General features: G+C 37.9%; 175 protein-coding genes, 5 tRNA genes and 12 pseudogenes (1 of these 192 only partly in view). 130 read left to right on the forward strand and 62 right to left on the reverse strand.

All coding sequences use genetic code 11. From position 1 onward, the window contains the following. The 3 genes from D1092_RS02090 to rpsF all read right to left on the reverse strand — a co-directional run. Positions 1-771, reverse strand: the 5' portion of a protein-coding gene (locus D1092_RS02090; protein ID WP_120121976.1) for a hypothetical protein. The gene continues 210 nt to the left of window position 1, outside the view; the window shows 771 of its 981 coding nt (coding positions 1-771); the start codon lies at positions 769-771; its stop codon lies off the left edge, out of view. 151 nt (positions 772-922) lie between these two features. Further along, entirely contained in the window at positions 923-1171 is a 249-nt protein-coding gene (rpsR, locus tag D1092_RS02095) for a 30S ribosomal protein S18 (RefSeq protein WP_012754957.1), read from the reverse strand. Next, positions 1171-1578: a 30S ribosomal protein S6 gene (gene rpsF / locus D1092_RS02100; RefSeq protein ID WP_120121977.1), complete on the reverse strand. Its 408-nt coding sequence runs from the start codon at positions 1576-1578 to the stop codon at positions 1171-1173. The genes rpsR and rpsF overlap by 1 nt, the downstream gene beginning before the upstream one ends. Before the next feature lie 346 nt (positions 1579-1924). On the opposite strand from rpsF, the gene D1092_RS02110 reads away from it, so the two are divergent. The 7 genes and pseudogenes from D1092_RS02110 to gmk all read left to right on the forward strand — a co-directional run bounded on the left by D1092_RS02110 (position 1925) and on the right by gmk (position 8355). Further along, positions 1925-2512 (forward strand): undecaprenyl-diphosphatase, encoded by a 588-nt coding sequence (locus D1092_RS02110; protein ID WP_120121978.1) that lies wholly within the window; start codon positions 1925-1927, stop codon positions 2510-2512. Between the two features lie 78 nt (positions 2513-2590). After that, the gene (fabD, locus tag D1092_RS02115) at positions 2591-3535 is read left to right on the forward strand and encodes an ACP S-malonyltransferase (protein ID WP_120121979.1); all 945 of its coding nucleotides are present in this window, start codon (positions 2591-2593) and stop codon (positions 3533-3535) included. 20 nt (positions 3536-3555) lie between these two features. Further along, a complete protein-coding gene (gene fabG / locus D1092_RS02120) occupies positions 3556-4293 on the forward strand; it encodes a 3-oxoacyl-[acyl-carrier-protein] reductase (protein WP_120121980.1) in 738 nt (245 codons plus the stop codon). A 272-nt stretch (positions 4294-4565) separates the two neighbouring features. Continuing rightward, a complete protein-coding gene (locus tag D1092_RS02125; RefSeq protein ID WP_004860281.1) occupies positions 4566-4802 on the forward strand; it encodes an acyl carrier protein in 237 nt (78 codons plus the stop codon). 102 nt (positions 4803-4904) lie between these two features. Further along, positions 4905-6167, forward strand: coding sequence for a beta-ketoacyl-ACP synthase II (fabF, locus tag D1092_RS02130; protein ID WP_120122754.1), 1263 nt, complete (start codon positions 4905-4907; stop codon positions 6165-6167). A 96-nt stretch (positions 6168-6263) separates the two neighbouring features. Next, positions 6264-7372: pseudogene (mltG, locus tag D1092_RS02135) on the forward strand (endolytic transglycosylase MltG). Positions 7373-7677: 305 nt separating this feature from the next. Beyond that, positions 7678-8355: a guanylate kinase gene (gmk, locus tag D1092_RS02140; protein ID WP_120121982.1), complete on the forward strand. Its 678-nt coding sequence runs from the start codon at positions 7678-7680 to the stop codon at positions 8353-8355. A gap of 27 nt (positions 8356-8382) precedes the next feature. Here the strand turns inward: gmk and rsmA are convergent, their stop codons facing one another. From rsmA to lptF, 6 genes are all read right to left on the reverse strand, one after another. Next, positions 8383-9213, reverse strand: a complete 831-nt coding sequence (rsmA, locus tag D1092_RS02145) for a 16S rRNA (adenine(1518)-N(6)/adenine(1519)-N(6))-dimethyltransferase RsmA (RefSeq protein ID WP_120121983.1) — start codon at positions 9211-9213, stop codon at positions 8383-8385. Beyond that, the gene (gene pdxA / locus D1092_RS02150; protein WP_120121984.1) at positions 9204-10217 is read right to left on the reverse strand and encodes a 4-hydroxythreonine-4-phosphate dehydrogenase PdxA; all 1014 of its coding nucleotides are present in this window, start codon (positions 10215-10217) and stop codon (positions 9204-9206) included. Before pdxA ends, rsmA begins: the two co-directional genes overlap by 10 nt. Next, entirely contained in the window at positions 10217-11167 is a 951-nt protein-coding gene (locus D1092_RS02155; RefSeq protein WP_120122755.1) for a peptidylprolyl isomerase, read from the reverse strand. Before D1092_RS02155 ends, pdxA begins: the two co-directional genes overlap by 1 nt. Positions 11168-11269: 102 nt before the next feature. Then, positions 11270-13639 carry an LPS-assembly protein LptD gene (locus D1092_RS02160; RefSeq protein ID WP_120121985.1) on the reverse strand — a complete coding sequence of 790 codons (2370 nt, stop codon included), beginning with the start codon at positions 13637-13639 and terminating at the stop codon, positions 11270-11272. Then, entirely contained in the window at positions 13640-14731 is a 1092-nt protein-coding gene (gene lptG / locus D1092_RS02165; protein ID WP_120121986.1) for an LPS export ABC transporter permease LptG, read from the reverse strand. Next, positions 14728-15918: an LPS export ABC transporter permease LptF gene (gene lptF / locus D1092_RS02170; RefSeq protein WP_120121987.1), complete on the reverse strand. Its 1191-nt coding sequence runs from the start codon at positions 15916-15918 to the stop codon at positions 14728-14730. Before lptF ends, lptG begins: the two co-directional genes overlap by 4 nt. A 421-nt stretch (positions 15919-16339) precedes the next feature. On the opposite strand from lptF, the gene D1092_RS02175 reads away from it, so the two are divergent. From D1092_RS02175 to D1092_RS02185, 3 genes are read left to right on the forward strand one after another with little or no spacing between them, the layout of a single operon-like run. Then, on the forward strand, positions 16340-16786 hold the full coding sequence (locus D1092_RS02175) for a DNA polymerase III subunit chi (RefSeq protein ID WP_120121988.1): 447 nt from the start codon (positions 16340-16342) through the stop codon (positions 16784-16786). Further along, the gene (locus tag D1092_RS02180) at positions 16786-16965 is read left to right on the forward strand and encodes a hypothetical protein (protein WP_120122757.1); all 180 of its coding nucleotides are present in this window, start codon (positions 16786-16788) and stop codon (positions 16963-16965) included. Before D1092_RS02175 ends, D1092_RS02180 begins: the two co-directional genes overlap by 1 nt. Beyond that, positions 16955-17218: a hypothetical protein gene (locus tag D1092_RS02185; RefSeq protein ID WP_120122756.1), complete on the forward strand. Its 264-nt coding sequence runs from the start codon at positions 16955-16957 to the stop codon at positions 17216-17218. Before D1092_RS02180 ends, D1092_RS02185 begins: the two co-directional genes overlap by 11 nt. On the opposite strand, the gene D1092_RS02190 is transcribed toward D1092_RS02185, so the two are convergent. Beyond that, positions 17215-18504 (reverse strand): MFS transporter, encoded by a 1290-nt coding sequence (locus tag D1092_RS02190; RefSeq protein WP_120121989.1) that lies wholly within the window; start codon positions 18502-18504, stop codon positions 17215-17217. The two genes, D1092_RS02185 and D1092_RS02190, sit on opposite strands and share 4 nt — an antisense overlap. Positions 18505-19089: 585 nt before the next feature. Between D1092_RS02190 and bafA (D1092_RS02195) the strand changes: the two genes are divergently transcribed. The 4 genes from bafA (D1092_RS02195) to ndk all read left to right on the forward strand — a co-directional run bounded on the left by bafA (D1092_RS02195) (position 19090) and on the right by ndk (position 31719). Continuing rightward, positions 19090-24600, forward strand: coding sequence for a BafA family autotransporter (gene bafA / locus D1092_RS02195; RefSeq protein ID WP_120121990.1), 5511 nt, complete (start codon positions 19090-19092; stop codon positions 24598-24600). Positions 24601-24948: 348 nt separating this feature from the next. Further along, positions 24949-27513 carry a BafA family autotransporter gene (bafA, locus tag D1092_RS02200; protein WP_120121991.1) on the forward strand — a complete coding sequence of 855 codons (2565 nt, stop codon included), beginning with the start codon at positions 24949-24951 and terminating at the stop codon, positions 27511-27513. A gap of 800 nt (positions 27514-28313) precedes the next feature. Then, on the forward strand, positions 28314-30899 hold the full coding sequence (gene bafA, locus D1092_RS02205; protein WP_120121992.1) for a BafA family autotransporter: 2586 nt from the start codon (positions 28314-28316) through the stop codon (positions 30897-30899). Positions 30900-31296: 397 nt separating this feature from the next. Further along, complete coding sequence (gene ndk / locus D1092_RS02210; RefSeq protein ID WP_120121993.1) at positions 31297-31719, forward strand: nucleoside-diphosphate kinase; 423 nt, start codon at positions 31297-31299, stop codon at positions 31717-31719. Positions 31720-32042: 323 nt separating this feature from the next. Here ndk and pgsA read toward each other — a convergent pair whose 3' ends face one another. From pgsA to D1092_RS02225, 3 genes are all read right to left on the reverse strand, one after another. Next, positions 32043-32624 carry a CDP-diacylglycerol--glycerol-3-phosphate 3-phosphatidyltransferase gene (gene pgsA, locus D1092_RS02215; RefSeq protein ID WP_120122758.1) on the reverse strand — a complete coding sequence of 194 codons (582 nt, stop codon included), beginning with the start codon at positions 32622-32624 and terminating at the stop codon, positions 32043-32045. Between the two features lie 72 nt (positions 32625-32696). After that, positions 32697-34682 (reverse strand): excinuclease ABC subunit UvrC, encoded by a 1986-nt coding sequence (gene uvrC, locus D1092_RS02220; protein WP_120121994.1) that lies wholly within the window; start codon positions 34680-34682, stop codon positions 32697-32699. Between the two features lie 390 nt (positions 34683-35072). Next, positions 35073-35933 carry a 23S rRNA (adenine(2030)-N(6))-methyltransferase RlmJ gene (locus D1092_RS02225; RefSeq protein WP_120121995.1) on the reverse strand — a complete coding sequence of 287 codons (861 nt, stop codon included), beginning with the start codon at positions 35931-35933 and terminating at the stop codon, positions 35073-35075. 662 nt (positions 35934-36595) lie between these two features. On the opposite strand from D1092_RS02225, the gene tatA reads away from it, so the two are divergent. The 6 genes from tatA (at position 36596) to D1092_RS02255 (ending at position 41655) form a co-directional block, all read left to right on the forward strand. Next, positions 36596-36907, forward strand: coding sequence for a twin-arginine translocase TatA/TatE family subunit (gene tatA / locus D1092_RS02230; RefSeq protein WP_120121996.1), 312 nt, complete (start codon positions 36596-36598; stop codon positions 36905-36907). Positions 36908-36959: 52 nt separating this feature from the next. Then, complete coding sequence (locus D1092_RS02235; protein ID WP_120121997.1) at positions 36960-37394, forward strand: twin-arginine translocase TatA/TatE family subunit; 435 nt, start codon at positions 36960-36962, stop codon at positions 37392-37394. Then, complete coding sequence (gene tatC / locus D1092_RS02240; RefSeq protein ID WP_120121998.1) at positions 37391-38173, forward strand: twin-arginine translocase subunit TatC; 783 nt, start codon at positions 37391-37393, stop codon at positions 38171-38173. Before D1092_RS02235 ends, tatC begins: the two co-directional genes overlap by 4 nt. A gap of 61 nt (positions 38174-38234) precedes the next feature. Continuing rightward, complete coding sequence (gene serS, locus D1092_RS02245; RefSeq protein ID WP_120121999.1) at positions 38235-39512, forward strand: serine--tRNA ligase; 1278 nt, start codon at positions 38235-38237, stop codon at positions 39510-39512. 134 nt (positions 39513-39646) lie between these two features. Then, positions 39647-40306, forward strand: a complete 660-nt coding sequence (locus D1092_RS02250) for a protein-L-isoaspartate(D-aspartate) O-methyltransferase (RefSeq protein ID WP_120122000.1) — start codon at positions 39647-39649, stop codon at positions 40304-40306. A 167-nt stretch (positions 40307-40473) separates the two neighbouring features. Next, a complete protein-coding gene (locus tag D1092_RS02255; protein ID WP_120122001.1) occupies positions 40474-41655 on the forward strand; it encodes a M23 family metallopeptidase in 1182 nt (393 codons plus the stop codon). An 85-nt stretch (positions 41656-41740) separates the two neighbouring features. Here D1092_RS02255 and D1092_RS09775 read toward each other — a convergent pair. Beyond that, positions 41741-41968, reverse strand: a pseudogene (locus D1092_RS09775) (phage antirepressor Ant); the annotation flags it as partial. 614 nt (positions 41969-42582) lie between these two features. Between D1092_RS09775 and yajC the strand changes: the two are divergent. The 3 genes from yajC to D1092_RS02270 all read left to right on the forward strand — a co-directional run bounded on the left by yajC (position 42583) and on the right by D1092_RS02270 (position 45523). Beyond that, a complete protein-coding gene (gene yajC, locus D1092_RS02260; RefSeq protein ID WP_120122003.1) occupies positions 42583-43044 on the forward strand; it encodes a preprotein translocase subunit YajC in 462 nt (153 codons plus the stop codon). 444 nt (positions 43045-43488) lie between these two features. Then, positions 43489-43875 (forward strand): Mth938-like domain-containing protein, encoded by a 387-nt coding sequence (locus tag D1092_RS02265; RefSeq protein WP_120122004.1) that lies wholly within the window; start codon positions 43489-43491, stop codon positions 43873-43875. A 787-nt stretch (positions 43876-44662) separates the two neighbouring features. Next, positions 44663-45523 carry a phytoene/squalene synthase family protein gene (locus tag D1092_RS02270; protein WP_120122005.1) on the forward strand — a complete coding sequence of 287 codons (861 nt, stop codon included), beginning with the start codon at positions 44663-44665 and terminating at the stop codon, positions 45521-45523. Between the two features lie 1144 nt (positions 45524-46667). Here D1092_RS02270 and D1092_RS02275 read toward each other — a convergent pair. Continuing rightward, complete coding sequence (locus D1092_RS02275; protein ID WP_120122007.1) at positions 46668-48557, reverse strand: peptidyl-prolyl cis-trans isomerase; 1890 nt, start codon at positions 48555-48557, stop codon at positions 46668-46670. Positions 48558-48712: 155 nt separating this feature from the next. On the opposite strand from D1092_RS02275, the gene tpiA reads away from it, so the two are divergent. The 15 genes from tpiA (at position 48713) to D1092_RS02350 (ending at position 63652) form a co-directional block, all read left to right on the forward strand. Further along, positions 48713-49477 carry a triose-phosphate isomerase gene (tpiA, locus tag D1092_RS02280; protein WP_120122008.1) on the forward strand — a complete coding sequence of 255 codons (765 nt, stop codon included), beginning with the start codon at positions 48713-48715 and terminating at the stop codon, positions 49475-49477. Positions 49478-49560: 83 nt separating this feature from the next. Continuing rightward, a complete protein-coding gene (gene secG / locus D1092_RS02285) occupies positions 49561-50013 on the forward strand; it encodes a preprotein translocase subunit SecG (RefSeq protein WP_120122009.1) in 453 nt (150 codons plus the stop codon). A 138-nt stretch (positions 50014-50151) separates the two neighbouring features. Beyond that, positions 50152-51780 carry a CTP synthase gene (locus D1092_RS02290; RefSeq protein WP_120122010.1) on the forward strand — a complete coding sequence of 543 codons (1629 nt, stop codon included), beginning with the start codon at positions 50152-50154 and terminating at the stop codon, positions 51778-51780. Positions 51781-51816: 36 nt separating this feature from the next. Then, positions 51817-52653, forward strand: a complete 837-nt coding sequence (gene kdsA, locus D1092_RS02295) for a 3-deoxy-8-phosphooctulonate synthase (RefSeq protein WP_120122011.1) — start codon at positions 51817-51819, stop codon at positions 52651-52653. A 67-nt stretch (positions 52654-52720) separates the two neighbouring features. After that, a complete protein-coding gene (eno, locus tag D1092_RS02300) occupies positions 52721-53989 on the forward strand; it encodes a phosphopyruvate hydratase (protein ID WP_120122012.1) in 1269 nt (422 codons plus the stop codon). A gap of 114 nt (positions 53990-54103) precedes the next feature. Further along, entirely contained in the window at positions 54104-54511 is a 408-nt protein-coding gene (locus D1092_RS02305) for a TM2 domain-containing protein (protein ID WP_120122013.1), read from the forward strand. Positions 54512-54901: 390 nt separating this feature from the next. Beyond that, complete coding sequence (locus D1092_RS02310) at positions 54902-55354, forward strand: TM2 domain-containing protein (protein WP_120122014.1); 453 nt, start codon at positions 54902-54904, stop codon at positions 55352-55354. A 371-nt stretch (positions 55355-55725) separates the two neighbouring features. Beyond that, the gene (locus D1092_RS02315; protein WP_120122015.1) at positions 55726-56178 is read left to right on the forward strand and encodes a TM2 domain-containing protein; all 453 of its coding nucleotides are present in this window, start codon (positions 55726-55728) and stop codon (positions 56176-56178) included. Positions 56179-56359: 181 nt separating this feature from the next. Continuing rightward, a complete protein-coding gene (locus tag D1092_RS02320; protein WP_120122016.1) occupies positions 56360-56671 on the forward strand; it encodes an FtsB family cell division protein in 312 nt (103 codons plus the stop codon). A 135-nt stretch (positions 56672-56806) separates the two neighbouring features. Continuing rightward, positions 56807-57847 (forward strand): pyruvate dehydrogenase (acetyl-transferring) E1 component subunit alpha, encoded by a 1041-nt coding sequence (pdhA, locus tag D1092_RS02325; protein ID WP_120122017.1) that lies wholly within the window; start codon positions 56807-56809, stop codon positions 57845-57847. Positions 57848-57863: 16 nt separating this feature from the next. Continuing rightward, a complete protein-coding gene (locus D1092_RS02330; protein ID WP_120122018.1) occupies positions 57864-59228 on the forward strand; it encodes a pyruvate dehydrogenase complex E1 component subunit beta in 1365 nt (454 codons plus the stop codon). Positions 59229-59242: 14 nt separating this feature from the next. Further along, positions 59243-60586, forward strand: coding sequence for a pyruvate dehydrogenase complex dihydrolipoamide acetyltransferase (locus tag D1092_RS02335; protein WP_120122019.1), 1344 nt, complete (start codon positions 59243-59245; stop codon positions 60584-60586). 110 nt (positions 60587-60696) lie between these two features. Continuing rightward, entirely contained in the window at positions 60697-62157 is a 1461-nt protein-coding gene (gene lpdA, locus D1092_RS02340; protein ID WP_120122759.1) for a dihydrolipoyl dehydrogenase, read from the forward strand. Positions 62158-62225: 68 nt separating this feature from the next. After that, complete coding sequence (lipA, locus tag D1092_RS02345; RefSeq protein WP_120122020.1) at positions 62226-63188, forward strand: lipoyl synthase; 963 nt, start codon at positions 62226-62228, stop codon at positions 63186-63188. Positions 63189-63190: 2 nt separating this feature from the next. Next, positions 63191-63652 carry a type II toxin-antitoxin system RatA family toxin gene (locus tag D1092_RS02350; protein ID WP_120122021.1) on the forward strand — a complete coding sequence of 154 codons (462 nt, stop codon included), beginning with the start codon at positions 63191-63193 and terminating at the stop codon, positions 63650-63652. Between the two features lie 813 nt (positions 63653-64465). Here the strand turns inward: D1092_RS02350 and D1092_RS02355 are convergent. Genes D1092_RS02355 through rirA form a run of 3 tightly spaced genes read right to left on the reverse strand, consistent with a single transcriptional unit; the run spans position 64466 to position 66605 of the window. Continuing rightward, positions 64466-64954: a CinA family protein gene (locus D1092_RS02355; protein WP_120122023.1), complete on the reverse strand. Its 489-nt coding sequence runs from the start codon at positions 64952-64954 to the stop codon at positions 64466-64468. Next, positions 64951-66141, reverse strand: a complete 1191-nt coding sequence (locus D1092_RS02360) for a bifunctional 2-C-methyl-D-erythritol 4-phosphate cytidylyltransferase/2-C-methyl-D-erythritol 2,4-cyclodiphosphate synthase (protein WP_174767379.1) — start codon at positions 66139-66141, stop codon at positions 64951-64953. Before D1092_RS02360 ends, D1092_RS02355 begins: the two co-directional genes overlap by 4 nt. Before the next feature lie 32 nt (positions 66142-66173). Further along, the gene (gene rirA, locus D1092_RS02365) at positions 66174-66605 is read right to left on the reverse strand and encodes an iron-responsive transcriptional regulator RirA (RefSeq protein WP_120122025.1); all 432 of its coding nucleotides are present in this window, start codon (positions 66603-66605) and stop codon (positions 66174-66176) included. Positions 66606-66785: 180 nt separating this feature from the next. On the opposite strand from rirA, the gene D1092_RS02370 reads away from it, so the two are divergent. The 8 genes and pseudogenes from D1092_RS02370 to D1092_RS02405 all read left to right on the forward strand — a co-directional run bounded on the left by D1092_RS02370 (position 66786) and on the right by D1092_RS02405 (position 77958). After that, positions 66786-69050, forward strand: coding sequence for a sensor histidine kinase NtrY-like (locus tag D1092_RS02370; protein WP_120122760.1), 2265 nt, complete (start codon positions 66786-66788; stop codon positions 69048-69050). Position 69051: 1 nt separating this feature from the next. After that, the gene (ntrX, locus tag D1092_RS02375; protein ID WP_120122026.1) at positions 69052-70410 is read left to right on the forward strand and encodes a nitrogen assimilation response regulator NtrX; all 1359 of its coding nucleotides are present in this window, start codon (positions 69052-69054) and stop codon (positions 70408-70410) included. Positions 70411-70414: 4 nt separating this feature from the next. Beyond that, entirely contained in the window at positions 70415-71791 is a 1377-nt protein-coding gene (gene trkA, locus D1092_RS02380; RefSeq protein ID WP_120122761.1) for a Trk system potassium transporter TrkA, read from the forward strand. 10 nt (positions 71792-71801) lie between these two features. Continuing rightward, a pseudogene (locus D1092_RS02385) lies at positions 71802-72558 on the forward strand (hypothetical protein). A 189-nt stretch (positions 72559-72747) separates the two neighbouring features. Next, positions 72748-73380 carry an ATP-dependent Clp endopeptidase proteolytic subunit ClpP gene (gene clpP, locus D1092_RS02390; protein ID WP_005773677.1) on the forward strand — a complete coding sequence of 211 codons (633 nt, stop codon included), beginning with the start codon at positions 72748-72750 and terminating at the stop codon, positions 73378-73380. A 184-nt stretch (positions 73381-73564) separates the two neighbouring features. Then, positions 73565-74839, forward strand: coding sequence for an ATP-dependent Clp protease ATP-binding subunit ClpX (gene clpX / locus D1092_RS02395; RefSeq protein ID WP_120122028.1), 1275 nt, complete (start codon positions 73565-73567; stop codon positions 74837-74839). A gap of 182 nt (positions 74840-75021) precedes the next feature. Beyond that, positions 75022-77448 (forward strand): endopeptidase La, encoded by a 2427-nt coding sequence (lon, locus tag D1092_RS02400; protein ID WP_120122029.1) that lies wholly within the window; start codon positions 75022-75024, stop codon positions 77446-77448. Between the two features lie 231 nt (positions 77449-77679). Next, positions 77680-77958 (forward strand): HU family DNA-binding protein, encoded by a 279-nt coding sequence (locus D1092_RS02405; RefSeq protein WP_120122030.1) that lies wholly within the window; start codon positions 77680-77682, stop codon positions 77956-77958. Positions 77959-78928: 970 nt separating this feature from the next. On the opposite strand, the gene trmFO is transcribed toward D1092_RS02405, so the two are convergent. Continuing rightward, entirely contained in the window at positions 78929-80341 is a 1413-nt protein-coding gene (trmFO, locus tag D1092_RS02410; RefSeq protein ID WP_120122031.1) for a methylenetetrahydrofolate--tRNA-(uracil(54)-C(5))-methyltransferase (FADH(2)-oxidizing) TrmFO, read from the reverse strand. 168 nt (positions 80342-80509) lie between these two features. Between trmFO and D1092_RS02415 the strand changes: the two genes are divergently transcribed. The 6 genes from D1092_RS02415 to D1092_RS02440 all read left to right on the forward strand — a co-directional run bounded on the left by D1092_RS02415 (position 80510) and on the right by D1092_RS02440 (position 86185). Continuing rightward, positions 80510-80592 (forward strand) — tRNA-Leu (locus tag D1092_RS02415). A gap of 134 nt (positions 80593-80726) precedes the next feature. Beyond that, positions 80727-82172, forward strand: a complete 1446-nt coding sequence (gene tig / locus D1092_RS02420; protein WP_120122032.1) for a trigger factor — start codon at positions 80727-80729, stop codon at positions 82170-82172. Between the two features lie 125 nt (positions 82173-82297). After that, entirely contained in the window at positions 82298-83797 is a 1500-nt protein-coding gene (gene gatB, locus D1092_RS02425) for an Asp-tRNA(Asn)/Glu-tRNA(Gln) amidotransferase subunit GatB (RefSeq protein ID WP_120122033.1), read from the forward strand. A 181-nt stretch (positions 83798-83978) separates the two neighbouring features. Beyond that, complete coding sequence (locus D1092_RS02430; protein ID WP_120122034.1) at positions 83979-84377, forward strand: NADH:ubiquinone oxidoreductase subunit NDUFA12; 399 nt, start codon at positions 83979-83981, stop codon at positions 84375-84377. A gap of 87 nt (positions 84378-84464) precedes the next feature. Further along, on the forward strand, positions 84465-84890 hold the full coding sequence (locus D1092_RS02435) for a DUF2155 domain-containing protein (protein WP_174767380.1): 426 nt from the start codon (positions 84465-84467) through the stop codon (positions 84888-84890). Between the two features lie 563 nt (positions 84891-85453). Next, complete coding sequence (locus tag D1092_RS02440; protein ID WP_120122037.1) at positions 85454-86185, forward strand: rhomboid family intramembrane serine protease; 732 nt, start codon at positions 85454-85456, stop codon at positions 86183-86185. Here D1092_RS02440 and D1092_RS02445 read toward each other — a convergent pair. Beyond that, a complete protein-coding gene (locus tag D1092_RS02445) occupies positions 86182-87012 on the reverse strand; it encodes a TrmH family RNA methyltransferase (RefSeq protein WP_120122038.1) in 831 nt (276 codons plus the stop codon). The genes D1092_RS02440 and D1092_RS02445 overlap by 4 nt on opposite strands. Positions 87013-87217: 205 nt before the next feature. Here D1092_RS02445 and D1092_RS02450 point away from each other — a divergent pair. The 13 genes from D1092_RS02450 to D1092_RS02515 all read left to right on the forward strand — a co-directional run bounded on the left by D1092_RS02450 (position 87218) and on the right by D1092_RS02515 (position 103073). Next, positions 87218-87301 (forward strand) — tRNA-Tyr (locus D1092_RS02450). Between the two features lie 31 nt (positions 87302-87332). Beyond that, a tRNA-Gly gene (locus D1092_RS02455) sits at positions 87333-87406 on the forward strand. Between the two features lie 179 nt (positions 87407-87585). Continuing rightward, positions 87586-88761, forward strand: coding sequence for an elongation factor Tu (tuf, locus tag D1092_RS02460; RefSeq protein ID WP_120122039.1), 1176 nt, complete (start codon positions 87586-87588; stop codon positions 88759-88761). Between the two features lie 47 nt (positions 88762-88808). Next, positions 88809-88884: transfer RNA gene (locus D1092_RS02465), tRNA-Trp, on the forward strand. 240 nt (positions 88885-89124) lie between these two features. Beyond that, positions 89125-89343: a preprotein translocase subunit SecE gene (gene secE, locus D1092_RS02470; RefSeq protein ID WP_120122040.1), complete on the forward strand. Its 219-nt coding sequence runs from the start codon at positions 89125-89127 to the stop codon at positions 89341-89343. 20 nt (positions 89344-89363) lie between these two features. Further along, positions 89364-89894: a transcription termination/antitermination protein NusG gene (gene nusG / locus D1092_RS02475; protein WP_005773664.1), complete on the forward strand. Its 531-nt coding sequence runs from the start codon at positions 89364-89366 to the stop codon at positions 89892-89894. Between the two features lie 149 nt (positions 89895-90043). Beyond that, on the forward strand, positions 90044-90472 hold the full coding sequence (rplK, locus tag D1092_RS02480) for a 50S ribosomal protein L11 (protein WP_120122041.1): 429 nt from the start codon (positions 90044-90046) through the stop codon (positions 90470-90472). Between the two features lie 4 nt (positions 90473-90476). Further along, entirely contained in the window at positions 90477-91181 is a 705-nt protein-coding gene (gene rplA, locus D1092_RS02485; RefSeq protein ID WP_120122042.1) for a 50S ribosomal protein L1, read from the forward strand. A gap of 358 nt (positions 91182-91539) precedes the next feature. After that, entirely contained in the window at positions 91540-92058 is a 519-nt protein-coding gene (gene rplJ, locus D1092_RS02490; protein ID WP_120122043.1) for a 50S ribosomal protein L10, read from the forward strand. A 99-nt stretch (positions 92059-92157) separates the two neighbouring features. Beyond that, positions 92158-92529 (forward strand): 50S ribosomal protein L7/L12, encoded by a 372-nt coding sequence (rplL, locus tag D1092_RS02495; protein WP_012231477.1) that lies wholly within the window; start codon positions 92158-92160, stop codon positions 92527-92529. 287 nt (positions 92530-92816) lie between these two features. After that, the gene (gene rpoB, locus D1092_RS02500) at positions 92817-96968 is read left to right on the forward strand and encodes a DNA-directed RNA polymerase subunit beta (protein ID WP_120122044.1); all 4152 of its coding nucleotides are present in this window, start codon (positions 92817-92819) and stop codon (positions 96966-96968) included. Between the two features lie 171 nt (positions 96969-97139). After that, positions 97140-101351 carry a DNA-directed RNA polymerase subunit beta' gene (gene rpoC, locus D1092_RS02505; RefSeq protein WP_120122045.1) on the forward strand — a complete coding sequence of 1404 codons (4212 nt, stop codon included), beginning with the start codon at positions 97140-97142 and terminating at the stop codon, positions 101349-101351. A 1038-nt stretch (positions 101352-102389) separates the two neighbouring features. Next, positions 102390-103073 carry a nitroreductase gene (locus tag D1092_RS02515; protein WP_120122046.1) on the forward strand — a complete coding sequence of 228 codons (684 nt, stop codon included), beginning with the start codon at positions 102390-102392 and terminating at the stop codon, positions 103071-103073. Between the two features lie 187 nt (positions 103074-103260). Here D1092_RS02515 and D1092_RS02520 read toward each other — a convergent pair whose 3' ends face one another. The 10 genes from D1092_RS02520 to D1092_RS02565 form a co-directional block, all read right to left on the reverse strand. Continuing rightward, positions 103261-104304: a tyrosine-type recombinase/integrase gene (locus tag D1092_RS02520; RefSeq protein ID WP_120122047.1), complete on the reverse strand. Its 1044-nt coding sequence runs from the start codon at positions 104302-104304 to the stop codon at positions 103261-103263. A gap of 9 nt (positions 104305-104313) precedes the next feature. Continuing rightward, a complete protein-coding gene (locus tag D1092_RS02525) occupies positions 104314-104520 on the reverse strand; it encodes a hypothetical protein (protein WP_120122048.1) in 207 nt (68 codons plus the stop codon). 118 nt (positions 104521-104638) lie between these two features. Continuing rightward, positions 104639-105262: a lambda exonuclease family protein gene (locus D1092_RS02530; protein ID WP_120122049.1), complete on the reverse strand. Its 624-nt coding sequence runs from the start codon at positions 105260-105262 to the stop codon at positions 104639-104641. Position 105263: 1 nt separating this feature from the next. After that, a complete protein-coding gene (gene bet / locus D1092_RS02535; RefSeq protein ID WP_120122050.1) occupies positions 105264-106088 on the reverse strand; it encodes a phage recombination protein Bet in 825 nt (274 codons plus the stop codon). Between the two features lie 76 nt (positions 106089-106164). Next, on the reverse strand, positions 106165-106536 hold the full coding sequence (locus D1092_RS02540) for a hypothetical protein (RefSeq protein ID WP_120122051.1): 372 nt from the start codon (positions 106534-106536) through the stop codon (positions 106165-106167). A gap of 10 nt (positions 106537-106546) precedes the next feature. After that, positions 106547-107005, reverse strand: coding sequence for a hypothetical protein (locus D1092_RS02545; RefSeq protein WP_120122052.1), 459 nt, complete (start codon positions 107003-107005; stop codon positions 106547-106549). Between the two features lie 10 nt (positions 107006-107015). After that, complete coding sequence (locus D1092_RS02550; protein WP_120122053.1) at positions 107016-107744, reverse strand: hypothetical protein; 729 nt, start codon at positions 107742-107744, stop codon at positions 107016-107018. 10 nt (positions 107745-107754) lie between these two features. Continuing rightward, complete coding sequence (locus tag D1092_RS02555; protein ID WP_210247577.1) at positions 107755-108447, reverse strand: hypothetical protein; 693 nt, start codon at positions 108445-108447, stop codon at positions 107755-107757. A gap of 91 nt (positions 108448-108538) precedes the next feature. Beyond that, on the reverse strand, positions 108539-108949 hold the full coding sequence (locus D1092_RS02560; RefSeq protein ID WP_120122762.1) for a hypothetical protein: 411 nt from the start codon (positions 108947-108949) through the stop codon (positions 108539-108541). Positions 108950-109223: 274 nt separating this feature from the next. Continuing rightward, positions 109224-109550, reverse strand: coding sequence for a helix-turn-helix domain-containing protein (locus D1092_RS02565; protein ID WP_120122054.1), 327 nt, complete (start codon positions 109548-109550; stop codon positions 109224-109226). Between the two features lie 113 nt (positions 109551-109663). Between D1092_RS02565 and D1092_RS02570 the strand changes: the two genes are divergently transcribed. From D1092_RS02570 to D1092_RS02585, 4 genes are read left to right on the forward strand one after another with little or no spacing between them, the layout of a single operon-like run. Next, on the forward strand, positions 109664-109987 hold the full coding sequence (locus D1092_RS02570) for a hypothetical protein (RefSeq protein ID WP_174767355.1): 324 nt from the start codon (positions 109664-109666) through the stop codon (positions 109985-109987). 10 nt (positions 109988-109997) lie between these two features. After that, entirely contained in the window at positions 109998-110315 is a 318-nt protein-coding gene (locus D1092_RS02575; protein WP_120122055.1) for a dATP/dGTP diphosphohydrolase domain-containing protein, read from the forward strand. An 11-nt stretch (positions 110316-110326) separates the two neighbouring features. Further along, entirely contained in the window at positions 110327-110962 is a 636-nt protein-coding gene (locus D1092_RS02580; protein WP_120122056.1) for a hypothetical protein, read from the forward strand. 10 nt (positions 110963-110972) lie between these two features. Further along, positions 110973-111341: a hypothetical protein gene (locus D1092_RS02585; RefSeq protein WP_241436922.1), complete on the forward strand. Its 369-nt coding sequence runs from the start codon at positions 110973-110975 to the stop codon at positions 111339-111341. Here D1092_RS02585 and D1092_RS02590 read toward each other — a convergent pair. Further along, positions 111314-111985 (reverse strand): hypothetical protein, encoded by a 672-nt coding sequence (locus D1092_RS02590; RefSeq protein ID WP_120122765.1) that lies wholly within the window; start codon positions 111983-111985, stop codon positions 111314-111316. The two genes, D1092_RS02585 and D1092_RS02590, sit on opposite strands and share 28 nt — an antisense overlap. Positions 111986-112030: 45 nt before the next feature. Between D1092_RS02590 and D1092_RS02595 the strand changes: the two genes are divergently transcribed. From D1092_RS02595 to D1092_RS09455, 8 genes are all read left to right on the forward strand, one after another. Further along, a complete protein-coding gene (locus tag D1092_RS02595; protein ID WP_120122057.1) occupies positions 112031-112501 on the forward strand; it encodes a crossover junction endodeoxyribonuclease RuvC in 471 nt (156 codons plus the stop codon). Next, complete coding sequence (locus tag D1092_RS02600) at positions 112494-113642, forward strand: YdaU family protein (protein ID WP_120122058.1); 1149 nt, start codon at positions 112494-112496, stop codon at positions 113640-113642. The genes D1092_RS02595 and D1092_RS02600 overlap by 8 nt, the downstream gene beginning before the upstream one ends. After that, entirely contained in the window at positions 113605-114051 is a 447-nt protein-coding gene (locus D1092_RS02605; protein ID WP_174767356.1) for a hypothetical protein, read from the forward strand. Before D1092_RS02600 ends, D1092_RS02605 begins: the two co-directional genes overlap by 38 nt. 200 nt (positions 114052-114251) lie before the next feature. Then, positions 114252-114689, forward strand: a complete 438-nt coding sequence (locus D1092_RS02610; protein ID WP_120122060.1) for a hypothetical protein — start codon at positions 114252-114254, stop codon at positions 114687-114689. 299 nt (positions 114690-114988) lie between these two features. Continuing rightward, a complete protein-coding gene (locus D1092_RS02615) occupies positions 114989-115291 on the forward strand; it encodes a hypothetical protein (RefSeq protein WP_120122061.1) in 303 nt (100 codons plus the stop codon). A gap of 50 nt (positions 115292-115341) precedes the next feature. Further along, positions 115342-116091, forward strand: coding sequence for a phage antirepressor KilAC domain-containing protein (locus D1092_RS02620; RefSeq protein ID WP_120122062.1), 750 nt, complete (start codon positions 115342-115344; stop codon positions 116089-116091). A gap of 878 nt (positions 116092-116969) precedes the next feature. Continuing rightward, positions 116970-117407: a single-stranded DNA-binding protein gene (gene ssb / locus D1092_RS02625; protein WP_120122063.1), complete on the forward strand. Its 438-nt coding sequence runs from the start codon at positions 116970-116972 to the stop codon at positions 117405-117407. Between the two features lie 16 nt (positions 117408-117423). After that, a complete protein-coding gene (locus D1092_RS09455; protein WP_167309286.1) occupies positions 117424-117573 on the forward strand; it encodes a hypothetical protein in 150 nt (49 codons plus the stop codon). Positions 117574-119093: 1520 nt separating this feature from the next. Here the strand turns inward: D1092_RS09455 and D1092_RS02630 are convergent. From D1092_RS02630 to D1092_RS02645, 4 genes and pseudogenes are all read right to left on the reverse strand, one after another. Continuing rightward, positions 119094-119873, reverse strand: coding sequence for a hypothetical protein (locus tag D1092_RS02630; protein ID WP_120122064.1), 780 nt, complete (start codon positions 119871-119873; stop codon positions 119094-119096). Between the two features lie 95 nt (positions 119874-119968). Beyond that, positions 119969-120658, reverse strand: a complete 690-nt coding sequence (locus D1092_RS02635) for a hypothetical protein (protein ID WP_120122065.1) — start codon at positions 120656-120658, stop codon at positions 119969-119971. 88 nt (positions 120659-120746) lie between these two features. Further along, positions 120747-121730 carry a hypothetical protein gene (locus D1092_RS02640; RefSeq protein ID WP_241440203.1) on the reverse strand — a complete coding sequence of 328 codons (984 nt, stop codon included), beginning with the start codon at positions 121728-121730 and terminating at the stop codon, positions 120747-120749. 1727 nt (positions 121731-123457) lie between these two features. Beyond that, a pseudogene (locus D1092_RS02645) lies at positions 123458-124021 on the reverse strand (type ISP restriction/modification enzyme); the annotation flags it as partial. Positions 124022-124425: 404 nt separating this feature from the next. Here D1092_RS02645 and D1092_RS02655 point away from each other — a divergent pair. From D1092_RS02655 to D1092_RS02690, 8 genes are all read left to right on the forward strand, one after another. Next, complete coding sequence (locus D1092_RS02655; protein ID WP_120122067.1) at positions 124426-126189, forward strand: ShlB/FhaC/HecB family hemolysin secretion/activation protein; 1764 nt, start codon at positions 124426-124428, stop codon at positions 126187-126189. 90 nt (positions 126190-126279) lie between these two features. Further along, entirely contained in the window at positions 126280-133836 is a 7557-nt protein-coding gene (locus D1092_RS02660; RefSeq protein ID WP_120122068.1) for a two-partner secretion domain-containing protein, read from the forward strand. Between the two features lie 62 nt (positions 133837-133898). Then, complete coding sequence (locus tag D1092_RS02665; RefSeq protein ID WP_120122069.1) at positions 133899-134486, forward strand: SMI1/KNR4 family protein; 588 nt, start codon at positions 133899-133901, stop codon at positions 134484-134486. Positions 134487-134747: 261 nt separating this feature from the next. Next, positions 134748-135140 (forward strand): HNH/ENDO VII family nuclease, encoded by a 393-nt coding sequence (locus tag D1092_RS02670; protein ID WP_241440204.1) that lies wholly within the window; start codon positions 134748-134750, stop codon positions 135138-135140. A 77-nt stretch (positions 135141-135217) separates the two neighbouring features. Continuing rightward, the gene (locus D1092_RS02675; protein ID WP_120122071.1) at positions 135218-135808 is read left to right on the forward strand and encodes an SMI1/KNR4 family protein; all 591 of its coding nucleotides are present in this window, start codon (positions 135218-135220) and stop codon (positions 135806-135808) included. Positions 135809-136069: 261 nt separating this feature from the next. Then, on the forward strand, positions 136070-136324 hold the full coding sequence (locus tag D1092_RS02680) for an HNH/ENDO VII family nuclease (protein WP_241440205.1): 255 nt from the start codon (positions 136070-136072) through the stop codon (positions 136322-136324). Positions 136325-136405: 81 nt separating this feature from the next. Then, entirely contained in the window at positions 136406-136891 is a 486-nt protein-coding gene (locus D1092_RS02685; protein ID WP_120122073.1) for an SMI1/KNR4 family protein, read from the forward strand. 50 nt (positions 136892-136941) lie between these two features. Beyond that, positions 136942-139494, forward strand: coding sequence for a DUF6990 domain-containing protein (locus tag D1092_RS02690; protein WP_120122074.1), 2553 nt, complete (start codon positions 136942-136944; stop codon positions 139492-139494). Between the two features lie 1096 nt (positions 139495-140590). Here the strand turns inward: D1092_RS02690 and D1092_RS02695 are convergent. The 5 genes from D1092_RS02695 to D1092_RS02715 all read right to left on the reverse strand — a co-directional run bounded on the left by D1092_RS02695 (position 140591) and on the right by D1092_RS02715 (position 150298). After that, on the reverse strand, positions 140591-145564 hold the full coding sequence (locus D1092_RS02695; protein WP_120122075.1) for a DEAD/DEAH box helicase: 4974 nt from the start codon (positions 145562-145564) through the stop codon (positions 140591-140593). A gap of 584 nt (positions 145565-146148) precedes the next feature. Next, positions 146149-147756 carry a YfjI family protein gene (locus D1092_RS02700; RefSeq protein ID WP_120122076.1) on the reverse strand — a complete coding sequence of 536 codons (1608 nt, stop codon included), beginning with the start codon at positions 147754-147756 and terminating at the stop codon, positions 146149-146151. A gap of 5 nt (positions 147757-147761) precedes the next feature. Further along, positions 147762-148619, reverse strand: a complete 858-nt coding sequence (locus D1092_RS02705; protein WP_120122077.1) for a DUF7146 domain-containing protein — start codon at positions 148617-148619, stop codon at positions 147762-147764. A 103-nt stretch (positions 148620-148722) separates the two neighbouring features. Then, the gene (locus D1092_RS02710) at positions 148723-148923 is read right to left on the reverse strand and encodes a helix-turn-helix transcriptional regulator (protein WP_007347430.1); all 201 of its coding nucleotides are present in this window, start codon (positions 148921-148923) and stop codon (positions 148723-148725) included. Between the two features lie 208 nt (positions 148924-149131). After that, complete coding sequence (locus D1092_RS02715) at positions 149132-150298, reverse strand: tyrosine-type recombinase/integrase (RefSeq protein WP_120122078.1); 1167 nt, start codon at positions 150296-150298, stop codon at positions 149132-149134. Positions 150299-150472: 174 nt separating this feature from the next. Between D1092_RS02715 and D1092_RS09780 the strand changes: the two genes are divergently transcribed. The 4 genes from D1092_RS09780 (at position 150473) to D1092_RS02740 (ending at position 155339) form a co-directional block, all read left to right on the forward strand. Beyond that, positions 150473-153517: a phage major tropism determinant gene (locus tag D1092_RS09780; protein WP_241440207.1), complete on the forward strand. Its 3045-nt coding sequence runs from the start codon at positions 150473-150475 to the stop codon at positions 153515-153517. 68 nt (positions 153518-153585) lie between these two features. Beyond that, complete coding sequence (locus D1092_RS02730) at positions 153586-154248, forward strand: lysozyme (protein WP_120122079.1); 663 nt, start codon at positions 153586-153588, stop codon at positions 154246-154248. Positions 154249-154289: 41 nt separating this feature from the next. Beyond that, positions 154290-154520 carry a hypothetical protein gene (locus tag D1092_RS02735; RefSeq protein WP_120122080.1) on the forward strand — a complete coding sequence of 77 codons (231 nt, stop codon included), beginning with the start codon at positions 154290-154292 and terminating at the stop codon, positions 154518-154520. A gap of 27 nt (positions 154521-154547) precedes the next feature. Beyond that, positions 154548-155339 (forward strand): DNA adenine methylase, encoded by a 792-nt coding sequence (locus tag D1092_RS02740; RefSeq protein ID WP_120122081.1) that lies wholly within the window; start codon positions 154548-154550, stop codon positions 155337-155339. Positions 155340-155470: 131 nt separating this feature from the next. Here D1092_RS02740 and D1092_RS02745 read toward each other — a convergent pair. Further along, positions 155471-157138, reverse strand: a pseudogene (locus tag D1092_RS02745) (type ISP restriction/modification enzyme); the annotation flags it as partial. On the opposite strand from D1092_RS02745, the pseudogene D1092_RS02750 reads away from it, so the two are divergent. The 8 genes and pseudogenes from D1092_RS02750 to D1092_RS10020 all read left to right on the forward strand — a co-directional run. Then, positions 157110-157787 (forward strand): annotated as a pseudogene (locus D1092_RS02750) (DNA adenine methylase). The pseudogenes D1092_RS02745 and D1092_RS02750 overlap by 29 nt on opposite strands. A 487-nt stretch (positions 157788-158274) precedes the next feature. Next, a complete protein-coding gene (locus tag D1092_RS02755; protein ID WP_005773872.1) occupies positions 158275-158493 on the forward strand; it encodes a TA system antitoxin ParD family protein in 219 nt (72 codons plus the stop codon). Beyond that, positions 158486-158770: a type II toxin-antitoxin system RelE/ParE family toxin gene (locus D1092_RS02760; RefSeq protein WP_241436933.1), complete on the forward strand. Its 285-nt coding sequence runs from the start codon at positions 158486-158488 to the stop codon at positions 158768-158770. Before D1092_RS02755 ends, D1092_RS02760 begins: the two co-directional genes overlap by 8 nt. 775 nt (positions 158771-159545) lie before the next feature. Beyond that, positions 159546-160112, forward strand: coding sequence for a carboxymuconolactone decarboxylase family protein (locus tag D1092_RS02765; protein WP_120122083.1), 567 nt, complete (start codon positions 159546-159548; stop codon positions 160110-160112). A 43-nt stretch (positions 160113-160155) separates the two neighbouring features. Beyond that, positions 160156-160287: a carboxymuconolactone decarboxylase family protein gene (locus D1092_RS10105; RefSeq protein ID WP_420913992.1), complete on the forward strand. Its 132-nt coding sequence runs from the start codon at positions 160156-160158 to the stop codon at positions 160285-160287. Positions 160288-160298: 11 nt separating this feature from the next. Further along, on the forward strand, positions 160299-161231 hold the full coding sequence (locus tag D1092_RS02775) for a DMT family transporter (protein ID WP_120122085.1): 933 nt from the start codon (positions 160299-160301) through the stop codon (positions 161229-161231). Positions 161232-161244: 13 nt separating this feature from the next. Next, a pseudogene (locus D1092_RS09785) lies at positions 161245-161322 on the forward strand (type II toxin-antitoxin system RelE/ParE family toxin); the annotation flags it as partial. Positions 161323-161340: 18 nt separating this feature from the next. After that, a pseudogene (locus D1092_RS10020) lies at positions 161341-161445 on the forward strand (helix-turn-helix domain-containing protein); the annotation flags it as partial. A gap of 1449 nt (positions 161446-162894) precedes the next feature. Here D1092_RS10020 and D1092_RS02785 read toward each other — a convergent pair. From D1092_RS02785 to D1092_RS02815, 7 genes and pseudogenes are all read right to left on the reverse strand, one after another. Further along, entirely contained in the window at positions 162895-167883 is a 4989-nt protein-coding gene (locus tag D1092_RS02785; protein WP_120122086.1) for a DEAD/DEAH box helicase, read from the reverse strand. A gap of 496 nt (positions 167884-168379) precedes the next feature. Then, a pseudogene (locus tag D1092_RS02790) lies at positions 168380-169355 on the reverse strand (DUF3987 domain-containing protein); the annotation flags it as partial. A gap of 182 nt (positions 169356-169537) precedes the next feature. Then, positions 169538-169810: a type II toxin-antitoxin system RelE/ParE family toxin gene (locus D1092_RS02795; RefSeq protein ID WP_120122087.1), complete on the reverse strand. Its 273-nt coding sequence runs from the start codon at positions 169808-169810 to the stop codon at positions 169538-169540. After that, on the reverse strand, positions 169807-170097 hold the full coding sequence (locus D1092_RS02800) for a CopG family ribbon-helix-helix protein (protein WP_120122088.1): 291 nt from the start codon (positions 170095-170097) through the stop codon (positions 169807-169809). Before D1092_RS02800 ends, D1092_RS02795 begins: the two co-directional genes overlap by 4 nt. A 114-nt stretch (positions 170098-170211) precedes the next feature. Continuing rightward, positions 170212-170907: pseudogene (locus D1092_RS02805) on the reverse strand (DUF7146 domain-containing protein); the annotation flags it as partial. Positions 170908-171010: 103 nt separating this feature from the next. Then, positions 171011-171211 (reverse strand): helix-turn-helix transcriptional regulator, encoded by a 201-nt coding sequence (locus tag D1092_RS02810; protein WP_007347430.1) that lies wholly within the window; start codon positions 171209-171211, stop codon positions 171011-171013. A gap of 209 nt (positions 171212-171420) precedes the next feature. Beyond that, positions 171421-172587: a tyrosine-type recombinase/integrase gene (locus D1092_RS02815; RefSeq protein ID WP_120122090.1), complete on the reverse strand. Its 1167-nt coding sequence runs from the start codon at positions 172585-172587 to the stop codon at positions 171421-171423. Positions 172588-172782: 195 nt separating this feature from the next. Between D1092_RS02815 and D1092_RS09790 the strand changes: the two genes are divergently transcribed. The 7 genes from D1092_RS09790 to D1092_RS02855 all read left to right on the forward strand — a co-directional run bounded on the left by D1092_RS09790 (position 172783) and on the right by D1092_RS02855 (position 181562). Beyond that, positions 172783-177246 (forward strand): phage major tropism determinant, encoded by a 4464-nt coding sequence (locus tag D1092_RS09790; RefSeq protein ID WP_241448287.1) that lies wholly within the window; start codon positions 172783-172785, stop codon positions 177244-177246. Between the two features lie 11 nt (positions 177247-177257). Next, on the forward strand, positions 177258-177587 hold the full coding sequence (locus D1092_RS02830; RefSeq protein ID WP_120122091.1) for a hypothetical protein: 330 nt from the start codon (positions 177258-177260) through the stop codon (positions 177585-177587). Between the two features lie 65 nt (positions 177588-177652). Continuing rightward, positions 177653-178315: a lysozyme gene (locus tag D1092_RS02835; protein WP_148255600.1), complete on the forward strand. Its 663-nt coding sequence runs from the start codon at positions 177653-177655 to the stop codon at positions 178313-178315. 41 nt (positions 178316-178356) lie between these two features. After that, complete coding sequence (locus D1092_RS02840) at positions 178357-178587, forward strand: hypothetical protein (protein WP_120122092.1); 231 nt, start codon at positions 178357-178359, stop codon at positions 178585-178587. 9 nt (positions 178588-178596) lie between these two features. After that, complete coding sequence (locus D1092_RS02845) at positions 178597-179019, forward strand: hypothetical protein (RefSeq protein WP_120122093.1); 423 nt, start codon at positions 178597-178599, stop codon at positions 179017-179019. A 16-nt stretch (positions 179020-179035) separates the two neighbouring features. After that, complete coding sequence (locus tag D1092_RS02850) at positions 179036-179818, forward strand: DNA adenine methylase (protein WP_120122094.1); 783 nt, start codon at positions 179036-179038, stop codon at positions 179816-179818. Positions 179819-180170: 352 nt separating this feature from the next. Then, positions 180171-181562, forward strand: coding sequence for an L-serine ammonia-lyase (locus D1092_RS02855; protein ID WP_120122095.1), 1392 nt, complete (start codon positions 180171-180173; stop codon positions 181560-181562). Between the two features lie 1760 nt (positions 181563-183322). On the opposite strand, the gene D1092_RS02860 is transcribed toward D1092_RS02855, so the two are convergent. Both D1092_RS02860 and D1092_RS02865 read right to left on the reverse strand, forming a co-directional pair. Then, positions 183323-183601 (reverse strand): hypothetical protein, encoded by a 279-nt coding sequence (locus D1092_RS02860; protein ID WP_120122096.1) that lies wholly within the window; start codon positions 183599-183601, stop codon positions 183323-183325. 32 nt (positions 183602-183633) lie between these two features. After that, a complete protein-coding gene (locus tag D1092_RS02865) occupies positions 183634-184983 on the reverse strand; it encodes a D-alanyl-D-alanine carboxypeptidase (protein WP_120122097.1) in 1350 nt (449 codons plus the stop codon). Positions 184984-185216: 233 nt separating this feature from the next. Here D1092_RS02865 and clpS point away from each other — a divergent pair, with 233 nt between their 5' ends. Next, entirely contained in the window at positions 185217-185612 is a 396-nt protein-coding gene (gene clpS, locus D1092_RS02870; protein WP_120122770.1) for an ATP-dependent Clp protease adapter ClpS, read from the forward strand. A 6-nt stretch (positions 185613-185618) separates the two neighbouring features. Continuing rightward, positions 185619-187970 (forward strand): ATP-dependent Clp protease ATP-binding subunit ClpA, encoded by a 2352-nt coding sequence (clpA, locus tag D1092_RS02875; protein WP_120122098.1) that lies wholly within the window; start codon positions 185619-185621, stop codon positions 187968-187970. Positions 187971-187992: 22 nt separating this feature from the next. Here the strand turns inward: clpA and D1092_RS02880 are convergent, their stop codons facing one another. Further along, positions 187993-188415, reverse strand: coding sequence for an HIT family protein (locus D1092_RS02880; RefSeq protein WP_120122099.1), 423 nt, complete (start codon positions 188413-188415; stop codon positions 187993-187995). Between the two features lie 135 nt (positions 188416-188550). Continuing rightward, positions 188551-189012, reverse strand: a complete 462-nt coding sequence (locus D1092_RS02885; protein ID WP_120122100.1) for a RidA family protein — start codon at positions 189010-189012, stop codon at positions 188551-188553. A 145-nt stretch (positions 189013-189157) separates the two neighbouring features. On the opposite strand from D1092_RS02885, the gene D1092_RS02890 reads away from it, so the two are divergent. From D1092_RS02890 to lpxB, 13 genes are all read left to right on the forward strand, one after another. Beyond that, positions 189158-189994, forward strand: a complete 837-nt coding sequence (locus D1092_RS02890) for a cell envelope integrity EipB family protein (protein WP_120122101.1) — start codon at positions 189158-189160, stop codon at positions 189992-189994. A gap of 167 nt (positions 189995-190161) precedes the next feature. Continuing rightward, on the forward strand, positions 190162-190941 hold the full coding sequence (rpsB, locus tag D1092_RS02895; RefSeq protein WP_120122102.1) for a 30S ribosomal protein S2: 780 nt from the start codon (positions 190162-190164) through the stop codon (positions 190939-190941). A 102-nt stretch (positions 190942-191043) separates the two neighbouring features. Then, positions 191044-191967 carry a translation elongation factor Ts gene (gene tsf / locus D1092_RS02900; protein WP_120122103.1) on the forward strand — a complete coding sequence of 308 codons (924 nt, stop codon included), beginning with the start codon at positions 191044-191046 and terminating at the stop codon, positions 191965-191967. A 155-nt stretch (positions 191968-192122) separates the two neighbouring features. Further along, complete coding sequence (pyrH, locus tag D1092_RS02905; protein WP_120122104.1) at positions 192123-192842, forward strand: UMP kinase; 720 nt, start codon at positions 192123-192125, stop codon at positions 192840-192842. Positions 192843-192879: 37 nt separating this feature from the next. Beyond that, a complete protein-coding gene (gene frr / locus D1092_RS02910) occupies positions 192880-193440 on the forward strand; it encodes a ribosome recycling factor (RefSeq protein ID WP_120122105.1) in 561 nt (186 codons plus the stop codon). A gap of 687 nt (positions 193441-194127) precedes the next feature. Then, entirely contained in the window at positions 194128-194943 is an 816-nt protein-coding gene (locus tag D1092_RS02915) for a phosphatidate cytidylyltransferase (protein WP_120122771.1), read from the forward strand. A gap of 15 nt (positions 194944-194958) precedes the next feature. Further along, positions 194959-196107, forward strand: coding sequence for a M50 family metallopeptidase (locus tag D1092_RS02920; protein WP_120122106.1), 1149 nt, complete (start codon positions 194959-194961; stop codon positions 196105-196107). A 204-nt stretch (positions 196108-196311) separates the two neighbouring features. Next, complete coding sequence (bamA, locus tag D1092_RS02925; RefSeq protein WP_120122107.1) at positions 196312-198708, forward strand: outer membrane protein assembly factor BamA; 2397 nt, start codon at positions 196312-196314, stop codon at positions 198706-198708. Positions 198709-198773: 65 nt separating this feature from the next. Next, complete coding sequence (gene lpxD / locus D1092_RS02930) at positions 198774-199820, forward strand: UDP-3-O-(3-hydroxymyristoyl)glucosamine N-acyltransferase (RefSeq protein WP_120122108.1); 1047 nt, start codon at positions 198774-198776, stop codon at positions 199818-199820. A 1-nt stretch (position 199821) separates the two neighbouring features. Further along, positions 199822-200289, forward strand: coding sequence for a 3-hydroxyacyl-ACP dehydratase FabZ (gene fabZ / locus D1092_RS02935; RefSeq protein ID WP_120122109.1), 468 nt, complete (start codon positions 199822-199824; stop codon positions 200287-200289). Positions 200290-200313: 24 nt separating this feature from the next. Beyond that, positions 200314-201138, forward strand: coding sequence for an acyl-ACP--UDP-N-acetylglucosamine O-acyltransferase (lpxA, locus tag D1092_RS02940; protein ID WP_120122110.1), 825 nt, complete (start codon positions 200314-200316; stop codon positions 201136-201138). 2 nt (positions 201139-201140) lie between these two features. Beyond that, on the forward strand, positions 201141-202013 hold the full coding sequence (locus D1092_RS02945) for an LpxI family protein (RefSeq protein ID WP_120122111.1): 873 nt from the start codon (positions 201141-201143) through the stop codon (positions 202011-202013). After that, complete coding sequence (gene lpxB / locus D1092_RS02950; protein WP_120122112.1) at positions 202006-203202, forward strand: lipid-A-disaccharide synthase; 1197 nt, start codon at positions 202006-202008, stop codon at positions 203200-203202. The genes D1092_RS02945 and lpxB overlap by 8 nt, the downstream gene beginning before the upstream one ends. A 20-nt stretch (positions 203203-203222) precedes the next feature. On the opposite strand, the gene D1092_RS02955 is transcribed toward lpxB, so the two are convergent. The 7 genes from D1092_RS02955 to gltX (D1092_RS02985) all read right to left on the reverse strand — a co-directional run bounded on the left by D1092_RS02955 (position 203223) and on the right by gltX (D1092_RS02985) (position 210867). Then, on the reverse strand, positions 203223-203996 hold the full coding sequence (locus tag D1092_RS02955) for an amino acid ABC transporter ATP-binding protein (RefSeq protein ID WP_120122113.1): 774 nt from the start codon (positions 203994-203996) through the stop codon (positions 203223-203225). Positions 203997-204076: 80 nt separating this feature from the next. Next, entirely contained in the window at positions 204077-204784 is a 708-nt protein-coding gene (locus tag D1092_RS02960; RefSeq protein ID WP_120122114.1) for an ABC transporter permease, read from the reverse strand. Then, complete coding sequence (locus tag D1092_RS02965; protein WP_120122115.1) at positions 204781-205503, reverse strand: ABC transporter permease; 723 nt, start codon at positions 205501-205503, stop codon at positions 204781-204783. The genes D1092_RS02960 and D1092_RS02965 overlap by 4 nt, the downstream gene beginning before the upstream one ends. 77 nt (positions 205504-205580) lie before the next feature. Beyond that, complete coding sequence (locus D1092_RS02970; protein WP_120122116.1) at positions 205581-206333, reverse strand: transporter substrate-binding domain-containing protein; 753 nt, start codon at positions 206331-206333, stop codon at positions 205581-205583. Between the two features lie 484 nt (positions 206334-206817). Next, positions 206818-207570: a transporter substrate-binding domain-containing protein gene (locus D1092_RS02975; protein WP_120122117.1), complete on the reverse strand. Its 753-nt coding sequence runs from the start codon at positions 207568-207570 to the stop codon at positions 206818-206820. Positions 207571-207895: 325 nt separating this feature from the next. After that, positions 207896-209191, reverse strand: a complete 1296-nt coding sequence (gene gltA / locus D1092_RS02980) for a citrate synthase (RefSeq protein WP_120122118.1) — start codon at positions 209189-209191, stop codon at positions 207896-207898. A gap of 245 nt (positions 209192-209436) precedes the next feature. Beyond that, the gene (gene gltX, locus D1092_RS02985) at positions 209437-210867 is read right to left on the reverse strand and encodes a glutamate--tRNA ligase (protein ID WP_120122119.1); all 1431 of its coding nucleotides are present in this window, start codon (positions 210865-210867) and stop codon (positions 209437-209439) included. 111 nt (positions 210868-210978) lie between these two features. On the opposite strand from gltX (D1092_RS02985), the gene D1092_RS02990 reads away from it, so the two are divergent. The 7 genes from D1092_RS02990 (at position 210979) to gltX (D1092_RS03020) (ending at position 221177) form a co-directional block, all read left to right on the forward strand. Further along, positions 210979-213255 carry a ComEC/Rec2 family competence protein gene (locus D1092_RS02990; RefSeq protein ID WP_120122120.1) on the forward strand — a complete coding sequence of 759 codons (2277 nt, stop codon included), beginning with the start codon at positions 210979-210981 and terminating at the stop codon, positions 213253-213255. A 332-nt stretch (positions 213256-213587) separates the two neighbouring features. Continuing rightward, positions 213588-214292 (forward strand): ribose-5-phosphate isomerase RpiA, encoded by a 705-nt coding sequence (gene rpiA, locus D1092_RS02995; protein WP_120122121.1) that lies wholly within the window; start codon positions 213588-213590, stop codon positions 214290-214292. A 113-nt stretch (positions 214293-214405) separates the two neighbouring features. Continuing rightward, a complete protein-coding gene (locus tag D1092_RS03000) occupies positions 214406-214963 on the forward strand; it encodes a DUF2059 domain-containing protein (RefSeq protein ID WP_120122122.1) in 558 nt (185 codons plus the stop codon). A 201-nt stretch (positions 214964-215164) separates the two neighbouring features. Then, positions 215165-216556 (forward strand): glutathione-disulfide reductase, encoded by a 1392-nt coding sequence (gor, locus tag D1092_RS03005; protein WP_120122123.1) that lies wholly within the window; start codon positions 215165-215167, stop codon positions 216554-216556. A 71-nt stretch (positions 216557-216627) separates the two neighbouring features. Then, complete coding sequence (locus tag D1092_RS03010; protein ID WP_120122124.1) at positions 216628-218007, forward strand: class II 3-deoxy-7-phosphoheptulonate synthase; 1380 nt, start codon at positions 216628-216630, stop codon at positions 218005-218007. A 125-nt stretch (positions 218008-218132) separates the two neighbouring features. Next, positions 218133-219794 (forward strand): NAD+ synthase, encoded by a 1662-nt coding sequence (locus D1092_RS03015; protein WP_120122125.1) that lies wholly within the window; start codon positions 218133-218135, stop codon positions 219792-219794. A 9-nt stretch (positions 219795-219803) separates the two neighbouring features. Continuing rightward, complete coding sequence (gene gltX / locus D1092_RS03020; RefSeq protein WP_120122126.1) at positions 219804-221177, forward strand: glutamate--tRNA ligase; 1374 nt, start codon at positions 219804-219806, stop codon at positions 221175-221177. A gap of 61 nt (positions 221178-221238) precedes the next feature. Here gltX (D1092_RS03020) and D1092_RS03025 read toward each other — a convergent pair whose 3' ends face one another. Together D1092_RS03025 and D1092_RS03030 are read right to left on the reverse strand one after the other, a co-directional pair. Beyond that, complete coding sequence (locus D1092_RS03025) at positions 221239-222645, reverse strand: DEAD/DEAH box helicase (protein ID WP_120122127.1); 1407 nt, start codon at positions 222643-222645, stop codon at positions 221239-221241. Positions 222646-222802: 157 nt separating this feature from the next. After that, positions 222803-223576 carry an NAD kinase gene (locus tag D1092_RS03030; protein WP_120122128.1) on the reverse strand — a complete coding sequence of 258 codons (774 nt, stop codon included), beginning with the start codon at positions 223574-223576 and terminating at the stop codon, positions 222803-222805. Between the two features lie 272 nt (positions 223577-223848). Between D1092_RS03030 and D1092_RS03035 the strand changes: the two genes are divergently transcribed. The 4 genes and pseudogenes from D1092_RS03035 to D1092_RS03050 all read left to right on the forward strand — a co-directional run. Then, positions 223849-223925, forward strand: a tRNA-Arg gene (locus D1092_RS03035). A gap of 486 nt (positions 223926-224411) precedes the next feature. After that, positions 224412-224618, forward strand: a complete 207-nt coding sequence (locus D1092_RS09795; RefSeq protein WP_241436891.1) for a YbfB/YjiJ family MFS transporter — start codon at positions 224412-224414, stop codon at positions 224616-224618. A 509-nt stretch (positions 224619-225127) separates the two neighbouring features. After that, positions 225128-227677 carry a DUF6990 domain-containing protein gene (locus tag D1092_RS03045; protein ID WP_120122129.1) on the forward strand — a complete coding sequence of 850 codons (2550 nt, stop codon included), beginning with the start codon at positions 225128-225130 and terminating at the stop codon, positions 227675-227677. 122 nt (positions 227678-227799) lie between these two features. Next, positions 227800-228302, forward strand: a pseudogene (locus D1092_RS03050) (DUF637 domain-containing protein); the annotation flags it as partial. On the opposite strand, the pseudogene D1092_RS03055 reads toward D1092_RS03050, so the two are convergent. Beyond that, a pseudogene (locus D1092_RS03055) lies at positions 228291-230100 on the reverse strand (restriction endonuclease); the annotation flags it as partial. The pseudogenes D1092_RS03050 and D1092_RS03055 sit on opposite strands and share 12 nt — an antisense overlap. Positions 230101-230686 lie beyond the last annotated feature (586 nt).

Below are 230686 nucleotides of genomic sequence, written 5' to 3' on the forward strand. Positions count from 1 at the left end.
GCTAAAGACAAGTGTACCCAAATTAAGAGAATCGTTCAATTCAGTCATTGATGCGATAGAAGCGAGAATGAAAATAACAATTCCAGAAATTGGAAGGCGAAGAGTTCTGCTCCAGTCATCTCGAGGTCTTTTCAGCCACCTCATATATTGGGCTGTTATCATTGAAAAATAAAGATTACCAATGAGAAAAATCAAACTATAAAACACCAGAGCAATAGCTGCTAAAGTTGCAGCATGTGCCATTAAAAATTCACTAAAATTAAGCATATTAGCTTCTTGTAATGACGGCAATTGTTGTAGAGCTTGAGCGATGTTTTCAATAACTTTTTTTGCAATAAGAGGGGTATTGGGACTGGTTTTCACATAGAGTACAATGAAGGTGACTATAAGAGCAATAAAGTTGGTTAAATGAAAAATAACGGATGATAACGGATACCATATTAATGTGTTTCCTTTTTGCGCTGGTCGTGCCAATCCAATAAGCCAAGAGGCATAAACAGCAGGAAGAAAAAATAACAGCATAAGCCCAAGAGCAATGTAGATATCCGTGGCAATGAAAAGAACAACAGTCGCACTTATTAAGGCAACGAAGCTGGCAAATGTTCCTTGACTGAACGCAACAATAAAAATTGGCAATGAAAAAAAGCAGCCAAAAAGAAAAGAAAAAAAGGGAGCGATATTGGCAACACTGATGATTGCCATTCCTATCACAACAGCAAACAATCCTGCCAAAACACCAGATAATATCTCATCAATACGATTTTTTATCATTTATTGCTGTCCTGCTTTCTGCAGTTAGAGGCATGTTGATACCTCAACTTTTATATTTAATAGCTTAACATAAAATACAATAAGCTATTTTTCTAAACCATACAAGAAAAGCAACTGAAGAGTTTCTCCAGTTGCAAAGTGTCTTGATCGTTTATTTTATAACGTATGGAAGTAAGCCTAAAAAGCGAGCACGTTTGATAGCATTAGCTAATTCACGCTGTTTTTTCTGACTAACAGCCGTAATTCGTGAAGGAACAATTTTCCCACGTTCAGAAATATAACGTTGTAATAATTTGATATCTTTATAATCAATTTTAGGAGCATTCGTCCCTGAAAAAGGACATGTTTTACGACGACGATGAAAAGGACGACGTGCAGAGTTTTGATTCGTATCAGTCATCATTCTACCTCTTCCATAGCATTTTCACGTTGACGACGTGGAGAGCGAGAGCGCTCTTCATCCTGACCAGCGTGCGCATTGCGATCAAGGTGTGAAAGCATCGCAGATTTTTCTTTTTCGTGTTTTTCTACACGAATGGTCATATAGCGCAAAATATCTTCATTGATTCGCATCTGACGTTCCATCTCAGCAATTGCTGCAGCTGGTGCATCAATATTGACCAGGACATAATAAGCCTTACGGTTTTTACGAATACGATAAGCAAGAGGACGAAGTCCCCAATTTTCTACACGCCCAACTTTTCCACCGTGCGTTTCAATGACACCTTTGTAAAGGTTCAAAAGTTCATCAACTTGCTGCGGTGCAATGTCTTGTCGGGCAAGGAACATATGTTCATAAAGAGCCATTGTTTTGCCTTTCTTCAATTAAATTTTACCGGTTTTAGCGCAAAGCCTCTGCGACTTGTCTTTTTGGGAAACCCAAAGAAGAAAGGACGCGTTTACAATTTGAGACACCTCAGAGCGGAGACACGGGAGGACGGAAACATTGTATTTCCTACTGATATTTTTCAGCCCTCCGTTCAACCTCCAGCTAAATGCCGGCAACGAACATTTCACATCTACAGGTTATCCTTTAAAATAGCAAGTTTATATACATAAAAAAAATGGATTTATTAAATCTTGATATATTTTCAGTATATTTCTCTCTTCTACAAAGAGATAGTGCTGTAACATACAGATAAAGGAGAGAAAAATGGATTTTTTAAACCAGATTGATGTTACGCTCTTTAAGATGTTAGTCGGCAACCATCAGTCTTGGTCAATTTTATTTTTGTTGAGTATTTTTTGTGCAAAGTTTTTAATTTACATTATTCCTCTTCATCTTTGTCTGTTGTGGTTTTGTGGTGGAGAAAGGGAGCGATGTGTTGTGCTAAGCATTTGCGTGAGCATTTGTACGGCTCTTTTTATAGGTTATCTCATTTCTCTCATTTATTTTCATCCACGCCCATTCGTTGTAGGCTTGACGACACCGCTGATTAAACATCGTGCAACAGCTTCTTTTCCTAGTAATCATGCCCTGACCATTGCATCTTATACAGCAAGCTTTTATTTCTACCGATACAAAGGTACTTTTAAATTTGCTGTGGTATTTTTATGCTTGATCTGTTGGGCACGCATCTTTGTGGGGGTACATTATCCCTTTGATATTTTAGCAGGTACAATTTTAGGAGGTCTCATAAGTCTGGGGGTTATTCAGTTTATAGCTCCATATTTTCCTAAGTTTTTATATCAAATTCCACCCCTAAAATATAATTTTAAGAGAGATATTCACTCTAAATAAAGTACTTTATCTTGACTTTCTGCAGATGAATAAGGTCAAAAGAAAATAATTTAATGGCACAATTTTAGGAGTCGATGAATGGGTGCAGCTTTTATTTTTCCAGGACAAGGGAGTCAACTTGTTGGGATGGGGAAGGCGCTTGCAGAACAATTTTGTGCGGCGCGAATAGTTTTTGAGGAAGTTGATGATGCTTTGGGCGAGAAATTATCGGAGATCATTTTTGAAGGACCAGAAAATGTTTTAACGTTAACAGCTAATGCACAACCAGCATTAATGGCTGTATCCATGGCTGTCATTCGTGTGATGGAACATTTAGGGCTTCGTATAGAAGAACGGGTAAAGTTTGTCGCCGGTCATTCTTTAGGCGAATATTCAGCTCTTTGTGCTGCTGGTACATTCAGTCTTACAGATACGGCAAGGCTTTTGCGCATTCGTGGCAATGCTATGCAGGCTGCTGTTCCAGTTGGTGAAGGTGCTATGGCAGCACTTATTGGTTTGGAAGAGCACGTTGTGGAAAAAATTTGCGAAACTGTTTCTGGAGAAGGACTATGCCAGATTGCCAATGATAATGGTGGTGGGCAAATTGTTATTTCAGGTGAAGTAAAAGCCGTTGAGACAGCGGTAGAGATTGCATCAACAAAAGGTGCAAAACGTGCACTGCTTCTTCCGGTTTCTGCACCTTTTCATTCGTCTTTAATGCAGCCTGCTGCGGATGCCATGAAGAAAGCGCTTTTGACTGTTAACAAAGCGGCTCCTATTATTCCTTTGATCGCTAATGTTTCTGTTGCACCAGAAAGTGATCCTGAGCGTATTGCTACACTTCTTGTTCAACAAGTAACAGGGAGGGTGCGGTGGCGTGAAACAATAGAATGGATCGGTTCTCAAGGGGTTGATATGCTTTTTGAAGTTGGTTCTGGAAAAGTATTAACAGGTTTAACGCGTCGTATTAACAAGGATATAAAAGGGATAAAGATTGAAACAGTTGATGAAATAGAATCAGCGCTCAGAATGCTTGGCGTTTAATCTATGAAGGAGTTAAAAAAATGTTTAGATTAACAGGACGTAAAGCTCTTGTAACGGGGGCATCAGGAGGAATTGGTGAGGCAATTGCACGTTGTTTCCATGCACGAGGAGCTATTGTTGGACTTCATGGAACGCGTGAAGATAAGCTTAAAGAAGTGGCAGCAGAATTAGGACAGAATGTTTTTGTGTTTCCCGCTAATCTTTCTGAACGTCAATCAATTAAACAATTGGCTGAAGTTGCAGAAAAAGAAATGGATGGCGTTGACATTTTGGTTAACAATGCGGGAATCACTAAGGATGGTCTTTTTGTGCGTATGCAAGATAAAGACTGGGATGATGTCTTAGAAGTTAACCTGACAGCGGCTTCTCTTTTGACACGTGAATTAGTGCATTTTATGATGCGTCGTCGTTACGGAAGAATTATTAATATTACATCTGTTGTTGGTGTTGTTGGAAATCCTGGGCAAACGAATTATTGTGCTGCAAAAGCAGGTTTGATAGGTTTTTCTAAAGCATTGGCACAAGAAATTGCTTCACGAAACATTACGGTCAATTGTATTGCTCCGGGATTTATTAAATCCGCCATGACAGATAAGCTTAATGAAAAGCAAAAAGAAGCCATTATGGCTGCGATTCCAATGAAGCGTATGGGAAGCGGGCAAGAAATAGCTACAGCTGCTGTTTATCTAGCGAGCGATGAAGCGGCCTATATGACAGGTCAAACACTGCATATTAATGGTGGAATGGCAATGATTTAAGTATTTTCTTGTATTCCACATTGATTTATAAGTTGTATTATTTTAGATAGTAACAATTGAAATGGAAAGATGCGCTATTTCTTTAACATGGTCGTTGTTCAATTGTTGTTCAATTGATGTCGAAATGTCAGATTGGTTTATTTTGTAGGGGATATCCACAGGATGTTTTAAATCATTGCTAAAATCTTTTAAAGGAATACATCTATTGCTTGATTAGATGAGCCGATATAGTTAACCAAATTATAGGAAAATATAAATTCGAGGATTTCAACATGAGTGATACAGTAGAGCGCGTTAAGAAAATTATTGTGGAACATCTTGGGGTTAATGCTGATAAAGTCGTAGAAAATGCGAGCTTTATCGATGATCTAGGAGCTGATAGCCTTGATACGGTTGAGCTCGTTATGGCTTTTGAAGAAGAATTTGGTGTAGAGATTCCAGATGAAGCTGCTGAAACGATTTTCACAGTTGGTGATGCAGTCAAGTTCATTGATAAAGCTTCTGCATGATTACTAAAAGGGCAAAGACATTCATTGTTTTTGCCTATATTCTTCGGGGTTCTTTTGAAAAGAGAGCTTTGAGAGTTGAAGTTTAGTTCAAGGTTAGAAGTTATGAGACGTGTTGTTGTTACTGGTTTAGGTTTGGTATCTCCGTTGGCTGGTAATATTGAATATAGTTGGAAACGGCTTCTTGAGGGGCGAAGTGGTGTTCGACGTATTACTGAATTTGATGTGTCTGATTTACCATGCCAGATTGCAGCGCGTATCCCCTTAGGCGATGGAACAGAGGGGACCTATAATGCTGATTTATATATGGAACCTAAAGAGCAACGAAAAGTTGATGCATTTATTGTTTATGCAATGGCTGCTGCTAACCAAGCACTTACAGATGCTGAATGGTTTCCTAAGAGTGATGAAGATCAGATTTGTACAGGAGTACTAATTGGTTCGGGGATTGGGGGGATTGAGGGCATTGTTGAAGCTGGTTATACGCTTCGTGATAAAGGTCCGCGCCGTGTTTCTCCCTTTTTTATTCCAGGACGTTTGATTAATCTTGCTTCTGGTTATGTATCTATTCAATATGGTTTACGGGGACCAAATCATTCAGTTGTGACAGCTTGTTCGACAGGAGCTCATGCGATTGGTGATGCAGCGCGTTTGATTATGTTCGGTGATGCAGATGTTATGGTGGCAGGGGGGACAGAATCTCCGATAAATCGGATATCTCTTGCGGGCTTTGCTGCTTGTAGAGCTCTTTCTACTTGTCGCAACGATGATCCTGAACGGGCTTCACGTCCGTATGATGCTGATCGTGATGGTTTTGTGATGGGGGAGGGAGCAGCAGTTGTTGTTCTAGAAGAGCTGGAACATGCTAAAAAACGAGGGGCACGTATTTATGCTGAGGTTATCGGCTATGGTTTATCGGGTGATGCTTACCACATTACAGCGCCTTCAGAAAGTGGTGAAGGGGCTCAGCGTAGTATGATGGCTGCTCTTAAGCGAGCACAAGTGGATGTGAGTGAACTTGATTATATTAATGCCCATGGTACATCAACGATGGCTGATTCCATAGAGCTAGCAGCTGTTGAACGTGTTTTGGGAAATTATGCACCACAAGTTTCTATGTCATCAACAAAATCTTCTATCGGGCATTTACTTGGTGCGGCTGGTGCTGCTGAGGCTATTTTTTGTATTTTAGCTATACGAGATAATATAGCGCCAGCGACACTTAATCTTGACAATCCATCAATTGAAACGAAAATCGATCTTGTTCCGCACAAACCACGTGAACGGAAGATCGATACGATTCTTTCTAATTCTTTTGGATTTGGTGGAACAAATGCATCATTGGTGATGCGACGTTTTAGGGGATAGTAAATATTTTTATTTAATTTCTACTTTTGAATTTTCGCCTTTATCATAAGGTGGATAAGAAATTATAATATTGTCCTTAATCGCTATTGAGGGGTTATGTCCGATGTGAATAATGGAACATTATTAAAGGACATAAGTGATTCCTCTTCGAATCATTAAGCAGATAGTTAGGCATGTTAACACATAGTAAACAAAAGAAATCGTCTATCGTCCGTAATCCTTTGGTTATTCTTGGTCATTTTTTCCTCATGCTGATTGTGATTATTCTTTTCGGCATAAGTGTTCCTCTGTATATTGGAAAAAGTATTTTTGAAGAAAAGGGAAAAATTGAGGAGGAACAAGTTCTTCTTATCCATCCGGGAACAGGAATTCGTGAAATTGCTTCATTGCTAGAAAAACGTGGTTTCATTCGATCATCAGATATTTTTGTTTATGGGGTTGGTTATCATAAAAATACAAGCCACCTAAAGGCTGGTGAATATTTAATTCCAGCCCATGCTTCAATGCATGATATTATGGATATTCTTGTGAAAGGAAAATCCATTGAGTATACATTTACAGTACCAGAAGGTTTAACGGTTCAGCAAGTTTTTGATCGATTAGCGGCAAATGAAATTTTGATTGGGGACCTTCCAAAAGTTTTGCCTCCAGAGGGCTATTTAATGACGGATACTGTTCGCTTTATTCGGGGGACAACGCGGAAAGAAATTATAAATAGGTTGCGTGAAGGACAGAAGAAATTAATTCATGCGATATGGGCTACGCGTTCACCTGATTTACCTATTAAATCAATTGATGAATTTGTCATATTGGCTTCAATTGTTGAGAAAGAAACCGGAGTTGCTGCAGAGAGACCAATGGTTGCTGCGGTATTTTATAACCGCCTTGCAAAGCACATGCGTCTTCAATCGGATCCAACGGTCATTTATGGTCTCTTTGGAGGAAAAGGAAAGCCATCGGGGCGTGCAATTTACCGTTCAGATCTTGAGAAGGAAACACCCTATAATACTTATAAAATTAATGGATTGCCTCCAACCGCTATAGCAAATCCAGGTCGCGATTCATTGAAGGCGGTAGCACATCCACCAAGCAGTGATGCACTTTATTTTGTTGCTGATGGTTCAGGAGGGCATGTTTTCTCTCATACCTTAGAGGAACATAATAAGAATGTTCGCAAGTGGCGAGAATTAAAGGCAAGGCATTGATTTATAATGATATTACATTTTTTTACATCGTAAATAAGAGCCCAAAATAGAGTAAGATTTTTCACCTTAAACTCTTTGAATGAGAATGATGAAAAATCATTTTCTTGTGTGTTACAGTTGGAATTAGCGTATAGATACAAAATATTTAAGTAAAAGAAATTAATATATTTTTATGATAAATTCTCTTAATGAAAGTACAAAATAGCGTGGAGAACTGCTAAAAAAATAATTGATTAGAGAAAAGGTTGAGATAAGGTACCGTTCAAATTTTGAAGAAAAATTTATAAACAAAATAGAGTGATGTAATGACAGCCTTTGAAAGTGAATTGAATACGGTAAAAACAAATCAACGCCGTGGTTTTTTATTTATTCTCTCTTCACCTTCAGGTGCTGGTAAATCAACAATTTCTCGGTTACTTTTAAAAGATGGACGATTAGAGCTTTCTGTTAGTGTGACCACAAGGAAAAAGCGTCCCAGTGAAGTAGATGGACTCCACTATCACTTTATTTCAAAGGAAGAATTTGAATATAAACGTGATAGAGATGAATTGATTGAGTGGGCAGAAGTACATGGGAATTATTATGGTACGTTACGTGAAACTGTTGAAAAGGCATTGAGTGCTGGTCGTGATATGTTATTTGACATTGATTATCAAGGCACCGAGCAGTTACAACAAAAGATGCGAGGGGATACTGTATCTATTTTTATTCTCCCACCATCAATGAAAGAGCTTATTTCACGTTTACATCGTCGTGCAGAAGATAGTCAAGATATCATCAATTTACGTTTAGAGAATGCACGAACAGAACTACAGCACTGGCGTTCTTATGATTATGTTGTGATTAATGAGGATTTAGATCAATCTTTATCGCTTATTAAATCAATTTACTTAGCCGAAACAGTAAAACGTGAGCGCTGTGCTTTTCTTGGCTCTTTTATTGATGAGCTTATTGCTGAAAAGATTGATAAACGCCTTTATTAAAAAATAGGCATAATAAAGGTGTATTTTTTAGGGTACGAGATGCGCTAAAGTTATAAATTCAGAAATTGAAAGTGTTTCAGCGCGACGTGTTCCATCAATACCTGCTTTTTTTAAAAGCATTTCCCCTCCCAAAGTTCTAAAATTTTGACGAAGCATTTTTCGTCTTTGTCCAAAAGCAGTTTTTGTAACAAAGCTTAGTTTTTGTGCAGAGCAAACAAGAGGTTGAGTTCGTGGAATGATATGAACAACGGAAGAAATTACTTTCGGCGCTGGTACGAAGGCTTGAGGAGGTACATCAAAAGCAATTTTAGCTGTAGTACGCCAACCAGTTAAGACACTAAGACGTCCATAATGAGAAGATTGAGGTTTAGCCGTAATTCGTTTGGCAACTTCACGTTGAAACATCAATGTCATTGATTCATAAAAAGGAGGCCATGGTTCCACTAACAGCCAATTTAGTAAGAGTTGTGTTCCAATGTTATAAGGAAGATTGGCAATAATGCGTGGTTTTTCTAGAGATTTTTCAAAGAGTTTTGAGAAATCTTGTTTTAGTGCATCATTACAAATAACTTTTAATTTGTTCGGATAATGTTTTTCTATTTCTAAGAGGGCTGGTATGCAGCGCTCATCACGCTCTATTGTTGTTACAATCGCACCCTTTGCTAGCAAGGCACGCGTGAGCCCTCCAGGACCAGGACCAATTTCAAGAACAGGTTTTCCTTCTATATTTCCTGCTTGATGAGCAATTTTAGTTGTTAAATTCAGATCAAAAAGGAAATTTTGCCCCAAAGACTTAAGGGCTTGTAACCCATATGTATTAATGACCTCACGTAGAGGAGGGAGATTATCTATTGGCATGGTATCGAATTATTTTTTGCAAGTTGATTTGCAAGTTTAAGAGCAGCAATAAAGCTTTCAGGAGAAGCTATCCCTTTATCAGCAATATCAAAAGCAGTTCCATGATCTGGAGACGTACGAATGAAAGGTAGCCCTAAGGTAACATTAACAGTGGTATCAAAATCTAATGTTTTAACAGGGATAAGAGCTTGATCATGATACATGCAAAGAGCAACATCATATGTTTTTCTTGCGCATTCGTGGAACATTGTATCGGCAGGAAGCGGACCTGTAATATTGAGTCCTTTCTTTTTAAGATATTCAAGAGCAGGCGTGATAACTTCAAACTCTTCTTTTCCCATTGTACCTTCTTCTCCAGCGTGAGGATTAAGACCAGCGATAGCAAGTCGAGGTGACGTTATTTTAAATCGTTTTTTTAAGTCACATTCAGTAATGAAGGCTGTTTGAATAATTAAATGACGGGTCAGCTGTGAAGGAACATCTTTCAATGGAGTATGAACAGTTATTGGGACCGTTTTTAATCGAGGTCCTGCTAACATCATAACGGGATGATAAGATTTATGAAAAGCTTTATGGGCCAAATCGGCTAAAAATTCTGTATGACCTGGAAATTGAAAACCGGCATTGTAAAGATTCTTTTTGGCAATAGGACAAGTAATCAATGCAGAAGCCTGTCCACTTTGAATCAATTGAACAGCGCGCTCAATAGCCTCAATGATTCCAGCGGCATTATTTGTAGAAGAAAAACCTAATTGATGACTTTGTTTATTTTTTAAGGGTATAATAGGGAGAGCGTTTTGAAAATTTTTGACAGGATTGGTCTTTAAAACAGATTCAACCTTAACATCCATCTGTAAAAAACGAGCGCGCGAACGAATAACATCTGGATCAGCGATAAGCACAAAAGCTGGGACGCGACGTGTAATACGCAAATCCCACGCTTTTAGAGCTATTTCAGGACCAATTCCGGCAGGATCACCACTACTAACAACAAGAGCAGTCATTATTGAATACGTGCGGCGTGCCGCAATTCTTCTAAATATTTTTCGCTTAATTCTTCAAGTTTTTTCGGGCTTCTGTTTTTATTATCTTGAAGAGAAAATATCAGCCGGGCGACATAATCATCAGAAACCCTTTTTATTTTGCAAACAGCAATTGCTTCTATTCCATCAGATGTTTCTTGTAATTTTGTCATTTTTCCAGCAGGTGTTGCAAGAATAGCTTGCTCCCATGCACTGGGGAGTTGAGGTTCCAGAAACCTTCCTAAGTTGCGGATCGTAACATCTAAAATACCCCTTGCTTGATTGTGAGAATTTGCACATCCACGGAAATGTGCGCGGAAATTGCTTGCTTCTCTTTGACGTCTTTCAAAGATTTCTGAACGACGATGTGCAGGAATAACAAAAACAATGCGCTGTAATGTATATTCATTTGTTGAAGGTTTAACACCACCATTTTTTAATATTCTGCGTACAGCTTCTTGTTCACTAATCATCCCCATTTGAGCTTGATAGCGTGCGCTAACAAGACGCCCCCACCCTATTTGTCCACGGATGTAATCTTTGAAATGTTGCACAGTAATATCATTTTGGATCAGAATCTGATTGAGCTGATCAATTGTCATATTATTTTGCGTTGCAAAGTTCTCAAAAGCTTTATCAACCTCATCATTGCTGACCTCAATATTACGGCGTTTTATTTCAATATTTTTTAGCTCTTCGTCGATAAGCTCTTTTTTAGCTTGTGCTATCAAATTTCCTTGCTTTTGTTGCAGTCTGAGAAATGCAACACGCCTTTGTATATCATAATTTGTGATAGGATTACCATTAACTGTAACAACAATAGTAGTCTGCGCAAAGGCTGGCGGAATCAAAAATTCATTCATAAGCAGACTGCTTACGCTCAAAGACGTAATACAAAATAAAGCAAGAACACGCTTTTTCAATTTATTCATGTAAATAAGCTTTCGCATTGTTTATTAATTCTCATCAATAACTTAAACTATACGCTTTCTTTCATAAAAACAATAATAAGTTAAATCACTTATACATTCTCTTTATAAATTTGAATCTATCTTTTTTCCTATATCTGCGATTGTACGCAATGAAAGAGAGAAATTAAAGTTCTGCAAAGGTGTTTTTCTTCCCGGATTCATTACCTGTTGATAACCAAATGTGACCCCAAAACATTCATCGGCATAATTCAAGCTAATTCCTCGTTTTATAAATGTGCCAGATACGAGATCATAACCGGCGTTGCTATTAATGGACCAATAGTCTGCCAGTTTAAAGCCTGTTTGAAAAGAAATTTCTTGACGCTCTTGTGGATATTCGTAATTCGGTTGGTTTGCGATATAAGCATATTGTACAGAAGCCCAAAATTTTTCCCACCTTTGTGATGCTTCAATTTCACTACGACGGATTTTTCCTGTTTTTTTGTCAAAGCGTCCGCGCGTTTCTAAGGAAAAACCGCTCGTATGGGTTGCTCCAAACATTGCAACATAGTCTGAACGTTTTGCCTCTAAGCTAGAATGAATACCGACATTAACAAAGTCTTTTTCTGCAAAAGAATTCTTTCCTGCCAGATGAAAGGATTGTCCAATAAGACCATAAAGAGACCAATTGTTATTAAAGCTTCCAGAATATCTTAAACCTATATTGGCTCTTGTCCCACCTTCTACACGATCATAACCAGAAAATTTATCTCGTTGAAAGAGAGTGGTTGCATCAAAGACAAAGCTTTGTGCATCTTCATTAGGAAGTTGTCCGATATATTGTTCATTATTGCGTATAAAAATTTGTGCGGTTGGTTCTATAATATGTGTAGAATGAGCAGCTGTAATGAGGAAGGGATAGCGTGCCTCTAATCCTGCTGTTGCCATGCCACGAATTTTTGAGCCACGAATTGTGGATAAGGCATTGTTTTCTCCAGAAGCAGCATAATTTTCTTGTCCATTGATTGTAAGGATATCGGCCCGTAGAGAGAGAAGGGGGGTTAATATGAGTCCACTGTGCGTGTTAAAGCGCTTTTTCCACTGAAGCTCATTTGTCAAACGCAAACTATTTCCAACCATACCGGAAAGTCGTACAGTATTGAGAGGATTTTTGTTCCAGTCGGGTGGGCCAAAATCCGCATGACGCCGGTAAATTGATTGTATATTGCTATGGAAGGTAAGTTCTCCATTATAAATGGGTTCATCTGGTGTAAAAGAATAATCGATGCGTGGTAGAACCCATGCTTGCTGAGAGTGCCGTTCATAATGAAGATCATTCAATATCGAATCTTGAATTTTAAAATGATAAAAACGCATATCAAAATAGTTTTTTCCTGCAAGACCATTCAGGTAGATCTGAGAAATTTGTGTGGGATTACTATAGTTTTCAAGTTTATAGGCACGACTAAAATGCCGATCAGATTGTGCAAGAATATCCCATCCATAAGTCCAGTATGAATTAATACGAAAGTCCCCTTTTGTCGCCAGCATATAACGGTTTTTATGCTGTGCATCAATCATATCATTGTCAAATCTATGTGGTTTCATTTGATATATATGAGCAAAGCGAATGTTATAACTGCCCATTTTAAAACGTTGACGCCATTCCCCTTCGGTTAAAAGCCCTTGTTGAGTATAAGCCGTAGAAGAAAGTGTAAAATCATAATGGGGAGCGAGATTCCAGAAATAAGAATTCTTTATCCCCATACCAAGATAATCAGTATAGAAAAAATGAGGTGTAAGCAGACCACTAGCACGCTTGACAGTTGGATCATAGAGTTCAAAATTTGGAAACTTTATAATTGGTACACCAAAAACTTCAAAACTGCTATTTTCAAATCGAATTTTTTTAACGCTATTATTCCATATAATCTTTCTGGCTTTAATTTTCCACAGGACATCTCTATCTGGTTTATAAGAGCAAGGCTCACAGGCTGTATAGGTTGCATTTTCAAAGATTGTTACTTGATTATTTTGGCGTGTAGCATTTTGAGCGGAAAAGTGCACATTGTTGGCTGTATCAATCCGTAAGGCGTTTACAAACCCCTCGCCAAGATCTTTGGTCATATCAATTTGATTAGAATAAATTTTATTCCCATCTTTTTGAGTAATTTCAACGTTTCCTTGTGCAATAAGCCGCCCTGTTTTTTGGTTGTAAATGATTCTTTGAGCGACAACTTTATTACCATCATATTCAACTTGGACATTTCCTTGTGCAGAGACAGTGTTTTCATCACGATTATAGATGAGTTCATCCGCAGAGAGTAAAAGAGGACGCTCTAAGTTTTGAATGCGACTTTGAGCGGGAGACATAAGGCCTTGAGCGTGTGCACAATAAGGCAACGCCCCCCCTAAAATAACCGCTATAACACTTCTAAAAGCGAGAGCACTTAATTTTATTAAAATAACTTTCTTACGCGTTAATGCTTTCACTTAGCCGTCCTCTTTATGGAGTAAAAAAGAGATTCCCAAGAATAATGCAATAACAACAGGTGTCCAAGCGGCAATAATTGGTGGAATATACCCAGCATTACCAAAAGCTTGAACGAGTACAGAAATAACGTAAAGCATAAATCCAGCGATTACGCCACCAAGAATCAACGTTCTAGATTGCCCAAAACGCGTAAAATTTAAAGATACAGTTGCTGCAATGAGAGTCATTGCTACAAGCAATGCCGGTAAGGCAATCAAAGATTGTAAATACATATCAAAATTATTAGCAGAATAGCCAAATGAACGTGCGATCATAATTTTTTTAGGCAGTTGGTAAAATGGAATAGTTGCGGGATTGACTAAACGTTCCGTTAAAAATTCAGGTTTTAGATTTGTTTTTATTTTCAACTCGGTAAATTTTTCAGGAGGATGCCCTATTTTATAGATTGTACCATTTGTTAAGAACCAAGCACCATTGGTCAAGGTTGCTTTTGGTGTGTTAATCCAGTTTTTGACTGTTGCGTCATCTTTGTATTGTACAAAGGTTGCATCAAGAAGAGAAGGTCCTTGATCAGTAATAAATTTAGCACCAATGGTTGTTCTGCCTAAATCTGTACGCTGTGTTAACCAGTGGATACGGGTATTATGAAGAGATGTTAGGATATTATTATTGCGCCATTCGGTCATTATTTTTTCTGCTTGAGAAAATCCCCATGCAGCAAGTGGATTAATGAGAAAAACTGACAATAACCCTAAAAGAAAAGCTCCCAAACAAGCAGGCATAAGAAATTGCCATGCAGAAACACCAATTGAGCGAGTTACTACAAGCTCAAGCTTTTTGTTAAGCGAGATAAACGTTGCCATTGCAGAAAAGAGTGCAATAAAAGGGATAAGTTGTTGCAGAATAAAGGGAATACGTAAAACAGAGAGGAAAAATGCATCTTTTGCTGTATAATGTGGAAGGGAAGGTAGCCTCCCAGAGTTTTCTGTAAAATCAATTAAAAGGGCAAGAACTAAAATGCTCCCCAAAAAATAACACGTTATTTTAAGGTAACGTATAAAAAAATAGCGTCCAAGTGTCCATCCAATCATGATATTTCATCCGGAGAATCTTGAGATTTTTGATGTTCAAATTTGTTCACTACTTTTTGAAAAATAATTTGAAATACCTCATTAAATTTTGCAGGAAGTCCAATTTTATGGTTCGTTAAAAGCATAAAAAAGACAAATATACTTGTTCCGATGGGCGTAATGTAAAGGAAAGGGATATACGCGAGATCGTTTTTCGCTTTTTCGGCGAAAAAATACCCTATCCAATAAACCATAAAAGAAAGAGCAATCGCTGAGAAATTTGCTAAATGGCGTGCTTGTCGATGAGAGCGGACATTCCCCGTTGCGGCTAATGCAATAAGTGAAAAAACGATTGGATAGAGCCATTGCGTTAGTCGGCGGTGAAACTCAGCTTTATATTGGAGTGGTTTTCGTTGATAGTAGGGATCCTTTGGATCAGGGTTTTGTAAATAAGAAAGAGACCGATCTTTTGGATAAAGAGTAGGTGTTTTATCACTGGGAATAAATTCCCCTAGGCTAAAGGTATATGCGCTAAATTGAACGATTGAAACGCTGTTATTTTGATGGTTGACTCTTTCTATTTCACCGTTATTGAGGATTAAAAAACGACCGTTTTTATTGTTTATAATGGAGGCTTTTGTTGCATAATAAAAAAGATCCATTTTAGGGTCACGCTGGTCGGCAATAAAAAGACGTTCAAGTGTTCCATTTGGATTCCGTTCCCCAATTTCTATGTAAAGGTTATTTGCAAGTTTCTGAAAGCTTCCCTCACTAATGAACAGATTAATAAGATCAGAATGGGCAGTTGCTAGCATTTTTCGCATATGAAGACGCGCTTGAGGAACAACAAAATTAGCGATAGAAAAGGAGATACATGATGCAATAATAGCAAGAAGGAGAATAGGTTTCCAAACAGTACGTTTAGGAAAACCAGATGCATTGATGACAGCAAGTTCTGAGTCTTGATTCATTGCTGAAAGGATAGTTGTAACTGCGATCACTAATGCAAATGGAATGACAAGAAAAATAACAGAAGGAACCAATGAAAGTGAAAATTGCAAGACTGTAAGGAATGTTTGTTTACTTGTTGTGAGAAAGTTTATCCGTGCAAGAATTTGCACCGTCCAACTAACGCCCACCGCTGCAATCATGACAGAACTAAACAAAACAAAGACACGCTTTAGGATGTAGAACTCAATAATATACATAAATTGGGAAACACCCTCAGTCTTTAATTCAATAGCAAATACTTTTATTGCTTTCGGTTAAAATGTAATAAAATTAAAAAACACCCTTTCAGAGATTGGATATTTTTAGCAAAAAATAATATAAAATTGCTCGTTAAATTACCTTTAATTTTTTTCACACATTATATTTTATTTTCCACGATAGTCTACAAAGAATCTAGAGAACAGATTAATTTTTTTATTAATGTTGAAAATAAAAAATTCATCTTTAAAAGAGTCTTTCAAAGACATAAGTAAAAAGATAATGACTTCAATCAAAAATGCACCTCAATCGAAAAAGAGGTTTATATCTTGAACCGTTTCCTTTTATATAAGGGATATAGAAGCTTCTTTAAATAAAGGTGTTTGCTTTATTTATAAATAGTGATGAGGGTTTAAGAGGTTGGATATTTTATTCTATCATTTGACGCAGTCAACGCTGAAAGATATTTTACCAACGCTTGTGGAGCGGGCACTGGTTCGTTTTGGTAAGGTAACCATACAATGTGTGAGTAAAGAACAATGCGATTCTATAGATATGCATTTATGGGTTTATGCTGATGAATCATTTATTGGACATGGAACTGAGAGTGATCAATATTCAAATTTTCAGCCCGTATTTCTAACGACAGGACAAGAAAATCCCAATGATTCAAAGATTCGTTTTCTCATAGAGGGAGCCGTTTGTTTGGATATTGATGCTTATCAACGTCTTGTTGTGCTATTTGATGGTAAAAATGATGAGCAGTTGAATCTTGCTCGAGCACAGTGGAAAAAATATAAAATGGAAAATCATAATTTAACATATTGGCAACAAAGCGAAGATTGTCGTTGGGAAAAACAGATTTAATGCGTCTCATATCTTTTATTCTGATTTTTATAGGATTGGTAGGAATCGTAAATCCAACACTTTTTATTGCGGAAGGATCAGGGGGAGGGCGTTGGGTCTTTGTTGTGATTTTTCTTTTAGGCATGCTAAAGATATGGTCTATAATAAAAAAAATGAAACGGCATAATGATGATTATTGATCGAATTTTGCTTGTTTTATGGGCTGTGATGTTGGCTTTTTTTTGCGTTTCGTGGTTAGGAACAACGCATATTCTATCAGGAATGTTTGCTGTTGCTGATATGAGCAATGTTGCGGATTTTTTATTTTTCTTTTTAAGCGCATTGTTTGCGGGAATATTGTGGTGGAGTATACCGCAACCTATGTCTTTAAAAATGAGACTGGCAGCATTTTTTCTACCAGTCTTTATTTTATTTTTTGTTATTACATTTTAGTTGGATATTTCATCATCTGTAAATCCGACAAAACAAATCAGTGAAACAAAAGAAGCAAAAAGCAAATAATAGCCGATATAAGACGTATCAAAATGTTGCACCAAATATTCCGCAATGTAAGGTGCAAGAGAGGCTCCTACGATACCAGATAAGTTAAAAGTAATGGAAGAACCTGTATATCGAATGGCTGTTGGGTATGGTGAAGCCAAAACAGCACCAAGAGGACTATATACCATTCCCATGATAGACAAACCAATGACAGACATTGCAAGGACTCCTAAAACTCCAGAATTTAAGAAATAAGGAATTGCAAAAGAATAGATACCGGTGATGATTGTAACCCAAATCATCAAAGTTCTCCGTCTAATACGATCAGCGAGTCTCCCAGTAATGACCGTAAAAATTCCACAGAAAATAGCACCGACAATTTCGACTTGAAGAGCTTGATAATATGACAACTGCAGATGGTTTGTTGAATAGCTTAATAAATATGCAGTAACCAAGTAAAACAAAACAAATGTTCCCATACCGGAAAATATTCCAAGAAATAAGATTCGTGGACATTTTAAAAAGACATCGATGATAGGAACTTTGACACGTTCTTTATTTTCAAGATTTTTTTTGAATTGAACAGTTTCATTGATTGAAAGACGAACCCATAATCCTATAATCATAAAAACAATTGAAGCAATGAAAGGGATGCGCCATCCCCAAGCGACAAGTGCATCATGATCGAGAAAGTATAACAGACTTAAATAAACAGCAATGGATAAAAACAAACCGATAGGAACGCCTAATTGGGGAAACATTGCGTACCAGCCTCGCTTTTCTGGAGGGGCATTTTCTGTTGCGAGCAAAACAGCTCCTCCCCATTCTCCTCCCAGTCCCATTCCTTGTCCAATACGGCACAAGGTTAAGAGGAAGGGGGCAAACCATCCAGCGGTTTCATATGTAGGAAGAAAACCAATAATGACGGTTGAAAGGCCCATTGTGAGAAGAGAGGCGATAAGTGTCGCTTTTCTTCCAACTTTATCTCCAAAATGTCCAAAGATAATCGATCCAAAGGGCCGAGAAAAAAAGGCTGCTCCAAAGATTAAGAAAGATTGTAAAATGGCAATCTGATCATTTTGTGTCGGAAAAAACACATGAGGAAATATGAGCGCTGCAGCAGTGGCAAAGACATAGAAATCAAAGAATTCAATTGTTGGGCCAATAAGGCTTGCAAACAAAATGCGACGAGGGGAATTTCTGTTGCTTGTACCTTGCATTTCTAAGTTTATAGACATGAATAGAATGTCCCTTTCAATATATGACAAATCAAATATGAATTAACCAACTATAATTATAGAAATTTCAAATCAGTGTCGAGTCGATATTATAATGTTTCTTAATATATTCGAACAATGCTGACATATATTCGAACAATGCTAATGGACTGATGAACATCAATAAGTATTTTTTTGATTATCAACATTGAATAAAATAAAGAAACTATTTTAAATGCTGTAGAAATAAAAATATGAGGCACAAAGCTTCTCCCTCATTCACAGTGCTGTTTCCTTTAAAATTTAACCATTTTATCTATTGAGGATCAATCTTATTCGTAGATTAGTGTTTAGTGTTAAAAAAATATTTAAAATTTTTTTATGAATATAATTATAACACTTTTAAAGTGTATGTATTAAAAATTAAATTTTTAGTTGTGCATACATTTTAAAAACACATGGTGTATACTTGATCTGTCAGAGCTTAATCATCGAATGTTTTATTATCTTAAAAAATAGGATGTTGAGCCATTACAGAATGTTGTTTTGGTCTATGCACTTTTTTCTAAATGGGGGATTTAAATTTGGAATGATGGAGTGTGGATAATGCAACGCAAATTGAAATTAAGTTTTTATGCGTTAATGACCAGTAGTTTTTTTATCAAGATTGCGAATGCAGATGGCGTAGCGACATTAAAAGAAAAGCTATTAACACCAGTAGGTATCAATGAACATCTAGAAGAAACAAGAAAATTATTATCAAAAGTGAGGGGATTAAAAGAAAAAGAAGGGGGGGCAAAAATGATAGTGCATGAAAAGACAATAGAAGAAAGTAAGCTTTCAGAGGAGGAAAGGAAGGGGGAGGAAAATCTGTTTTTTGAAGTCCTTACAAATTCAATCATAAGCGATGGTATGGCGATTTATATTACTAATGGTACCTCTGAAGATTCTGAAATAAATAGTTTTAGCTATAAAGAGGCGGGCTATTCCATTGATAACACGGTTCGAAAGGACGGAAAACTCTACATTGCTGCAGCAAGCGTTAGTAGAGATACGATAATAGAGCATGATGGGACTGAGTTTGTCCAAAATTTAAGCACTTCAGAATATGCTACGATTAAAAAAGGGGGAAAACAGATTATTGAGAGTGGTTCCAATGCTGAGGGGGCTCAAATCTATGGTGGTGAACAAATTATTTGGGGTAAGGGGGGTCTTGGGACTGGTTTGTTGCGTAAAGATAAGGCAAGTAGTGCTTATAGCACTAAAATTTATGCTGAAGATGGAGTGCTAGGACAACAAAATATTTATAGTGGAGGGATAGCTTTTGACACAAAGGTTATGAAAGGGGGAATACAGAATCTTGATGGTCAAGCGAGTGTTAATAACGGCTTCCTAGAAGATTCTGATGCAGTCGATACAGAGGATGAGGATTTTACAATTAATGAGGGGGCTTTTGCACTGAATACCGAACTTTTTAAAGATGGTATGCAGAATATCTTTGCAGGAGGGAATGCGAGTGAAGTTACTTTATATGATCACGCTATTCAGAAGATATATGATTCTGGATACGTGGACACTTTAACAATTAATCATCAAGCACAATCATGGGGTTTGGCAGGGGCAATATTAGATAAGGATACTAATGTTAATGATTTTGGCAGCCTCTATCTTTATGCTGGGAATGGCGGATCTGTTACGGAAGTAGGAAATCTTATTTTAAATGGGGAAGATTCTAAGCTATATCTTATTGCAACTGAGAATAATGACAAAAAACCTCTGGTTAAGATCCAATCTTTAAAAGGAAATGGTAGAGTTATTTTTACCTCTTCTGGAAGTGATAAGTATTATTCTCGGCTTAATGTTGGTAATCTTTCAGGTTCTTTACATTTTGATTTCAATGTTGATTTTTCCAAGCATCGTGGTGATTATCTCTCCATAAAAAAAGGAGCAGGTCATCACACAATTAGCGTGACGGATTCTGGGCGTGAAATTACAAACTATTCCCATAAAGAGCTTAAATTAATTTCTGATCGCAGTGGAAAGGCTCATTTTACTCTGACAAACACTTTTGGTGAAAAAATAGGAACGGTTGATGCCGGAGCCTATAGGTATAGTTTGAAACATAGAAATAATAAGAATGATGGTAAAATTTGGTATTTAGATACAAATTACGCCATTGATGAGACAAATACCTCTTCATTTTCTGATTCTAACCTGCAGTTATCTACAGCTTCACCATCGAATGATCTCACAAAACTCATAATCGAAAAGGGAATGATTGTTACAATTGCAGATCCTAGCTTTGACAGTAGCAGTGAAAAAGTTGATGGTAATGGAGAAACTTCAATTAGTAATACAGTTCGTGATGGTGGAAAGCTATCCGTTTATAACGGCGGTTTTAGCTTATACACCAAAATTGAAAGTGGTGGCGTTGAGGTTATAAAAACACAGAGTCTTTCACAAGATAGTACTGTTCATAAAGGGGGACAACAAAGGATTGAAGAGGGGGGAAAAGCGGAAGATGCTAAAATTTCTGGGGGTGAGCAGTTTGTTTCAGGAAAGTCTGATATTAAAGGTAAGATAGTAAAGAGTAGTGCTTATAGCACTGTTATTTCTGGTGAAAATGGAGAGCGAGGATATCAGAATGTGTATGATGATGGAGAAGTTTTTAATACAAAGATTAAGTCAGGAGGGATACAAAATCTTTATGTAGAAGGAGATCTCGACGATTATAGTAGTTTTGCATCTAATACAGAGGTCTTTTCTGGTGGAGAGCAACACGTTTTAGCGGGAGGAATAGCTATTGATGTTACTTTACAAGGAACAGCTTTCCAAGCAATAGATTTGGGGGGCTATGTAAAGGATTTAATCATTAAGAATCAAGCACAATCATGGTTACATCCTGGTGCAACATTAGAGGGAAGCACTATGATTCATGATTCTGGGCGAATTTATCTTTATGCTGGCCCTGATCAATCTCGTACTGAAGTCGAAAAAATTGTTTTAAATGACAGGGATACAAGATTGTACGCTATTGCTTCTGATATGGATGGTGAAAGTTCTTTAATTGAGAACTTAAGTGGTAATGGTCGTGTTATTTTTATGTCTACCATATTGAATCCACATTACTCTAAACTTGAGGTCGGTCATCTTTCAGGGAACTTACATTTTAGATTGAATACCAATTTTGCAGAGCAGCGCGGTGATTATCTCCTTATCAAAAAGGGGGAAGGACATCACACCATAAGCGTTATCGATTCTGGTATTGAAATTGCTGATTCTTCTCTACAAGACCAGAACTTAGTTTTAGAGCTAGAGTTAATTCGTGAACAAAGTGGAAATGCGCATTTTACTCTAACAGATTTTTCTGGTGAAAAGACTAGTACGATTGATGGTGGAGCCTATATGTATGCTCTAAAGACGAAAGATCATAATGGTGGAAAGAGTTGGTATTTGGCGCCGTTGGAAACAACTTCTACTTCTGTAACTCCTTCATCTCATACGGAATTTCCTATAGGGAAACTCCCTGAAAAAGAAGAAAATATAACGTCGTCGCAAGATGTTAATATCAATTTTGATCCATATTTTGATGTCATTAATTTCAGTATTCGTGAAGGAGGAGGAATTCTACAAAACTTTTGGCTTGGTGATGATCGCACAGTTCATATCTCTGATGATGGAGAGCAAGGTGCGCTTAAGCAATCCATGAACGCTACAGTTGAGGGATCTGGAATACTTTATGTTGAAACAGGTGGTTCCAGTAAGAATACAACAGTTGAACGTGGTGGATCTGAAATTATTGGAGAACAGGGAATCTCAAACTCTACGATTATTTATGAGGGTGGGCAACAAAAGGTAGAAGGAGGAGGAACAGCACTGCAGACGACAATCTACGGTGGTGATCAGCTGATTTGGGGAGATAGTTACGAGAACGGTGGGATTGTTGGAAGCAGTGCCTATGATACGATACTTTATGGTCAAGGAGAGACACCCGGACAGCAGAACGTGTATGATGATGGAATGGCAGTGGAAACAAAAGTGATGAGTGGAGGAATACAAACTCTTGCTAAATGGTTTCCTGATGATGATAACTTTGCCGAAAAAGCCGGTGGTTTAGCCATAAGTACTGAGGTTTTTGAGGGTGGTGTACAGAGGGTATTAGCAGGGGGTGAAGCAAATACAGTGACTTTACACCGCCATGCTGCTCAAGAAGTTCATGCTGGGGGTATTGTAAAAAATCTAAGAATTGAAGAGAGAGCCAATTCATGGGTCTTTTCTGGTGCGATGTTAGGAGGAGAAATAACGGTTCAGGATTTTGGACAACTCCACCTTTATGCTGGAGATGATCATCAACAAACTAAAGCAGAAAATATCAATTTAGATGGAGAAGAGGCTAAATTATACTCCGTTGCGAGTGAGATTGATGATAAAAGTACACATGTTCAGCAGTTAAGCGGTGTAGGAAAAGTCATTTTTACCTCTTCTGAAGATGATTTGTATTACTCCAAGCTTTATGTTGATAACCTTTCGGGGAGTCTCCATTTCGATTTTAATGTCAGTCTTGCAGAAGGAAAAGGTGATTACCTTTTTATTGAGAATGGGAGTGGTTCTCACACAATAAATGTCGCAGATTCTGGGATTGAAATTGTTAATCCTTTTTCAACAGAACTTGATTTAATTTTGGATCAAAGTGGAGGCGCATCTTTTACTCTACAAAGTTTTTCTGATGCAAGAATTGGAATGGTTGATGGTGGAACTTATATCTATGGCTTAAAACACAAAAATATTGAGGATGAAGAGGGAAAAATTTGGTATTTGACAGCAGTTTACATGGATAGTGCGCCAAGAGAGCAACGGAGGAGAAGCAGATTTGCACGGCATTTAAGTCAAAATCAACCGGTTTCTTCTCTTTCAACTCTGACCAATACACAAGAGCATACGATTAAATTGCAACGTCAAAGAGAAAACCGCCGAAACTCGAATTCAAAATCCTCAACTTCTGTTTCTTCAGTTGTTTCAATTCTGGGCAGTCAAATGATTAAAGGAGCACCTCCAGCAAGTCATTCTCCCCTTTCTTCTGACAGACAACAGGCTGCTGTTTCCGTTTCTTCTCAGTCTTTAGCAGATCAGATGATTTTGCGTCCAAGTAATCAGAAACAACCTTCTCCACAATTGGATGAGACGCTTTCAGGTTTTCAGTTTTTAACCACGCCTTCTACAGATGCAGTATTGTCTATGTCTGTAGCTCCAGCAATGATATTTCATAATGAAATGCAAAGCGTACGTGCGGGAAGAGGCATTCTAGATAAAAGTAAAAAGCATACGGCTTTATGGGGCTATGCGATTAAAGCAAAAGAGAGCATTGCGACAGAGCATATAGACTTTAAGCTCGATCAGAGCGGTATTGTGTTAGGGATCAATGGCTTAAGCGAGTGGGAAAATGGAGAGTTTTATATAGGTGGTTTTGGCAGCTATGATCATGCTCGTGTTGCACATACTCGGGGTGGTACTAGCGGTATCAATAGTTATAGTATTGGGGCTTATGTCACGTATGTGGATCATAGTGGATGGTATCTGGATGCTCTTTTAAAATACAATCATTATCAAAATAATCTGAAGGCAGTTTCCACGAATGGTTTAGGGATTGAAGGAAGTTATAAGCAATGGGCGGTTGGGGCCTCCTTTGAAGCAGGATATCGATTTCAGACGTCCAAAAGCAGTTGGTTACAGCCTTATGGACAATTTACTTGGTTGCAAGTTGAGGGAAAAGAAATCAAGTTATCGAATGACATGAGCGGTGATATTCGCCCCTTTACGTCATTGCGCAGTGAGGTTGGATTATCTTTAGGGTATGAATTTGGCTCTGGCATGGCGACTTCTTCACAGGCGTATATTACAGCAGCATGGTTGCGTGAGAATAAAGATGATAATCAAACGGTGATTAATGAACACCATTCATTCACCACCGATTTATCAGGTAATGCGGGTAAATTAGGCATAGGTTTGAGCAGTTTTTTGAGTGAGAAGTTGAAGTTATATGGTGAGGCTCATTATGTTAAAGGGCGTAAAACAAAACAGTCTCTTCAGGGCATTATAGGGGTACGCTATCGTTTCTAATTATAAGAGTATAGTTATCTTTCAAATGTATAATTGTTTTTAAAAGTCTTTAATAAAACATAAACAGTTTTTTAGAGCATGCAGACTCGCTTTTCATGACAGGTTGTATACCATTTTTATATTATAGTTTATTATGTGTTACTTTTTTATTTGGTGAAAAAAATTTTAAGAAGTCCAGGAATTTCCTTATATTCTCGATCAAAAATACATCGAAAAGATTATAAAGAACAGTTCTTTGAGTGAAGTGGTGAGGTTACTCAGAAGAATTGTTACAATCTAAGGTTGAAAATATATTTTGTAGAGCTAGTTACGTTTGGTGTCTATGCAGGCGTAAAGAGGGGGGAGGATATGGTTACACAATATAAATGGAAACGCAATTTTTGGGTACTCTTGTTGAGCAGCTGTTTTGTACAGGCAGCTGCCGCAAATGAGGGGGGGGTGCCGCTTTTTTGTCAATCTTCAAGTGATGGAAATGATCAAGTATTTCACGATCAATATAATGAAGATATGAAAACAGGAAGATGCATTCTTGGAGCATCGAATGATTTCATTGTAAGAAGACACAATGAATTAGGCCTTTTAAAAAAGCCTAGCAATTTTACTCTTGTTAAGGGTGCTAGAATATTTGCGAGCCAGCAGGAGCTTGATAGCAATCATCACGACTATGTTGGAGATAATGCGCGAGCACAAAATACTGCATTTCTTAAAAAACCTGAGCTTATCTTCATTAAAGATGGGGCACTGCTTGAAAATTATGTCCTTGATCATGAAGGTAAAGCATACATTTCAAATGATGGTGAGATTGATAGTCCAGGGCGGTCTATCAATAACACAGTAAAGAATGGTGCGGAGCTTTATGTATATGCAGGAGGTCTCAGTGAGAATAGTAAAATTGAGCATGGTGGAATTGAGAATGTTCAGGCTTTAAAGGGAAAACAAGGCTTTTCGAAAAATGCTGTCGTTAAAGAAGGGGGAAAGCAAAGTGTTGGAAATGGAGGAAAAGTAGAGGAGACTAAAATTTATGGTGGGGAGCAGCTTGTTTTCGGAGAGGGGGATGTTGGAGGAGAGATTAAAGGGAGTAGCGCTTCTCATACAGTCATTTATGGTCAAGAGGAAACATTAGGTCAACAAAAAGTATATGACGGGGGTAAAGTTTGGAATACAAAAGTTATGCGAGGGGGCATCCAAGAGGTTGGGAAAAAGTCTGAAGGTGCAAAAAATGGTGGTTTTGCATTTGATACAGAAGTTTTTGCTGGTGGTAAACAGCGTATCTTAAAAGGCGGTCAGGCCATTGGAGTTACTTTAAATGAGAGCGCTACTCAGGAAATATATACGGATGGATCTGTAAAAAGTCTAACAATGAATGATGAAACAAAATCATGGGTACATGCTGGAGCGATATTAGAAGGCAAGACACAAGTAAATCATTCTGGACAGCTTCATCTTTATGCTGGGAATGAGCAACATCGCACCACAGTAGAAGATATTCTTTTAAATGGAAAAGAGACAAAATTGTATTCACTCACGGATGAGTCTGATGGAAAAAGCTCTTTGATAAGAAAATTAAGTGGTGAGGGGAGTGTTATTTTTGAATTTACGGGTTCTGATCCCTACTATTCTCAGCTTCATGTGAATAATCTTTCAGGAAGTTTACATTTCGCATTGAATACCACGATTGCCCAAAACCGTGGAGATTATCTCTTCGTTGAGAAAGGTACAGGGAATCATACGATAAGTGTTGCTGATTCTGGCGTTGAAATCACAGATCCTTTTTCAAATAAGCGTGATTTAATTACCGATCAAAGTGGTGGAGCGCATTTTACGCTGACAGATCTTAAGGGTGAAAACATTAATGCCCTTGATGGTGGAACTTATATGTATGGGCTGAAAGAAAGAAAGGATGAAAATGGAAAAGTTTGGTTTTTATCGGCAGATCGCCTTAGTGGACCAGAAAATTCTACTCCAGATCCTACAAATCCATTCATTCCTGGTGGAACATTAACCACTCCCTCTACGGATGCAGTATTAACGTTGTCTGTAGTCCCTGGGCTTATTTTTAACAATGAATTGCAAATTGTACGGAATGGTAGAAAAATTTGGAACAGAAATAGGAAAGATATCGAGCTATGGACCTATGGGATTAAGAGCAGAGAACGTATTGCGACAGGCCACACACACTTTAAGCTTGGACAGACAGGTTTAGTCTTTGGTGCTGATCAGTTGAATGAATTAAGGCATGGAGAGTTATATATCGGTGGCTTCGGCAGTTATGATCAAGCACGTGTTTCTCATGCACGAGGGGGGAGGAGTGATTTAAGCTCTTATAGCATTGGAACTTACGCAACTTACTTTGATCATCGTGGATGGTATATGGATGGTGTTTTGAAATATAATTATTATCAAGATAATTTGAAAGCCATATCAACGAATGGTTTAGCAATACAAAGTCATTATAATCAGTGGGCGATAGGTGGATCATTTGAGATTGGTTGTTATTTTGAACCAGCTCAAAATACTTGGATGCAGCCTTATATCAAGCTAACAGGTTTACAGGTGGAAGGTAAAAAAATAAAACTTTCCAATGGAATGACCGGTGACTTAAGTCCATTGATCTCATTCCGTAGTGAAGTTGGATTGACGGCAGGACATGAATTTTTTGTGAATTCAGAAACTTCATTAACAGCTTATATAATGGCAGCTTGGTTGCGTGAGAATATAAATAATAATCACGCGATAATTAATAACCAGCATAAATTTATCACAGACTTATCGGGTAGTGCGGGTAAATTAGGAATTGGTTTAAACAGTTTGGTCAATGATAACCTAACACTTTATGCGGAAGCATATTATCTAAAAGGACATAAGATTAAAAATGCTCTTCAAGGTATTTTAGGATTACGCTACAGTTTCTAAATACACCTTTACACAGTTGATTAAGTTTATAAACTTAAATAGATAACGCTTTGCGATGTCCTTTTGAGAGTATAGAGACCTTTTTAAACAGTAAGGATGCCTTTATACTCTCTTTTAAGGAAAGGTATTAATTTATAAAGAGTGTTCATTATTTTGTATGTTGAATGAGAGTTTTGAATATCGTAGGATTTTCTTATTCCAAATCTACTCAAAATCACTTTCTTGCATGTCACAAGTAGGGAAGAGCCGTGTGGAGCAAAATTGTACAAGAAAGGACTCAAAATGCTTCTGATAAATCACTTCAAGTGCTAAGGACTATTGCAACGTTTTAGGGCTGGTAAAGTGTTTGATGGAGCCGACTCCATAGTGTAAAAATGTTAGTATTCAATGGATTTTTAGCAATTATGCTATTCATTGTCGGCGTCGGGAAAATATAGGCTTGGGCATATTGAGAGATGTTTTTTTCAAACAAGCGTATGAGCATCCCAATGACGTTCTCTTTTACGTGAGGGGTGGTGATCCCATTAAAGGGAATGGGCATTTTTCATTCATAATTTCAAATACAAACCTGAAAATTAATCTTTTAATTCAAATAAACAATTTAAATTTTTTCGTTTTTCTGCCTTCAGTTAGCATTTTTTAGTGATTCATAGACGCACAACTAAAAATTGTTAAATTAAAAAAATACACTAAAAAATTGTATTTAGACATAAATAAAACACATTATGATACAATCTAAAACGAGCTACCTGTGTAGCCGCGGGATATTTGTCTAAATAATTGAGAGTGGAGTGTGGATAATGCGATATAAATACAAATTAAGTTTTTCAGTATTGATGATCAGTAGTTGTCTTGTGCAATCTGCAAGTGCAGTTGAGAGTAGGAATAGAGAGCTAACAAGAGCACCCCATGTAGGAAATGGAGAAGAGGAACGAAAAAAATTAGAATTGATTGCTCGTCTTTTCAAAAATAATATTACCCTTAAAGGCGGTGATGTAGAGCTTGTTGATAATGGAAGAACTTCCGTGGGATCTACTATTAACAAAGGAGGGATGCAGATAGTTGTGCGCGGAGGAACTGCGATTAATGCTGCAATTAGAGGTGGTAAACAGTTTGTTCATGAAGAGCCTAATATTGATCTTACACAAGTGGTTAGAAAAAGTAGTGCATATAATGCCACAGTTACGGGTGGAGATGGAGAAATAGGACAGCAGAATGTGTATGATGGTGCATGGGCTTGGTATACAAGAGTAGGAAATAACGGAGAACAAAATCTTTATGCGGGGCAAAGAAAAGAAGGGGGAAGAGCAATGGATACAGAGGTCTCAGGAAATGGTAGACAACACGTCTTAGCACATGGAGGGGCTTATGCGACAACTTTGAAGGATCATGCTACTCAGGTAGTATATCCTGGAGGGTTTGTAGATACTTTAACAATTATGGATTATGCTAGGTCATGGTTTCACTCTGGTATTCAGAAAGTGGTTGGAGAAGTAAGGGTCAATAGTCACGGAGAACTTTATTTATTCGCTGGTGATGTCACAAACCATCTCACTAAAAAAAAGATTCCTATAGAGGGACAACCTGATGAAACAATATTTGAGGTTGGTGAACGGAATAACAAATATAAACCTCAGATTGAAATTGAAGATTTAGGGGGAGAGGATGGAACTGTTGTTTTTACTTCTATTCCATATGATCCACGTCATATTTCACTTCATGTTGAAAAACTTTCAGGGAATTTACATTTTCGATTCAATATTAGTACTGCGTGGGATTCGAGTGATTATTTGACGATTGGTGAGGGCTCAGGAAATCACAAAATAAGTGTTGCGGATTCTGGTCGTGAAATTACAGGTTCTCTCTCACAAAGGAATAGTTTTGTTACTCATCTTCCTTTAGTTACCGATAGAAGCCAAGGTGGAGGAGCTAACTTTACTCTGGCGGATCTTTCGGGGAGGGAAATTACAACTTTTGATGGTGGAACTTATCAGTATCGCTTGGAGAAGAGAGGTCGATGTGCTATTTCTAGTGGTAGTGCTACAATTTGGTCTTTAAGTAGAGCCTCTGAAAATTCAGAGCGTTCTGGTGCTGAAGTAGAATGTGTAAATAAGAAAATGAAGGTTCCTGTTGCATTGTCTGCTGATATGGGGACACAGTCTAATCAAGGTGATTCTTCAGGAAGGAAAAAGGCTGGTCGTCGTCCACCTAAAAAAGAGCAACCCCAGAAACGGCCTCCGCGTCATTTAAGAGAAGCACAAAGTGTCTCGAGTGTTTCGATATCTTCTTCTCAAGAAAATCAGATGCATGTGGTATTGCCTCCATCACCTCCACATTCTCTTTCTTCTGACACACAACAGGCTGCTGTTTCCGCCTCTTCTCAGTCTTTAGCAGATCAGATGATTTTGCGTCCAAGTAATCAGAAACAACCTTCTCCACAATTGGATGAGACGCTTTCAGGTTTTCAGTTTTTAACCACGCCTTCTACAGATGCAGTATTGTCTATGTCTGTAGCTCCAGCAATGATATTTCATAATGAAATGCAAAGCGTACGTGCGGGAAGAGGCATTCTAGATAAAAGTAAAAAGCATACGGCTTTATGGGGCTATGCGATTAAAGCAAAAGAGAGCATTGCGACAGAGCATATAGATTTTAAGCTCGATCAAACAGGGATTGTGTTAGGGATCAATGGCTTAAGCGAGTGGGAAAATGGAGAGTTTTATATAGGTGGTTTTGGCAGCTATGATCATGCTCGTGTTGCACATACTCGGGGTGGTACTAGCGGTATCAATAGTTATAGTATTGGGGCTTATGTCACGTATGTGGATCATAGTGGATGGTATCTGGATGCTCTTTTAAAATACAATCATTATCAAAATAATCTGAAGGCAGTTTCCACGAATGGTTTAGGGATTGAAGGCAGTTATAAGCAATGGGCGGTTGGGGCCTCCTTTGAAGCAGGATATCGATTTCAGACGTCCAAGAGTAGTTGGTTGCAGCCTTATGGACAATTTACTTGGTTGCAAGTTGAGGGAAAAGAAATCAAGTTATCGAATGACATGAGCGGTGATATTCGCCCCTTTACGTCATTGCGCAGTGAGGTTGGATTATCTTTAGGGTATGAATTTGGCTCTGGCATGGCGACTTCTTCACAGGCGTATATTACAGCAGCATGGTTGCGTGAGAATAAAGATGATAATCAAACGGTGATTAATGAACACCATTCATTCACCACCGATTTATCAGGTAATGCGGGTAAATTAGGCATAGGTTTGAGCAGTTTTTTGAGTGAGAAGCTGAAGTTATATGGTGAGGCTCATTATGTTAAAGGGCGTAAAACAAAACAGTCTCTTCAGGGCATTATAGGGGTACGCTATAATTTCTAATTATAGGAAATTTTTTAATTGATCTCAGTAAGGTGAGAGAATTTTAAAACCTAGACCTAAAGTGTCTAGATCTGTCTTCTTTTTTAAAAGAAGGTTTTCATAAAAGGTATGTATTTTTACGTGTTGTTTTTTCTTATAATTGTTATTGCTTAAATGATAATTTTGATGGGAAGCGTTTAGGAATATAATAAGGAGTTCAACATTTACTAAGAGGCAGCTGTGCATCTTATGATGGGAGGGGCAATTATAACTGTATTTGTTTTATTGAAGTCTTCTTTACAATCCATTCTATATTTTTGAGAATTTGTGTAGATTTTTTCAAAGTCACTTGGCAAAGAACTGTCTGCTCGCTATAGAAACAGTTAGAGAATGTTATCAATGAAATAAAGGTGAGTAAATGGCTTTAGAGCGTACTTTTTCGATGATTAAACCAGATGCAACACGTCGTAATTTGACAGGCGCAATTACCAAAATGCTTGAAGATGCGGGCTTGCGTGTTATTGCATCTAGACGTGTGTGGATGAGCAAGCGTGAGGCTGAAAATTTTTATGCTGTTCATAAAGAACGCCCTTTTTTTAGTGAATTGGTTGAATTTATGTCTTCTGGTCCAACAATTGTCCAGGTTTTGGAAGGAGAAAATGCAATAGCTAAAAACCGTGAAGTGATGGGGGCTACAAATCCCAGTGATGCAGAAGAAGGGACAATTCGTAAGGTTCATGCTTTGTCGATTGGTGAAAATTCTGTCCATGGATCCGATAGTGCTGAAACAGCAAAAACAGAAATCGCTTTTTGGTTTTCTGAGATAGAAATTGTTGGTTAATAAAAGCGTAAATAAAAATAAGAAGCAAAAACCTAAAACATAGTGTTTTGGGCTTTTGCTTTTACAAGATTATAGGTCTCTTTGACAGATATGGGGATTCATCGTTTTTTTTCACTTTTAATATTGCAACTTTTTTTTTCGAGGGGATAAAACCTATTTATTTTTTGAATGTCTTTTAACTAGACGCCAACTTCGTTTGTGAAAGGTAAAAGAAGTATTTTAATTGATTAATCATCACGAGATTTAAAGTAAGTAGATTTATGGTATCTTTTCTTTCTTAAGTTTTAGAAAGACAGATTATCATTATAAATCAAGAGACGATTTCATGAAATGACGTGTTTTAAACCCGCGCGAAAATAATCCCATCCTGTCCACAATGTAAGGAGGGCAGCAATCCAAAGCATAGTAATGCCAAATTCTACCGTGTAAGGGAAAATTTTATTACCAGCTGGTCCTGCTAAAAGAAAGATAATAGCGATCATTTGTACAAAAGTTTTCCACTTTGCAAGACGAGAGACCGGAACACTTACTTTTAATTCAGCTAAATATTCACGTAATCCTGATACAAGAATCTCTCGACAAAGAATAATAATTGCGGCCCATAATGTCCATCCAGCAATCGTGCTGTCTGCGGCAAGCAAGAGCAAACAAGCTGAGACGAGAAGTTTATCGGCAATTGGATCTAACATGCGACCAATATTGGATGTTTGTTCCCAAATACGGGCAAGATAGCCATCAAGAAAGTCAGTAATAGAGGCAACGATAAAAATGGAAACGGCAATCCAACGTACGATATCATTTGACTGTAGGCGTCCTTCTACAAAAAAGCAAGCAACGACCATTGGGACTGCAACAATTCGTGCATAAGTTAAAAGATTTGGAAAAGAAAAAGTATGATTTTTCATAGAGTCATTTTCAATTCTTATAAAGGAAAACATATTCCCTGTAAGTAACAAGGCTAAAGTGATGAAACAAGCCTATTTTTCATTAAAATGGTTATGAATTTTTTGCGCGATTGCGATAGAGATTCCCGTAACTTTTTTCAAGTCTTCAAGTGAGGCACCAGCAACAGCCTTGGCACTTCCAAAATGATGAAGCAATGCACGTTTTCTTGACGGACCGATATTTTCGATTTCATCAAGTGGATTTTTAAAGGTTTCTTTCTTTCGTTTTATTCTATGCGTTCCAATAGCAAAACGGTGTGCTTCATCACGTAGACGTTGCAAAAAATAGAGGATAGGATCACGGGGGGGAAGTGTGAAAGGAAGGGTACCTTTTATAAAAAATCGTTCACGTCCCGCATGACGGTCAACACCTTTGGCAATTCCAACAACGGTGATTAGGTTATTCAATTGTAATTCAGCAAGTATTGTATGCACACTGTTGATTTGTCCCTCACCTCCATCGATTAAGATAAGATCAGGCCAAACGGGAAAAAGATCATTCTCTTGATCTTTTCTATCATGACTTTTATTTGGCAAATCATGCTCTTTGATAAGGCGTGAAAATCTTCGTTTAATCACTTCTTTCATCATGCCAAAATCATCGCCAGGCGTGATATCTGTTGAGCGAATGTTGAATTTGCGATATTGATTTTTAACAAATCCCATTTGACCAGCAACAATCATAGCACCTACAGAATTTGTTCCCATAATATGAGAATTGTCGTAGACTTCTATACGGCGCGGAGGAAAAGGCAGCTGGAATGTTTCAGCAAGCCCCTGAAGTAATTTTGTATGGGTAGCTGTTTCAGCAAGCTTATGTTCTAGTGCTTCATGAGCATTAAGATAGGCGTAATTAACAAGTGTTTTCCGTTCACCTTGCTTGGGTAAAGAGAGAGACACTTTGTGATTTGCTTTGAGACTTAATGCTTCTGTAAGAAGTGTCTTTTCTTCAATTTCTTCGGATAAAAGGATGCTTTTGGGAAGGGGCTTATCATCGTAAAATTGGGCAATAAAACTCGCTAAAATTTCAGTACGGGAAAAAGAGGGATCTGCTTTAGGAAAATAGGCTCGGTTTCCCCAATTTTGTCCCATACGAAAAAAAAACACTTGAATACAAGTCATTCCTTCCTTTTGAGCAATTGCAAAGACATCTGCTTCTTTTATCGTTTGAGGGTTAATACCTTGATGGCTTTGTATGTGAGAAAGGGCTGATAAGCGGTCACGATAGGAAGCTGCTTGTTCAAAGTCAAGATTTTCTGCGGCTTTATGCATAGCTTGGACCATATCATTTTTAACAGATTGATCTTTTCCCGAAAGGAACGCTTTTGCTTCTCTTACTAGTTCTTTATAATCACTGTCATTAATTTCATGGGTACAAGGTGCAGAACATCGTTTAATTTGATAAAGTAAACAGGGACGTGTACGGTTTTCAAAAATTGTATCGGTACAAGTCCGTAATAAAAAAGCGCGTTGTAAAACATGAATTGTTTGTGTCACCGCACCAGCAGAAGCAAAAGGCCCAAAATAATGAGCTTTTTGTGTTCGTGCGCCACGATGTTTGCAAAGTGCAGGTGCTCGATGATCATTTGTAATCATGATATAAGGAAAGCTTTTATCATCACGGAGTAATACATTAAAATGGGGATGCAATCTTTTGATGAGATTCGCCTCTAAAAGGAGTGCTTCTGTTTCTGTATGGGTAACGATAAATTCCATATGATATGTTGCACGAATCATACGGGTAATACGATTATTGTGTCCTTGTTCACGTGTATAATTTGAAACACGTTTTTTGAGATTACGTGCTTTGCCAATGTAGAGAATATTACCATTTTCACCAATCATCCGATAAACTCCCGGCTTATGGGGAAGGTGTCTAACAAACTCTTGTATAAATTTGACACCTTGGAATTGATTTTTTTCATTGCTCTGATTGGCATTTTTCCATGACAAATTAGAGAGAAAAGAAAGCTTTTCTCTTTTATTTTTCGGACAAGTTGTATTATTTTTCAGGATCATTCCGTTTATCAAGAAATGTTTTTTGTTTGACGTATGAAATATTCTTATTTCATAAAATAACGATTATTTATATCTTTAATAATTTTTGTCCATCAACAACATATTACAGCATAAGAGTGTGATTTTAGAGTACTTTTCTTTCATAAAAAATATGAGAATTGTTATTTTTTATTTATGACAGCTTTATGAACACGCCTAGCTCAATTGATTCATTAAAAATAATTCCTCTTATGAGGCGTAAGGAGTGAGTTTATTGTTCTATGACTCACGTAATTGTTATAAGCTTACCATTATTATCTTATATGTTGATATTATCTAAAAAATAACAGAGTCTTATCGCCTTTGTAACTTACAAAAGGGTATTTTTTAAGGAAAACGTGAAAGAAAAGTCTAGTTTAGATGTTCTTTTTGAAGCCATTTATGCGTTATTTGAGCATTTTCATCTTGTCCAAGACGGTTGATAAGAAAGGGACTGAGTTTTTTCATTTCATCTTTCAAAAGATAAGGAGGGTTGATAATAATCATCCCACTTCCATTCATTGTCGGTGGACTTGAATTTTTTCGGATACGCATTTCAAGTTGTAAAATTTTAGGAATTCCTGTTTGATAAAGCGCGTGAAGAAAACTTTCAATTTCTTTATCATGTTTTACAGGATACCATAAAGCGTAGATCCCTCCAGAAAAACGGCGATAGGCTTTCATCAACCCCTCAATAAGGCGGGAAAACTCGCCACTTTTTTCAAAGGGAGGGTCAACAAGGATAAACCCACGTTTTTCTTTTGGTGGTAAATGAGCATTTAAGGAAAGCCAACCATCTAAATGCAGAACTTTTGTTTGATAATCGCCAGCAAAATTTTTTGCTAAAATATGATAATCTTCATTGTGCAATTCTATTGCGGTGAGGCGATCTTGTTTCCGTAATAATTGACGAATAAGAACAGGAGATCCAGGATAAAATACAATTTCTTTTTCTCCTTTATTGAGGGAATCAATAATATCACACCATGGATAAAGGAGTGTTCTTAAATCTTCTGGAATTGGCGTTGAAAAGATTCGTTGCACACCTTCGCGCCACTCTCCTGTTTTATAGGATTCTAAAGAAGAGAGATCATAAATACCAATACCAGCATGCGTGTCTATAACGCGAAAAGCTTTTTCTTTGCGTTTGAGATATTCTACAATGCGCATGACAATAATGTGTTTAAAAACATCAGCAAAATTGCCAGCATGGTAAATATGCCGATAATTCATGGAAGAAACTCTATCATATGGATAACTGTATCAGGCTTATTAACATAGAATAATAGAATTGATATCCATAAAAACTTTCTTGTAGCACTCAAATAAGCTCTTCATCAAAAAATTATATACATAAAATATGAATGTTACAGGAGCACTTATTTCATTAGGATTTTAAATCTTTTATATGAAAGTTGGACAAGAAGAGGGCAAACATTTCAGTGAAAGCTCTTTACGAAGTAAAGATGAAAGCTAGTATCGTCATATCCTTATATATTATGACTTATTTTCTAGCGTCCTTGACGTCTATAAGGACCATTTTAATAGTTCCTATCTCTTTATGCTGACCTTGTTTATGAGGTGCAAGTGAATAGTTCTTACAAATTAATGTATGTTACGCGTTAATAAAATATATTCTTGATTACGGCAAAAGTGTTGTCTAATACGCATTTTGAGTGAGTTCATATTGCGGTATCACACTTAATATTTAGAAAAGTATGATATACATCTTTTAAAAGTTTGACTCATTGATTGATGACGATCATTCTTCTTCCATTAAAAAGCATATGATTTCTTTTAAGTTGAGAAAAAAATATATAAATAGGATACAATATTTGATACATTCTTCAGAGGAAGCATGAATAAGTGGGATAAAAAGCATAGAGTAGAGAGTAATGGGTAATATTTTTTCACCAACACATTTAATTGTAATTTTATTACTTATTTTGGTGCTTTTCGGACGCGGTAAAATTTCTGAATTAATGGGCGATATTGCTAAAGGAATTAAAGCCTTTAAAAAGAGTATGAAGGAAGAAGAGGAAGGCATTGAGGGTAATGTTGAAAAGGCTGCTCCTTCCAAAGTAACTGATGGAGCATCTCAACAATCTCAGCCGTTATCGGTAAAACATACAGCAACACGTAGAAAGGCTTCCTCTCACTCTAAAGGAGGCAAGGCATCTATTACCAAAAAACAGCGTGTCAAATAAAAGCGTCATCATTATTGTACATTATTTTTTATGAGGAAGTCGAGTATAAACGATGTTTGGGATTGATGGACCAGAGCTTGTCGTGATCTTACTTGTTCTCATCATTATCATTGGACCAAAAGATTTACCTAAAATACTCAAGACAATCGCAAAGGTAAGAGCTTATATACATTCAACAGCAAATGAACTTTGTCACCAGTTTGATGATGTAATAAAACAAATTGAGCGCGATGATTTGCAAAAAACATGTTCGGATATAAACAATTCAAGGAAGAAGTTGGCAGAAACTTTTGATTCCACTCAAAATACATTAGAGGGTATTCACAATAATTTGGATATTAAGGAAACTCACCATAAATCAGAAAAAGATAAAGAACTTTTGGCATGTGATCAAAAGGCAATCAAGAAAGATGTGACATTCTCTAGTGATTCTCATCACTTTGAAAGCATTTCTATTGCTTCTAAAGATAAAGAAGATGTGTCATGAATGTAAAAAAAGATGAGGTTGATGCCAATATGGCTCCCCTTTTAGAACATTTAATTGAACTTCGTCAGCGAATTATTTCGACCTTAGTTGCATTTATGATCGCTTTTATGATGTGTTTTCTTGTTAAAGATTATATCTTGAATTTTTTACTATGGCCGTATCAGTGGGCAATGAAAATAGCAGGAGGGTATCCTGAGAGTATTCGTTTGCAATCAACGCAGGTATGGGAAACTTTTTTAACAAAGATGAAACTTGCTGCTTTTGGAGGAATTATTTTATCTTTTCCCTATACGGCTTTTCAGTTCTATAGTTTTATTGCACCAGGGCTTTATAAAAATGAGCGCAGGGCTTTTTTACCCTTTCTCATTGGTGGTCCTATTTTATTTTGTATTGGAGGAGCGTTTGTTTATGCTCTATTGGCACCAATAATACTATGGTTTAGCCTTTCTCAACAATTTCTTCCAGATGCTCAATTAAAGATAGAGTTTGTCGTACGTATTTCTGATTATTTGGGTTTTATGGCGTCGTTTATCCTTATTTTTGGTTTGATTTTTCAATTGCCTCTTGTCATCAGTCTATTAACAAAAGTTAGAATTTTAACGTCTCATGATTTGGTGTCTAAACGAAAATGGGCTATTCTTCTCTCTTTTATTATTGCGGCAATGATAACGCCTTCAGATTTTTTTACGATGTTTGCAGTAGCTTTACCAACGATAGCGCTTTATGAGGTTTCAATTTTAATTGCTTACGGTATAGAAAAGAGAAGAAAATCCGCTTAAGAAAAGTGTATAATCTTACGCGATGAGAAATGAATAAAAACAATATAAATGAGGAATTTTAATGCTTGATATTAAGTGGATTCGCGAAAATCCTGAAGAATTAGATAAAGCGCTTGTAAGGAGAGGCCTTGAGCCACAAGCCGATAGATTAATACAACTTGATCTTGCACGTCGGTCCCATGTTGCTAAGGTACAATTAGCACAGGAACGCCGCAATGCGATTTCAAAGGAAATAGGACAAGCTTTAGCTTCATCTGATCAGCAAATGGCTGAACGGCTTAGAGCTGAAGTTGAAGAGCTTAAAGTTTTTCTTTCTTCTGCAACAGCGGAAGAAAAACAGCTGACGGAAAGTCTTGAAAAAATTCTTTCAGCACTTCCAAATGTTCCATTGGATGATGTTCCAAACGGTAAAGATGAAAGTGATAATGTCGTCATTCGACATTTTGGGACACCTCCAACCTTTAATTTTACACCAAAGGAGCATTTTGACCTTGGTCAAGATCTCAAGCAGATGAATTTTGAGCGAGCTAGTCGTTTATCTGGAACACGTTTTACAGTGCTTTCAGGGGCGTTAGCACGGCTAGAACGGGCATTGGGACAATTTATGCTTGATGTGCATGTCAATGAGCATGGTTATACAGAAGTTTCTGTTCCTCTTCTTGTTCGTGATGAGATTGTTTACGGAGCAGCCCAATTGCCGAAGTTTGCTGAAGATCTTTTTCAAACAACAGATGGGCGATGGCTTATTTCCACAGCAGAAGTGCCATTAACAAACTTGGTCAATGATGAAATTCTTGAAATATCAGATTTACCACTGCGATTTTCTTCTTTATCTCCTTGTTTTCGTTCAGAAGCGGGAGCTGCTGGTCGTGATACACGCGGTATGTTGCGTCAGCACCAATTTTGGAAGGTAGAAATGGTTTCGATTACCAGTGAAGAACAGTCTCTCATTGAATTGGAGCGCATGACGGAATGTGCAGAAGATATCTTAAAACGACTCGGTTTACCTTTTCGCACAGTAGTTCTTTCTACGGGGGATATGGGGTTTGCAGCACGTAAGACTTATGACATTGAGGTTTGGCTCCCTGGCCAAGAATGTTATCGTGAAATTTCTAGTTGTTCCGTTTGTGGGGATTTTCAAGGTCGACGTATGAACGCTCGCTATCGTAAAGAAGGCGATAAAAAGTTGCATTTTGTTCATAGCCTTAATGGTTCTGGTACGGCTGTTGGCCGTTGTCTTATTGCTGTGCTGGAAAATTATCAACAGGCTGATGGGTCAATTATTGTTCCAGATGTTTTACAATCCTATATGGGGGGCATGCGTTATATTACTGCTTAATTTTAGGAAAGGAAAGACAATATGCTTTTATTGCAAAGAGCTAATGCTATGCAAACGCAAGAGGTTTTACCATTTTAAAAAAGTGGTTTGTAGGGGTAATAAAAATGCATCTCCATTAGAGAGTGAATGATACTATGGAGCAAAAGGGTATTTTGCAATTTCGTGAGGAGTTGGCTGCTCTTGTACTGAAAATGCGTAGCAAAGGCATTGATGACGTACGATTTTTTTCGGCATTAGAGAAAATTCCACGTCAACAATTTGTTTCTGCTCCGTGGTTTGATAGTGCTTATGATAATAAAGTTATTCCCATAGAGTGTGGGGAATATATGGAGCGTTTGGAAGAACAGCTCTTAATGCTTTCAGCATTATCATTGAAAAAAAAGCATCGTGTCTTAGAAATTGGTACGGGCTCTGGCTTTTGTACGGCTCTTATGGCATGCTTAAGTGATCGTGTTACAACGATTGATCGTTATAAAACGCTTGTTGATTTGGCACGCCAAAAATTTCAAACTTTGGGTATTGAAAATATTATTATACGGCAGATTGATGGAAGCCATAATGTGGCAAGTTTGGGATCATTTGATCGCATTCTTATTTGGCCATCACGTTCTGATGAACCCAAGGAATTTTTAGAACTTTTAGCTGAAAATGGAATTCTCATTCAGGCGATAGGGCCTGATGAAGGGGTACAAACGGTAACGCGCTATACAAAAATTGGTAGTCGATTTGAGTGTTTAGAGTTGTTTCAAGTGCGTTATCAACCTCTTATTAAAGGTATTGCAGAGAGACTTTAATTTTTAAAATTTGAAAAACAGCACAAATTATTTCACTCTCTTTATTTTATTAAATTCACTTTGATCTTAATTAAAGATATTTATGAATAAAACATTTCATTTTAACACTTCGGTAATTTAAAAAAGCTTTAATGGGGTGAATTGAGTATTGATGAGTGGGCAAAACGATGTATCTAAAAGCTTTGGATAATATTTTTCAGTATAATTTTCAAAGAATAACTTTTTTGGCGGTGGTAACTATTGTTGCTGGTTGTAGTTCTGGCTCACAACGTTTTTCCAATATTTCTTCTCATCATAGGATAGCACCTCAATTAAATATAGCGAACTCTATGTCTACAGATCCGGGAATGCTATCATACGGTGGGGAAATGATACAAAGCACCGAGTTGCCTCCTGTAGAGCCAAGTGATGATTCGTCGATAGATGACAATTCTCCCTATAATTTTTCACAGCAGGGTAGGGGAGTTTCTTCTGATGATCGTGTTATGGGGGCGCCTCCACGTAATATTGGAACACTTTCTCGTTCACAAATGAATAATTCTCCTCTTTTCCGGCAGAACTCTTATATTGTCCAGAGTGGGGATACATTACTCAGTATTGCACGACAAGTAGGCGTTAGTGTTGAGGCATTAAAATCAGCAAATGGTATAAACAGTAATTCCATTTATATCGGTCAGGTCCTTGTGCTGCCAAATGGGCGTACGTTAGCAACTTCAAGAGCGTCCAGTCATAACAATAGGGTAGCGTCAACAGCAGAATCTTCATTCCAACCTCAGGTGACGTCTTCTATAAAGAACAAGAAAGCTTCTCCTATATATAAAGCCCCTGTAAAAACGCCACCTTCTGCACAGGTGAACAGGTCAAGTCCTGAAAGAAGTTCTTCTAAAGAGATGGTGCAATTGAATCATGAATCTGATTTATCAAGTACCATTACGCGTACAGATAATATTAAGGCGCCGCAAGCTACGGGAATTTCTAAAATGCGTTGGCCAGTACGAGGGCGTTTATTAAGCCAGTTTGGTCAAAAAAAAGGAACAATAATGAATCGAGGAATAGACATTGCTGTGCCTGAAGGATCATCGGTAAGAGCGGCGGAAAATGGTGTTGTTATTTACGCTGGAGATGGCTTAAAAGAGCTGGGTAATGTTGTTATGATTCGACATGAAAATAATATTATCACTATTTATGGATGTAATAGTCAGCTTGTTGTGAACAAAGGCCAAAGGGTAAGACGCGGTGATGAGATTGCGAAGTCGGGTATTTCAGGAAATGTTAAAACGCCACGTGTTTATTTTGAGATGCGTAAGAATTCATTACCAGTTGATCCTCTTAAATATTTAGAAAACTAATTGATTGATGATGTTAAATTTTAATAAGCTTATAATTTATAGAAACTTCATAAAAACAATTTGTTTTATTAAATCAATAGGACTGATCAGAATGTTTTAAATTTTCTAAAGCTTTTACTTTGGGCGCTAATTCTACAATAATATGATCTTTCTGTTCAATTTTTTCTTGTAGATGATTTAAGACCCTGAGCAATGTTTGGAGAGTCGAATAATCAATCTGTTATGTTACTTCCTTTTTCAAAGCCAGTTACATTTGATGAAGTATTGACGTGTTTCATGAACTTTACTCATTACGCTCGATCATCGAAAGATATTAGCACATGTATAACGTAATAAGTCAGCAAAAAATTATGAGTTTAGAAGAGGAGTTTGTTGGGAGGGATTAGAGATTATCATCTTTGTCTTTATGAAGTATAAGACAAAGAGCATCATACGATTTGTTAATACCCAACATTCACAATACTCTTGCATTTGAGAGGGGTATGAGAGGAGATATTTTACTTCTTATCATAAAGAGTTTTTATCTTTATGTTCATTTTACAGGCGTGATAGTCAAGAAATTTTTTGATGAATTCAAAAGGTTTGAAATGAGAGCGTTTTACGGTATTGAGCTCTATCATTCGACATTAAAAAATAATGAGTTATCTCTATAAATTAATGTTTTTTATTAGAAAAATTATTTTGTATCATTTATTGAGTAAGAGATAACGCTTCTAGCGTAGGATATATAATAGAGAGAAATAAATCTGTTTTTTTAATTTTTTTCTTATTGTACTCTGTCTCTTAAGGATTTATTACATTTCCATAAAGCTGAGATTCATTATACCATTATAGCTTTTTATAACAAATTCTTTAGATTTTTTTTCTAAATCGGGTTCTGTTTTAAGAGAATGGGAAATACCTGAAGTTTAACTATAGGAGATAAAAATGTTTATTACAAACGCTTATGCTCAAGTTGCAGGCGATGTTTCCGGTGGAATTTCATTTGTTAACGCTATCCCATTCATTTTAATTTTTGCAATTATGTATTTTTTTATTATTCGTCCACAGCGCGCTCAAATGAAAAAACGGCAGGAAATGCTTAATGCAGTGCGTCGTGGTGATACAGTTATAACGGGTGGTGGTATTATCGGCAAGGTTACGAAGGTTCATGACGAGAGTGGTGAATTAGAGGTTGAAATTGGTGATAATATGAATATTCGTGTTATTCGTTCAACATTAGCGGATGTACGTGTTAAAGGTGAGCCGATTGCAGAAAAAAAATCAAAACTTAATGCTAAAACGAAAACACCACAAAAGTCTAAGTCTAAAAAGACTGTGAAAGAAAATGTGAATATCTCTGAAGAGGAAAAAGCAATATCAAAAGAAAATAAGGAAAATGCATCTTAAAGTGTAAGTGCAATTTACACCATTTTTGAAAGCATTTTTATAAAAAATGTTAAAATATAAAGGAGGAATGTTTTTTTATAGTCACGACAGAAAGTAATATCTTTGTTTTGAGTAGACTATTAAAATGGTTGCTTTATTTATGGAATATTATGGAAAATCTTCCTGCCTTTTAAACAATGTCCTTATTTTTATAAAGAGAAGTTTTTCACTTTTATGTCAACTAAGCTAAGAAAAATTTTTTAACAGATAGATAGCATTTAATCGTGATTTATTGTTAACTTTTCAATATATTTTTGTGTAGCCCAAACAAGGTGTTATAGTAAAAAGCTCTACCTCAATATTCTGATAGGCTACGGTTAACATATCATTGTTTTATATTCCCGTTGATTTTTATGGTAAGAAGTAAAAGACAAGTGAATTTTTAAAAATAAAAGGTGCTTATTCATGTCCGATGCAATTCAAATTCGTGAAGCACATTTTCCAAGTCGTGCGCCTATTGATGCTTATGGAAATGGTGGATTTCGTTTTGCTGATATGTCTCATAGAGGTTCTATTATTTGTATCCCATCAGGAATTTATGGCATTGATATGCTAGGGCCTGTTCCCACTCAACGGGATCTATCTCGTATTTTAGAAGAAGCAAACGATATTGAGGTTTTATTAATAGGGACTGGAACAGAATTATTACGATTGCCTGAAGAGTTACAGGTCCTTTTATGGGAAAAGCGTATTTCATCAGATACAATGAGTACAGGAGCAGCAGTGCGTACATTTAATGTTTTATTGGCTGAAGATCGCGCTGTTGCGGCATTATTATTTGCGGTAGAATAAAGCATTGTTTAATAAAATAGATATCCTTATCTAGCATAAAAGACGTGTGTGATTATTTTGTTGTGTCTCAAAATACCATCGTTTAAGGCGGTAATATAAAAATAAAGTATTATACATAACTTAATATATTTAGAGCCTAGCGTATCACATAAGTGATAAGCCTCGGACATTTGAGGTTATTCATAAGAAGCATTTTTATTCCTTTTTAATTTTACCTACATACCCGCTTTACGTATAAGATGAAAGGAAATAGGCACAAAATGAGAGAATCATATGATATTAGGGGATCTGATTTAACAGATAAAACGATAAGTTATTATTATAAATTAATTCGTTACGAGAGGCAGGAAACCGTCAAAAGCAATTGGATTTTTGACAGATCAGTGAGAATAGGAATCTTTGTTCTTTTAAGTTGTGGGAAGAGTCCAAGCATTTGATGAAGTTTTGGGTGATCAGTGTGTTGTCATCTATTCAGTCAAAAAGTATTTTTCTTTGTCTGTTCCTAAGTTTCATGACACATGTTACGGTTAATTTTATCTGTTTTTACGACAAATAAACGCTTAAATCCTATAAGATACATTTTTATTAAAAAAATAGTTTATTTCATTTTGAATTTTTTTTGAAAAGAAAAGTCAGTAAAAAAGAAACTTTCATTCATCAGACATGAAGAGATACATTTAAAAATCTTATTTTTACAAACTGTATTTTCTTATCTCTCATTTTTAAATATGAATAAAAAGAGAATATTAATTGAATGGCTAAAAAGGGGCGTTAATAGGTTCATAGAATGATAGGTTCTCTTCCTTATTGTCTTGATATTTTACGTACCATAGATCGTGATCGATATATATCGGTTTTATTTTCACCTAAAAAAAAGCGAAAAGCATTGGCTGCTCTTTACGCATTTAATGCTGAGATTTCTCGTATTCGCGAAAGTGTTCATGATCCACTCATCGGCGAAATACGATTACGCTGGTGGTATGATTCTATTGAGCATGAGGAAATGCAAACGAGCGCAAGTAATCCGATTTTAAGTGATTTATTAACAGCAATGACTCTTTTTAATTTACCTAAGACAGCTTTTTTACGGTATTGTGATGCACAAATTTTAGATCTTTACCACAACCCATTAGAAACGCTTCATGATCTTGAGCATTATTGTGGTGAAACAGCAAGTATAATTTTACAACTTTCTTGTCAGATATTAGATCCTGATGCCGAACAAAATTTTACAGATACCTATAAACATGGGGGAATTGCTCAAGGATTAAGCGGTGTACTGCGCCTTTTATCTTTTATGCAATCACGCTATCACTACTATTTACCTACTGATATGCTGCAGGCTATAGGAATGAATAGGAAGGATTTGGATTCTCATCGTCTCAGTGATCAACAAAAGGGCCGTATTGTTGAAGCTATGGTAGCATTATCACGTGATCATTATACCAAGTTTTATGCATCTTTTCATACCTTACCTAGAGCTCTTAAGCCAGCCTTTCTTCCATTGGTCATTATACCGGATTCTCTCCAAAAGGCTTTACAGTTGGGAGCTGCAACTTTTCAAGAAAGTGCAACTTTGTCATTAATACATCGCTATTGGCTGATAACAAGAGCAGCACTAAGCGGTCATTTTCCAAAGATATTGTAAAAGAATATGATGAGATTAGAGTTAGATTGATTTTTTTCATGTTGAAGATAAAAAGAGACATTAAAATTCAAAACCATTTCTTTGTTATCGAAGACATTGATATAGTTCTTTCTATCAACGCAAAAGAATAAGCAATTTTAAGACCTTGAAAATGCAGTGTACTGGATGGCTGAGAGACAAGCTGGCATCATTGTTATATCGGTGTTCATCTCCCAATATTGCGATAACCTCTGGAGTTCTTCATAAAAGGTATGTCATTTCTTTAATGTTTATCCAAACGCTAATTCCGCTTATAACGTGTAAGTGAGAAATTTTGATTGATTCAACATGGAACAAGTTTGGAATAAAAGAAGTTTATAGTATTTAGGATTTTTATTTAATATAATAACACTATATTATCATTGTAAATCAATGTGTTATAAAATAAAGAAAGACATAAGATAAAGCTAATACATTGATACATTTGATGAAGAATTTTGATATTGAGTACTCTAAATGTATTGCTCGTGTCTTATTTGCAAATGAAATATAATTTCTATTTTATTATGAGGGAAATTGCTTTGGCAGCCTATTAAGGCTATAGAAGAGCGCTCATTTTTGAGAAATTAAAGTTATGAATCCATAATTGATGATTGCTATAATATATAAAGATATCAATTTATCATGAGAGTTTATTTTTTCTATATTGAATGAGAGCGTTGAATAAATAAAGATTTTCTCGTTTTTAATTACGTTTATAATGAATTTTAAAATAGTTTTTTCATATCATAAGTTGGGTGTGTCAACGAAAATCATTTAAGGAAGAAGCAATACGTACCTTATGAACTGAATGTTAAGAGTGGCGATATGACAAGCTTTAAATGTAATGACAAGAGGGATGATATTTATAGCGGAATTGGCAACACACCTTTACTCGTTTTTAGATGGATAATATTGCTTACCACGTTAAAAAAAAACAGACTTCGCATTATCCCTCATCTGTTTTCTTGCAAATCTATATACACACTGATTTGCGAGAGAGTTAATGATAATGCCGATCTTAAGCGAGAATCAAACAAAAGACCGGCCTTATCTTTTCAACGATAGACGAAGTGCTAATGGAAATTCTATCAAATAAGTTTTTTAAAAATTATATATATCCTTTTTATTGGAGAGCGTTAAAGATCTGATTATAATTTTTGCTATTAATTTCCAAAGGATGTTCTTTATTGGCAATTTGTAACATTTCTAGCTTGAGATCTTCTCTTATCATCATATCTATATTGGCCCGAACTTCGGATGGAAGAGTATGAGGCGTGATGTCTTTAGGCATCGTTACAGACTTTATTTGATAAACGATACGGTTTGTTACAACCGGACCTTTTATGATGCCATAATGACCTTTGGGACCAGAAAATAATGTTTTAATTCCTTCAACACCAAGGATTTCAGAGGGATCTTGACGCCGGAGAAGGGGCGTTGTTTGTTTTGTAACACCAAGTGTTTGAGCAAGGGCAACAAGACTTTTTCCTTCCATAAGCTGTTTGAGAGCACTTTGGGCTTTTTCATCAAGAAGGCGTTGGATCTCCTCATTTTTCCATTGAGAAAGAACATCTATCTTAGCTTCTTCTAATGTTTTATCGCGGGCAGGAATAATTTTATCGACCTTATACCAGAGATATCCACCATTTTGAAAAGAGAGAGGGTCAAGATCGACGCCTTCATTTGATTGATAGATGGCATTTAGTAAAGTATCTTTTTGAGGCAAATCCGTGAGGATTGTACCTTCAAGCGTTTTGCCTGTTTTATCAAGGGTAATTGTGCGCAGAGTTAACTTGTACTGGTCCGCAAGCTCTTTAAAAGAAGCGCCTTCAAAACGAGCATTTTCAATGGCCACATAATTGTTACGGATCTCATTAGCTGCACGATTTTTTGCAAGAGTTTGGCGAATATTTTCTTCTACACTTTCAAAAGGAAGTGCGCTTGCAGGTTCAATATGTGTGACGCGAACGAGAATAGGACCCTGTAAATCATTTATTACAGGACTGATTTGTCCTTGTGGAAGTTCAAAAATTTCCGATGCAAGATGATTAGGAAGTTCATTTTCTGCAAGAGGCCCTTTTTTTATGTCATTAAGAGTCTTTTTTTCAGCTTTTACCAGTTCATCAAAACTCAATCCATCGGCTATTTTTTTTGCTGCCTTATCGGCTTCTTCGCGTGTGGGGAATCGCAGTTCTTCGAATATACGCTTTTCAGGCGTTACAAAATGTGACTCATTTTGGGTATAATAGGCTTTTGCTTCATCTATTGAGATATCATTGGGTTTTATGAAATCATTAAGTTGCATTGATAGTAAAGAGACAGTCCGGTATTCCGGAGTGCGAAATTCACTTTGATGGGTTTCAAACCATTTTTGTAGTGTTTCGTGATCAGGATCAGCAATCATTTGCTTTTCTTTGAGATCAATAACGAGATAATCAGCGCTCCGCATTTCTCCTTGATAAAGAGCAAGTGCTTTATAAAAGAGATTTGGTGCTTTTATATCAGAAAGCAAAGCTGCAATAAGTTGGTTACGCTTTTCTTGTTTGGTATAATAATTAAGAAAAGCACTTTCACTGATACGTAAATGCTGAAGATAGTTATAAAATAAATCTTTATCAAATGTACCATTTACCTGGAACATCTTATCAGAACTAATCGTATGAGCGATTGTATCTTTCGAAAGATTTATTTTCATTTTACGGACTTGTTCATCAAGCAGTACATTTTGTTGCAATTGATTAAACACAAAAGCAGGAATTTGGTATTGCTGCATTTCATTTGGTGTAAACATTCGTCCAAGATGAGCTGCCTGTGCTAAACGTGCGCTTTGATCAGCAAGTGCAAGACGATAATCATCGATCGTTATGATGGACTTTCCAGAAGTAATAAGATCTCTTTCGCTTCTTGTGTGTAACTGTGGTATCCCCCATAAAAGAATGAAGCATAAGAGTAAAATAGCAAGGAAAACTCTGGAAATCCAAGAATTTGTAGCACTTCTTATGACGTCAAGCATTGTTCAATCCCATTTTTAACAATAAATTATTACCAAAGTAGTAATTGAATTTGCAATAAAGAGACGAAAGATGCAAGCTTTTAAAGACTTGCTTTCGTTTTATAATTTGATACTACAGATAAACAAAGTGTTATAAGAGCTCTTGAGGTAAAAATATGTCTCCAAATATTCGGCCTTTTCTTGCTGGAAATTGGAAAATGAATGGAACGGGTGAAGCGCTTGGAGAGCTGCGTGCTATTGCTACAGGCATGAGCTCTGATCTCAGTCATCTATTTGAAGCGCTCATTTGTGTTCCAGCAACGCTTTTATCGCGTGCTTATGATACGCTGGATGGTGAAAATCTCCTTTTAGGAGGACAAGATTGTCACTTTGATGATCATGGTCCTTATACGGGGGATATTTCAGCTTTTATGCTTAAAGAATCCGGAGCAAGTCATGTTATTCTTGGACATTCGGAACGTCGTACAGTATATCAGGAAAATGATGCAATTGTCTGTGCTAAAGTGCAAGCAGCGTGGCGCGCAGGTCTTGTGGCGCTTGTGTGCATTGGTGAAACATTGGAGGAGCGTGATAATAATAAAGTGTTGGATGTTCTTTCGCAGCAGCTTGAAGGATCTTTACCAGATGATGCAACAGCAGAGAATGCCATTATCGCTTATGAACCTGTTTGGGCGATAGGTACTGGCAATACAGCAACTTCAGAAGATATTGCAAAAGTGCACCATTTCATTCGTAATAAGATGCGCTCTCGTTTTGGTGATGAAGGTAATAAGATACGTTTGCTTTATGGTGGATCTGTAAAGCCATCCAATGCCTTTGAGCTTTTAAGCATTCCTCATGTTAATGGAGCTTTGATCGGTGGAGCCAGTTTAAAAGCGATTGATTTTTTAACGATTTGTGATGTTTGTCGTAAATTATAGAAGAGAAATTTGAGTTCCCCCTTGGATTGTGTGTTATTTATGTGTAAAGAGCTTATAAAAGAGTTATTTAAAGAGCAGGGTTTATGCAAACAGTACTTATTGTTATTCATTTATTGATTGTAATTACTTTGGTTGGTGTGATCTTAATCCAACCTTCAGAAGGCGGTGGGCTCGGTGTGAGTAATAGCTCAGGGTTGATGAAAACCCGTGGATCTCGAAATCCTTTAACACGGTTGACAGCTATTTTAGCCTGTTGTTTTTTTGTTGTGTCTATTGGACTTACTGTTGTGGGAAGTATATCAAATTCGAGTTCTGACATTTTAAAGCGTATACCGGTTAATTCAGAGCAGAGCTCTACCAATAAAGGCTCAGAATCAATTCCATCATCAGATAGTAAGTCTTCCCCTTCTATTCTTGAACAGCTAGGAGGGACTTCGGATTCTCCGAAGGAACAAAAATCGCTTAAAAATCCTGAAGCGGAAACCCCAGTTCCACCGGTTCTTGAAAATACAATTCCGGATAACAGTACAAAATAGTTTTTAAAGAAAATATAGATTTTAAAAAAGGTGTTTTTTTCACCTTTTTTATTTTTTATTTTATTTTAGAAGAAAAACTGTTTCTTTTTGCATTTTTTGCTGGAAAAATCATTATAAATTGCTTATCACCATAAGCCCATGGCACGTTATGTTTTTATTACTGGTGGTGTGGTTTCTTCCCTTGGAAAAGGCATCGCAGCGGCGGCGTTGGCAGCGTTATTACAGGCTCGTGGCTATCGTGTGCGCCTTCGCAAACTTGATCCCTATTTAAATGTTGATCCGGGGACGATGTCGCCTTATCAACATGGTGAGGTATTTGTGACTGATGATGGTGCGGAAACGGATCTTGATCTTGGCCATTATGAGCGCTTTACGGGGCGTTCTGCAAATAGCCAAGATAATATTACAACAGGGCGTATTTATCGCAATATCATTGAACGAGAACGGCGTGGTGATTATTTGGGGGCAACAGTTCAAGTTATTCCTCATGTTACGGATGAAATTAAGCGATTTATTACGAGCGGAAATGAAGAATTTGATTTTGTTTTATGTGAAATAGGTGGAACAGTTGGTGATATTGAAGCCATGCCTTTTCTCGAAGCGATTCGTCAGCTTGGTAATGAACTTTCCCGACAAAATGTTGTTTATGTCCACCTTACATTAATGCCTTATATTCCTTCAGCAGGTGAGTTAAAAACGAAACCAACACAACATTCTGTCAAAGAATTACAATCAATTGGTATTTCTCCTGATATTTTACTTGTACGAGCAGATCGGTCTATTCCGGAAACAGAGCGGTGCAAATTATCACTTTTTTGCAATGTTCGTGCCAAAGCGGTCATTCAGGCATTAGATATGCCAACAATTTATGATGTTCCCATGGCCTATCATAAAGAAGGTTTAGATTCTGAAGTTCTTTGTGCTTTTGGAATTGATTCGGCACCTCCTCCTCAGATGGATCAGTGGGAAGATATTACGCATCGCATTCACCACCCCGAAGGAGAAGTTACGATTGCTGTTGTTGGAAAATATACGGGGTTAAAGGATGCTTATAAATCTCTTATCGAAGCGATTGCGCATGGTGGTTTAGCGAATAAAGTAAAAGTTAATATTGAGTGGATTGATTCGCAAGTTCTTGAAAAAGAAGATTCCGTTTTAGCTTTACAAAAAGCGCATGGAATTTTGGTTCCTGGGGCTTTTGGGGCTCGAGGGGCAGAAGGAAAAATTCGAGCAATTCGATTCGCACGAGAGCGTAAAATTCCATTTTTAGGGATTTGTTTTGGAATGCAATTGGCCTGTATAGAAGCTGCACGCAATATTGCACAGATTGAGAATGCTTCATCGAGTGAGTTTTGCGAAACAGAAAATCCAATTGTAGGTTTAATGACAGAATGGCTCAGAGGCGATGTTCTTGAAAAACGGACAAGAAATGGTGATCTCGGTGGATCCATGCGTCTTGGGGCTTTTACTGCTGAATTAAAAGAAGAAAGTCATATTGCCCAAATTTATGGAATGACAAAGATTGTTGAACGGCATCGTCATCGTTATGAAGTTAATATTGATTATAAAGATAAGTTAGAGCAGTGCGGTTTGATTTTTTCTGGCATGTCTCCCGATGGTATTTTGCCGGAAACGATAGAATATGTAGATCATCCATGGTTCATCGGTGTTCAATATCATCCAGAATTAAAATCACGTCCTTTTGATCCACATCCGCTTTTTTCTTCTTTTATTGAGGCAGCTGTAGAACAAAGTCGATTGGTTTAAGGGATAAATTTGGTTACTTTGCTTTTGAGGGATAAAATGACAAAACCAAATGCGCGTGTAAAAGTTGGAAATGTTATTTTTTCAAATGAAATGCCCCTTTCATTAATTGCAGGGCCGTGTCAGATGGAAAGTCGTGATCATGCTTTTGAAATAGCTGGTCGTATTAAAACAATTGCCGATCAGCTTGGTATCGGGTTTGTTTATAAATCAAGTTACGATAAAGCCAACCGAACTTCTTTGAATGCAGCACGTGGCATTGGTCTTGAAAAAGCAATGGCTATTTTTTCTGATTTAAAAAAAGAGTTTGATTGTCCCATATTGACTGATGTGCATACCGAAGAGCAATGTAGCATTGTTTCTTCTACGGTTGATATTTTACAAATACCTGCTTTTTTATGTCGTCAAACAGATCTTTTAGTCGCAGCCGCAAAAACAGGATGTGTTATTAATATCAAAAAGGGGCAGTTTTTAGCGCCGTGGGATATGGAGAATGTTTTAAAAAAGGTTGTTTACAGTGGTAATCCAAATGTTATGCTTTGTGAGCGCGGCACATCATTTGGCTATAATCGACTTATTTCGGATATGCGTTCGTTGCCTATTTTACGTTCATTTGGAGCTCCTGTTATTTTTGATGCAACACATTCTGTTCAAGAACCTGGAGGGCAGGGGGCTTCATCTGGAGGACAGCGTCAATTTGTTGAAATATTAGCGCGTGCGGCTGTTTCTGTTGGGGTTGCCGGTATTTTTTTAGAAACACATCAAGATCCAGATCATGCCCCTTCTGATGGACCCAATATGGTTAAAATTGATAATTTACAAAGATTACTTGAGACTCTAATGGAATTTGATCATTTGTCAAAGAAGTTGAATTAAGAAGAAATATTTCATGAATTAGGACATTAGAAATGAATCGCGACTTTTATTGGATAAGGAAACATAGATGACAATCATTGTTGATATCATTGGACGTGAAGTTCTTGATAGCCGTGGTAATCCGACGGTAGAAGTTGACGTTCATTTGGAAAATGGCGCTTTTGGTCGCGCGTTGGTTCCCTCAGGAGCTTCAACGGGGGCACATGAGGCTATAGAGCTTCGTGATGGTGGTCCGCGTTATCAAGGGAAAGGTGTTGAAAAAGCAGTTGCTGCAGTTAATGGCGAAATTCTTGAAGAACTTGGTGGGAGGGATGCAAGAGACCAAATTGCTATTGATCAAGCAATGATTGCTTTGGATGGAACGCCAAACAAAGCCCGTCTTGGTGCCAATGCACTTCTTGGTGTTTCATTGGCTGTTGCAAAAGCCGCTGCGGACTCATTAAATTTACCCTTGTATCGTTATATTGGTGGACCACAAGCGCATATTCTTCCAACACCTATGATGAATATTATTAATGGTGGGGTTCATGCTGATAACTTAATTGATTTTCAAGAGTTTATGATTATTCCGGTAGGAGCCCCTAGCGTGAAAGAAGCTATCCGTTATGGTGCTGAAATTTTCCATGCGTTGAAAAAGCGTTTAAAAGATGCGGGATATAATACCAATGTTGGTGATGAAGGTGGTTTTGCACCTCAATTTAAAAGTGCAGACCAAGCAATTGATTTTATTATAGAATCCATAATAACATGTGGCTATAAACCAGGTGAGCAAATTGCCATTGGTTTAGACTGTGCTTCCACTGAATTTTATAAAAATGGTTCATATTTTTATAAAGGTGAGGAAAAATGTCGTGACATCCAAGAACAGGTAGATTACTTGGCGCACCTTGTGAAAAGTTATCCTATTGTTACCATTGAAGATGGAATGGCAGAGGATGATTGGGAAGGTTGGAAGCTTCTTACTGACACAATTGGAAAAAAATGTCAGCTTGTTGGCGATGATTTATTTGTAACAAATTCAGCACGTTTGCATGATGGTATTAAAATGGGGGTAGGCAATTCTATTCTCATAAAAGTTAATCAAATTGGGACATTGAGTGAAACACTTGATGCTGTAGAAGTCGCACATAAAGCAGGTTATCGTGCCATTATATCTCATCGCTCAGGCGAAACGGAGGATTCTTTCATAGCAGATCTTGCGGTTGCAACGAATTGTGGACAAATTAAAACAGGTTCTCTTGCTCGTTCGGATAGATTAGCAAAATACAATCAACTTATTCGTATTGAAGAAATGCTAGGGGTCCAAGCACGTTATGCTGGTGATGTATATCGTTGATTGTTGTGAGCACAAAATATGAAAGTATAAGATCATTTAGATTATGAAGTTAAGATGTCTTATCAAAGACATAGAGCAATCATTTTATAGTCATTTAAATTTATAGGGATTAAGATGAGAGGTACAATTATTAGTCAAGATCAAGGAACATATCTCGTTTCGGGTGATGATGGTAAGCGTTATCAGTTTGCGACTTGGGATTGGTTGGGAAAGAAACCCCCGAGGATTGGTGATACTGTTGACTTTGTCTGCGAAGGAGGTGTCGTTAGTTCTGTTTTTCCATTGTTGAGATCAGGTACAGAAAACTCAAAAATAATGTTTGCACTCCTTTGTTGGTGTGCAGGTATTTTTGGTGTCCATCGCTTTATGGTGGGGAGAGTTCGGACGGGTGCTTTAATGCTCGTTCTATCTTTATCGGTTGCTGGATTGGTGATCACTGGTATTTGGGCAATTGTTGATTTCATACTCATTCTTGCTGGAAAATTTACGGATAAAAATGGGAATCAGATTACAGATCTGTAAATTTTTATAATTTATAATAAGAAGTAGATGATTTAGTTTGCTTTTTATTTTGACCAATATATTAAGTTCATCATGCCAAATTATTGTACTCTATTTCTTTAGTGTGAGATTTTAAGAAAAATATGCACAGTCAAGTAAAAGTATTGAAAAAGACTGTGCTATTTTATATGAGTAAAAAAACGACGTAAATCAACTAAGGTATGTTTTGTATTGCTGCTTATAGCAGCTGAAAACATTAGACCATTGGGGGGGATCTAAGCTATTTTAATTTCACGTTTATCACGGCTGCTACAAATTTTATTTACGCCGTTAAGTTAATCAGCATATTATCAAATTAGAAATAATCTCTTTATGAATAACACATAGAGAGCAGCTTTATAGGTGTTAAAGATGAAAGGTATGATTATTGGTCAAGATCAAGGGATGTATCTTGTTTCGGGAGATGATGGCAAACGTTATCAATTTTCGTGTGAAGATTGGTTAGGAAAAAAAGCACCAAAGGTAGGAGACACTGTTGATTTTGTGTGTGAAGGAGAGAGCATTAAGTCTGTTCTCCCTTTTGGGGATCGAACAACAATAGAACAATCGCGATTAGCTTTAGCTCTTGTTTGTTGGTTTTTTGGATGGTTGGGCATTCACCGCTTTATGGCCGGTAAAATTGCAACAGGTATAGTAATGCTTGTCTTAAGTATACTAGGTATAATAATTGGATTTTTTACTCTGGGGATCGGATTTGTTTTTTTTATTGTTTTTATAACTATGCCTTGGTCATTTATTGATTTTATAGTTATTTTATCTGGGTATTTTAGGGATGTAAATGGCAATAAAATTACAAAGTGGTAGCAATCATATAAAATTATACACAAACAAACATTTTATTTATTCTTATTAAGGTATTAATTTAATAATGTGAATTATTTAAGTATGTGTATATAATGTTAAATATTAAATAAAATTATAAATATTTAAATAAAACTATTGAAAAAGACTGTACTATTTCATATGAAAAAAAGTAAAAGTGCAAATCGAACAGCGTGCTTTGTATTGCCACTTATAATTGGCGGGAATTTTAAGTTGTTGGGGGATTTTAAGCTTTTTAAATTGTCATATATCACGGTGAGTGCAGATTGTACTCATGCGGTGAGGTTTATCTAACATATGATCATATTAGAAGAAAAACTTCTTTATGAATAACAATTTTATAGGTGGTGAAGATGAAAGGTAAGATTATTAGTCAGGATCAGGGAACATATTTCATTTCAGGAGCTGATGGTAAGCGCTATCAGTTTGCGAATTGGGATTGGTCAGGAAAAAAGCCGCCGAAGGTTGGTGATATGGTTGATTTTGTCTGTGAAGGGGATACCGTTAAATCTATTTTCCCTATCTCGACTGAAGGTCAGTCACAACAATCAAAAGTGACGTTAGCAGTCGTTTGCTTTTTTTTGGGTGGATTGGGGATTCATCGTTTTATGGTTGGTAAAATTGTAACAGGCATTATAATGCTTCTTATAACTATAATAAGTGTAATAAGTATAATAAGTGTAATATTTATGCCGGTAGGGCTTATAGGGATTTTTTTGATAATTACACCTTGGGTATTGATTGATTTTATAGTCATTTTAACAGGAAATTTTAAGGACAAAGATGGGCATAAAATCACAAGTTAGTGAATATCCGATTTATAATATGGAAAGTGAGGTATTCAGCTTACTTTGATTATCAAGGGGGGGATAAATTGGTAATAACAAATTTTTTGCGTGTGTAGATTGAGTAATGAGGTGTTAATCAAAATCGTGCATAGTTAGGCAGAATATGAAGAAACTTGTGCTGTAGAGACTGTGCTATTTTATGTGGACAAAGCAGAAACGTCGATCAATCAAAGTGCGTTTTGTACTACCGCTTATGACGGTGGGTGTTTTAAGCTATTTCAGTTACCATATTTATCATGGTGAGTATGGGCTATATTCACGCAGTGAAGTTAATCAGCAGATTAGTGAATTAGAAAAGGAGCTTCATAAAATAGAAGCTGAGCGGGAGTTCATTGAAAAGCGTATTTCTCTTTTACGTAATGGACATATTGAAAAGGATATGTTGGATGAATATGTCCGAAAGAATTTAAATTTTTCTAAGCCAAATGAATTGACAGTCTTAATGCCTTAAAATGATACCAAAGGTAAATGGAAAATCGCTTAATTTAAACGACAATCCGCAATGATATTGTTTAAGCTGATTGATAAGGCTTGTAACTTTTGTTCGTAAAGGTTATTCCTAAATAATCATAAAAGGGAGTTTAATATGGCAGAACGACTTAAAAAAAATTCTGCGTTGGTGGCGCGCACTGCATTATCAAGCACCACAAAGAAAGCATCAATAGCAGATTTTACAAAAGAGGAAGAAATTGATGCCTATCGTGAAATGCTTTTAATTCGCCGTTTTGAAGAAAAAGCAGGACAACTTTATGGTATGGGGCTTATTGGGGGATTTTGTCATCTTTATATTGGACAGGAAGCTGTTGTTATCGGAACATTAAAGGCAACAAAAGAAGGTGATCAAGTTATTACGTCTTACCGTGACCATGGTCATATGTTAGCTGTTGGGATGAGCCCGCGGGGCGTCATGGCAGAATTAACGGGACGCCAAGGGGGATTTTCCAAAGGCAAAGGTGGCTCGATGCATATGTTCTCTAAAGAAAAGAATTTTTATGGGGGCCATGGTATTGTTGGTGCGCAGGTTCCCATAGGTTCAGGCTTGGCATTTTCGAATCAATATCTTGGTAAAGATAATGTGACATTGGTTTATTTTGGTGATGGCGCTGCAAATCAGGGGCAGGTTTACGAAAGTTTTAATATGGCTTCACTTTGGAAGCTGCCCGTAGTTTATATTATTGAAAACAATCAGTATGCTATGGGAACATCCGTTTCACGTGCATCTGCAGAAACTGATTTTTCTCGCCGCGGTCTTTCTTTTGAAATTCCAGGCATTGTTGTTGACGGTATGGATGTTCGCTCCGTAAAAGGAGCTGCTGATGAAGCAATTTCTTGGGCTCGTTCAGGGAAAGGTCCGATCATTCTCGATATGCAGACCTATCGCTATCGTGGTCATTCCATGTCTGATCCAGCAAAATATCGCTCTAAAGAAGAAGTCCAAAAAATAAAAGAGGAACACGATCCGATTGATCAAGTAAAAAGTCGGATTCTTAAACAAAATTGGGCGAGCGAAGATGCTTTAAAATCGATTGAGAAAGAAGTCCGTGCAATTGTTGCTGACGCAGCAGATTTTGCACAAAGTGATCAAGAGCCAGATGCTTCTGAGCTCTATACTGATATTTTAGTTTGATGCGAGGGAAGCAAGTATGTCTATTGATATTTTGATGCCGGCGCTTTCGCCAACGATGGAAGAAGGTAAACTGTCTAAATGGCTCAAGAAAGAAGGTGATAAGGTTAGCTCTGGCGATGTTATTGCTGAAATTGAAACGGATAAGGCGACAATGGAAGTAGAGGCTGTTGATGAAGGTACTCTTGGTAAAATTTTTGTGCCTGAAGGCTCTGAAGGCGTAAAGGTTAACAGTGTTATTGCAGTTTTGTTAGAAGAAGGTGAGCGTGCTGAAGATATTTCACACCCTACCAATACAGCGCAAAAACCTGAAGTGTCCTCTCCTTCTCTTCCTTCATCAGTTCCCCAGTCTCTTGCTTTTGCTCCACCTCCTGATTTTGATATTCCAGCGGGAACAGAAATGGTGACAATGACAGTTCGTGAAGCGCTTAATCAGGCTTTGGCTGAAGAAATGCGGCGTGATGAAAAGGTTTTTCTCATGGGGGAAGAAGTTGCGCAATATCAAGGAGCCTATAAGGTTAGTCAAGGTTTGTTGGAAGAATTCGGGGAACGGCGCGTTATTGATACCCCAATTACAGAACATGGTTTTGCTGGACTGGCTGTTGGTGCAGCATTTGGAGGGTTACGTCCTGTTGTCGAGTTTATGACATTTAATTTTGCTATGCAGGCAATGGATCAAATTATTAACTCAGCAGCAAAGACGCGTTATATGTCTGGTGGACAAATGACAGCTCCTATGGTTTTCCGTGGTCCCAATGGCGCGGCTGCTCGTGTTGGGGCTCAACATTCTCAATGCTATGCTGCTTGGTATGGTCATATTCCAGGTTTGAAAGTTGTTATGCCTTATAGTGCTGCAGATGCAAAAGGTTTGCTAAAAGCGGCTATTCGTGATGATAATCCTGTTATTTTTCTTGAAAATGAAATTTTGTATGGGCATCAATTTGAGGTACCTCAACTCGATGATTTTATTTTGCCTATTGGTCGGGCACGACTTCATAAGTCTGGACAAGATGTGACGATTGTTGCCTGTGGGATTGGTATGCATTATGCTGTTCAAGCATTACCAGAAATTGAAAAACTTGGTATTGATGTTGAGTTAATTGATTTACGAACCATTCGTCCGATGGATCTTCCGACAATTCTTTCTTCCGTTAAAAAGACGGGCCGTTTGGTAACAATTGAAGAGGGTTTTCCTCAGTCATCTGTAGGAACTGAAATAGCAACGCGTGTTATGCAACAGGCTTTTGATTATCTTGATGCGCCAATTGCGACGATTTCTGGCAAAGATGTTCCGATGCCTTATGCTGCTAATCTTGAGAAGTTGGCTTTGCCTGATACTGCTGAAATTATTGAGGCCGTTAAGGCTGTGACGTACAGAGCATAACGGAGGAAAGCACAATGCCTATTAAAATTACAATGCCAGCGCTTTCCCCTACGATGGAAGAGGGAAATTTAACAAAATGGAATATTAAGGAGGGTGATAAGGTTTCCTCTGGGGATGTTATTGCTGAAATTGAGACGGATAAAGCGACGATGGAAGTCGAGGCCGTTGATGAGGGGACAGTTGCCAAAATTGTTGTTCCTGCCGGAACACAAGGCGTTAAAGTGAATTCTTTGATTGTTGTTTTAGCAGAAGAAGGTGAAGATTTAACTGAAGCTGCAAAAGTTGCAGAAAAGACTTCTTCTTCTATAAGACAAGAACCAAAGGGCGAAAAACAGGTAGATTCTTTGAAGCAGATGGACTCAAAGGGGACAAAGATGTCTCATGAATCATCCGCTCAGAAATTAATACAGCAAAATAAAGAGGGAACTCGTCTTTTTGCCTCTCCCTTAGCGCGGCGATTAGCTTCTCAGGCAGGTCTTGACTTATCCCTTATTTCTGGAAGTGGTCCTCGTGGACGTATTATCAAGCGCGATGTGGAAAAAGCTATGAGCGGTGATATCTCTCAAGCTTCTTATTCGTCATCAATCAGCAAGTTGGCTGCAGCAGGTATGTCTGATAAACAGATATTACAACTCTTTAAAGAGGGTGAATATACATTCACAGCTCATAATAATATGCGTAAAACAATCGCTAAACGTTTGGTTGAATCAAAGCAGACAGTGCCGCATTTTTATGTAACGGTAGATTGTGAACTCGATGCATTATTGGAACTACGCGCGCAATTGAATGCTGCTGCACCCATGGTTGAGACGCAAGATGGCGCAAATCCCGCTTATAAGCTATCTGTTAATGATATGGTTATTAAAGCTGTAGCATTTTCTTTGAAAGCCGTTCCTGATGCGAATGTTTCTTGGCTTGAAGGAGGCATACTTCATCATAAGCACTGTGATGTTGGGGTTGCTGTTTCTGTTCCAGATGGATTAATTACCCCCATTATTCGCCATGCAGAGGAAAAGTCTTTATCGGTTATTTCTAATGAGATGAAAGATTATGCAAAGCGTGCACGTGAGCGCAAATTAAAAATGGAAGAATATCAGGGGGGAACAACAGCTGTATCGAATATGGGAATGTATGGCGTGAAAAGTTTTTCTGCTATTCTTAATCCGCCGCATGCGACGATTTTTGCGGTTGGTGCAGGTGAGCAACGTGCTGTTGTTAAAAATGGTGCATTAGGAATTGCGAGCATCATGTCTGTTACACTTTCCGTTGATCATCGTGCTGTTGATGGTGCACTGGCAGCAGAGCTTGCACGGACTTTTAAGAAGATGATTGAAAATCCATTAGCAATGCTCATTTGAGCTATCTTAAGTGCTTTACGTAAACTGTTTGTGTGCGTGGTATATGAATATGGTAAAAGCGGATTTAAAGAGTGTATATCCGTTTTGTGTATATCCATGGAGGGATTACTGTGGCGAATCTTTATGATATAATTGTAATTGGATCGGGACCTGGCGGATATGTAACCGCAATTCGTGCGGCACAATGTGGCTTTAAGACTGCAATTGTTGAACGTGAACATCTCGGTGGGATTTGCTTAAATTGGGGATGTATTCCAACAAAGGCCCTTTTGCGTTCAGCAGAAATAAAACATTTTTCTGAAAATGCAAAAAATTATGGTTTAAAGATAAACGGTTCAATTGAAGCCAATATCAAAGATGTTGTAGCACGTTCGCGTGCGGTTTCTGCGCGTTTAAATGCGGGTGTTGGTTTTTTGATGAAAAAAAACAAAATTGATATCATTTGGGGTGAAGCAAAACTAACGAAGGCCGCAAAGGCAAGCCAGCTTGCGGAAATTGTGGTTTCTTCATCCTCCAAACCGGTTATACAACCGCAAAATCCAATCCCTAAAGGGACATTAGGGAAGGGGACTTATCAAGCAAAACACGTCATTATTGCAACGGGTGCACGTCCTCGTATCCTTCCTGGTATTGAGCCAGATGGAAAGCTCATTTGGACTTATTTTGAAGCGATGATTCCCCCTACCATGCCAAAATCACTTTTGGTCATGGGGTCTGGAGCAATTGGCATTGAGTTTGCTTCCTTTTATCATGATATGGGAGCAGAGGTTACTGTTGTTGAAATGATGCCTCATATTATGCCGGCTGAAGATATTGAAATCTCCACATTCGCGCGTAAACAATTAGAGAAAAAAGGTATTCGTATTCTAAGCCAAGCAAAAGTAATAAAGGTTGAAAAAGCTACCGATTCTCTTACTGCGTATATTGATGTAAAAGGTAAAACAGAAGCGATTACAGCGGATCGATTGATTTCCGCTGTTGGAGTTCAGGGTAATATTGAAAATCTTGGATTGGAAGCATTAGGTATAAAAACGGATCGTGGGTGCATTGTAACCGATGAATGGAGTTGGACAGGTATAGAGGGTATCTATGCTATCGGTGATGTCGCTGGTCCACCTATGTTGGCGCATAAAGCAGAAGAAGAAGGTGTGATATGCGTTGAACGTCTCGCAGGGTTGAAGAATGTTCATCCGCTTGATAAGAAAAAAATTCCAGGCTGTACATATTGCACACCGCAAGTTGCATCTGTTGGTCTTTCTGAGAAAGCCGCAAAAGAAGCAGGGTATGATATACGTATTGGTCGTTATTCTTTTTCCGCAAATGGCAAGGCGATTGCTTTGGGTGAAGATCAGGGGTTAGTAAAAACGATTTTTGATAAAAAAACAGGACAGCTTCTTGGCGCCCATATGGTAGGAGCTGAGGTAACAGAACTGATACAGGGGTTTGTTATTGCCATGAATCTTGAAACAACAGAGGAAGAATTGATGCATACTGTATTTCCCCATCCGACCTTATCGGAAATGATGAAAGAAAGTGTATTGGATGCTTATGGTCAAGTTTTAAACGCTTGATGATTGGGTTTGTGTGAAAGATCTTAAATTTTTTATTTCTCGTTCGTATTTATAAGGCAAAGGCTTAAATGGTTACGGTTGTTGATAGAGTTACGAATAGACGTTTACGTCATCCTGAAAAGGCTCATCGTCCGGATACAAGCGTTCAGAAAAAGCCAGATTGGATCCGTGTAAAAGCGCCGACATCACCAATTTATAAGGAAACGCATGGTATTGTACGTACCCATAAATTAGTAACCGTATGTGAAGAAGCAGGTTGTCCAAATATTGGTGAATGTTGGAGCAGGCGGCATGCCAGCTTTATGATTTTGGGTGAAATATGTACGCGGGCATGTGCGTTTTGCAACGTTGCAACAGGTATCCCACTTGCTGTGGATGAGGATGAGCCAGAACGTGTAGCAGATGCTGTTGCGCGAATGGAATTAAAACATGTCGTTATTACATCGGTTGATCGTGATGATCTTGCGGATGGTGGTGCTGAGCATTTTGCGAAAGTTATTTACGCTATTCGTCGAAAGACTCCAAAGACAACAATTGAAGTTCTCACACCTGACTTTCGTCATAAGGATGGGGCTTTAGAAGTTGTTGTTGCTGCTAAACCTGATGTTTTTAATCATAATTTAGAAACGGTTCCTTCTAAATATTTAAAGGTTCGTCCAGGAGCACGTTATTTTCATTCGATTCGTCTCTTACAACGCGTGAAAGAACTTGATCCGACAATCTTTACAAAATCAGGAATTATGGTTGGACTCGGAGAAGAACGAAACGAAATTCTTCAATTGATGGATGATTTGCGCTCTGCAGATGTTGATTTTATGACAATTGGGCAATATTTGCAGCCTACACGAAAACATCATCCGGTTATACGTTTTGTGCCTCCTGAAGAATTTGAGTCTTTTGCCAAAATTGGTAAAGTGAAGGGTTTTTTACATATGGCTTCCAATCCTCTGACGCGCTCATCTCATCACGCAGGCGATGATTTTGCAATTTTGCAAAAGGCACGTGATGAGAAATTTGCTTTACAGAGATAATTATGCCAACTTTTACAACACATCGGCGGATTGCTCACAGTGCTCGTGAAATGTTTGAACTTGTGTCAGATATTGAACGTTATCCTGAGTTTTTACCCATGTGTGAGGCTTTAATAATACGTTCTCGCAAAGAATGTGACGAAAAGACATTGCTTCTTGCAGATATGACTGTCGGCTATAAGGTTATTCGAGAAACGTTTACAACCCAAGTTTTTCTTCAGCCAAAGAAAAGTTTGATAGAGGTTAATTATATTGATGGTCCATTTAAATATCTTGAAAATCGTTGGGTTTTTCATAATATTGAAAATACCAATGCATGTAATGTAGAGTTTTTTATTGATTATGAATTTAAAAGTAAAATACTCGGACGCGTGATGGGCTCCATGTTTGATATTGCATTTCGTAAATTTACCGATGCTTTTGAAAAGCGTGCCTATCAGATTTATGGTTCTGCGATAACATGATCTATTCCGTTATTTTTTGACAATACCCATTGCTGCTTATGAAGGTGTAAAGATGAAAATCGATGTCCATTTTTATGATTTTTTTCTTTTTTAGCGCTACATCTTTTAAACAGAGAATCACAATATTATTAGACAAGGTATTGATTTATAATGATAGTTTAGTGCTATTTATATTGAATTAAACTTCTTAATACTATAGGCTGCACTCATTTCAAACCTGTTTTATATTGAAGCAATCAAAACCACTCACTTGCACGTTACAAAGAAGGAAGTCGTGTGGATAAAAACTATTAAAGACAAAAACACTTATGCCTTTTATGAATCGTTTCAAGTGCTAAGGACTGTTATAATATTGGAAGCTGGAAAAGTGTGTGATGGTGTCGGCTTGCGTTACATATTCATGGGCTTTGCTTTAAAAAAATATCTTTTAGCGCAAGCTATACCTATTTCATGACAGGGATCATAAATAGTATAAAGCCTCTATAAAAATGTATAAAATCTATCATGCACCGCAATTTATAGTTATGAAAAAGTAAGCTTGCACTGTTAATTGATTATCCCTTAGCTGTTGAACATCTCTTGGCACTTCAGGGAGGTATAAATATTTATTTTTTTAATAATTTTTTATCTGCATGGTTGTAACGTGCAAGCGAGTGGTTTTGATTGATTCATCATAAAACAGGACTGGAGATAATCTTATGATATTCAGGTCTTTCATTTCTAAGTTAGGAGACAATAAATTATTTTTTCAAGATGTTTATAATTATGGACTCTAATGTAAAAAAAAGAGGATTTTGAAATTGGTATGGGAATTCAGAGAAGTTGCTCCAGAATCATTTGAAAAGCATTTTCAACAGTTGCATGGCGGATAGCCTTGCGATCAAGATGACCAAAGTGCATTTCTTTGTGTAAGGGGGAGTGATTTTTGTAAGCAACAGCAAGGTGCACAAGTCCTACAGGTTTGTTCAGAGTTGCACCTCCTGGACCTGCAATCCCTGTTACAGAAACCGCAATATCAGCTTGTGAATGTTTTAATCCACCTTCTGCCATTGCAAGAGCCACTTCTTTTGAAACGGCACCATAGTTTTTTATAAGCTCAGAATCTACTCCAACAAGGCGTGTTTTGGATTCATTTGAATAAACAACAAATCCACAATCGAGAACATCGGATGATCCTGCAATATTTGTGAGGCTTGCAGCAATGAGCCCCCCTGTACAAGACTCTACAGTTGCTAAAAGTAAACCTTTTTGGCGACAGGTATTCAGAACTTCATGCGCTTGTTTTTCACAAAAATATGTCATTTGGGAATTTCTCCTGGATAAAGAATACTGGCTGTTGCCAAAGCCGCAATACCTTCACCACGACCAATAAATCCAAGCTTTTCATTCGTTGTTGCTTTAATAGAGATTCGATCAGGTGAAATTGTGAGAATGCGCATAAGATTTTCCATCATTGTTTGGCGATAAGGACCAATTTTAGGTTCTTCAGCGATCAAGGTGATATCCACATTAGCAATACGACCACCCGCTTGTGTAACAATATCGAGAGCATGACGAAGAAAAGTTTCTGATGATACATTTTTCCATTGAGGATCAGAGGGAGGAAAATGTGTACCGATATCTCCTGCACCTTGAGTTGCAAGAAGAGCATCTGTTAATGCATGAAGAGCAACATCTGCATCAGAATGTCCATTTAATTTTTTATGAAAAGGAATTTTTATACCACATAATATAAGACAATCCCCTTCTTCAAAAGAATGGACATCATAACCATTGCCAGTACGGATATCAGGAAACATTTGCATTTTTTTCTGGAGATATAAATGAGCGGTATCAAAATCCTTGTGCCATGTAATTTTTATATTATGAGGATCACCTAGAACAGTAAGCATAGGAATCCCAAACCATTCGGCAATTGCACAATCATCAGTGAAGTCTTCTTTACAAACTTTTTTTGCTTGTTTATGGGCCGCTAAGATATGTTCAAAGGGAAAACATTGTGGTGTTTGTGCACTATAAAGATGGGTACGAGGAATTGTTTCTAAAACATGCTGATGATTGACGCGTTTAAGGGTATCAGAAATGGGGAGAACAGGAAGAACACCTTCTTGAGGCGTGATAGTGTTATGAATATTATCAAGAAGCTTCTTTTTGATAAAGGGACGTGCACCATCATGAATATGCACATATTGGGGATTGAATTTTTTAAGTGCCTGAAGTCCATGTAAGGTAGAGATTTGACGTGTATTGCCCCCTTCAACGATAATGAGGTGTTCTTTAAGTTCGGCGAGTGCTTGTTTACAGATTTGATGATCTTCTGGATGAATAACAAGAATAATTGTTGTGATAGCTGGATGCTGCAAAAAACAATGTACGGTATGATAAATAATCGGCTTTTGTCCTAGAAGCCGATATTGTTTTGGAATTTCATGGGGAGATCCTGCTCTTTCACCACGTCCAGCGGCTAATATGATTGCTGCAATAGAAATACTGAATCTCCTTATGTTATAACTTTAGTTTATTATTTATTAACTTTAAAATGATTTTGAAAGGATGGTCGTTGTAGATCAGCAAGGGATATCACGGATAACACCTCAAAAAAAGCATTTAATGCTTTGTGAAGTGCGGTATTCAAACCACAAAAATCAATCAATGGACAATTAGGTTCTGCATTATCAAAACATTCTGCGAGGGAAAAGTTATCTTCTGTTACTTTAAGAACATCAGCAACCGAAATCTCTTCTGCGGGTTTAGCTAACTTAACACCACCATTGCGTCCACGCACTGTTTGTATAAAACCTGCTTGAACAAGCGGTTGAAGGATTTTAAATAAAAAAAGTTCTGAAACAGCGTATGTTTTAGCAATTTCTGGAACACGACTGAGTGATCCTTGATTATCTGCACAATACATGAGCATTCGAAGAGCATAATTCGTTTGTTTTGTTAATCGCATCTTGTTTCCTTTGTAAAGTATAGTCGGGCGCAGTTTATTTTAAAGATATTTTGCAAAATTAAGAAGTTCTTCCTTATTGACTATATTTATTTGCCCTATTTTAAATGGAGTATTATTATTGTCAATTTTTGTCACAAAAGGTTATATGAGAAGAATGAGATAAGGATCTGTAAGCTTATGATGAATGCGACATCTGTGACGAATCCTCAAGATATCGATAAAAATACTCATAACGATGAGTTGTATCGTTTAAGTAAGGTATATATCTTTTTAGGAATTGCAATTATTGTATTGGCTTTATTTACAGCCTCTATTTCATTTATTATTCTCATTGGATTGACCCCTGTTGTTCCTAGTAGAACAGTAACCCTTATTCTTATAGGGATCAATAGTTTTTGGGTTTTAGGGCTTGTTGTCATCGTTTTTTATGAGATGATTCCCATTATTCGAGCTTGGCGTTCAAGGCGTGCAGGCTCGCGTCTTCATGTGCGCCTTATTTCATTGTTTGCACTTGTTGCGACTATGCCAGCTGTTGCTGTCGCTCTTGTATCAGGTCCAGCACTCAATTTAGGACTTGATCGATGGTTTGATACAACAACGCGGCAAATTGTAGGTTCTTCTATTGATTTAGCAAATGCTTATGCAGATGAAATGCTTCAAAATTTAAAAAATTTATCCTACGCGATGGCGTTTGCACTTGATAACAAAAAACTTTTAGAACGTAATCCAGCTGAATATCGGATGCAATTAACGCGTCATGCTCTAGGACGTAATTTGCGTGGTGCATTTTTGTTAAGTTCTAGTGGAACGATTTTTGTATCAAGTGCTCTTGGTGACGAGGATAAACTACCAATTCCTCCGTCCAATCTTATTGAACGCGCAACCAGTGCGAGGCCTTTTTCTTTTCAACCAGGTGTGCATGATTATTTTGGTATTATTTTAAAGTTTAACAATATTCCAAACACATTTTTATATTTGGTGCGTGACGTTGATAAAGGCGTTTTATCAGCGTTGCGTTTGACAGAAGTTAATACAGATCGTTATCGTGACTTAAATGAAAATCGCTTACTGACACAAATTGCATTTGGTATGCTTTATTTATGTCTTTTTTTTAGTTTATTCTTATCGGCTATTTGGGCGGCTATTGCTGTTGCTGATCGCTTAGTTCGTCCTATTCGTCTTCTCATTAGTGCTGCTGATGATGTTGCTTCTGGAAATATGGAAATTTTTGTGCCAGTGCGAGCAAAAGATGGGGATATTGGGCAATTATCCAAAACTTTTAATTACATGGTTAGTGAATTGAAAAGTCGGCGCAATGAGTTGATTGCAGTACGTGATCAAATTGATGAGAGACGGCGTTTTTCTGAAGCTGTGTTATCGGGTGTAACAGCGGGAGTCGCTGGTATCGATGATAATGGTGATATTACAATTATCAATCGATCTATTGAAACGATGTTTGATATTCGCTTTGAACAGGTCGTTGGACAAAGTCTTTTATCTTTAAGTACTGAAATTTGGCAAGTTTTTCAGTTTGCGCGTTCATTGGGGCGTAAAAATCATCGTGAGCAGGTCACTTTAAACGTTGCAGGAAAAGAGCGTGTTTGTAATGTTCAAGTTACAATGGAAGAGGATGATGGACAGGGGCAATCTTGGGTTTTAACAATTGATGATATTACAGATCTCGTTGCAGCGCAACGTACAGCGGCGTGGGCGGATATTGCGCGGCGTATTGCACACGAAATTAAAAATCCCCTCACACCTATTCAGTTATCCGCTGAACGTATTCGCAAACGTTATAACAAAGTTATTACACAAGATAGAGAGGTTTTTGAGCGATGTATTGACACAATTATTCGCCAAGTTGGAGATATTGGGCGTATGGTTGATGAGTTTTCTTCTTTTGCACGCATGCCCAAACCACAAATGTATGTTTTAGATATACGTGAATTGTTGCGTGAAGCATGTTTCTTGATAGAAGTGACGCGACATGATATTCAATTTGAGCAAGACTTAGGAAGTCTACCCCTTATGGGTGCATTTGATAATCGTCTTATTGTCCAGGCTTTTTGTAACGTTATCAAAAATGCGAGCGAATCCATAGATTCGGTTATGCGAGAGGAAAATATCCACGGTCATATCCTTGTCCGTTCTTATCGTCAAGAAGAATGGGTGGTTGTGGATGTTGTTGATAACGGGAAAGGACTTCCTAAAGAGCAAAGACAAAAGTTATTAGAACCCTATATAACAACACGGGAGAAAGGAACAGGACTAGGCCTAGCCATTGTGCGCAAAGTTATTGAAGATCACGGAGGCTCTATGGAGCTTCATGATGCACCGGAGAGTTTTTATGAAGGTCGTGGTGCGATGATCCGTTTGATATTTCCCTCAGATGGGGGGAAGCAGGGTAGTATTATACAAGCCATAAATCATAAGATAGGGGAATAGTATGGTATCAGATATCTTGATTGTTGATGATGAAGCAGATATTCGTGAGCTTGTTGCTGGTATTTTAGATGATGAAGGTTATGAAACGCGTGTTGCTTGTAACTCTGATGAAGCATTAGCTCAAATTAGTGAGCGTATTCCAAAACTCATTTTTTTAGATATTTGGTTACAAGGGAGTCGCCTCGATGGTTTAGCACTACTTGATGAAATTAAGACACAATATCCGGCTCTTCCGGTGGTCATGATCTCTGGTCATGGTAATATTGAGACCGCTGTTTCAGCTATAAAGCGCGGGGCTTATGATTTTATTGAAAAACCTTTTAAAGCTGATAGACTTGTATTGGTTGCAGAAAGAACACTGGAAAACTCAAATTTAAAACGTGAGCTTTCAGAATTACGAAAACGTTCAAGTGAGACATTGGAGCTGATCGGAAAATCGACAGTCATAAGAAATTTGCGTCACATCATAGAAAAAGTAGCACCAACCAATAGTCGCATCATGATAACAGGTCCTTCAGGAGCGGGAAAAGAGACTGTTGCACGAACTATTCATGCACTCTCAACACGTTCAAATGGGCCATTTGTTACAATAAATGCGGCAACGATTACGCCGGACAGAATGGAAATAGAGTTGTTTGGCAGCGAAATGGAGGGAAGAGAGCGCAAGATCGGTGCTTTAGAGGAAGCCCATGGTGGAATACTCTATCTTGATGAAATTGCTGATATGCCGCGTGAAACTCAGGGTAAGATTTTGCGAGTATTAACGGGACAGACATTTGAGAGAGTTGGTGGTACAAAACGTGTTAAGGTGGATGTCCGTATCATTTCTTCAACAGCGCAAAATCTTGAAAACCTCATTTCCGATGGGCGTTTTAGAGAAGATCTTTTCCACCGCCTTTCGGTTGTTCCTATTACTGTTCCACCATTATCAGCGCGTCGTGAAGATATTCCAGAACTTGTACATCATTTTGTAAAAACAATATCGCAACAGGTTGGAATTAAACCGCGTGAAATCAGTGATGATGTGATCGCTATTTTGCAAACGCATGCTTGGCCGGGTAATGTACGGCAGTTACGCAATAATATTGAGCGTCTTCTTATTCTTGTGCGGGATGGTGATGGTCCGATAACAGCGGACTTTCTTCCCAGTGAAGTGAGTGATCCTTTACCACGTCTTCAAATGGACTCGGATGAAAGTATCATGGATTTACCATTGCGAGAAGCACGAGAATTGTTTGAAAAGAGATATTTAGTGGCACAGATTGGGCGTTTGGGTGGAAATATATCGCGTACTGCTGAATTTATAGGCATGGAGCGTTCAGCTTTGCACCGTAAGCTTAAAGCGCTTGGAGTTTCTTGAAGTTATGCGTGTTATTATTTGCGGTGCAGGACAGGTTGGTTATGGGATAGCAGAGCGTCTTGCTGCTGAAAATCACGATGTTACTGTTATTGATATTGAAACCAAATTAATTGAAAAAATTCGCGATACATTGGATGTGAGAGGTTTTGTTGGTCATGGCTCTCGTCCTGAAGTTCTTTTGGCCGCAGATGCAGATAAAGCTGATATGTTGATTGCTGTCACTTTGTTTGATGAAGTAAATATGGTTGCTTGTCAGGTCGCTCATTCATTATTTGATGTTCCCACAAAAATTGCTCGTATTCGCTCACAATCTTATTTAGAACCCCGCTATAAGACGCTTTTTTCCAGAGAGAATATTCCCATTGATGTAGTTATTTCACCAGAAGTTGAAGTTGGAGAAATGGTTTTACGTCGTATTGCTCTGCCCGGTGCAATAGATGTTCTTTATTTTTGTAATGATGATATTGTTGCGCTCGCTTTGGAGTGTATGGAAGATTGTCCGGTCATTAATACACCTTTGCGTCAATTAACAGAGCTTTTTCCAGATCTTCACACGACGGTTACTGCTATTAAACGTGGCTCGGAGTTATTGATTGCACATTCAGAAACGCAATTGCGCGTTGGTGATATAACCTATCTTGTTGTTGCTCGTGAGCAGATGCGTCGTGCTGTTGGGCTTTTTGGTCATAAAGAACAAGATGCCCACCGCATGATTATTGCAGGAGGCGGACATATTGGCCTTTATGTTGCTCAAGCGATTGAAAAGCGTCTCCATAAATTAAAATTGAAGATTATAGAATCGCAGAGAGAAAGAGCCCTCACAATTGCTGATCAACTTGAAAAAACAACCGTTTTATATGGTAATGTGTTAGACCCAGTGATTCTTCAAGATGCGGGAATTGATCAGGCCGATTTAATGATTACATTGACCAATCAGGATCAGGTTAATCTTTTAAGTGCTATTATTGCTAAAAGATTGGGTTGCAAAGCCAATATGGTATTAATTAATAATGTTGCCTATCAAGAGTTTAGCCGCGCCGTTGGTGTGGATGCCTATCTTAATCCCCATAGCGTTACAATATCGAAAATTTTGCAACAAATGCGTCGTGGTCGTATTCGCTCTGTTCATTCAGTTTTTAATGGTCGAGCAGAGATTATTGAAGCGGAAGTGATGCAAACATCTTCATTGGTTGGTAAGTCATTATCAGAGCTTAATTTATCAGATGGTTTGAGAATTGGAGCAATTTATCGTAATAAGACAATCATACAACTTTCAGCAGAGGCGCGTATTTTGTCTGGTGATCGAGTAGTGATTTTTGCCCTTGCTGATAGAGTGCGTGATGTTGAACAACTTTTTCGCGTAAGTTTAGAATATTTTTGATCTATTGCCTATGGATATTTGCACTTTTGGGTATCGGGGACAATTGAGATTGATTGATAGGCTTTGTTTGTCTTCAATGGTAAAAATTGGGCAACGCGTTAAGCTTTTTAGTTATGATAAAAAAATAGAGAATCTTCCTGCTGGTGTTGAATTATGTGCAGCAGAATCAATTCTACCACGCTCAGCAATTTACCGCCTTGATCCCAATTTTTCTGATGATAAACCAGGAAGTACAATAGTTCAGTTCTCGAATTTTTTTCATGTTATGTTGATGAAATATAAACAAGGCTTTTGGTTAAATACATATATTTATCTCGTTAAACAGTTTCATCCAGATGCAAATCAGGTTTGGTTGGCAAGAGAAAATCACATAAGAGTAGGGGTTTTTGCCCTTTATTTTTCCCCCAATAACCCTATTATAAAAATATTTGAAGATTATTTGGAAGCCAGGAAATTATTCCTCATTGGCTTGGGTTTAAACGTTGTGTTTGGAGACCATTCTGATTAAAGAGAAAAAATGCCAATTTTACCTGGAAATTTTGGTGTTACGATGTTGGGAAATGATGGTATTTCACGGTTAGAAAAGCAAAATATTTTTTTCACGAGGCAAAGGAAATTTTTTATTATTGGACAGAGCGAAAAACTGAGTACATCTTTGAATCAGCTTTTGGCGTAAAACCGCTTACAGCTTCACGCTTGATAGGATTTCATATTCACGAAAGGCTAAGACTACAAAAAGACCTAAGGAAGGAAGTTTTTATCACTGAGCAGTCTCTCGTATTCCTGAAGTTCATAGTTTGTTTAGGTAGAGTTATTATAGTTATTTTAATCATTGAGATTTTAATCTATCTTAAACGGCTCTTGATTGTCGCTTGCACAAGAGAGTAATGTTAGCCTATGGATAAAAATATTGAATGTGTAAAGAGCGATTGTTATATGACAAGGAAAATAAAAATATGAGTGATCCAATGAAAACAGCATTAAGCCTTGTGCCTATGGTTATTGAACAAACCAATCGTGGTGAACGGGCCTATGATATTTTTTCCCGTCTTTTAAAGGAGCGGATTATTTTTATTAATGGTCCTGTTGAAGATGGTATGGCGATGCTTGTTTGTGCACAATTACTTTTCTTGGAAGCTGAAAACCCCAAAAAAGAAATTAGCCTTTATATTAATTCTCCAGGGGGTGTTGTGACCTCTGGTATGGCTATTTATGATACTATGCAGTTTATTCGCCCTCCTGTTTCTACACTTTGCATGGGGCAGGCAGCATCGATGGGGTCATTATTGTTAACAGCTGGCGCAAAAGGTCATCGTTTTACATTGCCAAATGCGCGTATTATGGTGCATCAACCCTCTGGTGGTTTTCAAGGTCAGGCTTCAGATATTGAGCGACATGCACAAGATATTATAAAGATGAAACGGCGTTTAAATGAAATTTATGTTCAACATACAGGTCAAGATTATGAGGTTATTGAGAGAACGCTTGATCGCGATCATTTTATGACAGCAGAAGAAGCTAAAGCATTTGGTTTGGTTGATGATGTTATACAGTATCGTGCAGAAACTGAAAAAGAAGAAAAAGATTAAGAATTTTTATAGAAAAAACAGTTACTTTAAATAAAGAGTTTAATAGAAAATATCGCAAAAATTAAGAGAAACACCTAAAAATATTAAGACATTTATGATTTTCTATATGTCTTTTAGTTTTCATGATGAAAAGCTTCCTTTGAAAAGGTGAAGTATTCATATATCGTGGTGAAAGGAAAGAAAAATGAGCAAAATTAGCAATAGCGGGAACGAATCAAAAAATACTCTCTATTGCTCGTTCTGCGGCAAGAGTCAACATGAGGTGCGTAAGCTCATTGCGGGGCCTACTGTATTTATTTGTGATGAATGTGTAGAGCTTTGCATGGATATTATTCGGGAAGAAAACAAGTCTTCTGGGGTTAAGGTGCGTGATGGTGTTCCTACTCCACAGGAAATTATATCCGTTCTTGATGATTATGTTATTGGTCAGCAGTATGCAAAGCGTGTTCTTTCTGTTGCCGTTCATAATCATTATAAACGGTTGGCGCATCAGTCTAAAAGCAATGATATTGAATTGGCTAAATCAAATATTCTTCTTGTTGGTCCAACGGGCTGCGGTAAAACTTATCTCGCACAAACATTAGCACGTATTATTGATGTCCCTTTTACGATGGCGGATGCGACCACTTTAACTGAAGCAGGTTATGTGGGAGAAGATGTTGAAAATATTATTTTAAAACTTCTTCAAGCGGCGGATTATAACGTTGAACGTGCGCAGCGTGGTATTGTTTATATTGATGAGGTCGATAAGATTTCTCGTAAGGCTGACAATCCTTCTATTACAAGAGATGTTTCTGGAGAAGGAGTTCAGCAAGCGTTATTAAAAATTATGGAAGGAACGATTGCTTCTGTTCCTCCACAAGGTGGACGTAAACATCCGCAACAAGAGTTCCTTCAGGTTGATACCACAAACATTTTATTTATTTGTGGAGGAGCTTTTGCAGGTTTAGAGCGGATTATTTCAGGACGTGGTGAAAAAACTTCCATTGGTTTTTCTGCGGCTGTTAAGGCCCCTGATGAACGTTGTGTTGGTGAAATTTTTCGTGATTTAGAGCCTGAAGATCTTATAAAGTTTGGTTTAATACCAGAGTTTATAGGGCGTCTTCCTATAGTGGCTACCTTAGAGGATTTAGACGTTAACGCCCTCGTGCAAATTTTGTCACAACCTAAAAATGCATTGGTAAAGCAATATCAGCGTCTTTTTGAAATGGAAAATGTTGAGTTAGCATTTCATGAAGATGCTTTACGTGCTATTGCGAAGAAAGCAATTGAACGTAAAACTGGTGCACGTGGTTTACGGTCCATTATGGAGAAGATTCTCCTTGAGACAATGTTTGAATTACCAGCTCTTGAAGGGGTTCAAAAAGTGGTTATTTCGAGCGATGTCGTTGATGGGAAAGCGAGTCCTCTTTATATTTACTCAGAACGTGCAGAAGATAAAGAAAATGTATCAGCATAACATTGTGCGATATACAATATAAAAAATGTTAATGAACGGTATTTAATAAGCTTTTCTAATAATATCGTTATAATGCTTGATTTATGTGTTAGTAATTACCACTTCATGTATTGTGGAGAGCTGAGATTTTCTAAGGGTGGGCTTGGTGTTATAGATAGCTCATAGCTCCAGAAAGGAGAGTTATGCAATATATTGATGAAAAGACAGGTGAGTTAAGAGATGGGGTTTATGCTGTTTTACCTCTTCGTGATATTGTTGTCTTCCCCCATATGATTGTTCCACTTTTTGTGGGCCGCGAAAAATCAATTCGTGCTCTTGAAGAAACGATGGCGGTTGATAAGCAAATACTCTTGGTTACACAAAAAAATGCTTCTGATGATGATCCAAAATCAGAGGATATTTATCATATTGGTACATTTGCCAATATTCTCCAACTTTTAAAGCTTCCTGATGGAACAGTAAAGGTCTTGGTTGAAGGGACTGCACGTGCAAAAATTAGTCAATTTTCTTTAAGTGATGGTTACCATCAGGCTTTTGCAGCTGTTACAGAAGAACCTAGAGAGGGTGATGTCGAGATTGAAGCTCTTTCAAGGTCGGTGATTGCTTATTTTGAAAACTATGTAAAGCTTAACAAAAAAATCTCTCCTGAAGTTGTCAATGCAATAGGTCAGATTGATAATCCTTCTAAGCTTGCTGATACGATTGCCTCTCATTTGATGATTAAACTTGCAGAAAAACAGGAAATATTAGAGCTCTTACCTGTACGAGCTCGTCTTGAGCGTGTTCTGTCTTTCATGGAAGGAGAAATTTCTGTTTTGCAGGTTGAAAAACGTATTCGTTCGCACGTGAAACGGCAAATGGAAAAAAACCAACGGGAATATTATCTCAATGAGCAAATGAAGGCTATTCAAAAAGAGTTAGGAGCAGGAGATGATAGCCGTGATGAGCTCTCTGAACTAGAAGACCGTATTAAGAGTACAAAACTTTCCAAGGAAGCGCAGGAAAAGGCTGGGGCTGAACTCAGAAAATTACGAAATATGTCTCCGATGTCCGCAGAAGCGACAGTTGTTCGTAACTATCTTGATTGGTTATTAGCAATGCCTTGGGGTAAAAAATCTAAGATTAAAAACAATTTAGATTTTGCTGAAAAGATCATGAATAATGAACATTTTGGTCTTGAGAAAGTTAAGGAGAGAATTATTGAATATTTGGCTGTACAAAGTCGTGCGTCAAAGATAAAAGGTCCCATTATTTGTTTGTTAGGTCCTCCTGGTGTTGGGAAAACATCATTGGCGCGCTCTATTGCAAAGGCAACGGGGCGTGAATATGTTCGTATCTCATTGGGAGGTGTACGGGATGAAGCGGAAATTCGCGGGCATCGCCGCACCTATATTGGTTCGATGCCTGGAAAAATTATCCAGTCTATGAAAAAAGCAAAAAAATCTAACCCACTTTTCTTGCTTGATGAAATTGATAAAATGGGACAAGATTTTCGTGGAGATCCTTCCTCTGCTTTATTAGAAGTTCTTGATCCTGAGCAAAATGGTACATTCATTGATCACTATTTGGAAGTTGAATATGATCTTTCTGATGTTATGTTCATCACAACTGCCAATACGCTTAATATTCCAGGTCCACTAATGGATCGAATGGAAATTATTCGTATTGCAGGTTATACTGAATGTGAAAAAATGGAAATTATTAAGCAGCATCTTTTACCAAAGGCACTCAAAGACCACTGTTTGTCTAAAAGAGAACTCAGCATTTCTGATGGAGCACTAAGATCGATTATTCAGTTTTACACACGTGAAGCAGGTGTTCGTAATCTTGAGCGTGAACTCATGAAAATAGCCCGTAAATCTGTTACAAAAATTCTCAAAACGCATCAAAAGTCTGTAAAGGTTAGAGAAAGTAATCTCGATGATTTCTTGGGTGTTAAACGCTATCATTACAATCAGATTGAAGGAGAAAATCGCATTGGTGTTGTAACAGGTCTTGCATGGACAGAAGTTGGTGGAGAGTTATTGACCATTGAAGGTGTGATGATGCCTGGCAAAGGCAAGATGACTGTAACTGGAAATTTGCGTGATATTATGAAAGAGTCTATTTCCGCGGCAGCATCTTATGTGCGTTCTCGTGCTGTTGATTTTGGGATTGAACCTTCACTTTTTGAAAAGTGTGATATCCATGTTCATGTTCCAGAGGGAGCGACACCGAAAGATGGACCATCTGCTGGGATTGCTATGGTGACAGCAATTGTTTCGGTCCTTACAGGGATAGCTGTGCATAAAGATATTGCAATGACTGGTGAAATTACTTTACGTGGACGTGTTTTACCAATTGGTGGATTAAAAGAAAAACTCCTAGCTGCGCTTCGAGGAGGGATAAAAAAAGTACTTATTCCTGAAGAAAACGCAAAAGATTTGGTTGATATTCCTGATGATGTCAAAAATAATATGGAAATTATTCCAGTAAATCATGTGAGTGAAGTTTTGAAACACGCTTTGGTTCGTTTTCCTGACACTATTGAGTGGAAAGAACCTTCTACAGTGGCTGTCCCTATCCGGTCAGAGAACAGTGATAATGAAGGAATACAGATTGCACACTGATTCACGCATCTTACTTATATCGGCATTTTAAAAGGTGCAGAAGGCATTGTTGTGGTTATTATTCTATTTTTTGTTAAAAAAAGTGAAAAATTCCGTGAATAACTGTGATTATTGCTAAAAAAACAATGTTTTGGATAAAAATAAGACTTCTGTTTGCTGTACTTTTCAATAAACTGACCAATAACATGATTAGGTCATGTTGTCAGCTAATATAGGGAAAGGAAATATCTTATGAATAAAAGTGAACTGGTTAGTTCCGTTGCTGAAAAAGCAGGTGTTTCGAAAGCGCAAGCTGGTGCTGTTGTTGACGCTTTTATGGCTTCTATAACAGAAGCTTTAGCTTCAGGAGGCGATGTGCGTCTTCCAGGTTTTGGTTCTTTTGAAGTTTCTCATCGTGCTGCGACAAAGGGGCGTAATCCTTCAACTGGTGCTGAAATCGATATCCCAGCACGTTCTGTACCTAAATTTTCTGCAGGAAAAAGCCTTAAAGAAGCAGTTAATAAAAAATAATTTAAACAACATTAAAAAAACCCGATTTATTTATAAGCGGGTTTTTTTACAGATATTTCTTAGACAGAGATATTGTATACGTTTTTCATATAAAAATTTTGAGTCTTTGTACCTTTTTTCTCATTTCATGAATGATTAATGTTTTTGAAAATGATTGTAAAAGTTGCATAGAATATATAGGCTTGAAGTTTATATTTTTAACCTTTTCAATTAATATGCCATTTTAATAATGGGATATTAATAACTTGTAAAATATGAGTTAACTTTTATTACGTGGAAGGGCTAAAGAGTTTCTTCAGAAACAACACCTATAAATAGTATAAAACAAAAAAAATCTGTTAAATGTATAAAGTCTACTATAAGCTACCGTTTTTTGCTTAATAGGGGGCTCGTTGACGGTATTATACTACTTTTTATTTCTATAATGTGTGGTCAGCTCTCGGCATTTAAGGCCAGTGCATAAAGGATAGTTTTCTTAACTTACAATATCAGTCTCGCGCCAGTATGAGCTAGCACTTGACGGGCTAAGCAGATAGTTTTTATCTCTTGCTATAAGAGAGTCTGAAATAAAAAAATTACAATATTTAAGTTGCTCATTTAAAATAGAAAGAGATAAATTATAATTATAAATAAAAGTACTGTAAGTTTAATTTATAAATAGATATTGTCATTTAAATAATGTAAGCGAGTATTTTTTCTTTATTACACAAAAGTTAAAATGATAGTTTTTCATAAACATTAAGAACAAAGTCAAAAAAGAAAAAATATTAATAATGAAAGTAAAGTACTATTTTTTTATTATTGTAATATATTTATATAATTATTTATATCTTTTACATTATTAAATAAATGCTGAAATATAAACAGAAATCTATCGATTGAGACAGTATTTTTATAAGGCTTTAGAATGTATTTTTTCACGAGCGTCATAGAAATTTGTTTAGTAGATGAAAATCGAATCATGTTTTTTTTATAAACAGGAGCTCTTTGATTCTTTATCCGCTAACCACTGAATACAATCATTGAGAGCTCTCGCTGTTATAACTTGTTTTTTTGCTAATTTTTTTTCTTTACTTGGCAAGCGTTTTCCTGAATGTTTAAGAGAATCAATAGGGGGAAAGAGGCCAAAATTGATATTCATTGGCTGAAAAGACTGTCTTTCTGCTTCTTTATCTATAATGTGTCCCCCCGTAATATGATTCAAAAGAGCTCCAAAAGCCGTGGTTTGTGGGGGGAGGCAAGGACGATTATGATGATATTCGGCAGCAGCAAAACGTCCAGCAAGAAGCCCTATAGCAGCTGATTCTACATAGCCTTCACATCCGGTAATTTGCCCTGCAAAGCGTAGTTGTTTTTTTTGTTTTAAACGAAGGGTTTGATCAAGAATGATTGGAGAATTGAGATAGGTATTACGGTGAAGACCACCAAGGCGTGCAAATTCCGCTTTTTCAAGACCGGGAATCATTCTGAAAATGCGAACTTGTTCTCCATATTTTAGTTTCGTTTGAAAGCCAACCATATTGTAAAGCGTTCCGAGTTTATTATCTTGGCGTAATTGAACGACAGCATAGGGTTTAACGGTAGGATTATGGGCATTTGTTAAGCCCATAGGTTTCATAGGACCGTGTCTTAAAGTTTCAAGTCCGCGCTCAGCCATAATTTCGATGGGAAGGCATCCATCAAAATAGGGTGTTTTTTCAAAATCACGAAACTCTGTTTTCTCTGCATTTTTTAGTGTTTCAACGAATGTTTCATATTGTTCTTTGTTGAGGGGACAATTAAGATAATCCTTTCCTGTTCCCTCAGGACCAATTTTATCGTAACGAGACTGATACCAACAAATATTCATATCAATACTATCGGTATGGATAATAGGTGCAATAGCATCATAAAAAGAAAGGGCTTTTATACCGGTTATTGCTTTTAACTCTTGAGCAAGTGCAGGTGAGGTAAGGGGCCCCGTTGCAATAACAACGTGTTTCCAATCCATAGGAATCTTTTGAATTTCTTCGCGTTTGATCGTTATAAGCGAATGGTTTTCAAGTGCTGATGTCACGGTTTTTGAAAATCCATCACGATCAACAGCAAGAGCACTCCCCGCAGGGACTTTATTGGCATCAGCTGCTTTCATAATCAGAGATTTTGCTAATCGCATTTCAGCGTGTAAAAGCCCTACGGCATTTGTTGATGAATCATCAGAACGAAAGGAGTTTGAACAAACCAGTTCTGCCAATTTATCAGTTTTATGGGCATCTGATTTTTTTTGGGGACGCATTTCATGCAAAACAACAGGAATTCCTGATTGAGCGATTTGCCAGCTTGCTTCACACCCCGCAAGACCGCCACCGATAATATGAATTGGAGTATCAAATGTCTTTAACATAGTCGACTTATTAGCGTAAGTCGCCGTGTATGAAAAGCATAGATTTTGTTTTGTTCTTTGTAAGAAAGACGTGTATTGAGTTTTTTTTAATATATTTATTTGCTTTTTTTCTATAATTAATGGTATAGAAACGCCGCTTGTATAAGGTTATTAGCTTGCTAAGTTTAAGCGGATGTGGCGAAATTGGTAGACGCACCAGATTTAGGTTCTGGCGGGAGACCGTGGGGGTTCGAGTCCCTCCATCCGCACCAAAGCAATCCCCTAAGTGCTACGGGTTTTTACGTGTCTGGGATTCCGCTTCATGGTAATGTAACTCTTGAAGTGTTAGAATGTAATGATGATTAGAGAGGGGTTATCCCTTTCCTTAGAAAAATGAAGGTGTTTAATGCAGGTTACCGAGACGCTTAATGAAGGACTGAAGCGCGAAATTAAGATCGTGGTTCCAGCGAAAGATTTAGAAAAAAAGTTGAATGAACGATTGGATGATACCAAGGGTAAGATCAAGCTTAATGGTTTTCGTCCCGGTAAAGTGCCAGGTGGGCATTTGCGAAAAATGTATGGTAAATCTTTTATGGCAGAGATTCTCAATGAGATACTCGCTGATGCACCACGTTCTGTTTTAGAAGACCGCAATGAACGTCCAGCGATGCAGCCAAAAATTGATATAGATGAAGATGAAAAAACTCTAGACGGGAAAGCCGATTTTACTTTTAGTTTAAAGTATGAAGTTTTACCAAAAATTGAAATTAAACCCTTTGAACATATTGAAGTTATTCGTGAAATTGCAGCTATTCCTGAAAAGGATATTGATGAGCAAGTCAATCGCGTCCTTTCTTCTACACGGAATTATTCCCTAAAAGAGGGATCTTCCGAAGAAGGTGATCGTATTACCATAGATTATCTAGGTAAGCTTGAGGGGGTTCCATTTGAAGGTGGGGCAGATAATGATGCACAACTGATTCTTGGATCAAAACAATTTATTCCTGGTTTTGAAGAGCAATTGGTTGGTGTAAAAGCTGGGGATTCAAAAACAATTTCTGTAAAATTCCCAGAGAATTACAGTGCAGCGCATTTAGCAGGACGAGAAGCAGAGTTTGACATCACTATCAAAGCTGTCTTTAGACCAGATGAATTAAAAATTGATGATGAGGCGGCGAAAAAAGTCGGCTTAGAATCTCTAAATCGCTTGCGTGAGGTTGTTCGTGGACAGATTGAAAGTCAATATGGTTCAATGACACGTCAAAAAATTAAGCGTCAAATTCTTGATGCTTTAGATGCTGATTATAATTTTGAGATTCCTGAAGGACTTTTAGAAATTGAATTCAATAATATATGGGCTCAGGTTAATGATGATTTGAAAAAGGCTGGGCGTACTTTTGAGGACGAAGGTATTACAGAAGAAAAGGCACGGGAGGAATATCGTGTCCTTGCACAACGTCGCGTTCGTCTTGGTTTAGTACTTTCTGAAATTGGAATGAAGGTCGGTGTTAAAGTTAGTGAAGATGAGCTAAAAGCAGCTGTTTTTGAGCAAGTTCGTCAATATCCTGGTCAAGAAAAAGAGATTATGGACTTTTTCCGTAAGACACCAGAAGCTGTTGAAAATCTGCGTGCTCCGATTTTTGAAGAAAAAGTTATTGATCATTTGTTAGCACAGATAAAAGTTACAGATAAAGAAGTGACGATCGAAGAATTAATGAAAGAATATGACGAATTGGATCTTCCTGAAGAAAAGCCGGCAAAGAAAAAATCTGCTGCGAAAGAAAAATCTGCTGCGAAAGAGAAGTCTACAGAGAAAACGTCAGCTAAGAAAAGGGCTTCTAAAAAAGCTTAATATTTCCGCAAACAAAACAAGCCCGATGGGATCTGGTTGTTGTGATATTATATTTTAAGCTTGTACTGTAAATGGTTTAAAATAAACTATGAGATATATTTTAAAATATTGGTAGTGGATTGGCAATGAGCATCATTGATACGCGTGCACCTAATTCTAAACGTTTTATTTCTGGCGTTACAGGTGATTGGGAAGTCGTCATTGGCATGGAGGTTCATGCGCAAATCATATCAAATTCAAAACTTTTTTCAGGTGCATCAACCAAATTTGGTGCAGAGCCAAACAACCATGTGTCACTTATTGATGCGGCTATGCCAGGGATGTTGCCTGTTCTTAATCAAGAATGTGTTCGTCAAGCAGTTCGAACAGGTTTGGGATTAAAAGCGCGTATTAATTTAAAATCTGTTTTTGATCGTAAGAATTATTTTTATCCAGATTTACCGCAAGGATATCAGATTTCTCAGTTTCGCTATCCCATTGTAGGAGAGGGGAAGATTATTATATCTGTTGGTCCAGATTCAAATGGTCAATTTGAGGATATTGAAATAGGAATTGAAAGATTACATCTTGAACAGGATGCTGGAAAATCAATGCATGATCAACATCCAACGATGTCTTTTGTAGATCTTAATCGCTCTGGTGTTGCGCTTATGGAGATAGTTTCCAAACCTGATATGCGCTCATCAGATGAAGCCAAAGCTTATATGACAAAATTGCGTACGATTGTTCGTTATTTAGGAACCTGCGATGGCAATATGGATGAAGGTTCTATGCGTGCAGATGTTAATGTATCCGTTCGTCGTCCTGGTGAAGCTTTTGGAACGCGTTGTGAAATCAAAAATGTTAACTCTATACGTTTTATTGGTCAAGCAATTGAGTATGAAGCGCGTCGTCAGATTGCAATTTTAGAAGATGGAGGCATCATAGAGCAAGAAACTCGGCTTTTTGATGCCACTAAAGGAGAAACTCGTTCTATGCGCTCAAAGGAAGAAGCGCATGACTATCGTTATTTTCCTGATCCTGATCTTTTACCATTAGAATTTGATCAAGCATTTGTGGATGCTTTGGCTGCGGATTTACCAGAATTGCCTGACGCTATAAAAGCGCGTTTTATTAAAGAAATGGGACTGACAGTGTATGATGCTTCCATTCTTGTGACAGAAAAAGCTATTGCTGATTATTTTGAAGAAGTCGCTCGTGGGCGTGATGGAAAAATAGTTGCCAATTGGGTAATTAATGATCTTTTAGGGGCTTTAAATAAAAATAATCGTGAAATTGAGGAGTCTCCAGTATCGCCAAATCAATTGGGAAGCATTATTGATCTTATAAAAGAAGGTGTTATTTCTGGAAAAATTGCCAAAGATCTTTTTGAGATTGTTTGGAATGAGGGGGGAGATCCACGCCAAATTGTAGAAGAGCGCAATATGAAGCAAGTAACAGATACAAAGGCTATTGAAAGAGCTGTTGATGAGATCGTTGCTAATAATTCTGATAAAGTTGCGCAAGCAAAACAAAAACCTGCTTTAGCAGGTTGGTTTGTTGGACAGGTAATGAAAGTAACAGGTGGTAAGGCAAATCCTCAAACTGTTAATGAATTAGTTAAGATGAAACTTGGCATAGATTAAATTTTATGGGGTAGAGAAGAATTTATAAATATGATATCTTCTCGAAATTAAGGGATGAAAAATTATCCTATCAATTGGAGTTATGTCTGAATTTACCAGAAAATTTTTCGGTAATTTAAAGCATTAACAAGTTTATTCCAGCGATTGATTTCATGAGAATACTGAAGAAATGGAATAGAAAATGGCTCGTTTTTTTAAGCAAATCTTTACCTGGTGGAATGGTAATACCGTGGGTACGCATTTTTTCACATGGCGTAAAGGTAAGCAGATAGGGAAAGACCAATTTGGCAATATATATTATGAAGGAGGACTTCATAAGGATGGTTACCCACACCGTTGGGTTATTTATAAAGACTATTCTGAACCTTCTACTATTCCACCAGGTTGGCATGGTTGGATTCATCATCGCTGTGAGTGTCCTCCGACACAGGAGGATTATCATCCCTATGAATGGGAAAAGCCGCACGTTGCAAATATGACAGGAACAAGTGAGGCCTATCGACCAAAGGGAGCTATTCCTTACAATGATGAGAGTCCTTGTGTATGTGAAGATTATGATGCGTGGTCACCTAAAAAATAAAATGTTTTAGTGAGCGCGTGTATTTTTATCTTTTTGGCTCTACGTTATAACAAGAGTTGTTTTTAGGGTGCGGTTGGTTTTGATATGATGAGGTTTTCTTTATTGTTAGGGTTGAGGCATTTTATATATATTTTTTTAATGGGAATTTTAGTGCTTTTATCCTTAAATAGTGGGGGGCGGGCTGAGCGTATTAGCAATGGAATTGCTGTATTTGCAGGTCTTGATAAAATCACAGGTCGGACGACGCGTTTTGAAGTTTCTCTTGGTGAAGTTTATCTGTATGGTGCATTACAGGTAATACCTCGTGCTTGTTATACGAGCTCTAAAGATGAACCAACGCGTACAACAGGTTTTGTTGAAGTCAATGAAATAACATTGGATAAAAAAATACGGCGTATTTTCACAGGCTGGATGTTTGCAGATAGTCCTGGTTTGAACGCTGTTGAGCATCCTATTTATGATGTGTGGTTAAAAGATTGTAAGCAGAGTTCTCAAAATCTGCCTCCTCAGTAATAATGTGTTATCTATTTGTAGTAAATTGACCTATAAGAACTATTTATCATTTTAAAATTTGAATGAGAGGTTCAAATTTTTATGATTTTCTCATTGCAAGCTTTCTTATATTGAAGCGATTAAAACGATTGCCTTATTCGTTATAAGTGGCGGGCGTGTGGATAAGACTATTTAAAAAGGAATAAAGTTTTAATTGAAGTATAGTGTGATTAAAAAAATGCAAAAATTGATATATCTCTGACAAAAGCAATATATGTATTTAATATTTTTACGATAAAGTGCCTCATAAGAGAGCTTGTTTATTCATAAGCCCTTACATATAGCATGATAAACTACACATTTGCAATAAGCAGGATATCACTCATTTTATAAATTATATTTTTTAAAATATCCATGCTTTTCAAAATCTTTTGTATAAAAGACGGGTGGTTTTTATGGTGAGCTGTTGAAAATTTAAAAAGGAAGCTTGAAGAAGTGTTAAAAAATTCCGTATCATTGGGAATGGTATCTTTATTTTTTATAAAGAATAACCAGTTTTTCTGAAAAAGAAGAGATTTTATCCGATGAAAGTTTCTTATCATCCATATAAGAATGTTTCCCGATTGCCGAGACAACCTAAAGAACCTTTATTGAATGTTCCCTTTATTATTGTTGTCTTGATCGTATTTTGTTTGTGTCTTTATTGCATCCCTCAGTATTTTTTTTCCCATCAGCTTTATATTGAAAGTCTTGAATTTTTTTCATTTACACCAGCATTGTTTAAGACGGATCCTATCGCATTTTTTTATACTGTGGTGAGTTATTCATTTATGCATGGTAGTTTTAAACATGTTGCTCTTAATATGATTTGGCTTTTGGTTTTTGGTTCTCCTTTAGTAAGGCATTTTGGTGTTTTTCGTTTTTTGATTTTTTGGGTACTAATGGCAGTTATATCCGTTTTGACGTATTTTATATTTCATCAAGAAAGTATCATATCACTTGTTGGAGCATCAGGTGCTGTATCTGGAATGATGGGGGCTATTGCACGTTATGGTTTTCCCAACGGTTATTTAGGTATTAATGTGCAAAACGAAAAACCTTTGGGGAGTTTATTGTCCATCAAAAAAGCCCTTTGTTCCAAGAGCGTACTTATTTATATAAGTGTGTGGTTGGCGGCTGATTTTATCATAGGTATTTCTTCCGTTTTGTTTGAAGAAAATGGTATCTCAATAGCATGGGAAGCCCATATTGGCGGGTTTCTTACGGGTTTTTTATTGGTTGGCTTTTTTGATATTTCAAAAAAAATTAAAAGCTAAAATCTAAGATATTTATGTGTTATATAAAGTGCTATTGTTGCTGCATTTGAAACATTTAATGATTTAATATTTCCAGGCATATCAAGGCGAGCTAAAGCGCAAACTGTTTCACGCGTTTTTTTTCGTAAGCCTTTCCCTTCTGCACCTAAAACAAGAGCAATTTTATTCCCTGTTAATGTTGTTTCTAGAGGTTGATTCCCTTCTGAATCGAGGCCAAAGCTTGTAAATCCTGTTTGATGAAGTTCTTGAAGAGCCTCTGCGAGGTTTCTTACGGTGATATAATGAATCATTTCCAAAGCCCCTGATGCTGCTTTCGCAAGAACACCGCTTTCTTGGGGAGAATGACGGCAAGTGGTAATAAGTGCTTTAGCTTTAAATGCAACGGCAGAGCGCATAATAGCGCCAACATTATGTGGATCAGTAATTTGATCCATGACAATGACCAGATCAGTATTGGTTAGTTCCGATAGTTGGCATGGTTTGAGAGGAGAAGTTTCTAAAACAATCCCCTGATGAACAGCCTCACTTCCAACGAGCGAATCAAGATATTTGGGGGTACATAATGTAACAGGACAAGGATAATCTGATTCGGATATATTTAATCGCTTTAAGGCATTTTGTGTAACGTAAAGATATTTAAAAATTCTTTTTGGGTTTTTTAAAGCAGCCTGAACTGAATGAATGCCATAAAGATAGATTATTCCTTGCTGTAAAGAAGCGGTTTCCTTCTTCATATGAGTGGAAGGTCGAGAAGGAAAGCCTTGTGTATCGCGATATCGACGACGTAAACGAGCATAATGAGAATTTTGTGATGTTTTTTCTTTCATAACTTCTTTATAGCGTTTTAATAAGAAAAATAGCTAGAAAAAATCTATGATTTAAGGTTATGAGCAGGAAATTTGTACAGAATTGTATTTATTCTGTTGACAGATACAATCGTAATCGTCATAACCACTTCGCAATCAGATTGAATTGAATGGGTGTTCAAGATGATTGTCGTGATGCCTCATCGCGCGACTTTGCCGGTGTAATGGAGGGGTGCCCGAGTGGTTAAAGGGGGCGGACTGTAAATCCGTTGCGTATGCTACGTTGGTTCGAATCCAACCCCCTCCACCATTCATCGAAGGAGAGTTAGTACGTGGGTCAAGCGGGTATAGCTCAATGGTAGAGCAGCAGCCTTCCAAGCTGAATACGCGGGTTCGATTCCCGCTACCCGCTCCAGATGGTTGTTGATGATTAGGCAAGTAGGTGTAATGGAGGATATTCCATTATTAAAGTGGGCGGGGTTTTCCGCCTAAGAGTTGTGGTGATTGGGCTGGTATATGGTCCAGTTGAATTCAGTTCTGCAGGCCTGTTTCTAGGTGCTAACAAAGACAGAGAATAAAAAGAGATTAATAGCGATGGCGAAGAGCAAATTTGAACGTACAAAACCGCATGTTAATATTGGTACGATTGGTCACGTTGATCATGGGAAGACTTCGTTGACAGCAGCGATTACGAAATTTTTTGGTGAGTTTAAAGCATATGATCAAATTGATGCAGCACCAGAAGAGCGTGCCCGTGGTATTACCATTTCTACGGCACACGTTGAGTATGAAACGGAGAATCGTCACTATGCCCACGTTGATTGTCCTGGACACGCAGATTACGTGAAAAATATGATCACAGGGGCAGCGCAGATGGATGGTGCTATTCTGGTTGTTTCTGCGGCTGATGGTCCCATGCCTCAGACCCGTGAGCACATTTTGCTTGCTCGTCAGGTTGGTGTTCCAGCAATTGTTGTTTTTCTTAATAAAGTTGATCAGGTTGATGATGCAGAGCTTTTGGAGCTTGTAGAGCTTGAGGTTCGCGAGCTTTTATCGAAATATGATTTTCCAGGAGATGAAATCCCGATTGTAAAAGGTTCTGCGTTAGCAGCCCTTGAGGATAAGGATAAAAGCATAGGTGAAGATGCTGTTCGTCTTTTAATGAGTGAGGTTGATAATTATATTCCAACCCCTGAGCGTCCTGTTGATCAGCCATTTTTGATGCCGATAGAAGATGTATTTTCGATTTCGGGACGTGGAACGGTTGTTACGGGTCGTGTTGAGCGTGGTATTATTAAAGTTGGCGAGGAAATTGAGATTATTGGTATTCGTCCAACATCTAAGACGACGGTCACGGGTGTTGAAATGTTCCGCAAGCTTTTAGATCAAGGACAAGCGGGTGATAATATTGGTGCATTGCTTCGTGGTGTTGATCGTGAAGGAATTGAGCGTGGACAGGTTTTGGCGAAGCCTGGTTCTGTTACTCCCCATACGAGATTTAAAGCAGAGGCTTACATTTTAACGAAAGATGAAGGAGGTCGTCATACGCCTTTTTTCACGAATTATCGTCCTCAGTTTTATTTTCGTACCACAGATGTTACGGGTATTGTGACGCTTCCAGAAGGAACGGAAATGGTTATGCCAGGGGATAATGTTGCGATGGATGTGTCGCTGATTGTCCCGATAGCAATGGAAGAGAAGCTTCGTTTTGCTATTCGTGAAGGTGGTCGTACTGTTGGTGCCGGTATCGTTTCTAAAATCATTGAGTAAATAATGGTTATTGAAAGGTTACTAAAGGTGTTTTAGTTTTGAGAGTTAGGGGTATAGCTCAGTTGGTAGAGCGGCGGTCTCCAAAACCGCAGGTCGCGGGTTCAAGTCCTGCTGCCCCTGCCAAAGGGGAATAGAATTTTAGATGTTAGGGGAGCGAATCTTACTGTCTTTTTCGCTTTTTTTTATCTGGGGCTTGTTTTTTTGTGAGTGAAACGCTATTGAATAAGAAGTAGAAAAATTGCATCAGTCTGGAAGTTGGCTTTTGCGTTTCTTTATATTTATTTTGTTGCATAAAACACAATAGAACTAAATAAAACATAATAGAACTAAAAGTGAGTATAATAGGGCTAGAGAGAGTATAGTGTGACGAAGGTATCTAAAACAAATCCAATTACCTTTTTGAAGCAGGTTTATGCAGAAACAGTCAAAGTAAAGTGGCCTACGCGTCGTGAGACAGTTATCTCTACTGTTATGGTTTTGTTGGTAACGGCATTAGCTTCAGCTTTCTTTTTTATTGTGGATCAGATTATGCATTTTGGTGTTTGGCGGGTTATTGATCTTCTGAAATATCTTTTTAGTTGAGAATGTGAGGAAGTGTGACTGTGGCTGCTCGTTGGTATATTGTTCAGGCATATTCAAATTTTGAAAAGAAAGTAGCGGAAGCTATTGATAAGGAGGCAAAGCAAAAAGGACTCGACCATCTATTTGAGAAGATTTTTGTTCCAACGGAGCGTGTTGTAGAAGTTCGTCGTGGACGCAAAGTTGATACTGAACGGAAATTTTTTCCTGGTTATGTTCTTGTTCGTGCTGAATTAACAGATGAGGTTTATCATCTTATTAAGAATACGCCTAAAGTGACAGGTTTTTTAGGATCAGATGCACGTCCTGTTCCCATTTCTGATCGAGAGGTTGAGCAAATTCTTAAGCAAGTTCAGGAAGGGGTTGAATCTCCAAAGTCTTCTGTGTTGTTTGAGGTTGGAGAGCAAGTTCGCGTTGCTGATGGTCCTTTTGTTTCGTTTAATGGAATTGTTCAAGAGGTTGAAGAAGAGCGCTCTCGTCTTAAGGTTGAGGTGCTCATTTTTGGGCGTCCTACGCCTGTTGATTTGGAATTTGGTCAGGTTGAAAAACTCTGATTAAACTTAGAGTAGTTTTGATTACTTTAAGGAAGGAGTGGGAGGTGATTTATGGCTTTTGTCGGCTTAATGATCCGAACCACATGACTGCAGCGGGTAGCAAGCAAGATAAATTGTTAGTATCCCGGTGAAATTAAAGGCAGATTATTATGGCAAAAAAAAGTATAGGTCAACTCAAGTTGCAGGTTCCTGCAGGGGCTGCTACTCCATCTCCACCGATTGGTCCAGCTCTTGGGCAACGTGGTATTAATATCATGGAATTTTGTAAGGCGTTTAATGCGGCGACGCAAGAAATGGAAAAGGGCGCACCAATTCCAGTTGTTATTACGTATTACCAAGATAAGTCTTTCACGTTTTCTCTCAAGACACCTCCTGTGTCGTTCTTTTTAAAGAAGGAAGCACAACTAAAATCTGGTTCAAAAGAGCCTGGTAAAGTGTCTGTAGGGAGCATCTCTCGCGATAAAATTCGTTTGATTGCGGAATCAAAGATGAAAGATCTTAATGCGAATGACATTGAGGCAGCAATGCGTATGGTTGAAGGTTCTGCACGCTCAATGGGCTTAGAAGTGGTGGGCTAATATTATGGCAAAAGTAGCAAAGAGAATAAAAAATATCCGAAAAGATATTGATTTTAATGAACTTTACGCTTTAAAAGATGCTGTTTCAATGGTTAAGGAGCGTGCCGTAGCTAAGTTTGATGAAACAATTGAAATTTCAATGAATTTGGGTGTTGATCCCCGTCATGCTGATCAGATGGTTCGAGGTGTTGCTCATTTGCCGAATGGCACGGGACGAAATATTCGTGTTGCCGTTTTTGCTCGTGGAGATAAGGCCGAGGAGGCTAAGGCAGCTGGAGCTGATATTGTGGGTTCAGAGGATTTGTTTGAAAACATTAATGGGGGGGTGATTAACTTTGATCGTTGTATTGCAACACCAGATATGATGCCTCTCGTTGGTCGTCTTGGTAAGATTCTTGGTCCGCGGAGTTTGATGCCAAATCCAAAAGTTGGGACTGTAACACTTGATGTTGCCGGTGCTGTCAAAGCTTCTAAAGGTGGTGCTGTCGAGTTTCGCGTTGAAAAAGCTGGTATTGTGCATGCTGGTATTGGAAAAGCTTCTTTTGACGTTGAAAAAATTGTAGAAAATATTAAAGCCTTTGCAAATGCAGTTATTAAAGCCAAACCGCAAGGTGCAAAAGGTGAGTATATTAAGCGCGTTGCTGTTTCTTCAACAATGGGGGTTGGTGTTAAAGTTGATCCAGCAACGGTTCGTTCAGAGTCAGTATAGCTTATTGATAATTTTTTTGAGGTAAGTGACGATCAAAATTATATTTTAAATGTCGGTTTTGTCCGGCATTTAGCCATCTAAGCTTTATAGAGCTTAGGTTATACCGGAAGAAATTCCGGAATATCCTGTCCGAGATTGTAGGTGATGTTTTAAGCATCTTAATCGAAAAAAAAGCCTGTATGAGACTGGGGTAAAAAACTGAGAGTTAAAAGACTTAAAGGGTTTGAGCCAAGGTTGCCTTTGAACGCTGTGCGTGAAAAAGGGGACAGGATCCTCATCGGTAACATGAAGTATTTTATGTTATCAAAGGTAACCAACAGATTTATTTAAAAATAAATCTGTTAAATGGAGAGAGACAGTGAATAGAGCGGAAAAACGCGAATTTGTTACATGGCTTAACGAGGCTTTTCAAAAGTCTGGTTCTGTTGTTGTTGCACATTATTCCGGTCTGACAGTTTCACAGATGAACGATTTACGTTCGAAAATGGGTGAAGCTGGAGGTGCCGTTAAAGTCGCCAAAAACCGTCTTGCTAAAATCGCTCTTCAGGGCACGGAATCTGAATCGATAATGGGTTTGTTTTCAGGACAAACACTTATTGCTTATTCAGAAGATCCGATCACAGCACCGAAGGTTGCTGTTGATTTTGCAAAAAGCAATGACAAATTTGTCATCCTTGGCGGTTCAATGGGGGCAACAAGTTTAACTGTAGATGCTGTGAAGTCATTGGCTTCATTGCCTTCATTAAACGAATTGCGGGCAAAACTTGTAGGTATGATTTCTACTCCTGCAACCCGTATTGCACAGGTTGTTAATGCACCTGGTGGACAGGTTGCACGTGTCATTAGCGCATATGCTCAGGAGGATAAGGCGGCTTAAGGCTGTTTATTCACGTTGATGGAAGAGCTTTAATGCTTTTCTGTTTTTTTGAATAAGTTTTAATAATGGTTCAAATCTTTTAATTAAAGGAATTTAAAAATGGCTGATCTAGCGAAGATCGTAGAAGACCTTTCTAATCTAACTCTTTTAGAAGCTGCTGAGCTTTCTAAGTTACTTGAAGAAAAGTGGGGCGTTTCGGCTGCTGCTCCTGTAGCTGTCGCAGCTGTTGCTGGTGCTGCTGCTCCAGCTGCTGAAGAAAAAACAGAATTTGATGTTATTCTTGTTGAAGGTGGCGCGCAAAAAATTAATGTTATTAAGGAAGTTCGTGCTCTTACTGGACTTGGTCTTAAAGAAGCGAAAGATCTGGTTGAAGGAGCTCCTAAGCCTATTAAAGAAGGTGCTTCTAAAGAAGAAGCAGAGAAAATTAAATCTCAACTTGAAGCTGCTGGTGCTAAAGTTGAACTTAAATAAAATTAATTTTATCGGCGAACATAAATGTTCGCCGATTTTCTTTCTCTAAAAAGAGGAAAAGTAATGAGTAAAAAAACCTTTTGCCAAAGGTTTAATCGCAATAGTGGGTATAGGGTTTGGCTACTCATCCCTTATCATAGAGTCAAGTCAATGGAAGGCTTGTTTTGGTAGGGGAAGTTAATGATGCTCATTATTGGGTATCAAGTGAACTGGTCTGCATATGCAGGTTAATGATATAAGGCTTTCAAGGTTGGTCTACCTTGAAGAGTAAGAATCAAGGAGCGACGATGGCTCAGACTCACGCAATGATGTCTCAATTCAATGGTCGTAAGCGGGTACGCAAATTTTTCGGTAAGATTCCTGAAGTGGCAGAGATGCCGAATCTTATTGAGGTTCAAAAAGCGTCATATGATCAGTTTCTCATGATTGAGGAACCGAAAGGTGGACGACCAGATGAAGGTTTGCAAGCTGTTTTTAAATCGGTATTTCCTATTTCCGATTTTTCCGGTACAGCTATGCTTGAGTTTGTTGGTTATGAATTTGATTTACCAAAATTTGATGTGGAAGAATGTCGTCAACGTGATTTAACTTATGCAGCTCCATTAAAGGTGATATTGCGTTTGATTGTTTTTGATGTTGATGAGGATACTGGCTCCAAAGATATCAAAGACATTAAAGAGCAGGGCGTTTATATGGGCGATATGCCTTTAATGACCGCCAATGGTACCTTTATTGTTAATGGTACGGAGCGTGTTATTGTTTCTCAGATGCACCGTTCTCCTGGTGTCTTTTTTGATCATGATAAGGGCAAGTCCCATTCATCGGGAAAACTTCTTTTTGCTGCTCGTGTTATTCCATATCGTGGTTCTTGGCTGGATATTGAATTTGATGCTAAGGACATCATCTATGCGCGTATTGATCGGCGGCGCAAAATACCTGTTACCAGTCTGTTAATGGCATTAGGTATGGATGCCTCAGACATTTTATCGACATTTTATGATAAAGTGACTTATGAGCGTGATGGAGAAGGGTGGCGTGTTCCTTATTCTGTTGATCGCTTTAAAGGAATGAAGCTCATTTCTGACCTTATAGATGCAGATAGTGGTGAAGTTGTTGCGGAAGCTGGGAAAAAACTAACAGTTCGTACTGCGAAGTCTTTAGCAGAAAAAGGCCTCAAGTCGGTTAAAGTTAGTGAAGATGATTTATTAGGGTGTTATCTCGCTGAAGATATCGTCAATTACGAGACAGGTGAGATTTACCTTGAAGCTGGTGATGAAATTGACGAAAAAGTATTAAAGATTTTGCTTGATGTTAGTGCTGATCAAATCAATATTCTTGATATTGATCATATGAATATTGGCGCCTATATCCGCAATACTTTAAAAGTGGATAAAAATGAAAGTCGACAGGATGCATTATTTGATATTTACCGAGTGATGCGTCCAGGTGAGCCCCCAACAATTGATACAGCGGAAGCAATGTTTCATTCATTGTTTTTTGATCCAGAGCGTTATGATCTTTCAGCTGTTGGACGTGTTAAGATGAATTTGCGTATGGATCTTGATTGTCCAGATACCGTTCGCGTTTTACGTCAAGAGGATATTCTTGCTGTTGTTAAGATGTTGGTTGAATTGCGTGATGGTCGTGGTGAAATTGATGATATTGATAATCTCGGTAATCGTCGTGTTCGTTCCGTTGGGGAGTTGATGGAGAATCAATATCGCATTGGTTTGCTGCGCATGGAGCGTGCGATAAAAGAACGTATGTCATCAGTTGAAATTGATACAGTTATGCCGCAGGATTTAATCAATGCAAAACCTGCTGCTGCAGCTGTTCGCGAGTTTTTTGGGTCTTCACAGTTGTCGCAATTTATGGATCAAACCAATCCTTTGTCAGAAATCACCCATAAGCGTCGCCTTTCTGCTCTTGGTCCAGGGGGATTGACTCGTGAGCGTGCGGGGTTTGAAGTTCGTGACGTCCATCCTACGCATTATGGTCGTATTTGTCCGATTGAAACACCAGAAGGCCCTAATATCGGTCTTATTAACTCCTTAGCAACATTTGCACGGGTTAACAAGTATGGCTTTATTGAAAGCCCATATCGTAAAATTATTGATGGTAAAGTCACCAAAGAAGTTATTTATCTTTCAGCGATGGAAGAAGCAAAGCATTATGTTGCTCAAGCGAACTCTTCATTAGATAGTGAAGGCCGTTTTATAGAAGAGTTTGTTGTTTGCCGTCATGCTGGTGAAGTTTTAATGGCGCCGCGCGATCATGTTGATTTAATGGATGTTTCACCAAAACAGTTGGTTTCTGTGGCAGCCGCACTAATTCCGTTTTTGGAAAATGATGATGCGAATCGTGCGCTTATGGGATCGAACATGCAACGTCAGGCAGTTCCTCTTGTGCGCGCTGAAGCGCCATTTGTTGGGACGGGGATGGAGTCCGTTGTTGCCCGCGATTCAGGAGCTGCGGTGAGCGCAAAACGGAGTGGTATTGTTGATCAAGTCGATGCGACCCGTATTGTTATTCGTGCAACAGAAGATTTAGATCCTTCAAAATCAGGCGTTGATATTTATCGTTTACAAAAATTTCAGCGTTCTAATCAGTCCACTTGTATTAATCAGCGGCCTCTTGTACATGTTGGTGATCGGGTAGAAAAGGGTGATATCATTGCAGATGGGCCATCTACAGATCTTGGTGATTTAGCTCTTGGTCGGAATGTTCTTGTCGCCTTTATGCCTTGGAATGGATATAACTACGAAGATTCCATTTTGTTGTCTGAGCGCATTGTTGCAGATGATGTGTTTACTTCAATTCATATTGAGGAGTTTGAAGTTGCTGCACGTGATACAAAACTTGGTCCAGAGGAAATTACCCGCGATATTCCAAATGTTGCAGAAGAAGCATTAAGGAATCTTGACGAAGCTGGCATTATTTATATTGGTGCTGAAGTTCAACCAGGTGATATTTTGGTTGGCAAGATTACACCAAAGGGTGAAAGTCCCATGACGCCGGAAGAAAAGCTTCTGCGTGCAATTTTTGGTGAAAAGGCATCAGATGTTCGCGACACTTCTATGCGTATGCCTCCTGGAACGTTTGGTACTGTTGTTGAGGTTCGCGTTTTTAATCGCCATGGAGTGGAAAAAGATGAGCGTGCTATGGCAATTGAACGTGAAGAAATTGAGCGTTTAGCAAAAGATCGTGATGATGAACAGTCGATTCTTGATCGCAATGTTTATGCGCGTCTTACTGATATGTTAACAGGTAAAGTCGCTGTAGAAGGTCCGAAAGGCTTTTCGGAGAGCAAAAAGCTTGATAGTACGGTAATGGGGCATTATCCACGTTCGCAGTGGTGGCAATTTGCTGTTGAGGATGAAAAGCTTCAAAATGAAATTGAAGCTTTGCGCAAGCAATATGATGAATCAAAAGAAGCATTACAACGTCGCTTTATGGATAAAGTTGAAAAGGTCCAAAGAGGTGATGAAATGCCTCCTGGTGTCATGAAAATGGTAAAGGTTTTTGTGGCTGTGAAGCGCAAAATCCAACCGGGTGATAAGATGGCGGGACGTCACGGAAATAAGGGGGTTGTCTCACGTATTCTGCCCGTAGAAGATATGCCATTTCTTGAAGATGGGACGCATGCAGATATTGTTTTAAATCCACTTGGTGTGCCGAGTCGTATGAATGTTGGTCAAATTCTTGAGACGCACCTTGGTTGGGCATGTGCCGGGATGGGTAAAAAGATTGGTGATTTGTTAGAATTATATCAAGAGACTGGTGATATACTTCCTTTACGTCAACGTATTGAAAGTCTTATGCCTGATGATAATCATAACGAACCTGTGCGTCAGTATGATAACGAAAGTCTTTACAAGTTGGCACTTCAGATGAAGAAAGGGGTTTCAATTGCAACGCCTGTTTTTGATGGAGCCCATGAGTCTGATATCAATATGATGCTGGAAGATGCTGGTCTAGATAGTTCAGGGCAGGTTACGCTTTATGATGGTCGTACGGGAGAGCCCTTTGATCGGCCAGTAACGGTAGGGTATATTTACATGTTGAAATTGCACCATCTTGTTGATGATAAGATTCATGCACGTTCTATTGGTCCCTACTCACTTGTTACGCAGCAGCCATTGGGAGGTAAGGCACAGTTTGGTGGTCAACGTTTTGGTGAAATGGAGGTTTGGGCTCTTGAAGCTTATGGTGCAGCATATACTTTGCAGGAGATGTTGACAGTAAAATCGGATGATGTCGCTGGTCGGACGAAAGTCTATGAAGCGATTGTACGTGGTGATGATACATTTGAAGCTGGGATACCTGAGAGCTTTAATGTGTTGGTTAAAGAAATGCGTTCACTCGCTCTTAATGTAGAGCTTGATGATGCGCGTGAACTTATTGCACAGCGTGTTTTATCTGATACGCCAGAACAATAATCCAAGAAGCGCACGAGAAAAAGGTTGCGCTCTGATTACTTTAAGAAGGCTCAATAAGCTTATTTAGAGTCATACAGATCATTTTTAAAAGTAAATGTATTTTTAAGAGGATCTGTTATAAAATGAATGAGATATTAAAACAGGTTCTAAGAATCTTTGAAGGAGAACGGCATGAACCACGAGGTCATGAATCTTTTCAATCCTCAAGCGCCAGCGCAAACATTTGACTCTATTCGTATTTCGATTGCGAGTCCTGAGAAAATTTTGTCTTGGTCGTATGGTGAGATTAAGAAGCCTGAGACTATTAATTATCGGACTTTTAAACCAGAGCGTGATGGTCTTTTTTGTGCACGTATATTTGGCCCGATTAAAGATTATGAATGTTTATGCGGTAAATACAAACGCATGAAATATAAGGGGATTATTTGTGAAAAATGTGGTGTGGAAGTTACTCTTTCGCGTGTACGTCGTGAACGTATGGGGCACATTGAGCTTGCAGCACCTGTTGCGCATATATGGTTTCTTAAATCGTTACCAGGCCGTATTTCTACACTTTTAGATTTGACTTTAAAAGATATTGAGCGTGTTCTTTATTTTGAAAATTATATTGTAACCGAACCAGGGTTGACCTCTCTTAAACTCCATCAGCTGCTTTCTGAAGAAGAATATATGCTTGCGATTGATGAGTTTGGAGAAGATCAGTTTACAGCGATGATTGGCGCTGAAGCTATTTACGAGCTTTTAGCGAGTATGGAACTCGATAAGATCGCTAATGATTTGCGCCTTGAGTTGTCTGAGACAACTTCGGAATTAAAGCAAAAAAAGTTGATTAAGCGGCTTAAGATCGTTGAAAATTTTCTTGAATCTGGGAATAAACCAGAGTGGATGATTATGAAAACAATTCCAGTCATTCCACCGGATTTACGTCCATTGGTTCCACTTGATGGTGGACGTTTTGCGACGTCAGATCTCAATGATCTTTATCGGCGCGTTATCAATCGTAATAACCGTTTGAAACGGCTGATTGAATTGCGTGCTCCTGGGATTATTGTACGTAATGAAAAACGTATGGTGCAAGAAGCTGTTGATGCATTGTTTGATAATGGACGACGTGGGCGTGTGATTACGGGGGCCAATAAACGTCCATTAAAATCTCTTTCAGATATGTTAAAGGGTAAGCAAGGCCGTTTCCGTCAAAACCTGCTTGGAAAGCGTGTTGATTACTCGGGCCGTTCTGTTATTGTGACAGGTCCTGAATTAAAATTACATCAATGCGGTTTGCCTAAAAAAATGGCCCTTGAATTATTTAAGCCCTTTATTTATGCGCGGCTTGATGCAAAAGGATATTCTTCGACTGTAAAACAAGCAAAAAAGCTTGTTGAAAAAGAGCATCCAGAAGTTTGGGATATCTTAGATGAGGTTATTCGTGAACATCCTGTTTTACTCAATCGTGCGCCAACATTGCACCGTTTAGGAATTCAGGCTTTTGAACCTGTCTTGATTGAAGGAAAAGCTATCCAGCTTCATCCATTGGTATGTACTGCTTTTAATGCCGATTTTGATGGTGATCAAATGGCGGTTCACGTTCCTCTTTCTCTTGAAGCACAGCTTGAAGCTCGTGTTTTGATGATGTCAACCAATAACATTCTTCATCCAGCTAATGGTGCCCCGATTATTGTTCCCTCACAGGATATGGTTCTTGGTCTTTACTATCTTTCGATTGTTTCTGAAAAAGAACCCGGTGAGGGAATGGCTTTTTCTGATATAGGTGAGCTTCATTATGCCCTGGAAAATAAGGTTGTAACGCTTCATACGAAGATTAAAGGCCGTGTTAAAAATATTGGCAAGGATGGAAAAGAAGTTGCTAAACTTTATGATACGACACCTGGTCGTTTAATTATCGGTGAGCTTTTGCCCAAAAATCCTAATATCTCATTTGATATTGTCAATCAAGAAATGACAAAAAAGAATATTTCTAAAATGATTGATCATGTTTATCGCCACTGTGGACAAAAAGAGACGGTTATTTTTTGTGACCGTATTATGCAGCTTGGTTTTTCTTATGCTTGTCGTGCAGGAATTTCATTCGGGAAGGATGATATGGTCATTCCTGATAGCAAGTCACGTTTGGTTGCGGAAACAGAAGCTTTGGCGAAGGAATACGAACAGCAATATAATGATGGTTTGATTACACAAGGTGAAAAATACAATAAGGTTGTAGATGCTTGGGGTAAATGTACAGACCGTGTTGCGGATGAAATGATGAAACGAATTCAAGCCGTTGATTTTGATCCTAAAACCGGTCGTCAACGGCCCATGAATTCAATCTATATGATGTCGCATTCTGGGGCTCGTGGTTCAGCTAACCAGATGAGACAATTGGCTGGTATGCGTGGATTAATGGCAAAACCATCGGGTGAAATTATTGAAACACCTATTATTTCAAATTTTAAGGAAGGTCTAACTGTTAACGAATACTTTAACTCTACACATGGTGCGCGTAAAGGCCTCGCTGATACTGCGTTAAAAACGGCAAACTCTGGTTATCTCACACGGCGTCTTGTTGATGTTGCACAGGATGCTATTATTTCAGCCGTTGATTGTGGTACAGCAAAAGGGCTTACGATGCAGCCAATTGTTGATGCAGGACAAATTGTTGCCTCTCTTGGGCAAAGAATTCTTGGTCGTACAGCCCTTGTTGATATTTTACATCCTGTCTCTGGGGAGGTTATTCTTGAAGGTGGAGCGATGATTGAGGAGGCTGACGTTGCTAAGATTGAAGAAGCTGGAATTCAATCTGTTCAAATTCGTTCTGCTTTAACATGTGAAACACGTCTTGGTGTTTGTGCAAAATGCTATGGTCGTGATTTGGCGCGTGGAACACCGGTTAATCAGGGAGAAGCCGTTGGTGTTATTGCTGCTCAGTCAATTGGTGAGCCGGGAACGCAGCTTACGATGCGTACTTTCCACTTAGGAGGAACTGCACAGGTTGTTGATTCATCGTATTTAGAGGCATCTTATGAAGGTACGGTGGAGATTCGTAATCGCAATGTGGTTCGTAACTCTGAAGGTCATTTGGTTGTTATGGGGCGTAATATGGCTATCCTTATCAAGGATGAGTTAGGAAAAGAACGTGTTGTGCATCGTGTTAGCTATGGTGCGCATATTTTTGTTGATGATGGTGATATGGTTAAACGTGGACAGCGTATAGCAGAATGGGATCCTTATACACGTCCAGTTTTAACGGAAGTTGAAGGTTATGTAGGTTTTGAAGATATGGTTGATGGTTTATCAGTCACTGAAACAGCTGATGAATCTACAGGAATTACGAAACGTTTGGTGATTGATTGGCGTGCTAATCCACGTGGTGCGGAGCTCAAGCCAGCCATTATTATTCACGCCGATAAAGAAGGTAAGTCCATTGCTAAATTATATAAGGGAGGTGAAGCCCGTTATATGATGTCAGTAGAAACTATTCTTTCTGTTGAGCTTGGTGCTCATGTTAAAGCTGGTGATGTTATTGCTCGTTTGCCAATGGAAAGTGCCAAGACGAAAGATATTACAGGGGGGCTACCACGGGTGGCAGAGCTTTTTGAAGCGCGTCGTCCAAAGGATCATGCGATTATTGCTGAAGTCAGTGGTACAATTCGTTTTGGTCGTGGTTATAAGAATAAACGTCGTATTATCATTGAACCCAATGATGAAACTCTTGAGCCAGTAGAATATTTGATCCCAAAAGGTAAGTTATTTCACTTCCAAGAAGGTGATCAAATTGAGAAGGGTGATTATATCCTTGATGGTAATCCAGCCCCTCATGATATTTTAGCGATTAAGGGTGTTGAAGCTTTGGCATCTTACCTTGTTAATGAGATTCAGGAGGTTTATCGTTTGCAGGGGGTTCTTATCAATGACAAGCATATTGAAGTGATTGTTCGTCAAATGTTGCAAAAGGTTGAAATTACTGAATCTGGAGATTCTGGTTATATTCCAGGCGATAATGTTGATCGTATTGAACTTGATGAAATCAATGATAATTTGATTGCAGAAGGAAAGAAGCCTGCATCTGGTAATCCCATTCTTCTTGGAATTACAAAAGCTTCTCTTCAAACGCCTTCTTTCATTTCGGCGGCATCATTTCAGGAAACAACGCGCGTTCTTACTGAAGCGGCGGTTTCTGGCAAAATTGATACTTTGCAAGGGCTTAAAGAGAACGTTATTGTCGGTCGTCTTATTCCTGCTGGTACAGGTGGCACGATTTCTCAAATCCGTCGTATTGCTGCAGTTCGTGATGATTTGATTGTAGATGAGCAGCGTAAGTCTAGTAATAACGAAGTGGCCAAGGCTATGTTGACAAACATGACAGCCGAAACTGTTGCTGAATAATTTAAAGAAAAGTCACATAATATAAAAACGTCTGAATAGGAAGTTCAGACGTTTTTTTATCTCGAAATGTAGAAGCTATATATTCTCCTGAAAATATAATCATAGAAAATTAAATGATGCTTATCTTTTTTTATTGCTTCATTTTAAAGTTTTCTTATTTTTGAAGGCAGTATAGAAAATTCTTTTTAAGACATATGAAACCTAAAAGGCATATTTCAAAAAAAGAGAGAATTGTCTACAAGTAAAATCACGACTGACTTCGAATTTTAAAAATTTTTTTAATTGATATTTTCTGCAAGGATTTAAAAGATCTTATGATGAGAATTCATGTCTTTATATTTTAGGGAGTGGGAAAGTGGAGGATAGGATACTTACTAAAGTTTTATAAAAAAACAAGCGTATTTCTTATAACAATGTCGTCTATGAAGATAGAATGATAAAATGTACGAATATTATTCAATTAGGGAATTGACGCGTGGGTTTTCAATAACAGATCATATTTTTCTTTATTATAAAGAAGAAGGGCTTCTTATTCCTTTTCGGCGTGAAAATATGCGGCTTTATATACAAACGGACCGTATAAATTAAAACAAATACTACGTAAAAGAGTTAAATTTTCATTGTTTGAAATATCTGAGATGTTGGCTATGGTTGGAGAAATCCCTCTGATGATGAGAAAAAGCTTAAGAAGTTAATTGCAGAAATTCATAAAAAGGGCGAGCGGATTTAAAAGACGTTGCATGATATTGATGATCTTCTATAAGGTTTAGAACGAATTGAGGAGATCTCTTTTGAGAGGCTTAACAGAGTTGGGATTAATCGTTGATTATGAAATTTATTTCATCTATTTTTAGACAATTTTCTTTCTATTAAAAGAGATAAGTTGTGCTACCCTAATAGGTGGATGGTCTTTAACATTGCGTGAAATGTGTAAGTCATTTGAAGAAATAGAGCGTGCGCATACAGCAGAAAATATGTTTTTGTAGTATACTGTCCTTGATAAGCAAAAGATATTTTTTATTAAAGAAAGTAAAGATAATGGCAATTTCTCCCATGAGTATTTTTCAATCTATTTTATCGCGAAAGTCAATTCGCGCTTTTACTGACCAGCCTGTTAGTTTGGAAACAATCAAGGAAATCTTAAAACTTGCAGCACGTGCACCATCTGGAACAAATATTCAGCCATGGCAAGTGATTGTGCTTACGGGAAGTATATTACAGAAAGTAGGGAAAGAGCTTTCACAGCTTGTGCTTTCAGGTGTAAAAGGAGAGCGTGAATATCATTATTATCCACGTCAATGGCGTGAACCTTATCTTTCAAGGCGTCGAAAAGTTGGTTTGGATCTTTATCAGAGTCTTGGAATTCAAAAAGGCGATGAAGAAAAAATGCTTCATCAAAAGGCGCGGAATTATTTATTTTTCGATGCGCCTGTAGGGATTTTGTTTACAATGGATCACGACATGGAAATAGGGAGTTGGCTTGACTTGGGTATGTTTATGCAGACTATTATGCTAGCAGCACGTGGGTTTGGATTAGACACTTGCCCTCAAGCAGCTTTTGCTGATTATCATAAACAGATTCGTACACTTTTATCGATCCCTTCTGATCGTCATATTATCTGTGGTATGGCACTTGGTTATCGTGATATGAATGCTCCCGAAAATAATTTTGAGACAGAACGAGAACCGTTAGAAAAGTTTGTACGTTTCATTGAAGCGTAGCCATAAAATATTTTGTGTAATTAATTATACGTTTTGAATGATTTGCTGCATTATAAGAAATATTTCCGGTAAGAATCTCACATTCTTATTAAATTCTAGTCTTGCTTAATAAAAAACATAAAAATCAATGAATTATTATATAAATAAGGGAATTGATGAATACTGATTCTATTACGTTTTTTTGCCTCTATCCCTCATCTTTTTGAAGCTTTTTTATGGCTTCAAGAGCGAGTTTTTTACGGTCTGCGCTCTTTGTGTAAAGAGATGCCATATTATCATTTGTACAGCCAAACAGTGCTTTCAATTGTGGTACTGTTGCACCAGAGTTAGCAGCGCGTGTTGCTGCTAATTTTCTCAAACCATGGGCTGATTTGTTGATACCGGCTTGGTTGCATGCTCTGTAAAACATGAGACTAAAGCTATCTTTGGGGATTTTTTTTCCGCGTTTACCACAAATAAATGTTTCATCACCAATAGGACCAATTTTAAGTGTCTCTGCTAATTCTGGTAAAATAGGCAGAAAAACATCTGTTTGGAATTTACTTTTCTCTGTTTTGAGATAAATAATATTATTTTTTACATCTTTCCAGCCAATGCGAACGGCATCACCACGACGCAACCCCGTATATAAGAGGACATCAATCCAGACACGTTCATGGGTACCATGTGACCAGCGTTGATAATATTTCTCAACATCTTCTTCTGTCCAAGCAGGAAAGCCTTCTTTGTTTTTGAGAGGAGGCTTTTTGACGCCTAAAGCTGGATTGTTTTCTAAAAGATCTTGTTCAACCGCCCAATTAAAAAGCCCATTAAGTGTTTTCAAAAATTCTCTAGCCATTGCTGGCGTTTCTTTACGTCGTTCAACACCAGCTATAATATGTTTCTTTTCAATTGCTTGGTATGGAACATTTCCTATGCTATCGCATACCTTCATAAGGATGAGTTCTTTTTGTTTTTTTGTGATTTTAGCAAGACTATGCCAATTAGAGCTGTTTAGATACTGTTTAAGCAACCATGCGAATGAACCTTCATCAAGTTTACCGGTTTTGGATTTAGGAAGTATAAGCCCTTGCAATTCGGCAAGAGCGTTTTTGTAATTGTCAACAAACTCTTGCGTTCCATAGGTTCCGCGTATTCTAATACGTTTTCCATGACCAATACGTACATACCATACAATTTTACCATGTTGTGTAATTTGCTTAACAAGATGAGGGGGGCGTGGTTTTGGCATGGTGACACCCTATAAGATGATATCATAATCATCAGGTGACAAATTCCATGATTTATCATGATGATTAGCTGAATTTGGTAATGGGATATTGTCTTTAAGATAGATAAGCAGTTCGCCGGTGGGCTTGATTTCTATGAGTTCGCACCCTTGCTTTTTAGCTTCTCTTAAAGCACGTGCAATGGCTGGTTGTGTTATGGTAGCTGGACGAGGCGCCATATATTCCTCCTTACATTTAAGATGCAATTTACCCGTGTCGTGAATCACGTATTGATTGAAATTTGTTATGAAAGGGTGGGGGTGCTAGGAGGCATAAGAAAAGCACCCCCATAATCTATCAGGCGGCTTTTGTTGAGATTCTTTGTATCTCTTGTTCTATTTCTACTAAAAAGCTTTCAACCGCTTGATTGATTTGTTCAATTTGTTTGTCATCACGGTGGATACGTTTGATTTTCATACGTAAATGAGATGCATCCCTCGTAAAACGTGGGTCATAACTGATAAAATCACACCATTTGCGTCCCGTACAAGCCATTTGGAATTGCATTTGTGCAAGATATTCCGGTTTGATCTCATTATCCATAAAGAAGCGCAAATGGTTGCTTGATTGAGGGCATTTGATTTCAATTAAACCATCATTTCCAACAAAGCCATCAGGGCTAGCGCCCGCCATTTGAATTGTAGGGTGTTGAATAAAGCCACATTGAGTGATTTGTGTATCATAAATGAAAGCATATTCTTTGAGTGCCTCTTCTTCATGTTCAATGCCCCATTGCATAACGGGTGTTATATAAGATTGACTTATCTCTCCAGTTAAACGCTCTGTCATGAGTTTAATTTTGTAATCTTCATATTTGCTTGTAGGCGTTCCCTTTGCTGTTTTACTAAGAATGTTATAAATATTTGAAGCGGTGACTTTACCTAAACGGGCTTGAAACCATTCTGCAGTTCTTTGTTGCATTTCACACCGCCCTTTGTTGTTCATGAGACGTTGGAGCATATTCGATATCTTGGATATGAATATATTCGGCATCTTGTATAGAGGCGTTTATTTGCTCTTGTTGTGGGAGAGATTGTAGAGCTCTTTCTCTTTGAATATTTTTCTTTTTTTCCAACAGCCCTAAAACTTCTTGTGCTTTTTCACAAGACAGATCTGTTAGATTTTCTACCTTTGCGTAAGCGAGAAGATCATCTTCATTCGTTTCCGTTTCTTTAATTAATCCTTTGATTTGTTTAAGCATGGCATAAGAAACAAGTTGCACTTGTGTGGTGTCATTAATACGTTTAGCTTCGTCTTCTTCATAAATGCCAGAAAACCCGAAAGCATAGCGAGCACATTGTATGGTAGCTTTATGACGTAACATACGAGCAGGATATTTTTTCCAAGGGTCACTTTTCTCTTGTAAGCATTCACTTAAATATTCGGTGACCTCGATAGGATCTTTAACGCCTTTGAGACGTATAGCACATTTGATAGCAATGAGATTGCCATCTTTATCGAGTTGATCTTGAAATGTCATGCCGTCAAATTGAGGATTAGATTTAATGATCTTAATCCACCCGTCGATAGAGACCACAGGTATAATGCCGCCGCCTCTCTTCGGGAATGCGTATATTTCTTTTGTTAGCGGATTAAGACCATAAGTGTTAGCAACAGAGATAAAAGCAGCGAATTCTTCATCAGAGAATTGCTGATTGATACAAGTTTTGATAATAGTTTTTCGAAACTCGTCATGAGAGAACCCATATTTATTTGCTATGGTTGTTAAAAAAGTGGGATTGGTCATTATTGTTTCCTTATTTTACGCGCAACTCACCCGTGGCGTGAATCACGCATGTGTTAAAAATTGTTTGGTTTGGTTGTTAAAAATTGAATTTCAGAGGCGGTATGATGTCATCAGTTTCTAATATTGATATAAATCTACGTCCATCATTAGACTTAAGTGCAATAAAGATTTTTTCTTTGGCATTAGAACATCGTCCTATATCAAATTCAATGCATCTAAATACTTTGCTTGCGTATGATGCATATGTACATCTAGGTGTGTGATTTGATATCATTTTCTTAAAATTATCTTCACCTAAAAGGTCCTTCATGACGTCTTTAGGAATTATGGTATCTACATAGGGGTCATCTTTATATCCAGAGATAGTAATACAAAGTTCTCCAAGGTTTTGAGCACTTTTCACAACTGTCTGTACACACCAAGTAGGTTTAATTTCATAGCTATACATGATTATCGCCCTACCTTAAAATCTTGGCATCACCAAAAACTTCGGCTTTTCCAGAAACATTGGCAAACTCATAAACCTTGGCATCGCCAAAAACCTTGGCAAAACCATAAACCTCGGCATCACCATAAACCTTGGCATTTCCAGAAACACGGGCATGACCATAAACCTTGGCATTTCCAGAAACATTGGCATTTTCACAAACTTGTGCATCACCACAAACTTGTGCATTTCCATAAACGCGCGCATCACCAGAAACCTTGGCATTTCCAGAAACATATCCACTGTCAAAGGGACTATCCGCACCAGCTACCCAGCAATTGCCATCATGACTTAAGTTGTCTTCTTTTTCTATAAAGCCACCAAGATCACCAGCTTTGACATTTCCAAAGTTTCTCAGTGCACGAATGCGGTGGAGAGTGTGATCATTAACTTCGATTGTCTCATCAGTGAGTTCGTATTTTTTTTCCATGATTATCGCCCTACCTTAAAATCTTGGCATCACCACAAACTTGTGCATTGCCAAAAACCTTGGCATCACCACAAACTTGTGCATTTCCATAAACCTTGGCATTGCCAAAAACCTTGGCAAAACCACAAACTTGTGCATTTTCATAAACCTTGGCATTTCCAGAAACATTGGCATTTTCAAAAACTTGTGCATCACCAAAAACTTGTGCATTGCCAAAAACCCATGCATCACCAGAAACATTGGCATTTCCAGAAACATTGGCATCGCCATAAACCTTGGTATCACCAGAAACCCAAGCATTGCCATAAACATCGGCATCGCCATAAACCTTGGCTTTGCCACAAACCCATGCATCACCATAAACCGCGGCAAATTCATTAACCTCGGCATTGCCAGAAACCCATGCATCACCATAAACCTTGGCATTTCCATTAACCATGGCTTTTCCAGAAACCTTGGCATTTTCAAAAACTCGCGCTTTATAAAAAATCTTGGCATCACCAGAAACCTTGGCTTTCCCAAAAACCTTGGCATTTTCAGAAACGACAGCATTCATAGCAACCATAGCATCATCATAAACCCAACAATTCCCCAGATGAGATAGGTTACCTTCATATTCAATAAAGCCACCAAGATCACCAACTTGAACGTTTCCAAAGTCTCTTAAGGCGCGGATACGGTGGAGAGTGTGATCACCAACTTCGGTTGTCTCATCAGTGAGTTCGTATTTTTTTTCCATGATTATTGCCCTATCTTAAAACAGTGTCATTACCGGATACTTTTGTATTTCCAGTTACTTTGGCATTGTCACAAACAATAGCACCACCAAAAACACGGGCATTACCAGAGATCTCTGCGCGTCCGCTAACCTTAGCTTTTTCAGAAACATGTCCGCCTTGGTGGATGACCGCAAAGCCATAAATTTTAGCTTTTCCAAAAACACGTGCATCATCTGAAATACAGGCGGATTCAAAAATGCAAGCATCGTCAAAAATTTCTGCATTTTTTGAAATTATTGCATTATCACCAATCTGTGCATCATGGTATATTTTGGCATTACCAGAAACATAAGCTTTATCGCAGATTTTTGCGTTCCCATAAATTTTTGCAAGAACGCGAATATGGGCGTTACCAGAAACGCGGGCATTTTGAAAAACGCGTGCACCCTCACTAATTTTAGCATCATTGGAAATTTTTGCATTATCATACGCTAATGCACTATCGTTGATTAGTGTATTGTCACAGACTTCAGCATTGTCAAAAACTTTGGCACTATTTCCAACCCAACATTCACCTTTATGGGATAGGTTGTCTTCTTTTTCTATATAACCGCCTATATCACCATTCTTAATATCTCCAAAGTCTCTTAATGCTTTAATTCGGTGTAGTGTTCTTCCATTAATTTTGATTGTCTCATCAGTGAGTTCGTATTTTTTTTCCATGATTTATTTCCTTTAAGTTAGACTCCCCCTTTGCCGCTCTTGAAAAGAACGGCATTGGTTTGTGTGATAATTTTTGAGAAAATGAGTGCTATTAGAAGCGCACCGTATAGCTTGGGTAGTTTGGAATGACATCCCAAAGAGTTAAACGGTGCTGTTGTTCATAAGTACCGTACATTTCATCTTCATATCGCTGCTGTTCGATTTCTTCTAAAAAAAAATCGTATGCGGAGCTATGCTTAACAAAGTCGTGAGGGATATTTCCTTCAAAACATTGTTCTTCACATTCTTTAAGATATAACTCTGCGATATCTTCAGAGATATTTTCGCAGCGGTTAGTGGTTGGTTCTACACGAAAGATTTGAAGAGCATTATCGGCTTGATCTATAAATTTGATAATTTCCTTTTCATCAAAGAAAGTACCGTATTTAGCGAGATTTTGCTCTTCATCTTCACAGACGACTAAGAGAATTTCATCAGAATTTATAAACACTGGTTTATTCACAAATGCCTCCATATCAAAATATTTAAATACATTTTGAAAAAAACGCCTTGACATAGGTTTTTTTTTTCGGGGTATGGTGTAAATGTATTTTCGATTTTAGAATAAGTCAATATAAATTTTCTAAAATAGAAAAAAATTTTTTAGTGATAGACAGATAGTCTACACAAAAAAGTGATTTAATTTTCATTTAAATGTGGAGAAAATTCTATAATGAAGCAATCTAAAGAAGCTTTTAAAATGTTTTCGTCATTAACAAATGAGCAAAAACGGGTGGTTATTTTTCATCTGCTTCTTGTAAAGAACGTAAAAAAGAAATGACAGCTTTTCTATGTTCTGGCTTTGCTGAAGAGTATAGTTTTAAAAAATAATCATCACAGTTATCAGGTATAAAGTGAGGGGGGAGAGCTTTAAAAAATGAAGTTAACCTAACGAGTTCATCAGCAGATATACTTCTCTTTTCTTTATTATCATCAACAGAAAGCATTTTAGATACAACAGATGTATGAAGTCCCATATGTTTGGCTAATTCAGTTCGAGACCCATGACCCATTATTTTAAGTTTTTCATTTGCCCAAATTTTTATTTCTTTTTGAATATCCATACTTATCAATATTCCTTTTGTTTTAAAAAATATCAATATTTCTAATTTAGAAAAAACATTGACAATTTTTCTATAATCGAATAAATCCACATTTTATAAATAGAGAAATTAAGATGAGTATCAAAAATTCAGCAGTTACGATTATAAAGTATTTAGGCGGCGCAAAACGTGTGTCGTTGATTTCTCAATGCCATGTGTCTGCTGTTTATAAATGGACGTACCCTTTTGAAAAGCGAGAGGGTAAAGGCGGAATTATACCGGCTAAATACCAAATTATGCTTCTAAATTATGCGCGTGAACATGGGATAGATTTACGTCCAGAAGATTTTTTTTATCCAGAGCGCTTGCAGTCATTAATGCAAGAGCAGCGCCCCCCAATTACGAAAATTTGCAAAAGCCCCTGCGTTGATAGCGCGGGCGACAGTTTGCAGCCTTAAGGAGATGATGATGTCTGTCAATGAAGCGCATAAGAATGATGACGGCAAGCCTCGTGTAGAGCTTATACCGCCTTTAGCACTGATGGAAATCGGTCGTGTTTTAGAGTTTGGAGCAAAGAAATACGGAGTAAACAACTGGCGTAATGGCATGAATTGGAGCCGGTTTCACGGAGCAGCTTTGCGTCATTTATTAGCATGGTTTGATGGAGAACAAAAGGATGCTGAGAGTGATTTATCACACTTGGCACATGCAGCTTGTTGCCTGCTTTTCTTAATGGAATGCGAAGCAAAACAGATTGGTTGTGATGACCGCCCTCATAAAAATTAATGGAGATCAGAATGGAATTAAGTGAAGTGGTATTTATAGTTATATGTGTCACGCTTGGCTGTTTGCTTTTTAGTGGGATGTCGTTGTTTTGTGCTTTGAATTGTAGCGAAAAGGTTAAGTTGCTTAAAATGCAGGTTAAATATCTTACAGAAGAAATAAGAGAGAAGGAAAAAGAGATTAAGTTTTTAAAGGAAACCAAGCAGAGCATTGATGAGTGTGATGCGGATATCAAAAAATATGAAGAGAAAATAGAGAAGCTTAAAGAAGAGCTTAAACAGCGTGATGAAAAAATTAAGAATCTTAAACAAGCGCATAAAGAAGCGATTCAAAAGAAAGACATAGCTCTACACAGGCGATTTAAAGAAGTTGAAGCCCGTGATGCAGAAATAGAGAAGCTTAAAGAAGAGCTTAAACTAAATTCCGAGGATGAAAAAGAAGTTCAATCTCGTGATGAGGAAATTGAAGAACTGAAGCTGAAGCTGGATGCGTATGATGAAACGTTCGGTAAGAACATCAAATCTATGTATGAACTAATAGCAGAAATTGCACACCGTGATGCAGAAATAGAGAAGCTTAAAGACGAGCTTAAGCAGTGTGATGCATCTGTACAAAAGCCTTCTCATAAGAATAAGAAGAAAAGTAAGTGAGGAGAGAGAGATGGCAGATATGAAAGTTAAAAAGAAGTATGAACTTACAGATGACGTAGTTGATATTGGTCCTTGCAAGGTATACCGCATACGCGCCTTAAAAGATTTTGGTGATGTTAAAAAAGGTGATCTAGGCGGTTGGGTAGAGAGTGAAGATAATCTCAGTCACGAAGGCAATTGTTGGATCAGTGGTTTAGGGGTGGTTTTTGGTAGTGTAACAATAAACGATGATGATCAAGTTGAAAACTTTAAGTGTATTTCTCATAAGATTTACAAATTATCTATGTTAACACCACAGGAATACATGCAATCACTACCTTGGCACCGTAGAATATGGGAGCGACTCCGTTATTATTGGGAGTTCAGGATATGGTTGTAGTTATTAGAGCTACCTAAAGTTTTTTTCATTATCCTATATTCAAAATCTCTGTCCTGTATATCTGTCCAACGGAAAAAACCAAGACAAAAAGTAGTCTCAAGAGTTTTTTCTGGATTATTACATGAGGTATGTTCAACTACAATGGTTATAGGTTTTGTTAAATGTGGTTCTTGTGGGTGTATGGTAAGCCAAAGAGCCAATTTACTTTTGGCTTTTATACTAAAAAGATCAAAAAATCCCAGATGGTTAGGATGTAATTGGGGTTTTATTAAATCAATATACTTTTCGCTTTTTAAGGCGATGTTCGTTGCATTTTTACGTTTTTCAGAATCTGAGATACCTTCAGTAGGATCTGGGTAGAGTGCTTGAGTAAATATAAATGGGTGTTTTTTAGGTATTTTGATGTGATTTATTTTAATTATTTGGTTTGTAGGATTGTAAATGGTTAATTCCAATTCAGATTCAAGGTCACTAGGATTCTTTGGAGACAGACTTCCAACAACTTCACGTACACTACAGCTTTGCAATTTTTGTCCTAAACATTTTTCTTTTTGTTCTTTGCGGTATCTATACCAAACAAAGCCTGCAGAGATCGTACTAATGATAAAAGAAATATATTCATATATTGTTGGCGTATCTTTCATATTTTTCTCTATCCAAATAAAACACATTATGTACGGAGCGGCGTGGTGATTAACACGATTCTTTGTTTTGATCTAGGTACGAAGACAGGATGGGCGATACGCGGTGCAGATGGTGGTATCACTAATGGCACCGTTGATTTTAAATCACGCCGTTTTGAAGGCGGTGGGATGCGTTATTTACGCTTTAAACAATGGCTTAATGAAATAAAGCAGGCAGCAGGTCAAATTGACGCGGTGTATTTTGAAGAGGTGAGGCGTCATGTTGGTACAGACGCAGCGCATGTTTACGGTGGCTTGTTAGCAACGTTAACGGCGTGGTGTGAACATCATCAGATACCGTATGAGGGGATACCGGTTTGTACAATTAAGAAAGCGACAACGGGCAAGGGGAATGCGTCGAAAGAAGAGATGATAGAGGCAATGCGTGCAAAAGGACACGCGCCTTGTGATGATAATGAAGCGGATGCTTTGGCAATTTTACATTTAATTAAAGAAAGGGAATTGGGGTATGTCTAATGGGATGCCGTGGATACGATTTCATTTGTATGACTGGATAAGTGGTACAGATGGAATGACATTAGAGCAAAGAGGTGCTTATATGACACTTCTTGTTCGTATGTATGATAAAAAAGCACCAATTAAAGAAGATTTTGAAACGCTTTCACGTGCTTGCAATTGTTCGCAAAAAAAGTTCGCAACTATTGTCGAATATTTAATGAGGAACGATAAACTTATTGAGATAGATGGTGGGTTGTGGAACACGCGCGTTGAAGAAGAACTAAAAGATTTTGCTGATAAAAAGGATCACATATCGCAAATTCGTAGTGAAGCTGGCAAAAAAGGTGCACAAGCAAAAAACAATACAAAACAATGCGTTAATGATTTTGCTGAAGCAAACGACAAGCAAAACGTTTTTTTTGCTGAAGCAAACGACAAGCAAAATGATTTTTTTGCTGAAGCAAAAAGTAAGCAAAACGTTTTTTTTGCTGAAGCAAACGACAAGCAAAATCAAGCTATAAAGAACCAGAATAAGAATAATATATATAAAAAAAATAAAACTATCGTTTTATCAAAAAAAGAAATCGATTTTGAAGATTTAGAAACAACCGATTTGGATGACGAGCCAACAGAGGTTGCTGCTGTTGAAAGCCAACCAGAACAAATCGAAACGATAGCAATCAAACAACCTCTCATTCACGAGCAAGAAAGTGTTCCTAAGAAAGCCAAGCGGGTTAAAACTGATAGAGGTTGTCGATTGCCTGCGGATTTCGAACCCGATTACGATTTTGCACTTGCAGAGGGCTTGCCTCCAGAGCGTATCAAAGTCGAAATTGCGAAATTTCAAGATTATTGGAATGCCAAGACGGGTAAGGACGCTAGCAAGCGTGATTGGCAAGCGACATGGCGTAATTGGGTAAGAAATTCAAAAACTTATCAAATCAATCAACAAGGTGGAAACTATGGAAAAACAAGCACTAAACACACAGAACAGCAGCGTGGCTGGAGTTATCGAGTTGCACAGCATATGTCCAATATCAAAAATTCAGACAGTGTTTACAAATTTTTATTCGAGGATGACAACACAACCCCCATTCCTTTGGAAAACAGGACAAAAGCCATTGAGTGCAGAAGTGGAGAGAGTTACCTCGTTGGTTGATGATGCGTTGCAAAAGCTTGAAAGAAAAGCAACTGAAGAGGAAATCCAAACAACGTTTCTTGTCCTTTCGAATGGTCTCAAAAGCCCCATGGGTTCAGATGAGAAAGCAACAGCGCTTGCGTATTTTTACGCTCTTGAAGGCATAAGCAGCTGGATATTGCAAATGGCAACAAAGAACGCTTTGAAAGGCAAAGCAGAGGGGTTAAATACAACATTTATGCCATCAACAGCAGATTTTTATCGCTATTGCGAAAATCTTGAAAGTGATATTCGCTGGAGTGCAAATTATATTTTGAAGGCTCTTGAGAAGCCAGAAATAAAGGAAAGAGAACAAAAGCCGCTTGCAACATCAGAACGCGTTGAAAAGCTTCAAAAAGAACTTGAAGAAGTTTTAAAGGGCATTGAATGAAAAACAGTAAAATAGTGAAAGGTGCTGATGATTTTGAGATTAGATATGCGTTTAAATCGATAAAAAGGCACCGTACAGAGCGATTTAAAAGTTTTTTAATAGAAACCACATTGAAACTAAAAACGCTGCTGTACGGTCCAATTTGAGGCAAATAAACCCATTGGTAAAGTTATGGATTTAGATAAGGGATATTAAATCAGATGTTCTTAAGAAACCGTAAATCAAGACAGCAAAAAAAATTTATTGCAACGGCGGTTGGATATGTACCATGGGGATTAGGGGTTTCAGAGCATTTTTACAATCTTTACGAATATGCAGATGGCACGAGGGAATATGAGGAATTCGATGGTGGACAATATCAAGATTATGAGATGCCAACGAATATTGATTACAGTACCAAAGCGCAGGTAAAAGCGTGGATATACGGTGGTAATTTACCAAAAAGCGTATTGAGTTATGAACCATTGATAGATGAGATAAATGTGCAAATCAAAAAACGTACAAAAGATGATCAATTGATTTGTGAAATTACGAATGATTTTGAGAGAGGCTATCCATTATCCAGTGAAGAGATAGACAGAGAGCTAGAAAAAGCGCTTGATATTCAATTAGGTAAGAACCAAAATGAAAAAAAGTGAAAAAAATAAAAAATACGTATTGACTTTAAAGAAAAGGTCGTTTAGAAAGATCGACAAGTGCTTAAAAACCACGAATCCAATAGCGGATAGGCCACGAAAAGGTTTCTCCCATTCTTAAAAAAAACTGACTTTCTTTTATGCTGTCGTTGGCATATAACGATTTATGTCGGGTGTAGCTATACCATACAATACCCTTCGCGAGGGAAAAGTATAGCGGCGGACTATTGGCCGTGTTTTTAGCGCCCGGCGCCCTTATGGGCTGTCAATTAAAAACTTCTAACCAATAGAAAGAATTTCAAATGAAAAAAAACGAAATAAAAATAACCACCGATTTCTTATGTGATTTGTGGATGGCAGTGTTTAAAGAAGCTAACACTGACTATACTGAGGGTGAATATCATATTTCTTTAGTAGAACTTATGGCAGATCTTGAAAAAGTTTTGGTTTTAAAATTACAAAACGAAATGCCTAATTTTACAAAAATCTTAGCAATCATTACAGAATTTGGTCAATCTGAACCAATTCATTCAATAGCTCCATTATTGAAAGCTTATACTCCTATTTTGAATGAAAAATCTCATCAGCCATTAAAAGCAGCATAAATAACGGCGTGGGGGGCGCCTACTTTTTAACTTTTGTAGGGAAAAGAAAAATGTCACAATATTTAATAAATGTAAATCAAAAAAATCCAATAGATGTAAATCAAATCAACATAGATGACAGCATTCAAACTATGTCTAGTCGTGAAATTGCAGAATTGTGTGGTAAACGGCATGATAATGTTATGCGTGATATCAAGAATATTTTGCTTGAATTGTATGATGAAAAAGATATCCTCAAGTTTGAGGGCATCTTTTTTGATAGCATGAATCGCCAGAAAACTGAATATCTTCTCCCTAAACGTGAATGCTTAATCCTCGTATCTGGTTACAGCATCGCTTTGCGTGCAAAAATAATTGACCGTTGGCAGGAATTAGAAAAGCAAGTAACACCACCACAAATCGATTATTCAAGTCCACAAGCTATGATTGGTTTTTTAAATTACTTGCAAGGTCAAATAGATCAAAAAGATACTATCATTGCAGAGTTAAAACCAAAAGCAATAGCTCTTGATGGTTTAACGCGCTCGGATGGCTTGTTCGGTATTATAGATGCAGCAAAAATCTTGGAAGTAAGACCTAAGGATTTATCAGATTACTTACGAAGATATGGTTGGGTTTACAAAAGAGTACCAAGTGGTCCATTATTACCATATCAAGATAAAATACAAAAAGGTCTTATGGATTGCACGACTATCACTATTCAAAAAAATGATGGTACAGAAAAGACAGTACCGTCAACAAAGATAACAACAAAAGGATTGGCTTTCTTAAGAGAGCAACTTTATGGGAATATGCAATAATTAAAAAAACGGGGTGGGGGGCTGGTTTACAGCAAAAAAGGAAGCTGCGTTTACAAGAACACGGCTTCTTTTATTAAAAACCATTATTGACAAGGACAATTCATTATGAAAACGATTAATGAATTACATAGTTTGTGTATAAACGCAAGTTTATTTTTATTCAAATTGCATCTTTAAACAAATGGTGCTATATTTTAAAACATAGAAAGCGTAAAAAACTTTCTTTTACAACGTTATTACAGCGTTGTATTTTAGCCGTTCCTTAGGTTAAAATAATATACTTTTTAAAAATCGCTACAAAAAAAAGCCGTGTCCTTTAAAAGATACGGTTTTTTGCATATTAAGGCTTGTTATTTTATACATAATGTTCTATATCTTATATGAGATTTAAGAAATTGGAGAAGACCTTGTTATGTTTTTTACATAACAGGGTTTTCTTTTTATGCTAGTTATAGATTTGTATATAATAAAGCCGCGCCATTATCTTAGACGCGGCTTTCGTTTTGCAATGCATGAGTGTTATCGTTATTCATAAGTATTATGAACATCTCTTTTATTGCACAAATAGTATTAAAAATACAAGCCTTAATACATATAAAAACCGCATCAAAATGAATTGATACGGTCTTTATACTCAAAATAATTAACAATCCAAATAAGCGATTAAAATAATCACAATATAAAAGAATATCCCATTATTATACAAATCGTATCAAAAAACAAGCAAATAAGTAAAATAAAAATAGGATTCATTATTTAGATTCAGTGTGTTATAATAAATTTCGTTTGTAAGAATACAACATAGTGTGTTATATTATTATCAGTTGTAAATTTGTTTTGTTGCTAGCTCTATGTTCCTATAAAAGGATATAAACCGCATGTTAAATAAAGTGATTTTAATTGGTTATTTAGGTGCAAATCCAGAAAGCAAAACAATGCCTTCTGGTGGCGAGGTGGTCAATTTTCGAATGGCAACGTCTGAGAGCTATACAGACAAGGCAACCAATAAGAAAATAGACAAAACAGAATGGCATTCTATTGTTGTCTTTAATCCACATTTGGCAAAAGTGGCTCTTCAGTATCTTAAGAAGGGGAGCAAAGTCTATATAGAGGGGCGCTTACAAACCCGTAAATGGCAAGATAAAAACGGCGTAGAACGGTATGTGACAGAGGTCATATTGCCTCAATACAAAGGCGAATTACAGCTTTTAGACAGCAAAAATAATAATGATCAAGAGCCGTCTGCTTATGACAGAAGCATTTACAGACCTCTTGATATGCCTACAGACGCCTTAAATGATGATGTTCCTTTTTAAACAGAAGGCGGTGTAAGTGAAAGCAAAGAAAAAGAGGGGACGCCCTAAGATCACAGGGCAGGTAAGAGAAGCCAATGGACGTATATCACGTGCAAATCCGTATCATATCAAAAAACACAATAAAGTCAATATGTTGTGTGCAATTATTTTATATGAATCCACTTAAGAATCCACACTTTTATACGTGATTCATTTGACCATTTTTGATATAAGATTGGCACGTATGAATAGAGCATAAAAAGCAAATCATGATGCCAATATTATAACGCATGTAAACGTTCAAATGAAATGAAAAGCAGTTATCACTCATAACAGTTCATAAATTTTATGATACGTTTTTATCACTTAAAAATCGCATTGTTTTAAAATTTAGTCGTTTGAAATGATCGATAACATATCTTTAAAGATCACAGCTTGTTTTAACAATTGGATTAGTAATCGCATTATCAAGTATGAGATTATGGTTCTCAAAATTGAGAAGTGTAAAATCTAAAAATGCTATAGCAATATTTTATTACCTATAAGAGGGTAATCGTTTGAAACTGTCATAAGCTTATAGGTTTTAATTTATTAAAGGTGCATAAAGGATTTCAATATCGTTTTTAAAGCGCTTATTAAAAAGTTAGTAAACGATAGGCAGGCATTATACAAACATATCATCACAACAGCGTATGAAATTAAAAACGTTATATCTTATGATAATCAAAAGCCTTTGAATGATATAACGCAAGCAAGCTGTCAATAAACGTTTTAAAAGTTATAGTTTTAAAGCACTTACTCACAAAATTAATGGCAGCTCTTTTAAGGAAAAGATAAGCAAGAAAAATTCATAACCATTGTAAATCTAAACGCATAGGGTTTTACTAAATTTTGGAGTCAAAAGAGATATTGTTTAAAGAATGCTCTATTCTAAAGATAACGAACTCAAAATTGAGCCGGCTAATTTTAAAAGAAATTAGGTTTGAGTGCAAAATGAAAAGATGCTTATGATAACCTCTTTAAGTGAACGTTTAAACGTTTGAAACATAAAATGAGATCTTTATAAGAAACGTCTAAAACCTTTTTTATAACAGTTATAACTTAGTTATCATTTGTTCTTAAGAACGTTTCATTTACGAAAAAACAAAGATCTAGATTTCACAGCAGAGAAAGTCTTAAAAAACTTACATCGTATAAAAGCTGCTTTTAAAAACCAACGCTTGTAACTGTAAAAAACGGATTTGTTACAGATATTTCCTTCATACGCATTGCGCTTCGATTATTGATATTACTTACCAAGCATTTTGATTATAGAATGTAAGTTATTTCAATTCACTCAGCTCTATTTTGAGTTTAGTATTTTAAAACGTTTTAAAGAGGCGTTTTATTGATAGGTTATGATAGCCATAACAAGCGTTTATAGACTTTCTCATTCAAATGAATGCTATCAAGATTATAGCTATCATTTACGGTTCTTTTGATAAGTTTTCATAAAAACAATAGAACGCTTGCAATATGATACGTTTTGTATATATGCATTCATTACTCCATTGTAGGTGATTATTAAATCATTAGAATCAAAATTTGAAAGCTGCGTCATATCAATTGGCACGGCTTTCTTTTTAAACTATCTCTTTTATGATGCGTTTTAAGGAATGCATCTTATAATGCGTTTATAGCCATTAAAGGCGCCCCCCACGCCGTTCTTTATTCTGTTTCATCAACAATTTTGACAAGGTTATCGCTTTCATAAACCTCATAATTTATAGGAACTTCCCTTACTTTGCTTTTCTTGGTTAATTTCGCATTGCCATAAGCACGACCCCAGACCTTGGTATAGAATAAAACCTTGGCATTGCCAAAAACAGAGCCATAAATTTCAGCACAACCACCCACCAAAGCACCACCATAGACCTTGCCATGTATTTTTGCACGACCATTAATAAAGGCATAATTATAAACCTCAGCATAGCTATGAATACGAGCCGAGCCAGCAACAATGGCACGACCATAGACCCTTGCATAACTAAAAACCGTAGCATCATAAGAAACATGCGCATGACCATAAATATGAGCATCAGCAAAAACGCAAGCACCCCCACTTACATGAGCATTGCCATAAATATTCCCATAAACATGAGCATTGCCATAAACAAAAGCATGGTCATAAATTTTTGCATATTGAGAGATAAAAGCCTTTCCATAGATTTCACAATTCCCATAGACTTGACCACAGACTTGAGAATAATGCCGTATTTTTGCATTTTCATAAACACGGGCATGACCATAGACACAAGCATCATCATAAACCCAGCAATTGCCATCATGAGAGAGGTTGACTTCCTTTTCAATAAAGCCGCCCAAAGAACCAGCTTTGACATCATCAAAATCTTTTAAAGCCCGAATGCGATAAAGATTTATAATATTACGAGTAAGCGCATGTTTTATTTGTTTGATTTCGCTAGTTAATTCATATTTTTTGCACATAAGGATACCCACACAATTTAATGTGTTAAACATTTGATAAAATTTGGAATGGAAAATTTGTAAGAAGGGCGCCCCCGCAACGCCCGAGCATTCAATTATGCTGCTTTATTTTCAATAATCTTTACAACGTGATCGTTTTCATAAATTTCACAATCTTCGGGAATCCCATATGCATAGTAAATGTTTTGTTCAACATATGAATAACCATCTCTTTTTAATCTTGCATTGCCATGTACCAAACCTCTAATGGTGTGATAACCAGTCACTTTTGCATTCCCATAAACAGAGCCGTAGACCTTAACATACCCACCCACGCTAGCATTGTCATAAACCTTGCCATAAATTTTTGAAGAGCCACTTACAACAGCATTGTCATAAACCTCAGCCTTGCTATGAATACGTGCACACCCCGATAATTTTGCATTCCCATAAACCCTTGCTCTATTATAAACCCAAGCATTATGAGAAAGATGAGCATTGTCATAAACATGAGCTTCAAAATACACGCGGGTTTTATCACATACATGAGCATTGCCATAAACAAAACCACCAATGGCAGCATTGCCATAGACCCTTGCATTTTCATAAACACGACCAGATTTTACAACACAAGCATTATCATATACCCAGCAATTGCTATCATGAGAGAGATTGCTTTCATTTTCGATAAAACCACCAAGGTCCCCAGCCTTTACATCAGCAAAGTCTCTTAATGCTTTAATGCGATAAAGGGTTTGATTATTTAATACACGTGTCTCATTTGTGAGTGCAAATTTCTTTTGCATAGCACAATTCCTTTATAAGAAGATTTAATTTTTAAAATGAAAGAATTTGGTTAGAAAGCAGGCGCCCCCGCACCGCCCGCGTGTTTATTTAAGCAGTTGTAAAAACAATTTCACCAACAACAACGGGTTCTTTATAATTGCCACCAATTTTGGTATTACCATTTATTTCAGTATAACCAATAACTTGAGCATTGCCAAATACATGCGCATTGCCATAAACCTTGCCATAAATTTTTGCATTGTCATAAATGCGCGCATCATCATAAACCTCAGCATTCTCAGAAATTAAAGCATTATTGGAAACCCGCGCGCCACCATAGACCTTGCCATAAACTTTAGCATTGTCACAAACACAGCCCCTATCATAAACATGGGCATAACAAGTCACTATAGCATTCCCATAAACCTTGGCTTCTCTATTGACCATAGCAGCGCCACAAACATGGGCATTATCGCAAACCCTAGCATTGTCAAAAACTACAGCATCTTCATAAACATGGGCATTATCATAAACTTGAGAACTTCCTAGCACACGTGCTTTACCATAAACCTCAGCATTGCCATAAATTCTAGTTTTATCAAGAAACTTGCCATAAATAGTGTCATAAATTTTTGCATTGCCATATACTTTAGCATGTCCAAAAATATCGCCATAAATCAATGCATTATCATAGACTTGCGCATTGCCATAAACCTCAGCTCTAATATGCACGCTAGCATTGCCATAGACCCTTGCATTTTCATAAATTTTTGCAGATCCAGTAATTTTTGCATTATCCGAAATATGGGCATTATCGAAAACCCGCGCATCCCCATAAACCATGGCATTGCCACCGACCCAGCACTCACCATTATCAGCTAAATTTGCTACTTTGTGTATAAAACCGCCGAGGTCCCCCGCTTTAATATTAGCAAAATCCCTTAAAGCACGAATGCGATAAAGAGTATAATCACCTACTTCAATCGTTTCGTCTGTAAATTCATATTTTTTTACACATTGCTGCTTATTAACAGAGGCGGTTTCATTTGAAATGTTAGAAATAACGGGGGTGTTTTTTGAGATAGTTGTCATATTAAGATTCCTAGTTATTTAAAGTTTTCAATTGACACCCTATAAGGGCGCCGGGCGTTGAAAACACGGTAACTAGTCCGTCGTTACACTTTTCTCATAAAGAGTATTGTATGGTGTAACCACACCCGACAAAATCATCATATATGCTAATCACAGCATAAAAGATAGTCAGTATTTTAAAGACATAGGAGAGGTCGTATCGTAACCTACCCGCTAGTTATTAAGTGTTTTCAGCACTTGATTATTTATATAACAAAATACGTATTTATTGTCAATTAATTTATGCACTTTTTTGATATTTTTATGATTTTTTTAAATGCATTATGTGTAAATATTATTTATATGCTTATTAATTGCTTCTTTTGTATTACATGCTGTTAAAGCTATATTGTAGCCTTTCTTAAACGATTGCGTGATTTTATGAATTATACATTTGTAATATTTAGAAACGCTCTCATAATGCGTATTTTTAGTTTTATGACGTATCATGTTTTTTACTAAATGGCTTTTAAGATTTCTGTTAATTTCTTTTAATAACACATTTGCAACTTAACAGCCTTTTATAGGGATTATCTTTATAAGCAATACATTCATTTGCATTGTAATTATGAAAGTCTTGCTGTTTTCACGCGTGCTTTATAGCTGTTATCTTCTTTATAGCCACCGCATCATTTTTCATTTTCATAAGAGAAACGATAAATAGGATAATTGCGATTTATAGTCTGTTATGAAAACCTCTAAAGAGAGACTGATAATTATAGAGATTAGCAAAATCGCTTTTAATAGACTTTATCAGTCTTGTCAGTTTAGTCAGTTGTTTTTAGATCCTCTATTATTTTTTTCAAATAAGAGAAAATTAAGAATATTATATTTCAATATGTTAAGTTTTATTGATTTTTCAAAATACAACTTATTAAAACAGCCATAACAAATAAATACAACTGTAAATATATATTTGTCAGTTTGTGTCAGTAAATTGAACTGACAAAAGTAATCATTTTAGTGAGTGATTAAAACGTGCTTTCTGAAAAGCATATGAAAATGAAAAATGATTATGTTATCAAAATCCCTTTAATGAATTTTATCAGTTCACTTAAATGGATAAATTTGTAATTTTAGAGCATGATTAAAACACGTCTTAAAAAAACATGTGATCCTTTAAAGCCTTTCAAAAGAAAGGGGGTATAATCATAAGAAATGCTATCAAGATCATTATGGTTATAGTTTAGGGGGTTTAGGGGGTTTTGGGTGTTCTTTTTACATCCCCTTTATATATTTTTTAAATTAAAAATAAAAGTTATTATATTTCAATAAGTTAATGTTTCAAATAAACAACCTATATTAAACACAACACATAAATACAATCTTTAATATATATTTAAGAGGGTTTTGTAGGTGTTTTGGGGGTTTTAAAAACAGACAAAACCTATAAGTAAAATGAAGATATAAAACTCTCTTTAAAGAGTTTTTTTGAAAGCTATAAAGCACTCATTTGAGATTACGGTATAATCTCTTAAAGGCAATCAAAAGAAGCATATTCACTTTAAGAGTGGATTTCTTATAAGTCTTAAAGCAATCCAAAGTAGAGTGTTTAAAAGTGCAAATATTCTCTTTTTAGAGTAATGCATATAAACACTCCTTTTAGATTGTATGTAAGCAATTTACAAGAGAGGTATAGATTATGATTAAAGGCTCTATACCCCTTATGAGTTATAAGGTCTTATAAGCTATTCAGTTTCTCTCATTTCTAATTTTGGTAGTTTTTTCACGATTTTCATTGTCTCTAAACTTACTGTAATAACCCTTTGGAATAATTCCAATGGATAAGCAGGGTTGCCAACGGTTTCAACAGCATAGCGATTAGCATCATTAACAATACCACTCTTTTTATCGGTCTTAACACATTGACGCCCCATAACCCATTCAAGAGCGGATCTACCATTTACGATATAGTTATAAGCTTCAAGAGGGATATCTATTATTGTAATATGATGATTGTAAATAACAGTAGACTTATCCTTTATTTTACTATTTCCAGCGAATTTCATTTCAGTTACATAATAGAATTCTTTAGGATTAGAGATATCAGTCTGTTTAAGATTGCCTTTTTTAAAGGTCACTGGATAAGGTTCTACAGTTTCATAATTTACGTGCAAATGCCCCAATTCACGCCCTGCTGTAACAAATTTTCAAAAATCATCAGCACTCTTTACACAAGGGATACGAGGTAATTCTTTAGAGAGGTTATCAGCATAGCGAGTACGATAATCTTCTAAATGTAATAAAAGATATCATTTTAGGTCGTATTTTTTGGGTTTCTTATCAAGCGATAATAATGGAGTGTTTCTTGTTGTCTCTAATATGTAACAGTTTCGATAAATTAAATATATTTTGTGAATAAGAGCCTTTACTTGCATCTCAAAATTATATTACATGCAGCACTTTAAAATTAAGAAGCATATAGAATGTATGATTGTCATTTAACCGTGCAATTATACGCTCTTCAGAGGCGGGGGGAGTGATATGGTTTGTACAACCAATAAAGCGGGTTTATACAGGGTAGTCTATGCTTTTCTATTAGATTTTAGAAGCATTATTCTCATCAAAAAATTAAAAAATTGTTACACGGTTGGTGATTTTTTCTGTGATGCTGATGATGTGTTTCATTTTGTTTCTCATTTTGAGGGCACAATGAATGCGTAGTTTTTTTTTAGCTTTTACTTTTGCAGCATTTTTGAGTTTTTTTTCATGGTCAAGTTTTGCAGAAAGCATTCGTGATCAAGCGATTGATCAATCCGAAAGGATTCAACGTCAACAAACGCAAGACCAGCATTTTCAACAATTACATCGCAGGAACGAAACGCATGAGATTTCATTACAGGATGATGATGCCCCCCCATTATTTCCAAGTGATTCAACACAAAAAAACTGTTTGCTGATTAAAAACATTGAATTTGTTGGTGCTCAATTGATTTCTCGCGGCGACCTTCATAACACCATTTCCTCTTGGGAGGGCCGCTGTCTTGGTATTGGTGAGATCAACAAAGTGCTTAAAGCAGTAACCAAGCTTTATATGAAGCGCGGCTATATTGCGGTGCGGGCTTATTTGCCTGAGCAAGACTTAAGGGGTGGTCGTCTTAAAATTATTGTTGTTGAAGGACAAATAGAGGATATCACTCTAGAGGGTCATAAAGTTGCAAGGCAATATCAAGGGGAAATCATTACGGCTTTTCCAAATTTAGTTGGTCATCCAGCTCATCTTCGCTCGATAGAACAAGGACTTGATCAAATTAATCGGCTTTTTTCTCGTCATGCAACGATCAATCTTGGTGCCGGGGAGGCACCAGGTGGTTCTATTCTTGATATTCATATTGATAAGAAGAAGCCGTGGCTCCTTACAGTTTCCAGTGATAATCTTGGTGCTAAAGCAACAGGGCTTTACCAAACGCGTGTTAGCCTTTCTTTTGATGATTTATTAGGGATCAATGATCAATGGTCGTTTAGTTATCAGCGCTCCATGAATGGTGGCCCGTATCATTTTTCAGGCAAGCCTCCCAATAGTGATACGATAACGGGTTCCTTTTCCATTCCCTATGGTTATTGGACGGTAGGTCTTGATAGCAGTTGGAGTCAATATCATTCGAGTATTAAGGGAATATTTTCTGATATTAATACTGCCGGTAAATCTTTATCGTTTACGCCATGGATTTCACGGGTTATTGACCGTGATCAAGAGGGAAAGACATGGGTTACAGGACGATTGACATGGAAATATTCCGATAATTTTATTATGGGCAGCAAGGTTGATGTTTCCAGCCGTAAACTAGCTATTGCAATATTAGAGCTTGATCATTCACGCAAATGGATGGGGGGAGAATTAAGCGCTCATATAGGGTTTCATAAGGGTTTGGCGATTTTGGGCGCTTATGATGATAAAGAGCAAGAAACTTCGACAAGAAATGCCCCCAAAGGGCAATTTTCAAAGTTGTCTTTTTCTTTAAGCTATGGGCGTGCCTTTTCACTCAAACAGTATAATTTTCGTTATAACACGTTGCTTTCAGGTCAATTGTCCCCTGATACGTTGTTTAGTTCAGAACAACTATCACTTGGAGGGAATTCTTCTGTGCGCGGCGTGCGTGAGGCGGTTTATTACGGCAATAATGGGGTGTTTTGGCGCAATGAATTGTCGCTACTGTTGCCAGGTTTTTCTTCCGAGAGGGGGCGTAAATTTATAGGGCAATTTACACCGTATATAGCGCTTGATTTAGGGATGGCAGCTCATGCCCCTCTTAGAAATAGTTTTGGCGGTAGCCTCGTTGGTGCAACTCTGGGTTTTCATGCAAGTGGAGAGATTTTGGATATGGATCTGTCGTATTCAAATATTTTGACCCAATCAACACCCAGAGAACAGGGGAATGCGACAGGGCTGTTTCAAGTGCGGACATTATTGAGATTTTAGAGCAAAGGGCGGTCGAAAAGATCGCCTAACTATTTATACCCATTGGGGTGTTTTTTTACAAAGAGATAGAGGCTTTTTGAGGAGAGTAAGATGCGGGGATTTCAGAAACAAAAGCATAAATTAGGATATGGGTATGCGCTAGGGCAGCATGCTCTTGGTGTTTTGCAGCGAGGGGCTCATAAGGGTATTTCTCTCGTTTTAAGTTTTAGTTTAGCTTTTCAACCTTTGTTCGTACAAGCGCAAGCAATTGGTGCACAAAGATCACCAGCCCAAGAGACTCAAGGGATTAAAGCGGCAGAGGGGGTTGGCTCACTTTTCCGCCCTACGATAGGAGAAGCCAGCAATGGCGTACCGCTTGTTGATATAGCGCGCCCCAATGGGCAGGGTCTTTCTCACAATAAATATGACAGTTTTAATGTTGATAGCCGTGGTGTGATTTTAAACAATTCGACCAAGGAGGTTTCACGTTCACAGCTTGGCGGTTTGGTGCTTGGCAATGGCAATTTACGGGGCACTGGTGCGGCAAAGGTTATTCTCAACGAAGTGGTAAGTGCCAATCGTTCGCGTCTTGCAGGTGTGAGCGAAGTTCATGGGGCAGCGGCGGATGTTATTATTGCTAATCCCAATGGCATTACCTGTCAAGGCTGTGGCTTTATCAATACACCGCGGGTGACTTTATCGACGGGGCAGCCGATTATTGGCGCCAATGGGGCTTTGAGTGGCTTGCGTGTTGAGGGTGGGGATATCACCATTGGCGCGAAAGGCGCTGATGGACGCATGTTAGATATTTTTGATCTGGTTTCGCGCAAGATTAGCGTTGCAGGGCCCATACAAGTCAAAGGGGATTTGGCTGTTATCGCGGGGCGTAATCATTTTGATTATAGTAAACGGGAAGCAACGTCTCTTGGCTCAGATGGCAAAGAGCCGGAATTGGCAATAGATTCCAGCGAATTTGGTGGGATGTATGCGGGGCAGATCCGCGTACTTGCCAACGATAAAGGGGCTGGCGTTAAAATGCGAGGAGACATGGTCGCCAATGCAGGCGCCATGAGATTGACGAGTGATGGGAAGCTGGTGCTTGCTAAAGCCCGTGCTAAAGGTGCGGTGCATGCGCATTCTCACCACGAGAGCGTGCATGTAAAAGACTTATTGTTTTCAGAAGATTCTGTTGAGCTTAAAGCGCGTCACGCTGTTGAGTTAGCAGAACATGCACGGGTTGCAGCGAGCGGCAATGTTGATGTGCGTGCCGATGTGATTAAGCTTGGCTCTGATGCTCTGTTGGCCAATGGCATTGGCAATGATGGTCAACAGTCAGCGACAGGTTCTTTGCACTTACAAGCGACAAAAGTTGAGGCGGGGCGTGGACGAATCGCGGCTGGTGCGCTTTTACAGATCAATGCTGCGGCTATTGATCTGGATCGCTTGCAAGATAATGATCAGGTTGGGATCTCTTCCCTTGGCGATTTGACCATAAAAACCAATCAAATCACGGCTTTAAATAACCATATTGGTGCTGGGGGGAATGTTGTTCTGAAATCCGATGATGCGCTTAACATAGGAGCTGGTCATTATAGTGCTGGCGGTTTTCTTTTGGCGCAAGCAGCAGCGCTTACTTCACGGGCTCGTTTAGCAGCAGAGCAAAAAGTGGATCTTTATGCGCAAAGTGGTGATCTTATCCAAGAAGGCAGTGTCTCGTCCAATGGAGAGGTGACGCTTCAAGCACATGGGGCCCTTACCCACAAGGGTGATATTGTCAGTATGCAGCAGGTTGCCTTGACGGCGGGTGGCCTGCTTACAACGAGCACGGACAGTACACTTTTGGCTCATGATGTGGTTTTAAGTGCTGATGCTTTAACCCAAGCAGGGACTGTGGAAGCACAAGATGGAGAACTCGCTTTCCAAGTGCGTGATGGAGTTATCAATCATGGCATGATGCGCGGTGAGAGCGTCAGTGCTTATGCTGGTGCTTTGACAAATCAAGGGATGTTGATTGCCAGCAATGATTTACACCTGACGATCAGCACACAAGGGGGAGCAGATCGTCAACAAGCTTTTCTTGAGAATGTGTCTGGTGCGGTTATCCAAAGTGGGGGTAGCTTTGTTTTGTCCGCAGGGAAACTGCACAATTTGGGGGCGCTTGGCTCTAGTGATGAAAATCTTGCCCTCAATGTGAGCGGTGATCTGAGCAATAGCGGGCTGATTTACGCCAAAAAATCTATGGACGTATCCAGTGATGGTGATTTAACCAACATACAGGGCAGAATAATTGCTGAAGAGGCTCTCACCATTCATGGGTTGAAAGAGACACGGGCTGGTCATGTAAAAAATGAGGCTGGTCTTCTCAGTGCTCTTGCTGGTGAGATGAGCATTGCAGCCACGTCTTTTGTCAATAAAGGCGCTGCAACAACAAATTCAGTCCAACAAAACGCTGGACATGATGAAGGTGCACATGTTTTAGCGCGGGATGGTTTGCACATTGATGTGGGCAGTTTTGAGAATGTTGATGGTCTCATCTCTACGCAAGGGGCCGTTAATATTGTTGCTGATAGTGTGATCCAAGCAGGATACATAGAGATTGAGCGTGGTGAGCTTCAACTCACGAGCCGTGGTGATTTAAGCAATAGCGGCACGATAGAAAGCAATGATACCATTGCTTTGCATGCGCAAACAAATCTCAATCAAACAGGGCGCATTGTTTCTAAAAAGCGGATAGAGCTTTCCAGTGATGGCACCTTGACAATGGGCGAGACAAGTGAGGTTGGCGCCTATGATGTAGCATTGAGTGCAGGCATGCTCACCCATGCAGGGCTTGTGGAAGCACAAGGGGGGATGCTTAACTTAAACAGCTCTGGTCTTGTAAGCAATCAAGGCATCATGGTGGGTGGTGTTGTTGATGCAAAGCTTGGTTTTTTGACAAATTCAGGTCAATTTTTATCTCAAGGGGCTTTTACACTTGTAGCAGCAAATCATGATCCACTATTGGGGCAAACGGCTTTGGTTTTAAATGCTGAAGGTGGGGTTCTCAAAAGTGGTGGCGCTTTTGTTTTGACGACAGATGCGTTGAACAATGCAGGTGTCCTTGGTTCTGGAGGTAATGCGGTTGCGCTTAATGTGAGCGGGGATATGAGCAATAGCGGGCTGATTTATGCCAAGAAATCTGCCATACTCTCCTTAGACGGGGATTTTATCAATCAGTTTGGCGATGTCATTGCCGAAGACAATCTCATCATCCATGGCTTAAAGGGAGAGCGGGCTGGTCATGTGATCAACAGTTCGGGTCTTTTAGAAGCTGTTTCAGGCGATATGCGTTTTGATGTCTCAGCACTCACCAACATGCGTGAAGGTGGGGTTGAGGTGAGCGATAAAGTGGTTAAGCGCAATGTCCATGAAACATCACATACCGAAAAAGATGGGATCATTTTTGTTGATACAACTACCACAACTACCAGAGTTACAACAACGGTTAGTCAGCAGCAGGCACATTTTAAGGGTAATGCTGCACAGATTTTAGTAGGGCGTCATCTGACAGTGAATGCCGGGGATATTCGCAATAGCTATAGCTTGATTTCTGCCAATGGCAACATTGAGATGCGGGGCGATACGCTGCTTAATGAAGGACGTGATTTAACCGAAACAACCAAGATTGAGACGACAACACATATCGAAACTACATCTGGTGATATTTTGGGTGCAGGGGTTGTCCAAATAGGAGATACAGACACATGGGATTATGTTGGCACTCCTGTAACAACCACACGCACCTATGATGCTGTTTATGGCACGATTGAAGCGGGGGGAACGCTTGATGCCAAGCTGACGGGCTATATTGATAATCATGCGGTGCGTGAAGGGGTGGAGCAAGTTGGCTTAAGCTCTGGCGGTAAAGGCTTGGCTGGTGTTCAAAGCACCGATTTTGACGGCTCAAAGCCACTGATCAGTGATGATCGATTAGACGAGATTATCAATGGTTTGACGGGGCACAAAGCACTTTTTGCACCAAGTATCCAAACACCAGAACCAGAATCCATACAAGTACCAAAGCAAGATGGGCTTAGCTCTGTAAAGACAGAGCTTACTCAGACTCAAACACCTGATGTACCGTTCTTAGTCGAAACGCGTCCAGATTTTATCAATTCCAGCAAATTTTTGGGCTCAGATTATTTCCTCAAAAGAGTTGGCAATTATAAGCCTGAGCATGTGTTTAAAAGGTTGGGTGATGCTTATTATGAATATCGTCTGATAAGTGAGCAAATCTTTGAACTCACAGGGGATGGCAGTCTCATAGATGTGGATGATCCCAATGCTCAAATGCAAAGGCTTTATGACAATGCTATCGCACAGCAAGATCCCTTAGGGTTAGAGCTAGGCAAACCATTAACACAAAAGCAAATTGCCGAGATCAAAAAAGATATGATCTGGCTTGAGAGGCATGTTGTAAACGGACAAGAAGTCTTGGTGCCCCATGTTTATTTGGCACCAAATTCTTCCCTCGTACAAGATGTTTATGGGGAAAAAACACAGCAAGCAAATCTTGCCAGTGCGCATTTAAAAGGCAATGGCGTCACTATAGAGACGGACCGTTTTGCCAATAGCGGCTCCATCGTGAGTAATGGTTCACTCAACGTATCAACAACACAAACCTTGTTGAATGATGGTGGCTTTTTGCTTGGCAGTGGTACTGTTGATCTGAGCAGCCAAGGGCTTTTTGTCAACTCGTCAGGGATTATTCTGGGGGATATCATCACCCTCACTGCTCAGACAATCGTTGATGGAACAGCCAAAATCCGTGACACGAATGAATTTGGTTTTGTTGATCGCAAGGGGCAGCAGTCTCAAATTATTTCTCTACAGAATTTGAATATTCTCTCCCTTGGCGATTTAAGCATGAACGGTGGGCAATGGAACAGTGGCGGTTCGACGACGGTGACTGCTGGTGGTTCTGCGAGCATTGGTTCATTGGTGCTAGAGAGTGAGAATAAACAAAGCTTAGAAAAAGGGCATTATGACGCTCAAAGCTCTCATAACCAGTTGGCCGAAGTCAACAGTGGTGACAATCTAACCATTGTTACAGGGGGTGAGCTTAATCTTGCGGGAAAATTTAAAGTCAAGGGCGATGCAGATTTCACCAGTGGTGGCGCTCTCAATGTGGTTTCAGAACAAGACTTTAGTAATTCTGATTTGGATCTTAGGGGGAAAGAAGGCGATGAATCAAAGCAAAAGAATAAGTTTCGTCAACAATCAACCGAAGTTACCACCAATAAAACCACGATAGAAACGGATGGCAACCTCTCCATGCATGCGCAAAATGGAGACCTCACGCTTGATGCCGTAGGCTTGAAAAGTGGTGGTCAGACGCATTTGGCGGCAGATAAGGGGAAGATCAAGTTTCTGACCAATAAGGATCAGGATTTTAAGGATGTTTATCAGCGCAATGAAAACCTTGTGTGGTGGAGTGAGGGCGACAAAGGCTATTTGCAGGAGACCATCAAGCATGTCACCATAGAAGCTGGTGGGGGCATGAAGCTTGATGCAGGTGATGGCTTTGTTGTTGAATATGAACAAACCGGTGATTTAGACAAATCTCTTGAGCAATTAGCCCGTTCTCCAGAATTGTCATGGATCAAGCAATTGCGTGATGATCCAGAATTAGCCAAGCAAGTGGATTGGCAGGCTGTTAAGGCTGAATTTAAAGACTGGGATTATAAAAAGCAAGGTCTCACAGAAGTAGGGGCAGCTTTTGTCACCTTGATTGTGACAGCTGTTACCGCTGGAACGGCTTCCAGTGCAGCGAGTGCTATTGCTGGTGCATTGGGTGTTGGCTCCAGCACTGCCATGAATGCAGCGATACAAGCAGGTATACAGGCGCTGATCAACAAAAGTGCTGTGGCTCTTGTGAATAATCGCGGCAACATTGCCGACGCACTTCATGAGCTAGGCTCATCGAAGAATGTTTTAGGCATTGTCTCCTCAATGTTAACAGCAGGTTTAACCAGCCAATTCACAGAGATGGCCGGTGTTGGTCAATCCTTATCCAAAACCGCCCCTTTGGTTGATCGTATTACCCGTGAGGCAGAAAAGAACCTGATCAAAGCTGCCATTGGCACGGGCGTTCAAACGGCTCTTGAAGGCGGTTCTCTAGATAAGAACTTTTTTAACAATCTTCGTACGGCCCTCTCAGGAACTCTTGGAAAAACATTAGCGGAAGAAATTGGTACCGCTAAGGCAGAGGGCAAAATAGACACGGTGACGCAGATCGTAGCCCATGCCGGTCTTGGCTGTATTGTCGGAGCGACAGCGAGTGGTGATTGTACAGCTGGCGCTGTGGGGGGGGGTGTAGGCGAAGCCGCCGCAATGCTCCAGTTTAAACTGTGGATGCAAAACATTATCAAAGAGGAAATGGGGGATCTTAATGGTCGCACTCCAACGCCGGAAGAACAAGCCCGCATCACGGCCAAGATTGATGCACAATTTGCAGACTTTAGAGAGCACACCATTGATGTAGCGCGCATTGCCGGGGGCTTTGCAGCTGCTCTTGCTGGTGGTGATGTTAATACCGGCGCCGATGCTGCAGGTAATGCCGCAGAAAATAACTACCTCAGCAGTGCTCAACGTGCCCAAATGGATAAAGAATTAAAGGAGTGTCCTGACCTTTTATGTCAAGCAGAAGTATCTGCGAAATGGTCTGCGATTAGTACAGGGCAAGATTTAAGCCTTTTGGCTGGTATGGTAGCTGGTGTACCGGCTGAATTATACGATACGGTTGATGGTTTGTGGCAAATAGCCAGACATCCCAAAGAGACTTTGAAAGCGCTTAACGACTTGTTGAACAGTGGTGAAATTTGGGCGACAATTGGGCGGACCATTGGGCAATCCTATGTAGATCGCATTAATAAAATGGCGGAGGAATATGAGCGAGCCGGTGCTGGTGGATCCTTTAAAGCGGGTGTTGAACTCGGAAAATTATTGACGGATATAGCATCCCTAATGACAGGAATTGCTGGAGCAGCTAAGGGAGGTGTAAAGCTTACCGAAAAAACTCTGATCAAATTCATGGCGAGGAAAGATTTTGCCCAATTCGCTTCCAAGAAAAATCTTGCAGAACTTGCCGCTCAGGGAGATCTTGAAAAACTTGCGGCGAAGAAAGAACTAACCAAAGAAGCTGCTAAAGAAAAAAAGCTTTGGTTAAAAAAGAAACCCATTAAATTTACCGATAGCAAATTTGGCCAGACAAACAAAGTCTATCAGAGAGACGATTTATTTGATCCTGACAGAATGTCTAATTGGAAAGAAAACAAACAAACGGTATGGGGCACCAATGTTGAAAGAATGAAAGCAGGAAAAGCACCTATAGGGTTAGATGGCTGGTCTGTTGAGTTGCATCACCTAAATCAAACCCCTGAGGGTCCCTTAGCAGAGATGAGCCATGAGTTTCATAAAAAATATACTTCTGTGATTCATGATAATCCAAAAACACATCAATCGCTTATAGAGAGAGAAAAATTTAAGAAGCAAAGAGAGGAATATTGGGCTAAACGTGGTAATGAGTATGGAGAACAAAAAAACAGTAATTTAGGAGGAATAATTGATATGAGATGGGGTATTATAGGTCTAGATTTTAACAGATGGGGACAGGAGCATCAGCAGTAATGCCCTACGGTTAATGAAAAGAGAAAAAAGGGACTTATAGAATAATTGATGGAGAATAATTGATGAAAACCTACACCTTAGATGATGTTGCAGTATTAATTGATAAAGTGAATAAGTATGATGATAATATTATTAATTTGGGTAGTGAAGATGATGAAGAGAATGAAACAGATGATCTACAGATTGAAAAAGCGGAGAAAGCTTTGGGTTTGAAATTTACATCGTCTTACAAAGTTTTTTTAAAGAAATATGGAGGAGGAGAAATTGGTGGTGATGAGATTTTTAGCATTTATGGAGATTGTGTAGGCATTCCTGCTGGTGATATTGTTTACCAAAACGTACTCGATAGAAAACATGGTTTTTCGACACCAGAACAGCTTGTAGTTAACAGAACAGATTTTGGTGAGACATTTTATTTTGATTATACACAGTTTCGGGATGATGAATGCCCACTCTATGTCATGCTTCCATCTGAAGAGTGCGAATATTACGCGAGTAATTTTTATGAATTCCTTTGTAAAAGAATTATAGAAAGCGTGGGAGCTGAGATACCTGAAGGTGATCAACCGATTGAAAAACCTGAGATCCCTCCCACTCCACAACCTATCCCTTTTTACAAGCGTTTTTGGAAAAAGTTATGGGGGAAATGACATGGGGGGAGGAAATACGTAACGTTTATAAGGGATATGCAGCAGATATTCCGAGTAGTGGTATTATTTACGATTTCTTAATTCGCTTCCAAGAAAAATTTAACAGAACTTGCAGCTCAGGGAGATCTTGAAAAACTTGCGGCGAAGAAAGAACTGATCAAAGAAGCTGCTAAAGAAAAAAAACATTGGTTAAAAAAGAAACCTATTAAATTTACCGATAGCAAATCTGGTCAGACATACACAGTCTATTGGAGAGACGATTTGTTTGATCCTAACAAAAGAGTCAAATGGAGAGTAAACAAAAAAGACGTGTGGGGCACTAATCTTGATAGAATAGAAACAGGAAGAGCACCTATAGGACATGAGGGCAGACCTGTTGAATTGCATCACCTAAATCAAACCCCTGATGGCCCCTTAGCAGCAATGAGCTATGAATTTCATAAAAAATATACTTCCGTGATTCATAATAATCCCAAAACACATCAATCGCTTATAGATAGAAAAAAGTTTGATAAGCAGAGAGAGGAATTTGGGAAAAAGCACCGTGAAGATTATAGAGAACAAAAAAACAGTCATTTAGGAGGAATAATCGATATGAGATGGGGTATCATAGGTCTAGATTTTAACAGATGGGGACAGGAGAATCAGCAGTAATGCTCTACGGTTAATGAAAAGAGAAAAAAGGGACTTATAGAATAATTACTTATAGAATAATTCATGGAGAATAATTGATGAAAACCCATACCTTAGCTGATGTTGCAGTATTAATTGATAAAGTAAATAAATATGATGCTGATATTATCACTTTTGGTAGTGAAGATGATGAAGAGAATGAAACGGATGATCTACAGATTGAAAAGGCGGAGAAAACTCTCGGCTTACAATTCACATCATCTTACAAAGTTTTTTTAAAAAAATATGGAGGAGGAGAAATTGGTTATGAGGAAATTTTTAGCATTTATGGAGACGGTGGGGAAGGTATTCCTGCTGGTGATATTGTTTACCGGAACTTACTCGATAGAAAAGATGGTTTTGCTACACCAGAACAGCTTGTCGTTAGCAGAACAGATTTTGGTGAAACTTTTTACTTTGATTATACGCAGTTTCGGGATGGTGAATGCCCACTTTATGTCATGCTTCCATCTGAAGAGTGCGAATATTACGCGAGTAATTTTTATGAATTCCTTTGCAAAAGAATTAAAGAGCACGTGGGAGATGAGATACTTGATGGTGATCAACCAATTGAAAAACCTGAGATCCCTCCCATTCCACAACCTATCCCTTTTTACAAGCGTTTTTGGAAAAAATTATGGGGGAAATGACATGGGGTGAGGAAATACGTAACGTTTATAAGGGATATGCAGCAGATATTCCTAGTAGTGGTATTATTTGCGATTTCTTAATTCGCTTCCAAGAAAAATCTTGCAGAACTTGTAGCTCAGGGAGATCTTGAAAAACTTGCAGCGAAAAAAGAACTAACCAAAGAAGCTGCTAAAGAAAAAAAGCTTTGGTTAAAAAAGAAACCCATTAAATTTACCGATAGCAAATTTGGCCAGACAAACAAAGTCTATCAGAGAGATGATTTGTTTGATCCTTATCAAGTTGTTTCTTGGAGAAAAAATGGGAAAAAAGTATGGGGAACAAATATTGAGAGGATGAAAACAGGGAGAGCACCTCTTGACGCTGATAATATTCCCGTTGAATTACACCATATGCTGCAAACACCTGATGGTCCCCTAGCAGAGGTTACTGCGTTTCATAATAAACATCATTCTGCTATTCATATTAATCCTAACACAATGGGATCAGCTATTGATAGGGATGCATTTGCTTTGTGAAGACAGAAATATTGGAAGAACGGCTAAGATGTTAGAAGAAAATATGAAGTTAAAAAAATAACAATTTATGGAGAACAAATTATGAAGACTTACACTTTAGCTGATGTTGAACAATTAATTGATAAAGTAAATAAATATGATGATGATATTATTAATTTTGGTACTGCAGAGGATGCAGTTAGTGATGTACGGATTAAAGAGGCAGAAAAAACTCTCGGTTTACAATTTACAACTTCTTATAAGGATTTTTTAAAAAATTATAAAGGAGGAGAAATTGGTTATGAGGAAATTTTTAGCATTTATAACGCAAGTTTTGAGGATCATCCTGCAGGCGATATTGTGTATAAAAACTTATATCATAGGAAACATGGTTTTGCGACACCAGAACAGCTTATTGTTAGCAGAACAGATTTTGGTGAAACCTTTTACTTTGATTATACTCAGTTTCGGGATGGTGAGTGTCCACTCTATCTTAAGTTTCCACCTAGCGATCCTCAGTATTATGCAAGTAATTTTTATGAATTTCTCTGTAAAAGAATTAGAGAGTACGCAGGGGAGGTGTCATGAAAACTTACACTTTAGCTGATCTTACAGAATTAGTTGATAAGTGAACAATGATGCAAACCAAAGACGTAACAGAGATTTTAAAAACGCTTGGCTGGGAACCTTATCGTGCTGAAGATGGTAGTATGTTTGCGCATTATCATCTTCCCGATCGCATTGTAGGCATTAGTTATGATATTGTAGATTATGGAGAGGATGGAGAAAAGTTTCGGCTATCGGCTAATCTTACCACTGCTGCTTATTGCCTTGCTTGGGAATATGCTAGTGGTGAAGTATCACAGGATAAGTATGAAGATACGCTGTTTTCTGCGAAAGAGGATTTAGATGTTACAGCTTCAGATCTTTCAGAAAGCCATGTTAAGGAATCTTTAAATAGGGTTATCGCTTGGGCGCAAGCACAAGATATTGAACAAAAATTACGTGAAAAAGCAGCTAATCACTCTGCTGTTGCAGAAGCATTACTTGGTGATATTGATGCTTTAAAAAGTTCTAAGTTCACACCGCAATTACATGTACCAGAATTTGCCGATTACGCAACCATGGAGTGGATTGAGCGCCTCATTCTTTTTGCACAGACCTATAAAAATGGGGAATTAGACGATATTCTAACGCGCAAAAAGCCCAAACAGCGCTCGATAAGCCTTACTGCAGCAAGCCGTATTCTTAAAACCCAAGGGTGGTTTTCTACGGAACCTGGAAAAATGTGGTTCTCTTTGCCAGATCGCTTTATTCAATTTGATTTTGGTTTTGTACATCTCTATGATCAGTACAATGTTCATCTCGAAGCTGAAATATCTAATGAAGAGATTTCTGTCGCTTGCAAATATATTCACTATAGGGGAGAATATGAGTATATATCTCCTACGGATATTTATAAGTCTTTTAATACACTTGGAGGGGTTAGTATTCTTGATAAAGGGATTGATATTTGTGTGGAGACATTGAATGAGCAAGAGTTGACAAAAATCTCTGAGCGGGTGATACAGTGGGCACGCGCCCAAGATTTACAAGCATCGATCGAAAGTAAAACGCTTTTTCAGGAATATAGCTATTATCCAGCTGTGATTTGGCATTTGGCTTGCTTAGCGTTGACAGGAAAGATCGAGGTACTGAGATCTTATCAAAATTCCATTGTGGTGGGTAAGATTCCTGAGCATTTGCAAAATCTTGATGAAGAACTGGAGGAGTATGTTAATCATGCCGTTGAATTTGCTGAAAAACATCTAAAAATTCTTAATGAGAGAGAAGCTGCTGAAGCGCATCTTGGTCCGAAAGCTTTGATTACTTTCAATAAAGTTGCTGAGCAATTAAAACAAATGGGTTGGACAGTTTATCGTGATAAAAACTACAATCACAATGCTTATTTTATCAGTAAAGACCGTATCATCAATATAATGTATAGCCTTCAAAGTGATGAAGAAGAGCCAATTGTTGCATTTAAGGCTTCTCTTTCAACACTTGGCTTTTCCACGGCTCATAGAGAGATTTTCTATAATATGCCTCAATATATAGCCCTCAAAGAAGCAGAAGAAGTTTACACAGTTTCTAGTATTGAATTGGATGAAGGTAAGCTAAAGCAGATTTGTACAGATATGCTTGAATGGGCTGAGCAGCAAAATGTCAATCAAATCATTTATGATTATGCCGCGTTGTCTCCAGATAGTGAACTTGATCTTGTAGCGCGTCACCTTATTGCGCTTGTTTTGATTGGGGATATTGAAAAGCTCAAATATTACAAGGAGAATTTTAGAAAGGGAAATCCTTTAGGTTTTGTGGAAGAAATCTCAAAATATAGAATTGATAATCTCCTCACTCTTGCACGGGGTTATCGGACCGGTTTTCCTAAAAACGCTCCAATTTTAAGTTTGGATCCACAAATAACATCTGTTGCTTCTCAAACAGCAGTTGTTGAAGCGACAGCGGAGGTAGAGGAAACGGATGATAAAGATGCTCCATTGACCATGGAAAGTGCCACAGCACTTTTAAAAAGCCTAGGTTGGTCAACCGAGAAAATCGATGAAGATGACCATATAGCAAGCTATCAATTGGCTGATCGTGAAGTAGACATTCTTTATAACGATGAAATTGTCAAAGATTGTCCACAATTTGATAGCGCCTTTTTGATTAGCACCGGTATCCTTTCTGCTGCTTGCAAATTCATTGATCCTACACATATAGAAGATATCCCGGATATACAGCTTAATTTTGAGGCAAAAGGATTGGAAATCTTTGAACCAGAAGTCACTGCAGATCGTTTAACACAGGCGCTTGATGATGCACTAGAATGGGCAGTAAGCGCTATTGATCTTTCTGAAAGACTTCGCTCTGATTATGGTATAGCGCCTTGGCAACAAGATGCAAAGTCTAAAGCAGATGATACAGATTATGCTTTACTTCACCTTGGAGCCCTTGCTTTATTAGGTGATGCTGAAACTTTGCAGTCTTATCAGCAAAGTTTTGCAGTAGGAGATCATTTAGGCTTTGGCAAAAGCATCCAACAGCTTCATCTTGAACGCGCTATCGCTTTAGCCAAGGAAGTATCAAAGGTAAAGCAAGTGAGCTACACTTTGATTGAACAGATTGCAAAGGATTTTACCAATCACTGAGAACTTCCCAGCGATGAGCAACCCCGCTCTTGGAAGGAAAAAATCACTCAATTTATGAGAAAAAAAGACAAGAAATAGCCCCTAAAAAATATCGAAAAGATTTCAGAAATTTAGATGACAAGGAGCGGTTTAAAGCTTTGATCAGTAGTTGAGAAACTCAACCAGTGGTGTGGCTCTGATCGTGGTTTTGGTGCAAGATTTAAAGGAAATAACCTATACAAAAAGACCTATAAAATTATTCCACAGATTAGCAAAATCCCTTTTAATAGACTTTTGTCAGTCTTGTCAGTTTAGTCAGTTGTTTCTAGACCCTATAGTATTTTTTAAATGAGAGTAAATTAAAAACATTATTTTTCAATATGTTAAGTTTTATCGATTTTTCAAAATACAACTTATTAAAACAGCCATAACAAATAAATACAATCGTAAATATATATTTGTCAGTTATCTGTCAGTAAATTGAACTGACAAAATGATTATTTTAGTGAGTGATTAAAACACGTCTTAAAAAAACATGTGATCCTTTAAAGCCTTTCAAAAGACAGTTATAATCATAAGAAATGCTATCAAGATCATTATGGTTATAGTTTAGGGGGGGTAGGGGGTTTTGGAGGTTCTTTTTACACCCCCTTTATATATATTTTTTAGTCAAAAATAAAAGTTATTATATTTCAATAAGTTAATGTTTCAAATAAACAACCTATATTAAACACAACACATAAATACAATCTTTAATATATATTTAAGAGGGTTTTGTAGGTGTTTTGGGGGTTTTAAAAACAGACAAAACCTATAAGTAAAATGAAGATATAAAACTCTCTTTAAAGAGTTTTTTTGAAAGCTATAAAGCACTCATTTGAGATTACGGTATAATCTCTTAAAGGCAATCAAAAGAAGCATATTCACTTTAAGAGTGGATTTCTTATAAGTCTTAAAGCAATCCAAAGTAGAGTGTTTAAAAGTGCAAATGATTTCTTTTTAGAATAACGCATAATAAATTATTCCTTTTAAGATTGTATGTAATCAACTTAATAAAAGAGGTATAGATTATAATTATAAGGCTCTATACCCCTTATGAGTTATAAGGTCTTATAAGCTATTCAGTTTCTCTAATTTCTAATTTTGGTAGGTTTTTAACAATTTTCATTGTTTCTAAACTTACGGTAATAACCCTTTGAAACAATTCTAATGGATAAGCAGGGTTTCCAACGGTTTCAACAGCATAGCGATTGGCATCATTAACAATACCACTCTTTTTATTAGTCTTAACGCATTGACGTTCCATAACCCATTCAAGAGCAGGCTTGCCATTCACAATATACTCATAAGCTTCCTTGGGTATATCCGTCATTGTGATATTGCTGTTGTAAATAACAGTGGTTTTATCCTTTTCCTTACTATTCTTAATTTTTGCGAATTTCATCTCTGTAACGTAGTAAAATTTTTCTGGATTAGAGATATCAGTCTGTTTTGGATTGCTTTTTTTAAATGAGACTGGATAAGGTTCCACATCTTCATAATTTACGTGCAAATGACCCAGTTCACGCCCTGCTGTAACAAATTTCCAAAAATCTTCAGCAGTTTTTACACAAGGAATGCGAGGCAATTCTTTAGAGAGGTTATCAGCATAGCGAGTACGGTAATCTTCTGAGTATAAAAGACCGTAAACATAATAGAATAAATCATCTTTTATTATGGTTTCATTAGGATAAGCCGCTTTAAAATGTGCTAATCCTTCATCCGTAATGGCATCACGCCTCTGTAAACCAGTTGTTTTGTTTTGTTCTGTAGCATTTGCAAATAAATGGGATTGTTTCCCACTTTTACTTTTTAATACCGTAGTATCTTCATAGATATATCTTGGAAAGCATTGACTACCACCATCTATCACATTAAGATCAGGCACTGTCTTAGTCATAAGAGCAGAAAAGTCTTTTTTTGCTCCTATACCTGTAATTTGTATCACTCTATTTTCAACCGTTCGTCCTATCGGAAATATGCGCGGCATTTGGTAAACGCCATCATTAAGAGCTTGATTATAATAAAGCCATTGCTTTGTAAAAGGGCGATAAAGACTTTGCATAAGGCAATGTCTTTCAAAGTTAAAAGTCTTTTCTTTTACCAAATCTCGTTTGAGATTATGACTCCAACTTATCTTTTTTTCATCTGAATTAACAAAATCATGTGCAGAGTTTACACGCAACTTCTGATCAGCATATGAATAAGCATCATTAAAACGTTCTACTTCACTATTATAGAAAGCAATCATATTATTCATGTTTTTTGCTAAAGCTTCACGGCTTGAGTTATAAACCCACGCATCACGGCTTGTCATAATACCACGAGAAAAACTTTCAAAAAGCTTTTTACCATGACCTTTCTTAACACCTATTGCTAGGAATGTTTCAAAACTCTCATTACGTTGACCAAGCCAATCATTATGCCTATCCGGTTTTATTATTTTCCAACCTTGTTTGCTCCGTGTAATGCCATCAATGCTTCCAAGCGACTCTATTATCGTAAGCTTTTCTTTTCTCGTGAGATAATCTCCAATATCCCGAAAATATATTTTCCCACACTGTTGAGATTCTGGATTTTTAACAAGAATAGAGATAGCTATAGGGGCTCGAGAACCAGAACCAAAAATCTTACCACCTTCTTTTCGAGATAGTTCTCCAGAGGTTCGTTGATTACCCCGTAAATGGAAAATATAAAGGCTGCTAAATTCTTCAACGAGGCATTTTCGTAAACTGTCCATAGAATGTCCAGTAATAAAACCAGCATTTGTAACAAAGCCGATTACCCCAGCATTATTAATACGGTCACTAGCCCAGCGAATGGCACGAATATAACTATCATAAAGTGCTTGCATATTGGTTGCTTTTGAATGAGCAGCATAAGTTTTACTAATACGTTTATCTAAAATCGGATAAGGTGTATTTTTTGCATTATCATTTTCATTTTTTTGCTTTGTTGAATAAGGAGGATTACCAAAGATAACTTTGATATCTAGTTTTTTTTGATGTTCTAGATATTCACTGTTTTCTTTGAATAATTCTTGTAGCAGGCTTTTCTCTTCAAGCATCCGAAACGTATCAGTCAAACCAATATGCTTAAAGGGAATATACTCTCCTTTCATAAGACTATGATAGGTCGCTTCAATGTTAATGGCTGCTATGTAATAAGCAAGCAAGACAATCTCATTGGCATGGATATCATAACGGAATTTATATTCCATATCCTCTGGTTTTATAAGATTTGATTGTAAAAGCCGTGTGATAAAGGTACCAGTCCCTGTAAAAGGGTCAAGAATAGAAACACCACGTGATCCTAGGCTTTTTCCAAATTCATTGCGCAAGACATCATCAACAGAATGAATAATAAAATCTACAACCTCAATGGGGGTATAAACAATTCCAAGCCTATCGGTGGTTTTCTTAAATGCCTTGGCAAAAAAATCTTCATATAGCTTGATAATAAGGTTCTGTCTTGCTTGGGGGGAGGTAATGCCAGAGGCACGGAATTTTACACTATCATAAAACTCTTGTAACTCTTTCGATACTTGCTTGATATTGGTTTTGTCTAGTTCAGCTAAGATCTTTTCCATAGCTTGCGAGATGCTATTGTTCTGGACAAATTCATTGCCGTCAAACAAAGCTTCAAACACGGGACGCGTCACAAGATGCTGTGCTAACATCTCAAGCGCTTCCTCTTGTTTGATTTCACTGTTTAAGTTGTTCTTTAGTTCTTTGTGAAAGCTCTCAAAAGCATGATAGGCTTCACTGGTTTTATCAGAAAGTATATCTTTAAGACGATTGATATGGTTTTGTGCAATCTCAGCAACATTACCAGCCCATATGCCCCAATAATCCGCAAGGGTAAATTTCTTAGCCAAAAGGGTTTTAAGGGCATTGGGAAACTCTTTATAAAAGGGTAATCTTCCTGTAACACTATGAATGTATTTTTGTGGTTCATAGGCTGCTTTTCCAATATCAAGCCCCGCGCTTTCTGGTTTCTCATAAACATGCAGTTTATCTTCAACCGTCGTCATACTCTTTAAGGCAGCAATCTCTAAAGTATGACTAACGTCTTGACCTAAAATCATCTGGTTAAGGGTTACTTCAAAGTTCTCATCATGGGAAAGCAAAGCATTGATCACTTGCCATACAACACTGTATCTCTTGTTGTATTTTAAAGCCTCTTCAGCAGAAATCCCTGCTGGTACCCCAACGGGTAAAATGATATAGCCTCTTTTCTTACCCTTGGAACGGCGCATAATACGCCCCACCGCTTGTATCACATCCACTTGGCTTTTACGCGGGTGTAAGAACATGATCGCATCAAGAGCAGGAACATCAACACCTTCAGAAAGACAGCGTACATTGGTGAGCACACGACACGTATTTTCCCCCGCATCTTCCTTTAACCAGTCAAGAGCTTCATTGCGCTTCTTGGCACTTTGTGTTCCATCAATATGCGCAAAGGTACACTGAAGAGGCGGCGTCTCTTTATAGAGCTTATGAAGATCTAATAATTCTTCCTGCATGCCTTTAGAATTGAATGTGTCACAGATACGTTCAGAGGTCTTAATATCTCTACAAAAAGCCAAAGCCCGCCGCATAGGGTTAGGGTCATCACTCAAATCAACCTTCAGATCTATTTTACTAAGAGCTTGATAACAGCCTATGATCTTGGTTTTATCATCAAGGGTAAGTTCATAATTCTCATCGGTCATCAGATGTTGAATGGATTCACTCACTTCCTCTTCATTAACACCTAAGACAATAATCTTATAAGGAACTAAGAGTTCATTATTCACGGCTTTAGAGAATGTGTAGGTATAAAGCTCTTTTCCATAGAGTGCTTCATCATCCATAGAGGCTAAAATGCCATTCATCTCATGAGCTTGCTTTTTGGCACTATCAGCAAAGATCTTCGGGGTTGCTGTCATATACAGACGTTTTTTACCCAAAATGATGCTGTTGTCGTGAACCTTGATAAATTCAGATTCATGCTTATCTGTTCCTAAAACAATCCCAGTTGTTCTATGGGCTTCATCACAAATGATCAGATCAAATTCGGGTAAATCATATTCCTTTTGCGCATCGGAAATCACTTGAATGGAATGATAGGTCGAAAAGATCACGGTCATCACATCAAGAGAGATCTTATTAGCTTTACGCGCAAGTTCTTGTGAATTCGTTGTAGCCGGTAAAACCAGATCAGAAGCATCGAGACCAGATTCATCATCATGTTTACTTTTACGACGCTTGCCCACTTGTGTATCTGAACACACGGCAAAGGAACGTAAGGGAACTTCTGTATCAATGGTCCATTCACGGATTGTTTGTGACATCAAAGCAAGGGAGGGTACCAGAAACAACACACGCTTGCCTTTTCCAGCTATTTGTTCTGCTATCTTAAGACTGGTGAAAGTTTTTCCCGTCCCACACGCCATAATCAGCTTGCCACGGTCTGCTTCTTGCAAACCTTCACAAACTCTCTCAAGTGCTTCTGTCTGATGATCTAAAAGCTTTTTTTTCGGTTGTTCTTTAAGGACGGCTTGTCCTCGTTCTTTATAAGCTCCCCAATCGATTTGACTGTTTTCTAAATCAAACAGATTAATCTGTTGAATACGAACCTCTTGACCATCACACGTATTGTTCGCATTATCACTCCAATTGCTTTCGGTGCTATCAACCAGTATGCGACGGGTGAATATTTTCTTCCCAGAGGCAGCGATAAAGCTATCAATATCTTCTTTTTTAATGATGTGAGAAGCATCATAGCATTTACATTGAATAGCCGCATATCCTCCTTGATCACGGATTGTAGCGACCAGATCAATACCGATATCACGCCCATCTTCATCATGTTCCTCAGCCCATTCCAAATAAGTCTGAACCTTTTCGTATTCCTGCTTTTGTAAGGGGTCTTCAGAGAAATAATCCTTCACAAGATTTTCAAACAGCGTTCCCAATTCACGGGGTGATTTAGCCTTTTCACGGTAGAATTCTAAGAGAGAGCGTAAAGTGACTTTTTTGTTATCAGACTTAACAGATTGAAGCATATTAAGATAAACTCCATTGTGGCACGGTATGATCAAAGATCATAAAGAAACGGAATGAAGTCTATTAAATTGATTCAAAAGAAATATCGATAACAAAATGAGACAAAACACACGAAAACTCATAAATTTCTTAAAATTAAATTTTATAAATCATACTTATCAACAACAGAATAGTGGAATTTGCTATTTATTTCACATATCATTCAAGACAAATGCACTATGTGTTTAAAAACATCAGAATGATCATTTTGATAGGTTTTATGAATCATTAAAAAGATCACTTTTGTCAGTTCAATTTACTGACAGATAACTGACAAATATATATTACTAATTGTATTTAAGGTTATGTTATAGATATAAGTTGTATCATTAAAATGCTAACACATTGAAATATAATGCTTTTAATTTTCTCTCATTTTAAAAAAACACTATAGGGTCTAGAAACAACTGACTAAACTGACAAAAATGACAAAACTCTTTTTACAAAGCCACTCAGATCATTTGCTTTTGGAGAAAAGTTCCTTGATGAGAAGGTCATAAAAAGAGTTTTGCGTGGTTGTCTTAAGACTTCAAAAGAGGTGTCTTCATTGTTTTATGCTGTTGTTTTTAACCAAAGGGTGCCATTCATAACGTCTATCCGGACGCCGACCTAATTCATTCCCCTCTATAGGAAATTCACGAATATAGTTACAACGGCATAAGAGATCTAAAGCTAGCTTCACAGCTTCTTTGTCTTTTAAAGAACTCCAACATCGTCTATAGATATCCCTTGCCGTAAAGACATCTTGTAAACAATCACAGCGTTCGACAATTAATTTTGCACGCTCTGCTGTTAATGTATCTCCCGCCGCATAAAGACGTCTTGCGTGACTTATCAGATATTTTTCCCAATACAAGGCTCTCTCAAGGGCATTTCTATTGATTTCAAAACGCCCGCCTTCACACAGTTCAAAAATCAACGCAAGGGTTGGTATGGTTTTATCCATTTTCAAAAGATGTGCTTGTAAACTTGCAGAGAAATGCCCCCCTTTGACTGTTCTTTGAAAATTTTTCCACCATTCACGAAACATCTCTTGAGCATCAGCAGAAAAGCGTATGGTCATGGGGTGTTTTGGTGATCCTAAAGGTTTATCATAAAGAGAACGAAAGACCTCTTGATAACTTTCCCATGCTTTTTGATTGGGTGGTCTATCAACCCAGTCACGCTCTTTTCGTTCATCGGGAAAGACCAGCATTTGAAAGCGTTGCAATAAACCGTCATTATTTGTTCCATGGTGCATGGCTTGAATAATGGGAATAATCCGTGAAGGTTGAATACCCCCAATGACGGAAATAGTTGCATTGGAAATATGAATGGTTCCACGCTCTATACGGTCATAGGTGTATGGCTTATTGCCATTAAAAGCTGTTAGATAAAAAGAACGGTCTGCTTGATATTCCTTTCTCTCCAAATTGGCTAAAAAACCAGATAATTCATCACGAACCAACAACAGACCACGGGGGGTTTCTCTTAACAATTCCCCAAGCTTTTCGACTGTGACATCATTGACGATAAGACGTCGTTTATTAAGCGTGTCATCATCATCGATTTTTTTGTTTTCAAGAGCTTGAGAAAGAAGAGCAAGGGCTTGTTCCTCGTCTTGATCTTTGAGTGCTTTGCAGGCTTGTTTTTTCTTTTCTCGTTTGTCTAATTCAATCAGAATATCTTTTGTTTCTTGGCTTTTTTTCTGCTTTACCCATTCTTGATACCATTCCTCTTGAAAGGCATAGAGAGGAGCTAAAGCAGCTTCCATAGTCGGTGTTTTCATGGTTGAAGGCTGTCCAACAATAGCCCCCCAGAGATTAGGAACAATTGTCCAATTGGCATGTTGTTTTGGAGCGATACGCACGCCATTACCAATGACAGCAGCCAAACCGCATAAAGCAGAGATCGCCACAAAATCGATAGAAGATTGTTGCATATCAGAAACGTCATAAACATAGTCCATTAATGACGTTGGCAGCAGGAACATTTTAAAAGGCTCGACGGGTAAAAGAGCACTCTCAATCGGTTTTAATTCCCCCCACCCATTTTGTTGCAAGGCGACTTCATAAGGAATGGCTTTTAAACAAGCATGACCGTTTAAAGAGGCATTATCGTTATCATTGACGGGGGTATTATTCTCTAAAATATTTTTATTATCTTGTTTCATATTACTTACCTTGAATAATAGAGAAAATCGTTGAAATCTAAAGCGTTAGGGGCTTGCATCATAAAGACCTCAAAGCCTTGCCTATAAGCACGCGCAGCTAGGGTAAAACCTGCTTTACGACCCGCATCATCGCCGTCCATAGCGATTGTCAGACGTCCTTTTATCGGGGGTAAATTCACACGCATCATGCCACTGGTTGAAAGGGACGCCCATACATTCACGGGCTCTGATAACAAACCAGACAGCAGAGACAGACCGGTTTCAATGCCTTCACAAATAACCAGATGTTTTGGATTATCTTCGCTTAAGTACACAGCGCCGCCCATGACAGAACCCAACATGGCTTTTGCTGGTTTCTGATCTGTTTTACAGCCATTGGCTTGTAAAAAGGTTCTATGAATGGCAAAGGAACCAGCCCCCTTAACAAGAGCAACCAACGCGGGCAGTGCCATTCCTAAGGGGTGTGGACATTTATCATGAAAGCGTAAATCAGCAGGCAATTCACAAGTAATCCCCCGATTGCGTAAATAGGTTTCTGCTAAAGTATCTTTGATCGGTTGGCTTTGTTGCCAAATTGCTTGTGCTCTTTCTGCTTTCTGTTTTGAGAAAGAGAGCGTGTGATCATAGGCTTTATCAACAAAGGCTTGTGTTCCAAGCAAACCAATTCTTCTAAGCGCTTGTATGATCTCTCTAAAAGAGCAGCCCGCATAACAAATGAGTAAAAGACGCCCATCATGTCCATTGGCAAGGGATAAGCTAGGCAATTGATCATCATGGGCTGGACAACGGGCACTTCCATAACGCCCATACCAAACCCCACGCAAGGCATTTGTGATGCCCCGAGCATTTATATAAGAAAACATGTTTTTTATCCTATGATATATTGCACCATAGGACGGGTTTTGCTATTCATTGTTTGAGTGAAAATGGAAAGCCTTGTCCGTCCTTACGTGACAAGGTTTTCGTTTATGCAACGTCGTTATAACGTTGCTGTTTTGCTTGCTCTATGACATTCAAAAGATCTGATTGTAACCAACGCGATAAGAAACCAAATTTTAAAGGCTTTGGTAAAGAGCCATTGGTCACATGACGGCGGAATGTTGAAACACTCATATGAAGCAATTTTGCACTTTCACGGTCTGTTAAAAGAATATCATTTTCTGTCATTATAAATCCTTTCAAGAGTAAAAAATGGGAACAAATCATGCCTATTTATTAACCATATTTTTGAATCACTGGAAAGGTATTTAGTCTATAAAAAACAGTGTTTTATTATACATTTTCTGATGTGATAATTTATGAGTCTCATTGAGACGATATGAGAGAAGAGAGAGAGCAAGTTATCCACAGATAATGGGGTTATGCACCCCATATCTTAAGATTGACCCGTGACATAAGCCGCCCATTTATCCATATAGACGCGGCGCTGTTCTAAATAGTCAGTACGACGATAGGCACGCTCTACTTTGCCACCTACAGTGTGACTTAGAATGGTTTCAGCGACCTCATAGGGGGCATCGGTTGTTTCAGCAAGCCAATTGCGTAAACTAGAACGAAATCCATGCGGGCAGGCATCAAGTTTATTTTTTCTCATATACGTAGCCATACACTTCTCATCAAGGGCACCACGACCTCTAGCAGAAAAAAAGAAATCGTTGCGAGAAAGCAGGCGCGCTTGTTTCAAAATGTCTAATGCTTCAGAAGATAAAGGGACACGAAATTCTGTTGTAGCATCACGCCTTCCTTTCATATTCTCAGCAGGGATTGTCCATATATCTCCATCAACTTGATCCTTATGAATATAACGTAAAGGGCGTGTACGAACTCCTGTCAAAATAAGTAAACGCAAGGCTAGTTGTGTCATAGTTGTTTTTTGACAAAGTGTTTTATAAAAAGCCGGTACATCTTTCCAATCCATTGCTGGTCTATTTTGCGTTTTATGACGTTGTTTCCCTAAGAGCGCGCGGGCTTTTTCTGTTGCTTGTAAATCAACATCCAAACCTAAGGCAGCCGCATGTTTAAGACACAGATTAAGACGTATTAATGCTGCTTGGGCTGCTCCAGCTTTTGTATGCCAGATAGGGGCGAGTGTGTTGCGTATCTCTGTTTGCGTAATTTCTGAAACGGGCAGACAGCCTAATTTAGGGAGAATGTAAAGCCGCAAAGGTGCAAACCAATTTCCATCTTTTCCATCATTTTTTAATTCAGCTTTACGGCTTTCAAAAGTATCTAAAGCAATATCTTTTAAATAATGGAGATTGCTTATTGCCTCACGCTTTTGTTTATCGCGTTCTTTAATGGGGTCACGCCCTTCACGAAGAACAGAGCGCCACCCCGTTGCCAACTCACGCGCTTGTTTTAAAGAGACATCTCTTAAAGCACCCAATCCCATTTCGCGACGGCGCCCGTGAATGGTATAACGATAAATCCATTGAGCACCCCCATCTTTACGCTTATGGAGTAACAAGCCGGCACCATCATTATATTTGCCAGCCCCCAATGTTGCGACAGACCTTGCATTAAGACGGTTCATAAGGACCATTTTTACTCCTTTCTTATACAAATTTGATCCACACACTCATCCCGCTTGTTATGTGCAAATGAGTGGTTTTGATTGATGCAAGATAAACAGATTTGAAATGAGAGAATCTTACGTTATTCGGTGTTCTCATTCAATATGAATAACGCTAGATTATCATTATAAATCAATACCTTGTTGTATTCGTATGAAACTTTTGCGCCGTTAGAACAGGTTGTCAATGCAAGGCAAGAAGCTGAAAAAGCCATGTCGCGTGCAAATGGTGCGCAACAAGTTGCAGAAGAATCGAAGCGCGTATCGGACCAAGCGCTTAGAGAGGTGACGACAACGGGTGAAGCGGTTACAACAGTGACAACAACCGCCAATGTTGCGAAAGAGACAGCGGATAGCGCTAAGAGCTTAGCCGAAGAAGCCAAGAATGCCTCTGATGCAGCAAAGCACATGGCAGAAGAGACGAAAGCCGCCGTTGATAGAGCTTCAGGGGAAATCAATATTACGAAAGGTTCATTAGCCACGGTATTGGAAAGTTTTGCAGAGGTTAAGCAGATAAGTGACAGCGCAGTGAATGTCTCGACAGAAGCTAAGAGATTAGCTGATTCCTCAAAATTGATTGCTGAACGTGCAGAACAAACAGCGAGAGAAGCTTCTCAAACAGCCATGGAGACGACCCAAGTAGCCGCGACAGCAGTAGCGACGAGTCATGAAGTTAAGACGGTAGCGACGCAAGCAAGTCTTAAGGCGGATGGCGCCAAACAGACAGCGGATGATGCTAAGGATATGGCAGAAAATGCGAAAGTTTTATCGGAACGGGCGACATCTTCAGTTACAGAACTCACTCAAAGAGTATCACAGGTACAAACGTCAGTAGAGACAGCGAAAGAGACAGCGGAACAATCTTTAAAAGAATCGAGTTCTGCGAAAGCCACGTCAGTTATGGCATCGACGACAGCTAATACAGCCAAGGGGCTTGCAGAAGAGGCAAAAGTTTTATCGCAAGGTGCTACAGCTTCAGTTACAGAATTAACAAAGACAGCACAGCAAGTTCAAATGAAATCTGATGAGGCGTTGAAGGATGCAAGGGAAGCGAAAGAGACAGCAGATAGAGCTTCGTCGAAATCAGAACAAGCCCAACAGGATGCTTTAGAGGCTTCTAAACTAGCCAATGAAGCGAAGGTAGCAGCAGAACAAGCCTTACAAGCTGATAGACAAGCTATTCGTGAAGGGGATACAACGACAAAAAGTTTGGTAGAAGCAGTTCAGAAGAAGGCTGAAGAGGCGCAAGCACTTTCACAAGAGAGTAAGGGTATATCTGAAACAGCAAAAAGTTTAGCGGAAAAAGCGAACACGGCATCTACAGAAGCGCAAAAGACAGCAGAACAAGCTCTCAGTGAAGCTACAGCAGCGAAATCAACGGCGGATATGGCGTCTAACACAGCTAATGATGCGAAGGGGAGTGCTGAGGAGGCTAAAACATTATCAGAAGAGGCAAAGAAACTTGTTCAGGATAACAAGAATGCTTTTGATGCATCGAATAAAACACTTGAAGAAGTAAAAGGATTAGCGGAAACGGCATTATCAACAGCCAATACAGCCAAGCAGAAAGGAGATGAGATAAGCCAGAAAGCTTCAGAAGCGTTGACGAAGTCTGGAGAAGCCAAGAGCGTTTCCGAAGATGCAAAGGCTAAAGCCGAAAGTTTAGAGACCGTTTCGAATGAAGCCAAGCAAACATCTGAAACAGCCAAGAGGCTCTCAGAGGAAGCAAAAGAAGAGGCTAGTCAAGCCAAGTCGACAGCCTTAGAAGCGCAAAGTGCGGCGGATAATGCAAAGAGTCAAGCGAAAGAAGCCCAACAGAGTGCAGCAGAAGCAAAGAGTAAAGCTTTTGGCGCCAGCTTGTCTGTCGAAGGAATAAGGCAGACAGCAGTTGATGCCAAAGTTACAGCAAGACAAGTTGAGGGATTAGTAAATGATGCATTAGATAAATTAAATAAAGCGGTAGACGATGCTGAAGATGCGAAAATTACAGCAGCAAGCTCAGAAGCAATAGCTAATGCAGCAAAAGAGACGAGTGATCAGGCAAACCAAACCGCCTCTATCTCTAAAAATTTATCAGAAGATGCCAAACAAGAGGCAAGTCATGCGAAGACAGTGGCGGAAGAAACAAAAAATGCATTAACAGAAGTGAAAGAGAAGGCAGAGAGAAACAGTGATAGTATTTCTAAACTTCTAAGCGATGTGAGTGATCATTCCTCTTATTTTTTAGAGAATGTACGTTTTGTGCAGCCTTATAAAATTCTGGGCGCTGATCCGCAAAATAGACAAGGTCTTGTGATCAATCACGGCTCATTTTTGCGCTTTTATCATAGGGATAATAATAATGCTAAGTACCTTTTGTACCGCATTCCAGGGCGTGGGATTATGACCTTTGATAAACCTCTGGAAGCAGGAAAGGATTATTATGTGTATCTCATTCTAAAGGATGGGGATAGTAATCTATCCTTTGAATTTTCGACAAATCCGACAGCTCCTGAAGGCTATACAGAGCATAATTCTGAAAAAATCGGTGGATTTCATACGCTTTGTGCGGATGTTGGGACGATTGAAGATCATCTCTTATCGGGCTATCAAGCAGGGGATATATTACCTTATTCTGTTTGGAGTTTAAATCACCGTCCCCGTTGTTCACCAGAGGGGATGGTTTACGATCCATGGCGTGGTATTTGGGTTGATATTTATCTTCAGTCAGGGACCGGTGAAAATACAAAGTCGGTATATGGTGTTCCGATTACGACCAATCGTGCTCATTATGAACATCAATGGGATTTGGTGTCTGTTAAGAAGAGACTTTTGACGAGTGATGAGTTCGCGTCATGCATGTATGGAAGCAATGAGGAAACCAGTATTACAGGCATTGAATCGCTTTCTCCTAAGACATCTGGAGGACACGTTGATACAGGCAATAGACGCATGATATCTGATATCGGTTGTGAAGATGGTTGTGGTTATCTATGGCAACATTTGTCTGGTTGTTATCCAGTGACTAAATGGCATACAGGCGAAGAAAGAAGCAGTTTAAGGGTAGATGTGAATATTATGTTGGGGGGAGGCGATTGGTCTGGTGGTTCTAACAATGGTTGTCTTGTGCGGAACTTTGCGTATTCTCGTTATGACACAAATGAAAAAATAGGCGCCCGTGGATGTAGCGAGCCACTTTATCAGAATTAGTGCAAGATTGATTAGAACATCATTTTATCCAGCCCCACATCAGTGGGACTTTTTTTATGGAGTGTCGGATGAGAAGGATATCGAAAGAAGGTTTAGAGCTTATCAAACGATGGGAAGGCTTGCGTTTAGATGCATATAGAGATTTAGCATGCATCTGGACGATAGGGTATGGTCACACCAACAATGCCGGTACCCCGCTTGTCAAAAAAGGCATGCGTATTACGAAAGAGGAAGCAGAAAAAATCCTTTGTGAGGACTTAAAGCAATTTGAGAAGACGGTAGAGGAATCTGTAACAGTTTCGTTAACAGATAACCAATTCGCAGCCTTGGTGTCGTTTTGCTATAACGTAGGAACGAAAGCTTTTTGCAAGTCAACGTTGTTGAAGAAGCTTAATCAAGGGGATTATGAAGCAGTTCCTGGTGAATTACAGAAATGGAATAAAGTGGGGGGCAAGCCTTTTATAGGTTTAGTCAACCGTCGAGCAGCCGAAGCTGGTTTATGGGTAAAAGGGTCTTACATTGCTTCGAATTATGAACGGGTAGAAACGCGTAGTGCAACTGGTCTTTTAAAGATAGAAGCACTCGCGCCGATTATAGGGTCTTGTTCTGGGTTTGGAGGTTTTTTGGTAGGCAATGGACCGGTCCAATGGGCATTAGCAGGCATCATGGTCTTAGCCGCTTGTACAGGACTGGTGATTGTTGCCAAGCGGTTTAAGGAGCAGCGTTTGTAATTTTTTGGTTTAAAAGATTAAGCAACAGGGAGCACGTTTATGTGGTTGGCAAAATGAGTAGCAATCAAAGTAAGCGGAGAAAAGATCTTTCGGAAACGGAACAACAGCTTCTTCACGAGATGATAGAAACGTACCAAGGCATAAAGATGATGTCACGCATTATGAAGTGGATAGCCTTTATTGTCTTTATGTTTGTAATCGATTTGTCTCGTTTTATGGATGCCATAGAAAATAGCTTCTCACACTTAAAAAAGTGGATAACAAAAAGTTAGAACCTACAAAATTTTTCCTTTCAAAATATGACAAAACAAGAATTTACACAAACACTGTTTGCGTGGATGGGTGGAAAACATTATCTACGTAAGAAAATTATACCGATTTTAAATAGTATTGATCATGAAACCTATATTGAACCGTTTTTAGGTTCAGGGGTTATTTTTCTAAACAAAAGACCAGCGAAATATTCCGTCATCAATGATCTGAATGGAGAGATCACAAATCTATTTCACTGTGTTCAAAATGACTTTGATGATTTAGCCAAACGATTAGAGTGGTTTGTTTGTTCGAGACAGTTATTTTTTGAACTTGCGGCTATTGACCCCGAGAGCCTTACCAAAGTTGAAAGAGCAGCACGCTTTTTGTTTCTCCAACGTTGTGTCATGTATGGGAAAAAAGATTACGTCTCTTTTAGCTTTGCAAGAAAAAAGACGATAGGTTTTAACCCCGAAAAGCTTTTAGCGAGAATGCGACGTGTTAGACAGAAGCTTCTGGATACAGTTATCTTAAATTTATCGTGGGAACGTGTTGTGGAGCTATTTGATGCGCCCGACAGTTTATTTTATCTAGACCCGCCTTATTTTATAAAGAAGAAATGCTATAGTTCAGGTAATTTTGTTGAAGATGATTTTGTGAATATGGCAAAAGTTCTCAAAGGCATTCAAGGCAAATTTGTTTTGAGTCTGAATGATTGTGATGCTGTAAGAGAGATTTTTAAAGATTTTGACTTTTTAGAAGTTGAGACCCTTTGGGTATCTGGTATGGCAAAAAAAATACCTCGAAAAGAAGTGCTGATTCGTAATTGCAATATATAGATGATGATGTTATTTGATAGCGTACTAGATTTTATACATAAGGTGGTTTATAAGGTGGTTTTATTTTTTAATATTTTTATTAACTTATTGAAAACAATTAAGAAGTTGTTATAAAATGGTACATCTCGACGGCTCCAACTTATCTTCCTCTCATCTGTATTGACAAAATAATCTACAGCATTTGTAAGTATTTTACGGTCAATATGTGGATAGATATCATTAAACCGTTCTACTTCACTGTTATAGAAGGCAATCATATTACTCATGTTTTGTGATAAAGCTTCATGACTTGAGTTATATGCCCAAGCGTCACGATTAGTTACAACCCCAAGAGAAAAAATTTCAAATAGTTTTTTATTATTACCCTTTTTAGCACCTAAAGCTAAGAATGCTTCAAAACTGTTATCACGTTGATGAATCCAATCTCCATGCTCGTCTGGTGTAATTATTTGCCAACCTTGTTGACTCCGTGTAATACTACTAATACTATCCAATGTCTCAATTATCGTAAGCTTTTCTTTTCTCGTGAGATAATCCCCAATGTCACGAAAATATATCTTGCCACGCTGCTGTGCATCCGGATTTTTTACGAGAATAGAGATAGCTATAGGCGCTCTAGATCCTTCACCGAAAATCTTACCACCTTCTTTTCGAGATAGTTCTCCAGAGGTTCGTTGGTTACCCCTTAAATGGAAAATATAAAGGCTGCTAAATTCTTCAACAAGGTATTTTCGTAAACTGTCCATAGCACTTCCATTGATAAAACCGGCATTTGTGACAAAACCGATTACCCCAGCATTATCAATACGATCACTAGCCCAGCGAATGGCACGAATATAACTATCATAAAGTGCTTGCATATTGGTTGCATTTGACTGAGCAGCATAAGTTTCACGAATACGATTATCTAAAATCGGATAAGGTGTATTTGGATTATTATCATTTTCGTTTTTTTGTCCTATTGAATAAGGGGGATTACCAAAAATAACTTTGATATCCAGATTTTTCTGATGTTCTAAATATTCACTATTTTCTTTAAATAATTCTTGTAGCAGATTTTTCTCTTCAAGCATCCGAAACGTATCGGTCAAACCAATATGCTTAAAGGGAATGTACTCTCCTTTCATAAGACTATGATAGGTTGCTTCAATATTAATGGCTGCTATGTAATAAGCGAGCAAGACAATCTCATTAGCATGGATATCATAACGATATTTATACTCCATGTCCTCTGGTTTTATCAGTTTAGATTGTAAGAGCCGTGTGATAAAGGTACCTGTTCCTGTAAAGGGGTCAAGAATAGAGACACCCCGTGATCCTAGACTTTTTCCAAATTCATTGCGTAAGACATCATCAACAGAGTGAATGATAAAATCCACAACCTCAACGGGGGTGTAAACAATCCCAAGCCTATCGGTGGTTTTCTTAAATGCTTTGGCAAAAAAATCTTCGTAAAGTTTGATAATAAGGTTCTGTCTTGCTTGGGGGAAGGTAATCCCAGAGGCACGGAATTTTACGCTATCATGAAACTCTTGTAATTCTTTAGAGATTTGCTTGATATTGGTTTTATCCAACTCAGCTAAAATCTTTTCCATCGCTTGCGAGATACTATTGTTCTGGACAAATTCATTACCATCAAACAAGGCTTCAAATACGGGACGCGTCACAAGATGTTGCCCTAACATCTCTAGCGCTTCCTCTTGGGTAATACTGTCGTTTAAATTACTCTTTAACTCCTTATGAAAGCTCTCAAAAGCATAATAGGCTTTACTGGTTTTATCAGAAAGGATATCTTTAAGGAGAAAATTAGTTCCTTTATATGAAGTGATCAATGATCGGTCAGGTGATGTGGTGAATTTTTTTCGGGTGTTGCAACGCCATTATTACCCTTTCATGGATCTGTTGGAGTTCCAGGTGAGTAGCCGTGAGGCGTTTGAACGGTTACGCACCCAAGATCCCAAGACCCTGACAGATTTAGAGCGGGCATAGCGGTTTTTATATCTGCAGCGGTTGAGTTTTGGTGGCAAAGTGGCAAAACAGACGTTTGGAGTTGATCCACACCGTGGTGCACGGTTTAATAGTCTCAAACTTGAAGCCTCCTTAAAGCTTATTTACCGTCGTTTAGCAGGTGTGACCATTGAACATTTAGATTGGTTTGAGTTTATTAGGCGCTATGATCGTCCCAACATCTTGTTTTACCTTGATCCGCCTTATTGGGGTGTTGAGGATTACTATGGCAAGGATTTGTTTAAGCGAGAGGATTATCAGAGGATGTCCACACTGCTTGCACAATTAAAGAGAAAGTTTCTTCTGTCACTCAATGATGTGCCGGAGATTCGCAAAAGCTTTAGCCCATTTAAGATAAAAGAGGTCACCATATCTTATACATGCAGTTCAAATAATCTAATTCCAGCTCAAGAGCTCATCATCTCAAATTGCGACTTTTAGCAAAGGAGAAAAAGCTGCCTTAAAGGGTCTTTAAATGATCTTTGAAAGGTCTTTGAAGACCCTTTGAAAACCCCTTTAATTTTTTAAAAAGACGTGAATTTTAAAAATGAATTGCTGCAAAACCTGCTGACAAGCTACATACAAGACATATAGAATCAATAATTTATAGCACGACAAAAGTGCTGTGGCGGAGGGGGTAGGAATGCTATATTTATATAAAATCAATAGATTATATAGAAGTTCGGGAATTTTGATTCCGTTGATTCTTTTAACTTATTTTCTGCCTATCCCGAACCTTTTTAGAGCTTATTCTCGATCATTTAGTTCTAAATTTATCTTTTATTTTCTCTTCTTTCAGATATTAAGAAAGATGGCTGTGAGAGAAGGAATTGTGTTAGAGATCTGCTAAGGTTATTGTGTTTCAAAGGTTGCTTTTTAACACCTTTTGAACTATATTACCACCTTATTGTAAGGTAGGAGTATAGTCATGGCTACAACTGTTAAACTGTCTGATGATCTCATTAATGAGGCTAAGCGTTACGCGTCTGTTTATAGCCGCTCGGTTCCTAAGCAAATTGAATATTGGTCGCGTATGGGCAAAATAGCCGAAGAAAATCCAGATCTCTCCTTTCAATTTATTCAAGCAATCTTACTTGGACAACAAGAAAATGCAGATGGCGATGTAACAGCATTCGAATTTGGCTGAATCTATGCAAGTTTTACAAAACCATTCATTTAAAAAAACTGTCAAAAAACTGCATGCCAACCAAAAACAAGATCTAGACCAAGCTGTTCGCGTCATTATGAAAACGCCCACCATTGGTCAAGCCAAAACAGGTGATCTTTCTGGTGTTTTTGTCTATAAATTTAAAATGGCCAAGCAATTGACGCTGCTTGCTTACAGCTATGAAGATCACACGATTACTTTGACCTTGTTAGCACTTGGCTCTCATGAAAATTTTTACCGAGATCTTAAAACATAATATATTTTACAACTTGATAGAGGCACACAGCATTAATTTTACTAAAGTTCTCCAGTGCTAAAGGTATTAAACCAAAATTTATAGACATGATCAAGCTATATTGGGCACCTAATTGCGGCATAATATTTTTAGCTAAACCGATTGGAGGACTTTGCAGCAAAGGAGTACTGCACTCATCTGCTATTACATACCTCTAACTTGAGTTAAAAACAAAGCTCTTCCGTACACCCCAACAAATGGCTTTGTCATGATAGAACTTTGCTAGATTAGAGGTAAGTCAGTAGCATCTGTTATAAATTTAACGCTTCGCACTTTCCTCGGTAAATTCAAGCCGCAAAATACTAAATACAACTAAGTCCTATAGCTCAATGCGCACATAATCATGCATGGTGTTTCTACGCTCAACAAGTTACACCTCAGTTCTCTTGCGCAAATACGAATAAGAAGGGTTTAATTTGCTAATTTTAGCTCAGTCTTAAGTACAACGTCTGGAAAGGCTACACACGTGCCTGATGCATCAACGTAATATTAATGCCATAGAAAAATCCCTTACTATCTGCTATAGCTTCATAAGGATTGCCTATAATGTAAAAAATGAAAAATAATATAAAATAAATTTACACAAATGATTGACTAGGATATTAAGGCACGATAACGATTCATGCAATGCAAGTCCGCAAGAGGAGATAAGGTATTGCATTTTAATTGAAGGTTTAGTTTTTAAGGAAAGTAAAAGCCTTATCCAACTAAGGCTCCGTGGGGAGGGGGCCATTGCATGCAAGAACAAACATTTGTAAATTATAAGAAAAATGCTTATGAATTGGGCGTGGAGCGTTTACGCTCTATGGAATTGGTCGAGACCCCTTCAATTCTTGAAGAAATGGCCGATGTTGCCCCTGATCTCGCAAAATTCATCATCTCTTTTGTGTATGGAGAAATTTATGAGCGACCTCACTTAACAAGCCGTATTCGGCAGCTTGCCACCGTTGCCATCTTTGCAACTCTCGGTAATGCAAGACGGCAACTCAAATTCCACCTTACCAGTGCTCTTAATATTGGGTGTAGTCCTGCTGAGCTGATTGAAGTAATGATACAGTTGGCACTTTATGCAGGGTTTCCAGCAGCCTTAAATAGTGTTTTTGCTGCAAAAGAGGTCTTTGATGAAAAGCAACTAGACTTCATATCTAGTTGCGGCTCGCCATTAGTATGCGAGGATCGCTACGAATCTGGACTGAAGGCACTAGAACATATTGATGGCCCCGATGGACAAATGATTATTAAGACACTGGGTAGCATTGCTCCAGACTTAGCTCGTTTTGTTGTTGTAGTTTGGGTTTGGTGATATCTACACACGGCCTATCCTCAACTTCTTTGAACGGGAAATTATAACGGTGGCAGCGTTAGGAACTGCGATTCCACAGCTGAAGCTGCATATACAGGGTCTGCTTAATGTAGGTGGCACGCCCGAACAGGTGATTGAATTAGCAATTCACATTGCTCCTTGGTATCAAGTATAAGGATCTATCCAATGAAAATCACGCCCAGAATAGCTCTTGTCTTAACCCTCGTAGGAACCTTTTTTTGGGGTTCCAATTTCCAAGCCACTAAGATAGCTTTAACGACTGTTTCTCCATGGACAGCTTCTTTTGAGCGGTTTCTCATTGCCGTAATCGCCATATTTTTAATTATGATTTTCAAAGAAGGCTTGCGGTGGCATGTTTTATCGCAAAATTTTATTTCTTATATTTTCCTAGGGATTATCGGTGTGGCAGGGTTTAATGGCGCTTTATTTGTTGGCTTGCAAACGTCAAATCCCATAACAGCCTCCCTCATCATGGCGACAACCCCTATTAGTGCTAATATTATTGAAGCTATCATGAATAAATCTTTCCCAACCTGTGAGAGGGTTATAGGGATGCTCATTAGCATGTTCGGGGTCTATTTAGTCATAACAAATGGGAGATTTTTGTCTAACCATGTTTCCTTTGCCAAAGGAGATATTATGATTCTTTTAGGTTCCATTGGTTGGGCGTTCTATACCGTGGGCACGCGGTCATTTGTCAAGAACGCAACCCCGCTTGAAACAACAAGCTGGACGATGCTTTCTGGCACCATCGCCCTTGGCATCCTAACCTTTTTATTCGAATCCCCTCTTCAAGAAACGATGTCTATGTCCGGCGCTAGTTTATTCGCACTCCTTTGGATAGGGGTTGCAGGATCAGTTTTAGCCTACCTATTTTGGAATATTGGAATAGCGATCCGAGGTCCGGGTAAGACGGCGATATTTTTCAATTTTGTACCTATTTCAGCCTTATTGGTGCAAATCCTGTTCGGCTTCATCCCTCAAATCATGCAAATCATAGGCGTTTTTGTTACGATTTTTGGAGTTCTAATCGGACAAGGCTATATATTCAGCTTACTAGGATCTAGAAAAGCCGTTCCCAATGCGCATAAAGAGTAATATACTTTTTAAGATGAATGGAAATTGGCGTGTTATTTTTCGCTTTATCGGAACAGATGTGGAGCTTGTTGATTATCAAGATTACCATTGATGAAAGGAATGAAAACAAATGACGCATAACCCCGCCCATTCTAGTGAAGTTCTAAAAGTAGCTTTTTTAGAAGAAATGGGGATAACAATACAAAAATTAGCGTATCGTCTTCATATAACAAAATACGTATTTATTGTTAAATAATATTTTATCTTTTTTTGATATTTTTTTGTATTTTTTAAATACGTTGTGTATTGATAATATCTTATGATTATGAATTGCTTCTTTTATATTTATATGCGTTTAAAGCTATATTATGGGCTTTATGAAACGATTGCGTTATGTTTTGAATCTATACATCTATAATATTTAAAAAGGCTCTCATAATGCGTATTTTTATCTTTATAACCTATCAGTTTTTTTACTAAATGAATTTAAATTTTTTTGTGAATTTTGTTTGTAATACATTTAAAATTTAATAGCCTCTTATAGGTACTCTCTTTATAATCAATGCGTTCATTTACAGTTTAGTTATTTGAAGCTGCTGTTTTTACGCATTTTCTATAGCTGTTATATGCTTTATAGCTATGGCATTATTTTTCATTTTCATAAGAGAAACGATAAGTAGGATAATTGTAATTTATAGACTGTTATGAAAACATCTAAAGAGAGATTGATAATTATAGAGATCAGTAAAATTCCTTTTAATAGGCTTTTGTCATTTTTGTCAGTTCTTTTTAGACCCTCTATTATTTTTTTGAATGGTAAAAAATTAAAATCAATATATTTCAATATGTTAATATCTTTAAAACATAACTTATATCAAGAGTACAATCTTTAAAGATAGCCAATGATGTGAATTGATTAAAACTTGTCAGTTATGTGTCAGTAAATTGAACTGACAAAATGATTATTTTAGTGAGTGATTAAAATGTGCTTTATGAAAAGCGTATGAAAATGAAAACTGATTATGTTATCCAAATCCCTTTAATGAATTTTTATCAGTTCACTAATGGATAAACTTATAATTTTAGAGAATGATTAAAACACGTCTTAAAAAAACATGTGATCCTTTAAAGCCTTTCAAAAGACAGTTTATCTTCATAAGAAATGCTATCAAGATCATTAGGTTATGAGTTTTGGGGGTGCTTTTTGTACGTATTATTTTATTTTTTAATCCAAAATAAAAATCATTATATTTCAATGTGTTAATGTTTTAAAGAAACAACCTATATTAAATACAATCCTTAAATACAATCTATAATATATATAAAAAGGGGTTTTGTTGGGGTTTTAGGGGTTTTAAGAACCTACAAAACCTATAAGTAAAATGAATATACATAACTCTCTTTAAACAAAGCTTTTGAAAACAATAAAGCACTCATTTTAGATTACGGTATAACCTTTTAAAGGTAATCCAAAAGAAGCGTATTCTATTTAAAATGGGATTTTTAAAAAATCTTAAAGCAATCCAAATGACGGTGTTTAAAAGTGCAAATGTTCTTTTTTTAGAATAACGCATATAAACACTCCTTTTAAGATTGTAGATAATCAACTTAACAAGAGAGGTATAGAAAGTTCTATACCCCTTATAAGATTAGCATGCCCATTATGTGAACATGCTTTATAAGTTTATTCAGTTTCTCTCATTTCTAATTTTGGTAGGTTTTTAACGATTTTCATTGTCTCTAAACTTACGGTAATAACTCTTTGAAACAATTCTAATGGATAAGCAGGGTTCCCCATTGTTTCAACAGCATAGCGATTAGCATCATTAACAATACCACTCTTTTTATCAGTCTTTACGCATTGACGACCCATAACCCATTCAAGGGCGGGTCTACCATTCACAATATATTCATAAGCTTCCTTAGGTATATCTGTTATTGTGACGTTGCTGTTGTAAATAACAGTGGATTTATCGTTTTCCTTACTATTCTTAATTTTTGCGAATTTCATCTCTGTAACGTAATAAAATTTTTCTGGATTAGAGATATCAGTTAATTTTGGATTGCCTTTTTTAAAGGTCACTGGATAAGGTTCCACATCTTCATAATTGACGTGCAAATGACCCAATTCACGCCCTGCTGTAACAAACATCCAAAAATCATCAGCGCTTTTTACGCAAGGGATACGAGGTAATTCTTTAGAGAGGTTATCAGCATAACGAGTACGATAATCTTCCGAATGTAAAATTCCATAAACATAATAGAATAGATCACCTTTTGTTATGGTTTCATTAGGATAAGCCGCTTTAAAATGTGCTAGCCCTTCATCCGTAATGGCATCACGCCTGCGTAAACCAGTTGTTTTGTTTTTCTCTGTAGTATTTGAAAATAAATGGGTTTGTTTCTCACTTTTACTTTTTGAAAACATAGTATCTTCATAAATATATCTTGGAAAGCATTGACCTGTATCTATTGCGTGAAGGTTAGGTAAATCCTTACTCATCAGTACAGAAAAACCACTTCTTGCTCCTGTTCCTGTAATTTGTATCACTCTATTTTCAATTGTTTGTCCTATTGGAAATATGCATGGCATTTTGGCGACCATTTCATTAAAGGTTCTATCATAATAGAGCCACTGTTTCGTAAAAGGGCGATATAAGCTCTGAGTGATGCATATCTCTTCAAATTCCAAAATCTTTTCTCTAGCTAAATGTTGTTTAAGATTAAGACTCCAACTGATTTTACTTTCATCGGAATTGACAAAATTATCTACAACTTTTGTAAGTGTTCTACGGTCAGTATGTGGATAACTATTATTAAAACGTTTTACCTCGCTATTATAGAAGGCAATCATGTTATTCATATTTTTCTTTACAGTTTCACGGCTTGAGTTATACGCCCAAGCATCACGATTGGTTGAAACACCAAGAGAATAAATTTCAAAGAGCTTTTTATCATGCCCCTTTTTGACACCCATAGTTAAGAATGTTTTGAAACTTTCGTCACGTTGCTTTATCCAATCACTATGTTTGTCTGGTGTAATGATTTGCCAGCCCTTTTTATCCGTAATGCCGCCAACACTACCAAAATACTCGAGAGCTGTAAGTTTTTCTTTTGTTGTGAGATTATTACCAATGTCATGATAGTAAATTTTACAATCTCCAGAAACATTGGGATTTTTGATAAATAGCGTTACCGCAATACCCGTCATGCTACCATTACCAAAAACATTCTCTCCTTCTTGAGCTTTCCCATTGCTTAACATATTTTTACGAATATCCCCCCGTAAATTAAGTACGTAAATACTCGTAAATTCTTTGGCTAAAGATTTTCGTAAACCGTCCATTGTTGGCTTTTCTATGTAACCAGAACCAGAAACAAAGCCGATTACTCCAGCATTATCAATACGATCACTTGCCCAGCGAATAGCGCGGATATAGCTATCATAAAGATTTCGCATATTCACTGCTTTTGATTGAGCTATATAAGTCTCACGGATACGATTATCTAATAGTGGATAAGGAGTATTTTTTGCATTGTCGTTAGCACTTTTTTGACCTGTGGAATAAGGAGGATTGCCAAAGATAACTTCGATATTCAGATTTTTTTGATGTTCTAAATATTCACTGTTTTCTTTAAATAGTTCTTGTAACAAGTCTTTCCTTTCAAGCATTTGGAATGTATCAGTTAAACCAATATGCTTGAACGGAATATAATTCCCTTTCATAAGACCATGATAGGTTGCTTCGATATTAATGGCTGCTATGTAATAGGCTAGCAAGACAATCTCATTAGCATGGATATCATAACGGTATTTATATTCCATGTCTTCTGGTTTTATAAGATTTGATTGTAACAACCGTGTGATAAAGGTACCAGTACCCGTAAAAGGATCAAGAATAGAAACACCACGTGATCCTAGACTTTTTCCAAATTCATTGCGTAAAACATCATCAACAGAATGAATGATAAAATCAACAACCTCAATGGGGGTATAAACAATTCCTAATTTTTCTACTGTACGTGGAAAAGCATAACGGAAAAATTCATTATACAGCTCTACAATTAAGCTTTGTTGTGCTTCAAGAGTGGTAATTCCACGCGTGTAAAATTGTATACTCCTAGAAATATTGTTGAGATCTTGAGTTTCTTCTTTAAGAGTAAACTTATCAAGGGCATTGAGTACACGTTGTAAAGCACAAGATACGGGATTTTCTTGAACAAACTGATGCCCCTCAAATAAAGCATTAAAGACTGGACGCGTCACAAGATGTTGCGCAAGCATTTCAATCGCATTTTGTTCAGAGATAGTTGTATTTAAATTGCTACGCAATTCGGTCATAAAATCATTAAACACCCGCCGTGTTTCAGTTTCTGATTTTGTTAAAACCTCAGTTAAGCGTGTGATATGAGTTTGAGCAAGATCACCAACATTTATTGCCCATTTTTTCCAATAGCTAGGGTCGTAAAATCTCTTAACAATAGCAGTTTTAATGACATCTTTACATTTAGAAAAAAGGGGGAGTTCTCCTTGTACTTCGTTTGTTTGAGAGGGTTCATAAGTTGCTAACCCAATATTAAGTCCTGAATATTCTAATTTTGAGCGTGTAGGTAAATCATCAATAACCGTGGTCGTATCTTCTAACGCAAGTTCTTGAGAAGCAGCAACAATTTCAAGAGCATGGCTTACGTCTTGTTTTTTGTGCATATGGTGAATTATTTTATTAAAGTTATCATCATGGGCACGTAAAGCATTGAGAACTTGCCAAATGACATTATACTTTTGGTTTTTTTCTAAGGCTATTTCCGGTGGAATATCAGCGGGTATCCCAATGGGTAGAATGATATAGCCTCTTTTTTTACCCTCCGCTCGACGCATGACGCGTCCTATCGCTTGAATAATCTCAATTTGACTTTTGCGCGGGTGTAAAAATAGAACGGCATCAAGAGCAGGAACATCAACACCCTCAGACAAACAGCGTACATTGGTGAGTACACGACAAGTATTTTCCCCCGCATCTTCCTTTAACCAGTCAAGTTGTTTTGTACGCTCTTTAGCACTAAAGGTTCCATCAATATGGGCAAGGGTACAGTTAAGAGGGGGAATATCTTTATAGTTTTTATGAAGAGCGCGTAAAGATTCTTGCACTTTTTCTTTTTTGAATCTTTTGCATATACGTTTAGAAGTCTCAATATCTTTGCAAAAAGCCAAAGCTCTGCGCATAGGCTTGGGGTCATCTTCAAGATCAAGTTTCAGATCCATTTTGGTAAGGGCTCTATAACAGCCATTAATCTTGGTCCTATCATCAAGAATAAGTTCATAATCCTTATCGGTAATAAGATGTTGAATGGATTGGCTTATTTCCTCTTCGTTAACAACTAATATGATAACTTTACAAGGTGATAACAGCTTATCCTCTAAAGCACGTGAAAAGCTGTAAGTGTAAAGTTGTTTGCCATAGAGTTTTTCATTATCCATGGACACCAAAACGTTATTGGAGAAGACAGCATTCCTTTTTAGCTTGTCACTAAAGATCTTAGGGGTTGCTGTCATGTAGAGGCGTTTTTTTCCTCGAATAATGCTGTTATCATGAACTTTGATAAATTCAGATTCATGCTTGTCTGTTCCCAATACAACCCCCGTTGTCCTATGGGCTTCATCACAAATGATCAGATCAAATTCGGGTAAATCATATTCCTTTTGCGCATCGGAAATCACTTGAATGGAATGATAGGTCGAAAAGATCACGGTCATCACATCAAGAGAGATCTTATTAGCTTTACGCGCAAGTTCTTGTGAATTCGTTGTAGCCGGTAAAACCAGATCAGAAGCATCGAGACCAGATTCATCATCATGTTTACTTTTACGACGTTTGCCTACTTGTGTATCCGAACACACGGCAAAGGAACGTAAGGGCACTTCTGTATCAAGGGTCCATTCACGGATTGTTTGTGACATCAAAGCAAGGGAAGGCACTAAAAACAATACACGCTTGCCTTTTCCGGCGAGAGCCTCTGCTATTTTAAGACTGGTGAACGTCTTGCCCGTTCCACATGCCATAATAAGCTTGCCACGGTCTGCTTCTTGTAACCCTTCACAAACTCTTTCAAGCGCTTCTATCTGATGATCTAAAAGCTTTTTTTTGGGTTGCTCTTTAAGGACAGCTTGTCCTCTTTCTTTATAAGCCCCCCAATCAATTTGACTGTTTTCTAAATCAAACAGATTAATCTGTTGAATACGAACTTCTTGACCATCACAAGTGTTGTTAGCATTATCACTCCAATTGCTTTCGGTGCTATCAACCAAAATACGACGGGTGAATATTTTCTTTCCAGAGGCAGCGATAAAGCTATCAATATCTTCTTTTTTAATGATGTGAGCAGCATCATAGCATTTACATTGAATAGCCGCATATCCTCCTTGATCACGGATTGTAGCGACCAGATCAATGCCGATATCACGCCTATCTTCATCATGTTCCTCAGCCCATTCCGAATAAGTCTGAACCTTTTCGTATTCCTGCTTTTGTAAGGGGTCTTCAGAGAAATAATCCTTCACAAGATTTTCAAACAGCGTTCCCAATTCACGGGGTGATTTAGCCTTTTCACGGTAGAATTCTAAGAGAGAGCGTAAAGTGACTTGTTTGTTATCAGACTTAACAGATTGAAGCATATTAAGATAAACTCCATTGTGGCACGGTATGATCAAAGATCATAAAGAAACGGAATGAAGTCTATTAAATTGATTCAAAATAAATATCGATAACAAAATGAGACAAAAACACACGAAAACTCATAAATTTCTTAAAATTAAATTTTATAAATAATATTTATAAGCAGCATAATAGTGGAATTTGCTATTCGTTTCACACATCATTCAAGACAAATGCACTATGTGTTTAAAAACATCAGAATGATCATTTTGATAGGTTTTGTCTGTTTTAAAAACTCCCAAAACCCCTACAAAACTCCCCATAGTATATTCTATCAGTTGAATTTATAAGTTGCATTGTCGATATAGGTTGTTTTTTGGAAAAATCATAAATCTTAACACATTGAAATATAACAACTTTTATTCTTGATTAAAAAATAAAATAATAATGGGTAAAAGTCCCCCCCCTAAACCTCTAAAACTAATAGTTCAAAGCTTTAAAAATCTCACAATTGTCTCAGTGTGATGTCTTATGAATTTTCACTAAGGGGTGCCATTCATAACGTATGGTAGGTCGACCGCCTTGAGAGCTATTGTCTCCAGAGATTTCACGAATATAGTTACAACGACATAAAAGCTCTAAAGCTTGCTTAACGGTTTCATTATCTTTTAAACTTTTCCAATCGCGCTTATAAATATCACGTAGAGTAAAGCCATCTTGTAAACAATCACAGCGTTCGACAATCAATTTTGCACGCTCTGCTGCTAATTTATCTACCGCCCCATAGAGGCGTTTTTACATGACTTAAAAGATATTTTTTCCAACGCAAGGCTGTTGTAATGGCATAGAGTCCAATTTCAAAACGCCCCCCTTCGGTCAGTTCAAAAATCAAGGCAAGGCTTGCTATGGTTTTTGGCATTTTCAAAAGATGCGCTTGTAAGGGGTCAGAGAAATGACTCTTCTTTACTTTTTTCTGAAAGCTTTTCCACCACTCACAAAATATCTCTTGAGCATCAGCAGAAAAACGCATGGTAATGGGGTGTTCTGGTGAGCCAAGGGGCTTATCATAGAGAGAACGAAACAGCCTTTCATAATCTTGCTGTGCGTCTTGATTGGGATACCTATCAATCCAGTCCGGCTCTTCGATTTCATTGGGCCACACCAGCATCTGGAACCGTTGGAGCAAACCATCATCATTTTTGCCGTAGAGGATTTCTTTAATGAAAGGAATAATTCGTGAAGGTTGAATGCCCCCTATAATGGAAACAGTTGCATTAGGGATATAAATGGTTCCACGTCCTATACGGTCATAGGTAAATCCACCGTATCCATTAAAAGCTTTCAAATAAAAACCACAGTCTGATTGATATTCCTTCCGTTCCATATCTGCTAAAAAACCAGATAACTCATCACAAACCATTAAGAGACCACGGGGGGGGTCTTTTAACAATTCTCCAAGTTTTTCGACCGTCACATCATTGATAATCAGACGTCATTTGACAAGAATGTCATCATCATTTTTACGAGTAAAAAACTAAGTGATGTGCAAAGTAATTATGCTAATCATATTCGCCACATTAGAAAAATAATAATTTATCATTACTTACTGATACAGAGCGCAGTATTGTAAAAAATAATTTGCTTCAATTACCAAATAAATAAAAATACAATTGATTAGGGAAATTTTTTCTTTGTATGAAGCACACGTAAAATACGCACAACGCCATTTGAAATATCATAAATCATGATATAATTTGGATTTACAATAAGTTCACGTGTATTTACAATTCGTCCTAAACGACCAAGAGTAGGAAATTTAACAAGTTTTTCTACCTTTTCAGATAAAAGTTGATCAAACTTTAAGGCAGCAGAAGGATTATCTTGTGATATGTATTCACGTATCTTTTCGCGGTCAACGTGTGCTACTTGTGTCCAAATTAGCTTCATAAAGTTGATCTATCTAATTTACTTTGTGTTTTTAAGCGCCATTCCCTTGCTTCTGCTTCCGCTTCTTCAGAAGATATTATATCGCCTGCATCAGCAGAATTTATTCCTAATTGGACTTGTTCCCGAAACCATAAATCATGCGCACTTTTTTCTTTTTGTTCTTTTACGATTTCACGCATATAATCCCGCAACAATTGTGCACCAGATCTATCGCATGCCTTTGCTGCTTTAGAAAATTCATTTTTTAATACATCATCAACGCGAAAGGTAAATGTTGTTTCAGCCATTTTACCACCCCTTAATGTGTTACAATATAATTCTAATGTAATACATTTTTACTATTTCTTCAATAGATACTGTTAGAATAGATATTTTATATCTATTTTGCATTTTCATAGGTTTGAAAGGGACGCCCATAAATTCACGGGCTCTGATAACAAACCAGACAGCAAGGAAAGACCAGTTTCAATGCCTTCACAAATAACTAGATGTTTTGGATTATCTTGGCTTAAATGCACAGCACCGCCCATAACAGACCCCAACATGGCTTTGGCTGGTTTCTGATCTGTTTTACAGCCATTGGCTTGTAAAAAGGTTCTATGAATGGCAAAGGAACCAGCCCCCTTAACAAGCGCCACCAACGCGGGCAGTGTCATTCCTAATGGGTGTGGACAGTTGTCGTGAAAGCGTAAATAAGGAAATAAGTCACATGTAATACCCCGCATGCGTAAATAGGTTTCTGCTAAAGTATTTTTAATCGGTTGGCTTTGTTGCCAAATTGCTTTTGCTTTTTCTGCTTTCTGTTTTGCTCGTTTGAGATCAGCAGAAAACTGTTTTGAGAAAGAAAGCCTATGATCATAAGCTTTATCAATAAAGGCTTGTTTTCCCAGCAAGCCAATTCTTCTAAGCGCTTGTATGATCTCTCTAAAAGAACAGCCAGCATAACAAGTGAGTAAAAGACGCCCATCATGTCCATTGGAAAGAGATAGACTAGGCAATTGATCATCATGGGCTGGACAACGGGCACTTCCATAACGCCCATACCAAACCCCACGCAAGGCATTTGTGATGCCCTGAGCATTTATATAAGAAAACACGTTTTTTTATCCTATGATTATTGCACCATAGGACGGATTTTGCTATTCATTCTTTGAGTGAAAATGGAAAGCCTTGTCCGTCCTTACGTGACAAGGTTTTCTTTTATGCGACGTCGTTATAACGTTGCTGTTTCGCTTGCTCTATAACATTCAAAAGATCTGATTGTAACCAACGCGATAAAAAACCAAATTTTAAAGGTTTTGGTAAAGAGCCATTGGTCACATGACGGCGAAATGTTGAGACACTCATATGAAGCAATTTTGCACTTTCACGGTCAGTTAAAAGAATATCGTTTTCTGTCATTATAATTTCCTTTCAAGAGTAAAAAATGGGAACAAATCATAAGTATTTATTAACCATATTTTCGAATCATTGGAAAGGTATTTAGTCTATAAAAAACAGTGTTTTATTATCCATTTTCTGATGTGATAATTTATGAGTCTCATTGAGAAAGAATGAGAGAAGAGAGAGAGAAAGTTATCCACAGATAATGGGGTTATGCACCCCATATCTTAAGCTTGACCTGTAACATAAGCCGCCCATTTATCCATATAGACACGGCGCTGTTCTAAATAATCAGTCCGACGATAAGCACGCTCTACTTTGCCCCCAACCGTATGACTTAGAATGGTTTCAGCGACCTCATAGGGGGCATCAGTTGTTTCAGCAAGCCAATCGCGTAAACTAGAGCGAAATCCATGCGGGCAGGCGTTCAGTCCAGCCTGTTGCATATACCTTGACATACAGCGTGCAGCGAGGGGACCGCGACCGGTTGCAGAAAAGAAGAAATCATTGCGAGAAAGCAAGCGCGCTTGTTTTAAAACTTCTAATGTTTCTGTTGATAAGGGGACGCGAAATTCTTTTGTGGTATCCCGTTTTCCTTTCATATTCTCAGCAGGAATAGTCCATATATCCCCATCAACTTGATCTTTATGAATATGACATAAAGGATTGGTACGAACGCCTGTCAAAATAAGCAAGCGCAAAGCCAGTTGTGTTATAGCTGTTTTTTGACAAAGTGTTTTATAAAAAGCGGGCACCTCTCTCCAATCCATTGCTGGTAAATTTTGGACTTTATGGCGTTGTTTACCTAAAAGAGCGCGTGCTTTTTCTGTTGCTTGTAAATCAACATTCAATCCTAATGCAGCCGCATGTTTGAGACAAAGATTAAGACGTATCAATGCTGTTCGAGCAGTTCCAGCTTTTATATGCCAGATAGGGGCAAGAACATTGCGTATTTTTGTTTGGGTAATCTCAGAAACCGGCAGACAGCCTAATTTTGGTAAAATATGCAGTTTTAAAGGTGAAAGCCAATCTCCAGCCTTGCCATCATTTTTTAATTCAGCTTTACGACTTTCAAAAGCATCCAACGCGATATCTTTTAAATAATGGAGATTACGCATTGCTTCACGCTTTTGTTTGTTGCGCTCTTTAATAGGGTCACGACCCTCACGTAAAACAGAACGCCATTGGTTTGCACATTCGCGAGCTTGCTTTAAAGAGACATCTCTTAAAGCGCCCAAGCCCATTTCACGACGCCGCCCGTGAAGGGTATACCGTAAAATCCATTGAGCACCTCCATCTTTACGCTTATGAAGAAGCAAGCCGGCACCATCATTATATTTGCCAGCCCCCAATGTTGCGACAGATCTTGCATTAAGACGGTTCATAAGGACCATTTTTACTCCTTTCTTATACAAATTTAATCCACACACTCATCCCGCTTGTGATGTGCAAATGAGTGATTTTAATTGATGCAACATAAACAGATTTGAAATGAGAAAATCTTACGTTATTCGGTGTTCTAATTCAATATGAATAACGCTATATTATCATTATAAATCAATGTGTTATCAGGTTCATTAGCTACGGTATTGGAAAGTTTTGCAGAGGTTAAGCAGATAAGTGACAGCGCAGTGAATGTCTCGACAGAAGCTAAGAGATTAGCTGATTCCTCAAAATTGATTGCTGAACGTGCAGAACAAACAGCGAGAGAAGCTTCTCAAACAGCCATGGAGACGACCCAAGTAGCAGCGACAGCAGTAGCGACGAGTCATGAAGTTAAGACGGTAGCGACCCAAGCGAGTCTTAAGGCGGATGGCGCCAAACAAACAGCGGATGATGCCAAGGATATGGCAGAAAATGCGAAAGTGTTATCGGAACGGGCAACATCTTCAGTTACAGAACTCACTCAAAGAGTATCACAAGTACAAACGTCAATAGAGACAGCATTAACAGAGGTAAGAGAAGGCAAACAGACAGCAGAGACTGCGAAAGAGACAGCAGATAAAGCGTCGTTGAAATCAGCACAAGCCCAACAGGATGCTTTAGAGGCTTCTAGACTAGCCAATGAAGCAAAAGTAGCAGCAGAACAAGCTTTACAAGCTGATAGACAAGCGATTCGTGAAGGGGATACAACGACAAAAAGTTTAGCAGAAGCTGTTCAGAAGAAAGCGGAATCAGCCGAGAGATTAGCCCAAGAAAGTAAGAGCGTTTGTGAAGAAGCCAAGCAACTAGCCATAGAAGCCAAGAATGCCTCGACGACTGCGCTTACAGAAGCAAGCGATGCGAAGGAGAGAGCATCTACAGCGGTTACATCAGTCAATGAAGTTAGGAATATTTCTGAAGAAGTAAAAGGGTTAGCAGACACAGCGACGAGAGCATCAACAGAAGCGCAAAAGACATCGGAAGAAGCATTAAGAGAAGCAAGTTCTGCGAAGGTAATTGCCGATACGGCATCTAGCACAGCCAATGATGCGAAAAGGAAAGCCGAAAGCGTAGAGAGTGTTGCAAATACAGCAAAAGAGGCGAGTGATCAAGCAAATCAAACAGCTGAATCAGCGAAGAGGCTTTCAGAAGAAGCGAAAGAGGAGGCAGGTCAAGCCAAGTCGACAGCCTTAGAAGCGAAAAATGCGGCGGATAATGCAAAGAGGCAAGCAGAAGAAGCCCAACAAAGTGCGACAGAAGCCACGAAAGTAGCCAATGAATCCAAGTCTCTTGCAGAAGGAGCAGAACAAACAGCGAGAGATGCAAAGCAAACAGCCATGGAGACGACTCAAGTAGCTGCGACAGCGGTAGCGACGTGTCATGAAGTTAAGGCTATAGCGACCCAAGCAAATGGTAAGGCAGATGAGGCAACAACGAAAGCCGAAAGGGTAGAGGCAATAGCAAATGAATCCAAACAAACAGCGATAAAAGCGACAATATTTGCAGAAACAGCCAAGCAGACAGCAGAGGAAGCCAAGGGTGTAGCAGATGGTGCATCTACGACAGCCAATGATGCCAAGGGTATTAGTGAAACAGCCTTGACAGCAGCTAATCGAGCAGATCAGAAGGTTACAGAGGTAAGGCAAGAAGTTTCACAAGCGGTTACGAGTGCAAGGGGAGCAAAGGACGGGGTCACAGCGGTGACCAGTTCAGTGAATGAGGTAAGACAGACAGTAGAACAAGCCCTAGCAGAGGTCACAAGCGTTAAGGCAAGCGTCTCTATCATAGAAACGACGGCAGGAGAGGCTAAGAGTGTATCAAGTGAAGCCAAACAAGTTTCAGAAACGGCAAGAGTTAAAGCTGCAGAGGCGCAAGCTAATGCAACAGAAGCGATAAAGTTAGCCAATGAAGCGAAGGTAGCGGCAGAGCAATCGGTACGTTTAGAGGGTAAAACGATACGCGGTGGAGAGGCGATCAAGGTCTTGGCAGAAGATGCGAAGAGCAAAGCGGAAGAAGCAAAACAACGAGCGTCAGAAGCAAAAGATGCGTCTTCAAATGCTCTCACGGCTTCTACAGAAGCAAAGGAGCAATCCGCACAGGCGATTACCTTAGTTAATGAGGCAAAAGGTATTAGTGAAGAAGCCAAGGACTTAGCGGAAAAAGCGACAGCAACCTCCACAGAGGCACAAAAGACAGCAGATCAAGCACGAACAGCATTGACTGATGCGAGCACGACGGCAAGCACGGCATTAACCACAGCTAATGATGCGAAGAGGATTGCAGAAGCAGCCAAAACCTCATCAGAAGAGGCGAAGAATCTTGCACAAGTAAATAAGAATGTTTGTGATGAGGTTAAACAGACACTCAGTGATGTAAAAAGCCTTGCAGAGAGGGCGGTATCAACAGCCAATTCGGCAAAGCAGACAGATGATGATACGATACAAAAAGTCTCAGAATCATTGACGCAGTCGAGTACAGCGAAGAATATAGCAGAGGCTGCTAAAAGCGTAGCGGATAGTGCAAGCAAGAAAGCAACACAAGCAGAACAGCAAGCAAGTGAGGCGACGAGAATAGCAGGAGAGGCGAAAAAAGTGGCAGAACAGGCTGTCCATTCTGGAAAGGCAGCAGGTCAAGATAGTGCAGAAGCTATAAAAAGCCTCGTTGAAGAAGCCAAGAATAAAGTAAGCGAAGCTAAGCAAGTAGCCGATAGTGCAAAGGTTAAAGCAAGTTTTGCAGAGAGTGCAGCAGAAGAGGCACAGGATGAAGCAAAGCAAGCACGTCAAGTAGCCGATAGTGCAAAGTCTATAGCAGAAGAGGCGAAAAGCACAGCGGGTGGGGCTGTCTCTAAAGCAGATCAAGCACAACAGGATGCATCAGAGGCGACAAGAGTAGCGAATGAAGCCAAGTCATTAGTAGAGCATATGGATGCAGAAACTTTGAAAAGTTTAGCCGAAGAAGCCAAGAGCAAGGCAGAAAGGGTAGAGACAGTAGTTAATACAGCGATGGGAACAGCATTATCTGCTAAGAGTATTTCGGAAGAAACCAAACAAGCCGTTAGTCGCGCACATTCTATAGCGGAAGAAGCGAAAGAGATAGCCAAAGAAGCCCAAGAAGAAGCAAGCCAAGCCAAACAAACGGCTGATAGTGCAAAATCTAAAGCCAATTTAGCGGCAACAGCAGCTGAAGAGGTACAAGAAGAAGTAAATAAAACGAAGGAAGCAGCCAATGAAGCAGACAAAATAGCTAAAGAAGCAAAAAAGACAGCAGATTCTGCCGAACATAATGCGAGGCAAGCGCGTAGTGAGGCAGAATCTGCGAAAAATATAGCTTATGACGCTAATAGTAACTCTCACAACGCGAAGGAAATAGCCAATAGCGCTAAGACTACCGCAAGTTTAGCGAGTATGCACTCAGACGAAGCCAAGAAGAAAGCCGGAACAGCTGAGACACGAGCTTCAGAAGCAAAGAATGAAGCTGAAAAAGCCAAGCAATTAGCCAATAGTGCAAAGTCAACAGCAGATAGTGCGAAAAGTCTTACCGAACAAACCAAACAGTCTTTAAGTACGACAAATCAAGAGCTTGGTGCTGTCAAGAGATCTTTAGCAACGGTAACAGCGACGATGAATTCTACGAAGAGTGCGGTAACTGTAGCTCAGACAGAAGTCTCTCAAACAAAAGCGCTAACGCAAGATATAAACACTTTACTGAAACATTCTAATTTAAGCATTTTATCAGTTTCTAGTCCGTTTCTTGTTGCATCAGGAAAAAAACAAGTCACCTTGAAACAAGGAACCTACATTGCTCTTAATTTTAATAATGTATCATGGTTGCGTTATCCAAATGATAAAAGAATAGATATTCCCCAAATTCTTTCACCAGGAAAGGACTATTATTTATATCTGGCATACGATGCGGGTAAAAATCAGGAGAAATTTGTTTTGTCAGTTAACGCGACCTATCCAGATGGATATACAGCGAATAATTCTCGTAAGATAGGAGGTTTCCATGCTCTTTGTGCGGATGTTGGAACGATTTCGGGGCATCCCTTATCAGGCTATAGAGCAGGGGATATATTACCCAATTCTGTGTGGTGTCTCAATCACCGCCCGCATAGTTCGCCAGAAGGAATGGTTTACGACCCCTCTACAGACATGTGGGTAGATATTTATCTTCAGTCAGGCATCGGTGAAAATACGAAATCAGTCTATCGTACCAATATAACAACAAACCGTAGTTATACCGATCATGCAACAGATATGGCGCGTGTTAAAAAATCTTTATTGAGTGATGAGGCGTTTGCTTCAGCCATGTATGGGAGTAACGATAAGAGAAGTATTCAAGGTAAAAAGGCGCCTTCTCCAAAACATTCTGGAGGACATAAGGATACGGCAAATCGTCGTATGATTTCTTACATTGGTTGTGAGGATGGTTGTGGCTATATATGGCAGTTTTTGTCAGGCTCTATTTTTTTCTCAACAAAAGATGATGTAGGGACTAAGGCAATGGTAGCTGGAGGGACTTGGAATAATGAAGAAGAGAGCCACCGATTTTCTCGAGGGTCCATAGCTATCAATGGTGGCAATGAACAAGTTTCGGCGCGTGGGTGCAGCCGTTCACGTCGTTTTGTCTAGGGGATATTGAGATGATAGATTATCCAGAACATTTAAATAGCAAGCAAGATTATCTGAATATGCTTTCTTTTGATAAGGCAGAAACGGTCAGAAGGCTCAAGGATCTTTTAGAGACGCGTTTTTATTGGGTCTTTATTAAAGAGCTTAGTGACGGAGAAGATGGAATAGAAGATGATACGCATAAGGTTTGTCTAACAACGCAAATGCCGTCTGATCTGAAAGGAGATTTTGTAGCCAAGCATTATCAATATGAATTACAGGAAAGCGATTATGCGCCGCTTTTTAATCTAGGATTTAGTGTTGAAGAAGTCGAGCAGTTGATCAAAGATCATAGCCAATAGAAGATTATAAAAGAAGATTTTAATCCAGCCCCACTGATGTGGGGCTTTTTTTATGGGAGCGTCAGATGAGAAAGATATCAAGGGAAGGGTTAGAGCTTATCAAACAATGGGAAGGCTTGCGTTTAGAGGCATATAGAGATTTAGCATGCATTTGGACGATAGGGTATGGTCACACCAACAATGCCGGTACTCCGCTTGTCAAAAAAGGCATGCGTATTACGAAAGAGGAAGCAGAAAAAATCCTTTGTGAGGACTTAAAGCAATTTGAGAAGACGGTAGAGGAATCTGTAACAGTTTCGTTAACAGATAACCAATTCGCAGCCTTGGTGTCGTTTTGCTATAACGTAGGAACGAAAGCTTTTTGCAAGTCAACGTTGTTGAAGAAGCTTAATCAAGGGGATTATGAAGCAGTTCCTGGTGAATTACAGAAATGGAATAAAGTGGGGGGCAAGCCTTTTATAGGTTTAGTCAACCGTCGAGCAGCCGAAGCTGGTTTATGGGTAAAAGGGTCTTACATTGCTTCGAATTATGAACGGGTAGAAACGCGTAGTGCAACTGGTCTTTTAAAGATAGAAGCACTCGCGCCGATTATAGGGTCTTGTTCTGGGTTTGGAGGTTTTTTGGTAGGCAATGGACCGGTCCAATGGGCATTAGCAGGCATCATGGTCTTAGCCGCTTGTACAGGACTGGTGATTGTTGCCAAGCGGTTTAAGGAGCAGCGTTTGTAATTTTTTGGTTTAAAAGATTAAGCAACAGGGAGCACGTTTATGTGGTTGGCAAAATGAGTAGCAATCAAAGTAAGCGGAGAAAAGACCTTTCGGAAACGGAACAACAGCTTCTTCACGAGATGATAGAAACGTACCAAGGCATAAAGATGATGTCACGCATTATGAAGTGGATAGCCTTTATTGTCTTTATGTTTGTAATCGATGTGTCCCGTTTTATGGATGCCATAGAAAATAGCTTCTCACACTTAAAAAAGTGGATAACAAAAAGTTAGAGAAAACCTATGTTTGATACACCGCATAGAATTAGATTTTTAAAAACTCATAATGGAGATGCAAGCTTAAAACAAGATTGCCTCTTAACATCAGAAACGAATCTTCGTTGGCAAAATTTTTTAAATAATCTTCTCATAGTTAGCTATCATCATCATAAAAAAAATAAAGTAAAAAATCCAGATATTAGTTTTCAGAAGCATGTGATTGATGTTTCAGATGATGATGCAATAGCACAGCGTATTGCGTTGATTAGTTATTATTTGTCTAATTACCTCTTCAAGGAGGATTTTGATGAATGCTATATCGCAAAATGCTACAGCTCCGATAGTTTTGACGATTTTTATTTTGTGATAAAAGTAAACGGTTTTAGTTTTCCACTTCATTTAGGAAACAAGAAATACCGTAAGATTTTTTATTCTAAAATTATCTAAACTTCTCCTTAAAAATATGACAAAACAAGAATTTACACAGACACTGTTTGCGTGGATGGGTGGAAAACATTATCTACGTAAGAAAATTATACCGATTTTAAATAGTATTGATCATGAAACCTATATTGAACCGTTTTTAGGTTCAGGGGTTATTTTTCTAAACAAACGACCAGCGAAATATTCCGTCATTAATGATTTGAATGGAGAGATCACGAATCTGTTTCAATGTGTTCAAAATGACTTTGATGATTTAGCCAAAAGATTAGAGTGGTTTGTTTGTTCAAGACAGTTGTTTTTTGAACTTGCTGCTATTGAACCAGAGAGCTTATCGAAAATTGAAAGAGCAGCACGCTTTTTGTTTCTTCAACGTTGTGTGATGTATGGGAAAGAAGATTACTATTCTTTTAGCTTTGTAGGAAAAAAAACGGTAAGCTTTAATCCGGACAAACTTTTAGCAAGAATGAAACGTGTTAGACAGAAGCTTCTTGATACGACGATCTTAAACTTATCGTGGGAGCGGGTTGTTGAACTTTTTGATGCGCCCGACAGTTTATTTTATCTAGACCCGCCTTATTTTATAAAGAAGAAATGCTATAGTTCAGGTAATTTTGTTGAAGATGATTTTGTTAATATGGCAAAAGTTCTCAAAGGCATTCAAGGCAAATTTGTCTTGAGTCTGAATGATTGTGATGCTGTTAGAGAGATTTTTAAAGATTTTGACTTTTTAGAATTAGAGACTCTTTGGACAGCAGGTACAGCAAAAAAAACACTTCGAAAAGAAGTGCTGATTCGTAATTGAGAGGCATGTTGCAAAATCCTATTCCCCGACTTTTATTCGGGTATCCCTCACAGTAAAAAAGGCATGTGAATACAGTAAACTATAACTTTAAAAAAGGTTTATTAAATTCTAGTCTTGCATATTAACACTTATTTTACTAGGTTCGAAAAGTTAGATGACTCTAGGGGTATTGTTCATTTTAAAGGTTGACTATGGAAAGCACTATAGAAAGAAAGTGTTGGGTGGTAGCAAGACGGGCGACATTCGTGTTTATTGCTGTCATTTTTTTAGTTTATCTCATAATTTGATTTTAAATAGGATAAACGTTATAAAAAGCGTATGCTCAAGCCATATTACAGTTTTGGGGTGATACGTGTTTTTATCTGTTTTTGAACTTTTTAAAATTGGGATTGGTCCTTCTAGCTCACACACAATGGGCCCGATGATGGCTGCCAATATGTTTTTGCAAAAGGTGCGAGATTTTTCTCAGTTATCCGATATTCAAGTTTCTCGTATACGAGTTTATCTCTACGGTTCTTTAGCTTTTACGGGTATTGGTCATGCGACAGATAGGGCTGTTGTGTTAGGACTTTTAGGAGAAAAAGCTTCTACTGTTGACCCTAATAATATGGAATTCCTATTAGAAAAAGTTATCCGTGAAAAAAAAGTGCAACCAGAAGACCATCCCGCTTATCAGTTTAATTTGCAAAGTGATCTTATTTTTGAACGAAAAGAAGTCTTACCTGGACATACGAATGGACTCGCATTTGAGGGACTTGATATGGGTGGGAATGTTCTGTTACGACAGATTTATTATTCTATCGGGGGGGGCTTTGTTGTGACTGAGGATGAATTAAGCCATATGAATGGTGATATACAACCAGAAGTATTTAAGGTACCATATCCTTTTGATTCTGCTCGTACAATGTTATCAATGGCAGAAAAGTCTGGACTTTCGATTGCTGAAATGAAGCGCTTAAATGAAGAAACAAAGATTGAGCGTTCTTCTCTAGATGCAGGACTTGATGAAATTTTTTTAGCGATGACAAATTGCATTGATAGAGGTCTTTCACAAGAAGGTGAGTTGCCTGGTGGATTACGTGTTCCAAGGCGTGCTAAAAAGCTGCATGAAACGCTTTTGGAAAATCAAAAGAAAAATTTCAATTATCCACTTTGGGCAAATGATTGGCTTTCGGTATATGCTATGGCAGTCAATGAGGAAAATGCAGCGGGTAGTCGTGTTGTTACAGCCCCAACAAATGGGGCCGCTGGTGTTGTCCCTGCAGTTTTGCGTTACTATCTTCAGTTTAATGATAATTCAGATCAAGAGGGAATACATAATTTTCTATTGACGGCAGCAGCTATTGGCGGTGTTATCAAACATAATGCATCTATTTCTGGTGCAGAAGTTGGGTGCCAAGGTGAAGTTGGAACGGCATCTTCAATGGCCGCGGCGGGATTAACCGCGGCATTAGGGGGAACGCCGGCTCAAATTGAAAATGCAGCGGAAATTGCGCTTGAGCATCATTTGGGAATGACGTGTGATCCGGTTGCAGGTCTTGTACAAGTTCCTTGTATTGAACGTAATGCAATGGGAGCGGTTAAGGCAGTAACGGCATCTTCTCTTGCATTATATGGTGATGGGGAACATTTTGTTTCTCTTGATGCTTGTATAGAAACAATGCGTCAGACGGGTCATGATATGAGTGAACGCTATAAAGAAACAAGTAAAGGTGGTCTCGCAGTCAATGCAATATCTTGTTAGAAGTGCGATTTCTTGTTAAGAGCCGGAATATTTTTTAATCCATAACTGGACTCGTTGGGGAAGGATCACCTTTCTTACTTCCTAAGAAAGCTTATGTTTTTTGTGGCTTATAAATCAAAATTCAAATTTAATTTAGCAGTATGCTTAAGATAAATTTAAGGCGGGTTCGTGCTTTCTGAAGGAGCAATAGCTTTTGCCTGCAAGATTGGAAGGAGAGTATTGCTTATATCTGTTTGATTTGTCTTTGAAATGGAAAAGCAGTCTCATTGGGAAAATAAATAAGTATTGAGTAAAATAAGCGATCAATCTATCACTACTTTCTAGCTGGATTTTATGTTTTTTTTAAGTAGAGATCTTTTGGACAGCTGATATGGAAAAAAATACCTTGAAAAGAAACTCTAATTTGCAATCCTTAAAGGATCTTAGAAAATCTTATTCTCTAACTTTTATTTAAAATCCTGTACCGAAAAAAAATTAAAATAAATAGTAGCGTATATATTAAAAATGTTTATCAAAATTTTCATAAAGAATAGAATGCAGATAATAGGACATTATCGTATTGCTTATTCGTGAATTTGTTTTAGATGAAGATTGTGATATCATTAAAAAACGCGATAAACAAAAACGTGAGATAATGCATAATCTTCATTATTTAAAGAACATCGCTTTAGGTGATTTTGAAAGTTGTAAAGCTTAATTAAAAGGAGAGACGGTGAGGTTTGGGACTAGTTTTTACCTTTAAAATTTCCTATTCTTCCAAAATTAAGTTTTCTGTCTGTTTTAGAGATTATACAAGCAAAGATAGGTTATACCCTTTCTTCTATCTGGCATATAAAGGTTACAACAGAAGAAAAAACACTAAATCACCTGAATATTTATATCAAACATGCGATGACTTTGGATATTGATTTACAGGCAATAAGAAAAAGTACAGATTCTCTTAGGAAGAAAACAACTCTATAAAACGCAAAATCTACTAGCAATGAATTGAAGAGAAAAGACTGCTTTTTTTATAAAAAACTTTGCCAAACAACGCATAACACATTTAATTTTGCGTATATTTATTCTTACAGGATTCGCACACATCCATTGCGTTATAGTTGTGATAATTAGATTAAAGATGATTTATGGATAATTTCTGCTGAAGGTGTAAAGGTTGACAAGATGCTAAAGAAGAATTCCGTATATCTTTACCATTTCTAAAAGTAAATTAATTTTTTTCATCTCATTGTCCTATTTCATTTGTCACTATATCAAGGTATATAAAAAATAAATTATCATTATAAATTAAAATGTTATAGAAACTGTACCATGATATTTAATCTGATAATTTCTTTTACGTTTTTTATCGACAGTCTTTGTATTTTTAACTTTGCTTTGTTTGTTGAAAGAAATAAAAGGGCTTAGATTATTTTTACAGCGTTTATGTTGTAGAGGAAATCATTATTAAGAGGGATTTTCTTTATTGCACTTTTACAATAACCTCTAAAATGATAGGCTTTCGTCCCATGAATGGTTCATTTTTTTTCAGAAAGATATCAAGGACAATTTTTGCTATTAACTCAAAAAGTGGAAAAATATTTGGTATTCTTGTATCCTTAAAAAATAGTTTGATTGGAAACTTGAAGATATTGGATAATTGAAAAAGCCATCAACATAACGCCTACAACTTAAGAAAGAAGTATGTCTATTAAAGGATTTTCTAAGACTGTAGACAATGGTGCAATAATAAAACAATTTTTTGGAAAAGATTTGTAGAATTAAATATTTGTTGCTCCTAGACGGATTTTAATAGGTACATTACCAGTTTGACTCGCAACACGCAAATGAATGCGTACGGGAGGCATCATGAGACGACGATTACGCATTGTTTGGCAAATGAGAAGATTAACAAGGGATTTTGTATCTAATGCAGTTGAACTATATTTTAAACCAGTAAGTTTTGCTGCAGCATCGTGAAGGGAACGCAATGAAAGGAGGGATGATTGCTTCAATAAAATTTTTTTTTCATAAAATGAAGCAAAAGCATTATCTGTCATAATACTATCCTTAACGCAGAATTCAAAAACTTTTAGTAGGCTACAGTATAGCAGTTAAAATTTGCTTTCTTTAATGTAGAACAAGCATCAAATGCTGCTTTTTTTGATTGAAATCCTGTAAATCGGGCACGGTAATAACGCTGCCCATTTTTTTCAAACAGTTGCATATGTGAAGAGGCGTTCTTTAAAGTAGAAAAAGCTGTATCTTTTGCTTTTAAAAGCAGAGTGTTTGCCTGTGCTTTACTAGGAAGAGAACCAATTTGGATAGCCCATCCGGTATTTGTGGATAAAGAGGCGTTAACAATTTTATGAGTCTCAACCGGTATAGCTTTTTGAGGGTTAGGGATTGGTACAATGACCCTATTTACAGCTGTTATTGCGACATTGGAGTTTTTAGGTTGTTCTGCAAATGCTGTCAACATAGTTGAAACTTCATCGTCAAAATTACTTGAATCAGCTTTAATAGTCGGTATAGGAGTCTTTGCGCCAGTGGGTAAGTGATAGCGTACAGAAGCTATTAAACGTTTCTCACTTTTCATTTGGCTTGCTTTGGGCAAATATTGATTCAATAAGCTGGCCATGTGCTCGTCACGTGCAGTAGATGATTTACCTCCCATAACAACAGCAACAACAGAGCGTCCCTCAAGACGCATCGAAGTTGCTAAATTAGAACCTGACATTTGTGTATACCCTGTTTTAATTCCATCGACACCTTTCATTATTTTAACGAGTTTATTGTGGCTGTTAATTGTATGTCCACGGAAATTAAAACTTTTTATTTTGAACAATTTATATTGTTTGGGAAAATGTTTACGAAGAGCTAATGACAAAGTGGCGATATCTCGTGCCGTAGAATAATTGTGTACATCTGGAAGTCCTGAAGCATTGGCAAAATGTGTATGTCTCATGCCAAGTTTACGCGCTTTTACTGTCATCATTCGAGCAAATTTTTTTTCACTCCCTCCAAGATATTCTGCAATGGCTGTAGCAACATCATTTGCTGATCTTGTAATGAGTGCTTTAGCGGCGGATTCTGCAGAAATTGTTTGACCTGCTTTAAATCCAATTTTTGTTGGTGGGCGCATTGCAGCGTATTGTGAAACAGGAATTGGAGTATTGGGTGTCACACGACCCATCTGCATAGATTCAAACAGTAGGTACAGTGTCATCATTTTTGTTAAAGAAGCAGGATAACGTTTCAGTGTTGCATTGGCTTGAAAGAGAGTTTTCCCGGTCGTTGCATCTATAACAATAGCCGCATACTTATCAGGATAGGCTCCTTGGGGGGTTGCTGATGCCCAACAGCAAGAAAAAGCTAACATAACAAAAGAAATTGCTATCTTTCTATAGCAGCGCATAATTTTTTGATCATTAATATACACTTGCAGTATCCTATTTCTACATTTACTCTGAAAAACTTCTATAAAGCTTCCTTTTCCGTAACGTGTTGATGCAGTTTAGACGAATGGTATTACTAATTTGTTTACAGTAGTTATTTTATGAGTGACTTAAATCTAACCATAGGAGGAAAGTCTTTATCTTATGCGAAAGAGCTATTGCAATAGTTTTGAAAGAACTTAAAATTAATAAGAAATTTGCTCTATGGAAAACAATAATGAAACAAACATTCATAATAAACTCTATATCTCATATTATGTATAATGAAAAACTCCACATTATGCATAATAAAAAAGGCAAGAATTGGGATGAAGATAGGTATAGTGCGGTTATAATACCTAAGGCTAAGGTGAAACTGAAAAAACCTAAATTATATCGCGTTCTTTTATTGAATGATGATTACACACCTATGGATTTTGTTGTTTTCGTTTTGAAGAACTTTTTTAAAAAAAGTTTAGAAGAGGCAACGCGGATTATGTTAAATGTTCATCACAATGGGATAGGAGAATGCGGAACTTATACTTATGAAGTTGCTGAAATGAAAATCGTACAAGTGAGGGAGTGTGCACGTCAAAATGAACATCCGTTACAATGTGTAATGGAATGGAAGTGAGGAGTTATGCCATCTTTTACACCTAGTCTTGAAGAGGTTTTGCATCGTGCATTAACAATTGCTACTCAAGCGCGACATGAATATGCAACATTAGAGCATCTTCTTCTTGCGCTGTTAGATGATGTTGATGCAAATTCCGTTATTCAGGCATGTCAAGTAGATGTGGAGGAACTGCGCGAACGCTTAACCAACTATCTTCGCTCAGAGTTAGATGAACAGATTAAAGCTGGTGAGGATACAAAACCTACAGCTTTTTTCCAGCGTGTTATCCAACGTGCGGTGATACATGCTCAATCTGCTGGAAAAGATGAAGTATCAGGGGCAAATGTTCTTGTTGCAATTTTTTCTGAACGTGAAAGCCATGCAGCCTATTTTCTTCAAGAGATGGGAATGACACGCTATGATGCTGTACGTTTTATTTCACATGGTATTACGCGTGATGATGGATTATCCATGTTACTTGAAGGACTTGAAGAGCAATTAGATCAGCAGATTTCAGACAATGGTGAAAGGGTAACGAGTGCTTTAACGGGTTATTGTATTGATCTTAATTGTAAAGCGCGGAATGGGAAAATTGATTTATTAATTGGCCGCGAAAAAGAAATTTCACGCATGATTCAAATTCTATGTCGAAGATCAAAAAATAATCCGCTTTTGGTTGGTGATCCCGGAGTAGGAAAAACCGCTATCATTGAGGGGTTAGCAAAGCGTATTGTTGATGGGCAAGTGCCAGAAGTTTTATCAAATGCAACGATATTTTCTCTTGATATGGGGGGACTTGTTGCTGGTACACGTTATCGCGGTGATTTTGAAGAACGATTAAAGCAAGTTATTAAAGAGTTTGAGCTGTATCCAGATGCTATTTTATTTATTGATGAAATTCATACCTTAATTGGAGCAGGGGCAACATTAGGGGGAAATATGGATGCAGCAAATCTTTTAAAACCTGCATTATCTTCTGGCACTATGCGATGTATTGGCTCGACAACTTACAGAGAATATCGAAAATTCTTTGAACAGGATCGTGCTTTAGAGCGCCGTTTCCAGAAGATTGATATTAATGAACCCTCTGTTCCTGATACAATTAAGATTTTGCAGGGGATGAAGCCTTACTTTGAAGATTTTCATCAGATCAAATATACAGATCAGGCAATGAAGGCATCTGTAGAATTATCTTCACGCTATATGGTTGATCGTAGATTACCAGACAAAGCAATTGATATTATTGATGAAAGTGGTGCAGCGCAAAAGCTTTTACCACAAAAACAGCGCAAAAAGACTATAGGTGTTAAAGAAATTGAAGCGACTATTGCTACGATTGCAAGGATTCCACCCAAAACAGTTTCGCGGAATGATCAGAAGATATTGAGTAAGCTTGAGAGAGAACTCAAGCATGTTGTTTATGGGCAAGATCAGGCAATTTCCCTCTTAGTTTCATCTATAAAATTGGCGCGAGCAGGTTTACGCGAACCAGATAAACCAATAGGAAGTTATTTATTTTCAGGACCAACCGGGGTTGGAAAAACTGAAGTTGCAAAACAACTTGCATCATCTTTAGGCATTGAACTCTTACGTTTTGATATGTCAGAATATATGGAGCGCCATACGGTAGCGCGCTTAATCGGAGCTCCTCCAGGCTATATAGGCTTTGATCAAGGAGGTCTCCTTACAGATGCAGTTGATCAGAAGCCTCACGCCGTCCTGTTGCTCGATGAGATTGAAAAAGCCCATCCAGAGTTATTTAATATTTTATTGCAGGTCATGGATTATGGTCGATTAACAGACCATAATGGCAAGAAAATTGATTTCCGCAATATTATTTTGATTATGACAACCAATGCTGGTGCTTCAGATATGGCAAAATCAGCAATTGGATTTGGGAAAGTCCGCCGTGATGGTGAGGATATAGAGGCAATCAATCGGTTATTTACACCAGAATTTCGCAATCGATTAGATTCAATTATTCCGTTTGCACCTTTATCTCACTTAACTATCAATCAGATCGTGCAAAAATTTATTTTTCAGCTTGAAGCACAATTAGCTGATCGGGGGATCTGTTTTGAATTAAGCCCTTCTGCAACTTTATGGCTTTCCAATAAAGGATATGATTCCCAGATGGGAGCACGCCCATTAGGACGTATTATACAAGAATATATTAAAAAGCCATTAGCAGATAAAATTTTATTTGGAAATTTACGTAATGGCGGCATTGTTCGCGTATCGACACAAAAGTCAAATGGCGAAAAAGAAAGATTACAGTTAGAAATTTCCTCTTCTAATCTATCTGTTAGCTCAAAGAAAAGCAAAACGAAAAATTTTAATAAAAAAACTGTAGGAAAGAAAAGCGCAACATCTTAAGAATATGCTACAAAAGGGCCTATTATAGGGCTGCACGAATTTTTTTGGCATTCTCTTCAAGTATTTCTGTAGGCGTTATCACTTCATTATGAGGAGTAAGTTCTATTCCTTCCATACGTGGTATAATATGGAAATGGAGATGATAAACGCTTTGTTGACTAGCCGCTTCATTAAATTGCATGATCGTTATGCCATCGGCTTGAAAGGCTTTTTTGACGGCATTGGCGATTTTTTGAACCGCCTTAATAACAGGAAATAATGTTTCAGTATCGGCATCAAGTAAGTTTCTAGAGCCTTTTTTAGGAATGACCAGTGTGTGCCCTGGTGCTTGTGGCATGATATCCATGAATCCAATAACATCATCATCTTCGTAAACGCGAACAGAAGGGATTTCATTACGAATTAATTTAGCAAAAATATTGTTATCATCATAAGCTTGTTTCATAAAAATATTTCCTTTTATCGTAAGGGTGGAATTTTAATGTCAAAACGGAAAAGTGCAAGGTTTATCAGAGTGTAAGATAAAAAAATATCTCGACTTCAGTGATTTTTAAGGAATGCACTGCCTTTGAATAAAGATTTAGATTTCTATGATGGCTTCAACTTCTACAGGAACATCCATAGGCAGAGAGGCAACACCAATAGCAGAACGGGCATGTTTCCCAATTCCACCAAGAATATTGACAAATAAATCAGAAGCTCCATTGGCGACAAAAGGGATATCAGTAAAATGAGAATCAACAGCCACAAAAACAGTAATTTTTACCACGCGTTTTATTCTACTGAGATCACCCAGAGTTTCTTTGAGTTGAGCGAGAATATTGAGAGCACAAGCTTCAGATGCTTGTTTGGCTTGTTCGACATTCACAGCTGCACCAACTTTACCGATGGCGATAGGTTTTCCATTTATAAGAGGGAGCTGTCCAGAAATAAAGAGCTTATTGCCACTTTGTGAAGTTGTGATGTAATTAGCAAGGGGTTGCGTTGCTGCCGGAAGAGTGATTCCGAACTTTTCTAAGTTTTTTTCAATCACATTGGTCATAATTTAAACTCCATAGCTATTCTATAAACATATCATTGCATAACTTATTTTTTGATTGAAGGAAATGTGTGGTTAATTGAGAAATTAGCCTTTTTTGCCTTATTGTATAGTGTTATGCAACGGGAATAAAGTTTGGAAGTTGGGAATGATTAGAGCATTATTTGTAATAGTTTTATATATTGTTTTTTTCTGTACGGCGAGAGCTGAGGAGCCTATTTTTATTGTGCCTCATCGAGCAATTTATGATTTTCAGCTCGATAATGTTTCTCATGAAATGACAATTTCTGGGATGTCGGGGCGAATGGTTTACGAGCTTACTGGCTCTCCATGCCAAGGCTATAGCACACGTTTTCGTTTTATTAGCCGTCTTCATGTTGAAGATATGCCGGTCCGTTTAACGGATCAACAGACGACGAGTTATGAAGCAGGAGATAGCCGTATGTTTCGTTTTAATGTGACCGATCAAGAAGGGGAAGAGATTACGCATCGTGCTGAAGGAGTCGCGGAGCGAACGGGAGATGGTATTACAGTTACCTTAAAAAAGCCAAAGGAAAAAGAGTATAAGCTTGCAATGGCTGAATTTCCAATAATGCAATTAAAGAATATTATTCGCCATGCAAAAGCGGGGGATCATTTTTATAATGTTACTGTTTTTGATGGGACAAATAAAGCGGATAAAGTTATAAAAGAAAGTATCGTCATCGGGGAAAAGAAAGCGCTTTTATCTGATAATGAGACGGAAAAAATGAAAAAATTGGATGAAGAAGAATATTGGCCTGTTACAATCTCTTATTTTGATGATGGTGAAAATAAAGATGGTTTGCCGGTTTATCAGAGCAGGTTTCTTTTACATGAGAATGGCATCATGCGTGATATTCATATAGATTACGGAACTTTTTCAGTGCGTGCAAAATTGAACAGTCTTGAATTCCTTGAACTTGGAAAAGATCTTGATCAATGTGAAAATGCAAATATTAAATGATTGAAGAAAATAACTTGAAAAAGAATCAAATATTAGTATGTTTGCGCTATTCCACACGCGGAGTTTGGGTGTTTGTAGATAATCTGTGAGGAAAGTCTAGCAGACATCCGCCGGTAGTAGGTTTTCCTGCTTTTTCCGCGGAGGTTGAACCGGAAAGGATAAGATTTATGGCACTACCCGATTTTACAATGCACCAGCTTTTGGAAGCAGGTGTACATTTTGGTCACCAGACTCATCGCTGGAATCCCAAGATGACCCCCTATATTTATGGTCAGCGTAATAATATTCATATTATTGATCTTGCTCAGACCGTTCCACTTTTACATCAAGCGCTTAAACTTGTTTCAGACACTGTTGCGCGTGGTGGTCGTATTCTCTTTGTTGGTACGAAACGGCAGGCATCTGAAATTATCGCTGATGCAGCAAATCGTTCTGCCCAATATTATGTTAATGCGCGTTGGCTTGGCGGTATGCTGACGAATTGGAAAACGATTTCCAATTCGATACATCGTTTGCGAAAGCTTGATAAGATTCTTGCTGCTGAAGCACAAGGTTTTACTAAAAAGGAACGTTTAAATCTTGAGCGTGATCGTGAAAAGCTTAATCGTGCGCTTGGTGGTATTAAAGATATGGGTTCTGTCCCAGATCTTATCTTTGTTATCGATACAAATAAAGAAAATATTGCACTCCAAGAAGCGAAACGTTTAAACATTCCAGTGATTGCCATTATTGATACCAATTGTGATCCTGATGATGTAACACATCCAATACCAGGGAATGACGATGCTTCACGTGCGATTTCTCTTTATTGCGATCTTTTTGCGCGTGCTGCTCTTGATGGTATTGCACGCCAGCAAGGTGCAATGGGTATCGACTTAGGAGCTCAAGTTGATGCACCAGTGGAGCCTATTTTGGAAGAAAATGCGGTTTCAGCAGTTTCTGAGTAATATAAAGTGCCTAATTAAGGTACTTTTATTATCTAAAGAAAAAGTTATAGGCGTGCAGAGGGAATTTGCACGTTTTCACTGTTACAGAATGAAGAGGCAAATATGAGCGTTACTGCTGCACAAGTAAAAGAACTTCGAGAATTATCTGGCGCTGGAATGATGGACTGTAAAGCAGCGTTGGCAGAAACCGATGGTGATATGGAAGCTGCTGTTGATTGGCTTCGTAAAAAAGGGATAGCAAAAGCAGATAAAAAGGCTGGTCGTACAGCTGCTGAGGGATTAATTGGAGTCGTATCAAAAGATTCACATGCAGTTTTGGTTGAGATTAATTCTGAAACAGATTTTGTTGCACGCAATGATGGATTCCAAGACATTGTGCGTAAAGTAGCTACTGCGGCTTTGGGTACGCCAGGTGATGTTGAATCTGTTTCTGTTTCTCTTTATCCAGGCTCTGAGAAGACTGTAGAGCTTGCAATTAAAGATGCAATTGGTACAATTGGCGAAAATATGACGTTTCGTCGTTCTGTTAAATTGTCTGTTGAGAATGGTGTTGTTGCGACTTATATACATAATAGTGTGGCTGATGGGCTTGGAAAACTTGGTGTTTTGGTTGCAATTGAAACAACGGGAAATAAAGAAGCAGCTCTTGCTTTTGGTCGGCAGGTTGCAATGCATATTGCGGCAACCAATCCATTAGCACTTACAGCACAAGATGTTGATGCTAGTGCCATTGAGCGTGAAAAAGCAATTTTTTCAGATCAAGCACGCCAGTCTGGAAAACCTGAAAATATCATTGAAAAAATGGTAGAGGGACGTATGCGTAAGTTTTTCGAAGAGGTTGTCTTACTTTCTCAAGCTTTTGTTATGAATCCTGATATGACTGTTGAGGCTGCTTTAAAGGATGCTGAGAAATCAATTGGTGCTCCAGCAAAAATCACAGGCTTTGTTCGTTTTGCACTTGGTGAAGGTGTTGAAAAAGAGGAATCTGATTTTGCTGCAGAGGTTGCGGCAGCAGCAAAAGGCTAGTTATTGCAAACTTTTGATAAGAGATTTAAAATCATCATTGTTTTTAGAATCTCTGCTAAAAACGATGTAGTTGTTGTGAGGGCGTCACGTGAAAAAAGGTGGTGCCCTTCGTAGTGTCAAAAGCAAAAAGTAAATGTGCTTTTGGGAGATTATGAATGGCATTAGCACTTCCGTATAAACGTATTCTTTTAAAGGCTTCTGGTGAAGCTCTTATGGGGGGACAGAGTTTTGGCATTGATGTTTCTGTTGTCGACCGTATTGCTACTGATATTGCAGAAGTGCGCGCAATGGGGATAGAAGTTGCGGTTGTTATCGGTGGGGGAAATATTTTTCGTGGTGTTGCTGTTGCTTCGCGTGGTGGGGATCGCGTGACAGGTGATCATATGGGAATGCTTGCAACGGCTATTAATTCTTTAGCATTGCGAACATCATTGACAAAATTAGGGGTTGAAACTGTTGTACTCTCTGCGATTGCGATGCCACAAATTTGTGAAAGTTTTTCACAACGTAAAGCGATAGCTTATATGAATCAGGGAAAAGTTGTTATTTTCGCGGGCGGTACGGGAAATCCATTTTTTACCACTGATTCTGCTGCGACGTTACGTGCAGCAGAAATTGGTGCGGATGTTCTTCTTAAAGGAACACAAGTTGATGGTATTTATTCAGCCGATCCCAAGATAGACCCTACAGCTAAGCGTTTTGACCAATTAACACATGTTGAAATTTTGCAATGGGGATTATCGGTTATGGATTCAACGGCGGTCACTTTAGCCCGTGAAAATAATGTACCGATTATTGTGTATTCCATTCATGAAAAAGGCGGTTTAGCTAAGGTCTTGAATGGAACAGGGCGCTTTACAATGGTATCGGAATAAGGCTAAGCTTCAAAGGACAATTGAAGGAGACAGAAATATGAATGTTGCATCAATTATGGATGATCTGAAGCGTCGCATGGATGGCGCTATTACGGCTTTTAAACATGAATTAGGTGGCTTGCGGACGGGACGGGCATCGGCGAGTTTATTGGAACCTTTGACCGTTGAATCTTATGGTTCTATTGTACACATTAATCAGGTTGCTAATATTTCTGTTCCCGAGCCTCGGATGCTTTCTGTTTCTGTATGGGATAAAACGATGGTAGGCGCTGTCGAGCGCGCTATTCGCGATTCTGGTCTTGGTTTAAATCCCATAACTGATGGTACGAATTTACGTATTCCTTTACCTGAATTGAATGAAGAACGCCGTAAAGAACTTGTAAAAATTGCGCATCACTACGCGGAGCAAGCGCGTGTTGCGACACGTCATGTTCGTCGTGATGGTATGGACAATTTGAAAAAGTTAGAAAAAGATGGTGAAATTGGACAAGATGAAGCCCATAGTTTATCCGAAAAAGTTCAAAAACTCACAGATGAAACCATTGCTGATATTGATAAAATTTTAGTCGTGAAAGAATCTGAGATTATGCACGTTTAAGACTTTTTTGCTAGGAAAATATTTTATTCTCAGTGTGTAAATTATTTTTATGAATAAGAGCAGGGAGTCGTATGCCTTGTGATAGCAAGGTATGATGCAAGAAAGCTATTTGATTACCTTAATAGGGAAAAGATTAATTTTAAAGGAGTTATGCTTTTATTCCTTAATCTGTGAGGGGTGTCTCCCTTTTACTGTAGGTATTATTAAACCAGGTGATGAGAAACATTATGAGGGGTGACTCAAATATTATAAGATGGTTTTGAGGTATATAGCACAAAAAAATAATGCCTTACTCTTACCATCCATTATACAACATGCGCGCAAGATAATGGAACAAGTGGATGTTATGGAGCGTAATTCGTTTTTTAATGATGAAGAGCTAATAGAGGAGCTCTTTTATACGAAAAAAACTCTAAGTTAATTTATGCAGGGCGTAAATAATCACTTTCTCATTTTATGTTTAAGAAATCTTTGAAAATTTATTTTAAGATTAAGCGAGATAAGGAAGATTTTTGATCTGTTTTCATTGATTATTCGTTGGATAAGCACTATCTTGGCAGACTAAATCGTTTATGATAAATTATAAGAGAGATTTGCACAAGTATGGAATAAAAATACGGGATAGGGAAGTTTTTTTGCATCAATTTTAGAGGTTGTATTTTCTATTTTTATTGTTTGGATGTTGTCTTGTCTAATTTGGTTTATCGTGTTCTAACGGCTTTTGTGTTTGGCGTTATTGCTTTGTATCTAACATGGTTGGGGGGGACTGCTTTTTTTCTGTTAGCATGGTGTGTTGGCGGTTTTATTCTTTATGAGTGGATGAATATTACTCAAGAGAAGTGGTGTATTTTACAAAAGATATTAGCAGGTATTTTTTATTTTCTCATTGGCTTTTTTTTAGTGTTGAATATCTCTGCTTCATTGATCTTTTGTGTTTTAATCGTGTTGGCTGCAGTATTGGCTATTATATCTATAAAAAACAGTGGTTGGGTTTTTTGTGGTTTTTTATATGCATCTTTTCCTGTTGTGGCTTTATGCTTTTTACGGGATCATGAGATGTTGGGGTTCCAAGTCGTTATTTTCTTATTTACGATAGTATGGGGAACCGATATTGGTGGGTATTTTATCGGACGTGCATTAGGGGGGCCTAAATTAGCACCACAATTTTCTCCTAATAAAACATGGTCAGGAGCACTTGGTGGTACATTTGTCGGCGTTTTTGGTGGTATATGGGTTGCTTTTGGATTTTTTGATATAAATTTAGCAAGTTTTTTTGTGCCACTCCTTACACTTGTTTTATCAATTGTTTCACAATTAAGTGATTTAGGCCAATCATGGCTTAAAAGACGATTTTCTGTTAAAGACTCCGGTTTTTTATTGCCTGGACATGGTGGTTTTATGGATCGTATGGATGGATTGGTAGGAGCAACTTGTCTTCTTTATTTAATTGGTTCATTGATATCTGATATGAATGCACCTTTTAATCTTTTTAGTATGATTTAATGGGGAGAAAGTATTTTGGAACTTTTAAATCATATGGTCACTATGGGTGATCTTCTTTTAAGAAGTTTAGGTATTCTTTTCATCATTATGCTCATCATTTTTGTGCATGAACTTGGGCATTATCTCATTGGTCGGTGGTGTGGTATTAAGGCATTAGTTTTTTCTCTTGGATTTGGACCACAAATAGCCAGTTATATAGATAAGCATGGTACGAAATGGCGTTTTGCACTTATCCCTCTAGGGGGGTATGTAAAGTTTGTTGGGGAGGAGGATAAAAACGAGACACTCTCATCACCATCATCTTCGATTGCTGAGGGTTCGTTTGCCAGTGCGCATGCTTGGAAAAAAGCAGCAACTGTTTTTGCTGGTCCCTTTTTCAATGCTCTTTTTACCATTGTTATTCTAACGTTTCTTTTCTTTATTTATGGCCGTGTTGCCATTGAACCCGTTGTTGGTTCTTTGGTAAAAGAGAGCCCTGCTATTCAGTCTGGTTTGGAATTAGGGGACCGTTTTGTTGAAATGGATGGTCGACGGGTTGAAAGTTTTGAAGATTTGATGAATTATGTGGCTTTTCATGGAAGAGAACCGATAGAGTTTAAAATAGAACGCATGGGGCGCGTGTTTACAACGGTTATTACCCCAAAAGTTATTGAGCAAGATGATGGGTTTGGGAATCGAACACAAAGTACTATGATCGGTGTAGGTGTTCCTGTTGATTTAAATCATCCTGCACGTTTAGATCCAACTTATATAAAACATATTCGCTATAGTTTTGTAACAGCTATAGGAGAAGCTTTCAACCGTACTGTGTTTATTACTACTCAAACTGTTCTTTTTATGAGTCGTTTAATCGGAGGCAAAGAAGATCGTTGTCGGCTCAGTGGGCCTTCTAAAACCGTAAAAATTGCTTGGAAAGTGAGTGAGACAGGTTTTATCTCTTTATTGAATTTGTCCGCCTTTCTTTCAATAAGCGTTGGGCTTATTAACCTTTTCCCGATTCTACCGCTTGATGGTGGGCATCTTTTATTTCATGTCGTTGAGGTCATTACTGGGAGAAAAATATCCACTAAAATTCAAGGATTTTTTTTTCGTTTAGGTTTTTCCCTTCTTCTCCTATTTATGATTTTTGTCTTCTTTAATGATTATTTTTGTTGGTTTAGCTAATTAAATTATGGAAAACGCTTTGTAAATTGGGTAATAATAGCAAAAATAAATTGAAGGTTGTTTACCATGTCTGCAAAATATTGTGGCGTTGTACATTATAATGAGTAATTAAGGGATAAAAAGTCTCGCTGTAAAAAGATTGTTATGGCAGTTAGCTTTTTAAGGCATCGTGTCCAAGGAACAAGAGTAAGGTGAAAAAAGCCAATGACTACAAATTCAAAGTTTTTAAATGCAGCATCTGTGTTAGTGTTAAAGATGGGGATGCTTGCCCCAGCAACGGTTTTTATGTCAATTGCTGCGGTTGGAGAAATACAAGCATCTGTAGTCCGTTCTATTGAGGTTCGTGGGAATAAGTTTGTAAGTTCTCAGGCGATTCGGGACAATATGGGTATTAAGGCTGGACAAGGAATTTCCAGTGGTGATGTTGATCATGCTGTGAAGAATCTTTTCGAATTAGGTTTATTTTATGATGTTAAAATAAATCAAGTAGGAGATAAATTGGTTGTATTCGTAAAAGAATATGAGGTTGTCAATAAAATATTATTTCAGGGAAATAAATCTTTTAAAGACCCAGATCTTAAACGGTTTATTTCTTTAAAGCCAAATGAACCTTTTAATTCTGCTAAGCTGTCTGCTGATATCAATACGATTCGTGAAGCTTATAAAACATTAGGTCGTAATAATATCACTGTTAACGTTCAAACGATTAACCTTGGAAAAGGGCGTGTTAATGTGGTGTTTAATGTTGTTGAAGGACAAAAAACAAAGATTAGAGATATCACTTTTAAGGGAAATACTGTCTTTGCAAGCCGCCGGCTGCGTGATGTGATTTCAACAAGATCTTCAGGAATTTTTTCGAAGTTGTTGGGAGGCGATGTTTACAGTGAAGAGCGCCTCGCTGCTGATGAAGAAGCTTTACGGCGCTTTTATTATAATCGTGGTTATGCAGATTTTCGTGTTGTCTCTTCTAAGGCGACTTTTGATGCTGCAAGCAATGCGTATAAAATTTCTTTCGTTCTTGATGAAGGGCCGCGCTATAAAATTAGTGATATTCAGGTTGAAAGTGATGTTGATGGAATTGACATTCAATCTGTGAAAAGCAAACTTAAAACTCAGCCAGGTAATATTTATAGTGCAGAAGATATTGAACAGTCTGTTGCTATTATTAATAATAAGGTTGCTGATTCAGGGTATGCTTTTGCTAAAGTTGAACCACGGGGAAACCGTAATTTAGCAAATCATACGATTTCAATTTTATATAATATTGAACAAGGTACACGTGCATATATTCAACGTATTGATATACGTGGTAATGAGAAAACACGTGATTACGTCATTCGTCGTGAGATCGATTTAAATGAAGGGGATGCTTACAACCAAACTTTATTACAGAGGGCAAAACGTCGTCTAGAAAGTTTAGGTTTTTTCAAGGCCGTTAATATTTCAATGGTTCCCACTGAACAATCTGACCAGGTTGTTTTGGTGATAGATGTCGTCGAAGCTTCAACAGGAGATCTCTCTCTTTCTGGAGGCTATACAACGGGGGGAACAAGCCCTGGTATGTCACTTGAAGTCTCTGTTACTGAACGTAATCTTGGAGGACGTGGTCAGTATGTTCGTTTAGGGTTAGGAGCGGGGCAAGAAAAATCTCGTAATTATAATTTATCATTTGTTGATCCTTATTTCTTAGGGTACCGCTTATCGGCTGGCATTGATGTTTTTCGCAGCACTTATCGTGCTGATAAATCCTATGATGTACGGCAAACAGGGGGATCACTACGGTTTTCTTTGCCTGTTAATGATCAATTATCTGCGAATGTTGCTTATTCTTATGTGCAAGAAGAATATGATTTTGGCGGAGAGTATGATTTCAACAAAGAGAGTGATATAATAGAGTTATATGGAAAATATTCTGGTGCGATTGTTCAAGCAGCTAAGCAAAGTCCTTGGAAACGTTCATCGATTAGTTATGGTTTAACCTATAATACGATTGATGATATGAGGAACCCTCATGATGGATGGTATGTGCATCTTCTTCAGGAGTATGCAGGACTTGGCGGGAGTGCAAAGTTCTTGAAGACCACGGGTAAGGCGATGATGTACAAGACTCTTTCTGATCAGAGGGATATTGTTGGCTTGCTTTCCTTTGGCGGTGGTTATATCCACGAAATAGGCAAAGAGGGTGTTCGTATTTTCGATATGTTTAAAGCAAATACTGATATGATCCGAGGGTTCAAATACAATGGAATAGGTCCTCGTCAGGTTTCTAGTAAGGGTGAGATTTATTTCTTAGGGGGAACGACATATATGAATGCGACTGCTGAAGTACAGTTTCCTATTCCTGTTGTGCCTGAAGGATTTGGATTGCGCGGTGCTTTATTTGCGGATGTTGCTACGCTCTATGGCAATAATTATAAAGCTGTTTTCAAGGGGGAGCCGCCTGTTACCCATACCAAAAGTGCTTGGCGCTCATCTGCAGGTGTGAGTTTGATGTGGGATTCTCCGTTTGGTCCTTTGCGTTTTGATTATGCTTGGCCAATAACAAAGCAGGAGGGTGATCGTTTGCAGCAATTGAATTTTGGTATTTCTACGAAGTTCTGATTTAAGTGGTTTTAAGAAGGAAAAACTTGAAGAGAATAACTTAAGCTGGGAGAGAAAGTTTTTTGATGGCGGATACATTTTTTTTTACGCCGTCCCGGCAATTGACAGTTGCAAATGTTGCTGAGTTGACGGGTGCAAAGCTTCTTAATCCAGAGTTTTCTCATAAAGTTATTAATACTCTTTCTTCGCTTGAGAGTGCTGGGGAAGGCTCTCTTATTTTTGTGGAGCATCGGAAATTTTCTGATGCTCTACGAGATAGTTCTGCTGTTGCTGTTTTTTGTACGAATGATATTGTTTTTAAAGTTCCTGACACAATGGCAATTTTGGTGACATCTACACCGCAGCGTGATTTTGCTCAGGTTGGTCGTATTTTGTTTCCTGATTCTGTCAAGCCAATGCCTTGGTTAGGACAAAAAGGGATTTCACCACATGCGCATATTCATCCAACGGCTAAGTTTGCCGATGATGTGTGTATTGAAGCGGGAGCTGTTATCGGCAGAAATGTTGAGGTCGGTGCAGGAACTCTCATTTCATCCACAGCTGTTATTGGTGAAAATTGCCGTATTGGATGTGATTGCTATATTGCTCCTAAAGTAACTGTTCAATGTTCCTTAATAGGGGATAGGGTTCAGCTTTATCCTGGGGTTTCTATTGGGCAAGATGGTTTTGGTTATGTTGGGGGAAAATCTGGAATCGAGAAAATTCCACAACTTGGTCGCGTTATTATTGAGGATGGTGTGGAAATTGGTGCAAATACTACGGTTGATCGAGGAACATTTCAAGATACTGTTATTGGAGAAGGAAGCAAGATTGATAATCTTGTACAAATTGCCCACAATGTAAAAATTGGTCGTTATTGCCTTATTGCCGCTCAATGTGGAATTGCGGGGAGTACATCGATAGGGGATATGTCTCAGCTTGGCGGAGGGGTTGGAGTAGCGGATCATATCACAATAGGTAAATGTGTTCAGATTGCTGCTCGTAGTGGCGTTATGAATGATATTCCGGATGGTGAAAAATGGGGAGGGAGCCCAGCACGACCATTTAAACAATGGTTTCGTGAAGTAGCGACGTTGCGCAGTATGGGAAAAGTTAAAAAGGAGAAAAGCTGAGATGATCAGCACTGAAAGAACTAGAAATTTAGAGGCTGTTGATATTGAAAAACTGCTATCAATATTGCCGCATCGTTATCCATTTTTATTGATCGATCGTATCGTTGATATTGATGGTGAACAAGAAGCAGTTGGTATTAAAAATATAACGATTAACGAACCGCATTTTACGGGACATTTTCCTGCAAAACCTGTTATGCCTGGAGTTTTGATTTTAGAAGCTATGGCACAAACGGCTGGAGCAATAGCACTTTTAAATTTAGGCAATCAGCAAACAAATTTAGTTTACCTTATGACGGTTGATAATGCGAAATTTCGTAAACCTGTTATGCCTGGTGATCAGCTTAAAATTCATGTTCAGCTTTTGAAAAAGAGATCTGGTATGAGGCGTTTTTCATGTGTTGCAAAAGTAGAAGATGTCCGCGTCGCTGAAGCAGAAATTGCTGCGATGATTGTTGAAGAAAAATAAACGATATTTGATGGGAAATTAATAATGTCCGGTACGAAAATCCATCCAACTGCTCTTGTGGAGAAGGGAGCACAGCTTGGTGAGAATGTACGCGTTGGACCATTTTGCCATATTAGTTCAGAGGCTGTTATTGGTGATGAGTGTAGTTTGACAAGTCATGTTGTAATAATGGGAAAGACAACGTTAGGAGCCAAGAGTAAAGTATTTTCTCATGCAGTTTTGGGAGAAGAGCCGCAAAATAATAAACATAAAGGGGGAGCTACGACCCTTTCTATCGGTAAGAATTGTACAATTCGTGAAGGTGTCACAATGCATAGAGGCTCCGATTCGAGCGTGGGAATGACAGTTGTTGGTGATAATTGTCAATTTTTTTGTTATGCACATATCGCTCATGATTGTCGTGTGGGTAATCATGTAACATTTGCTAATAATGCAATGATTGCTGGTCATGTTACTGTTGGTGATTATGTGATTATCGGTGGTGGTGCTGCTGTTCACCAATTTGTTCGTGTTGGGCATCATGCATTTATTGGCGGTGTATCTGCACTAGTGGGTGATCTGATTCCTTATGGAACAGCTGTTGGTGTGCAGGCAAAACTTGCCGGGCTCAATATTATTGGTATGAAGCGTGCAGGGCTTGAGCGTCAAGATATTCACGCACTCCGTCATGCGGTTGCAATGCTTTTTGATCATAGCAAGCCCTTTAAAGAGCGTGTTAATGATGTTGCTTCTTTCTATTCTTCTTCTCAGTCGGTTGCTGACGTTGTTAATTTTATTAAGGAAGAAGGAAAGCGTTTTTATTGTACACCAAAATTTGAAGGTGATAGAATAAAAGAACATAAGGATTAAAAATGCCTATTTGGAGTGCCAGAAATTTTCTTTCCGGCCGTACTGCTATTATAGCAGGAAGTGGTGTTCTACCGATAACAGTTGCGCAGGCTCTTGAGAAGAATGGAGAGAATCCCTTTCTTGTGCTTTTGCATGGTGAGGCAGATTCTGTTCTTTATCGCTATGAGCACTGCGAGCTATCAATTGTAGAGTTAGCGCGACTCGTTAAAATCTTAAAAGAAGCTGGAGTTTATAATGTTGTTTTAGCAGGTGGTGTGAAAAAGCGACCACTTCTTACACAATTGCGATTGGACTGGACAACATTTTTAGCTCTTCCTAAGTTAATTGGGGCTTTGAGGAGGGGGGATGATGCGTTATTAAAAGCTTTTATACGAGTTATTGAAGCGCATGGTTTTTGTGTTATCGGTGCCCACGAGATAGTTCCAGATATTTTAGCACCCATAGAATTTAATTTAACAGTACGGCGTGCTACACAGAAAGAAAAGAAAGATATTTTTTTAGCAGCAAAAGCAGCAAAGCTTTTAGGTCAATTGGATATTGGACAAGCCGTTGTCGTTATTCAAGGAAGGGTGGTTGCTCTGGAAGGCGCTGAGGGAACCGATAATATGTTATGGCGTGTTTGTGAAATGCGAGAAAGAGGGCAAATTCCTCCTCAAGGTGGTGTTCTTGTAAAATGTGCAAAGCCACAACAGGATAATCGCGTTGATTTGCCATCAATTGGGCCTGCGACAATAATGAATATTGCAAAGAGTGGTTTATCTGGTATTGCGGTGGAGGCAAATAGAAGTCTCATATTATCGATGAAAACAACAATAGAAAAAGCCAACAAACATTCTTTATTTATAGAAACCTTTGAAAAGTTTGATCATGAATGATTGTTTCTTAAAAGTTGCTATTGTTGCAGGTGAGGAATCTGGCGATTTTCTCGGAGCAGATTTAATTTCTTGTTTATCACAACAAATAGGATGCAATATTCATTTGATAGGTGTTGGGGGAAGGCATTTAAAGGCATTAGGTTTAAAAAGCTTTTTTGATTCTCAGGATATTGCTTTAATAGGTTTAAAGGAGGTATTGAAAAAATTACCGCTGCTGCTGCTCCATATTCGTAATTTATCCAAATTTATTGTACAAGAACAACCTGATTGCTTAATTATCATTGATAATCCTGATTTTACGCATCGTGTTGCAAAAAAGGTACGTGCTTTAGCGCCTTCTATTCCAATTATTAAATATATTGCACCAACCGTTTGGGCATGGAGGCCAGAGCGTGCAAAAGCTATGCGGGGATTTGTTGATCATGTTTTAGCGGTTTTTCCTTTTGAAGAAAAGGTTATGCAGGATTTGGGAGGTCCTGCTACCACCTATGTTGGACATCGTCTTTTGACATATCCTCCTCTTTTGAGAGTTCAGTCAGAAAAAAAACGCCAAGTAGAACAAAGGAATTTGTGTGGTCAACAAACATCATCGCCTACATTGGTTATTTTGCCTGGATCACGCAATTTAGAGATTCGTTCTTTAATGCCTATTTTTCAAGAAACAGTGGAGATTCTCGTACAACGTATCCCTCATTTACAGATTATTTTACCAACTTTACCCCACTTAGTGGATAGAATCCGTAATTTTGTGCAGGACTGGAAAAGAAAAGTAGAAATTGTTGTTGGTGAAGATGAAAAATGGCATGCTTTTGCACAAGCAGATGTTGCTCTTGCAGCCCATGGAACAGTTTCTCTTGAATTAGCTTTAGCAAAAATTCCTACGGTCCTTTGCTATAAACTTGATTATTTTTCTAAATTATTTATTTTTCCTAAAATGATGTTATGGAGTGCTGCTCTTCCAAATATTATTGCTGATAAGCCTATTATTCCAGAATATTTGAATGAATTGATACGTCCTGGCATGTTAGCAAGACAGGTAGAACAACTTTTATCTAATCCTTTATTGCGCCAGGCTCAACTCGATGCTTTTGAAGTGGTAGAACAGAAAATGAACACTGAAATCCCATCAGGAATTGTAGGCGCGCAAAAAATTATCACTCTTTTAAAGAGTAAAGGTAAAATTGTATAAATAAAGTAATATCTTGATGATTAATGTTTAATTTTAGCAAGAAAATCACAAGCACGTTGGCTTTTAGGGTTGGTAAAGAATTTATCAGAGGCTGTATCTTCAACAATTTTTCCATTTTCTAGAAAGAGTATTCTTTCTGAGACTTTTTTTGCGAAGCTCATTTCATGGGTAACACAAAGCATTGTAATTCCAGTATCGGCCAATTGAGCGATCACTTCCAAAACTTCTCCCACACTTTCTGGATCAAGAGCAGAAGTAGGTTCATCAAAAAGCATGACTTCAGGTTCCATACAAAGCGCACGAGCAATTGCAACACGCTGTTGTTGTCCACCAGAAAGTTGTAAAGGATATTTTTCACAGTGTTTTTCAATACCGACATGCGTTAAGTAACGAATTGCTCGTTCTTTTGCTTGTTGTTTAGAAAGTCCTTGAACTGTCATAGGGGCTAAAATACAATTTTGTATAACGCTCATGTGGGGAAATAAATTAAAGTTCTGAAAAACCATTCCTATTTTTCGCAGAACATTTTTTTGCTGTTGTATAGGAGCAGTATTGATATCAACGTTATGAATACAGATTGAACCTTTTTGTGCTTGTTCTAATTGATTAATACAACGAATTAATGTTGATTTTCCTGATCCGGATGGCCCGCAGATAACAATATGTTCACCAGCTTGAACATCAAAGTTGATATCCTGTAAGACATGAAAGTTTCCATACCATTTATTGAGATTTCGAATAGAGATCACAGGATTCTGATTGGGGGAGATTGATTGATTATTTTTTAAATTCATTTTGTTTTATTCTTTCATTGATGAATAAATTGATTAATTCAACATTTTAGTTTGGTAAAGTTTTTTATGATCATTTTATTTTACCGTAAATATCGCGTGAGATGATGTTCAATAAAAACAATAAAACGATGAATGAGTTCAACAATAAAAAGATAGATAAGTGTGGCCCAAACGTAAACTTGAAAATCAAATGTACGTGAATAAGTGAGTTTAGCAATCCCCATTAAATCATAAACAGTAACCAGTGAGGCAATGGCACTCGATTTAATCATTAAAATCAACTCATTTCCTAAGGGACGTAATGCTACAATCATTGCTTGTGGAAGAATAACTCTAAAAAATGTGACAGAATTGCTCAGACCTAAAGCTTTTGATGCTTCACGTTGTCCAGTGGTTACAGATAGAAAACTTCCTTTAAAGATCTCAGATTGATAGGCAGAAGAATTGAGTGTAAAAATAAAAAGACAACAATACCACGCGTTTTGAAAAAACCACCATAGACCGACTTGTTGCCAAAAAGTGTTCATTGAACCAAGCCCATAATAAAAAAGGAAGAGTTGGGCTAACAAAGGAGAGCCGCGGAAAAAATAGACATAAGCATTTGCAAAATATTGTAAAAACCTATTCTTTGATAAACGTGCAAAAGCGATAAGCATACCAAGAAAAAAACCAAGAGAACAAGAGATAAAAACAAGCTCGACAGTAACAATCAAGCCATCAATAAACTTGGGCCCATAACGGCTTAAAAGATCAGGATTAAAAAGGAAATAAAGCCACTCTGGAATCATTGACTTGGTACCTTTTTATAGCCTATTTGAGTGTATGTTTCCAAATGGCGTAAGATTGCGCCGAAAAAGGCTGAAAATAATAAATAGAGTAAGCATGCTACAAGATAAAATAGCATGGGTTTATTGGTCGCAGCGACAGCTAAATTCGTTTGTCGCATGAGATCAACAAGCGCGATGGTTGAAACGAGGGATGTATCTTTCAATAAAGTAAGCCAATTATTAGAAAGTCCTGGCAAGGCATTTCGTATGAGCTGAGGGAAGACAATACGAAAGAATGTGGTTGAGCGTGAAAGCCCTAAAGCTTTAGAAGCTTCATATTGCCCTTTATCAAAAATGTTGAATGCTCCAAGCCAAACTTCACAAGAAAAAGCGGCAAGAACCATACTCAGTGCAAGAACACCAGCAACAAAAGCATTGATACTGAACATGACTTCAAGATTAAAATAGTCAAAGATATTTTGAATAAGGCTTTGTAATCCGTAGTACACTAAAAACAAGGTTAAAAGCTCTGGTAGCCCACGAAATACCGTTGAAAAGAGACGTGCTATAGCTTTAGCCATCTTAATATTGGACCGAATCATCACTGCATTTAGAAGTCCTAGAGGAAGTCCTAGAAAGCCGCAACATAACGCCAATGACAATGTCATTCCTGCGCTAGAAAGTATAACCGTTCCCCATCCACCACTGCTAAATGATAGCAATGCTAAATTTTCAATCATTTTCGCGTTCCTCATGAAAGAGTTAGATAACTTTTTAGAAGTAAACAGTAGATTTTATTTAAATATCATAGTGATATTTAATAAACATCATTTGTAAAATATTTTCTCATAATTTTCTCATAAGTTCCATCCAAACGGATTTCTTTTATTGCTTTATTGAACTTATTTTTAAGATCATTATCGTTTTGACGCAGTGCAATTGCAACAGGAAATTTAGTTTCTTCCAGAGTTCCTAGGAGGAGACAGCAATCTTTTCCTTCATTTTTAAGCCAATTTAATGCTTGTAATTTATCAACAATAATCAGATCAAGTCGATGATTTAAAAGGTCACGATTCACTTCTATTGTAGAAGGGTAAAGTTTGATTTTTACCTCTTCAGAGGCATAATGATCTTCCGCATAAATAGCTTGTGTTGTATTCGATTGCACACCAAGATTTCTGCCTCTAAAGCTTTGTGTAGAAATGTCTTTAATTCCTGAAGCTTTGGTAACAATGATAGCCAGTTCTGTATTGTAGTAAGGATCTGTGAAGTCAATTTTTTGTAAACGCTCTTGTGTATGAGAAAGAGAAGCAACAATAGCATCATATTTTTTTGCAATAAGTCCAGGGATCATTCCCTCAAAATCTTGCGTGACAATGGTACATTTAACATTCATTTTTTTACAAAGGGCATAAGATATATCAATATCAAACCCTTTAAGCTCATTATTTGAGTCAATATAACTAAAGGGAGGATAAGTGCCTTCACTGGCGATTTTTAATGTTTTCGCCTCAGCCAATGGGGTAAATAGCGCAGCGCTTATTATAAGAGCTCCTGCTAATAGTTTCATGATATTCTCCTATTGGATAAGCGAAAAAATATGAATTTGTCACGTTTTTATAATCTGTAAGCTTTTCTAGAGCAACGCAAAAATTTATCGGTATTTATTTTAGATTATGATACTAGACATTATTACCCAAAAATTATCTTTTTTATTGATTGAAAGAAGAATAAATATCTTATTGCTTGTATGATAGCTTAACTTTCCTGAAATGATCAATTTAAATCATCTCAGGAGCAAAGATTAGAGATTGTTCTTTTAAAATAAGACTATTCAATTTTAACATAAAAAAATTAGATTCTAATAAGATAAAAATAAAATCTTATTGTTATCATTGAATTCCATAAACATTCAACGATCAAGAAACAATTAGAAATTATTATCTTTGATAAATCAAAACCTTTCAAAACACTGAATTTTTAATTATACTTGCATGTTTAACAAAGAGCTAAAAACTTTCCTTAAAGAGATTAATTTTAATCCATCGTGATATTTAATTGAGATCGAATGTAAAATATCTTTTCATAATTTTTTCATAGGTTCCATCAGCACGAATTTCTTGTATTGCTTTATTAAAGCTATTTTTAAGATCATTATTATTTTGACGGATTGCAATTGCGATAGGAAATTTTGTTTCTTCTAAAGTTCCTAGAAGCTTACAGCAATCCTTTCCTTCATTTTCAAGCCAATTTAAGGCCTTTACTTTATCAAAAATGATGATATCAAGCCGATGGCTTAAAAGATCACGATTCACTTCTATTGTAGAAGGGTAAAGTTTGATATTCACGCCTTCAGAAGCATAGTGGTCTTCTACATAAGCAGATTGTGTTGTATTCGATTGTACACCAAGATTTTTACCTCTAAAGGCTTGTGCCGAGATTTCTTTAATTTCTGAATCCTTGGTAACAATAACTGCCAGTACCGTGTTGTAGTAAGGATCTGTAAAATCAACTTTTTGCAAGCGTTCTTTTGTAGGAGAAAGGGAAGAAATAATCGCATCGTATTTTTTTGCCAGAAGACCAGGAATCATCCCCTCGAACTCTTGCGTGACAATGGTACATTCAATATTCATTTTTTCACAAAGAGCATAAGATATATCAATATCAAACCCTTTAAGCTCATTATTTGAGTCAATATAACTAAAAGGGGGATAAGAAGCATCACTTGCAATTTTTAAAGTTTGAGAATTAGCTGGTAGGGTAAAGAGTGTTGCGCTTATTATAAGAGCTCTTATTAATAACTTCATAATGTTCTCCTATTCAATAAGCTGAAAAATATGAAACCATGCCCCCCCTTATAATCTGTAAGCTCTTTAGGAGCAATGTAAAAATTTATCTGTCCTCATTTTGTTACTATTATTATACTGGATCACAGTCAAAAAAATGATTTATTCGTATCAACAAGTATGGGAGGAAAAATACAGGAAAGAAGGAAAGCTATTGTTAATGATGGGATGCATTATAATAGTTTCATTTAAAATCAATTAATCATCGTTGTAAAAAACTTTAAAGGATGTTTTTACTCATTTATAATAAAGCTTCAGTTTACTGAAGCTTTATTGATTTCTTTCTTTAATTAACACGTTTATCTATAGGAACATAATCACGCATAGCATAACCTGTATAAAGTTGTCGAGGACGACCAATTTTTTGTGCAGGATCTTCAATCATTTCTTTCCACTGTGCGACCCACCCGACACTGCGTGCTAATGCAAAAAGAACAGTAAACATTTCGGTTGGAAAACCTAAAGCTTTTAATGTAATACCGGAATAAAAATCAACATTAGGATAAAGCTTTTTCTCAATAAAATATTCATCATTTAAGGCAATTTTTTCCAGTTCTATTGCAATATCAAGAAGCGGATCATCTTGAATATTGAGCTCTTTTAAAACTTCATGACAGGTTTTTTGCATGATTTTTGCACGTGGGTCATAATTTTTATAGACGCGGTGACCAAAGCCCATAAGGCGAAAAGGATCATTTTTATCTTTTGCACGTGCAATAAATTCAGGAATTCTTTTAATAGAACCTATTTCCTGTAGCATTTTTAGGCATGCTTCATTGGCACCACCATGTGCTGGTCCCCAAAGGCATGCAACACCTGCTGCAATACAGGCAAACGGATTTGCACCTGATGACCCAGCAAGACGTACCGTAGATGTAGAAGCATTTTGTTCATGATCGGCATGAAGGATAAAGATTTGATCCATCGCCCGAGCAAGTACAGGGTTTGTTTTATATTCTTCACAAGGAACAGCAAAGCACATACGGAGGAAATTTTCAGCATAATTAAGATCATTGCGTGGATAAACAAATGCTTGTCCAATACTATATTTATAAGCCATAGCAGCAAGTGTTGGAACTTTTGAGATAAGACGAACAGAAGCAATCATTCTCTGGTGAGGATCTGTAATATCAATAGAGTCATGATAGAAAGCCGACATAGCGCCAAGGCAGGCAACCATGACAGCCATGGGATGAGAGTCACGACGAAAGCCGTGGAAAAAGCGTGAAAATTGTTCGTGGACCATTGTATGCTGCATGATACATCGATCAAAGTCGTTTTTTTCTTGCTGTGTTGGGAGTTCCCCATAAAGGAGAAGATAACAACTTTCGAGAAAGTCTCCTTTTTCAGCTAATTGATCTATAGGATATCCACGATAAAGCAATATCCCTTTATCGCCATCAATATAAGTAATTTTTGATTCACAAGAAGCTGTTGAAGTAAAACCAGGATCATAGGTAAAAATATTGGTTTTTTTGTAGAGAGAAGCGATTTCGATGACCTCGGGTCCACTCGTGCCTTTACGCAGGGGAAGCTCTACTTTTTTATCGTTCACAATAATATGTGCGTTATTCTCAGACATTCGGTATTCCTTTCAGATCCTTCTCTTCTAAAAATTAAGACTCTGCTTCATGAGAGTGTGAGATATATAATAACTGAAGCTTTTCTTACTTGTATTGAGGGTAGATTGCCTCTAAAATATTTTCTTATTGATCATTATTACTCAATAAAAACTGTATTTCAATGATATAAGATAAAAAAACTCTTTTTAGATTACATTGAAGTATCTACATAGATACTCATTTGAGGGGATATACCTAGTATACATCATGAACCTATTGTTGTGGTAAGTTGGTCATTAATGCGATGAAGAGATTCATCGCGTCCCAGTAAAATAAGAACATCCAAAACACCTGGCGATGTGGTACAGCCTGTAAGAGCTGCACGAAGAGGTTGGGCGATAGATCCAAATTTGAGATTCTGTGTTTGGATATAAGAGCGAAGAATTTCATCGAGGGCTTTTGTATCCCAAGAAGGGCAAGCTTTTAGGGCAAGATAAAGATCATTTAAAATGGTTCGTCCATTTTTATCTAAAAGTATTTGTGCTTTTTCGTTAAGCTGTAATGGTCTCTGCGTAAAAATAAAGGAGGCATTGTCAATCAGTTCACGCAGTGTTTTTGAACGCTCTTTCAAATGTGGGATTGCTTTGAAAAATTGAACACGACGTTGTTCATCAAGTCTTTCAATGATTTGTGTTCCCCCATCGGTTTCTGGTAGAATATCAAGAGCGGCATCAAAAAGTTCTTGATCATTGCTCATGCGCATATAGTGTCCGTTGATGGAATCGAGCTTTCTGAGATCAAAACGAGCAGCACCTTTGTTAATATCTTCAATATCAAACCAAGAAATCATATCTTTAAGTGACATGAGTTCGTCATCGCCATGGCTCCATCCTAAACGGACAAGATAATTGCGTAAAGCAGCAGGAAGATATCCCATTGTTTTATAAGCATCAACGCCCAGCGCACCATGCCGCTTTGATAATTTTGCACCATTTTCACCATGAATAAGAGGAATATGAGCCATAACAGGAATATCCCATCCCATAGCTTTAAAGATGATCGTTTGTCGGGCTGCATTGGTTAGATGATCATCACCCCGTATGATATGTGTAACACCCATATCGTGATCATCAACGACAACAGCATGCATATAGGTAGGCGAACCATCAGAGCGCAAGATAATAAAGTCATCTAAATCTTTATTAGGAAAATGAACATCACCTTGAACACGGTCGTGGACAACTGTTTCTCCCTCCTCAGGGGCTTTGATGCGAATAACAGGTTTGACACCTTGAGGCGCTTCAGAAGCATCCCGGTTACGCCAACGTCCGTCATAACGAGGGGGGCGTCCTTCTGCACGGGCTTTTTCTCGCATTTCAGCTAACTCTTCAGGTGAGGCATAACAATAATACGCTTTGCCATTTTTGACCAATTGTTCAGCGACTTGGCGGTGACGTTCTGCACGTTCGAATTGAGAAATAGGGGGACCATCATAACTAAGTCCCATCCAGTGCAAGCCATCTATAATGGCTTTTACAGCAGCTTCTGTTGAGCGTTCTCGATCTGTATCTTCAATGCGTAGAAGCATTTTTCCACCGGTATGTTTTGCATAAAGCCAATTAAAAAGAGCAGTACGAGCACCACCAATATGAAGGAATCCTGTGGGAGAGGGGGCAAAACGAGTAATAACAGACACGAATATTTTCCTTTAAATTGAGATATTACTTATGGAACTTTATAGAAAGGTTATGTTAGCATAGGTGACGGGGTGTGCAATAGCCGCATTGCGAGTTAAAGTGGGGAGCGGATGTTTAATCAAAGTAAAATTAAAGAGGGTTTATCCGCAAAATCTGTTATAGAAAGAAAAAACGCATATCAAATAGGGCAGGGTGTTTTTTCTAGCTGTAATGATGCAAAGAATGGCAGTTATAAGCAACAAAAACCTCTTTTATTGACGCTCTTAAAGAAAGCAATCATTGTTATTAGAAAATGGTTAGCGGATTGTATCGAAAAAGAAGTTTCTTTTGGTATTCTTTTTTCACTGATTTTAGTCTTTTTTTCTTTAGGAATCATTTTTTATTTTCATTTAGAACTGGAGCCAAGTTGGAGACAATTGGGGGTATTGATTAGCATCTTTGGGGGAATATTCTATATTGCACACTTTTACCGAAAAATATGGATTCCTACGGGACTTTTGTTTTGTTTTGCATTGGGGGTTTTGGCGGCAAAAATAGAAACGTGGCGTATTGCAACACCTATGTTAAGCAGTGACGTTGTCACCACATTGACGGGAAGAATTATTTCCGTTGAGTCAGTTCCCAAAAGGGGATTTCGCTTAGTTTTGGATGTTTTGAGTACAGAAAAGCCCATATTACACCATAGTCTTCATCGTGTTCGTGTATCAGCAAGATATTTGCCATCTGGATTAGCAATTGGTGATGGCCTGTATGGGAGAGTTAAGATTCGTGCATTCTCTGGGGCTGTGCGTCCAGGAGGCTACGATTTTAGTTTTCATAATTACTTTAAAGGGATTGGGGCGCAAGGCATTTATTTAGGAAAACCAATAAAAATATCCGTTTCGCCGCCTGATGGAATATTCGCTATCATTCTACAGAAAATTGAAAATTTACGCATGAAGATGACACAAAGAATCCGTCTAGCCCTTGAAGGAGAAAAGGGAAGTGTTGCGGTAGCTCTCATAACAGGACAGCGTGCTGGTATTTCAAATGAGACAAACGAGGCACTGCGTACGGCTGGATTAGCGCACATTTTATCTATATCAGGTTTACATATGGCTTTGTTGAGCGGCCTAGTTCTTTTGAGCATCCGTAGTTTTTTATCATTTTTTCCAGTTTTTTCTTCCTATTATTCCAATAAAAAATTTGCTGCTATCGTTGCATTTATGATAACGGCTTTTTATTTATTCTTGTCGGGTTTAGCAATATCAGCACAAAGAAGTTTTGTGATGATTGCTGTTATGTTGGTTGCTATATTATGTAATCGCTCTGCTATAACAATGCGTAATTTTTCTATTGCAGGGTTGATAACTCTCGCGATTAGACCCCATGAAATATTAGGCCCTAGCTTTCAAATGTCTTTTTCTGCGACGGCTGCTTTGATTGCTTTTTTTGATTGGTGGAGCAGAAGGTCACTTTTTCGTACAAGAAAAACAATCTCCTCTTATGTTGGAGAAAGAGTGATAAATTTCGCTTTTTTATCAATATTTTCAACATGTGCGTCTTCGTTTGTAGCAGGGAGTGCAAGTGGAATTTATGCTGCTTATCATTTTTCTAATATGGCATCTTTAAGCATTATCAGTAATGCTTTTGCTTTACCTATCATCTCAATTTTGGTCATCCCTTTTGGATTAATCGCAGTTCTTGCAATGTTAGGAGGATTCGAATGGCTTCCTCTTCAAATTATGGGGTTTGGTGTTGATCTTGTGATAAAGATTGCACACGCTATCAAAACTATTTCTCCTGATTTGAATCCTGGTTTTATGCCGTTGTCTTCATTAGTTTTATTGAGTATAGGCTTGGTTGGATTAACTTTTTGCAAAACACCTATCAGGCTCTTTTTTAGTCTTTTTATCTTGGCTGGTATTTCTATTTGTATAATGCATTCACCTGTGCAATTGATTATAGCAGATAATATGCGTCTCGTGGGTGTTATCCATGATAAAAAATTATATATTGATCGTTATCATCATTCTAAGTTCACGACCACTATCTGGAAAAAGTCATTTCGTTTGAATGAAACGATTAAACCAACAAAGTATGGTCCTTCATTTCACGGACAATTTATTTGTGATCATTATGTATGTACATCCTTATTAGAGAATGGATTAAAAGTTATCGTTTTACGTGAAAGAATAGATCACTGTATAGAGGCAGATATTCTTATTCAGACATTCATAATGCATAATCCAACATGTCATAAGAAGGCAAAAATAATATTTACTCCCCAGCAATTGTTATTAAGAGGAAGCGTTATGATGACTAAAGGTGGAGATATTATTTGGTCTTCTCTAGGGGTTTATAGACCGTGGAATATGCACAGAAAGTATTCACAAAAAAATATATAATTTGCGCATTTTTTCATATCTGGACAATTAACAAAACAAAAAACAATAGAAGATATTTCTGATACATTTTTGCGTTTTTTAATTGATCAGCTTATCAATTTTATTGTGAATAAGGAAAAGCCCCTAAATTTTCTCGAAGAAATAAAAAAGATAATTGTTGATTATCTTATTTTATTCTTATCATATATTTCTATAATGAGTAACATCACTTCAAGAAAAAGATGTTGGTTAAATTTAGATAGATTGAGTAAAGAGGCTTCCTTTTATTATCATTGTTATTGGTAGTAATAGTGGTGATAAATGTTGTTTGCGGATAAAAGGTAAAGTCATTCATGGATGTTCAGCAGTTAAAAAAAAGGGCAGCTATTAAAGCGCTTGAATTTATTGAAGATGGTATGCGGCTTGGTATCGGATCTGGTTCAACTGTTAATGAATTTATTCGTCTTCTTGGTGAGCGTGTTGCGGATGGTTTATGTGTGACCGGTGTTGCGACCTCACGATATTCTGAACAACTCTGTCATAAGTTTGGAGTGCCTGTTCGCACTTTAGAACAAATACCTGAACTGGATCTTGATATTGATGGAGCAGATGAAATTGGCCCAGAGATGATGCTCATTAAAGGGGGAGGGGGAGCGTTGTTGTATGAAAAAATTGTCGCATCGGCATCTCGTACAATGCTTGTCATTGCTGATGAAACAAAGGTGGTCAAAAGCCTTGGTGCTTTTGCACTACCGATTGAAGTAAATCCATTTGGTATCCATACAACACGCAAAGCCATCGAAAAAGTCGCTGATGATTTAGGACTTTCTGGAGAAATTGCATTGCGAATGAATGGAAAGAATCCTTTTAAAACAGATGGTGGTCATTTTATTCTTGATGCGTTTTGGGGATGCATTTTGCAACCCCAATTATTATCGGATGCTCTTCTTTCCATTCCTGGTGTTGTTGAGCATGGTCTTTTTTTGGGGTTGGCTTCACGTGCAATTGTCGCTATGGCTGATGGTCGAATAAAAATTTTAGAACCATTTGATTTTTAGAAAAGACATTTACATGGTGATATGTTAGCACAATAAAAAATATGTTAGCACAATAAAAAAATTGGGTATAATAATAAATTTAAATTATAATTAGCGATTAGGGTAATCATTCAATGAGAATAATATTTTCTTTTCAGCGTTTTTTCGTATATTTTGGTGCAATTGCTGTTTTTTTTGTGAATATAGGAATGGTTTGTGCACAGGGTGTGAGTGATCAACATTTAGATTCAGCTCGAAAGGCGATTAGGGCCATCCATGCAACGGATCAATTTGATAGTTTTTTACCAAATGCAGTCCATGATTTCAAAAATGAACTGATCAGTGATGATCCGAATTTGGCAACAGCTATTTCTGATATCGTTGATAAGCAGGCGCTTGCTTTAATTAAAAGGCGCTCTGATCTAGAAAAAGAGATTGCTCATGTGTATGCAAAATATTTTACGCAAAAAGAGCTTGATGCAATCACAGCATTTTATAATTCTGATACCGGTAAAAAGTTTTTGACAGAAGTTCCTAATATTGCACGTGATTCCTATTCTGCATTTGATGTATGGCGTTCTGCTCTTATGCAGGATCTTGTAGAAAATGTGAAAAAAGAAATGTCTGAAACACTTAACTTAAATAATTCTACAATGCCTATAAAGTCAGAAGCTCCAGAAAATAAAAAATAACTTGATTGATATCATGACAGCAATCAGAGATTTCTTATTTTAAAAAGCGGCGATTCTTTTCGCCGTTTTAATGTTTTATTAAGAGTCTATTCTTTTAGACTATTACTTTATAGAAAAATATTTTTTTAAAAGAAAAAATACTTTCATTTAATAATAAATGACCTTAGCCTATCGTTGTAAATATATGAGAAGGAATAGTTTGTGGGCTCTTTTGATTTTGATTTATTTGTTATTGGTAGTGGTTCTGGTGGGGTGCGTGCAGCAAGGCTTGCTGGAGGTCTTGGTAAGCGTGTCGCTATAGCAGAAGAATATCGTGTAGGGGGAACTTGTGTTATTCGTGGTTGTGTTCCCAAAAAGCTTTATGTTTATGCTTCACAATATGCAAAAGAATTTAAGAAAAGTACTGGTTTTGGATGGAAATATGCGGATCCAGTTTTTAGCTGGGAAAAGTTGGTTGCGGCTAAAAATAAAGAAATATCAAGATTAGAAGGGCTATATCGTCAGGGGTTAGAAAATAATAATGTGCATATTTACGAAAGTCGTGCTACTTTTATTGATGATCACACATTAGAACTTTCTACTACGGGTGAGCGGGTAACTGCTGAAAAAATTTTGATTGCAACGGGGGCAAAAGTTGCACCAAATATGACGATAGAAGGCGCCGATTTTTGCCTGACTTCTAATGAGATTTTTGATCTTGATGAACTCCCAAAATCAATAGTCATTGTTGGTGGAGGATATATTGCTGTTGAATTTGCTAATATTCTTCATGGGTTAGGTGTAAAGACGACACTCCTTCATCGTGGTGATTTAATTCTTCGTAATTTTGATCACGATTTGCGGCAATTGCTCAGTGATGCAATGATTGAAAAAGGGATTTCTATTCTCTATAAAGTGACAGTTTCTAAAGTGCAGGCGGCAGAAAATAGTTATAATGTCCTTTTATCAAATGGGCAAACGATCAATACGGATCAAGTTATGTTAGCCACGGGGCGTATGCCCAATACAGTGGGTTTAGGACTTGAAAGGGCTGGTATAGAAGTTAATGCGTCTGGCGGTGTTATTGTTGATGAGAAAATGACGACAAATATCCCCCATATTTGGGCTGTAGGGGATGTAACGGGTCATATTCAATTAACACCTGTTGCGATACATGATGCAATGTGTTTTGTTAAGACAGCATTTGAAAATATTCCCACAAAACCTAATTATGATTTAATTGCAACAGCCGTTTTTTCACAGCCTGAGATTGGAACGGTAGGTCTTTTAGAAGAAGAGGCGATACAGCGTTATAAGCGTCTTGAAATTTATCGTACAGTTTTTCGTCCTATGCGTAATGTTCTTTCCGGTAGTTCAGAGAAGATGTTTATGAAGCTCATTGTTGATGGTGAAAGTCGTATTGTTGTAGGCGCTCACATTTTAGGAGAAAATGCTGGTGAGATGGCACAACTTATAGGAATATCTCTCAAGGGAAAGCTGACGAAGGATATTTTTGATGAAACGATGGCGGTGCATCCAACGATGGCAGAAGAGTTGGTAACCATGTATAAACCAAGTTATATATATGAAAATGGGAAGAAAATAGAAAGTTAAACAACCTCCATAGTGTGGTGAAAAGTTTTTAATATGCTAAGCTGGAAGCGTAATTTTTTAGAGAGAGTGTAATGATACAAGAGTGGGCGCCTGACTCTTGGAGGAAAAGGCCAATTAAACAAGTTCCGACTTATCCGGATAAGTCTATGTTAGAAGATGTCGAACGAAGGCTGAGAAGATATCCTCCTTTGGTTTTTGCCGGTGAAGCACGTGATTTAAAAAATGAACTAGCTGCTGTTGCGAAAGGCAGGGCTTTTTTATTGCAAGGTGGTGATTGTGCTGAAAGCTTTGCAGAACATGAAGCTGATAATATCCGTGATTTTTTTCGTGTATTTTTGCAAATGGCGATTGTTTTAACCTTTGGGAATTCTAAACCCGTTGTTAAAATTGGTCGTATTGCTGGTCAGTTTGCAAAACCCCGCTCTTCTGATATTGAAAGAAGAGAAGGCATTGAATTTCCTGTTTATCGGGGGGATATTATCAATGGCATTGAGTTTGACGCTAATTCTCGTATTCCAGATCCGCAACGGATGTCTATGGCTTATCGCCAATCTGCGGCAACACTTAACCTGTTGCGTGCTTTTTCACAAGGGGGCTATGCTAATTTAGAAAATGTTCACACATGGATGTTGAGTTTCGTTTCTAACAGTCCGCAGGGGGAACGTTATGAATTATTGGCAGAGCGTATTTCTGAAGCAATTGATTTTATGCGTTCCATAGGGATTACATCCAAAACGCATTCTTCATTGCGTGAAACATCTTTTTATACCAGTCATGAAGCGCTTTTGCTTGGTTATGAAGAGGCTTTGACTCGGATTGATTCAACTTCAGGAAATTGGTACGCAACATCTGGCCACATGTTATGGATTGGTGACCGTACACGTCAAATTGATCATGCTCACGTTGAATATTGTCGCGGTATTAAAAATCCTATAGGATTAAAGTGTGGTCCTTCCATGGAATCTGATGAGCTTTTAAAATTAATTGATATTTTAAATCCTGAAAATGAACCGGGGCGGCTTACTCTTATTACGCGCTTTGGTTATGATAAGGTTGAGAGTTATCTGCCTAAACTCATCCGTGCCGTTGAGCGTGAGAAGCGTGAGGTGATATGGTCATGCGATCCAATGCATGGTAATACAATTACGGCCAATGGTTATAAGACACGTCCCTTTGATTATGTTTTAAAAGAAGTAGAGATTTTTTTTGCAGTACATCGTGCAGAGGGAACCTATCCAGGTGGCATTCATATTGAGATGACAGGTCGTGATGTAACGGAATGTACGGGTGGGGCGCATGCTATTTCTGTAGATGATTTATCTGATCGTTATCATACGCAATGTGATCCACGATTAAATGCAGATCAAGCATTAGAATTAGCTTTTCTTGTTGCTGAACTCCTTAAAAAAAATCGTGCAATTGACCCGTTAGCACTTGCTGCTGGTAGGTAGGTAAAAATTTGTCTGACATTTTTTATTTTAGATCGTTATGAACGAAAAGAATTTAAAAAAATAATATTTCTGATGGTGAAGAATAAAGTTGTGGTTGCCAAACTGATAAAGCGATATAAAGACTTATGAAAGATGACTTTCGGGTAGCAGTTGCCCAATTAAATCCTACTGTAGGTGATATTGAAGGAAATTTTTCTTTAGCCGTCATGGCACATCAAAAGGCTAAAGAAGAAGGGGCTGATCTTGTTCTATTCACAGAGCTTTTTATAAGTGCTTATCCGCCGGAAGATCTTGTTTTAAAGCCTGCTTTTACAAAAACATGTGAAGAGGCTGTTGAAAAATTAGCAAAAATAACTGTAGGCGGACCAGGAATTATTATTGGTCTTCCATTAAGACGTAATAGCAATATTTACAACGGTGTTATGCTTCTTGATGAAGGGCGAGTTATTGCTGAAAGCTTTAAGTTTGATTTACCTAATTATGCTGAGTTTGATGAAAAGCGTCTATTTTCTCCCGGACCACGTCCTGAGCCTATTGTTTATCATGGGATAAAATTAGGAATAGTGATTTGTGAAGATATTTGGAATGATTTCTCTCTTAGTACAGAGCTTAAAGATAAAGGTGCTGAAATTATTCTGGTTCTTAATGGATCTCCCTACTATCGTAATAAAACCTTGAAACGTATAGACGTTGTTCATACGCAAGCACTTCAATCTGGAGTGCCAATTATCTATGCTAATCAGGTTGGTGGTCAAGATGAGCTGGTTTTTGATGGGGGATCTTTTGCTTTGAATGGACAAGGTAAAAAAGTGTTTCAAATGAAACACTTTGACAGCCATCTTGCTTTGAGCCATTGGCAACGAAAAACGAGCGGGTGGCACTGTGTTTCAGGGCCTAATGAAAATCTTCTCAATGGATTAGCCGCTGATTATCAAGCTTGTGTTTTGGGCTTGAAAGATTACGTCAATAAAAACGGTTTTAAGGATGTTATTCTTGGTCTTTCAGGAGGAATTGATTCAGCTCTTTGTACAGCAATGGCAGTGGACGCTCTTGGTGCTGAGAAGGTTCGCACCCTTATGATGCCCTATCATTATACTTCGCAAGAATCATTAAACGATGCCAAAGAATGTGCTAATCTTTTGGGATGTCACTATGAAATCATACCAATTGAGCAAGCTGTTGAGGCTTTTTTGAATATAGTATCGCCTCTTTTTTTAGGCTTCCCCTCTGATGTTACAGAAGAAAATCTTCAAAGTCGTATACGCGGTACACTTTTAATGGCTTTTTCAAATAAATTGGGCTCAATGGTGGTGACAACAGGCAATAAGTCAGAAATGGCTGTGGGATATGCAACACTCTATGGTGATATGAATGGCGGATTTAATCCTCTCAAAGATATTTATAAAATGCAGGTTTATGCATTATCTGAGTGGCGCAATAAAAATCACTTGCATCATTTTAAGGGACCAGAAGGAATTGTCATTCCACCCAATATTATAGAAAAAGCGCCTTCTGCAGAATTGCGGGAAAATCAAAAAGATGAAGATTCTCTTCCTCCTTATCCTATTCTAGATGATATTTTGCAATCTCTTGTAGAAAATGACATGAGTATTTGTGATGTTATTCAACGTGGGCATGTACGAGAAACTGTTGAGAAAATTGAACAGCTTCTTTATGGTGCTGAATATAAAAGGCGACAATCTGCACCCGGTGTAAAAATCAGTTACAAGAATTTTGGACGCGATCGTCGTTATCCTATTGTCAATCATTTTCGTGATAAAAATTGAGTATCTTTTATGGTTAAAGTTCGTTTTGCTCCCTCTCCAACAGGTTATATTCATATTGGTAATATTCGTAGTGCGCTTTTCAATTGGCTTTATGCACGGGCGCATAAAGGAAAGTTTATTTTGCGCTATGATGATACAGATATTGAACGTTCTAAACAGGAATATATCGATGCTATTACTGTTGACCTTGAATGGCTTGGAATTCAACCAGATGCAATTTATTATCAATCTAAGCGGTTTAATCGATATGATGAAGTGGCAGAAACTCTCAAAAAACGTGGTTTGCTTTATCCCTGTTATGAAACAGCGGAAGAATTAGAGCGACGTCGTAAAATCCAGCTTTCTCGTAAGTTGCCTCCTATTTATGATCGTTCTGCATTGAAGTTGACAGCAGAAGAGAAAAAAAATTTTGAATTGCAAGGCCGTAAACCTCATTGGCGTTTTCTTCTTCCTAATTTTGAAAATAATCCTTTGCAAACAAAGCGAACAGAAGTTTGCTGGAATGATGCTGTAAAGGGAAAACAGACGATAGATTTGGCTTCTCTTTCAGATCCTGTTCTTATTCGTGAAGATGGAACCTATCTTTATACATTACCGTCTGTTGTGGATGACGTCGATATGGCCATTACACATATTATTCGTGGCGATGATCATGTTACAAATACAGGCGCTCAGATTGCTCTTTTTAAAGCTCTGGGGGCAGAATTACCGGTTTTTGGTCATTTCAATTTATTGGCGACAGTCTTAGGAAAAGGATTTTCAAAACGTAACAATGATCTTTCTATTCGTTCTCTACGAGAAGAAGGATTTGAATCGATAGCTGTTCAGTGTTTTGCTGTTTTGATTGGGACATCGCAAAATGTGCATCCCTATCCTCATCAAGAAGCGCTTTTAGAACATTTTAATTTACAAAATACATCAAAATCAGTTGCAAAATTTGATATTGCTGACCTTTATACTCTGAATAGTCATCTTGTTCATGAACTAAATTATGAGGACGTTAAAACACGTCTCCAAAGTTTTTCTATTGAAGGAGAAAAAGCGGAATATTTCTGGAATACGATAAGAAGCAATATTGATAAAGTCAATGATGCTGTCTTGTGGTGGAAAATTATTCATGATGAAAAGAGTTTTGATACCGTGGCACCGGAGGACCGCGCTTTCGTGCAGCAGTCACTCAATTTTTTACCTGAAGGTGTATTGAAGGATGAAAGTTGGCAAGTTTGGACGAGAGCATTAAAAGAACAAACGGAGCGGAAAGGAAAGTCTTTATTCATGCCATTACGTCAAGCACTTACGGGCATGGATCATGGACCTGAAATGGGAAAGCTTTTGCAGCTTTTAGGCCGCGAAAAGGTAATAGAAAGACTCTCTAAAAAATAAGAGAAATTTTTTTAAAAGTATTTTTTATTTATTGTATGCTTAGAGAGAGTAAAGTACGAGTCTATTTACGCGTTTTTATGAGCATGAATGCCGGGATATCATCACCGAATCCAAGGGGCGCGTAATTCTTATTTTTTCGTGAGTGTTGTTGCACGGATGGATTTTCTTTACGCTTCATATTTTTGATATAATCTATTTTATTCTCTTTTACAGTTTTTTTAGGGGGGGAAAGAGCGTCTTTGGCAGCAGTTTTCTTTGATGATTGTGAAGATTTTTTCTTTACAACAATATTATCTTCTGTTTGATCATCAGTTATTAAAGTCGAGAGATCTCCATTAAGCCATTCAATTTTTTCATTGCTTATTTCTTCAATAGCGTTGATATATTTTTGATCATCTTTTGTTACGATTGTAAAAGCTTTTCCAAGACGATTTGCACGCCCTGTACGGCCAATTCGATGGATATAGTCTTCAGCATGTGTAGGAACATCATAATTAAACACGTGACTTACCGCAGGGATATCGAGCCCACGGGCCGCAACATCAGAAGCAACCAGAAGCGTAAGCTTATTATTTTTAAAATCGGCTAAGGTATTCATACGTGAATATTGATCCATATCCCCATGAAGTGCGCCTACATTAAAGTTATGTTTGATAAGCGATCTAAACAGTTCAGAGATGTCTCTCTTTCGATTACAGAAAATAATAGCATTTTGAAGTTTAGAACCTTCATTTTGGATGAGCTCTCGTAAAACCGCTCTTTTATCCCATGATTTATTTCCAGATTTGACAAGCCGTTGTGTAATTGTGGTTGCTGTTGAGGATGCTTTTGTAACTTCAACGGATACAGGAGAATGTAGAAATTGTTTTGTCAGTTTTGTAATTTCTGGCGCCATTGTTGCAGAAAAGAACAAAGTTTGACGCGTGAAAGGGGTTAGTTTACAGATACGTTCAATATCAGGAATAAAGCCCATATCCAGCATGCGATCAGCTTCATCAATAACAAGGATTTCAACGCCCATCAGGAGTAATTTACCCCGCTCGAAATGATCAAGAAGTCGCCCTGGTGTTGCGATAAGAACATCCGCTCCTCGTTCAAGTTTACGATCTTGGTGTTCAAAAGAAACTCCACCAATCAAAAGAGCAACATTTAAACGGTGATTTATTCCGTATTTATCGAAATTTTCCTCAACTTGAGCTGCGATTTCTCGTGTTGGTTCTAGGATGAGTGTTCGGGGCATTCGTGCTCTTGCACGACCTTTTTCAAGGAGAGTGAGCATAGGTAATACGAAAGAGGCAGTTTTACCCGTTCCTGTTTGAGCGATTCCTAGGACATCTTTTCTCTGAAGGACATGAGGAATTGTTTCACTTTGAATCGGTGTTGGAACTGTATATCCTGCTAACTTTACAGCATTAATAACCTTTGAGGAAAGACCTAAGTCATCAAAACTATTTAAAGATGGTATCATTTTTTTATCAATTGCTCTGTACTTTTAACTTCGCTATCTCAATGATATGTACAACTAATATTCTTCTAATATTCTTCACTCTCAAAGAGCGTTAAGATGCTTTCACAAAAAAGCCAACTATAACAATCATATACATATAAAACGCATAATACAATCATTAATAGCGAAATTGTTCTGATAAAATACGCTCATCCCATGAATGACTTGCGTCAAAAAGGATTGAAGCTGTTACTTCTGTTGCCATTGAAATAGTCACTGAATGGACAGATTTAACCTCAACATTATCCGCAGCAGCATTGACAGGGCGTTTATCAGGTTCGAGCATATCAAAACGCACCGTTACTGTATTGGGGAGTAATGCGCCATGCCAACGTCTTGGGCGAAAAGGGCTAACAGGGGTGAGAGCCATAAGAGGGGCCATAAGGGGGAGAATAGGTCCTTGTGCTGATAAATTATAGGCTGTTGATCCTGCGGGTGTTGCGACGAGGATACCATCACAACTTAATTGTTCCATGCGTATGTTGTTATCAATGGTGATGCGAATTTTTGCTGCTTGATAAGATTGCCGAAAGAGGGATACTTCATTAATTGCAAGTGCTTCGATAGATTCTTGATATTCAGCTTTTGCAATCATGCGTAAGGGATGAATTTCTTTTTTATGGGCGACAGCAATACGATTGGGTAATTTTTTTTCATGAAATTCATTCATAAGAAATCCTACAGAACCTTGATTCATACCGTAAATAGGTTTTCCAGTGTTCATAACATCTCGTACGGTTTGTAACATTGTTCCATCACCACCGATTGCAACAACAATATCAGTTTCTTCCAGAGAAGAATGACCGTAGACGGAAATTAATTTCTGGGTAGCTTTGATAGCTTCCTCAGTCTCTGCGGAAATAAAATGAAAGCGACTTGGTAACGTAGTCATTTAAGAATTATCCTGATACTTATAACTAATCTTGTAACTTATTTTTTGAGAGTTTTGAAGTTGTAATAAAAGCTCTTTTTATAATAATAAAGGGTATTGAAGACCAAAAGAGAAGCTATTTCAAGATAAAGTATCATTGTAGAAAAGAAAGAAGATTGCGTTGCTAGATAACTTACAAATAAGTAATTTTTTTATTAGAATGCTAATTTAGCATTGAAGCTGAGCGTGTGATTAGTTAAAAGGTCACAACTGATTTTTATAATTGGTGTGAAGCACCCGTAGCTCAGTTGGATAGAGCGCTGCCCTCCGAAGGCAGAGGTCACAGATTCGAATTCTGTCGGGTGCACCAAACTTTTCAATTTAACATCATCCTCAATAATAGTTTTGCTTATTATCTAAAATTATTAAAATCGTTCTTTGAGTTATTTATTAAGTTTTGTGGCAAATAAGAAAACGACTTTAAGAAAAGTAAAGTTCACGGTTTATAATTTTTAGATTAGCCTTTTTGAATATCGAGATAAAAAGCAAGATTATCTCAATATGCTTTCCATTTAACTGTGAAAACATATAACATAAAAATACAAATTAATTCAATGTATTATTGTAGAATTAATCTGGTAATATTAACAATAGATCACTAAATATGTTGTTCTAGTTATTAAAATAGATAATTAATATGCTTTTATTTTTATAGCTAAAGGCTACTATGATGAGATGGGACCAGATAAGGAATATAACCAATTAAAGAAAGAATAAGTAATGGAGTGAAAATAATCGTCCAGGTTTGAATTCTTTCAAAATCTCTGTATTTGGTGTGGTGATTAAGGTTTTGGGTATGAGGATAGAACGATTTCTCTATACACTGATATTGTCGGTTATATTGTGTGAGGAACTGTTTACCTTTAATCAGCTTTCTTATATAGTCAGCGCTAATTATGGTGGTTATTTAGTTGGGAATATATTCTTCACGTTGGGCAGAATTGGGAATATCTCTTGCTCTTCACATGCTATTTGGTGCAGCCATGGTGATGAGAGCGCTTAATTATCTCCATAGCATTAAACACCAAACTTTTACTTAGTCATTTTGAACCGTCTTGCTGCTGGTGTTGCGAGTGCAGCAATGATGATTTTTGGTTCTATTATGTGCACATAGCCATAATAGGCGAATTATTTCTTGGCTTTATGCAGGTGTAAGAATTGGTACTCTACTGGTATGTTATTATGGGTTTGAGCAAGGTGCTTGACGCAACAAATATTTGGTTTGGAGCCTGCTTAATGTCTTTTATATTGCTGCTCTTGTTATTTATTCTGTTCCCACAATGTATTGGTCAGTCTCAACACAGAGAAATCAGCTATCAACAGGACAAATTTGAGATGATGAGGGAGAGATATTGGAAGAAGCACGCTGAAGATCTATAAGAATAAAGGAGGTCTATAAGAATATCTATAAGAATAAAGGTGGGAATCTAAAAAATAACAATTTATGGAGAATAATCCATGAAAACCTATACCTTAGATGATATGGCAGAATTAGTTGATAAGTGAAGCATAATGAAAAAGAAAGACGTAACAGAGATTTTAAAAAGATTGGGTTGGGAGCCTCATCGCGATGAAGTGGGGGATACATTTGCTTATTATCATCTTTCTGATCGTATAATACGCATTCTCTATGATGTTGTAGATTATGGAGAGGATGGTGGAAAGTTGCGGCTATCAGTCGCTCTTACTACAGCCGCTTATTGCCTTGCTGAGGAATATGATAATGGCGAACAGTCGCGCTATGAATATGGTGATATGTTGATTTCTGCAGAAGAAAATTTCGGAGTTACAGCACAGAATCTTTCTGAAAGCCATATTGAGGAAGCTTTAAATAGGGTAATTGCGTGGGCGAAAGTACAAGATATTGAACAAAAATTGCATGAAGAGGCCGCTAATCATTCTGCTGTTGCACAAGCATTGCTTGGCGATATTGATGCTTTAAGGTCTGATAAGCCGGCACCCCAATTACATGTTCCAGAATTTGCCGATTACGCAACCATGGAGTGGATTGATCGCCTTATTTTATTTGCACAAGCCTATAAGAATGGAGAGTTAGACGATATTCTAACGCGCAAAAAGCCCAAACAGCGCTCGATAAGCCTTACCGCAGCAAGTCGCATCTTCAAAACGCTAGGATGGATTGCTATGGAACCTGGGAGAATGTTTCTTTCTTTGCCAGATCGTTTTATTCAGTTTGATTTTGGTTTTGTACGCCTCCATAACAATTACAATGTCCGTCTTGAAGCTGAGATCTCTAACGAAGAGATTTCTATAGCTTGTCGTTATATTCACTATAGGGGAGAATATAATTGGATACGACCTACGGATATTTATCAGTCTTTTAACACAATTGGGGGGGGAATTTTTAGTGGTTTTGGTAAAGGTATTGATATTTGTGTAGAGACGTTGAATGAGCAAGAGTTGACAAAAATCTCTGAGCGGATAATACAATGGGTACGCGCTCAAGATTTGCAAGCATCGATCGAAAGCAAAACAGTTGTTCAAAAATATAGTTACGATACAGATATAGTTTGGCATTTGGCTTGTTTAGCGTTGAGAGGTCGAATTGATATCCTGAAATCTTATAAAAACTTTCTAGAAGCTGGTACGATTTCTGAACATTTGGATGATGATGAAGTAGGAAAATATGTTAATCATGCCGTTGAATTTGCTGAAAAACATCTAAAAATTCTTCATGAGAGAGAAGCAGCTGAAGCGCATCTTGGCCCACAAGCTTTGATTACTTTCAATAAAGTTGCTGAGCAATTAAAACAAATGGGTTGGACAGTTTATCGGGATAAAAACTACAATCACAATGCCTATTTTATCAGTAAAGACCGTATCATCAATATAATGTACAGTCTTCAAAGTGATGAAGAAGAGCCAATTGTTGCATTTAAGGCTTCCCTTTCAACACTTGGTTTTTCTAGTGCTCATAGAGAGATTTTCTATAATATGCCTCAATATATAGCCCTCAAAGAAGCAGAAGAAGTTTATACAGTTTCTAGTACTGCGTTGGATGAAGGCAAGCTAAAGCAGATTTGTGCAGATATACTTGAATGGGCTGAGCAGCAAAATGTCAATCAAATCATTTATGATTATGCCGCGTTGTCTCCAGATAGTGAACTTGATCTTGTAGCGCGTCACCTTATTGCGCTTGTTTTGATTGGGGATATTGAAAAGCTCAAATATTACAAGGAGAATTTTAGAAAGGGAAATCCTTTAGGTTTTGTAGAAGAAATCTCAAAATATAGAGTTGATAATCTCCTCACTCTTGCACGGGGTTATCGGACCGGTTTCCCTAAAAACGCTCCAATTTTAAGCTTGGATCCACAAATAACATCTGTTGCTTCTCAAACAACAGCTGTTGATGTGATAGAGGAGATAGAGGAAACGGATGATAAAGATGCTCCATTGACCATGGAAAGTGCCACAGCACTTTTAAAAAGCCTAGGTTGGTCAACCGAGAAAATCGATGAAGATGACCATATAGCAAGCTATCAATTGGCTGATCGTGAAGTAGACATTCTTTATAACGATGAAATTGTCAAAGATTGTCCACAATTTGATAGCGCCTTTTTGATTAGCACCGGTATCCTTTCTGCTGCTTGCAAATTCATTGATCCTACACATATAGAAGATATCCCGGATATACAGCTTAATTTTGAGGCAAAAGGATTGGAAATCTTTGAACCAGAAGTCACTGCAGATCGTTTAACACAGGCGCTTGATGATGCACTAGAATGGGCAGTAAGCGCTATTGATCTTTCTGAAAGACTTCGCTCTGATTATGGTCGAGCGCCTTGGCAACAAGATGCAAAGTCTAAAGCAGATGATACAGATTATGCTTTACTTCACCTTGGAGCCCTTGCTTTATTGGGTGATGCTGAAACTTTGCAGTCTTATCAGCAAAGTTTTGCAGTAGGAGATCATTTAGGCTTTGGCGAAAGAAGCCAACGGCTTCATCTTGAACGCGCTATCGCTTTAGCTAAAGAAGTATCAAAGGTGAAGCAACTAAGCTACGCTTTGATTGAAAAAGTATCAAAAACATGGTCTATCTAAAAGAAAAATAGTTTTGAACAAGAGTTTTCCAGTGAGATGAAGCTTTATTCCTAGAAAGACAAAGCCGCTAAATTAATCGGAAAAAAGACAAGAAATATCAATTTGACATATCCCTTGAGTAGTTAGCCCGTTCTCCAGAGTTGTCATGGATCAAGCAATTGCGTGATGATCCAGAATTAGCCAAGTAAGTTGATTGACAGGCTGTTAAGGCTGAATTTAAAGACTGGGATTATAAAGCCCAAGGGCTGATGGAAGCCGGTACAGCTCTCGTGGCCTTAGCTGTCACGGCGGTTACGGGTGGAGCAGCTTCCAGTGCAGCCGGTGCTATTGCTGGTGCATTGGGTGTTGGCTCCAGCACAGCGATGAATGCAGCGATACAAGCAGGGATACAGGCGCTGATCAACAAAAGTGCGGTGACTCTTGTGAATAATCGCGGCAACATTGCCGACGCACTTCATGAGCTAGGCTCATCGAAGAATGTTTTGGGCATTGTCTTCTCAATGTTAACAGCAGGCTTAACCAGCCAATTCACAGAGTTGGACAATCCTTATCCAAAACCACCACTTTGGTCGATCGTATTACCCGTGAGGCAGAAAAGAACCTGATCAAAGCTGCCATTGGCACGACGCATCACACGCCCTACCGTCTGTATCATCCACTTGGCTTTTACGCGGGTGTAAAAACATGATCGCATCAAGAGCAGGAACATCAACACCCTCAGAAAGACAGCGTACATTGGTGAGCACACGACACGCATGCTCCCCCGCATCTTCTTTTAACCAGTCAAGTTGTTTTGTACGCTCTTTAGCACTAAAGGTTCCATCAATATGGGCAAGGGTACAGTTAAGAGGGGAAGTATCTTTATAGTTTTTATGAAGAGCGCGCAAAGATTCTTGCACTTTTTCTTTTTTGAATCTTTTGCATATGCGTTTAGAAGTATCAATATCTTTGCAAAATGCTAAAGCTCTACGCATAGGCTTGGGGTCATCTTCAAGATCAAGTTTCAGATCCATTTTGGTAAGGGCTCTATAACAGCCATTAATCTTGGTCCTATCGTCAACAATAAGTTCATAATCCTTATCGGTAATAAGATGTTGAATGGATTGGCTTATTTCTTTTTCGTTGATAACTAATATGATAACTTTACAAGGTGATAACAGCTTATTCTCTAAAGCACGTGAAAAGTTGTAAGTGAAAAGTTGTTTGCCATAGAGTTTTTCATTATCCATGGACACCAAAACGTTATTAGATAAGACAGCATTCCTTTTGAGCTTGTTACTAAAGATCTTAGGCGTTGCTGTCATGTAGAGGCGTTTTTTTACCTTGAATGATGCTGTTATCATGAACTTTGATAAATTCAGATTCATGCTTGTCTGTTCCCAATACAACCCCCGTTGTCCTATGGGCTTCATCACAAATGATCAGATCAAATTCGGGTAAATCATATTCCTTTTGTGCATCGGAAATCACTTGAATGGAATGATAGGTCGAAAAGATCACGGTCATCACATCAAGAGAGATCTTATTAGCTTTACGCGCAAGTTCTTGTGAATTCGTTGTAGCCGGTAAAACCAGATCAGAAGCATCGAGACCAGATTCATCATCATGTTTACTTTTACGACGTTTGCCTACTTGTGTATCCGAACACACGGCAAAGGAACGTAAGGGCACTTCTGTATCAAGGGTCCATTCACGGATTGTTTGTGACATCAAAGCAAGGGAAGGCACTAAAAACAATACACGCTTGCCTTTTCCGGCGAGAGCCTCTGCTATTTTAAGACTGGTGAACGTCTTGCCCGTTCCACATGCCATAATAAGCTTGCCACGGTCTGCTTCTTGTAACCCTTCACAAACTCTTTCAAGCGCTTCTATCTGATGATCTAAAAGCTTTTTTTTGGGTTGCTCTTTAAGGACAGCTTGTCCTCTTTCTTTATAAGCCCCCCAATCAATTTGACTGTTTTCTAAATCAAACAGATTAATCTGTTGAATACGAACTTCTTGACCATCACAAGTGTTGTTCGCATTGTTACTCCAATTGCTTTCAGTGCTATCAACCAAAATACGACGCGTAAAAATCTTTTTCCCAGAAGCAGCGATAAAGCTATCAATATCTTCTTTTTAATGATGTGAGCAGCATCATAGCATTTACATTGAATAGCCGCATATCCTCCTTGATCACGGATTGTAGCGACCAGATCAATACCGATATCACGCCCATCTTCATCATGTTCCTCAGCCCATTCCAAATAAGTCTGAACCTTTTCGTATTCCTGCTTTTGTAAAGGGTCTTCCGATAGATAAGCTTTTACAAGGTTTTCAAACAGCGTTCCCAATTCACGGGGTGATTTTGCCTGTTGACGGTAGAATTCTAAGAGAGAGCGTAGCGTGATTTGTTCATGATCAGACTTAAGAGATTGCAGCATATTAAACAGAGCCCATTTTTTATAATGTGTTTAATTCTTTTCAAAAGAATCAAAATGAAGCTTATTAAATCCACTTTGAATGAATTGAGAAAAAATACATAAAAATTATCAATCTATACAGGAGTTAATAAGAGCATGCATGTAAAAATAAGCGCTGTTATTATTATAATAATACCAATAACATCAATAAGATAATTTAGTTTTTTATACATATTATATCCACATAGTACCATTGTTTATCTATTCCAATCGTTAAATACAATTAACAACAATATGTATTTAAAATATATTAAAGCACTAAAATAATAAATTTTTTGATACATTTTCTAATTCTAATTCACTTTAATGAATGGTGAAAAAATGCAGAAAAAGCCGATAACTTTTTCAAAAGTTTTTAAAGGTATTTATCCACAGCCTATGACGCAAGTCAGATCAGCAAAGTAGTGAATTTTGCTATTCATTTGACGTGTTAATCAAAACAAATGCACTATGGTGCTTTTAAAACATTATAATTAGTATTTTGATACGTTTTATGTGTCATTAAAATTATCACTTTTGTCTGTTTGATTGATTATGTTGAAAAGCT

The organism is Bartonella krasnovii, assembly GCF_003606345.3.
GTDB classification, from domain to species: Bacteria; Pseudomonadota; Alphaproteobacteria; order Rhizobiales; family Rhizobiaceae; genus Bartonella; species Bartonella krasnovii.

Bases quoted from the DNA above. Each gene is read 5' to 3' on its own strand.
- D1092_RS02975 (WP_120122117.1), bottom strand. From the start codon at position 207,570: ATGAAGTTATTAATAAGAGCTCTTATAATAAGCGCAACACTCTTTACC.
- D1092_RS02250 (WP_120122000.1), top strand. From the start codon at position 39,647: ATGGAGCAAAAGGGTATTTTGCAATTTCGTGAGGAGTTGGCTGCTCTT.
- D1092_RS02620 (WP_120122062.1), top strand. From the start codon at position 115,342: ATGTCACAATATTTAATAAATGTAAATCAAAAAAATCCAATAGATGTA.
- D1092_RS03045 (WP_120122129.1), top strand. From the start codon at position 225,128: ATGAAAAAGAAAGACGTAACAGAGATTTTAAAAAGATTGGGTTGGGAG.
- D1092_RS02445 (WP_120122038.1), bottom strand. From the start codon at position 87,012: ATGAAAGAAAAAACATCACAAAATTCTCATTATGCTCGTTTACGTCGT.
- D1092_RS02615 (WP_120122061.1), top strand. From the start codon at position 114,989: ATGAAAAAAAACGAAATAAAAATAACCACCGATTTCTTATGTGATTTG.
- D1092_RS02155 (WP_120122755.1), bottom strand. From the start codon at position 11,167: ATGAATAAATTGAAAAAGCGTGTTCTTGCTTTATTTTGTATTACGTCT.
- D1092_RS02330 (WP_120122018.1), top strand. From the start codon at position 57,864: ATGTCTATTGATATTTTGATGCCGGCGCTTTCGCCAACGATGGAAGAA.
- bamA (WP_120122107.1), top strand. From the start codon at position 196,312: ATGACTACAAATTCAAAGTTTTTAAATGCAGCATCTGTGTTAGTGTTA.
- gltA (WP_120122118.1), bottom strand. From the start codon at position 209,191: ATGTCTGAGAATAACGCACATATTATTGTGAACGATAAAAAAGTAGAG.
- trkA (WP_120122761.1), top strand. From the start codon at position 70,415: ATGCGTGTTATTATTTGCGGTGCAGGACAGGTTGGTTATGGGATAGCA.
- D1092_RS03000 (WP_120122122.1), top strand. From the start codon at position 214,406: ATGAGAATAATATTTTCTTTTCAGCGTTTTTTCGTATATTTTGGTGCA.
- rpiA (WP_120122121.1), top strand. From the start codon at position 213,588: ATGGATGTTCAGCAGTTAAAAAAAAGGGCAGCTATTAAAGCGCTTGAA.
- pgsA (WP_120122758.1), bottom strand. From the start codon at position 32,624: ATGAAAAATCATACTTTTTCTTTTCCAAATCTTTTAACTTATGCACGA.
- D1092_RS02320 (WP_120122016.1), top strand. From the start codon at position 56,360: ATGTGGACAAAGCAGAAACGTCGATCAATCAAAGTGCGTTTTGTACTA.
- gltX (WP_120122126.1), top strand. From the start codon at position 219,804: ATGGTTAAAGTTCGTTTTGCTCCCTCTCCAACAGGTTATATTCATATT.
- lpxA (WP_120122110.1), top strand. From the start codon at position 200,314: ATGTCCGGTACGAAAATCCATCCAACTGCTCTTGTGGAGAAGGGAGCA.
- D1092_RS02695 (WP_120122075.1), bottom strand. From the start codon at position 145,564: ATGCTTCAATCTGTTAAGTCTGATAACAAAAAAGTCACTTTACGCTCT.
- D1092_RS03030 (WP_120122128.1), bottom strand. From the start codon at position 223,576: ATGACTACGTTACCAAGTCGCTTTCATTTTATTTCCGCAGAGACTGAG.
- clpS (WP_120122770.1), top strand. From the start codon at position 185,217: ATGAAACAAACATTCATAATAAACTCTATATCTCATATTATGTATAAT.
- D1092_RS02520 (WP_120122047.1), bottom strand. From the start codon at position 104,304: ATGCCAAAACCACGCCCCCCTCATCTTGTTAAGCAAATTACACAACAT.
- D1092_RS02800 (WP_120122088.1), bottom strand. From the start codon at position 170,097: ATGGCTGAAACAACATTTACCTTTCGCGTTGATGATGTATTAAAAAAT.
- D1092_RS02945 (WP_120122111.1), top strand. From the start codon at position 201,141: ATGCCTATTTGGAGTGCCAGAAATTTTCTTTCCGGCCGTACTGCTATT.
- pyrH (WP_120122104.1), top strand. From the start codon at position 192,123: ATGGCATTAGCACTTCCGTATAAACGTATTCTTTTAAAGGCTTCTGGT.
- D1092_RS02305 (WP_120122013.1), top strand. From the start codon at position 54,104: ATGAGAGGTACAATTATTAGTCAAGATCAAGGAACATATCTCGTTTCG.
- D1092_RS02590 (WP_120122765.1), bottom strand. From the start codon at position 111,985: ATGAAAGATACGCCAACAATATATGAATATATTTCTTTTATCATTAGT.
- D1092_RS02830 (WP_120122091.1), top strand. From the start codon at position 177,258: ATGATAGATTATCCAGAACATTTAAATAGCAAGCAAGATTATCTGAAT.
- D1092_RS02580 (WP_120122056.1), top strand. From the start codon at position 110,327: ATGGAATTAAGTGAAGTGGTATTTATAGTTATATGTGTCACGCTTGGC.
- lptF (WP_120121987.1), bottom strand. From the start codon at position 15,918: ATGTATATTATTGAGTTCTACATCCTAAAGCGTGTCTTTGTTTTGTTT.
- rsmA (WP_120121983.1), bottom strand. From the start codon at position 9,213: ATGCCAATAGATAATCTCCCTCCTCTACGTGAGGTCATTAATACATAT.
- D1092_RS02225 (WP_120121995.1), bottom strand. From the start codon at position 35,933: ATGAATTATCGGCATATTTACCATGCTGGCAATTTTGCTGATGTTTTT.
- D1092_RS02715 (WP_120122078.1), bottom strand. From the start codon at position 150,298: ATGGTCCTTATGAACCGTCTTAATGCAAGGTCTGTCGCAACATTGGGG.
- D1092_RS02755 (WP_005773872.1), top strand. From the start codon at position 158,275: ATGGCTACAACTGTTAAACTGTCTGATGATCTCATTAATGAGGCTAAG.
- fabF (WP_120122754.1), top strand. From the start codon at position 4,905: ATGAGACGTGTTGTTGTTACTGGTTTAGGTTTGGTATCTCCGTTGGCT.
- D1092_RS02270 (WP_120122005.1), top strand. From the start codon at position 44,663: ATGATAGGTTCTCTTCCTTATTGTCTTGATATTTTACGTACCATAGAT.
- D1092_RS02405 (WP_120122030.1), top strand. From the start codon at position 77,680: ATGAATAAAAGTGAACTGGTTAGTTCCGTTGCTGAAAAAGCAGGTGTT.
- D1092_RS02785 (WP_120122086.1), bottom strand. From the start codon at position 167,883: ATGCTTCAATCTGTTAAGTCTGATAACAAACAAGTCACTTTACGCTCT.
- D1092_RS02775 (WP_120122085.1), top strand. From the start codon at position 160,299: ATGAAAATCACGCCCAGAATAGCTCTTGTCTTAACCCTCGTAGGAACC.
- D1092_RS02675 (WP_120122071.1), top strand. From the start codon at position 135,218: ATGAAAACCCATACCTTAGCTGATGTTGCAGTATTAATTGATAAAGTA.
- lptG (WP_120121986.1), bottom strand. From the start codon at position 14,731: ATGATTGGATGGACACTTGGACGCTATTTTTTTATACGTTACCTTAAA.
- clpA (WP_120122098.1), top strand. From the start codon at position 185,619: ATGCCATCTTTTACACCTAGTCTTGAAGAGGTTTTGCATCGTGCATTA.
- D1092_RS02765 (WP_120122083.1), top strand. From the start codon at position 159,546: ATGCAAGAACAAACATTTGTAAATTATAAGAAAAATGCTTATGAATTG.
- D1092_RS02545 (WP_120122052.1), bottom strand. From the start codon at position 107,005: ATGGAAAAAAAATACGAACTCACTGATGAGACAATCGAAGTTAATGAT.
- fabG (WP_120121980.1), top strand. From the start codon at position 3,556: ATGTTTAGATTAACAGGACGTAAAGCTCTTGTAACGGGGGCATCAGGA.
- D1092_RS02565 (WP_120122054.1), bottom strand. From the start codon at position 109,550: ATGGATATTCAAAAAGAAATAAAAATTTGGGCAAATGAAAAACTTAAA.
- tsf (WP_120122103.1), top strand. From the start codon at position 191,044: ATGAGCGTTACTGCTGCACAAGTAAAAGAACTTCGAGAATTATCTGGC.
- ndk (WP_120121993.1), top strand. From the start codon at position 31,297: ATGGCTTTAGAGCGTACTTTTTCGATGATTAAACCAGATGCAACACGT.
- D1092_RS03025 (WP_120122127.1), bottom strand. From the start codon at position 222,645: ATGATACCATCTTTAAATAGTTTTGATGACTTAGGTCTTTCCTCAAAG.
- D1092_RS02740 (WP_120122081.1), top strand. From the start codon at position 154,548: ATGACAAAACAAGAATTTACACAAACACTGTTTGCGTGGATGGGTGGA.
- rpsB (WP_120122102.1), top strand. From the start codon at position 190,162: ATGGCACTACCCGATTTTACAATGCACCAGCTTTTGGAAGCAGGTGTA.
- D1092_RS02310 (WP_120122014.1), top strand. From the start codon at position 54,902: ATGAAAGGTATGATTATTGGTCAAGATCAAGGGATGTATCTTGTTTCG.
- D1092_RS02730 (WP_120122079.1), top strand. From the start codon at position 153,586: ATGAGAAGGATATCGAAAGAAGGTTTAGAGCTTATCAAACGATGGGAA.
- D1092_RS02655 (WP_120122067.1), top strand. From the start codon at position 124,426: ATGCGTAGTTTTTTTTTAGCTTTTACTTTTGCAGCATTTTTGAGTTTT.
- serS (WP_120121999.1), top strand. From the start codon at position 38,235: ATGCTTGATATTAAGTGGATTCGCGAAAATCCTGAAGAATTAGATAAA.
- D1092_RS02665 (WP_120122069.1), top strand. From the start codon at position 133,899: ATGAAAACCTACACCTTAGATGATGTTGCAGTATTAATTGATAAAGTG.
- tatA (WP_120121996.1), top strand. From the start codon at position 36,596: ATGGGTAATATTTTTTCACCAACACATTTAATTGTAATTTTATTACTT.
- bafA (WP_120121992.1), top strand. From the start codon at position 28,314: ATGCGATATAAATACAAATTAAGTTTTTCAGTATTGATGATCAGTAGT.
- secG (WP_120122009.1), top strand. From the start codon at position 49,561: ATGCAAACAGTACTTATTGTTATTCATTTATTGATTGTAATTACTTTG.
- rplK (WP_120122041.1), top strand. From the start codon at position 90,044: ATGGCAAAAAAAAGTATAGGTCAACTCAAGTTGCAGGTTCCTGCAGGG.
- frr (WP_120122105.1), top strand. From the start codon at position 192,880: ATGAATGTTGCATCAATTATGGATGATCTGAAGCGTCGCATGGATGGC.
- ntrX (WP_120122026.1), top strand. From the start codon at position 69,052: ATGGTATCAGATATCTTGATTGTTGATGATGAAGCAGATATTCGTGAG.
- D1092_RS02525 (WP_120122048.1), bottom strand. From the start codon at position 104,520: ATGGCGCCTCGTCCAGCTACCATAACACAACCAGCCATTGCACGTGCT.
- rpsR (WP_012754957.1), bottom strand. From the start codon at position 1,171: ATGACTGATACGAATCAAAACTCTGCACGTCGTCCTTTTCATCGTCGT.
- yajC (WP_120122003.1), top strand. From the start codon at position 42,583: ATGTTTATTACAAACGCTTATGCTCAAGTTGCAGGCGATGTTTCCGGT.
- lpxD (WP_120122108.1), top strand. From the start codon at position 198,774: ATGGCGGATACATTTTTTTTTACGCCGTCCCGGCAATTGACAGTTGCA.
- rplA (WP_120122042.1), top strand. From the start codon at position 90,477: ATGGCAAAAGTAGCAAAGAGAATAAAAAATATCCGAAAAGATATTGAT.
- D1092_RS02515 (WP_120122046.1), top strand. From the start codon at position 102,390: ATGGCAATTTCTCCCATGAGTATTTTTCAATCTATTTTATCGCGAAAG.
- D1092_RS02370 (WP_120122760.1), top strand. From the start codon at position 66,786: ATGAATGCGACATCTGTGACGAATCCTCAAGATATCGATAAAAATACT.
- D1092_RS02880 (WP_120122099.1), bottom strand. From the start codon at position 188,415: ATGAAACAAGCTTATGATGATAACAATATTTTTGCTAAATTAATTCGT.
- D1092_RS02700 (WP_120122076.1), bottom strand. From the start codon at position 147,756: ATGAAACAAGATAATAAAAATATTTTAGAGAATAATACCCCCGTCAAT.
- D1092_RS02660 (WP_120122068.1), top strand. From the start codon at position 126,280: ATGCGGGGATTTCAGAAACAAAAGCATAAATTAGGATATGGGTATGCG.
- bafA (WP_120121991.1), top strand. From the start codon at position 24,949: ATGGTTACACAATATAAATGGAAACGCAATTTTTGGGTACTCTTGTTG.
- rpsF (WP_120121977.1), bottom strand. From the start codon at position 1,578: ATGGCTCTTTATGAACATATGTTCCTTGCCCGACAAGACATTGCACCG.
- D1092_RS03015 (WP_120122125.1), top strand. From the start codon at position 218,133: ATGAAAGATGACTTTCGGGTAGCAGTTGCCCAATTAAATCCTACTGTA.
- fabD (WP_120121979.1), top strand. From the start codon at position 2,591: ATGGGTGCAGCTTTTATTTTTCCAGGACAAGGGAGTCAACTTGTTGGG.
- D1092_RS02275 (WP_120122007.1), bottom strand. From the start codon at position 48,557: ATGCTTGACGTCATAAGAAGTGCTACAAATTCTTGGATTTCCAGAGTT.
- D1092_RS02610 (WP_120122060.1), top strand. From the start codon at position 114,252: ATGTTCTTAAGAAACCGTAAATCAAGACAGCAAAAAAAATTTATTGCA.
- eno (WP_120122012.1), top strand. From the start codon at position 52,721: ATGACAATCATTGTTGATATCATTGGACGTGAAGTTCTTGATAGCCGT.
- D1092_RS02815 (WP_120122090.1), bottom strand. From the start codon at position 172,587: ATGGTCCTTATGAACCGTCTTAATGCAAGATCTGTCGCAACATTGGGG.
- D1092_RS02540 (WP_120122051.1), bottom strand. From the start codon at position 106,536: ATGTATAGCTATGAAATTAAACCTACTTGGTGTGTACAGACAGTTGTG.
- tatC (WP_120121998.1), top strand. From the start codon at position 37,391: ATGAATGTAAAAAAAGATGAGGTTGATGCCAATATGGCTCCCCTTTTA.
- D1092_RS02810 (WP_007347430.1), bottom strand. From the start codon at position 171,211: ATGACAGAAAACGATATTCTTTTAACTGACCGTGAAAGTGCAAAATTG.
- D1092_RS02555 (WP_210247577.1), bottom strand. From the start codon at position 108,447: ATGGAAAAAAAATACGAACTCACTGATGAGACAATCAAAATTAATGGA.
- D1092_RS02795 (WP_120122087.1), bottom strand. From the start codon at position 169,810: ATGAAGCTAATTTGGACACAAGTAGCACACGTTGACCGCGAAAAGATA.
- D1092_RS03010 (WP_120122124.1), top strand. From the start codon at position 216,628: ATGATACAAGAGTGGGCGCCTGACTCTTGGAGGAAAAGGCCAATTAAA.
- D1092_RS02600 (WP_120122058.1), top strand. From the start codon at position 112,494: ATGTCTAATGGGATGCCGTGGATACGATTTCATTTGTATGACTGGATA.
- D1092_RS02125 (WP_004860281.1), top strand. From the start codon at position 4,566: ATGAGTGATACAGTAGAGCGCGTTAAGAAAATTATTGTGGAACATCTT.
- D1092_RS02690 (WP_120122074.1), top strand. From the start codon at position 136,942: ATGCAAACCAAAGACGTAACAGAGATTTTAAAAACGCTTGGCTGGGAA.
- D1092_RS02955 (WP_120122113.1), bottom strand. From the start codon at position 203,996: ATGAATTTAAAAAATAATCAATCAATCTCCCCCAATCAGAATCCTGTG.
- lpxB (WP_120122112.1), top strand. From the start codon at position 202,006: ATGAATGATTGTTTCTTAAAAGTTGCTATTGTTGCAGGTGAGGAATCT.
- gatB (WP_120122033.1), top strand. From the start codon at position 82,298: ATGAGCATCATTGATACGCGTGCACCTAATTCTAAACGTTTTATTTCT.
- D1092_RS02885 (WP_120122100.1), bottom strand. From the start codon at position 189,012: ATGACCAATGTGATTGAAAAAAACTTAGAAAAGTTCGGAATCACTCTT.
- D1092_RS02255 (WP_120122001.1), top strand. From the start codon at position 40,474: ATGTATCTAAAAGCTTTGGATAATATTTTTCAGTATAATTTTCAAAGA.
- D1092_RS02335 (WP_120122019.1), top strand. From the start codon at position 59,243: ATGCCTATTAAAATTACAATGCCAGCGCTTTCCCCTACGATGGAAGAG.
- D1092_RS02685 (WP_120122073.1), top strand. From the start codon at position 136,406: ATGAAGACTTACACTTTAGCTGATGTTGAACAATTAATTGATAAAGTA.
- D1092_RS02890 (WP_120122101.1), top strand. From the start codon at position 189,158: ATGATTAGAGCATTATTTGTAATAGTTTTATATATTGTTTTTTTCTGT.
- D1092_RS02705 (WP_120122077.1), bottom strand. From the start codon at position 148,619: ATGTTTTCTTATATAAATGCTCGGGGCATCACAAATGCCTTGCGTGGG.
- pdxA (WP_120121984.1), bottom strand. From the start codon at position 10,217: ATGACTGCTCTTGTTGTTAGTAGTGGTGATCCTGCCGGAATTGGTCCT.
- rirA (WP_120122025.1), bottom strand. From the start codon at position 66,605: ATGCGATTAACAAAACAAACGAATTATGCTCTTCGAATGCTCATGTAT.
- fabZ (WP_120122109.1), top strand. From the start codon at position 199,822: ATGATCAGCACTGAAAGAACTAGAAATTTAGAGGCTGTTGATATTGAA.
- D1092_RS02350 (WP_120122021.1), top strand. From the start codon at position 63,191: ATGCCAACTTTTACAACACATCGGCGGATTGCTCACAGTGCTCGTGAA.
- rpoC (WP_120122045.1), top strand. From the start codon at position 97,140: ATGAACCACGAGGTCATGAATCTTTTCAATCCTCAAGCGCCAGCGCAA.
- D1092_RS02635 (WP_120122065.1), bottom strand. From the start codon at position 120,658: ATGCAAAAGAAATTTGCACTCACAAATGAGACACGTGTATTAAATAAT.
- tpiA (WP_120122008.1), top strand. From the start codon at position 48,713: ATGTCTCCAAATATTCGGCCTTTTCTTGCTGGAAATTGGAAAATGAAT.
- D1092_RS02630 (WP_120122064.1), bottom strand. From the start codon at position 119,873: ATGTGCAAAAAATATGAATTAACTAGCGAAATCAAACAAATAAAACAT.
- bafA (WP_120121990.1), top strand. From the start codon at position 19,090: ATGCAACGCAAATTGAAATTAAGTTTTTATGCGTTAATGACCAGTAGT.
- D1092_RS02440 (WP_120122037.1), top strand. From the start codon at position 85,454: ATGAAAGTTTCTTATCATCCATATAAGAATGTTTCCCGATTGCCGAGA.
- clpX (WP_120122028.1), top strand. From the start codon at position 73,565: ATGAGCAAAATTAGCAATAGCGGGAACGAATCAAAAAATACTCTCTAT.
- D1092_RS02430 (WP_120122034.1), top strand. From the start codon at position 83,979: ATGGCTCGTTTTTTTAAGCAAATCTTTACCTGGTGGAATGGTAATACC.
- D1092_RS02435 (WP_174767380.1), top strand. From the start codon at position 84,465: ATGAGGTTTTCTTTATTGTTAGGGTTGAGGCATTTTATATATATTTTT.
- D1092_RS02550 (WP_120122053.1), bottom strand. From the start codon at position 107,744: ATGGAAAAAAAATACGAACTCACTGATGAGACAACCGAAGTTGGTGAT.
- D1092_RS02960 (WP_120122114.1), bottom strand. From the start codon at position 204,784: ATGATTCCAGAGTGGCTTTATTTCCTTTTTAATCCTGATCTTTTAAGC.
- D1092_RS02190 (WP_120121989.1), bottom strand. From the start codon at position 18,504: ATGTCTATAAACTTAGAAATGCAAGGTACAAGCAACAGAAATTCCCCT.
- D1092_RS02860 (WP_120122096.1), bottom strand. From the start codon at position 183,601: ATGACAGATAATGCTTTTGCTTCATTTTATGAAAAAAAAATTTTATTG.
- D1092_RS02850 (WP_120122094.1), top strand. From the start codon at position 179,036: ATGACAAAACAAGAATTTACACAGACACTGTTTGCGTGGATGGGTGGA.
- D1092_RS02315 (WP_120122015.1), top strand. From the start codon at position 55,726: ATGAAAGGTAAGATTATTAGTCAGGATCAGGGAACATATTTCATTTCA.
- D1092_RS02575 (WP_120122055.1), top strand. From the start codon at position 109,998: ATGTCTGTCAATGAAGCGCATAAGAATGATGACGGCAAGCCTCGTGTA.
- rpoB (WP_120122044.1), top strand. From the start codon at position 92,817: ATGGCTCAGACTCACGCAATGATGTCTCAATTCAATGGTCGTAAGCGG.
- D1092_RS02965 (WP_120122115.1), bottom strand. From the start codon at position 205,503: ATGATTGAAAATTTAGCATTGCTATCATTTAGCAGTGGTGGATGGGGA.
- D1092_RS09795 (WP_241436891.1), top strand. From the start codon at position 224,412: ATGAGGATAGAACGATTTCTCTATACACTGATATTGTCGGTTATATTG.
- gmk (WP_120121982.1), top strand. From the start codon at position 7,678: ATGACAGCCTTTGAAAGTGAATTGAATACGGTAAAAACAAATCAACGC.
- D1092_RS02265 (WP_120122004.1), top strand. From the start codon at position 43,489: ATGTCCGATGCAATTCAAATTCGTGAAGCACATTTTCCAAGTCGTGCG.
- rplL (WP_012231477.1), top strand. From the start codon at position 92,158: ATGGCTGATCTAGCGAAGATCGTAGAAGACCTTTCTAATCTAACTCTT.
- D1092_RS02570 (WP_174767355.1), top strand. From the start codon at position 109,664: ATGAGTATCAAAAATTCAGCAGTTACGATTATAAAGTATTTAGGCGGC.
- D1092_RS02185 (WP_120122756.1), top strand. From the start codon at position 16,955: ATGATTATTGATCGAATTTTGCTTGTTTTATGGGCTGTGATGTTGGCT.
- D1092_RS02110 (WP_120121978.1), top strand. From the start codon at position 1,925: ATGGATTTTTTAAACCAGATTGATGTTACGCTCTTTAAGATGTTAGTC.
- trmFO (WP_120122031.1), bottom strand. From the start codon at position 80,341: ATGTTAAAGACATTTGATACTCCAATTCATATTATCGGTGGCGGTCTT.
- D1092_RS02180 (WP_120122757.1), top strand. From the start codon at position 16,786: ATGCGTCTCATATCTTTTATTCTGATTTTTATAGGATTGGTAGGAATC.
- bet (WP_120122050.1), bottom strand. From the start codon at position 106,088: ATGACCAATCCCACTTTTTTAACAACCATAGCAAATAAATATGGGTTC.
- kdsA (WP_120122011.1), top strand. From the start codon at position 51,817: ATGACAAAACCAAATGCGCGTGTAAAAGTTGGAAATGTTATTTTTTCA.
- D1092_RS02585 (WP_241436922.1), top strand. From the start codon at position 110,973: ATGGCAGATATGAAAGTTAAAAAGAAGTATGAACTTACAGATGACGTA.
- D1092_RS02235 (WP_120121997.1), top strand. From the start codon at position 36,960: ATGTTTGGGATTGATGGACCAGAGCTTGTCGTGATCTTACTTGTTCTC.
- lipA (WP_120122020.1), top strand. From the start codon at position 62,226: ATGGTTACGGTTGTTGATAGAGTTACGAATAGACGTTTACGTCATCCT.
- ssb (WP_120122063.1), top strand. From the start codon at position 116,970: ATGTTAAATAAAGTGATTTTAATTGGTTATTTAGGTGCAAATCCAGAA.
- tig (WP_120122032.1), top strand. From the start codon at position 80,727: ATGCAGGTTACCGAGACGCTTAATGAAGGACTGAAGCGCGAAATTAAG.
- lon (WP_120122029.1), top strand. From the start codon at position 75,022: ATGCAATATATTGATGAAAAGACAGGTGAGTTAAGAGATGGGGTTTAT.
- pdhA (WP_120122017.1), top strand. From the start codon at position 56,807: ATGGCAGAACGACTTAAAAAAAATTCTGCGTTGGTGGCGCGCACTGCA.
- tuf (WP_120122039.1), top strand. From the start codon at position 87,586: ATGGCGAAGAGCAAATTTGAACGTACAAAACCGCATGTTAATATTGGT.
- D1092_RS02845 (WP_120122093.1), top strand. From the start codon at position 178,597: ATGTTTGATACACCGCATAGAATTAGATTTTTAAAAACTCATAATGGA.
- D1092_RS02990 (WP_120122120.1), top strand. From the start codon at position 210,979: ATGTTTAATCAAAGTAAAATTAAAGAGGGTTTATCCGCAAAATCTGTT.
- D1092_RS02290 (WP_120122010.1), top strand. From the start codon at position 50,152: ATGGCACGTTATGTTTTTATTACTGGTGGTGTGGTTTCTTCCCTTGGA.
- D1092_RS02355 (WP_120122023.1), bottom strand. From the start codon at position 64,954: ATGACATATTTTTGTGAAAAACAAGCGCATGAAGTTCTGAATACCTGT.
- clpP (WP_005773677.1), top strand. From the start codon at position 72,748: ATGAGTGATCCAATGAAAACAGCATTAAGCCTTGTGCCTATGGTTATT.
- D1092_RS02640 (WP_241440203.1), bottom strand. From the start codon at position 121,730: ATGACAACTATCTCAAAAAACACCCCCGTTATTTCTAACATTTCAAAT.
- D1092_RS02710 (WP_007347430.1), bottom strand. From the start codon at position 148,923: ATGACAGAAAATGATATTCTTTTAACAGACCGTGAAAGTGCAAAATTG.
- D1092_RS02835 (WP_148255600.1), top strand. From the start codon at position 177,653: ATGAGAAAGATATCAAGGGAAGGGTTAGAGCTTATCAAACAATGGGAA.
- uvrC (WP_120121994.1), bottom strand. From the start codon at position 34,682: ATGATCCTGAAAAATAATACAACTTGTCCGAAAAATAAAAGAGAAAAG.
- D1092_RS02970 (WP_120122116.1), bottom strand. From the start codon at position 206,333: ATGAAACTATTAGCAGGAGCTCTTATAATAAGCGCTGCGCTATTTACC.
- D1092_RS02530 (WP_120122049.1), bottom strand. From the start codon at position 105,262: ATGCAACAAAGAACTGCAGAATGGTTTCAAGCCCGTTTAGGTAAAGTC.